Annotated in this window: 224 protein-coding genes, 5 tRNA genes, 1 other RNA gene and 1 riboswitch (2 of these 231 cut by a window edge); of the genes, 136 read left to right on the top strand and 94 right to left on the bottom strand. The window is 55.3% G+C overall.

Annotation, left to right across the window (positions count from 1 at the left end):
- The 3 genes from FNL37_RS09200 to sodC all read right to left on the bottom strand — a co-directional run.
- Positions 1-184 carry the beginning of a TIGR00645 family protein gene (locus tag FNL37_RS09200; protein ID WP_015829772.1) on the bottom strand. It extends 356 nt beyond the left edge of the window, so the window shows 184 of its 540 coding nt (coding positions 1-184); it begins with the start codon at positions 182-184; the stop codon falls past the left edge of the window.
- 85 nt (positions 185-269) lie between these two features.
- Positions 270-1,115: a 23S rRNA (adenine(2030)-N(6))-methyltransferase RlmJ gene (locus tag FNL37_RS09195; protein ID WP_015829773.1), complete on the bottom strand. Its 846-nt coding sequence runs from the start codon at positions 1,113-1,115 to the stop codon at positions 270-272.
- An 18-nt stretch (positions 1,116-1,133) separates the two neighbouring features.
- On the bottom strand, positions 1,134-1,655 hold the full coding sequence (gene sodC / locus FNL37_RS09190) for a superoxide dismutase family protein (RefSeq protein ID WP_015829774.1): 522 nt from the start codon (positions 1,653-1,655) through the stop codon (positions 1,134-1,136).
- 178 nt (positions 1,656-1,833) lie between these two features.
- Here sodC and FNL37_RS09185 point away from each other — a divergent pair, with 178 nt between their 5' ends.
- The 14 genes from FNL37_RS09185 to FNL37_RS09120 all read left to right on the top strand — a co-directional run bounded on the left by FNL37_RS09185 (position 1,834) and on the right by FNL37_RS09120 (position 16,454).
- The gene (locus FNL37_RS09185; RefSeq protein ID WP_015829775.1) at positions 1,834-2,133 is read left to right on the top strand and encodes an EF-hand domain-containing protein; all 300 of its coding nucleotides are present in this window, start codon (positions 1,834-1,836) and stop codon (positions 2,131-2,133) included.
- 118 nt (positions 2,134-2,251) lie between these two features.
- Positions 2,252-3,253, top strand: coding sequence for a cation diffusion facilitator family transporter (locus FNL37_RS09180; RefSeq protein ID WP_015829776.1), 1,002 nt, complete (start codon positions 2,252-2,254; stop codon positions 3,251-3,253).
- A gap of 72 nt (positions 3,254-3,325) precedes the next feature.
- Positions 3,326-3,508, top strand: a complete 183-nt coding sequence (locus FNL37_RS09175; RefSeq protein WP_013441838.1) for a tautomerase family protein — start codon at positions 3,326-3,328, stop codon at positions 3,506-3,508.
- A 127-nt stretch (positions 3,509-3,635) separates the two neighbouring features.
- A complete protein-coding gene (gene uvrC, locus FNL37_RS09170; protein WP_015829777.1) occupies positions 3,636-5,438 on the top strand; it encodes an excinuclease ABC subunit UvrC in 1,803 nt (600 codons plus the stop codon).
- A 44-nt stretch (positions 5,439-5,482) separates the two neighbouring features.
- Positions 5,483-6,052: a CDP-diacylglycerol--glycerol-3-phosphate 3-phosphatidyltransferase gene (pgsA, locus tag FNL37_RS09165; RefSeq protein WP_013441840.1), complete on the top strand. Its 570-nt coding sequence runs from the start codon at positions 5,483-5,485 to the stop codon at positions 6,050-6,052.
- 57 nt (positions 6,053-6,109) lie between these two features.
- A tRNA-Gly gene (locus FNL37_RS09160) sits at positions 6,110-6,185 on the top strand.
- 69 nt (positions 6,186-6,254) lie between these two features.
- A tRNA-Cys gene (locus FNL37_RS09155) sits at positions 6,255-6,328 on the top strand.
- Positions 6,329-6,334: 6 nt separating this feature from the next.
- Positions 6,335-6,410 (top strand) — tRNA-Gly (locus FNL37_RS09150).
- Between the two features lie 226 nt (positions 6,411-6,636).
- Positions 6,637-7,035, top strand: a complete 399-nt coding sequence (locus tag FNL37_RS14145) for a PsiF family protein (RefSeq protein ID WP_159355926.1) — start codon at positions 6,637-6,639, stop codon at positions 7,033-7,035.
- Positions 7,036-7,205: 170 nt separating this feature from the next.
- Positions 7,206-9,359: a type I secretion system permease/ATPase gene (locus FNL37_RS09140; protein ID WP_015829778.1), complete on the top strand. Its 2,154-nt coding sequence runs from the start codon at positions 7,206-7,208 to the stop codon at positions 9,357-9,359.
- The gene (locus FNL37_RS09135) at positions 9,356-10,768 is read left to right on the top strand and encodes an HlyD family type I secretion periplasmic adaptor subunit (protein ID WP_159355925.1); all 1,413 of its coding nucleotides are present in this window, start codon (positions 9,356-9,358) and stop codon (positions 10,766-10,768) included. Before FNL37_RS09140 ends, FNL37_RS09135 begins: the two co-directional genes overlap by 4 nt.
- Before the next feature lie 7 nt (positions 10,769-10,775).
- A complete protein-coding gene (locus FNL37_RS09130) occupies positions 10,776-11,393 on the top strand; it encodes a LuxR family transcriptional regulator (protein WP_159355924.1) in 618 nt (205 codons plus the stop codon).
- Between the two features lie 98 nt (positions 11,394-11,491).
- Complete coding sequence (locus FNL37_RS09125; protein WP_159355923.1) at positions 11,492-16,102, top strand: retention module-containing protein; 4,611 nt, start codon at positions 11,492-11,494, stop codon at positions 16,100-16,102.
- A gap of 19 nt (positions 16,103-16,121) precedes the next feature.
- Positions 16,122-16,454 carry a hypothetical protein gene (locus FNL37_RS09120; RefSeq protein ID WP_159355922.1) on the top strand — a complete coding sequence of 111 codons (333 nt, stop codon included), beginning with the start codon at positions 16,122-16,124 and terminating at the stop codon, positions 16,452-16,454.
- Between the two features lie 148 nt (positions 16,455-16,602).
- Here the strand turns inward: FNL37_RS09120 and FNL37_RS09115 are convergent, their stop codons facing one another.
- Positions 16,603-18,537, bottom strand: coding sequence for a bifunctional diguanylate cyclase/phosphodiesterase (locus FNL37_RS09115; protein ID WP_159355921.1), 1,935 nt, complete (start codon positions 18,535-18,537; stop codon positions 16,603-16,605).
- Positions 18,538-18,563: 26 nt separating this feature from the next.
- Positions 18,564-19,205, bottom strand: coding sequence for a transglutaminase-like cysteine peptidase (locus tag FNL37_RS09110; protein WP_013441849.1), 642 nt, complete (start codon positions 19,203-19,205; stop codon positions 18,564-18,566).
- Between the two features lie 307 nt (positions 19,206-19,512).
- On the opposite strand from FNL37_RS09110, the gene FNL37_RS09105 reads away from it, so the two are divergent.
- Both FNL37_RS09105 and FNL37_RS09100 read left to right on the top strand, forming a co-directional pair.
- Positions 19,513-21,234 (top strand): TolC family outer membrane protein, encoded by a 1,722-nt coding sequence (locus FNL37_RS09105; RefSeq protein ID WP_244948246.1) that lies wholly within the window; start codon positions 19,513-19,515, stop codon positions 21,232-21,234.
- Positions 21,235-21,459: 225 nt separating this feature from the next.
- Positions 21,460-21,546 (top strand) — tRNA-Leu (locus FNL37_RS09100).
- Positions 21,547-21,625: 79 nt separating this feature from the next.
- On the opposite strand, the gene FNL37_RS09095 is transcribed toward FNL37_RS09100, so the two are convergent.
- Both FNL37_RS09095 and FNL37_RS09090 read right to left on the bottom strand, forming a co-directional pair.
- On the bottom strand, positions 21,626-22,954 hold the full coding sequence (locus FNL37_RS09095; RefSeq protein ID WP_159355919.1) for a type II toxin-antitoxin system HipA family toxin: 1,329 nt from the start codon (positions 22,952-22,954) through the stop codon (positions 21,626-21,628).
- Positions 22,954-23,208, bottom strand: coding sequence for a helix-turn-helix domain-containing protein (locus FNL37_RS09090; RefSeq protein WP_159355918.1), 255 nt, complete (start codon positions 23,206-23,208; stop codon positions 22,954-22,956). Before FNL37_RS09090 ends, FNL37_RS09095 begins: the two co-directional genes overlap by 1 nt.
- 397 nt (positions 23,209-23,605) lie before the next feature.
- On the opposite strand from FNL37_RS09090, the gene FNL37_RS09085 reads away from it, so the two are divergent.
- From FNL37_RS09085 to FNL37_RS09070, 4 genes are all read left to right on the top strand, one after another.
- Positions 23,606-24,958 (top strand): DASH family cryptochrome, encoded by a 1,353-nt coding sequence (locus tag FNL37_RS09085; RefSeq protein ID WP_211371954.1) that lies wholly within the window; start codon positions 23,606-23,608, stop codon positions 24,956-24,958.
- Complete coding sequence (locus FNL37_RS09080; protein ID WP_159355917.1) at positions 24,955-26,526, top strand: cryptochrome/photolyase family protein; 1,572 nt, start codon at positions 24,955-24,957, stop codon at positions 26,524-26,526. Before FNL37_RS09085 ends, FNL37_RS09080 begins: the two co-directional genes overlap by 4 nt.
- A gap of 105 nt (positions 26,527-26,631) precedes the next feature.
- Positions 26,632-26,895 carry a GIY-YIG nuclease family protein gene (locus FNL37_RS09075; protein ID WP_159355916.1) on the top strand — a complete coding sequence of 88 codons (264 nt, stop codon included), beginning with the start codon at positions 26,632-26,634 and terminating at the stop codon, positions 26,893-26,895.
- A 154-nt stretch (positions 26,896-27,049) separates the two neighbouring features.
- Positions 27,050-27,271: a hypothetical protein gene (locus FNL37_RS09070; protein WP_013441854.1), complete on the top strand. Its 222-nt coding sequence runs from the start codon at positions 27,050-27,052 to the stop codon at positions 27,269-27,271.
- A 168-nt stretch (positions 27,272-27,439) separates the two neighbouring features.
- Here the strand turns inward: FNL37_RS09070 and FNL37_RS09065 are convergent, their stop codons facing one another.
- From FNL37_RS09065 to FNL37_RS09055, 3 genes are all read right to left on the bottom strand, one after another.
- Positions 27,440-28,120 (bottom strand): FxDxF family PEP-CTERM protein, encoded by a 681-nt coding sequence (locus tag FNL37_RS09065; protein ID WP_015829790.1) that lies wholly within the window; start codon positions 28,118-28,120, stop codon positions 27,440-27,442.
- A 69-nt stretch (positions 28,121-28,189) separates the two neighbouring features.
- A complete protein-coding gene (locus FNL37_RS09060) occupies positions 28,190-30,184 on the bottom strand; it encodes an alkaline phosphatase (RefSeq protein WP_015829791.1) in 1,995 nt (664 codons plus the stop codon).
- 96 nt (positions 30,185-30,280) lie between these two features.
- Positions 30,281-30,874, bottom strand: a complete 594-nt coding sequence (locus FNL37_RS09055) for a hypothetical protein (protein ID WP_159355915.1) — start codon at positions 30,872-30,874, stop codon at positions 30,281-30,283.
- Between the two features lie 207 nt (positions 30,875-31,081).
- Here FNL37_RS09055 and gspG point away from each other — a divergent pair, with 207 nt between their 5' ends.
- Genes gspG through FNL37_RS09000 form a run of 11 tightly spaced genes read left to right on the top strand, consistent with a single transcriptional unit; the run spans position 31,082 to position 40,510 of the window.
- A complete protein-coding gene (gspG, locus tag FNL37_RS09050) occupies positions 31,082-31,567 on the top strand; it encodes a type II secretion system major pseudopilin GspG (RefSeq protein ID WP_159355914.1) in 486 nt (161 codons plus the stop codon).
- A gap of 2 nt (positions 31,568-31,569) precedes the next feature.
- On the top strand, positions 31,570-32,757 hold the full coding sequence (locus FNL37_RS09045; protein ID WP_159355913.1) for a type II secretion system F family protein: 1,188 nt from the start codon (positions 31,570-31,572) through the stop codon (positions 32,755-32,757).
- Positions 32,754-34,433 (top strand): GspE/PulE family protein, encoded by a 1,680-nt coding sequence (locus tag FNL37_RS09040; protein ID WP_159355912.1) that lies wholly within the window; start codon positions 32,754-32,756, stop codon positions 34,431-34,433. The genes FNL37_RS09045 and FNL37_RS09040 overlap by 4 nt, the downstream gene beginning before the upstream one ends.
- Complete coding sequence (locus FNL37_RS09035; protein WP_244948245.1) at positions 34,411-35,349, top strand: hypothetical protein; 939 nt, start codon at positions 34,411-34,413, stop codon at positions 35,347-35,349. The genes FNL37_RS09040 and FNL37_RS09035 overlap by 23 nt, the downstream gene beginning before the upstream one ends.
- Position 35,350: 1 nt before the next feature.
- Positions 35,351-35,917, top strand: coding sequence for a PilN domain-containing protein (locus FNL37_RS09030; RefSeq protein ID WP_159355911.1), 567 nt, complete (start codon positions 35,351-35,353; stop codon positions 35,915-35,917).
- On the top strand, positions 35,914-36,465 hold the full coding sequence (locus FNL37_RS09025; RefSeq protein WP_159355910.1) for a type 4a pilus biogenesis protein PilO: 552 nt from the start codon (positions 35,914-35,916) through the stop codon (positions 36,463-36,465). The genes FNL37_RS09030 and FNL37_RS09025 overlap by 4 nt, the downstream gene beginning before the upstream one ends.
- Complete coding sequence (locus FNL37_RS09020; protein ID WP_159355909.1) at positions 36,462-37,064, top strand: hypothetical protein; 603 nt, start codon at positions 36,462-36,464, stop codon at positions 37,062-37,064. Before FNL37_RS09025 ends, FNL37_RS09020 begins: the two co-directional genes overlap by 4 nt.
- Before the next feature lie 28 nt (positions 37,065-37,092).
- Positions 37,093-39,108 (top strand): secretin N-terminal domain-containing protein, encoded by a 2,016-nt coding sequence (locus tag FNL37_RS09015; protein ID WP_244948244.1) that lies wholly within the window; start codon positions 37,093-37,095, stop codon positions 39,106-39,108.
- Positions 39,105-39,578, top strand: a complete 474-nt coding sequence (locus FNL37_RS09010) for a type II secretion system protein (RefSeq protein ID WP_159355907.1) — start codon at positions 39,105-39,107, stop codon at positions 39,576-39,578. The genes FNL37_RS09015 and FNL37_RS09010 overlap by 4 nt, the downstream gene beginning before the upstream one ends.
- Entirely contained in the window at positions 39,553-39,987 is a 435-nt protein-coding gene (locus tag FNL37_RS09005) for a type II secretion system protein (protein ID WP_159355906.1), read from the top strand. The genes FNL37_RS09010 and FNL37_RS09005 overlap by 26 nt, the downstream gene beginning before the upstream one ends.
- The gene (locus tag FNL37_RS09000; RefSeq protein ID WP_159355905.1) at positions 39,974-40,510 is read left to right on the top strand and encodes a type II secretion system protein; all 537 of its coding nucleotides are present in this window, start codon (positions 39,974-39,976) and stop codon (positions 40,508-40,510) included. The genes FNL37_RS09005 and FNL37_RS09000 overlap by 14 nt, the downstream gene beginning before the upstream one ends.
- A 2-nt stretch (positions 40,511-40,512) precedes the next feature.
- On the opposite strand, the gene FNL37_RS08995 is transcribed toward FNL37_RS09000, so the two are convergent.
- A complete protein-coding gene (locus FNL37_RS08995; protein WP_159355904.1) occupies positions 40,513-41,136 on the bottom strand; it encodes a lytic transglycosylase domain-containing protein in 624 nt (207 codons plus the stop codon).
- Between the two features lie 289 nt (positions 41,137-41,425).
- Here FNL37_RS08995 and FNL37_RS08990 point away from each other — a divergent pair, with 289 nt between their 5' ends.
- Positions 41,426-41,785: a hypothetical protein gene (locus FNL37_RS08990; RefSeq protein WP_159355903.1), complete on the top strand. Its 360-nt coding sequence runs from the start codon at positions 41,426-41,428 to the stop codon at positions 41,783-41,785.
- A gap of 66 nt (positions 41,786-41,851) precedes the next feature.
- Here FNL37_RS08990 and FNL37_RS08985 read toward each other — a convergent pair whose 3' ends face one another.
- Positions 41,852-42,079 carry a hypothetical protein gene (locus FNL37_RS08985; protein ID WP_013441872.1) on the bottom strand — a complete coding sequence of 76 codons (228 nt, stop codon included), beginning with the start codon at positions 42,077-42,079 and terminating at the stop codon, positions 41,852-41,854.
- Positions 42,080-42,115: 36 nt separating this feature from the next.
- Positions 42,116-42,682: a peroxiredoxin gene (locus tag FNL37_RS08980; protein ID WP_159355902.1), complete on the bottom strand. Its 567-nt coding sequence runs from the start codon at positions 42,680-42,682 to the stop codon at positions 42,116-42,118.
- Positions 42,683-42,751: 69 nt separating this feature from the next.
- Here FNL37_RS08980 and FNL37_RS08975 point away from each other — a divergent pair.
- Positions 42,752-42,827: transfer RNA gene (locus tag FNL37_RS08975), tRNA-Arg, on the top strand.
- A 161-nt stretch (positions 42,828-42,988) separates the two neighbouring features.
- Positions 42,989-43,981: a tyrosine-type recombinase/integrase gene (locus tag FNL37_RS08970; RefSeq protein WP_159355901.1), complete on the top strand. Its 993-nt coding sequence runs from the start codon at positions 42,989-42,991 to the stop codon at positions 43,979-43,981.
- On the opposite strand, the gene FNL37_RS08965 is transcribed toward FNL37_RS08970, so the two are convergent.
- The 20 genes from FNL37_RS08965 to FNL37_RS08870 form a co-directional block, all read right to left on the bottom strand.
- The gene (locus FNL37_RS08965; RefSeq protein ID WP_159355900.1) at positions 43,978-44,169 is read right to left on the bottom strand and encodes a hypothetical protein; all 192 of its coding nucleotides are present in this window, start codon (positions 44,167-44,169) and stop codon (positions 43,978-43,980) included. The two genes, FNL37_RS08970 and FNL37_RS08965, sit on opposite strands and share 4 nt — an antisense overlap.
- The gene (locus FNL37_RS08960) at positions 44,169-44,489 is read right to left on the bottom strand and encodes a hypothetical protein (protein WP_159355899.1); all 321 of its coding nucleotides are present in this window, start codon (positions 44,487-44,489) and stop codon (positions 44,169-44,171) included. The genes FNL37_RS08965 and FNL37_RS08960 overlap by 1 nt, the downstream gene beginning before the upstream one ends.
- A gap of 87 nt (positions 44,490-44,576) precedes the next feature.
- The gene (locus FNL37_RS08955) at positions 44,577-44,999 is read right to left on the bottom strand and encodes a hypothetical protein (RefSeq protein ID WP_159355898.1); all 423 of its coding nucleotides are present in this window, start codon (positions 44,997-44,999) and stop codon (positions 44,577-44,579) included.
- A 289-nt stretch (positions 45,000-45,288) separates the two neighbouring features.
- On the bottom strand, positions 45,289-45,795 hold the full coding sequence (locus FNL37_RS08950) for a hypothetical protein (protein WP_159355897.1): 507 nt from the start codon (positions 45,793-45,795) through the stop codon (positions 45,289-45,291).
- Positions 45,796-45,985: 190 nt separating this feature from the next.
- Positions 45,986-46,291, bottom strand: a complete 306-nt coding sequence (locus tag FNL37_RS08945; protein ID WP_159355896.1) for a phiTE_015 family protein — start codon at positions 46,289-46,291, stop codon at positions 45,986-45,988.
- Positions 46,288-46,527 (bottom strand): hypothetical protein, encoded by a 240-nt coding sequence (locus tag FNL37_RS08940; protein WP_159355895.1) that lies wholly within the window; start codon positions 46,525-46,527, stop codon positions 46,288-46,290. The genes FNL37_RS08945 and FNL37_RS08940 overlap by 4 nt, the downstream gene beginning before the upstream one ends.
- Positions 46,528-46,852: 325 nt before the next feature.
- The gene (locus FNL37_RS08935; protein WP_159355894.1) at positions 46,853-47,050 is read right to left on the bottom strand and encodes a hypothetical protein; all 198 of its coding nucleotides are present in this window, start codon (positions 47,048-47,050) and stop codon (positions 46,853-46,855) included.
- Positions 47,051-47,266: 216 nt separating this feature from the next.
- Positions 47,267-47,590: a hypothetical protein gene (locus FNL37_RS08930; protein ID WP_159355893.1), complete on the bottom strand. Its 324-nt coding sequence runs from the start codon at positions 47,588-47,590 to the stop codon at positions 47,267-47,269.
- 308 nt (positions 47,591-47,898) lie between these two features.
- Positions 47,899-49,482: a YqaJ viral recombinase family protein gene (locus FNL37_RS08925; RefSeq protein WP_159355892.1), complete on the bottom strand. Its 1,584-nt coding sequence runs from the start codon at positions 49,480-49,482 to the stop codon at positions 47,899-47,901.
- Positions 49,482-50,315, bottom strand: a complete 834-nt coding sequence (gene bet, locus FNL37_RS14105; RefSeq protein ID WP_342353787.1) for a phage recombination protein Bet — start codon at positions 50,313-50,315, stop codon at positions 49,482-49,484. The genes FNL37_RS08925 and bet overlap by 1 nt, the downstream gene beginning before the upstream one ends.
- Positions 50,316-50,361: 46 nt before the next feature.
- The gene (locus tag FNL37_RS08915; protein ID WP_159355891.1) at positions 50,362-50,598 is read right to left on the bottom strand and encodes a hypothetical protein; all 237 of its coding nucleotides are present in this window, start codon (positions 50,596-50,598) and stop codon (positions 50,362-50,364) included.
- The gene (locus FNL37_RS08910; RefSeq protein WP_159355890.1) at positions 50,595-50,966 is read right to left on the bottom strand and encodes a hypothetical protein; all 372 of its coding nucleotides are present in this window, start codon (positions 50,964-50,966) and stop codon (positions 50,595-50,597) included. Before FNL37_RS08910 ends, FNL37_RS08915 begins: the two co-directional genes overlap by 4 nt.
- The gene (locus FNL37_RS08905) at positions 50,963-51,178 is read right to left on the bottom strand and encodes a hypothetical protein (RefSeq protein ID WP_159355889.1); all 216 of its coding nucleotides are present in this window, start codon (positions 51,176-51,178) and stop codon (positions 50,963-50,965) included. Before FNL37_RS08905 ends, FNL37_RS08910 begins: the two co-directional genes overlap by 4 nt.
- A gap of 244 nt (positions 51,179-51,422) precedes the next feature.
- Entirely contained in the window at positions 51,423-51,614 is a 192-nt protein-coding gene (locus FNL37_RS08900; protein WP_159355888.1) for a hypothetical protein, read from the bottom strand.
- A gap of 2 nt (positions 51,615-51,616) precedes the next feature.
- Positions 51,617-51,976 (bottom strand): GNAT family N-acetyltransferase, encoded by a 360-nt coding sequence (locus FNL37_RS08895; protein WP_159355887.1) that lies wholly within the window; start codon positions 51,974-51,976, stop codon positions 51,617-51,619.
- Between the two features lie 205 nt (positions 51,977-52,181).
- A complete protein-coding gene (locus tag FNL37_RS08890) occupies positions 52,182-52,592 on the bottom strand; it encodes a hypothetical protein (protein WP_159355886.1) in 411 nt (136 codons plus the stop codon).
- Positions 52,589-52,798 carry a hypothetical protein gene (locus tag FNL37_RS08885; protein WP_159355885.1) on the bottom strand — a complete coding sequence of 70 codons (210 nt, stop codon included), beginning with the start codon at positions 52,796-52,798 and terminating at the stop codon, positions 52,589-52,591. The genes FNL37_RS08890 and FNL37_RS08885 overlap by 4 nt, the downstream gene beginning before the upstream one ends.
- Positions 52,799-53,030: 232 nt before the next feature.
- Complete coding sequence (locus FNL37_RS08880; protein WP_159355884.1) at positions 53,031-53,534, bottom strand: zinc ribbon domain-containing protein; 504 nt, start codon at positions 53,532-53,534, stop codon at positions 53,031-53,033.
- 18 nt (positions 53,535-53,552) lie between these two features.
- On the bottom strand, positions 53,553-53,852 hold the full coding sequence (locus FNL37_RS08875) for a DUF4156 domain-containing protein (protein WP_159355883.1): 300 nt from the start codon (positions 53,850-53,852) through the stop codon (positions 53,553-53,555).
- Positions 53,853-53,857: 5 nt separating this feature from the next.
- Complete coding sequence (locus FNL37_RS08870) at positions 53,858-54,565, bottom strand: S24 family peptidase (protein ID WP_159355882.1); 708 nt, start codon at positions 54,563-54,565, stop codon at positions 53,858-53,860.
- Between the two features lie 94 nt (positions 54,566-54,659).
- On the opposite strand from FNL37_RS08870, the gene FNL37_RS08865 reads away from it, so the two are divergent.
- The 40 genes from FNL37_RS08865 to FNL37_RS08670 all read left to right on the top strand — a co-directional run bounded on the left by FNL37_RS08865 (position 54,660) and on the right by FNL37_RS08670 (position 88,716).
- Positions 54,660-54,869, top strand: coding sequence for a helix-turn-helix domain-containing protein (locus FNL37_RS08865; RefSeq protein WP_159355881.1), 210 nt, complete (start codon positions 54,660-54,662; stop codon positions 54,867-54,869).
- A gap of 75 nt (positions 54,870-54,944) precedes the next feature.
- Positions 54,945-55,325: a helix-turn-helix domain-containing protein gene (locus FNL37_RS08860; RefSeq protein WP_159355880.1), complete on the top strand. Its 381-nt coding sequence runs from the start codon at positions 54,945-54,947 to the stop codon at positions 55,323-55,325.
- Entirely contained in the window at positions 55,322-55,465 is a 144-nt protein-coding gene (locus FNL37_RS08855) for a hypothetical protein (protein ID WP_159355879.1), read from the top strand. Before FNL37_RS08860 ends, FNL37_RS08855 begins: the two co-directional genes overlap by 4 nt.
- Positions 55,458-55,877 carry a hypothetical protein gene (locus FNL37_RS08850; RefSeq protein WP_159355878.1) on the top strand — a complete coding sequence of 140 codons (420 nt, stop codon included), beginning with the start codon at positions 55,458-55,460 and terminating at the stop codon, positions 55,875-55,877. The genes FNL37_RS08855 and FNL37_RS08850 overlap by 8 nt, the downstream gene beginning before the upstream one ends.
- A gap of 2 nt (positions 55,878-55,879) precedes the next feature.
- A complete protein-coding gene (locus FNL37_RS08845; RefSeq protein ID WP_159355877.1) occupies positions 55,880-56,803 on the top strand; it encodes a hypothetical protein in 924 nt (307 codons plus the stop codon).
- Complete coding sequence (locus tag FNL37_RS08840; RefSeq protein ID WP_159355876.1) at positions 56,800-57,459, top strand: hypothetical protein; 660 nt, start codon at positions 56,800-56,802, stop codon at positions 57,457-57,459. The genes FNL37_RS08845 and FNL37_RS08840 overlap by 4 nt, the downstream gene beginning before the upstream one ends.
- 172 nt (positions 57,460-57,631) lie before the next feature.
- Positions 57,632-58,153, top strand: coding sequence for a hypothetical protein (locus FNL37_RS08835; RefSeq protein WP_159355875.1), 522 nt, complete (start codon positions 57,632-57,634; stop codon positions 58,151-58,153).
- 56 nt (positions 58,154-58,209) lie between these two features.
- Complete coding sequence (locus tag FNL37_RS08830) at positions 58,210-58,830, top strand: DNA methyltransferase (RefSeq protein ID WP_244948243.1); 621 nt, start codon at positions 58,210-58,212, stop codon at positions 58,828-58,830.
- Positions 58,827-59,279: a hypothetical protein gene (locus tag FNL37_RS08825; protein ID WP_159355874.1), complete on the top strand. Its 453-nt coding sequence runs from the start codon at positions 58,827-58,829 to the stop codon at positions 59,277-59,279. Before FNL37_RS08830 ends, FNL37_RS08825 begins: the two co-directional genes overlap by 4 nt.
- Positions 59,276-60,526 carry a DNA cytosine methyltransferase gene (locus tag FNL37_RS08820; protein WP_159355873.1) on the top strand — a complete coding sequence of 417 codons (1,251 nt, stop codon included), beginning with the start codon at positions 59,276-59,278 and terminating at the stop codon, positions 60,524-60,526. The genes FNL37_RS08825 and FNL37_RS08820 overlap by 4 nt, the downstream gene beginning before the upstream one ends.
- Entirely contained in the window at positions 60,523-60,864 is a 342-nt protein-coding gene (locus FNL37_RS08815) for a hypothetical protein (RefSeq protein ID WP_159355872.1), read from the top strand. Before FNL37_RS08820 ends, FNL37_RS08815 begins: the two co-directional genes overlap by 4 nt.
- Complete coding sequence (locus FNL37_RS08810) at positions 60,861-61,070, top strand: hypothetical protein (protein WP_159355871.1); 210 nt, start codon at positions 60,861-60,863, stop codon at positions 61,068-61,070. Before FNL37_RS08815 ends, FNL37_RS08810 begins: the two co-directional genes overlap by 4 nt.
- Positions 61,064-61,396 (top strand): DUF1064 domain-containing protein, encoded by a 333-nt coding sequence (locus tag FNL37_RS08805; protein ID WP_159355870.1) that lies wholly within the window; start codon positions 61,064-61,066, stop codon positions 61,394-61,396. The genes FNL37_RS08810 and FNL37_RS08805 overlap by 7 nt, the downstream gene beginning before the upstream one ends.
- Before the next feature lie 207 nt (positions 61,397-61,603).
- On the top strand, positions 61,604-61,870 hold the full coding sequence (locus FNL37_RS08800) for a hypothetical protein (protein ID WP_159355869.1): 267 nt from the start codon (positions 61,604-61,606) through the stop codon (positions 61,868-61,870).
- Positions 61,871-61,874: 4 nt separating this feature from the next.
- Positions 61,875-62,348: a terminase small subunit gene (locus FNL37_RS08795; RefSeq protein WP_159355868.1), complete on the top strand. Its 474-nt coding sequence runs from the start codon at positions 61,875-61,877 to the stop codon at positions 62,346-62,348.
- Complete coding sequence (locus FNL37_RS08790; RefSeq protein ID WP_159355867.1) at positions 62,348-64,888, top strand: LAGLIDADG family homing endonuclease; 2,541 nt, start codon at positions 62,348-62,350, stop codon at positions 64,886-64,888. The genes FNL37_RS08795 and FNL37_RS08790 overlap by 1 nt, the downstream gene beginning before the upstream one ends.
- A gap of 69 nt (positions 64,889-64,957) precedes the next feature.
- On the top strand, positions 64,958-66,352 hold the full coding sequence (locus FNL37_RS08785) for an SGNH/GDSL hydrolase family protein (protein WP_159355866.1): 1,395 nt from the start codon (positions 64,958-64,960) through the stop codon (positions 66,350-66,352).
- A gap of 440 nt (positions 66,353-66,792) precedes the next feature.
- Entirely contained in the window at positions 66,793-67,104 is a 312-nt protein-coding gene (locus tag FNL37_RS08780; protein ID WP_159355865.1) for a discoidin/SUN/FTP domain-containing protein, read from the top strand.
- Between the two features lie 2 nt (positions 67,105-67,106).
- The gene (locus tag FNL37_RS08775; RefSeq protein ID WP_159355864.1) at positions 67,107-69,314 is read left to right on the top strand and encodes a sbcc family protein; all 2,208 of its coding nucleotides are present in this window, start codon (positions 67,107-67,109) and stop codon (positions 69,312-69,314) included.
- A 117-nt stretch (positions 69,315-69,431) separates the two neighbouring features.
- Positions 69,432-70,481: a hypothetical protein gene (locus FNL37_RS08770; RefSeq protein WP_159355863.1), complete on the top strand. Its 1,050-nt coding sequence runs from the start codon at positions 69,432-69,434 to the stop codon at positions 70,479-70,481.
- 89 nt (positions 70,482-70,570) lie between these two features.
- The gene (locus tag FNL37_RS08765) at positions 70,571-71,629 is read left to right on the top strand and encodes a phage major capsid protein (protein WP_159355862.1); all 1,059 of its coding nucleotides are present in this window, start codon (positions 70,571-70,573) and stop codon (positions 71,627-71,629) included.
- A 51-nt stretch (positions 71,630-71,680) separates the two neighbouring features.
- Entirely contained in the window at positions 71,681-72,085 is a 405-nt protein-coding gene (locus tag FNL37_RS08760; RefSeq protein WP_159355861.1) for a hypothetical protein, read from the top strand.
- Entirely contained in the window at positions 72,085-72,747 is a 663-nt protein-coding gene (locus FNL37_RS08755) for a phage adaptor protein (protein WP_159355860.1), read from the top strand. The genes FNL37_RS08760 and FNL37_RS08755 overlap by 1 nt, the downstream gene beginning before the upstream one ends.
- A 1-nt stretch (position 72,748) precedes the next feature.
- Positions 72,749-74,158, top strand: a complete 1,410-nt coding sequence (locus tag FNL37_RS08750; RefSeq protein WP_159355859.1) for a hypothetical protein — start codon at positions 72,749-72,751, stop codon at positions 74,156-74,158.
- 2 nt (positions 74,159-74,160) lie between these two features.
- Positions 74,161-74,598, top strand: a complete 438-nt coding sequence (locus FNL37_RS08745) for a GNAT family N-acetyltransferase (RefSeq protein WP_159355858.1) — start codon at positions 74,161-74,163, stop codon at positions 74,596-74,598.
- A gap of 58 nt (positions 74,599-74,656) precedes the next feature.
- On the top strand, positions 74,657-75,379 hold the full coding sequence (locus tag FNL37_RS08740; RefSeq protein WP_159355857.1) for a hypothetical protein: 723 nt from the start codon (positions 74,657-74,659) through the stop codon (positions 75,377-75,379).
- An 8-nt stretch (positions 75,380-75,387) separates the two neighbouring features.
- On the top strand, positions 75,388-75,999 hold the full coding sequence (locus FNL37_RS08735; protein WP_159355856.1) for a hypothetical protein: 612 nt from the start codon (positions 75,388-75,390) through the stop codon (positions 75,997-75,999).
- An 8-nt stretch (positions 76,000-76,007) separates the two neighbouring features.
- A complete protein-coding gene (locus FNL37_RS08730; protein ID WP_159355855.1) occupies positions 76,008-77,417 on the top strand; it encodes a hypothetical protein in 1,410 nt (469 codons plus the stop codon).
- A gap of 6 nt (positions 77,418-77,423) precedes the next feature.
- A complete protein-coding gene (locus FNL37_RS08725) occupies positions 77,424-79,313 on the top strand; it encodes a hypothetical protein (RefSeq protein WP_159355854.1) in 1,890 nt (629 codons plus the stop codon).
- A 212-nt stretch (positions 79,314-79,525) separates the two neighbouring features.
- Positions 79,526-80,623 carry a hypothetical protein gene (locus tag FNL37_RS08720; protein WP_159355853.1) on the top strand — a complete coding sequence of 366 codons (1,098 nt, stop codon included), beginning with the start codon at positions 79,526-79,528 and terminating at the stop codon, positions 80,621-80,623.
- A 10-nt stretch (positions 80,624-80,633) separates the two neighbouring features.
- On the top strand, positions 80,634-81,008 hold the full coding sequence (locus FNL37_RS08715) for a hypothetical protein (RefSeq protein ID WP_159355852.1): 375 nt from the start codon (positions 80,634-80,636) through the stop codon (positions 81,006-81,008).
- A 9-nt stretch (positions 81,009-81,017) separates the two neighbouring features.
- Complete coding sequence (locus FNL37_RS08710; protein ID WP_159355851.1) at positions 81,018-81,398, top strand: hypothetical protein; 381 nt, start codon at positions 81,018-81,020, stop codon at positions 81,396-81,398.
- On the top strand, positions 81,391-81,669 hold the full coding sequence (locus tag FNL37_RS08705) for a hypothetical protein (protein ID WP_159355850.1): 279 nt from the start codon (positions 81,391-81,393) through the stop codon (positions 81,667-81,669). Before FNL37_RS08710 ends, FNL37_RS08705 begins: the two co-directional genes overlap by 8 nt.
- Positions 81,669-82,205, top strand: coding sequence for a glycoside hydrolase family 19 protein (locus tag FNL37_RS08700; protein ID WP_159355849.1), 537 nt, complete (start codon positions 81,669-81,671; stop codon positions 82,203-82,205). Before FNL37_RS08705 ends, FNL37_RS08700 begins: the two co-directional genes overlap by 1 nt.
- Positions 82,202-82,735, top strand: coding sequence for a hypothetical protein (locus FNL37_RS08695; protein WP_159355848.1), 534 nt, complete (start codon positions 82,202-82,204; stop codon positions 82,733-82,735). Before FNL37_RS08700 ends, FNL37_RS08695 begins: the two co-directional genes overlap by 4 nt.
- Before the next feature lie 493 nt (positions 82,736-83,228).
- Positions 83,229-85,013 (top strand): ArnT family glycosyltransferase, encoded by a 1,785-nt coding sequence (locus FNL37_RS08690; RefSeq protein WP_159355847.1) that lies wholly within the window; start codon positions 83,229-83,231, stop codon positions 85,011-85,013.
- Between the two features lie 294 nt (positions 85,014-85,307).
- Positions 85,308-85,676, top strand: coding sequence for a VOC family protein (locus FNL37_RS08685; RefSeq protein WP_159355846.1), 369 nt, complete (start codon positions 85,308-85,310; stop codon positions 85,674-85,676).
- Positions 85,677-85,768: 92 nt separating this feature from the next.
- Complete coding sequence (gene chrA, locus FNL37_RS08680) at positions 85,769-87,130, top strand: chromate efflux transporter (protein ID WP_159355845.1); 1,362 nt, start codon at positions 85,769-85,771, stop codon at positions 87,128-87,130.
- A 129-nt stretch (positions 87,131-87,259) separates the two neighbouring features.
- Positions 87,260-87,787 carry a DUF2380 domain-containing protein gene (locus FNL37_RS08675; protein ID WP_159355844.1) on the top strand — a complete coding sequence of 176 codons (528 nt, stop codon included), beginning with the start codon at positions 87,260-87,262 and terminating at the stop codon, positions 87,785-87,787.
- A gap of 152 nt (positions 87,788-87,939) precedes the next feature.
- Entirely contained in the window at positions 87,940-88,716 is a 777-nt protein-coding gene (locus FNL37_RS08670; RefSeq protein WP_159355843.1) for a PEP-CTERM sorting domain-containing protein, read from the top strand.
- Between the two features lie 99 nt (positions 88,717-88,815).
- On the opposite strand, the gene FNL37_RS08665 is transcribed toward FNL37_RS08670, so the two are convergent.
- On the bottom strand, positions 88,816-89,094 hold the full coding sequence (locus tag FNL37_RS08665) for a hypothetical protein (protein WP_159355842.1): 279 nt from the start codon (positions 89,092-89,094) through the stop codon (positions 88,816-88,818).
- A gap of 193 nt (positions 89,095-89,287) precedes the next feature.
- On the opposite strand from FNL37_RS08665, the gene FNL37_RS08660 reads away from it, so the two are divergent.
- The 3 genes from FNL37_RS08660 (at position 89,288) to FNL37_RS08650 (ending at position 92,070) form a co-directional block, all read left to right on the top strand.
- Positions 89,288-89,773, top strand: a complete 486-nt coding sequence (locus tag FNL37_RS08660; RefSeq protein WP_238525859.1) for a hypothetical protein — start codon at positions 89,288-89,290, stop codon at positions 89,771-89,773.
- Positions 89,774-89,874: 101 nt separating this feature from the next.
- Positions 89,875-90,177 carry a DUF1840 domain-containing protein gene (locus FNL37_RS08655; RefSeq protein WP_015829813.1) on the top strand — a complete coding sequence of 101 codons (303 nt, stop codon included), beginning with the start codon at positions 89,875-89,877 and terminating at the stop codon, positions 90,175-90,177.
- Positions 90,178-90,369: 192 nt separating this feature from the next.
- Positions 90,370-92,070, top strand: coding sequence for a tetratricopeptide repeat protein (locus FNL37_RS08650; RefSeq protein ID WP_159355841.1), 1,701 nt, complete (start codon positions 90,370-90,372; stop codon positions 92,068-92,070).
- A gap of 62 nt (positions 92,071-92,132) precedes the next feature.
- Here the strand turns inward: FNL37_RS08650 and FNL37_RS08645 are convergent, their stop codons facing one another.
- Complete coding sequence (locus FNL37_RS08645) at positions 92,133-92,309, bottom strand: PLD nuclease N-terminal domain-containing protein (RefSeq protein WP_083801081.1); 177 nt, start codon at positions 92,307-92,309, stop codon at positions 92,133-92,135.
- A 453-nt stretch (positions 92,310-92,762) separates the two neighbouring features.
- Here FNL37_RS08645 and FNL37_RS08640 point away from each other — a divergent pair, with 453 nt between their 5' ends.
- The 6 genes from FNL37_RS08640 (at position 92,763) to FNL37_RS08615 (ending at position 99,547) form a co-directional block, all read left to right on the top strand.
- Positions 92,763-94,907, top strand: coding sequence for a TonB-dependent receptor (locus tag FNL37_RS08640; protein ID WP_425325805.1), 2,145 nt, complete (start codon positions 92,763-92,765; stop codon positions 94,905-94,907).
- A 69-nt stretch (positions 94,908-94,976) separates the two neighbouring features.
- Positions 94,977-95,657, top strand: a complete 681-nt coding sequence (locus tag FNL37_RS08635; protein WP_159355839.1) for a Fe2+-dependent dioxygenase — start codon at positions 94,977-94,979, stop codon at positions 95,655-95,657.
- 14 nt (positions 95,658-95,671) lie between these two features.
- Positions 95,672-95,944, top strand: a complete 273-nt coding sequence (locus tag FNL37_RS08630; protein WP_159355838.1) for a PepSY domain-containing protein — start codon at positions 95,672-95,674, stop codon at positions 95,942-95,944.
- Between the two features lie 2 nt (positions 95,945-95,946).
- Positions 95,947-96,450, top strand: a complete 504-nt coding sequence (locus FNL37_RS08625; protein ID WP_159355837.1) for a cytochrome b/b6 domain-containing protein — start codon at positions 95,947-95,949, stop codon at positions 96,448-96,450.
- A gap of 87 nt (positions 96,451-96,537) precedes the next feature.
- Positions 96,538-97,230 (top strand): PepSY-associated TM helix domain-containing protein, encoded by a 693-nt coding sequence (locus FNL37_RS08620; protein WP_159355836.1) that lies wholly within the window; start codon positions 96,538-96,540, stop codon positions 97,228-97,230.
- Positions 97,231-97,444: 214 nt separating this feature from the next.
- Complete coding sequence (locus FNL37_RS08615; protein WP_159355835.1) at positions 97,445-99,547, top strand: TonB-dependent receptor; 2,103 nt, start codon at positions 97,445-97,447, stop codon at positions 99,545-99,547.
- A gap of 97 nt (positions 99,548-99,644) precedes the next feature.
- Here FNL37_RS08615 and FNL37_RS08610 read toward each other — a convergent pair whose 3' ends face one another.
- Complete coding sequence (locus FNL37_RS08610; RefSeq protein WP_159355834.1) at positions 99,645-101,552, bottom strand: ATP-binding cassette domain-containing protein; 1,908 nt, start codon at positions 101,550-101,552, stop codon at positions 99,645-99,647.
- Positions 101,553-101,613: 61 nt separating this feature from the next.
- On the bottom strand, positions 101,614-102,516 hold the full coding sequence (locus FNL37_RS08605) for a LysR family transcriptional regulator (RefSeq protein WP_159355833.1): 903 nt from the start codon (positions 102,514-102,516) through the stop codon (positions 101,614-101,616).
- A 133-nt stretch (positions 102,517-102,649) separates the two neighbouring features.
- Here FNL37_RS08605 and FNL37_RS08600 point away from each other — a divergent pair, with 133 nt between their 5' ends.
- Positions 102,650-103,819: an MFS transporter gene (locus FNL37_RS08600; protein ID WP_159355832.1), complete on the top strand. Its 1,170-nt coding sequence runs from the start codon at positions 102,650-102,652 to the stop codon at positions 103,817-103,819.
- Positions 103,820-103,903: 84 nt separating this feature from the next.
- Here the strand turns inward: FNL37_RS08600 and FNL37_RS08595 are convergent, their stop codons facing one another.
- The 9 genes from FNL37_RS08595 to FNL37_RS08555 form a co-directional block, all read right to left on the bottom strand.
- Positions 103,904-105,964 (bottom strand): AsmA family protein, encoded by a 2,061-nt coding sequence (locus FNL37_RS08595; protein ID WP_159355831.1) that lies wholly within the window; start codon positions 105,962-105,964, stop codon positions 103,904-103,906.
- A gap of 206 nt (positions 105,965-106,170) precedes the next feature.
- Positions 106,171-106,872, bottom strand: a complete 702-nt coding sequence (locus FNL37_RS08590) for a response regulator (RefSeq protein ID WP_159355830.1) — start codon at positions 106,870-106,872, stop codon at positions 106,171-106,173.
- Positions 106,869-109,589: a sensor histidine kinase gene (locus FNL37_RS08585; protein ID WP_159355829.1), complete on the bottom strand. Its 2,721-nt coding sequence runs from the start codon at positions 109,587-109,589 to the stop codon at positions 106,869-106,871. Before FNL37_RS08585 ends, FNL37_RS08590 begins: the two co-directional genes overlap by 4 nt.
- Positions 109,590-109,688: 99 nt before the next feature.
- Positions 109,689-110,279, bottom strand: coding sequence for a potassium-transporting ATPase subunit KdpC (kdpC, locus tag FNL37_RS08580; RefSeq protein WP_159355828.1), 591 nt, complete (start codon positions 110,277-110,279; stop codon positions 109,689-109,691).
- Between the two features lie 39 nt (positions 110,280-110,318).
- A complete protein-coding gene (kdpB, locus tag FNL37_RS08575; protein WP_159355827.1) occupies positions 110,319-112,394 on the bottom strand; it encodes a potassium-transporting ATPase subunit KdpB in 2,076 nt (691 codons plus the stop codon).
- 38 nt (positions 112,395-112,432) lie between these two features.
- Positions 112,433-114,241, bottom strand: coding sequence for a potassium-transporting ATPase subunit KdpA (gene kdpA, locus FNL37_RS08570; RefSeq protein ID WP_159355826.1), 1,809 nt, complete (start codon positions 114,239-114,241; stop codon positions 112,433-112,435).
- On the bottom strand, positions 114,241-114,330 hold the full coding sequence (gene kdpF / locus FNL37_RS14140; RefSeq protein ID WP_041362091.1) for a K(+)-transporting ATPase subunit F: 90 nt from the start codon (positions 114,328-114,330) through the stop codon (positions 114,241-114,243). Before kdpF ends, kdpA begins: the two co-directional genes overlap by 1 nt.
- Before the next feature lie 278 nt (positions 114,331-114,608).
- Entirely contained in the window at positions 114,609-115,745 is a 1,137-nt protein-coding gene (locus FNL37_RS08560; protein WP_159355825.1) for an MFS transporter, read from the bottom strand.
- A 129-nt stretch (positions 115,746-115,874) separates the two neighbouring features.
- Positions 115,875-117,872: a UvrD-helicase domain-containing protein gene (locus FNL37_RS08555; RefSeq protein ID WP_013441904.1), complete on the bottom strand. Its 1,998-nt coding sequence runs from the start codon at positions 117,870-117,872 to the stop codon at positions 115,875-115,877.
- A gap of 193 nt (positions 117,873-118,065) precedes the next feature.
- Here FNL37_RS08555 and FNL37_RS08550 point away from each other — a divergent pair, with 193 nt between their 5' ends.
- From FNL37_RS08550 to FNL37_RS08540, 3 genes are all read left to right on the top strand, one after another.
- Positions 118,066-119,262, top strand: a complete 1,197-nt coding sequence (locus tag FNL37_RS08550) for a GGDEF domain-containing protein (RefSeq protein WP_159355824.1) — start codon at positions 118,066-118,068, stop codon at positions 119,260-119,262.
- 30 nt (positions 119,263-119,292) lie between these two features.
- Entirely contained in the window at positions 119,293-119,742 is a 450-nt protein-coding gene (locus FNL37_RS08545; RefSeq protein WP_159356181.1) for an MEKHLA domain-containing protein, read from the top strand.
- A 208-nt stretch (positions 119,743-119,950) separates the two neighbouring features.
- Entirely contained in the window at positions 119,951-121,063 is a 1,113-nt protein-coding gene (locus tag FNL37_RS08540) for a diguanylate cyclase domain-containing protein (protein ID WP_244948241.1), read from the top strand.
- A 34-nt stretch (positions 121,064-121,097) separates the two neighbouring features.
- Here the strand turns inward: FNL37_RS08540 and ylqF are convergent, their stop codons facing one another.
- Positions 121,098-122,054 (bottom strand): ribosome biogenesis GTPase YlqF, encoded by a 957-nt coding sequence (gene ylqF, locus FNL37_RS08535; protein ID WP_015829835.1) that lies wholly within the window; start codon positions 122,052-122,054, stop codon positions 121,098-121,100.
- A 161-nt stretch (positions 122,055-122,215) separates the two neighbouring features.
- Here ylqF and FNL37_RS08530 point away from each other — a divergent pair, with 161 nt between their 5' ends.
- Positions 122,216-123,046 (top strand): class I SAM-dependent methyltransferase, encoded by an 831-nt coding sequence (locus FNL37_RS08530; RefSeq protein ID WP_159355822.1) that lies wholly within the window; start codon positions 122,216-122,218, stop codon positions 123,044-123,046.
- On the opposite strand, the gene FNL37_RS08525 is transcribed toward FNL37_RS08530, so the two are convergent.
- A complete protein-coding gene (locus FNL37_RS08525; RefSeq protein ID WP_244948240.1) occupies positions 123,043-123,921 on the bottom strand; it encodes a YihY/virulence factor BrkB family protein in 879 nt (292 codons plus the stop codon). The two genes, FNL37_RS08530 and FNL37_RS08525, sit on opposite strands and share 4 nt — an antisense overlap.
- 230 nt (positions 123,922-124,151) lie before the next feature.
- Here FNL37_RS08525 and FNL37_RS08520 point away from each other — a divergent pair, with 230 nt between their 5' ends.
- From FNL37_RS08520 to FNL37_RS08480, 9 genes are all read left to right on the top strand, one after another.
- Positions 124,152-124,595 (top strand): hypothetical protein, encoded by a 444-nt coding sequence (locus FNL37_RS08520; RefSeq protein WP_015829841.1) that lies wholly within the window; start codon positions 124,152-124,154, stop codon positions 124,593-124,595.
- A gap of 107 nt (positions 124,596-124,702) precedes the next feature.
- Positions 124,703-130,438: an alpha-2-macroglobulin family protein gene (locus FNL37_RS08515; RefSeq protein WP_159355820.1), complete on the top strand. Its 5,736-nt coding sequence runs from the start codon at positions 124,703-124,705 to the stop codon at positions 130,436-130,438.
- Positions 130,439-130,444: 6 nt separating this feature from the next.
- Complete coding sequence (gene pbpC, locus FNL37_RS08510) at positions 130,445-132,814, top strand: penicillin-binding protein 1C (protein ID WP_244948239.1); 2,370 nt, start codon at positions 130,445-130,447, stop codon at positions 132,812-132,814.
- A 54-nt stretch (positions 132,815-132,868) separates the two neighbouring features.
- Positions 132,869-136,906, top strand: a complete 4,038-nt coding sequence (gene hrpA, locus FNL37_RS08505) for an ATP-dependent RNA helicase HrpA (protein ID WP_211371953.1) — start codon at positions 132,869-132,871, stop codon at positions 136,904-136,906.
- Positions 136,907-137,129: 223 nt separating this feature from the next.
- A complete protein-coding gene (locus FNL37_RS08500) occupies positions 137,130-137,633 on the top strand; it encodes a MarR family winged helix-turn-helix transcriptional regulator (protein WP_159355819.1) in 504 nt (167 codons plus the stop codon).
- Positions 137,634-137,722: 89 nt separating this feature from the next.
- Positions 137,723-139,276, top strand: coding sequence for an efflux transporter outer membrane subunit (locus FNL37_RS08495; protein ID WP_244948238.1), 1,554 nt, complete (start codon positions 137,723-137,725; stop codon positions 139,274-139,276).
- Positions 139,273-141,543, top strand: a complete 2,271-nt coding sequence (locus FNL37_RS08490) for an FUSC family protein (RefSeq protein WP_159355817.1) — start codon at positions 139,273-139,275, stop codon at positions 141,541-141,543. The genes FNL37_RS08495 and FNL37_RS08490 overlap by 4 nt, the downstream gene beginning before the upstream one ends.
- A 2-nt stretch (positions 141,544-141,545) precedes the next feature.
- Positions 141,546-141,746, top strand: coding sequence for a DUF1656 domain-containing protein (locus tag FNL37_RS08485; protein ID WP_015829848.1), 201 nt, complete (start codon positions 141,546-141,548; stop codon positions 141,744-141,746).
- Positions 141,747-141,822: 76 nt separating this feature from the next.
- Complete coding sequence (locus FNL37_RS08480; protein ID WP_159355816.1) at positions 141,823-142,767, top strand: efflux RND transporter periplasmic adaptor subunit; 945 nt, start codon at positions 141,823-141,825, stop codon at positions 142,765-142,767.
- A 93-nt stretch (positions 142,768-142,860) separates the two neighbouring features.
- On the opposite strand, the gene FNL37_RS08475 is transcribed toward FNL37_RS08480, so the two are convergent.
- Complete coding sequence (locus FNL37_RS08475) at positions 142,861-143,079, bottom strand: hypothetical protein (RefSeq protein ID WP_244948237.1); 219 nt, start codon at positions 143,077-143,079, stop codon at positions 142,861-142,863.
- 192 nt (positions 143,080-143,271) lie between these two features.
- On the bottom strand, positions 143,272-144,183 hold the full coding sequence (locus tag FNL37_RS08470) for a LysR family transcriptional regulator (protein ID WP_013441927.1): 912 nt from the start codon (positions 144,181-144,183) through the stop codon (positions 143,272-143,274).
- Between the two features lie 98 nt (positions 144,184-144,281).
- On the opposite strand from FNL37_RS08470, the gene metE reads away from it, so the two are divergent.
- Positions 144,282-146,582, top strand: coding sequence for a 5-methyltetrahydropteroyltriglutamate--homocysteine S-methyltransferase (gene metE / locus FNL37_RS08465; protein WP_159355814.1), 2,301 nt, complete (start codon positions 144,282-144,284; stop codon positions 146,580-146,582).
- Between the two features lie 88 nt (positions 146,583-146,670).
- Here metE and FNL37_RS08460 read toward each other — a convergent pair whose 3' ends face one another.
- The gene (locus tag FNL37_RS08460; protein WP_244948236.1) at positions 146,671-147,543 is read right to left on the bottom strand and encodes an EamA family transporter; all 873 of its coding nucleotides are present in this window, start codon (positions 147,541-147,543) and stop codon (positions 146,671-146,673) included.
- A gap of 214 nt (positions 147,544-147,757) precedes the next feature.
- Positions 147,758-148,014, top strand: a riboswitch (cobalamin riboswitch).
- A gap of 144 nt (positions 148,015-148,158) precedes the next feature.
- Here FNL37_RS08460 and FNL37_RS08455 point away from each other — a divergent pair.
- The 5 genes from FNL37_RS08455 to FNL37_RS08435 all read left to right on the top strand — a co-directional run bounded on the left by FNL37_RS08455 (position 148,159) and on the right by FNL37_RS08435 (position 154,339).
- Positions 148,159-150,972 carry a ribonucleoside-diphosphate reductase subunit alpha gene (locus tag FNL37_RS08455; RefSeq protein WP_159355812.1) on the top strand — a complete coding sequence of 938 codons (2,814 nt, stop codon included), beginning with the start codon at positions 148,159-148,161 and terminating at the stop codon, positions 150,970-150,972.
- Positions 150,973-151,063: 91 nt separating this feature from the next.
- Complete coding sequence (locus FNL37_RS08450; RefSeq protein ID WP_159355811.1) at positions 151,064-152,215, top strand: ribonucleotide-diphosphate reductase subunit beta; 1,152 nt, start codon at positions 151,064-151,066, stop codon at positions 152,213-152,215.
- 188 nt (positions 152,216-152,403) lie between these two features.
- Positions 152,404-152,700, top strand: coding sequence for a type II toxin-antitoxin system RelE/ParE family toxin (locus FNL37_RS08445; protein WP_159355810.1), 297 nt, complete (start codon positions 152,404-152,406; stop codon positions 152,698-152,700).
- A 25-nt stretch (positions 152,701-152,725) separates the two neighbouring features.
- A complete protein-coding gene (locus FNL37_RS08440) occupies positions 152,726-153,838 on the top strand; it encodes a HigA family addiction module antitoxin (RefSeq protein ID WP_159355809.1) in 1,113 nt (370 codons plus the stop codon).
- 12 nt (positions 153,839-153,850) lie between these two features.
- Complete coding sequence (locus FNL37_RS08435; protein WP_159355808.1) at positions 153,851-154,339, top strand: hypothetical protein; 489 nt, start codon at positions 153,851-153,853, stop codon at positions 154,337-154,339.
- Between the two features lie 1,210 nt (positions 154,340-155,549).
- Here the strand turns inward: FNL37_RS08435 and dcd are convergent.
- The 3 genes from dcd to gnd form a co-directional block, all read right to left on the bottom strand.
- Positions 155,550-156,119, bottom strand: coding sequence for a dCTP deaminase (dcd, locus tag FNL37_RS08430; protein ID WP_159355807.1), 570 nt, complete (start codon positions 156,117-156,119; stop codon positions 155,550-155,552).
- 60 nt (positions 156,120-156,179) lie between these two features.
- Positions 156,180-157,658 carry a glucose-6-phosphate dehydrogenase gene (zwf, locus tag FNL37_RS08425; protein ID WP_015829858.1) on the bottom strand — a complete coding sequence of 493 codons (1,479 nt, stop codon included), beginning with the start codon at positions 157,656-157,658 and terminating at the stop codon, positions 156,180-156,182.
- A gap of 154 nt (positions 157,659-157,812) precedes the next feature.
- On the bottom strand, positions 157,813-158,724 hold the full coding sequence (gnd, locus tag FNL37_RS08420) for a phosphogluconate dehydrogenase (NAD(+)-dependent, decarboxylating) (protein WP_015829859.1): 912 nt from the start codon (positions 158,722-158,724) through the stop codon (positions 157,813-157,815).
- A gap of 117 nt (positions 158,725-158,841) precedes the next feature.
- Between gnd and pgl the strand changes: the two genes are divergently transcribed.
- Positions 158,842-159,555 (top strand): 6-phosphogluconolactonase, encoded by a 714-nt coding sequence (gene pgl, locus FNL37_RS08415; RefSeq protein ID WP_159355806.1) that lies wholly within the window; start codon positions 158,842-158,844, stop codon positions 159,553-159,555.
- A gap of 77 nt (positions 159,556-159,632) precedes the next feature.
- Here the strand turns inward: pgl and FNL37_RS08410 are convergent, their stop codons facing one another.
- Together FNL37_RS08410 and apbC are read right to left on the bottom strand one after the other, a co-directional pair.
- Positions 159,633-160,370 (bottom strand): class I SAM-dependent methyltransferase, encoded by a 738-nt coding sequence (locus tag FNL37_RS08410; protein WP_159355805.1) that lies wholly within the window; start codon positions 160,368-160,370, stop codon positions 159,633-159,635.
- A 16-nt stretch (positions 160,371-160,386) separates the two neighbouring features.
- Positions 160,387-161,475 (bottom strand): iron-sulfur cluster carrier protein ApbC, encoded by a 1,089-nt coding sequence (gene apbC, locus FNL37_RS08405; RefSeq protein ID WP_159355804.1) that lies wholly within the window; start codon positions 161,473-161,475, stop codon positions 160,387-160,389.
- Positions 161,476-161,608: 133 nt separating this feature from the next.
- Between apbC and metG the strand changes: the two genes are divergently transcribed.
- Positions 161,609-163,657, top strand: a complete 2,049-nt coding sequence (gene metG, locus FNL37_RS08400) for a methionine--tRNA ligase (RefSeq protein ID WP_159355803.1) — start codon at positions 161,609-161,611, stop codon at positions 163,655-163,657.
- A gap of 103 nt (positions 163,658-163,760) precedes the next feature.
- Here metG and FNL37_RS08395 read toward each other — a convergent pair whose 3' ends face one another.
- From FNL37_RS08395 to cmk, 7 genes are all read right to left on the bottom strand, one after another.
- Positions 163,761-164,060, bottom strand: coding sequence for a ComEA family DNA-binding protein (locus tag FNL37_RS08395; RefSeq protein ID WP_041362095.1), 300 nt, complete (start codon positions 164,058-164,060; stop codon positions 163,761-163,763).
- Positions 164,061-164,147: 87 nt separating this feature from the next.
- Entirely contained in the window at positions 164,148-164,864 is a 717-nt protein-coding gene (pyrF, locus tag FNL37_RS08390; protein WP_159355802.1) for an orotidine-5'-phosphate decarboxylase, read from the bottom strand.
- Complete coding sequence (gene lapB / locus FNL37_RS08385; RefSeq protein ID WP_159355801.1) at positions 164,865-166,028, bottom strand: lipopolysaccharide assembly protein LapB; 1,164 nt, start codon at positions 166,026-166,028, stop codon at positions 164,865-164,867.
- Between the two features lie 4 nt (positions 166,029-166,032).
- On the bottom strand, positions 166,033-166,302 hold the full coding sequence (locus FNL37_RS08380; protein WP_013441945.1) for a LapA family protein: 270 nt from the start codon (positions 166,300-166,302) through the stop codon (positions 166,033-166,035).
- Between the two features lie 139 nt (positions 166,303-166,441).
- Entirely contained in the window at positions 166,442-166,726 is a 285-nt protein-coding gene (locus FNL37_RS08375) for an integration host factor subunit beta (RefSeq protein ID WP_013441946.1), read from the bottom strand.
- Positions 166,727-166,738: 12 nt separating this feature from the next.
- Positions 166,739-168,445 carry a 30S ribosomal protein S1 gene (gene rpsA, locus FNL37_RS08370; RefSeq protein WP_041362646.1) on the bottom strand — a complete coding sequence of 569 codons (1,707 nt, stop codon included), beginning with the start codon at positions 168,443-168,445 and terminating at the stop codon, positions 166,739-166,741.
- Positions 168,446-168,551: 106 nt separating this feature from the next.
- Positions 168,552-169,229, bottom strand: coding sequence for a (d)CMP kinase (cmk, locus tag FNL37_RS08365; RefSeq protein WP_159355800.1), 678 nt, complete (start codon positions 169,227-169,229; stop codon positions 168,552-168,554).
- Positions 169,230-169,331: 102 nt separating this feature from the next.
- On the opposite strand from cmk, the gene FNL37_RS08360 reads away from it, so the two are divergent.
- Positions 169,332-169,538, top strand: a complete 207-nt coding sequence (locus tag FNL37_RS08360) for a DUF2061 domain-containing protein (RefSeq protein WP_013441949.1) — start codon at positions 169,332-169,334, stop codon at positions 169,536-169,538.
- Between the two features lie 23 nt (positions 169,539-169,561).
- Here FNL37_RS08360 and aroA read toward each other — a convergent pair whose 3' ends face one another.
- The 5 genes from aroA to FNL37_RS08335 all read right to left on the bottom strand — a co-directional run bounded on the left by aroA (position 169,562) and on the right by FNL37_RS08335 (position 175,410).
- The gene (gene aroA / locus FNL37_RS08355) at positions 169,562-170,860 is read right to left on the bottom strand and encodes a 3-phosphoshikimate 1-carboxyvinyltransferase (protein ID WP_159355799.1); all 1,299 of its coding nucleotides are present in this window, start codon (positions 170,858-170,860) and stop codon (positions 169,562-169,564) included.
- Positions 170,861-170,870: 10 nt separating this feature from the next.
- Positions 170,871-171,737, bottom strand: a complete 867-nt coding sequence (locus FNL37_RS08350) for a prephenate dehydrogenase (protein ID WP_159355798.1) — start codon at positions 171,735-171,737, stop codon at positions 170,871-170,873.
- 183 nt (positions 171,738-171,920) lie between these two features.
- Positions 171,921-172,664, bottom strand: a complete 744-nt coding sequence (locus FNL37_RS08345; RefSeq protein WP_159355797.1) for an arginyltransferase — start codon at positions 172,662-172,664, stop codon at positions 171,921-171,923.
- Positions 172,651-173,346 carry a leucyl/phenylalanyl-tRNA--protein transferase gene (aat, locus tag FNL37_RS08340; protein WP_015829869.1) on the bottom strand — a complete coding sequence of 232 codons (696 nt, stop codon included), beginning with the start codon at positions 173,344-173,346 and terminating at the stop codon, positions 172,651-172,653. Before aat ends, FNL37_RS08345 begins: the two co-directional genes overlap by 14 nt.
- 57 nt (positions 173,347-173,403) lie before the next feature.
- Positions 173,404-175,410 (bottom strand): Cache 3/Cache 2 fusion domain-containing protein, encoded by a 2,007-nt coding sequence (locus tag FNL37_RS08335; protein ID WP_244948235.1) that lies wholly within the window; start codon positions 175,408-175,410, stop codon positions 173,404-173,406.
- 286 nt (positions 175,411-175,696) lie between these two features.
- On the opposite strand from FNL37_RS08335, the gene FNL37_RS08330 reads away from it, so the two are divergent.
- Together FNL37_RS08330 and FNL37_RS08325 are read left to right on the top strand one after the other, a co-directional pair.
- Entirely contained in the window at positions 175,697-177,295 is a 1,599-nt protein-coding gene (locus tag FNL37_RS08330; RefSeq protein WP_244948234.1) for a sensor domain-containing diguanylate cyclase, read from the top strand.
- A gap of 87 nt (positions 177,296-177,382) precedes the next feature.
- Positions 177,383-178,528: a mechanosensitive ion channel protein MscS gene (locus tag FNL37_RS08325; RefSeq protein WP_159355795.1), complete on the top strand. Its 1,146-nt coding sequence runs from the start codon at positions 177,383-177,385 to the stop codon at positions 178,526-178,528.
- Positions 178,529-178,606: 78 nt separating this feature from the next.
- Here the strand turns inward: FNL37_RS08325 and FNL37_RS08320 are convergent, their stop codons facing one another.
- Positions 178,607-179,215: a TetR/AcrR family transcriptional regulator gene (locus FNL37_RS08320; protein WP_159355794.1), complete on the bottom strand. Its 609-nt coding sequence runs from the start codon at positions 179,213-179,215 to the stop codon at positions 178,607-178,609.
- A 203-nt stretch (positions 179,216-179,418) separates the two neighbouring features.
- Between FNL37_RS08320 and FNL37_RS08315 the strand changes: the two genes are divergently transcribed.
- Positions 179,419-180,324: an alpha/beta fold hydrolase gene (locus FNL37_RS08315; protein ID WP_159355793.1), complete on the top strand. Its 906-nt coding sequence runs from the start codon at positions 179,419-179,421 to the stop codon at positions 180,322-180,324.
- 119 nt (positions 180,325-180,443) lie between these two features.
- Here the strand turns inward: FNL37_RS08315 and FNL37_RS08310 are convergent, their stop codons facing one another.
- Positions 180,444-181,691: an OmpP1/FadL family transporter gene (locus FNL37_RS08310; protein ID WP_159355792.1), complete on the bottom strand. Its 1,248-nt coding sequence runs from the start codon at positions 181,689-181,691 to the stop codon at positions 180,444-180,446.
- Positions 181,692-181,811: 120 nt separating this feature from the next.
- Here FNL37_RS08310 and FNL37_RS08300 point away from each other — a divergent pair, with 120 nt between their 5' ends.
- Both FNL37_RS08300 and FNL37_RS08295 read left to right on the top strand, forming a co-directional pair.
- Positions 181,812-183,986 (top strand): YgiQ family radical SAM protein, encoded by a 2,175-nt coding sequence (locus FNL37_RS08300; RefSeq protein ID WP_015829876.1) that lies wholly within the window; start codon positions 181,812-181,814, stop codon positions 183,984-183,986.
- Between the two features lie 144 nt (positions 183,987-184,130).
- On the top strand, positions 184,131-184,997 hold the full coding sequence (locus tag FNL37_RS08295; RefSeq protein ID WP_159355791.1) for a TraB/GumN family protein: 867 nt from the start codon (positions 184,131-184,133) through the stop codon (positions 184,995-184,997).
- A gap of 21 nt (positions 184,998-185,018) precedes the next feature.
- Here the strand turns inward: FNL37_RS08295 and FNL37_RS08290 are convergent, their stop codons facing one another.
- The 7 genes from FNL37_RS08290 to FNL37_RS08260 form a co-directional block, all read right to left on the bottom strand.
- The gene (locus tag FNL37_RS08290; RefSeq protein ID WP_211371952.1) at positions 185,019-185,513 is read right to left on the bottom strand and encodes a hypothetical protein; all 495 of its coding nucleotides are present in this window, start codon (positions 185,511-185,513) and stop codon (positions 185,019-185,021) included.
- Positions 185,514-185,569: 56 nt separating this feature from the next.
- Complete coding sequence (locus FNL37_RS08285) at positions 185,570-185,884, bottom strand: DMT family transporter (RefSeq protein WP_159355790.1); 315 nt, start codon at positions 185,882-185,884, stop codon at positions 185,570-185,572.
- Between the two features lie 120 nt (positions 185,885-186,004).
- On the bottom strand, positions 186,005-186,394 hold the full coding sequence (locus tag FNL37_RS08280; RefSeq protein ID WP_041369984.1) for a response regulator: 390 nt from the start codon (positions 186,392-186,394) through the stop codon (positions 186,005-186,007).
- A gap of 175 nt (positions 186,395-186,569) precedes the next feature.
- Positions 186,570-187,202 (bottom strand): response regulator, encoded by a 633-nt coding sequence (locus FNL37_RS08275; protein WP_013441966.1) that lies wholly within the window; start codon positions 187,200-187,202, stop codon positions 186,570-186,572.
- Between the two features lie 38 nt (positions 187,203-187,240).
- A complete protein-coding gene (locus FNL37_RS08270; protein ID WP_159355789.1) occupies positions 187,241-187,798 on the bottom strand; it encodes a ferritin-like domain-containing protein in 558 nt (185 codons plus the stop codon).
- A 50-nt stretch (positions 187,799-187,848) separates the two neighbouring features.
- Positions 187,849-188,271 (bottom strand): hypothetical protein, encoded by a 423-nt coding sequence (locus FNL37_RS08265; RefSeq protein ID WP_013441968.1) that lies wholly within the window; start codon positions 188,269-188,271, stop codon positions 187,849-187,851.
- Between the two features lie 40 nt (positions 188,272-188,311).
- On the bottom strand, positions 188,312-188,473 hold the full coding sequence (locus tag FNL37_RS08260; protein ID WP_013441969.1) for a DUF1328 domain-containing protein: 162 nt from the start codon (positions 188,471-188,473) through the stop codon (positions 188,312-188,314).
- Positions 188,474-188,592: 119 nt separating this feature from the next.
- Here FNL37_RS08260 and FNL37_RS08255 point away from each other — a divergent pair, with 119 nt between their 5' ends.
- From FNL37_RS08255 to FNL37_RS08225, 7 genes are all read left to right on the top strand, one after another.
- The gene (locus FNL37_RS08255) at positions 188,593-189,996 is read left to right on the top strand and encodes a sensor histidine kinase (RefSeq protein WP_244948233.1); all 1,404 of its coding nucleotides are present in this window, start codon (positions 188,593-188,595) and stop codon (positions 189,994-189,996) included.
- Between the two features lie 204 nt (positions 189,997-190,200).
- On the top strand, positions 190,201-190,716 hold the full coding sequence (locus FNL37_RS08250) for a BON domain-containing protein (RefSeq protein WP_013441971.1): 516 nt from the start codon (positions 190,201-190,203) through the stop codon (positions 190,714-190,716).
- A gap of 3 nt (positions 190,717-190,719) precedes the next feature.
- Complete coding sequence (locus tag FNL37_RS08245; RefSeq protein ID WP_015829884.1) at positions 190,720-190,953, top strand: BON domain-containing protein; 234 nt, start codon at positions 190,720-190,722, stop codon at positions 190,951-190,953.
- An 18-nt stretch (positions 190,954-190,971) separates the two neighbouring features.
- Positions 190,972-191,223 carry a hypothetical protein gene (locus FNL37_RS08240; RefSeq protein ID WP_159355787.1) on the top strand — a complete coding sequence of 84 codons (252 nt, stop codon included), beginning with the start codon at positions 190,972-190,974 and terminating at the stop codon, positions 191,221-191,223.
- 291 nt (positions 191,224-191,514) lie between these two features.
- Positions 191,515-191,856, top strand: coding sequence for a BON domain-containing protein (locus tag FNL37_RS08235; RefSeq protein ID WP_015829886.1), 342 nt, complete (start codon positions 191,515-191,517; stop codon positions 191,854-191,856).
- A gap of 196 nt (positions 191,857-192,052) precedes the next feature.
- Positions 192,053-192,331: a hypothetical protein gene (locus FNL37_RS08230; protein ID WP_159355786.1), complete on the top strand. Its 279-nt coding sequence runs from the start codon at positions 192,053-192,055 to the stop codon at positions 192,329-192,331.
- Positions 192,332-192,521: 190 nt separating this feature from the next.
- Positions 192,522-193,028 (top strand): BON domain-containing protein, encoded by a 507-nt coding sequence (locus FNL37_RS08225; RefSeq protein WP_159355785.1) that lies wholly within the window; start codon positions 192,522-192,524, stop codon positions 193,026-193,028.
- 70 nt (positions 193,029-193,098) lie between these two features.
- Here FNL37_RS08225 and FNL37_RS08220 read toward each other — a convergent pair whose 3' ends face one another.
- The 8 genes from FNL37_RS08220 to dhaL form a co-directional block, all read right to left on the bottom strand.
- The gene (locus FNL37_RS08220; RefSeq protein WP_015829888.1) at positions 193,099-193,638 is read right to left on the bottom strand and encodes a lipocalin family protein; all 540 of its coding nucleotides are present in this window, start codon (positions 193,636-193,638) and stop codon (positions 193,099-193,101) included.
- A gap of 1 nt (position 193,639) precedes the next feature.
- Complete coding sequence (locus FNL37_RS08215; RefSeq protein ID WP_015829889.1) at positions 193,640-194,113, bottom strand: YaiI/YqxD family protein; 474 nt, start codon at positions 194,111-194,113, stop codon at positions 193,640-193,642.
- Positions 194,110-195,735 (bottom strand): DEAD/DEAH box helicase, encoded by a 1,626-nt coding sequence (locus FNL37_RS08210; protein WP_159355784.1) that lies wholly within the window; start codon positions 195,733-195,735, stop codon positions 194,110-194,112. The genes FNL37_RS08215 and FNL37_RS08210 overlap by 4 nt, the downstream gene beginning before the upstream one ends.
- Positions 195,736-195,905: 170 nt before the next feature.
- Positions 195,906-196,619: a pseudouridine synthase gene (locus FNL37_RS08205; RefSeq protein ID WP_015829891.1), complete on the bottom strand. Its 714-nt coding sequence runs from the start codon at positions 196,617-196,619 to the stop codon at positions 195,906-195,908.
- 79 nt (positions 196,620-196,698) lie between these two features.
- Positions 196,699-197,259 (bottom strand): DUF3617 domain-containing protein, encoded by a 561-nt coding sequence (locus FNL37_RS08200; RefSeq protein WP_148211150.1) that lies wholly within the window; start codon positions 197,257-197,259, stop codon positions 196,699-196,701.
- A 78-nt stretch (positions 197,260-197,337) separates the two neighbouring features.
- Positions 197,338-198,015 carry a ribose-5-phosphate isomerase RpiA gene (gene rpiA, locus FNL37_RS08195; RefSeq protein ID WP_013441988.1) on the bottom strand — a complete coding sequence of 226 codons (678 nt, stop codon included), beginning with the start codon at positions 198,013-198,015 and terminating at the stop codon, positions 197,338-197,340.
- Between the two features lie 48 nt (positions 198,016-198,063).
- A complete protein-coding gene (gene dhaK / locus FNL37_RS08190) occupies positions 198,064-199,053 on the bottom strand; it encodes a dihydroxyacetone kinase subunit DhaK (RefSeq protein ID WP_159355783.1) in 990 nt (329 codons plus the stop codon).
- A 52-nt stretch (positions 199,054-199,105) separates the two neighbouring features.
- A complete protein-coding gene (gene dhaL, locus FNL37_RS08185; protein WP_159355782.1) occupies positions 199,106-199,744 on the bottom strand; it encodes a dihydroxyacetone kinase subunit DhaL in 639 nt (212 codons plus the stop codon).
- Positions 199,745-199,947: 203 nt separating this feature from the next.
- On the opposite strand from dhaL, the gene FNL37_RS08180 reads away from it, so the two are divergent.
- Positions 199,948-200,730, top strand: coding sequence for a TrmH family RNA methyltransferase (locus FNL37_RS08180; protein WP_159355781.1), 783 nt, complete (start codon positions 199,948-199,950; stop codon positions 200,728-200,730).
- Positions 200,731-200,763: 33 nt separating this feature from the next.
- On the opposite strand, the gene FNL37_RS08175 is transcribed toward FNL37_RS08180, so the two are convergent.
- From FNL37_RS08175 to FNL37_RS08160, 4 genes are all read right to left on the bottom strand, one after another.
- Positions 200,764-201,321: a DUF2062 domain-containing protein gene (locus FNL37_RS08175; protein ID WP_159355780.1), complete on the bottom strand. Its 558-nt coding sequence runs from the start codon at positions 201,319-201,321 to the stop codon at positions 200,764-200,766.
- A 78-nt stretch (positions 201,322-201,399) separates the two neighbouring features.
- The gene (gene hslO, locus FNL37_RS08170) at positions 201,400-202,293 is read right to left on the bottom strand and encodes an Hsp33 family molecular chaperone HslO (protein ID WP_013441993.1); all 894 of its coding nucleotides are present in this window, start codon (positions 202,291-202,293) and stop codon (positions 201,400-201,402) included.
- Between the two features lie 68 nt (positions 202,294-202,361).
- Entirely contained in the window at positions 202,362-203,255 is an 894-nt protein-coding gene (gene gluQRS, locus FNL37_RS08165; protein ID WP_159355779.1) for a tRNA glutamyl-Q(34) synthetase GluQRS, read from the bottom strand.
- Positions 203,256-203,267: 12 nt separating this feature from the next.
- Positions 203,268-203,579 (bottom strand): DUF3301 domain-containing protein, encoded by a 312-nt coding sequence (locus FNL37_RS08160; RefSeq protein ID WP_013441995.1) that lies wholly within the window; start codon positions 203,577-203,579, stop codon positions 203,268-203,270.
- A gap of 328 nt (positions 203,580-203,907) precedes the next feature.
- Here FNL37_RS08160 and FNL37_RS08155 point away from each other — a divergent pair, with 328 nt between their 5' ends.
- Positions 203,908-204,561 carry a hypothetical protein gene (locus tag FNL37_RS08155; RefSeq protein ID WP_159355778.1) on the top strand — a complete coding sequence of 218 codons (654 nt, stop codon included), beginning with the start codon at positions 203,908-203,910 and terminating at the stop codon, positions 204,559-204,561.
- A gap of 89 nt (positions 204,562-204,650) precedes the next feature.
- Here the strand turns inward: FNL37_RS08155 and pap are convergent, their stop codons facing one another.
- Both pap and ada read right to left on the bottom strand, forming a co-directional pair.
- The gene (gene pap, locus FNL37_RS08150) at positions 204,651-206,159 is read right to left on the bottom strand and encodes a polyphosphate:AMP phosphotransferase (protein ID WP_159355777.1); all 1,509 of its coding nucleotides are present in this window, start codon (positions 206,157-206,159) and stop codon (positions 204,651-204,653) included.
- Positions 206,160-206,273: 114 nt separating this feature from the next.
- Positions 206,274-207,356 (bottom strand): bifunctional DNA-binding transcriptional regulator/O6-methylguanine-DNA methyltransferase Ada, encoded by a 1,083-nt coding sequence (gene ada / locus FNL37_RS08145; protein ID WP_159355776.1) that lies wholly within the window; start codon positions 207,354-207,356, stop codon positions 206,274-206,276.
- A 222-nt stretch (positions 207,357-207,578) separates the two neighbouring features.
- Here ada and FNL37_RS08140 point away from each other — a divergent pair, with 222 nt between their 5' ends.
- The 10 genes from FNL37_RS08140 to FNL37_RS08095 all read left to right on the top strand — a co-directional run bounded on the left by FNL37_RS08140 (position 207,579) and on the right by FNL37_RS08095 (position 219,113).
- Positions 207,579-207,902 (top strand): ArsR/SmtB family transcription factor, encoded by a 324-nt coding sequence (locus tag FNL37_RS08140; protein ID WP_015829901.1) that lies wholly within the window; start codon positions 207,579-207,581, stop codon positions 207,900-207,902.
- A 2-nt stretch (positions 207,903-207,904) separates the two neighbouring features.
- Complete coding sequence (locus tag FNL37_RS08135; RefSeq protein ID WP_159355775.1) at positions 207,905-208,390, top strand: ArsI/CadI family heavy metal resistance metalloenzyme; 486 nt, start codon at positions 207,905-207,907, stop codon at positions 208,388-208,390.
- A gap of 19 nt (positions 208,391-208,409) precedes the next feature.
- Positions 208,410-208,922 carry an arsenate reductase ArsC gene (locus tag FNL37_RS08130; protein ID WP_159355774.1) on the top strand — a complete coding sequence of 171 codons (513 nt, stop codon included), beginning with the start codon at positions 208,410-208,412 and terminating at the stop codon, positions 208,920-208,922.
- The gene (gene arsB, locus FNL37_RS08125) at positions 208,919-209,941 is read left to right on the top strand and encodes an ACR3 family arsenite efflux transporter (protein ID WP_159355773.1); all 1,023 of its coding nucleotides are present in this window, start codon (positions 208,919-208,921) and stop codon (positions 209,939-209,941) included. Before FNL37_RS08130 ends, arsB begins: the two co-directional genes overlap by 4 nt.
- Positions 209,942-210,158: 217 nt before the next feature.
- Positions 210,159-211,367, top strand: a complete 1,209-nt coding sequence (locus FNL37_RS08120) for an ammonium transporter (protein ID WP_159355772.1) — start codon at positions 210,159-210,161, stop codon at positions 211,365-211,367.
- Between the two features lie 192 nt (positions 211,368-211,559).
- On the top strand, positions 211,560-212,048 hold the full coding sequence (locus FNL37_RS08115; RefSeq protein ID WP_159355771.1) for a Spy/CpxP family protein refolding chaperone: 489 nt from the start codon (positions 211,560-211,562) through the stop codon (positions 212,046-212,048).
- A 375-nt stretch (positions 212,049-212,423) separates the two neighbouring features.
- A complete protein-coding gene (locus FNL37_RS08110) occupies positions 212,424-213,629 on the top strand; it encodes an efflux RND transporter periplasmic adaptor subunit (protein ID WP_159355770.1) in 1,206 nt (401 codons plus the stop codon).
- A gap of 8 nt (positions 213,630-213,637) precedes the next feature.
- Positions 213,638-216,760: an efflux RND transporter permease subunit gene (locus FNL37_RS08105; RefSeq protein ID WP_159355769.1), complete on the top strand. Its 3,123-nt coding sequence runs from the start codon at positions 213,638-213,640 to the stop codon at positions 216,758-216,760.
- Complete coding sequence (gene adeC / locus FNL37_RS08100) at positions 216,757-218,208, top strand: AdeC/AdeK/OprM family multidrug efflux complex outer membrane factor (protein ID WP_159355768.1); 1,452 nt, start codon at positions 216,757-216,759, stop codon at positions 218,206-218,208. The genes FNL37_RS08105 and adeC overlap by 4 nt, the downstream gene beginning before the upstream one ends.
- A gap of 176 nt (positions 218,209-218,384) precedes the next feature.
- Positions 218,385-219,113 carry a YoaK family protein gene (locus tag FNL37_RS08095; protein WP_015829911.1) on the top strand — a complete coding sequence of 243 codons (729 nt, stop codon included), beginning with the start codon at positions 218,385-218,387 and terminating at the stop codon, positions 219,111-219,113.
- A gap of 89 nt (positions 219,114-219,202) precedes the next feature.
- Here FNL37_RS08095 and FNL37_RS08090 read toward each other — a convergent pair whose 3' ends face one another.
- The gene (locus tag FNL37_RS08090) at positions 219,203-219,670 is read right to left on the bottom strand and encodes a DUF4186 domain-containing protein (RefSeq protein ID WP_159355767.1); all 468 of its coding nucleotides are present in this window, start codon (positions 219,668-219,670) and stop codon (positions 219,203-219,205) included.
- Positions 219,671-219,816: 146 nt separating this feature from the next.
- On the opposite strand from FNL37_RS08090, the gene ssrA reads away from it, so the two are divergent.
- From ssrA to FNL37_RS08070, 4 genes are all read left to right on the top strand, one after another.
- Positions 219,817-220,181: a transfer-messenger RNA gene (gene ssrA, locus FNL37_RS08085) on the top strand.
- A 307-nt stretch (positions 220,182-220,488) separates the two neighbouring features.
- The gene (locus tag FNL37_RS08080) at positions 220,489-222,288 is read left to right on the top strand and encodes a sensor histidine kinase (protein WP_159355766.1); all 1,800 of its coding nucleotides are present in this window, start codon (positions 220,489-220,491) and stop codon (positions 222,286-222,288) included.
- Positions 222,273-222,968 carry a response regulator transcription factor gene (locus FNL37_RS08075; RefSeq protein ID WP_159355765.1) on the top strand — a complete coding sequence of 232 codons (696 nt, stop codon included), beginning with the start codon at positions 222,273-222,275 and terminating at the stop codon, positions 222,966-222,968. Before FNL37_RS08080 ends, FNL37_RS08075 begins: the two co-directional genes overlap by 16 nt.
- Positions 222,969-223,096: 128 nt before the next feature.
- The gene (locus FNL37_RS08070) at positions 223,097-224,800 is read left to right on the top strand and encodes an autotransporter family protein (protein ID WP_159355764.1); all 1,704 of its coding nucleotides are present in this window, start codon (positions 223,097-223,099) and stop codon (positions 224,798-224,800) included.
- Positions 224,801-225,067: 267 nt separating this feature from the next.
- Here FNL37_RS08070 and umuC read toward each other — a convergent pair whose 3' ends face one another.
- Both umuC and FNL37_RS08060 read right to left on the bottom strand, forming a co-directional pair.
- Positions 225,068-226,360, bottom strand: a complete 1,293-nt coding sequence (gene umuC / locus FNL37_RS08065) for a translesion error-prone DNA polymerase V subunit UmuC (protein ID WP_159355763.1) — start codon at positions 226,358-226,360, stop codon at positions 225,068-225,070.
- On the bottom strand, positions 226,338-226,775 hold the full coding sequence (locus FNL37_RS08060) for a LexA family protein (protein ID WP_159355762.1): 438 nt from the start codon (positions 226,773-226,775) through the stop codon (positions 226,338-226,340). Before FNL37_RS08060 ends, umuC begins: the two co-directional genes overlap by 23 nt.
- A 90-nt stretch (positions 226,776-226,865) precedes the next feature.
- On the opposite strand from FNL37_RS08060, the gene FNL37_RS08055 reads away from it, so the two are divergent.
- Entirely contained in the window at positions 226,866-227,450 is a 585-nt protein-coding gene (locus FNL37_RS08055) for a DNA-3-methyladenine glycosylase I (protein ID WP_159355761.1), read from the top strand.
- Between the two features lie 337 nt (positions 227,451-227,787).
- A protein-coding gene (locus FNL37_RS08050) for a methyl-accepting chemotaxis protein (protein ID WP_159355760.1) crosses the window boundary here: on the top strand, positions 227,788-228,870 show its 5' end (the start). It continues 1,446 nt past the right edge of the window; 1,083 of the gene's 2,529 nt are visible here — the first part of the coding sequence; its start codon is at positions 227,788-227,790; its stop codon lies beyond the right edge, outside the window.

Here is a 228,870-nt window from a genome sequence, read left to right as displayed (position 1 = left end):
CATGCATGTCGGGTACTTTTTGCACCAGATGCACAAGCTCGACCATGAAGTGAAACACATACACGCCTTGCGCCACGATCAGGCCCAGATAAAGCGGTAATTGCAGCCAGCGGCTGCCAAACAGGATGGTCGCCATCGGGTGCATCTTTTGGGTGGTGTTACGGGTATTGCTAGCGGTCGCCATGAAGGTTCCTCGTCAAAATAAAATTGGTATGGGCCTGGCAGCCTGAAGTCGCGCGGGTACAGGCCTCATGCAGTCTGTATCCTCATCAGGGAATGTGATGCTCCAGAGTATAGCTGGCACCTTCGTCCTGGCTAAGGGACTCGGTCAGCCAGGGTAAAGTTTCTTGCAGCATGGCAGGTAGCGTCCATGGCGGGTTAACAATAAACAGCCCGCTGCCATGCATGCCAAAGCCTTCTTCCGATGGGCTTTGCACTGTGAGCGTGACATGCAGCCAGCTAGCCAATTGCAAACGCTTTAGTTTTTCTATCATCTGCTGGGGTTCTGCACGCTGCAGCAAAGGGTACCAGATGAGGTAGGTACCCGTGGCAAAACGTTGCAAAGCATCCTGCAGGGCGGTTACCACGCGTTGGTAATCCTGTTTTTCTTCATAGGGCGGGTCTATCAGCACCACGGCCCGACGCGGTGGCGGTGGCAACAGGGCCTTGATGCCGGCAAATCCATCCTCGGCAAACAGCATGACCTTGCGCCCGCCATGCTGAAAGGTCTGGCGCAATAGCTTGAAGTCATTCGGATGCAGTTCAAATAGCCGCATGCGGTCTTCCTCGCGCAAGCAGGCTTCGGCAACGGCAGGGGAGCCGGGGTAAAGACGCAGCTTGCCATCCGGATTTTCCTGCCGGATCAGGTGCACATATTCCGCCAGCGGGGCGGGCAGGTCGGTGGCTTGCCACAAGCGCGAAATGCCGCTTTCAAATTCGGCATTTTGCGTGGCGTAGCCGGTATCCAGGGCGTACTTTCCCGCCCCCGCATGGGTGTCGATATACCAGTAGGGCTTGCCCTTCTGACCGGTGTACTGCAGCACTTGCATGAGTACAAAATGTTTAAGAACGTCGGCATGGTTGCCGGCGTGAAAGGCGTGACGATAACTCAGCATGTGCTTGTTGTTTCCTTGTTATTCAATAATGCCGCAAGCCACGCGTGCGCCACCACCGCCCAGGGGCTTGGGTTGGTCGCTGTAATTGTCGGCGCCTGCATGCACCATCAGGCTGCGCCCGATGACGTCGGAAAGCTTGAGATTGGGCGCGATCAGTATTTGAGTGGCGCTGCCATCAGGTTTCACTTGCAGGGCAGGCAGGTCGCCGGCATGACCATGGCCTTGCGGACCTTCATGTTTGGCTGTTTTGTTGGGGTCATAATGTCCACCCGCGGCGAGACCGGCTGTTTTCTTGCCATCTTTGTCGGCGGCTTCACAACTCGGTTTTTCGTGGATGTGCAGGCCGTGTTCGCCGGGGGTGAGGTCGCCCAGGTCAGGATCGATTACCAGGCCTTTTTCGCTATCGCTCAGCTTGACGGTGCCGATGATCTTGCCAATGCCATTATCACTGATGGCATTCACTACCACGATTTTTTCCGCGGCCAGAGCGGGCAGGCTGGAAAGCAACAGGGCGGTTAACAGGGGGGTGAAGATCTTCATGGTGGGGCTCCTTGGCGATGAGTGGCTATATTATAAGACGGTGGCAGCCTGGTGCTGGCAAAATTGCATGGTAGATTGGTCAACGCAGATTGCTACAGGTTCGTTTGTCTTAGGGTATATGCTATGCCTGCAGGGCGTATTGGGGATGGCCCCTTTATTACACTGGGAGATTTGGCGCATGCAACACGGTTACTGGATAGTCCCTCCTATGGTTTTGCTGATGACTCTGGCGCATGCCGCGGACGATGGTGCGATTCCGGAAAAGCACCACATGCGGGCAGATACCAATGGCGACGGCCGCATCAGCCTGCAAGAGTTTCGCGCTTCGGAGTTCAAGCCTTCTGAAAAAATATTCAAACGCATAGACAGCAATCAGGATGGCTTTATTGATCCGGCAGAGAAAGCATCGGCCAAAGATAGATTGCGTGCGCGTATCCGCGCCAAAGACGGCGAGATCAGCGCACCGCCCGCACCTTGATTCACACCTGCTGGCGTTGTGATTTTACCGTCCAGCCAGCGTTGCAGCCCCGGGCCAGCCTTGCTGCAGGCTTTTTGTTATTGGATTTGCCATATCAGGCTGTTAGCATAGCAACTCTATGAAACACGACCATCACACCCACGCACACCAGGCTTCCGGACATGACCATGAGGAGCATGACGATCATGACCATGCACACCTTCATGATCACCATCATGGGCATTCCCATTCCCACGCCGGTAACAGCTTGAAATGGCCCTTGTTGCTGACGCTGGCGTTTGCCTGTGTTGAGGCGGTAGGGGGCTGGTACTCTGGTTCGCTGGCGCTGATGGGCGATGCGGGGCACATGTTTTCCGACTCGGCCGCGCTCGGCCTGGCCTGGCTTGGCACCTGGATTGCCGCCAAGCCTGCATCGCAAAAACATAGCTATGGCCTGATGCGTGCCGAAATCATCGTCGCCTTCATTAACTGCCTGGTGATGCTGGCGGTCGTGGGTGCCATCGTTTTCGAGGCTATCGAACGCCTGCAAACACCGCAGCAAGTGCATAGTCTTGAAGTCATGGGCATTGCCTTTGTTGGCCTGCTGGTCAATCTGCTGGTGGCAAGACAACTGCATCAGCATCAGGATAACGTCAACCACAAAGCGGCACTGCTGCATGTGCTGGGCGATATGCTGGGCTCCGTGGCGGCACTTGCGGCCGGTGCCGTCATCTACTTCACCGGCTGGATGATGATTGATCCGGTTCTGTCGCTGCTGATCTCCGCCCTGATCCTGTTCTCCACCTTCCGCTTGCTGCGCGAAGTGCTGCATGTGCTGATGGAAGGCGTGCCTTCGCATATTTCAATTCAGGACGTGACGCGCGCCTTGCAGAACGTGCCGGAAGTGCAAGAGGTCCACAGCGTGCATATCTGGTCGCTGTCTTCCGAAGTGAGTGCCTTGTCTGCGCATATTGTGCTGGACGACATGGAGCACTGGCATGAAGTATTGAATGCGATACGCACCTTACTGCATGACCGCTTTGACATCGAGCATGTGACTTTGCAGCCTGAGACAGTGGCGGCGCTCAATGCTGGCAAGGTCGGTTGCTGGCTGACCAAAAAGGCCGGACAGCCAGCCTGAGCTGGGATTGACCATGGACGGGAGGGCTTCCTCCTGTCACCGCGAATCTTCAATACGCAACAGGAGGATAAAATGCCTTATATCAATATCAAGCATGCCGGCCCACTGAGCCGTGAACAAAAAGCAAAAATTGCTGAAGAAGTGACCAAGACCATGGAGCGCGTGGCGAACAAGCCCGCCAGCTATACCTACATCACGTTTGACGAAGTGGAATATGAAGACTGGGCGATTGCCGGGAAACTGCTAGACGAGTAATTGCCTTGCACATACCGCCAGCGGTGAGTTCCGCCCCCGGTAAAGGTGGCGGTACTGGCGCCGCTGGTGTCCATGCGGGCTGAACTGTCTCTGCTTAACCCATCCAGGCTGGCCCTTACCTGACCCTATGTTTGACCCTAAACCCATACTGAAAAACCTGCCCAATCTGCCGGGCGTATACCGCATGATCAACGCTGAAGATGCGGTGATCTATGTGGGCAAGGCGCGCGACCTTAAAAAGCGCGTGTCGTCCTATTTTCAGAAGAATCTGCCCAGCCCGCGCACGCGCATGATGGTGTCTCAAATCGAGCGCATTGAAACTACCGTCACGCGCTCCGAAGCCGAAGCCTTGCTGCTTGAGAACAATCTCATCAAGAGCTTTATGCCGCGTTACAACGTGCTGTTTCGCGATGACAAGTCCTATCCCTACATCACGCTGACCGGCGATGCGTTCCCGCGCCTGGCTTTTCACCGGGGCACGCAGCGCAAGGGCAACAGCTATTTTGGCCCGTTTCCCAATGCGGTGGCGGTGCGCGAAAGCATACAGTTGCTGCAAAAAGTCTTCCGCCTGCGCACCTGTGAAAATACGGTGTTCGCCAATCGCTCGCGCCCCTGTCTGCAATACCAGATTCAGCGCTGCACTGCGCCTTGCGTCAATTTCATTTCGGAAGAGGATTATCGGCGCGATGTCAGCCATGCCACCCTGTTTTTGCAGGGGCGTGAACAGCAGGTGATGGATGAGCTCAGCCACAAGATGATGCAGGCGGCCGAGGAGCAGGAATACGAGATGGCCGCTGTTTACCGTGACCGTATGCAGAGCCTGCGCCAGGTGCAGGCCAAGCAGTTCGTCAGCGACTTTACCATCAGCGATGCCGATGTGATTGCCTGCGCCGAGCTGCATGGGCAGTTATGTGTGAATCTGGTGATGATACGAGGCGGCCGCCATCTGGGTGACAAGAGTCATTTTCCCAAGAATGCCGAAGGCGCGGATGCCCGCATGACCGCCGAAGCTTTCCTCGAGCAGCACTACATGCCACAGAATACCCCGCCCCTGATTATTGTTGGGGTAGAGGGCATGGAAACGGCAGAGCTGGAGGAGGTGCTGAGCGAGCAGGCCGGGCGCAAGGTCAAGATCAATACCAACCCCATCGGCGACAAGCGCGTGTGGCTGAAAATGGCGCAAACCAATGCCGAGCTGGCGCTGGAGCAGCGCAGCGCTGCCAATGCCAATCAGCAGGCGCGCCTGGTAGCGCTGCGCGAGGCGCTGGATTTGCCTGAAACCACCGAGCGCATCGAGTGTTTTGATATCAGCCACACCATGGGCGAGGCCACCGTTGCCTCCTGCGTGGTGTTTGACCGTGGCGCCATGCAGAATTCGGAATACCGCCGCTACAATATTACGGGCATTACCCCGGGCGACGATTACGCCGCCATGCGCGATGCCCTGACGCGCCGCTATAAAAAGGTGGCGGCAGGCGAGGGGCTGCTGCCGGATCTGGTGTTTATTGATGGCGGCAAAGGGCAGCTTGGGGTTGCGGTGGAAGTCATGCATGAAGTAGGCTTGCCGGACATCCAGCTGGTGGGCATTGCCAAAGGTGAAGAGCGCAAGCCGGGTCTGGAGCAGATGTTCTTCCCGGATCGCGATACGCCGGTGGGCTTGCGCAATGATCACCCGGGCTTGCATCTGTTGCAGCAGATACGCGATGAAGCGCACCGCTTTGCCATTACCGGCCACCGTGCGCGGCGTGGCAAGGCCCGCATGCACTCCAGCCTGGAAGACATTGCCGGCATTGGCGCCAAGCGGCGCCAGCGTCTGCTGACCCGGTTTGGCGGGCTGGATGGTGTCAAGAATGCCAGTGCCGATGAACTGGCGCAGGTGGAAGGCATCAGTCCGGCGCTGGCGCAAAAAATATACGACGAATTACATTAACAATAACAACGCATTATCTGATCAGAAAAAAGGCGACCCCATTCATGCATTGGAATATACCCAATACGCTTACTGTCACCCGCATCCTGATGATTCCGATTTTTGTCGGCATCTTCTATATGCCAGTCAGCGTGATCCCGGCACATTGGGTCAACTTCAGCGCAGCGGTGCTGTTCGCGCTGGCAGCGCTGACCGACTGGTTTGATGGATACCTGGCCCGCAAGCTCAACCAGACCTCGGCCTTTGGCGCATTCCTGGATCCGGTGGCCGACAAGCTGATGGTGGCAGCGGCGCTGGTGGTGCTGGTGGATTTTGAGCGCGTGGGGGCGGTCATCGCCTTTATCATCATCGGTCGTGAAATCGCCATCAGCGCATTGCGTGAATGGATGGCGGGCATGGGCGAGGGCAGCAGTGTGGCCGTGGCGCAAATCGGCAAGTTCAAGACCACCGTGCAGATGGCGGCCATCCTGTTTTTGCTTTATCACGACCCAATCGCCGGGCTGGATATCCAACTCGTCGGCACCGTGCTGGTGTGGATCGCGGCATTTTTGACATTGCTGTCAATGGCTTACTATTTGAAGGCGGCCTGGCCCCGCATGAAAGAGAGAAAATAAGGCGCAGCGGGTGTTGACACAACCCCGAAAATCCTTAAAATGGCGCCTTCTTTCGATGCGGGAATAGCTCAGTTGGTAGAGCGCAACCTTGCCAAGGTTGAGGTCGCGAGTTCGAGACTCGTTTCCCGCTCCAGATTAAAAAAAGGGAAAGCAGCGCATGTATGCTTTCCCTTTTTTGCTCCGGATTGAACTCCGGCGCGATGGCGCGATAGCAAAGCGGTTATGCCGCGGCCTGCAAAGCCGTTTAGGCCGGTTCGACTCCGGCTCGCGCCTCCAGTACATGCGGGAATAGCTCAGTTGGTAGAGCGCAACCTTGCCAAGGTTGAGGTCGCGAGTTCGAGACTCGTTTCCCGCTCCAGGTAAAAGGGAAAGCAGAAATGCTTTCCCTTTTTTGCATTTACGCTCCCCGTTTCCCCCGCAGTTGCATTCTCCATGATCCCGATTGTGTATTGCCGCATGCTTCGGTTAATATTCAAGCACAGGCGCATGCCGGTGGTGATCGCTACCGCAATACGGCATACTACTGCATGGGGTGTTGTGATAAACAGCAGCAGTAATGCGCCTAACACAATAACGGGGGAAGCATGAAGAATATACTGGCCGCCATGGCCTTGATCTGCATGGGTATGACAACGGTTTACGCCGGTACCCAGCAAGAAAAAATGAAATCCTGTAACGATGAGGCAAGCAGCCAATCCCTGGCTGGTGATGCCCGCAAAGCCTTCATGAAAAACTGCCTCAGTGCTGACCCCATGTCAGCGCAGCAGCTCAAGATGAAAACCTGCAACGCCGATGCCAGCGCCAAATCGCTGGCAGGGGACGAACGCAAGGCATTCATGAAGAGTTGCCTGAGTGCCAAAGCGACTCCTCCCACCCAGCAAGAAAAAATGAAAACCTGTAATGCGGATGCCAGTGCCAAATCCCTGACTGGCGACGCGCGCAAGGCGTTCATGAAAAGCTGCCTCTCGGCTTCTCCCCAATAATAAATTCCGGCCCGATCCTGATCGGGCTTTTTTCATGTGCGGCGCGCAGCCGGGCACAAGGGCGATGCCATGCGCTTGAGTATGCTGGCGCAGGCCTCGTGTTTGCATGATTAACAAAGGTATGTCCGCGGCAAGTGCAGTTGCCGGGTTATTGCAAAGACAGTGTGACTATGAATCGTGATGAGGAATTTTTAGGGGCACAAGCGCAGGTCAAGGATAGTCTGCTTGAAGCCCTGTTGATTGTGTGTCGTTTTCATGGAGTCGCCATTACGCGGGATGCCCTGAGCGCGGGCCTGCCATTGCGCGACGGTAAAATGACGCCAGCCTTGGTGCGGCGGACAGCGGCACGCGCCAACCTGGTCGCCACGGTGATCAGGAAGCCGCTGGGCGACATACGTCGCGAGTTTTTACCGGCGATTCTGCTGCTGGAGGACAACGAGGCCTGCGTGCTGGTTGGCTGGGATGAATCGCGCCAGCATCTGCGCATGATCTTCCCCGAGCTGGGCGATGCCGAAGTCAGCATTTCAGAAGAAGAGCTGCTGTCGCGCTACAGCGGCTACGCCATTGTTGCCAAGCCCAAATTCACGTTTGACAAACGCGCACCCACGGTCGGCAATGTGCGCATGCGCCACTGGTTCTGGGGCACGCTGGCAGAAAACAGCAAGGTATACCGCGACATCATGCTGGCCGCCTTGCTGATCAACCTGTTTGCGCTGGCCATGCCTATTTTCACCATGAATGTGTATGACCGCATTGTGCCCAACCGTTCGGTGGAAACGCTGTGGGTCCTGGCCGCTGGTATAGGCCTGATCATTCTGGCGGACTTTGCCCTGCGTACCATCCGCGGTTATTTCCTTGATTGGGCCAGCCACCGCGTCGATATCAAACTGTCGGCCCGCATCATGGAGCAGGTGCTGGGCGTGCGCATGGAGCAGCGGCCTACCTCGGTCGGCTCGTTTGCCGCCAACCTGCGTGCGTTTGAAACCGTGCGCGACTTCATTACCTCGGCCACCATCACCACCCTGATTGATATTCCGTTTGCCTTGATCTTTATTGGCGTCATGGCCTGGATTTCCTGGCCCATGGTGATACCGGTACTGGTGGGCGCGGCGATTCTGCTGGTGTACTCCTTCAGTGCGCAGACCAAGATGCAGGAGCTTTCCGAAACCATGTTCCGCGCCAGCTCCATTCGCAATGCCACGCTGATTGAAAGCCTGGTCGGGCTGGAAACCGTCAAGGCACTGGGCATCGAAGGCCAGATGCAGCGTCGCTGGGAAAAAACCGCCACCTACCTGACCGAAGTCGGCAGCAAGCTCAAGCTGCTGTCCGCCTCCATCAACAATGGTGCCATGGGGCTGCAGCAGCTGGTCACTGTCGGCCTGGTATTGCTGGGCGTGTATCTGGTGATCAATGGTGACCTCACCATGGGCGGCATGATCGCCTGCACCATGCTGGCTTCACGCGCGCTGGCGCCCATCTCGCAGGCGGCAGGCATGATGACGCAATATCACAATGCAGCCACCTCGCTGACCTCGCTGGAAGAAGTCATGAACAAGCCGGTGGAGCGCCCGGTGGATTTCCGCTTTCTATCCCGCCCCAGCTTTACGGGCGATATCGAGTTTCGCGATGTCAGCTTCAATTATCCAGGCTCCGATGCCAACGCGTTGCGCAACGTCTCGTTCAAGATCAAGGCGGGGGAGCATGTGGCGATCCTTGGCCGCATGGGTTCCGGCAAGACCACCATCCAGAAACTGATCCTCGGGCTTTATCAGCCCACGGCAGGCGCGATCCTGATCGACGGCATTGATTCACGCCAGATAGACCCCGCCGAGTTGCGGCGGGCGATTGGTTATGTGCAACAGGATACCCATCTGTTTTACGGATCCATGCGTGACAACATCGCGATTGCCGCCCCGCATGCCACCGGTGAGCAGGTACTGCATGCCGCGCATGTGGGTGGCATTGATGAGTTCATCAATACGCATCCGCAAGGCTTTGACATGCCCGTGGGCGAGCGCGGCGATACGCTGTCTGGCGGGCAGCGCCAGGGCGTGGGCATTGCCCGTGCGGTGATCAATAACCCGGTGATCTACCTGCTGGATGAACCGACCAGCGCCATGGACCACTCCGGTGAAGAGGCGGTGAAGAAACGCCTGTCGGAAGCTTCCAGCGGCAGGACATTGCTGGTGATTACCCATCGCTCATCGCTGTTCGACATGGTGGATAGAATTATTGTGATAGATGGCGGCAAGATCATGGCGGATGGTCAGAAAGACCTCGTCATTGATGCCTTGCGTACCGGTAAAGTGGGGAAAGCCGCATGAGCCAGCTTTTATTCAAGGCACTGGGTGCCATTCATGGGGTTTTCAATCGCATTGGCCTGCTGAGCAAGCCCGTGCGCTGGATGCTGGACAAATGGACACCCGCCAAGGCCGAAGAAGATGCGTCATGGCAGGAAGAAGCCGAGCTCGCCATGCTGGAACAGCAAACCCTGCGTGCCAAAAAAGTGCTGTACTGGGTGGCCGGCGTAATTGTGCTGCTACTGATCTGGGCGGCGCTGACCAAGGTGGATGAAGTGACACGCGGAGAAGGCCGGGTGATCCCTTCCAAGCAGGTGCAGGTGATTCAGTCATTGGACGGCGGCATTGTGACTTCGCTGCTGGTGCATGAAGGGCAGTCGGTCAATGTCGGGACACCGCTGGTGCGTATCGATGAAACGCGCGCCATTTCCTCCCTGCGTGAAAACCGCTCGCAATATCTTTCGCTGGTGGCCAAGCAGGCACGCTTGCGTGCGTTGGCGGACGATACCGCCTTCCAGCCGCCACCAGAAGTGATGAAGGAAAATCCATCGGTGTATTCGCAGGAGCAGGCGCTGTATTTTGCCAGCAAGGACGAAGTAGCCTCGCAAGTGGCCATTGCGCGCGAGCAGCTGACCCAGCGTCAGCGCGAGTTGATGGAAATACAAGCCAAGCTGGAGCAGGCTGAGCGCGGTCTTGAACTGAGTAGCCGTGAGCTGGCGGTGACCAAGCCTTTGCTCGGCACCGGTGCGGTTTCTGAAGTCGATCTGTTGCGTCTGGAGCGGGATACCGCCCGCTTGCGTGGCGATCGCGATCAGGCCCGTGCGCAGATCGGCCGCGTACAGGCGGCGATTTCCGAAGCCTCACGCAAGGTGAGCGAGGCGCAGCAATCGTTCCGCAGCAAGGTGCGCACCGAGCTGTCGGATACCACCGCCAAGCTCAACAGCCTGGTGGAAACCAGCGTTGCACTGAATGACAAGGTCGTGCAGTCCACGCTGAAGTCACCGGTCAAAGGCACCGTGAGCCGGCTCTTTATCAATACCGTGGGTGGCGTTATCCAGCCCGGCAAAGAGGTCATGGAGATCGTGCCGACCGACGACGCCCTGATCCTGGAAACCAAGATTCAGCCGCGTGACATTGCCTTCATCAGTTTCGGGCAGCCCGCCACGGTGAAACTGACGGCTTATGACTACACCATTTATGGCACCTTGGATGCCAAGGTGGAGAGCATTTCCGCCGACTCGGTAGTGGACGACAAAGGCAATGCGTTTTACATCGTCCGCGTCAAAACCATACGCTCCAACCTGGGCAAGGGCCTGCCTATCATTCCTGGCATGGTGGCGCAGGTGGATATCATGACCGGCCGCAAAACCGTGCTTTCTTACCTCTTGAAGCCGGTGCTCAAGGCCCGCTCATACGCCTTCACGGAACGATAACAACACCATGCGCGATATCTTCATTTCTGCAGGGGGGCGCTTGCTGGCCGACTGGCAGCAGGTTTGTCCCGAAGGGGCGGTATTCAGGGAAAGTGCCGCATTGAATGCCGATGTGGGCCAGGCCCTGATCTGGCTGCATGTGAATGCGGACAGCACCGCCAGCATGCTGACGGATGTAACAGGCCTGCTAGGCCGCTTCACTCAGGCGCGCTTGCTGGTGCTGGCGAATGCGCCGGACACCAATGAAGCGGTGGCGGCTTTTCAGCAGGGCGCCGCAGGCTATTGCCATGCCTACAGCTCGGCCGACGTGCTGCGCGAGGTGCGCCGCGTGGTGCAACTGGGCGGCGTATGGCTGGGGCCAGAGGTCCTGCAGCGCCTGATTACGGTTGGCCGCACCATGGTGGGCTCCAGTCAGACCAAGATCAATGCCACGCTGGATCAACTTACACCGCGCGAGCGCGAGGTAGCACTCAAGGCAGCAGAAGGCCTCAGCAACAAACTCATTGCGCGCGAGCTGGATATTACCGAGCGCACGGTCAAGGCCCACCTCACTGCCATCTTTGAGCGGCTGGCGATACGAGACCGTTTGCAGCTTGCCCTGATGCTGAATGATCGACAGGGCTGATGAAATTTCGGGGTCTAGTACCTTGGTACAATATTTTTTGATGTTGGGATGGGGTTTAATCGCTCCATCAGCAATTTTGTAGAAAGGTCAGGTACACCATGGCAGCGATCGGTACCGTAGTAGCAATCAATGGCGGCAGCAATGCATTTGCTGTGAATGAACGTGGCGAACGCCGCATGCTCAAGGTGGGCGACAGCATACAGCCAGGTGAAGTCGTCACGACTGCGCAAGGTGTTGTCGTTGATATCCTCCTGACCACAGGCCAGAAAATCGAGATTTCAGCTGACCAGACGGTGAAATTCACCCCTGAGCTGGCTGAATTCATCGCTCCTGAAGGCACAGAAAGTGCCGTCAGCGAAGCCACTGTACAGGCCGTTATCCAGGCCATCGAACAAGGCCGCGACATTAACGAAGTGCTGGAAGAAACGGCGGCTGGTCTGATCGGCGCTGCCGGCAACGAGCACGGCTCTACCTTCGTTAACCTGCTGCGCATCGTCGAAGGCGTGACCCCCCTTAGCTATGAATATCCCGTCGGTACGCCTCCTGTAATCGACTTTGTGCGCGAAGCCTTCATTTACTCTGATCCTGAAGGCGCAGCTGCCACACCTGCAGGCCCACCTTCGATTGTGCTGACCGATTACAACGGTGTTGAAGCTGGCGAAATGACCCTGCCAGAAACCGATGGCGCTACGCCTGGTGACTTCACCGTGACCGCGCCTGCCGGTATTGCCAGCATCACCATCGGCACTACCGTTGTTACCCTCACACAACTGACCAACGCCGGTACCACCCCGATTGTGATTACCACAGACAAGGGCACGCTGACTGTGGTGGGTTACAACGCTACCACCGGCGTGGTGAGCTATACCTATGATCCTAACGTGCAGACCAGCGCCACGACGGTCACCGACAGCCTGCCGATTACTGTGACTGATGCCAATGGTCAGACCGCCAGTGATACGCTGGATGTGAACATCACCGACACCGGCCCAACCGCGGTGAATGACACCAACAGCATTACCGAAGACGCGACGCCGAATCAGGTGACGGGCAATGTATTGAACAACGACAACATCGGTGCCGATGTGAAAGTGGACCCTGTTACGACGACGGGTACTTTTGTCGGCCAGTACGGCACTCTGGTATTGAATGCCAATGGTACCTATACGTACACGCTGAACAATGCCAACCCTGCCGTGAATGCGCTGAACGAAAACCAGAGCTTGCAGGATGTGTTCAGCTACACCATCAAGGATGCAGATGGGACTGAAGCCACCGCCAATCTGACCATCACCATCAATGGTCATACCGACAGCCCACCTGGGCTGATCGTGGAAGGTACTACCTTGCCGGAAACCGCTGACGCGACTCCAGGCAGCTTCCTGGTGGAAGCCGAGGCTGGCATCAGCAGCATTACCATCAGCGGCACTACCGATCATGTAGTGACTCTGCAACAGTTGAACAATCTGGCAACGGACCCGATCACCATCACCACGCCACGAGGCACACTGGTGCTGACCGGCTATGACGCTACTACAGGTGTGGTCAGCTACACCTACGATCCAAATATCCAGAGCAGCAACTCCAGCGTGACCGACAGCATCGGTGTGACGCTGACCGATGCCAATGGCGTATCGACCAGTTCGCCACTGAACATCGTGATCACCGACAGCGCTCCAGTTGCCGTGGCTGATACCAACAGCATCACGGAAGATGCATCGCCGAATCAGGTCACAGGCAATGTGCTGGATAACGACACTGTTGGCCCGGATGTGAACCCCAACCCGGTGACCACGACAGGTACCTTTGTCGGCCAATACGGCACCCTGATACTCAATGCCAATGGCACTTACACCTACACGCTGAACAATAGCAACCCGGCCGTGAATGCCCTGAACGAAAACCAGTCCCTGCAGGATGTGTTCAGCTACACCATCAAGGATGGTGACGGTACCGAAGCGACTGCCAACCTGACTATCACCATCAATGGTCATACTGACGGCGCACCTGGGCTGATCGTGGAAGGTACTACCTTGCCGGAAACCGCTGACGCTACCCCAGGCAGCTTCCTGGTGGAAGCCGAAGCTGGCATCAGCAGCATTACCATCAGCGGCACTACGGATCACGTGGTCACCCTGCAACAGCTGAACAATCTGGCAACAGACCCGATCACCATCACCACGCCACGAGGCACACTGGTGCTGACCGGCTACGATGCCAGCACAGGTGTGGTGAGCTACACCTATGATCCAAATATCCAGAGCAGCAACTCCAGCGTGACCGACAGCATCGGTGTGACGCTGACCGATGCCAATAACGTATCGACCAGTTCGCCACTGAACATCGTGATCACCGACAGTGCTCCGGTTGCCGTGGATGACACCAATAGCATCAAGGAAGATGCATCGCCAAATCAGGTCACAGGCAATGTGCTGAACAACGACACTGTTGGCCCGGATGTGAACCCCAATCCAGTGACGACCACAGGTACGTTTGTTGGTCAGTACGGCACACTGATACTCAATGCCAATGGCAGCTATACCTATACGCTGAACAACGCCAATCCGGCGGTGAATGCGCTGAATGACAACCAGTCCTTGAAGGACGTGTTCAGCTATACCATCAACGATGGTGACGGTACGCCAGCCACGGCCAACCTCACGATTACCATCAATGGAACGACAGATGACCGTCCACCCGTCGTTGGCACGGCAACTGCCAACGTATCGGAAGAGGGCTTGCCTGGTGGCTTGCCAGATAGCAGCGGCACGGTAGATGTAACCAATAGCGCGAGCGCACATGGCACGCTTTCCATTAGCGATCCGGATGGCAATGCCATTACCTCGGTCGTGCTGACGGCACCTACTGGCGATTATTACTCCGGTGGCCAGCTGATCACCTGGTCTGGCAGTGGTACTGGCACCCTGACCGGCTCTGCCGGTGGCCAGCCTGTGCTGACCATTACCATCAACAACGGCGGTGAGTACGACGTGAACCTGTTGCGTCCGCTCGATCATCCCGATACCAAGACGGAAGATGTGCTGACCCTGAATGTCGGTGTCAGCGCCACTGCGAATGGCGTGACTTCGGTGGGCAACCTGACCGTGAACGTGGAAGATGATTCGCCAGTTGCCAACCCGATTTCGGCTAATCTGTCGACCACCGACACCAATCTGCTGATTACGCTGGATATCTCTGGCAGTATGCGTACACAGGATGGCGTGGGCGGCACTACGCGTCTGGCAAGTGCGATTCAGTCGATCAAGACCTTGCTCGACAAGTACGATGCGCTGGGCGATACGCGCATCAGCCTGGTCGTATTCTCCACCACGGCAGCCCAGGTCGGTACTGACTGGATGACGATTGATCAAGCCAAGGCGCAGCTGGATCAGATTCTGGTGAATGGTCCGAAAGGCAATACCAATTACGACAGCGCTCTGGCCAATGCCATGGATGCATTTGATGATGCAGGCAAGCTGACCAATGCACAGAATGTGGCTTATTTCATCTCCGACGGTGAACCCAATACTGGTAGTGGCAGCAACACCAGCCTGACGGGCGGCACCAATACCAATAGCTCGGATGCTGGTATTCAAACCCAGGAAGAACTGGCATGGAAAACCTTCCTGGAAGCCAACCAGATCAAGTCTTATGCGATTGGCGTCGGCAGCGACATCAATAGCGTAAATGCCCTGAATCCGGTAGCGTACGATGGGCAGACCAACACCAATATGAATGGCATTCTGGTGACCAGTTTCACTCAGCTCGATGCCGTGCTGGCAGGCACCATCCAGAATCAGGCTGCTGGTGAACTGATCACCGGCACCATGACAGGCAACGGTGTAGGCGGCGACGGCGGTTTTGTCGGCAGTATTGTGGTGGAAGGTACCGAGTACCGCTTCAATGCGGCCACTGGCCTCATCGAAGTGGTAGGCACCAACCATAGCACCTACAACAGCACCACGCATGAAATCACCGTGACCACGCTGCATGGCGGCCAGTTTGTGGTGGATATGGACAGCGGTACTTATTCGTACAAGGCACCGGATGGTTTGTCTTCCGCCATTACCGAAAAAATGGACTATGTGCTGCAGGACAAGGATGGCGATACGGCAAATTCGACGGTCACTATCAATGTCGACAAGACCAATGTGCAGGTTGGTACCACTGCCAGCGAGACCATCACCGGTTCTGATCATCCTGACCTCATCATGGGACGTGACGGCAACGATATCCTGATTGGCGGCGGCGGTCATGATCGTCTGTATGGCGACAATGGCAATGACACGCTGATTGGTGGCGCTGGCAACGATATCCTGAGCGGTGGCGCTGGCGTGGATACCTTCAAGTGGAATCTGGCCGATGCGGGCACACCTGGTACGCCTGCCGTGGATACCATCACCGACTTCAACAAGGCATCGGTGGCATCCGGTGGTGACAAGCTGGATCTGCGCGATCTGTTGACCGGGGAAAATTCAGGTAATCTGCAAAATTACCTGCATTTTGAAAAATCCGGTTCGGATACCATCATCCACATCAGCTCCACTGGTGGTTTCTCCGGTGACAGCCATACCGTGGGTGCGGCCTTCAACAGCGGCGCCGAGAACCAGCGTATCGTGCTGGCCGGTGTGGACTTGACCACGGCAGGCCATACCGATGCTGCGATCATCAACAACCTGGTGACCAACAACAAGCTGGTTACCGACTAAACTTATCCGAAAGGGCGTTATGCCATACGTGTTACGCGATCAGGCTGGCAATATCAAAGCGGTAAGTCGCGAGGCTATGGACTCCCCAGGCTGGGAGTCTGTGGATGGCAAGTCGCCAGAGTATCAGCAGTATCTGGAAGACGCGCTCAAGGATCAGAATGCATTTCGCGAGAGTGATATTCAGCTCGCGCGCGTGCTGGAAGACCTGATCCTGCTGCTGATCGAGCGTGACGTGATTCACTTCACTGACTTTCCGGATGCGGCACAGAAACGGCTTATACAGCGTCAATCCTGGCGCACCCAGGGCAAAGGGCTGGACTTGCTGGTGGATGACGAGAAGCCGGTTATCTGATGCCCATGCACGGCTCTCTTGCCGCCAGGTAAGTAGAAAAAAACAAACCCCATCCAGTACGGATGGGGTTTTTTATTGTGCAGATGCCAGTGAGCGGGCCTTGAGCATATGGCGACTGAGCACAAGCCTGCTCGTCGCCCGGTAATGCTTACACGGCGGGCGCCTGGATAGCGGGGCCGGTCATGCCGTCGATGCCCAGCGCGGGCAGGGCGGCGATTTCCTCATTGGTTTGCACGCCCTCGGCAATCGCCATCATGCCCAGTGAATGCACGATCAGGCACAGGCCTTTCAGGAAGGCCTGATTGCCAGTGTTGCTGTCGATGTGGCGGATAACCGATGCATCAATCTTGATGTAGCTGAGGCCAAGGTCGTGCAGCTCACCCAGGCGTGCCACTTGCGCACCCACGTGCTCGACGCCGATATGGCAGCCCAGCGGCTTGAGCGTGAGACAGAAGTTGCGGAAGGCTTCCATGTGCCGGAAGACACCGTCTTCCGGCACTTCCAGCCACAGCCTGTCAGCCACTTCCGGGTTGGCCTGTAGCAAGGCATGCAGATGCTCCAGATAGGTGGGATTGCTCACGGCGCGTGAGGAGATATTCAGGCCAATGGCTGGCTTGCCATTCTTGAGGTCCTCAATGGCAATCTGCACCAGCAGATCATCCATTTCGGTAATCAGGTCGAGCTTGATCGCCCAGCCGATGAATTCCGCAGCAGGCAGCCAGGGGCCGTTGGGCTCCAGTTGCAGCCGCATCGGACCTTCATTGTGGATCAGGGTATTGGTCGGGCTGATGACCGGGAAGCTGGCCAGGCGCAGGCGCTTGGACATGATGGCGTTATCCAGGCGGGCACGCCATTCACTCTCGGTGCGGGTGGTGTTCAGCGGTGAGCTGGACTGCTGCGCCTGATCATCAATCTCCAGCTGCAATTGCGTCAGGTCATTGCGCTGGCGTATCACGGCAAGCAGGTCTTTCAGGCTATCCAGCTGGTCTGATCGGCCAATATGGCTGGCGATGGTGCGCGGGCTGAAATCGGGGAAGCTATCGGCAATGGCGGCAGCCGAGATGATGGTGTCCTTCACCTGCTGGCACAGCAGCTCGCGGTTATCCGGACTGCTGCTGAACACGGCAAAATCCGCTCCGCTCAGCCGACCGGCAAACAGGCCATTTTCGGGTTTGCACAGCTCGGTCAGGGCATGGCCGATGCGCTTGAGTATCTGGTCGGTGCCGGTGCCACCATACTTGGCATTGATCTCGGCTAGCTCGGCGATATGCGAAACCACCAGTACGCCTTCTTCAAAGTTGTCTTCATTGTCCAGATAGGCTGATACGCGGCTGGTGAAATACTTGCGGTTCATCAGCCCGGAGATGGGCTCGTAGTTGGCTTCAAAGCGCAGTTGTTCCAGCAGCTGCGATTGCTCGTTGAGCATTTTGCGGATGCGGTTGGACAAGCGGTTCATGGCTTGCGCCAGCGATTTGAATTCGGTCACCCGGGGCTCGGTCATGGTGATGAAACGCTGATCGCCAATCGCCTCTGCCATATTGGCCATTTCACTTAATGGACGGGTAATGATGCGCAGCAGCCAGGAGCCCAGCACGCCCGCCAGCAGGGCAATGGCCACGCTCCACAGCAGCATTTTCTTGGCGCCATTCCACAGTGCCTGGTAAGCAAAGGTGGCATCGCTTTCCAGCGACAGGGTGCCGTATTGCGACCAGCCATTTTGCACCTGGGCCACGCCGGGATGCACCTCAATGCTGAATGCGCGATTAAACCAGCTGGGGGTATTGGGTTGTATGTCGGCATTGTAGTGTTCGGAGATCAGCTTGCCTTCAGGGTCGACCAGCCGGATGCGCTGGTAATGCCCGTTATCAAACTGGGCGGATAACAGCAGGGCCACATTCACCGGGTCCTCCTTGTCGATCTGCGACAGCGAGAGTGCGAGCGATGTGGCATTGTCGATGTTCTTCATCTGCAACTGCTGTTCCAGCGTGTGCTTGCTGGACTCGATGCTTGCAATGACGCAGGCCGCAAATACCAGCAGCATCAGCAGACTGATGGCGATCCATAACTGTTTAATCAACGACATAATTGTTACCCCCTTAACCTGATCTTTTATTCAATACCATCGGCTTGCATTCTTGCGAGAACGTTGCGCCAGCGTGACAAGTGGCTCAACGAATCGCTACTTGGTGTGGTCGATGTGCCCGTCCACAACCCTTCGCTGTTAAAACTGAAAATCGGTACCAGATCCGGCCGACGCGAGGCCGGGCGGATGGAAATGATGAGGTTGTCCAGAATCAGCGGCTCTGCATTCGGCGTGGGGTAGTAGCTCAAAATCATGTGCGCTTGTGAAATGCGGCTGTTGGGGCCACCTATCTTGGCCCGGACATAGGTCAAGCGCAGCTTTTCATTGGGAATGCCCAGCTCGCGCAAAAACACGTATTTGGCAATGCTGTAATCCTCACAGTCGCCAGCCTCGCGGCCCAGGGACTCCAATGGCGTGGCCCAGTAATCGGATTGCCCCCAGATATTGATGTCATCATCAAAGCGACGGATTTTGTCATTGACGAAGAGATTGATCTTCTCCAGCTTTTCCTGATCCGGGGCGTCTCGCAGGGTATTGAGCAGGGCCTCCAGCTCAATGATGGTGTTTTTGGCCCGGTCGCCATAACGCTGCTCGGCCAGTGTGCGCAGTTTGCTGAAATCCGTAGCGGCCTGTATGCCTGGAATCCATACCCCCAGCAACAAGCACATGATCGTGCAGAGCACCCACAGGCATTGACGACTTGCGCGAGATGTTAGCGAATGAGCGATGATGACTCTAACCTACAAGGTTTGGCACGACAATTGCGTACGCTTCTTTATTGTAAATTCGGTGCGTGATTTAAATTTTAAATTCATGCACCCGGAAAAACCTCATATCTATAATAACTTATCGATGAAAGATAAGGTATTATTGAGGTCATAAAATATAACTAAATAACAAGCCGGGGTGAAGTGAATGAAAGCAATCTATAAAAGTATGATTGTTGCGGCTGCTATTGCCGCAGCAACTCCAGGGATGGCAGCACCAGCATCTACTCTGCAGGAAATCGTCGAAAGCGCCGTGACGAACAATCCGGAAGTGCAGAGCCGATACCACAACTACAAGGCCGCTGAGCAAGAGCAAAACGCTGCGCGCGGTGGGTTTCTTCCCAAGGTAGATTTGATCAGCAGTATCCGCACCCAGGAAAAAGTCTTTTCCAACACCAACAACACCAACATTCCTGACCGTCAGACCCAACTGGTACTGAAGCAGATGTTGTTTGATGGTTTTGCCACCAGCAATGAAGTGAGCCGCCTAGGCCATGCTGCCCGCGTGCGCTACTACGAGCTTCTGAGCGCCATGCAGAACACCGCGCTCGAGACCGTCAAGGCCTATAACGACGTATTGCGCTATCGCCAGCTCGTGTCGTATGCCGAAGATAACTACATCGTGCACAAACAGTTGTTCGACAAGATTGAAGAGCGTGTTGGCGCCGGTGTGGGTCGCCGCGTGGATCTGGAACAAGCCAACGGCCGTCTGGCACTGGCAGAAGCCAATCTGCTGACCGAAACCACCAACCTGCATGATGTGACAGCCCGCTTCCAGCGTCTGGTAGGCGATTTGCCTGCGGATACCCTGTCCGATGTGGATTACTTCAAGGCTGGGGTGGAGCAAAGCCCCTCCGATGCATTGAAACTGGCGTATAACCAGAACCCGGATTTGCTGGCTTCGATTGAAAACATCATCGCCACCGAAGACGAAGTCAAAACCAAGAAGGCGCGCTACAGCCCACGGCTGGACCTGCAAGGCAAAAAGAGCCTGGATGTCAGCTCCGACGGCCGCAACAGCACCGCCGCTGCCGACTATCTGGAATTGACGCTGACATTCAACCTGTTCAACGGCCTGATCGACAAGTCGCTGATCAGCCAATCCGTTGAAAAGCTGAACACTTCGCAAGACCTGCGCGACAAGGCCTGTGTGGATACCCGTCAGCAACTGGTGATCGCCTACAACGATATCAGCCAGCTCAAAGGCCAACTCGATTTCCGCGACCAGCATCAACTCTCGATTGAAAAAGCCCGCGAAGCTTATCGTCGCCAGTTCGATATCGGTCAACGCACACTGCTCGACTTGCTGGATACGGAAAACGAATACTTCCAGGCACGCCGCACCTACACCAACACCGAGCGCGATCTGTATAACGCCTACGCCCGCACTTATGCCAGCCAGGGCGAGCTGCTGAAAAAGCTGAACGTGACCCGTGCCGATGTGCCTGAGCTGACCCCTACCGATTACAACACTTATGCCACCTGTCAGGCTGTGGCGCCAGAAGTGGTGAAGATCGACAAGGTAGCCCTGCTTGCCAAAGCCCGTCCGCTTAACACTGAACCCCTGAAGCCAGCCGAAGTTAAATTCGGCGAAGCGGATCTGGTGAAGTCCACGGTGAATGACTGGGCATCTGCCTGGCAAGCCAAGGATTACAACCGCTACATCAGCTTCTACGCCGACAGCTTTGTTCCAGAAAAAGGCAACCGTGCCGCCTGGTTACAACAACGCAAGCAACGCTTTGCCGCGCCTGGGGCGATTGTGGTGGAACTGAAAGACCTCAAGGTCAGCATGGATGGTACCCAGGCCCAAGCCTCGGTTTCCTTCATGCAACACTATGCCTCTGGCAAATACAGTGACGATACGATGAAGTATCTGACACTGGAAAAAACCAATAACCGTTGGTTGATTACCAAAGAAACCAGCAAGTAATCCAGAAGCAAACCCATGAAAACCCGACAACATTGTCGGGTTTTCAGCATCTGGCGGCTCACTTTCACCCCATTTTTTGCTTTACATGCGCGTGAAGCCTGGCAACAACGGACTTGCCGCACCCTCAAAGCGGGCTATATTGAGTGGCAATTCTGCAAGCATGAATGGTAGAATAGCGCCCTTCGCCGTCGGACCCCTGGTCCGCATCCCTAGCGTCTCGCTTCTGCCCGGATGGTGAAATTGGTAGACACAAGAGACTTAAAATCTCTCGCCAGTAATGGTGTGCCGGTTCGACCCCGGCTCCGGGCACCATAAAAATCAATAGTTTAGTTTTCATTAGGCTGGTTTGGCTTCTTCGGCACTTAATTCAGCCCTGGTTCCCCAGAAATATTCATGGAATTTTGTATCCCTCCAGCTTGTGAGATGCATCCCGCAGGCCAGCCAGTATCGGGATCGATACACTCTCAGGAAAATCGGCGGGTAATAGTGCCTCAACCTTTTTGATTACTGCTGGTGTCGATGCAATAAGAGTGTCGATGATGGCCGCGCAATCGTCGTTCAAGCCACAGCGTCTTGCTGTCTCCATCATGTGTCTGGGCAGTATTTCTACCCATCGGTAATGACGATTGCTCCCGGAAAATGCCATGGCCATTTTCACCTTATTGGGCGACAGTTTGCCCGCTCCGTTTCCCAGCACAGGGTAGGCAGATAGAACATCGTATCTCGGCGTCAGTCTGTAGCTTCCCCCTGATTCAATAAACAGACTGAAATTCTTGGCATGACCGTCAATGGCACAAAGCATCCAAAACAGCATTTGCGACTTGTAGAAATCCCGCCTGTCCTGATCTGCCAGTCGCGACCCGAGCAGTATGCTCATGATCTTCTCTATTCCAGGGCCGCCATCGCTCTCATACTTTTTGCCCGGTGGCGTAGCTGTGGCCTGACAAAAATCCTCCTGCGGCAGACGCATGATCCAACTGCCGTCCGTTGACTTTCGCCTGTCGAAGCGTTCAACAACAAGAACTTTTCTGGCGCCGAATTGCATGATTTCGCTGTTGGAGGTCTGTATGCCATACGCCTTCAGAATCTGCTCGCATAGCCACTCGTTTTCGACAGACGTGCTCATGTCCAAACCTGGTTGTCCGGGCACACCGATCGGCAATTTGAAAATATGCGTGGTTGGCGTGGCACCTTGTGGCTTTAGCCACTCGCCGTTATGCCAGAGCAGGGCGGTTTTTTCCTGTGCTCCAGCGATGGAGATTCTAAAGTCATCCTCATCACGGCCTTGTTTGCCGATAGAAATGGCATTGCTTAGCAGCCGTTCGATCGCCTCCTCATTGAGAGGCACACCGCTTATCAACTTCACATCTTCTGGGTCCGTGTCGTCGGGCAGAAGCTGAATCGCCCCCACGCAGTCTCTCCCAATTTCTTCCAGCAAATCAAATGGTGAGGCCGACTTTGTTCCGTATCGGGTTTGAATTCTCAAGCGAATCTGTTCGCTATCGGGTAGCAGATTGTCAAAGAATGGACGTACATATTCGTCCTTGTAAGGTGCTGCTCGCAATGGCATCGACAATGAAACAGGCCGGGATTCGCGCATTTCCAGCCATGATGGGTCGTAGGCGAACTCATATGCATGGGTCGATGTGGATGTCCACCGTCCAACCCTCAGGCCATTCATCAATACCTGTAGTGTCTGGGTTCTGGAGCGTTTGCCCATTACCATTCATCTCCATCCGGAGTAGCCGTTGAAGATCCTTTGGCTTGCAGCACAATCTCAAGGTCAAGCGCTGACAGTAGCTTGAATAGGCTGGCTATGCTACTGGAGTCGGCGTCGTTTTCGATTAAAGAAATGGTTTTTGGCAGCATGCCAACCTTGGTAGCAGCCTCTTTCTGGGTTAGTCCGGCTTGCCTTCTATATCCCTGAAGTACGAGCGCAAGCTGTTGTGGTGTACGAACCGGATGACGTGCCATGATGTTCTCCAACAAGATAAGGATAATGTATACCCTTAAGGGTGTAATGTAAATATATTCCCTGTGGGGTATATCTTGCAAAAATCACCCATGGGGTATACGCGCAATAAATGCCCTAAGCGGGATAAATTGCACTGACTGGTCATTCATAATCCTTGGTCAATGGTATGTATCAATGGTGTGTACGATATCCACGCATTAGCGATGCACGTTGCGAGATGGCACCTTGTCGTGGAGTAAATTCTGGCATTTTTTTAAGATACTGGCTTGAACAAGGCCTGCACATGAACTTACCCAACACTTACCCCTATTGCTTGGTCTTTCCCCCTTGTGGCTGTTATGCCAGCAGTGATGGTTGTTCTTATAGATCCAGACGTCTATCCAATATGAAGATGGTATGTCGATACAGATGACTCCACCACGCGGCCTTATTTTCTGGTTTAGACGTGATCTGCGTCTGCATGATCAGGTTGCGCTGACCTGGGCCGCGCGTCAGGCGGCTGATATTGGCGGCTGGCTGCTGCCAGTGTTCGTGCATGATCCTGCCGAAAGTGGCCTGACACGCTGGGGCTTCGCCAGGATGGCGCCGCACCGGCGAGCCTGGCTGACGAGTGCGGTGGATGCGCTGGCCGGGCAATTGCGCGCGCTTGGCAGTGATCTGGTGCCATTACACGGGGATAGCGTGGATACACTGGTGCGGTTGGTTCGCGCACTCGGCAACCCGTTGCTGGTGTGCGAGGAGATTGCGGCGCCCGAGGAGCAGGCGGTGGTGGCTGCCTTATTGGCGGCGGGGGTGAAGGTGCAGACCATCTGGCAATCCAGTCTGGTGACGGTGGAGGATCTGCCGTTTGATCCTCAGGCGGTGACGGATACTTTTACGACATTTCGCCATGCGCTGGAGCGCGCGCATGTTCAGGCGGCGCGCCCGTTGCCGTCCATCAAGCAGTTGCCGCCGTTGCCATCGCATGCCTTGCTGAATGCGATACCGAGTGAAGTCGCGAGCGACGGCGCTGATCATGCGATGGCAAGCGAGCCATGGCCGCATGACGCCCGGTCTGCGTTCCCGCCAGGTTCTTCGGGATTCGATGGCGGTGAGCAGGCGGCCCTGCAACATCTGCAGCAGTATTGCCAACGGCGGTTGCCGCATAGCTACAAGTCCACCCGCAATGGGCTCATCGGGGTCGATTATTCCAGCAAATGGTCGCCGTGGCTGGCGACAGGTGCCTTGTCGGCACGGCAGGCCTGGGCGGCGATTCAGGCATTTGAAGCGGAGCATGGTGCCAACGAGAGCAGCTATTGGCTGTGGTTTGAATTGCTGTGGCGCGATCATTTCCGCTGGCTGCATTTCAAACACGGCAAACAGCTCTATCGCGCCCGTGGCCTGGGCGAAGCGCATGTGCCATCGCATGATCCAGACCATTTTGCCCGCTGGTGCCGTGGCGAAACCGGGCAGCCGTTTATTGATGCCGGCATGCGCGAGCTGGCGGCGACCGGGTATCTTTCCAATCGCATGCGGCAGAATGTCGCGAGTTATCTGATACATGACCTGGGTTGCGATTGGCGTGCCGGCGCGGCCTGGTTTGAATCGCAGCTGCTGGATTACGATGTCTACAGCAATCAGGGCAACTGGCTTTACCTGAGTGGACGCGGTACGGATCCGCGGCAGGGGCGGCGATTCAACCCGGACAAGCAGGCGCAGGATTACGATGCGGATGGCAGCTACCGCGCCTTATGGGCGAGGGCAACATGAGCTCTGTTGCATCTACCTTGCCGGGGCAGGCCAATTCAAAGGTGACCTTGCGCCTGATTCTGGGCGACCAGCTCAATCCCCAGCATTCCTGGTTTGCCCATGTCAGCCCCGATGTCGTGTACGTCATGATGGAGATTCGCCAGGAGACGGACTATGTGCTGCACCATGCGCAAAAGATGCTGGCGATATTCGCCGCCATGCGCCATTTTTCCCAGCAACTCAAACGCGCTGGGCATCGCGTGCGCTATATCGCCATTGATGACGCTTCCAACCGCCAACAGCTCACGGCCAATCTGGAGGCGCTGATCGCCCATTACCAGGCAAGTACGGTGCAGTATCAGGCGCCGGATGAATGGCGGCTGGACCACTTGCTCGCGGTGTGGGGCGCGTCCTGCCCGGTGCCCGTGACCATGGTGGATAGCGAGCATTTCTACACCACACGCCAAAGCGTCGCCGCGCAATTCAAAGGCCGCAAGCAATGGCTGATGGAGCATTTTTACCGCAGTCAGCGCCGCCAGCATGGGGTGTTGATGACAGCAGACGATCAGCCCGAGGGCGGCCAGTGGAATTTTGATCACGACAATCGCAAGTCACTGCCTGCCAGCCAGCCATTGCCGGCCGATATGCGTCCGCAACATGATCATCAGGTCCTGTGGCAAACCATCGTCGCCAGTGGCGCGGCGCATTTTGGCGATCCACAGGCCGAGGCTTTGCGCTGGCCGCTCTCCCGCGAGGAGGCCCTGGCGCAGCTCGAAGTGTTTATCAACCAGGGTTTGCCTTTGTTTGGGGATTATCAGGATGCCTTATCCACACGCGGCTGGCGCCTGTTTCACTCCCTGCTGTCGTTCGCGCTCAATGTGAAAATGCTCAACCCGCGTGAAGTGGTGGCCGCCGCAGAAGTCGCCTGGCGCCAGGGCAAGGTGCCGCTTCCCGCTGCCGAAGGCTTTATCCGGCAGATACTTGGCTGGCGGGAATATGTGCGGGGCGTGTATTGGGCGCAAATGCCCGGGTACACCGAGGCCAACGCCCTTGGGCATAGCAGGCAGCTGCCAGAATGGTTCTGGACCGGAAAGACCCGCATGGCATGTGTGGCAAGCGCCATAACGCAATCATTGCAGCATGCCTACGCCCACCATATCCAGCGGCTCATGGTCATCGGCAACTTTGCCTTGCTGGCAGGGCTTGATCCGCAAGCTCTGCATCGCTGGTACCTGGGCATCTATATCGATGCATTTGAATGGGTGGAAGCACCCAACACCCTGGGCATGAGCCAGTTTGCCGATGGCGGCCTGCTCGCCACCAAGCCCTATGTCTCCAGTGCCGCCTACATTGATCGCATGGGCGACCATTGCAAAGGGTGCCACTACAGCAAGTCGACCAAAACAGGCGAGCGTGCCTGCCCATTCAATGCGCTTTACTGGGATTTTTTTGCCAGGCACGAGCTCCGTTTGCGCGGCAACCATCGCCTGAGCATGGTGTATCGCAATTGGGACAAGATGTCCGCCGAGGCCCAGCAGGCCTTGCGCCAGCAGGCGGAACAAACGCTTGCACAAATCGAGTCCCTGTAAAGCATTCGCTGCCTGTTTCCTATACCATGCGGGCTTGAATTCACGGCTTGCCCACATACTCAAATGACGACCATCATGGGCAACGCAAAGGCGTAAGGATCATCAGTGAACGAAGAAAACCCGACATCGCATTGGCATCTCTATTTGCTGGAGTGCAAAGGCGGCAGCTATTACGCCGGCATCACCAACAATCTTGAAGCACGCTACAAAGCGCATGTCGAAGGCAAGGGCGCGCGCTATACCCGGGCAAACCCGCCTCTGAGAATACTGGCCAGCAAGCCGTACGCCGACCGGTCAGCGGCCTCCATCGCCGAGGCCAGGCTCAAAAAGCTGGCAAAGGCAGACAAGCTGGCTTTCTTTGCCGATTAGAAGTGCGCTTTATCAGCCATCGCCAGCCTGGCACCTAACACAATCTCCTACATGCTTTTCAGAACCCGCTGGCTCGCTAGACGTGCCCACCGCTTGCACAATGAAGTCGTTACCTTACGTAACGCTAACATTCATCCCAAATAAGGAGATTATGATGGCTACACAACAAGGAAGCACTCGTGGTGGTACCTCTCAGCAACACGCTCAGGCTGGTTCGCAAAGTCACAAGAATCAGCAGCAGGGCGGGGCGCAAAGCGGCGCCAACAAGCAACAGGAGCAGTCTGGCAGCCCTGACAAGAGCCAGCAAGGCAGCACCCGCGGCGGCTCGCATGAGCAGCATGTGAAAGCGGGCAGCCAGAGCCACAAGAAGAGCTAATGCCTGAAACCCAGGCCCCATAAGGCGATAGCCCTGTGGGTTTTGCCTGGATTTTGGCAAGCTGTTTCGATGGCTTTGTTGAAGACGCAAAAAAAGCACATGAAGATGTGCTTTTTTTGTGGGTGACACTTGCGGGTGGTGTGCCCGCAAGTAGGAAGCGAGGAGGGACTAACGACGGCGACGCGAGGCAACAAAGCCCATCATGCCCAGACCTGCCAGCATCATGGCATAGGTTTCGGCTTCAGGAACGGCGCTGACGGTGGTGATGGTGAGGTTGTCATACAGCTTGCCTGCACCCAGCACGATGCCGTAAACACCCGAGACAGCGCCGCCCGTAATAATGGCACCGGGGTTGGCAAACTGGTCGAAAGACAGGGTGGAGATGGTTTTGCCAGCCGCATCCAGGAACAGGATGGAGGAATTGAAGCCACCAAAGTTGCTGTTATCCAGTTGCACCGAGAACGATGACAGGTTCTGTGCGCTGCTGAAGCTGATCAGCACCTGGTCAAACATGGCGTCCAGCGCATTGGAGACCGATGGAGCTGCACCGTGGCCGTATTCCTCCGGGTTGCGTACGCGGATATCGCTATCCGAATAGGCTTCCCAGTGCGTATAGCCAGGGATGTTCTGGCCGTTAGGGTCCAGAATTTCAAAGCCATCGGCATCCAGATCGGCGGTGACAAAGCCGCTCAGGAATTGCACATTGCTGTACGGATTTACCGCAGCATTGTTGGCCGAGGTGCCGCTGGCAGCGTTGTCAAAATTGAAGTTGTAACCGGCGTAGGCGTTGGCGGCAAAGCTAGCCAAACCCAGCACGGCGGCGTTCATTATCAGTTTTACGGAATTCATGGTATCTCGCTTTCGTCATCAAACCGGGCGCCACGGCATGAGCCGCAGCGCCGGTGTTGTGGGCTTTCTTTACTTCACGCCGCCGATGGCAGCCTGACCAAACTTGAAGAACACATCGGTGTTATCCATCACGCCAGTGAACAGGGCAGCGCCACGACCGAAGGCGGACAATGGAATGTCAGTCGCGGTGTGCACGGCCTGGTCGCCGGATACCTGACCAGTCACGAGGTAACCGGTGCTGGCATTACGCACGCTTGGGTTGGCTGGGTAGGTGTTCAGCGGAGCCGTGCCAACGAATGGCTGCTGGCTATCCTGCGTAGGTTGCGCATTGGCAATCCAGGCTTCGTAACGGTCAGCATTGGCGCCGTAACCGATCAGCATCTTGTTGTCGATGTCGGTGGTGGCAGGGTAGCCATCAGCCGCGATGGTGTACTTGGGGAATTTCGCATCCTGATAAGTACCCACCACTTCGTTACGCATGCTGGCCACAGTGTTGGCCTTGCCTTGCAGTTCGGCATTGGTCACCTTGGAAGCACCCAGGATGGAAGCACCACCGGTTTCGTGGTCGGCCGTCACAATCACCAGCGTGTCCGGGTTGGCCGTGGCGAAATTCTTGGCAACTTGCACAGCACGGTCAAACTCGATGACTTCTTCAATCCAGCGATCGCTATCCATCAAGTGGGCCTGCTTGTCGATGGAAGCGCCTTCCACTGTCAATACGAAACCCTTGGGATTCTTGGCAAGTACCTTGATCGCCTTGTCGGTCATCTCTTCCAGCATGGGCTGGTCAGGGAAGCCGTAGTCATTCACCACACTGGAAACACCACGACGGCCATTGATCTTGTCAAACGCCACGTTCATGTTGGAGTAGGCAAACAGGCCCAGCAGCTTGTCTGGCACGCCTGCGCTTTGCAGGGCAGATTTGTCAGAAACATAGGTGTAACCGGCAGCGCTGAAGTCGCTGATCAGATCACGTTCCGGATCCTTGGCACCGACGGCAGCGCCCCAGCCGCTGACGATGTCGCTAGTCAGCACGTAATCATTGGCAGCACGGCGTTGCGAACCATTGGCTGGTTGCGGGCTAACGCTGTTGGATGCATTAGGCAGGAACCACTTGCGGCCGCCACCCATCAGCACGGTCAGGCCGGTCAGCTTGCGGTCATCCAGGTATTGGTCGGCAATGCCGGTGCCGTTGCCGCGGTTGGAGGTGTGCACGGCGTTAGCGGCAGGTGTGGCATCAAATACATCGGCAGTGGTGACGATACCCAGCGATTTGCCCTGCGTGCGGTGCAGGTATTCCGACAGGTATTCCATGCGTGGGTTGTCGAAAGCATCGGCAGTGTCATCTGGCCATACGCCTTCCTGACCGGAGGCCTGCTTGTTGCCGTTCACATAGTTGGCCATGCCAGGTGCGGAATCAGTGACGATGGTATCCAGTGAGGATGTCATCACCATACCGGTGTAGGGGAAGGTATCCATGGCGAGATGGCCCTTGGCCTTGCCCTGGGCATAACCCTTGGCCATGATGCGGGCGGCAGTGCGGTGCGCGGCACCCATGCCATCACCCAGCAGGATGATGATGTTCTTGGCTGGACGGCCCTGGTTGGTAATGCCAACCACTTCAAAGCTGCCAGTGGCGGTGACGGTCTGGCCATCGCTTTGCGTGGCTTTCACTGTCAGGGTGTGGACGCCGGGAACCGTGTTTGAGTAAGCGCGCTTGGAAACTACGGCGGTATTCGCAGGCAGGCCAGCATTCAGGCCAGTGGTAACGATGCCAGAGGTGCTGGCAGTCACAGGCACAGTCACGCCATCCACGGCAAACTGGAAGCCGGTGATGGTGGCGCCAGCATCTGGACGGATGGTCGCTTGCAAGTCAAAACGCTGACCTGGCAGGAAGCGGGCAATCATGGGGGCGCTTGGGTCATTCACGCCGGTGGCGAAACGTTCGCTCGGTGGTGTCAGGCGTGTAACGGTAGGGGCGGCAACACTGACGCTGGCAGCAACGCCCAGCGTCGCTGCCACAACAGCGCGTACACAGTTAAGTGCAAAACGAGGTGACTTCATTTGAAAAAGCTCCTAATTAATCAATACAAAGGGTTGGCTATCATCAAAAACAGAAAATGACAGGTACAGCGATTACAGGTGACGCAAAAACAGGTGCTACTTGAAATCGGAAGGCGACTGCAGGGCCGCCGTGGTATCGGGTCGCAGCAGATGGGCGCTTTGCACGGCATCCAGTTGCAGGCGCACATAGGAAATGCGGCCATTGGCCTCGTGCCATTCCCCCACGCTCAGCACGCCGCTGAGGTTGATGAGTCCGGGCACGTAACCATTGATCTGACGGGCATCATGCAAATGCACAAACACCGAGGTGGCGGGCATGTCGTCGGCAAAGCTTTCATCCTCATGGCCCATCAGCACTGGCAATGGCGAGAGAATGAAAACACCAGGCGTGGCCTCGTCCTGCTTGGCCATATAGCCCAGCAGGCGCACCTGTTTGCCATTCAGGCTTAACAGTTTGGCCGATGGCTCCAGACCGCGCGGGCCCACCGGCAGCTTGTAGATTTCGCTGAACTTGAGCTCGGTAACGCCTGCGGGCAGGGCGGGCAGTGGCCCATTGACCTGCAGGGCAGAACTCATGGGCGGTTGGGCGTGCTCGTGTCCGGCTTCGTGGGCAAAGGCTGGCTGTATCAGTTGCGGGAGGGCCAGTTGAGCAAATAAAAGACTGGTGATGATGGCGCGGGAGTAGTGCATTGTTATCTTCCTCTTTGTCGGGACTGCAGCAAGTGCGTGAGCTATCAGCAAGTGCGTGCACTATAGGCAGCAAAAATTTCAGATTGATGAACGTTAAAAGATGTTAATGCGGCGAAATGATGAAACCCGCGCCAGACATGCAAGTGCCGTTGTCACAAAAGTATGCCGTGTCTTGAAAATGCAACATTACTGTAAAAAACAGCGCCTATGATCTGGCCTGTGAATACATCCTCTCTTGCTCCTTATCTCCCGCGTGCGGCCCCCATTCAGAATTCTGGCAGGCAGCGCGCCCGTCATTCCGGCTTTACCTTGCTGGAGCTGCTGGTTGTCATGGTCATCATCGGTCTGCTCGCGGGCTATGTTGGCCCCAAGTATTTTGCACAGATCGGTAAATCTGAAATCAAGGCCACCCGTGCCCAGCTCGATTCCCTGGAAAAAGCGCTGGATCAATACCGGCTGGATACCGGACATTACCCTTCCACTGAACAAGGGCTGGCGGCACTGACTGCCAAGCCGGACAACGACGCGCGCTGGGATGGCCCTTATCTTAAAAAAACTGTGCCTGATGATCCCTGGGGCCATGCTTATCAATACAAATCGCCCGGTGAGCACGGCGAGTATGACCTCTACTCGCTGGGCAAGGACGGCCAGCCAGGCGGTACCAACGAGATGGCTGACATCGTCAGCTGGTAGACATGCTTTACAAACTCAGCGTACTGCGCGACAAACAATACCGCTCATTGCGTCTGGAGGCGGCCAATGAAAAGGCGGCAGCACTGGCCGCCAAGGCCCAGGGCTATACGGTTTTTTCTGTGGCGACCGCCGAGCGCAACACCACACTGTCCTGGCTGCGCGGCGAGCGTTTCCCCCTAATGTTGTTCAGTCAGGAGTTGCTGGCCCTGCTTGAAGCCGGGCTTAACCTGATGGAAGCCATGGAAGCGCTCTCCGAGAAAGAGCAGCGCCCGCAGGTGCGCGATACGCTGCGGGCGACGCTGCGTCTGTTGAATGAAGGCCAGCCCTTGTCGCAAGCCATGGAGGCAAGCCCGGAGGCATTTCCCCCCTTGTATGTGGCGGCCCTGCGTGCCAGCGAAAAAACCGGCGGCATGCCGGAAGCCTTGCAGCGCTATATCGCCTATCAATCGCAGGTGGAAGAAGTCAAAAAGAAAGTGATTTCGGCGTCGATTTACCCGGTCATGCTGATCGTTGTCGGCGGCCTGGTGGTGATGTTTTTGATGGGCTTTGTGGTGCCCCGGTTTGCGCATATCTATGAAGACATGAATGGCGACATGCCCTTCATGTCGCAACTTTTGCTGGCGCTGGGCGGCTTTATCGAGACGCATGGCATGCAGCTTTTGCTGGCAGGGGTGGGGCTGGTAGTGGCAGGCGGCTATTTGCTGAGTCTGCGCAGTGTAAGGGCAGCGATGATGCAATGGCTGTGGCGCCTGCCGACCATAGGCGAACGCATGCGTATTTACCAGTTATCGCGCTTTTATCGCTCGCTAGGCATGTTGCTGATTGCCGGTATTCCCATCCTGAGTGCGCTGGGCATGGTATCGGGCTTGCTGGCCCCGGCCTTGCGCGAGCGCATGCTGCTGGCCAGCGAGCAGATACGCCAGGGGCAGGCGATCTCGACCGCCATGGAAGCAAACGGACTGTCGACGCCGGTGGCTTTGCGCATGCTGCGCGTGGGCGAGCGCAGCGGCATGATGGGCGAAATGATGGGCCGCATTGCCGCTTTCTACGATGAAGAAACCGCACGCTGGGTCGACTGGTTCACCAAGCTGTTTGAGCCTTTGCTCATGCTGGTCATCGGCTTTGTCATCGGCTTTGTGGTGCTGATGTTGTATATGCCGATTTTTGATCTGGCAGGCAGCATCCAATGAGCCTGATCAGCGCACAAACCCTGGGAACAGCCCGGCAGTTGGCGGCACAGTCGAGCCGTCGCCTGATGGAAGTGCTGCAAGACCAGAGCGCCATGGCACCAGAGGCATTTGTCGCCGAGCTGTCACACGCATTGCATTACCCGGTGCTGGATAACCGCACCATGCACGCGCTCAGCACCGATTTTGAGGTCATGCCGTTTGCCGAGGCTTATCGCCGCGAATGCATTCCCCTGCGGGGCGAAGATGGTCAGCTGCTGATAGTAATTGCCGACCCGTTTGCCAGCGATATTCAGGCCTGGCTGCTCGACACCGTGCATGAGCCATTCACGCTCTATCTCGCGCATTATGCCGATATCAGCGCCTTTCTCTCGCGCCATGAAGAAACCCTTAACGCCATGGACCGGGTGCTGGCCGGCGACATGGCGCCCGATGCCCATTCTGTGCATGCAGAAGGAGTAGAGCATCTTTCCTTAAGCCGCATTTCCGAAGACAGCAGCCCGGTGATCCGCCTGGTGAATTCCACGTTGTATGACGCCATGAAGATAGGTGCCAGCGATATACACCTGGAAACCACGCTGACTGGCCTTGCCCTCAAATACCGCATTGATGGTGTGCTGGATGCCGTGGGCCAGATACAGGGCGTGGACATGGCCGAGCAGATCGTCTCGCGCATCAAGGTCATGGCCGAGCTCGATATTGCCGAGCGCCGCATCCCGCAGGATGGCCGTTTCAAGGTGCATATCCAGCAGCGCGAGGTGGACTTGCGCGTATCCATCATGCCCAGCGTGTATGGCGAAGATGCGGTGTTGCGGATATTGGATCGCAAGTCGCTCACCGAACAGTCGCGCGGACTCACGCTGGAAAATGTCGGCCTTGATGCCCTGACGCGCCAGCAGTTTCGCGCCCTGGCCCGCGAGCCCTACGGCATGGTGCTGGTCACCGGCCCCACTGGCAGCGGCAAGACCACCACGCTGTATGCGGCCATCTCCGAAGTGAATACCGGCCGCGACAAGATCATCACCATCGAAGACCCGGTGGAGTACAACCTGCCCGGTGTGCTGCAGATTCCAGTCAATGAAAAAAAAGGCCTGACCTTTGCCCGTGGCCTGCGCTCCATACTGCGGCACGACCCGGACAAGATCATGGTCGGCGAAATCCGCGATTCGGAAACAGCGCAGATTGCCGTGCAATCCGCCTTGACTGGCCATCTGGTGTTTACCACCGTGCACGCCAACAACGTGTTTGATGTCATCGGCCGCTTTATCAATATGGACGTTGATACCTACAGTTTTGTCTCCGCGCTCAATGGCATTCTGGCGCAACGGCTGGTGCGCCTCAATTGCACGCATTGCCTGGTGGATGACCAGCCGGATGCCGAGCTGCTGCAGGCCTCCATGATCAGCGAGACCGAGGCCGCCAGCATGCAGTTTCGCAAGGGTCAGGGCTGCGGCCATTGTCGTGGTAGCGGCTACAAGGGCCGCATGGCGGTGGCGGAGCTGTTGATTCTGGATGATGAAATCCGCGAGATGATCGTCTCGCGCCAGCCCATACGCCAGCTCAAGGACACCGCGCGCCGCAAGGGCCTGCGCCTATTGCGCCAGGCCGCCGTTGAAGCCGTGGCCGAGGGCAAAACCACATTGGAAGAAATCAATCGTGTTACCTTCATCACGGCCTAGTTACTGTCTCAGGCTGTTGCCAGACAGGGTAACGCTGTCGCAACCGCAGCGCGCCTGGCGCTTTGCCAGCTGGAAACGCAAATGGACGGATGCGGCGACGCCACTCACTGACTCTGACGTGCTTGTTGGCACTCATGCTGTGCAAGAGATGGCAATGGCAGATGAGCCAGGGCCGCATTCGGCTCAGCATTCGACGCATCAGCCCTGGCAGCGCGCGCTGCAGGCATGTTCACCGCTGCTGGCGGAGCTGGCTGCCGGCAGCCAGCTCACGGTGGTGGTCAGCAATCAATGGCTGCGCTACAAGCTGCTCCCCGCCATGCCGCCCATGCAGTCGCAGGCTGCCAGTCTGGCGGTGGCCCGGGCCTTGTTCATGGACACCTATGGCGAAGCCGCAGCCACTTGGCATATTGCGCTGGAGCCGCTGCCGCAGGGCGGGTACCAGTTTGCCTGCGCTCTGGATCGATCGCTGCTGGAGGCGATCACCGCCATGGCAGCGCAAGCTGGCTGTCGGCTGGTGTCGGTGCAGCCAGCCATGATGCACCTCTACAACCGGCTCTGCCGCCATCTGAGCCGCGACCTGTGCGGGCTGGTGCAGGTAGAGGCGGGCCGTATCCATCTGGCGCTGATGCGGGATGGTGGCTGGCTGGCGTTCAGTGCATGTGCCAGCCATGCGCAGGATTGGCCACAGCAGCAGCTGCTAGCGTTGCTTCAGCGCGAGATGGTGTTGCTGGGCGATGCGCCCCTGGTGCCAGGCAAGCTCTATGTAAATGTCGCGTTGGCGGCAGCCCATTCCGCTGCCTGGCCAGCCTTGCAAGCTAGCCTGGCCGAGATGGGCTGGCAGGCTGTGCCGGTGTTCAGCCATGAGCGGTCTATGAGCAAGCTGGCATCGCCTGCTGCGGCATGGGTAGGTGGCTAGCATGCGTGCATTGCGGGTGGATTTCATTGCCGATAACCAGCCAAAGGGCTGGGGACGCCTGCTGGCCGCGGCGGGCATACTACTGGCGCTGATTGGCTGGCAGGGGTATGCGGCGATTCAGCATCAGACAGAAGCCGTGCAGTCGGCGCTGGCAGAGGCCAGCAAACAGGCTGGGCTGGCGCCGTCACGTCAGCCGCGCCAGGCATCTTCGCCTGCCACCCAGCACGCCATACAGCAGGCACGCAGCCTGGCGGATTTTCTGCAGATTCCATGGGGCGACCTGTTTGCCGGGCTCGAGGCAGCCAGCAGCCCGGACTTTGCGCTACTGGGCATAGAGCCGGATGCGCGCAAACGCCAACTCAAGCTCTCCGCCGAAGCGGACAGTCGCGATGCGGTGTTCGATTACATGCAGCGCCTGGAAGCCACGCCGCAATTCAGCCATGTCATTCTGCTCAAGCATGAAAAGCAGCAGGAGCAGGCCGAGCAGCCCTGGCGCGTGGTGCTGATCGCGACCTGGCATGACATGCCCGTTTCAATACCGCTTGAAACCTTGCAGGTGGCGCCATGACGCAGTTGCTGCGCACGATAGACACCTTGCGGTTCTGGCTGGGAACAGCCGGGCAGGTGGGGCTGCTGCTGATGATATTACTCATGCTGTTTGGCCTGTTGGTAATGCTGCCCGCACAGCAAAAGCTGCAAACCCTGCGCGAGCAGCTGGAGTGGATGCAGGCGCAACCCAAAGCCCAGGCCAGGCCAGCGCCCGTATTGGCCGAAAGCCAGCAACTGCAACAGTTCTATGCGCAGTTCCCACCGCAGGACAGCCTGTCTGAACTGCTGCGTGCGCTGCATAAGCTCGCGCAGGAAAGTGGCATGAACCTGGTGATGGGCGATTACAAGTTATCGCATCAGCGCGATAACACGGCCTTGCAGCGCTACGAGATCACTCTGCCGGTCAAGGCGCGCTATGGGGCGCTGCGCGCCTTCATTGCCCAGGCGGCGCTGCGCTTTCCCACGCTGGGGCTCAGCGACATCAGCATCAAGCGCGATGGCATTCAGGACGACGAAGCCGAGGTGAAACTGAGCTATGTGTGGCTGTTGCGAGGCGAGGGCACATGAAGCGGCTGCAACCGAGACAATGGGCCCTGGCTGGCGCTCTCGCCTTGACCCTGCTCGCCATCTATCTGGTGGATGCGGAAGACGAGGAAGAAGAGATGACGGTGCAGCACACCGCGGCATCCCGACCCCGGCTAACGCCAGCCCCGCCATCGCGACTGGCGTCAAATCTCATCGAAAGCCAGACCTCGGGCCTGCCCGACCTGGCGCTCAGCCGAGCCCGTCAGGCACACGCCATGCAGCAGGCGGGCCAGGATTTATGGCAGGCGCATGCCTGGCATATCGCACCAGCGGCGAGCCATGAGAACACAGCCACGCTGGCCGAGGTCGTGAAGCCCGTGGCGCCTGCCTTGCCCTATCAGTACATGGGGCAGATGGACGATGCGCCCGGCGGCAATCTGGTGTTTCTGACCGCCGGTAACCGCGTACTCAGCGTCAGCCCCGGTCAGACCATAGAGCAAGTGTGGCGGCTGGATAGTGTGGACCAGCGCTCCTTGTACCTGACCTATCTGCCCCTGAACAGCACCGTGGTGCTTAGCAAGACAGCCAATCCGGTGGTGGCACTTGCTCCATCGCCTGACGATCAACCGACTGACCGCTAGCCACGCGATCCCATCTATGAAACCCACGATGAAACCTGTTCGCCTTTCAACACTCTGTAGCCTGTTAATGCTGACCATGCTCAATGCCTGCGCCTTTGCGCCTTGGCCCAAGTCCGAGGTCAAGGGCGATACCCCCGAAACGCGGGTACACAGCGCAGAGGAAAACCTGCAGGCCAAGCCCGAGGCCGCCGTGCCACGCAAAGATATATTGATTACGCAGGAGCAGGCGGTGCAGGAATTGCTGACCGAGGCGGAAAAGCAGCGCAACGCCGGCCATTTTGTTGAAGCCAACGCCCTGTATGACCGCGTGATTGCGCTTGCCCCCAACAATGTGCGGGCGATTGCCGGCAAGGCCAGCATCACCCGCGAATATGCCCACAGCAAACGGCTGGATCAGGCACGCGCCATGCTGGACAACCAGAATAGCGAGGGCGCCTGGTCGATATTGCGCAATATCCTGATGGAAAACCCGGATAACAAGGAAGCGCAGCAGTTGCAGGCCAGCATACGCGCTAGCCGCGATGTGGCGCAGACGGAGCCGCCACGCCTCAAGCCGCCATTCCAGAAACCGGTGAGCCTGGAGTTTCGCGATGCCAATATCAAGATGGTATTCGAGGCGCTGTCGCGCGCCACTGGCATCAACTTCATTCTGGACAAGGATATTCGCGCCGATGCCAAGGCCACGGTGTATATCCGCAAGGCCTCGATTGAAGATGCCATTGAGATGGTGCTGGCGACCAATGGCCTGCAGAAGAAAGCTCTCACCGAAACCAGCGCGCTTATTTTCCCCAATACGCCGCAGAAGGTAAAAGACTACAAGGAGCTGATGATACGCAGCTTTTACCTGACCAATGCCTCGGCAAAACAGGTGGCCTCCACCCTGAAAACCGTGCTCAAGACCAAGGATGTGGTGGTGGACGAGCGGCTTAATATGATCGTCATGCGCGATACGCCGGAGGTGATTCATATCGCCGAAAAACTGGTGGCGGCGAATGACCTGGCTGATCCTGAAGTCATGCTGGAAATCGAGGTGCTGGAAATCAGCCGCAGCCGCCTGCAGGAGCTGGGCATTGCCTACCCCAACCAGATTTCGGTGAATAGCCGCATCCCCGTGACCACCTCCACGGCGGGGTCGGGTATTGCGGTCACGTCTACCGTGGCAACGGATTCGCCACTGACGCTGGAAGGCTTGCTCAATCTTAATTCCAGCCGCTTTGATGTCTCGCCCAACCCGGCGGTCAATTTCCGCAAAACCACAGGTGACGTCAATCTTATTTCCAACCCGCGCATACGCGTGCGCAATAACGAGAAGGCCAAGATACTGGTGGGCGACAAGGTGCCGATTATCACCACCACCTCCACCGCCAATGTCGGCATTTCAGAAAACGTGACCTATATCGATGTCGGCCTCAAGCTGGATGTGGAGCCGCGCATCACGCTGGATGATTTCGTCAATATCAAGATCGGCCTGGAGGTGAGCTCGCTGGGCGACCGCACCACCACGCGCAATGGCGCCACGGTGTATACCATAGGCACGCGCAATGCCAGCACGCTGTTGCGGCTGAAGGATGGCGAGATGCAGATACTGGCCGGGCTGATACAGGATGAAGAGCGCAAAAACGCCAGCAAGCTGCCTGCGCTGGGCGATATTCCCATCCTCGGGCGGCTGTTTTCCAATCAGGAAGACCGCAAGAACAAGACCGAAATCGTGCTGGCGATTACGCCACGCATTCTGGGCAATATCCGGCGGCCTGACGCGGAAATTTCCGAATACTGGTCAGGTACCGAGAATGGCATTTCGGACAAGCCGCAGCTGGCAGCGCCCGCTGGCGGTGGCAGCCCGGCTGCCAGTGGACCGGCGGAGGAGTCTACTTCTGAAGCCGTGGCAGCAGATACCACTGGTGTCTCTTCTGAAGATGCTGCCATTGCCCAGCCTGCTCCTGCAGCAGCCAATGCCAGCCAGACGGCGCCCACGGCGCCCGTCAACGCTGTCCCAGCGCCTGCAGCACAACCGGCAGTGGAAGGTGTGGACCTGTCGCGATGAAGTCCCGCGCCGGATTCACGCTGATCGAGATGGTGGTCACGGTGGTGATCGTGTCTATCCTCGCTGCGGCGGCGATGCCGGTGCTGCAGCTCACACTCAAGCGCAACAAGGAGGCCGAGTTGCGCACCTGCTTGCGCCAGATTCGCGAGGCGCTGGATGCCTACAAACTGGCCTATGACGAAGGCAAGATCAAGCGCGGGCTGGACCAGTCCGGCTATCCGCCCAGTCTGGATGTGCTGGAGCGCGGCGTGCAGGACCAGACGCGGCCAGACAGGAAAATCATCCGCTTCATCCGCAAGATTCCACGCGATCCTCTCAATCATGATCTGACGCTGGCCCCGGCTGATACCTGGGGCCAGCGTAGCTACCAGAGCGAGGCCGATGCGCCCAGCGAAGGTGTGGATGTTTACGATGTGTATTCCAAAAGCCCGGAGCAGGCGATTAATGGGAGCTGGTACCGTGACTGGTAGCAACGGCCCTAGCCGCAAGCGCTTGAAGGGCTTTACCCTGATCGAACTCATGGTCGTAATGACCATCGTCGCCTTGCTGATTGCGGTGGCGGTACCACGCTATTTTCATAGTGTGGACAAGGCCCGTGAATCCACACTAAGGCATGATCTCAATGTGATGCGCGAAGCCATCGACAAGTTTTACGGGGACCATGAGCGCTATCCGGCATCGCTGGAGGAACTGGTGAGTCTGCATTATCTGCGCGCCGTGCCACCAGACCCCATCACCGGTTCACGCGAGACCTGGGTGCTGATCGCGCCGGAAGTGAATGTGAATGGTGTGGAGGCGGGCAGTGCGGGGGCGGTGTATGACATCCGTAGCGGGGCGCCGGGCAATGGACGCGATGGAACGGCCTATGCCGAATGGTAGGGCAGCTACGGCCAGCGAATATCGCCGCGGCGAACAGCGCGGATTCAGCTATATCGGGCTGTTGCTGATGATCGCCATTGCCGGTGTTGGACTTGCTGCGGTGGGCATGCGCTGGCATCACCAGCTGCGTGCCGAAAAGGAAAAGCAGCTCTTGTTTGTGGGGCATCAGTACCGGGCGGCGATTGCCAGTTATCAGGCGGCGAATCCCTCGGGTGTCAATATGTATCCGGCCAGCCTGGATGACCTGTTGCTGGATAAACGCTACCCCAACATCAAGCGGCACCTTCGCAAACGATACGATGACCCGATCACCGGCAGCGCCGAGTGGGGCCTGATCAGGCAGCGCGGACGCATAATCGGCATTTACAGTCTTTCGACGGAAAAGCCCATCAAACAGGCGGGCTTTGCCTCGGATGACCGCGGGTTTAAAGGCGCGAGCCGCTATAGCCAGTGGGTATTCGGGCAGCAACTGCTGGAGCCGGAGGAGGCCGCCACGCCAGGTGCGGGCGCCACGCAACCCTAAAGCTAGGGCATGCCGGAAATGCGCTGCTGCAACTGGCGATAATGCTGCAGCACGTGGGGCACGTAGCGCTGGGTTTCCGCATAGGGTGGCACCTGGTAGCCATGCCGTATTACGGCCTGCGGCCCGGCATTGTAGGCGGCGAGCATAAGCGACATATCGCCATGAAACTGTTGTTTGAGCGACTGCAGATATTGGGCAGCGGCCAGCAGATTCTGCCTGGCATCCAGTGGATCCCGCACACCATAGCGTCTGGCGGTGGCGGGCATCAACTGCATCAAGCCGGCGGCGCCACGGGGCGACAGCGCCTGCCGATTGCCCCCGGATTCCACATGCATGATGGCGTGCAATAAGGCGGGCTCGATCGCGGTGAGTCTGGCCGCCTGCTGCACGCTGGCGGCATAGGGCAAGCTGGTCTTTGAAAGCGGGGAAGGGCGGCTGGCATGCGATGCTGGATGCTGCGATGCATCTTCGCTGACCAGCACTTTATAACCGGTCGCGTTTTCGGGTGGCTGTAAATTGCTGAGCACGATCTCGTCGGCGTCATTTTTCAGCATGTAGATATCGGCATCAGCCCGCCATGGCGCCATCAGCAAAAGCAAAAAGAGGAGGGTGAGTGAATGCCGCATGGCGCAAGCATATCCAACGGATATGAACAGGGCATGACAGCACAGCGAGGGATTACAATGAATATGGCTGCCCGCCACTGGACCATTCTTGTCACCGCTCATTGTTGAGCTGGCGCTTGGCCCCTATGATGAATCAGCTTTCTCACAAAAGCGGCGGCCGGCAGACTGTTTGTTGCTGGCCGCAATCTCGTTTGCTCCCCCAAATCTTCCCGTTTCGTGTGCCCGGCTTGTAAGCCCGGAGTGCAACTGGCAATATGGCACACTTTGGTTTTAAGGTAGTGGTGGGGTTATGAATAATCTGAATTACCGATGGTTGGCAGCTGGTTCTGTGGTCATGATGCTGAGCGCCTGCAGCAGCGTGAAAGTCTGGCCGTTTGGCGGGGATGAGGTCGCGTCTGTGCCAGGGGCACCGGCTAACTCAACCGCCTATGTCTGCGAAAAAAACAGGAAGTTCTATGTACGCATGCTGGATAACGGCGCCACTGCCTGGGTGATCCTGCCTGAGCGCGAGTTCGCCCTGGCTAAATCCGGCACTTCTTTCAGCAACGGGGTATCGACGCTGACGATCCTGGGGCAAGAGGCTACCTTGGTGGTTACACCGGAAAATACCTACAGTGGCTGCAGCGTCCCTGCGCCGGTCAAAAAATAAAACGGCAGCGCAAGGCATAAAAAAAGAGCCATCATCGATGGCTCTTTTGCATTTCAAGCCTGCCAGTTAAGGCTTGCAGGAAAACTCCATGATGCGTTTCTGCTCGATCAGGCTTTCTTCTTTGCTGCCAATTTCAAAACCATTCGGGCAATAGGCCTTGGCTTTTTCATTGCATTTGTCCCAGGAGGCAAAGCCGTTACAGTTCACGCTGATCCATTCGCGGTTAGGCTTGGAATTGGGTGTGGTACATGCCGAGAGCGATGCCAGGATGGCGATCAATAGCAGTTTTTTCATGAGGGGTGGTTCCTTTAGCTGATGTGGGCAAATCTGTTACCGCGCGCTGAGCTGGCGCAAATCATCGATAATTTCCTGCGAGTGGCGCGAAGTATCCACGCTTTGGTAGACCTTGGCAATCTGGCCCTGAGGATTGATCAGGAAGGTATAGCGCTTGGCGATTTTGATGATGCCAAGATTGGTTAAGGCGCCATAACTGGCAGCCACTTTGCCATTGGTATCTGACAGCAATGGAAACGGCAGATTGTACTTTTTGGCAAATTTAGCGTGCGACTCGGTGTCATCCACGCTAATGCCTACAATCTTCGCGCCCAGTTTTTCCAGCTGCACCATGTCATCGCGGAAGCTGCAAGCCTCCTTGGTGCAGCCCGGCGTATCGTCCTTGGGGTAGAAGTACAGCACCAGCCAGCTTCCTTGGTAATCATTCAAGCCATGCACGTCACCCTTGATGCCAGTGAGCGAAAAATGCGGTGCCGCCTGCCCCACCTGCGGCAAAGGGCTCGCCATGGCAAATGAGCGGTAAAGCAGAAAGCCGAGAAACACAAAAGCAGACGCAAGAAGGATTTTCATTGGTAAAGCCCGCAGAACAAAGATATTCATCATAACAAGCCTGACCGCGATTTTGTATTTGCAAATTTACTGCAACGTTTTTTATGCGAAAATAACGGCCTTGCCCTCGTAGCTCAGTGGATAGAGCATTCGCCTCCTAAGCGAAGGGTCACAGGTTCAACTCCTGTCGAGGGCACCATTTTATTTTCTGCATCACCTCTCTAAAGCCCGCGCCAGTAGGGCTTTCAGCCTTTTATCATGCCGTTTCAGGCAATTTAAAGCTTTGCGATTCTTTGCGGTTCTTTGTGATATATTGCGAAACGTTTCCACTAGTTTCCACTATCCATTTCCACTAATCGCATGGCATCCATCAAACCAACCGCATCAGGAAAATGGCGCGCCGAAGTCTCGGTAAAATATCAGCGCAAGGTGAAGACGTTCCGCACCAAGGGTGAGGCGCAGTCATGGGCCAATATGACAGAGCTGGAGCTGGAAAAGAGCGAAGCTGGGGTAAAAAATATCACCTTTGGCAGCCTGCTGGAAAAATACCGGGATGAGGTCAGCGTGCGTAAGTCAGGTGAACGCAAGGAACGCATCAGGATCAACGCTTTTATTCGTGATGAGCCGGAGATATGCAAAACCAAGCTTGAAGCGCTGACAAAGATGCAATTTACCAAGTTTCGGGACAAGCGCATGAAAGTAGTCTCGGGGTCCACGATCATCCGCGAAATGAATATGCTCTCCAATGTATTCACCGTAGCGATCAATGAATGGGGATGGATCAAGGTCAACCCCATGAGCAGCATTAAGCGCCCCCAGCATGCCCCGCCGAGAGATACCCTAATAACGCAGAATCAGATTGATGCCGTCGTGCATGCGTCCGGCTATGCTGATGATGAGGTGCCTAATACCGTCATTGCGCGCACTGGAGCGGCTTTTCTGTTTGCGATAGAGACAGCCATGCGGGAAAAGGAAATATGCGGCTTGCGGCTTTCCGATGTATCTGGCCGTGTGGCAAAGGTAAAGGCATCAAAGACCAGGGCAGGCGTGCGCGACGTGCCTTTATCGACACGGGCCTTGCAGATCATTGAGAACGTGAAGCGAGTAGATATTGAGGGCGAATCAATCTTTAATCTGAAAGAGTCGCAGATAGTCAGTCACTTTAGAAAGATCAAAGCGCTGGCCGGAATAGACAATATTGTGTTTCACGATACCAGGCACTTGGCTATCACGCGACTGGCGAAGGTGTTTAATGTGCTGGAGCTGGCAAGAATAGTGGGGCACAAGGATTTAAAGATGCTTATGATTTACTACAATGAGACAGCGGAAAACCTAGCCGACAAGCTAGATTAAGCCGCTGCCTTGAGTCCTTGCTTGTAGCGCTCGATGTCGGCCTTCTCGTATTTTGCGTGTCCAAGCCCGTGCAGAGTCTTTCGGCGAATCGGTTTTGGAAATGACTCGTCCGTTTTAATCTCGCGCATGAAATAGAAGTAGCTGTAGCCAAGATAGGCGGCCACTTCGCGGCAGCTCATGGTTTCCATCACTTCCCCTCCTTGCCGATAGCGGCGGCAGCACGGACAATTGCGCGGCGGGTGGCGGCGGATGGGTCATCGCCGTGCATTTCAAAGACCTGTAATTCACCTTTGCATACCCATGTTGACCCGTTAGCCGGTTCCGGGCTGACTGGAATATTCAACTTCACAGCCAGTCGCAGCGCGTCACCATCGTCCTCAAGCGGGTTCCAGTTGCGCCACGCGCCAATCTTGCCACCGCCTACTTTCAGTTTTGGCAGGTGTCCGTCAAACACAACAGGCAGCCCAGCAGCCTTTGCCGCCCACTCCAGCATTTCCCTGTCATCCATGCTATTCACCTGTAATCTTTACTATTAAGGCGATTATGAATAGTCCAATCACAACGCCTAATAAAAATGCTAACAATTGATCCATGGCTATACGCTCCCTTTCTGTGCGGCTGCTTCCACTTCAGCAGCAAGTTGGTAGTTAGCGTCTATCAAGGAATTTCTGGAATGGATTACATCAGTCATTCCAGCCATATAATCTTTAAGAGCGCTCACTGTAATTTGTGGATCATTGCACCCATCACTAGGTAAGCCGAGCAATCTATCAACCTCTGCCAGCGCATGCATAGCTTCTGTAAACATAAGCCGGTAATTGACCTCAGTCGGCTCCACTGGCACCACCACATACCCATCCGGCACAGCCCTAGCCTGTATCAGCTCGGCGAATTTGGTGAGCTGTTCATTGTTGAAAATAATCAGCGTAATTTCCGCTGGGCCGCCAGTCGTCCCATTGGTATACGTATAGTTCGCGCTGCCTGCCGACTTGGCTATCTCTATAATGTCGTTGGTCATGGGGTAGGCTCCTTGTAATCTAGCGGTTTCTCGTCACCGCAGCACTTGCACCGTAGGCGGGCGTACTCTTTGGGGATCGTGTGCGTCTTTTCATATTGATGAGGCCCATCATTCAAGCAATCTGCTTTAAAAGCTTCATAGCTAAAATGTATCTGCGTGTTAAAAGTGAATGTTTTGGCACATTGCCAGCATTCTTGTTGGTGCATCTCTCCCTCTGCATAGCCTCGGCCATCATCGTGATTTATTTCATTCCACTCGGAGCAATATGGGCACTCAACGTCTTGGCTCATCATGCCCCCTTGCGCAGCGCGAGAATGGCGGCTACTACAGCCGCTTTAACAGGCACACAATCATCTATCTTGTAGATTGCTTCATGAATCGCATCATGCGCAGTATCTGCCGCCGCCTCTATCGCCGCGTTCCATTGGTCTGGCTGTGCGGGCTGGGGCGATGTGAATAGCGGCTTGCCTGCCATTTCTTCAATCTCATCGGCCAGTTGATGCAGATGCTCGCTATTGAAACTGTCGTTGCCGCCTGCGGGCCTTTCATGCTCTGCTAAATAGCGGAGGGCTTGTGGAACCGTTTCATCGCAACCATTGGGCCACACCACAGCCTCCCCCTGCCTGTCTTCCAGTGCCGACTGATAGCCTTGCCAGAGGGCATTTTGGATCGCTACCCATGAATCATTTCTAGATGACGGGAAAGTCTTTGTGTAACAGTTGAGTTTTTCGCTCCATACGACCCCATCCGGCACCTTATGCTTTGCCTCAAATCTAAGGCGTTGTTCAGTGATCATTTGTTGTTCCTCACGTAATCCTCGACGGCTTTTTTAGCGCTTGGCATGTCTATATAGGTGCCAATATCCCCAACACCGTATATGAACGCTGCGACGTAATCCATCGCGGCAAAGTACTCAATACGCCCTAGTATTTTCCCTTGTTCATTTACATAAACTTCCCGCCTAAACCCACCTTTTTCTACCCATCTCAACACTCATTCCCCCGTATTGCGTCGACAATCGCCTCAGCCAAAGCGCCAGCACCCATGGAGTGATTGCCGTCTACCATGCGAATTACTTGCGCTATATAGTCAACGTCTAACTTCGCCTCCAGCTCGGCAATGCGGGCTAGCAGGGGAGCGCGGGCGGCTTTCCATGTTGTCCAGTCGGTATGCGCCGCCATAAACTTGTAGCCTGATTCTGAGCGCTCTAGTTTCCTTGGCGCCCCGTACCACGCTTCAAACAGCTCCTGCTCAATGCTTTGTTCACTCATATCCTTGTCCTTGGTGGTCATGGTTGCTGCTCCCGCTCGCGTATCATTGCATCGGCAATTTGGTATGCTGACTTGGCAAGTTCGTCAGAGGACATTTCTGTATAAGCACTCCGTCCACGAGGATCTCCGGCGGGCAGTAATCCCTGCAAAGCCTTTGCGGCGAAGTAATCGCGAACCGTAACGCCGCTGGAAACATGCCCCATCCCATTTTCTGCAATGACTGGAAACGCTGGTCCGCCTGTATTAATCTCACTCATTTCCTATATCCTTTTCTCATGGACTACTGCTAGGTTATTGCTCGGCTTTGGCGATGGCTGCACACTTGTGGCATATTGGCGCAGTCTGTTCTATTGGCCCCTTACGGCTTTGCGAAGTCCATTTCATCGTTTCGCCGCTAAGCTCCTGCGGAGTCCGCCAAAGACCGCACTTCCCACATTGCGTTTGTTTTATTCCCGCCTTACGTTGCACATCTGCCCATGCATGCCATTCAAGATAGCCTTCCGGTGGTAAATCTCCAGGCTTGTAGTCGCGATGTTCGAGAATGTGTACATAACAATGATGCCGACCTTTGCGCTTCATTGATTAGTTCTCTTGCTCGGCTTTGGCGATGGCGGCACGGGCCTGATCAAACGTAGGCTTATTCCATTCGTCTTCGTCCATGCCCATATGTGTCAGCATGGCTTTCAGCGCTTCCAGCAATTCATCGCGCTGCTCAGTGATCTTGGCAACATGCGCTGTAAGGTTTTCTTTTGCTTGCTTGTAATCTAATGCCATCATCATTCCTCTCAGTTAAAGTGGTGGCCGGTGGTGAATCTCCGGCTTGAGGCACCTCTGTGCCGCGAACTGTTTATCTAAGCCTCATCTGCGACTTGACGCGGATCACCATTCCGCTTCACCACAGGAACCAACCCTTCCATTGAAGCTGACTACTTCTCCAATGTTGCTAGTCAGGCAAAGGGCTGGCTCCTGTGGTGGCTCGTACGTGAGCCAGTCGTGCTACCTGTCGACGCTAATGGTTGCATCCGGATTGCTTTTGCATGCCTCTAAATAATCTTTCACAAAATCTACAAATCCAGCATATGTTCCCCAACCATTGGAGGCATTAAATTGCTCAAACCCATCAGGATCACTTTTTAGTAAATCAAGAGCATCTTCCAATGGCTTTATTAGCTCACTTGCTTTAGTGATTCCAATTTCCTCAGGTCTCCACAAATGCTTGTATATACCAGCCTCAGAAGCCATCTTTGTTAGGTTGTGCGTTATGTTTCTGCTGTATACACTTGTTTCTCTAACTGCTGTTAATGTCACATCCAGGCTCATTTAAGTATCCTCAAGTAAGTCCGATTCCCCATATTCAAGTTATATGGCCCGAAGGCATCGGCAGGGGTTAAGGGAGGGTGGCGGTTAAACCAGGTGTCCTTTCCGCGCCCGCACGAACTTGCGCTGGCGGCGATCTGAGCCCTTGCTTCTATGTCGTTTTGCCATGGCTATTCTCCTGAGTATCTTTTCCAAGCCATCTGTCACAAGGCTTGAAAAAGACCCGCCAACCAAAGGGGGTAAGACTGGCGGGATGAGAGAGTGCTAGTTTTTGTATTGCTCGTAATCTTCAATTCCACTTTCGCTCATGGCTATGCAGCCTTGGCCATGGGTCCGAATGCAGCATTGAGCCATACCTCTGCCAGATCCTGATTTGCTGAATATGCCTTGGCAACCACAGCAACTAGCTCTGCTTTTGTTGGGCGTGCACCGGAAAAATATTGAGGGTTTACGCTGACAGTTTTAGGGGAGACCTGGGCCACTGGCTCGGGCTCAATCTTGGCATTGACCTCAACACTGGTTTCTTGCTCGGCCGGCTTCATTGCCTCAGCAGCAAGCTTGGCGGCCTCTTGCTGGCGGATATCTTCCAGGCGCTTTTCTTCGTCCTGCTTGTGCTGGTCAAGACGGGTTTTCACGACCAGCTTAAAATCGTCCTCGGGCTTGGTAATGATCGTGGACAGATCAGCGAAGATGATTTCATGCCCGGCAGCGGCACCACGGTACCAGGCCAGCTTGGTGCGGATGTCGCGTGCGGCAGCGTCAGCAGAGGCCTTGCCGTTCGCCAGTGCTGTATCAATGGCGTCCTGCATGCTTGCATAGTTCCGCTTGCCCTTGATGAAGCCAGCGAAGTCAGGTAACTGCTGAGATACCCGAATGCCATCCGTTTCTTTCTCAAGGGTGGCGACGTAATCAATAAACGCTTGGCGAGCCTTCAGGATCATGGCTTCCTTCTTGGCCTTGTCCTCGCGCTTCACATCCTTTTCCAACTTGAGCGCGGTTACACGCAGATCCTCGGCCCATGCATCCATCAGGCGTTTTGCTTCACCGATGCTGGCGGTCTGGGACAGCATGGATTCCTGGGCGGCCTCAAGCTTCTTGATCTGATCGCGGAACATCGCGGCATACTGTTTGGCATTCGCGAAGTCTTGATCCGTAACCAGCTCGATAGCGCGCACCGTTTTAAGACGGTCGGCCAGCGCCAGGCCAAACTCCTTCATGTTGCTGGTCGTGATTTCACCCTTGGCCTGCACGAAGAGGGCTGGCAACTCAATGACAACCTCGGCCTTTACTTGCTCTGGCGCCGCGGTTGGCACGAACTCGGCTAGGTCTTTCTTGAACTGGTGCCAGGTATCAATTACCTTGCGGGCCTTTTCTTCGCTGGACTCGTACCACATCCATACGCAGTTGGCTTCTGTGCCATCGGAGCACATGAACAGGCAGCGCTTGGCGCCGGATACCAGCAGTTCCTGATCCATCTGGATGGTGTAGTGCTCTTCCAGCTCGCCGGCGCGAACCTGGGCGGCCAGCTTTTCAGACCACAGCTTGTGCTCGAAAATGGTTTCATCATCGAATGTGATGCCATCCAGGCTGGCGAGCAGCGTCAGGCCTTCGACTTCAAGTGTGATCGTGGTTGGTGACAGTTCATCCTCAATGATGGATTCGGCCATGGGGCGCGCGGCGGCCTCGGTGGCATGGCCACGGTCAAACAAAGCTTGGGTGCTGGCGCTGACATCTGGCGTGATGCCCGTCTTGCGCTGGGCCAGCAGGTCGTTGCGCTTCTGGTACTTGCCCTTGCCTGCAGCGGTCGCGGCTTCTGATGCCGTGCCGTCACTGGCGGCGCGCGCTGCCAGCCATTCTGGAGTGCCTTGCTGTACGTTCAATACGGTGCGTTTCATTATTGCTTCCCTTCTTCTTGGTTCATTTCGGTCACAAAGTCATCATCAACTTCGGTGGCTTCGCCTTCGACGGTGGTGGTTTTAGGGGCCCATGACTGGACCTCGGCTTTTTGCGCATCAGTCAGCAATGCGCCTTTGTTTTCCACCCATGAAATAAAGTCTGCGACAGACTTCTTGCCGCTTGTAACGCTCTGGCGGTACTTGTCAGCAATGCTCTTGAATGTCTGTTCATCCAGTACCGGAACCTCTGGCTTGCTGGCGTGCGTTTCATTGACGACATCTGCAGTGATGTCTTTTTCCATGATTCGCTGGGCTTCGTCTTCGTCATAAATACCGCCGAAACCGAAGGCGACGCGGCCGCCTTGGATGAAAGTTTTATGGCGATGCATACGCTTTGGGTGGGTATCCCATGGGGTCGTGAAGTTGACGCTGCGCACTACCTCGTCAAAGTATTCGCGCACCACGATTGGCTTATTACGATCCTTGCGGGTAATCACGGCCTCAATCCATACGTGGCAGGTTTTGCCTTTGTGCTGGACCGTTTCATCTGAGTAGCGGAACTCAATGCCATCCATCATGGGATGCTCATTGACAATTCGTGACCAGCCATCCACCCCGACAACAGGCACAATGCCGTTGCTTTTGTCTGGGTAAGCGTAGATTTCCTTGGTGAATGGGTTGAGGCCGTACTGGTCAGCAACGATCATCAGGGCAAAAAGCTGCTCATCAGAGGCTGGCGGCTGCCCGTCGCGCTGTTTAAAGGCCGTAGCCTTCAGAATGTTCATCACCTCGGCCTGGTCTACCGAAAAGCGGTCAGCAAACTTCTTCAGCAAGGTAGTGTTTTTTGTGGGCATCACAGCCACATTTGTTGCTGCCATGTTATTTCTCCTGAGATAGTGGGTTATGCAGACCGGCAAGGAACACCATCTGCTCGTTGGTTAATTCGGTAGCCTCTGTGGTCTCTGTGTCTTTGCTCACCTTGATTTCCGGGGTTGGGTTTTCCCAGCGGCGGTCATTCAGGTCCACCAATGAGAGCACGGTAAGAAGTCCAGAGAAGCCAATGATGATCAGCAAGCACTCGTACCACTTGCGCAAGGTTGAGTCGGTGGGCTTCATGATTTTTCATCCTGATCAAACTCAGCATCCACTGGCGGATTAAAATCGTCTTCTGGATAAAACCAGTCGTCTTTAACAATGTGACCTATTCCATAAATGCAGCCAGAATCAGCATCAATACGGATTGCTTTGCCTGGCAATTTTGAAAACTCTTCAACGCCAGCAACCTCCATGCAACGGTAAATGAAATGACCAGCAGTACTCAAAAGTTGAAAATTCTTAAATGAAGCTGGCAGGTAAAGAGCGTAGCCGCCGAATCCTTGGCTTGCTCCACCAAGGTCTAATGTCACCCAGCAGTCAAGAACTCCGCGATCACTGGTAGATAATGTGGCGCTCGTGATAACAGCATTTTTGATGTCACCCCTCATGCGGCCTCCTGCTTACTGAAAACCTTGTCATAGATGCGCTGGCCGGTTTCAGCCTGGCGCTGGGTGCCGAATGCGATATTCCGCATGCGCATGCTGTTGAGAAATGCGAGCTCGTCAGCGGTGATGCCATAAGCGGCGGCGTTATCGCCAATGCGCTCAAGTATCTGGCGCACCTGCGTGCGCAGACCGGGGCGGACGGTAGTGGCGCTCATGCTGAACCTCGCAATGCCAGCACGCGGTTGAGTTCTTTGTGAGGGCGGATGATGCTGCCGCGACGGTAAACTTTGGTAGTCAGCACCGCCAGCTCTCCTTCAAAGCGTACTGATGTATAAAATAATCTGGCACGATTAGGAGAAAATGGGGCTGTACGCGTTACCCGCCACTGCCCGCGCCTACCCGTCAGCGGGTTTACGTGATCTGGCTCGAACTTGCACCAAACGCGGAAAAGTTGAGTGCTCATGCTGCTGCACCTCCAGTTGGATGAACAGGCACGCATACTTGGCGATAGCCTTTAATCAAGTGATCGTGAATGACCAGCTGGTTATGGCCGGGCTTGCGCTGCAATACGGCATGCTTGTTGATAGCCTCCTGCAGGAGATCGCTGGCGCGCTCGTTGATATTCGCAATGCGAGGGAATTGGCTGCCCATGGTTATGTCTCCACCAGTTCGCGGGCCATGATGTCGGCCAGCTCTTTATTGCGCGTCTCATGGACGTTGATTGACCAACATTGAGTGGTGACGCCGAGACGGGAGTTGTAGAACGTGTGATCCAACATCCAGCCAGCTTTTGCAATAGCGCGGGACTGTGCAGGGTTGTCGCCAGTCACCGTGCAATAGGCGAAGTCATAGCCAAGATCAATCAGGCGCTCCAACTGCTTGTTGTGCAGGATGTAAGCGTTACCCTGGCCGCGCAATTCCTCACGAACGTAAAAGCTCGTGCAAATCGCCACCTGCGTATTGCTGGGCATCGAGTGGATTTCAAACCCGCCGATTTCTGTGTTGAATCTCATGCAACCTCCACTTGTTTAGTGTCGACTTAATATGTTAAGCATGATAAACAATAAAGTTTAATCAAGTCAACATTTATTTTTAGTTAACTAAACAAAATGGATTGTGCATTTAACAGACGTGGTTTAGAAAGGCGAAAAAAATCCCGCGAGTGCGGGACGTGGCAATAAAAAACCGCCCGGAGGCGGTTGTGCATTAAATAATTATTTACTGGTCATCTTTCCCAGATTTTGATTTCCCCCAATGGTATCCACCAAAGGCCCCAGCCGAAAAACCAAGTATCATCTTAATTGAGTCAATAATAATGTCTTTGGATTCGTGAGTGATGGCAAAAGCCGCAAATGCTAATACCATGAAGGTTACTGTTCCAATAAACCAGTAGCGATGAATAAGATGGGCATTGTACTTCCCGGCATTGTCAGCTCGGTATTGAGACTGGGCCTGTATGCTTGCTAAAGCTATCCTCTCATTTGACGATATTTCATGCTCTCTTACGTCAAGTTCCCGGTTCTTTATGCCAACTTCCTGCTGCTGCTGCTCAATTATTACAGAAAGAGATGATGCAATCGTATCAAGCTGGTTGTTTTGAGCCAATGGCTGATCTTGATTATCGGTCACGCTTCCATCTCGTATACAGGAGAAGACAGCTCAACTTCAAACTTGCCGAAGCCTTCAGAGCCAAGTTTGGGAGCAACGAATTTAACGCGTTTAATCTGATTGCGGCTATTAGCGCTGAATGTTATGTACTCAGCCGGCGAAAGGGTTTTCGATGTACGTGCAGTAAAATCAAGCACTTTTGTAGCAATCTTTCTCATATGTTCCATAAAACCTCCTAAAAGCCTTGCATGAAATGATTCGGCTTTATATTGACGACACCGTCAGCAAGAAGTTTACTTAAGTAAACAATTAAAAACAACAGCACGAGGAAAATACTTACGAAACATAGTAGTTAGCAAATTAATATTAGCGTAAACACTACAACTACGAGCATTCCTCTCAGTCTTAACTTAATCCAATATAGATCGCTTAGATACCGCTGGTGGATAGTAAAAGGCTTTACGGAAGCCGACCTTCGGTAACCCTGGCGCCAATGACTGTCTTATTGTCATTCGCCATATCACATTCATAAATGACCGTCATGAACGCACCAAAGCCATTCTGAAACTGAGCCTTATCACCTATATAGGTGATCTCGCCTTTATTCTTGTCTTTCCACATGAATCTACTGAATTTTGGCTCCAAAATCCCATCTGTCCACTTCATGCTGTACTTCGCCAAGCGCTCTACTGGATCTTGGCAATAAACACTAGCGCTTAATATCCCTTTATTCCCGAGGCAACTCAGATCGTCACTCGCGCATTCTTGCTTGGCTTCCGAAGTGCTTGTAGCTGTCTCTTTGTCACCGTCACTAAATAGGAAAATAACAAATCCAACCAAAAGAAATACCGTAAGGCACCCTAATAAAGTGGCTTCTTTTTTTACTGGAGCGCCACAGTTCGGACATACCTTGGCTTTACTGCTAATTTGGCTTTTGCATTCTTTGCACTTAATAAGAGCCATAGTTATACCCAGTCAAGGTTAAGGGCAGCGGTAGGCGTTGCCATTGGCCGAGGTTGACCCATACTGAGCAACCTGAGGTTTCCAGACAATCGTATTGGCGCCGAGCTCTGCAGCTTGAGCAAAAGCTTGTTTTCTTGCGTTCGACAAAGCAACCTCGGCAAATAAGCCGTAAAGGGAAGATATTCCATTAACCTCACCCTTGAACTCGCAGGCAGATACTGATTTCTCGTCTTTGACTCGCATGCCTTCTGGCACTTTATTTAAGTCGGCAGAGGCGCAGCCGGTGAGAAGGGCGATTAGCAAAAAGATTCTTACCATGGCTGTTACTCCTGGATCAATCGTTTAAACATTGGACTGCGGGCAATCCCTGCGACATAGTGCATCACATCAATTTGCGACTGGTCTATGGTGATTTTGGGGTGCGACTCATTGACCGATCCCAGATGGACCTGTCCATCGCGAATAAATAGCAGCTCTTTCACCATAACGCGACCTTCCAGACATTTAACTAGTACATCATCGCCAGGCGTGGGTTGGTGGCCTGGTTCCACCACAACAAATTCACCATGGCGTATGCGCGGCTTCATACTGTCGCCGACGCATCTTACCGCATAGGCATTTGGGTCTTTGGTTGGCCACTCAATAAAGCCATCCCCAAATCCAACCGCATATTCAAGCTCCACAAAATACCCCTCATCCCCAAGCTGGGCTTGCCCTACTACTGGAGCTACCCTAAATTTTTCTAGTGTTGGCCCTTCGTGGGCGTTGTCATTTATAGCGCCAGGCCTTCCAGTGCGCAACCACTCAGGATCAACCCCAAAGAAATCAGCAACTAATCCATTAAGGTCTGCGCTTATTTCTTTTGTTGGGCCATTGAACCATAGCGACACGGTGGCGCGGCTTGGCATCGACACATTTGAAAGCTTGTGCGCGCCAATGTAATCGAAAAGGTACGTCCTCTTAAAGGGGCGACCGTTTTTCTTCTGCCACTCAACCACGGCAAATTCGATTCTACTCTGCAAATTATTCATGTTTAGCATGTTAATCATAAAATTGTTTTGTATGCTTGACTTCTATTAGTTTAGAGGACTAAAATTGGTTTAGTTATTTAAACGGATTCATCCTATGTTAAAGAAACAAGCAGTTGAGCTTTTCGGGACAAGGGCTGAGTTAGCACGTGGTCTCGGTTACCACCGGTCACGGATCAGTCAATGGCCAGAAGAGCTGACCCAGCAACAGACCGATCATGTCGTTGGTGCTGCTGTTCGACTTGGTAAACCTATCAAGCCGATACTCAAGCTCATCAACAACCCTCAAGACCGCAAGGCCGCTTAACCGACAGGTGCAAGGTACCGCACCTGTATTTTTTTAACCTAATTTCAACTGTCACCAACTGTCACCGAGACGCACATGAACCCTACAAAACAGATGTTTCCCGTACTGGTAGCGCAGGCTCCAAAGCTTGAAATGGCGCCTGATTTACTGGTCAAGCAATGCAAGTCGGGTCCTATGGCACTCACGAAGACATGCCTTCATTCCAACTACACACAAGACACGCTTGCCGAAAAAATCGGCAAGGCTCGTGAAGTATTGAGCCGGGCACAGAACGGCCGGGCGGCTTTGGGTATTGATGAATTGATCAAGGTTATGGAGGAATCCGGGTCCGTCTACTTGCTTCAGTACATGTGCATGCGGGTTGGTGGAAGGTTTGTTTTTGTCGATGACGAAGACAGAGAAATTTATGAGCTTGAACAAGAGCTATTGCTCAGAAAAGCAAGGAGGGCAGCATGACATATTTGCTTCTTGGATTATTTCTGTTCGCTGCGGCAATAGCGCTTCTTCTCTGGTACTGCGCATGGACATCTCAAATGGTTGCTGACGGTTTATCAGATGAAGCCCACATGGATACGGAAGGGCGCGCCGATGAGTAATGTGATCATGATCAAGAACGAACGCCTGGACACGCACAAGCTCCGCGTCTGCATTCTGGATGTTCTCCAAACCACGGTAAACGGCTATATCAGCCTGCACCGTCAACTTGTCGCCGCATATCCAGCCGAATGCATGCACATCAATATCGAGGGCATGAGAGGCCACGTACACGCGCTTAAACGCGCCGGACTGGTGACCGTTGAGCGCAATGGCTACAACACCTTCATTGCAGCTGTTCATGGGCTTAAATACGCCCCCTCTGTTGATGAAACTGTGCCTGATGATTCCCGCTATGGCGTGGATGGTATCTACCGCATCAAAGACCGCCCAGCACGTCTCGAATCACGCCCTTTGGCGCGCAAAGAGTTACGCCTTTATTCCGGTATTTCTACGCTGTCGGTGAACGTATAGCCATGCGCGATTATTCAAAAGTCAGCCCTCAGTTCTGGATTGGCGCCACAGGTAAAAAGCTGCGCAGCAAAGGGGTCGAGTGCCAACTGGTGGCCCTTTATCTCATGACCTGCACGCACGCGAACATGCTGGGGATGTACTACCTGCCAAAAATCTATATTGCCCATGAATGCGGACTATCCATAGAAGGGGCTTCCAAGGGCCTTCAAGGTGCCATTGAAGCTGGATTTTGCTCCTACGATGATGCTTCTGAGGTGGTCTGGGTGCATGAAATGGCTACCTACCAGATAGGTGAGCAGTTAACCGAGAAGGATTTGAGGGTTAAGGGGGTGCAGAACGAATACAACGCACAGCCTGAAAGCCCTTATTTGAAGCCTTTCTTCGAGAAATACCAATCCAAATTTCTCATGTCTGAATGCCGCGATGTTGAAGCCCCTTCCAAGGCCCTTGTAAGCCAAGAACAGGAGCAAGAACAAGAACAGGAGCATTTAGCAGGAGCAGGAACAAGAACAGGAGCAGTGGTTCCCGCCGCCGAAAAATCGGCAGCGGCACCTCAAAAGTCGGAAACGGAATTGCAAGCTGCCTGCAAACAAACTTGGGCTGCATACCAGGCCGCCTACTTCAAGCGCTACGGTACAGAGGCAGTCCGAAATGCCAAGGTCAATTCCGTGATCAAGCAATTCGTGCAGCGCCTTGGGTTTGAAGAGGCCCCGCATGTTGCCGCCTTCTTCCTGACCAACAACAACAGCTACTACGTCAGCCGGGCTCATGTTGTGGATTGCCTACTTTCAGACGCCGAAAAGCTTCGCATGGAGTGGGCTACAGGCAACCCCATCACGCAGACCAAAGCGCGTCAGCTAGACAAATCCCAAAGCAATGCAAATGCCGTTGGCGATGCAATGAAAATTCTTGGAGAGGCAGCATGAACGAAAACCAAACGAAGCTGGTTCAGATGCTGGCTGCCACTGCCGAGCTCATGGGGTACGAGCTGTCTGGCGTGGCGCTGGCATACATGGCCAAGGACTTTCAGCAATACGACATTGGCCTGATGGAGAACGCATTGCGAAACGTCCGTCTGAATCAGCCAAGATTTAACCAGGCCGGCATCCAGCGGGAAATTGACAATCTGAGTCCCGATGGCCGTCCAGGTGCTGACGAGGCATGGGCAATGTACCCCCATGACGAAAATGCCAGCGCAGTGCTTAATTCTGAGATTGCCGACGCCATGGGAATTGCACATCCGCTGATTGAAGAGGGTGACATGATCGCCGCGCGCATGGCATTCAAGGACGCCTACAACCGTATTGTTAGCCAGAACAAACTGAAGGGAATTGCTCCGCAATGGTTCCCCAGCCTAGGCCACGAACCAGAAGGCCGCAAGCAGGCGCTTGATGATGCCGTGGCACGTGGACGTATCAGTCCCAGCCATGCAGCCGCATTGTTACCACCACCCATTGCCGGCGCCATCGTGAATGCCCTGCCGTCCATGAAGATGTTGAGCGGCAAGGCTGATCTCACCGATGAGCAGAAACAGGCCGCACGCTCGAAGCTGGCAGATGTCCGCGCCAAGGTGGGTGTGTGAGTGCCATGCCCATGCTGCCAAAAGAAATACACCTTCAACATGAACTGCCGGGCGTGCTTGGTGCGCTGGTTGCGCATGCTCCCGGACTGGTACAAGCGCCGGTGGTTGCAGGTCTATCGCACCCAGCACGGAAAGCCTGCCATGGATCAGCTTATTGCGGAGATTCAATCTGATGCCTGAAATCCAATTATTCCGTAAGCCAGGCCAGAAGATCACCCCGGAGCAGGCTGAGGCCGTGCGCGCTGTGATTTTCGGGATCATCGACGGCGTAGGCGAGCTGGGGAAAAAAAGGTGGCGCCGCTTTTGGAACGGGTTTTTAGCCATGGAGCCAGGCGAAATGGCGACCATCACTACCCATAAAGCGCGCAGTGGGAAGTTTCATCGCCGCCACATGGCAATCGAGCAGGCCGTATTCGACGGGCAGCAGCGAATTGAGCAATTCGAGATGTTCCGCGACTGGCTGAAAATCGGCAGCGGGTTCGTTACCTGGATGGCCGGCGCCAAAGGTGGCGTTATCCCCGTGCCGAAGTCAATCAGCTACTCAGAGCTGGAAGAGGGCGCAATGCGTGAGTTTCATGAAAGCGCTATGGCCTTCCTTCGCGGCGAGCATGCAATGAAATACCTATGGCCACACCTGAACGAGCAGGGCCGGGCCGAAATGATGGATTCGATTCTGCAGGAGTTTGGGGAATGATGGAAAGCACGCAAATAGGAAAGTCTACTTTGTACCTAGGCGATTGCATGGAGTACATGGCTACGCTACCTGACAAGGCGTTTGATCTGGCGATTGTTGATCCGCCTTATGGGATAGATATTAACAGTAGTGGACGCCTTGGACATTATGGCGGGAAGGGGAAGGATTGGGATTCATATTTGCCATCGATTGAATATTTCAATGAGTTAAAGAGGATTTCATTGCAACAAATTATTTGGGGTGGAAATTATTTCGACCTTCCACCAACGAGATGTTTTTTGATTTGGGATAAACAGCAACCAGAAAGCGTTAGCTTTGCAAGTTGTGAATTTGCTTGGACATCATTTGAGGCATCGGCGAAAACATATTATCAACGTCCACAAAATGCAGATGCTGAACGTATTCACCCAACCCAAAAGCCAGTAAAGCTCTATGAATGGCTGCTGACCAACTATGCGAAGCCGGGCCAGCGAATCCTAGACACTCACCTTGGTAGCGGTTCAAGCGCGATTGCCGCGCATTACATGGGCTATGAGTTTGTAGGCTGCGAGCTTGATCCTGACTACTACCAAGCTGCATGCAATCGCATACGCAAGCAGACGGCGCAAGTATCCATGTTTGGCGATGCTTACGATCAGGTAGAGCGCGACGAGTTTAAGCAGGAGTCACTGCTATGAAAAAACGCGGCAAAAAGCGCAACGTCAATTACGGCCTCAAGCCCAAGGCTCCCATTCTGGTCATGCGCGGCATAGAGGAAACCAAACTTGAATCGCGTGAGTGGCGCCATGTGAATGTCTTCGCCCATGGCACGCCAACCGACGATGATTTCATGGCCTTGCAGGACATGCTCAACCTGCTACTGATCGCCGGGCAATCCAGCGATGAGCGCCGCTATGCACTTCTCCATGCTGAGAAGGAATTCAAGCCCGCCATTGTGAGCATTCAGAAGCGCTGGGAGCGCACCGGCAAGTGGGGCGTTTCCGCCGAAGAGCTGGACAAGCTCCGCCAGATGGTCGTCTACAACCGTGAATTTTGGATCAGGCAGCCAACTGAGCTGCTGGCGGTATGCGCCGCTGAGGCAAAGGCTTTTTATCAGGATCAGAACAAGCAGAGGGCAGCAGCATGATCTACGGATCCGTTTGTTCAGGAATTGAGGCGGCCACAGCTGCCTGGCACGGTCTCGGCTGGAAGCCTGCATTTTTCTCAGAGATTGAGGCTTTCCCCCGCGCCGTGCTGGCGCACCACTATCCGGACGTGCCATTGCACGGGGATTTTACAACTATCCAGAAAGGCCAATATGCAGCTATCGATCTTCTCGTCGGAGGAACCCCATGCCAATCCTTCTCAGTCGCGGGACTCAGAGCTGGACTGGATGACCCGCGTGGCAACCTCATGCTTGAGTTCGGTGCGCTTGCTCGCAGACTTGGGCCCGCCTGGCTGGTTTGGGAGAACGTCCCCGGCGTCTTGTCCAGCAACAAAGGACGGGATTTTGGCACCTTCCTCGGGATGCTGGGCGAACTCGGGTATGGGTTCGCCTACCGAGTTCTTGACGCTCAATACTTCGGAGTGGCCCAGCGCCGCCGCCGTGTGTTCGTTGTCGGATATCTTGGAGACTGGAGACCTGCCGCAGCGGTACTTTTTGAGCGCCACAGCCTGCAGGGGCATCCTGCGCCGAGCCGACAAGCGGGGCAAGACGTTGCCGGAGCAATTACAGCGGGCGCTTTCAGCGGTGGCGCTGGAGGAAGACCTGAGGGAGCAGCGGCAGGCCATTTTGTCGCAGGAACTATCGGAGCAAGAACAGGAAGAAGCGCAGGCGCGCAAGATGCTGCTTGCGGTCACATGATTGCAACTCTATGCGTTGCAACCGGTCAGGCCGGTGCCGAAATCGGTGATGACATGGCGCCGACGCTGAACTGCAACCATGAAGCACCATATATTGCGCAAGTCGCTCCAAATAAGACCAGCAATGGTGATGCACATAGCGGCTACAAAGATGAGCATGGCCTTGTCACAGTCCTCCCAATTAATGACATGGCCACACGTCATGCAGGCACGGACGGAAGCGGCAACCAGTCAGGAAAAGGTCATGGCATGGGCATTGGCGGTGCAAATGATCCTATGTTTACCCTGACAAAGGGCGACAAGCACGCAGTTATGTCGGCCATGCAAGTCCGCCGCCTCACCCCTCGCGAGTGCGAACGCCTGCAGGGCTTCCAAGACGATTACACCCTTATCCCATTTAGGAACAAACCAGCAGCTGACGGCCCGCGCTACAAAGCCTTGGGCAACTCCATGGCCGTACCCTGCATGCACTGGATTGGTAGCCGGATTCAGGCCGTATCGGAATTGATGGAACTGGAGGCTGCAGCATGATTCTCCGCAATCGCAAGCTCCTGAACCTCGCCCACCGCATCAACGAGTGCCAGTTCCGCCTGCCTGATTGCACCGGCTATGCCGTTGACGGCTGTGAGCCAGCCCATAGCAACCAGGGCGCGCACGGCAAAGGGAAGGGGATCAAGGCCGCTGATGATCAGCACGTGGCCAGCTGTCACCACTGCCACATGGTCTATGACGGCCAGGCTGGCATGGTCCTGCCACGCGCCGAGGCCGTGCGCCTGTTTGATGAGGGCCGGGCACGGACTTTCGCGCTGTATGAGAAAAACGGCTGGCTGGATGAGGTTGGGTACCAATCAGAAAAGGTGGTGGCATGAGCAGCAACAAGGTTTGGGTTATTGAAGTTGATGGCGTCGTTAAAGAGCCTCACTTGCCTATGCACCGTTACGCGGCTGTTTATTGGGCAAACATCTACGGAGACTCGGTGAATAAAAAACGGGCAGTCGTTAAGCACCACCTGACTGGCGAAGTCATCCATGTTGCTGAGCATCAGGCCGAAGAGCCAGCAAAGGTGGAATGGTGAGCGCCCGATTCAAATACAACAACATCCGCGTCGAGATTGATGGGATCAAGTTCGACAGCAAGAAAGAGGCGAAACGCTACGGTGAACTGAAGTTACTGGAGCGTGCGGGCCTGATCAAAGACTTGCAGCTTCAGGTTGCCTTTGAGCTGGTACCGCCGCAAAAGGGCGGCATGCGCAAGGAGCTCGCCGTCAAGTACATCGCCGATTTCGTCTACACCGAGAATGGCCAGCAGGTTATTGAGGACACCAAAGGGGTGAAGACCAAAGATTACATCATCAAGCGCAAGCTCATGAAGTTGATGGGGCGCGAGGTACGTGAGATTTGAGCTCATCCACCAAGGAACAAATGATGAACAGAAACCAGAAGCAAGCCAGGAAAAGAAACCACATGCTTTACCGGCGAGAAAATCTATTAGCGCGGGCGGCAAGATACTTAATTCGGCCCGAAAGCAGCGTGCATTGGTATTTGATCCGGGAGTATGTCAATCAAACAGGTAAGGGCCGTTTAGGCGTGTGAATAAAGGGGATGAAATATGGCCGAGGCTAAAAAGGTAGATGAACAGATCGTGATAGACCAGCTGCTTTCCACATGGCAGCCAGTCGCAGCGATTGCAACCCGCGCAGGCATCCCGGCCAAGACAGCTTTAAAGATACTTCAGCGCATGGCCGAGCAGGGCACGGTAAAAATGAACAGGGTTCGTATTGATGGGCATAACCCCGTACACGTCTTCAAATCCATCCAATACACCAAGGTGTTCGGCATGACGGTGCCGGTTGATACATCGTCACAGGAGATTTAAGCGAATGGCCGAGAAAAAACTCACACCAAAGCAAGCAATGTTTGTCCAGGAGTACCTCATCGATCTGAATGCAACACAGGCTGCTATCAGGGCTGGGTATAGCGAGAAGACGGCGAATGAGCAGGGTGCCAGATTGTTAGCCAATGTTAGCGTTAGAAGTAAAGTCGATGAACTTATGAAAGACCGTGAAAAGCGGACTGAGATTACTCAGGATTACGTCATCAAAGGCATTGTGGAAACAATAGAGCGTTGTCGGCAAGCTGAAGCAGTCTTTGATCGCTCTGGAGAGCGGGTGCTTGTCGAAACCCCAACTGGAGAGATTGCTCCTGCATTCACATTCGATGCTAAAAATGTACTACGAGGCTTTGAGCTACTTGGAAAGCACTTGGCCATGTGGACTGAAAAGCAGGAGCTCACCGGCAAGGACGGCAAAGACCTTATCCCGCAAATCAATATCGTCACCACCGGAAAGCGTTAATGGATCTGGAGCTGCACGAGAAACAATCGCTGGCATTTCACAGCGAGGCAACTGAAATCCTATATGGCGGGGCGGCGGGGGGTGGAAAGGCGCTTGCAATTGACACGCCTATTCCAACACCTTCAGGCTGGACGACGATGGGCGCCATTCAAGTAGGCGATGCCGTTTTTGATGAAAGCGGAAAGCCATGCACTGTTGTTGCTGCCACTGAAATAATGAGCGGGCGGCCATGTTACCAGGTCACCTTCTGCGACGGAGAGCAGATCATTGCTGATGCTAGCCATCAGTGGCTGACATTCAGTAATGCAGAGCGTACTGCGCTATCTAGGCGCACTGAGTCATTTAGAGAGGCTCGCAGGCAGTCAAGGGCAAAGCGCGGCACTGGCAAGCGAAATGACATGGCAGAGCTGAACGCCTGTAGAGAGTTTGAGTATTTGCCCCCTCCAACAGGTTCAATAGTTACAACCCAGCAAATGGCGGCGTCATTGATGGTTGGGAAAAGGACGAATCATTCTATAGTTGTGTGCCCAGGGCTCGCGCTGGATGAAATTTCTCTCCCTATTGATCCGTATGTTCTTGGTGTTTGGCTGGGCGACGGCACAAGGGGGCAGGGTGCGATTGCGACAGCCGATGCTCAGATAGTTGATGAAATATCTGCAAGAGGCTATGAAGTGAGAAAGCGCCCAGCGAACAAGTACGCGTATGGCATTCTAGGCCTGCAGGGTAAGCTTCGCGCGCTAGGTATTATCCAGAGCAAAGAAATTCCATCCGTGTATTTGCGAGCTTCTGAGCACCAACGTATGGAGTTGCTTAGAGGCCTGATGGACACAGACGGCACCTGCAACCTGCGCGGAGCCTGTGAGTTTGATAACTGTGATCGTGCCCTTATTGAGTCGGTACATGAGCTGCTAGCTTCTCTGGGCATTAAGTCCACGATCAGAACGGGAGTTGCGCGTCTGAATGGCAAAGATTGCGGCCCAAAGTATCGAGTCAAATTCACCACGACAAAGCAGGTATTCCATCTGCGACGCAAAGCGGAAAGATTGGTTACTCAAGAGCGCGGCACGCAGCGATGGCGCATGGTTAAGTCGGTAGAGGCAATCGAAAGCGTGCCAGTTCGCTGTATTCAGGTGGATTCGCCCTCCCATCTTTTTCTGGCTGGGCGTGGCATGGTGCCAACGCATAACAGTCATCTGATGCGCGTGCTGGCCATTGCTTGGGCAATGCTGGTGCCAGGCATCCAGATTTACCTATTCCGCCGCACCTATCAGGACTTGTGGAAAAACCATATGGAGGGCCCTTCCAGCTTTCCTGCGCTGCTGGCCGACATGATTGTTTCCAAGTGGGTGAAGCTGAATCTCTCGGATAACCAGATCATCTTCTGGAATGGCTCCAAGATTCACCTGTGCCATTGCCAGCACGAAAAAGACCGGCTCAAATATCAGGGGGCTGAAATTCACGTCCTATTGATAGATGAGCTAACCCATTTCACGGATACCATTTACCGATTCCTTCGCGGCCGCTGCCGCCTTGGCGCGCTTCAAGACTTGATACCCGAAGAACATAGGGCGCGATTGCCCATGGTGATGGCTGGTGCCAACCCAGGCGGTATAGGTCATCATTGGGTGAAAATGGCATTTATCGATAATGTGACGCCACTCACGATCCGCCGCATGCCAAATACAGAAGGCGGCATGCTTCGCCAGTACATTCCAGCCAAGCTTCAGGATAACCCTAGCATGGAAGAAGATTATGCCGACAAGTTGGCTGGATTGGGTAGCGAAGCGATGGTTCGAGCGATGCTTGAGGGGGATTGGGATATTGTGGCTGGGGCATTCTTTACTGAATTCAAGCGAGAGCGCCACGTTATAAAGCCCATGGCTATTCCTTCGCACTGGACGAAATACCGCTCATTCGACTGGGGCTCTGCAAAGCCTTTTGCGTGCTATTGGATAGCCGTTTCTGATGGCACGCTGCCAGCCTTCCCGCGTGGAGCGCTGATTGTCTATCGTGAGTACTATGGCATGAAAGAAGGTGAGCCGAACGTTGGTTTGAAAATGACCGCCGACAAGGTGGCGAAAGAGATTTACCGCAAAGACCGTAAAGAAACGACAGCACAGGGTGGCTGGGGTGTCGCTGATCCTGCCATCTTCAGCGAGAACGGCGGCATCAGCATTGCCGAGACAATGCGTAAAGAAAAAGTGCAATGGCGCCCAGGCGATAACAAACGCAAGCCAGGCTGGGAGCAGGTAAGAATCCGCCTCGACGGTGATGATGACGGAAACCCGATGCTGTTCATTTTCGAGACCTGCGTCCACCTTATACGAACGCTGCCAGCCCTGCAGCATGATGAGCACGATGCAGAAGATGTTGACAGCGATTTAGAGGATCACGGCCCAGACGCGCTCCGCTATGGCTGTATGGCAAGGCCTTACATCAAAGATACCGAGAGCAAGCGAAAAAAAGTGGAAGTTGGCACCGTGGCATGGGTGTATGCCGCTTCAAAAGAGACCAAGCAGCGCAGCCGATACCGCTCCTGATCTCAAATCGCATGGAATGGAAGCTCCGCCGATAGAGTGTGACCGAAAATCACCCTTCGGAGCGCCCATATGAATATCCATGTGCTGAAAGTTAACTCGCTGCTTATCCCACGTGGCCTATATACGGACTGGATGGGGAATGCTCTTTCTGATGTCAATGCAAATCAGTTGATTTCAGAAGGCGCGGCAATTCTTACCAATATAGCCGACCCCATCCCTCCGCTTACCGGAGGGTCGTCGCTAATTGCAGCAAAATCCTCAACATCGGCTTTAGGAGACTCGCTAATTGCTTATGGGTTGCCGCAATCTGGTGGCGTCTTGTCATCTGGCACATACTCAAACTCTGAAATTGCCTGGTATAACGACTTGGCGATGGCATATGGCCTGACCGGGTTTGACATTGTTAACTGTTACGCCATTGGCGGGCGTACCCTGGAAGAAATCCTGGCTGTCCAGGTTCCGTTGGCCGCGGCGGATACAAATGAGTGCGCGATAGTGAGAGGGGGGATTAATAACCTAAATTCCACCCTTTCAAATAATGATGCGGTGCAAACGATCATCTCAGTGATGGAGCAAATAATCCTTGGACTTGCCTCCAAGAAAATTATTGTCATTTGCTCTATCAATCCAATTTACCAATCTGGTTCAACGGGAGCAAAGGTCCGCGCTTACCTTATCCCACTTATCAATGCTGGCCTGCAGTCAATGTGCAAGAAGTACAGCAATGTGATATGGAATGACACATACAGTGCAATGGTTGACCCATCATCCGCAGCTTTGGATGCTCTTCCCAATCTGCTGCGCTCTGATGACGGTATTCATTTCACATCGTCTGGTGCGCAGGTATCTGGCTATGCAATGTTCAACAACATTGCTAAAAAAGTTAACCTCACAAGGTACAAAACAAAGGGCGCTAATTTAGTACAGGATGTTTGGGGAACTACGGGCGGCACTAATACCCCAGGGTCTGGAACAATCACTAATCCAGGCAATATTCCTGCAGGTTGGAATGTTCAAGTTGCATCAGGAAATGCAGCAGTTACTGTAACGCCACTTGCCCCTAATATGATCCGACTGGCTATTACTAATGCAGGCGCAAGCGCAAGTGTGATCTATCTCAAGACCACCAACACTACAGGCCTGGCAGCGCTCGTCGCAAAGGGTGACATTATTCAATCAGGGTTTGAGTTCCAAGTATCTGGAAACTCCGGTCTTAATCGCTTGGCCGCAACGAACAGAATTAATGGAACTGCTCAGATGTATGGGATGTTCGAGCCAAATACGACAGAAGAGCCAACTATTACCTACCCGCAAAAATCAGGATCAGGCAAGCGCTTAACTCCGCCAAGGTTGCTGGATGTGGATATTACGTCGCTTGAGTTTTTCGTTGCCATTAAAGTGGCCGCGTCTACCGGCGCATCAATAATTGATATCGGCAATCCTGAACTGTACAAGCTGACTTAGTTACCAGATTTTGTAGTGATCTTCGATAGGTTCTTTGGCCGTTTTTGAAACAAGACCAAAGATGATAAGGCCCGCAACAATAACGATAAGACACAGCCACAGCAGTGTGTTTGACATGGTAATTCCCCGTTTCCTGACTCATATAGTTATTACGGCTTTGTTGCCGTTTAGTGAAGTATGGCAAGACGGGAAATTTATTGCAATTGTACTTAAGTACTAGAAGAACCCGCCCGCAACGGCAGGTGCCTGGCCTTCGGTAAGCTAGGCCCGAAAAGGTGGCAAGCCTGAATAACTTGCTGCTAGGCCCTTGAGGAGGGGCCGGGTAGATCGCCAGCCCTTCGGGGCTGGTATTCGACCTCCCTCTAAATCGCATGGATTAAAACTGGCGTAGTTAGAGTGTGGACTGCTGTTAACAGTCAATTCCAAGCTAGGAGAATCCCATGAAAATCAAGCAATCCGCAATTCTGGCAGCGCTCGCTGCTGGCGCCACAATTTCAACCACTGAGGCTGGCTTTTTGCCGGGTATGACCGTTGCGGCCATTATTGGATCGCCGGGCGGTGCATTCGTTGGCTCTGCCATCCTGCAAACATCCCAAGATGGTTCCACATGGGGCACAGCTCCAGGCGCTGCTGCTGTTACCGGCCCCGGCCTCAACATTCAGCAAGTGACGCTGGCGCAATTCATCCGCTTCAATGTCACCGCATATACCAGCGGCAATATCCAAGCTACTCTTCTGTCTGATATCGACTAACCATGTCGCTGGAAATTATCGACGAAGAAAAGGATGGTGGCGGCGAGGAACAAAACGCCGCTGCCAAACGCTTACACAAGCGTGTAAAGGCATACGAAAAGGGCATGAAAGCCCGGCGCGACAGCTGGAAGAAGGCTCGCGAGTATGCTAACGGCGATCCCGAAGGCGATGATGATAAAGGCCTTGTCCGGGTCAATCTCATCGGTTCGGCACTTGAAACCGTCCAGCCGAGCATCTATGCCAAGGCGCCAGAAATAGCCGTAACGCTCAATCAGCGCATCAATACCGCAGAATATCCGCTCGCCAAGCCGTTTGCTGAAACGCTAGAGCAGGCCTTGAATGATTACTTTGTCAAAGAGACAAAGCTCAAGATTCGCGGCAAAACAGCCGTCCGTGGCGCGCTTACTGCCTTGCGAGCTTGGGCAAAGGTTATCTGGCACCGTGAGACCAGAACAGATCCCGTTATAAAGAACCAGCTAAATGATGCCCAGGACAATCTGATGCGTATTGAGCTGCTCATCAAGGAAACCTCAGAGCAGGGCGGTGATTGCGCTGATCACGAGGCGAAGAAATTTGAGCTTGGCCAGCAGATGCAGGCTCTGCAAAAGCAACTTGAGGTTGTTGAGTCAGAATATCTTGCTATCGACATCATCCCTGTTGAAGACATCGTTATTATGGACGATTCCATTCGGGACATTGATGAATACCGCCAGGCAGGCGCCATAGCGCAAAGAGTGCGCATGACGGTCGGGAAATTCAAAGCCATGTTTGGCAAGGCTCCGCCAAGCGGTTCTAAGAAGTACATCAGTGACACTGAGGATGAAGAGACCGCAGAAACCAACGTGGATGAGGATGACAAGCTCGTCTATGTATGGGAGGTATGGTCAAAGGATGACATGACCATGTACACGCTATGTGATGGCGTGCCGGTCTTCGCACGAGATCCACAGCAGCCCGAGAAATTCGGTTCGCAGTGGTATTCCTTCTTCCCGCTCCAATTCCGCCGCGTAGATGGTATTCGTGATCCTAAATCCATGGTGGAGCAGCTTATTGAGCTGCAGGACGAGTACAACACGCGCAGAACAAACGCTTCGGAGCATCGCAAAAAGAATATCCCCATTCGCATTATCAATAAGGCGTCTGATATCACCGATAGTGAAATATCCGCGATCAATGGCCGCAACATCAAGGATGATGTGATAGGTGTTTCAGCGGACCCGACGCGACCATTGGCAGACCAGCTGGCCAGCCTCCCCGAAATTCCATACAACGCACAGATGTATGAGACTTCAGACATTCTCTATGACATTGAGAAGGTATCTAACTCTCAGGATGCAGCAAGCGGCGCCGTACGTGTAGCGAAGACTGCCACAGAAGCTGAAATCCAGAGTGCTGGCATGTCATCGCGGCAAGGTGAATATCTGGATGTGCTTGAAGACTGGCTTTCCGACATGGCCGAGTATGCCGCACATTTGTTATTGCAGAATGTGAGCCAAGAAGAGATTGCCCGCCGCTACGGTGAAAAGGCAGTATGGCCCCAGCTTTCACAGGAACAGATGTTCCGCCTGGTGGAGGTTGGTATCCGCGCCGGTTCAACCGCCAAACCAAACAAGATGCGCGAGCGTGATCAATGGCTGCAACTTCTCCCGCTCCTGCAAAAAGCTATCGAGCAGATTACCGCCGCAAAACAGAATGGCGACAACAAGACAGCTGAAACCATTATCAACCTGCTGGACGAAACGTTGCGCCGGTTCGATGAACGCCTTGATGCCCGCCAATTGCTTGGGCTGCCTGAAAAGCCAGAGAGCGAGGATGGTGAGCAAGAGGGCGCCCAGGAGGAATTGCCGCCTGAAGTCATGCAGAACATTAATGCCATGAAACAGCAGATTCAGGGTATGTCGCAGCAGGTATCTCAGCTCCAGCAGGAAAACAGCACCTTGAAGCAAGGCTATGAACTGAAAAGCCGCGAAGTGGATATCAAGGAGCGTGAGCAAACCCTGAAAGAGCATCAAGCCGTGACCGGTGCCGAACAGCAGCAGATGGCAAATGACGGCCTATCAATGCTTTTGCAAGGGCAGGCCCAAGCAATCAGCGAAATATCCAGCATGGCCCAAAGCCTGCGCGATCTTGCTCAGATGATGGTAAGTGTTCCAGCGCAGACAATTCCCGAAGTCGATGACCCACCCACTCCAGTGGTAGTTATCGACTAAACCTCAAGACGGCCTTGGCCGTCTTTTTTATGCCTGTTAAGCATATTCAGAAATCGCATGGATTGATTTTGAGAGATTCACAATGCGGCACAAACGTGTAGATAAAGGTGCCGACCTATGTTGTTTTCCCTCAAATGGCTGTTTCGATTGGCCGCGTATTTCTCCCTTATGGCTGTTGATGGCGAAGCCGATGCCACATCGGCTGATGATTCTGCTGCCGATGAACCTGTAGAAGACCCTTCTGAAGCGGTATTGACTGAGCTTGGCCTTGGCGATGATTCTGCTGCCGATGTAGAGGCTGGCGCAGGTAATGCCGAGGAACAAAAGCCAGCAGATGAAGCTGCTGAACAAAAGCCCGTTGATGACAAGGCCATCACGGATGATGACCTGAAGCCATTGATGTCCCGTAACCCGAACACCAATGAGCGTTTCCGGAAGGTGACCGAGGGCTACAAAACAGAAAAGGAACGCGCCGATAAGCTTGAAGCCAGTGTGATGCAGTTCAAGGAAAGCTTTGACCATCTCCGGCAACTTGGTTTCAGCGACGAAAACGCCGCAAATGACCTGGTGAATTTCTCCGAATATCGCCAAGTGTTGGCGACTGGGGATGCGGATAAATTCCAAGCCATTATTGCCGACCAGATTCGACAATTTGAAGCCGCACATGGGCGACGCATTCAGATCAGCGCATCAATCCTGGACCAGTACCCTGATATTGCTCAGCGGGTTGAAAATCTTGAGTTGGATGAGCCAACTGCGCTGGAAGTGGCTCGTGCTCGCTCTCTGCAAGAAAGGGCTCAGCGCCAAAGTGCAGGAATGAACGAGCAGCGGCAGCTGCAAGAGCAGCAGACGCAAGTGATTGATAAGGCCGTTTCTGATGTCGAGGCACTGCAAAAGAGCTGGCAATCAACAGATCCTGATTTTCCGGCAATCCTTCCTTACCTGAAACAGGACCTGGAAGAAATCGGCAAGCGGTTCCCGCCTTCGCAATGGCCCGGAATCCTTGAAATTCAATACAAGTCGCTGAAGAAGTCGCTTACTGCACAGCGAAGCTCTCAGCGATCACAAGCACAGCCTTTGCGTGGCAATGGTTTTGGCGCGTCGCGCCCGGCATCTGCGGCCACACCTGCAGAAGCTGTGCTGCAAGACCTCGGCCTTGCCGAGTAAGGACTGTAAGTGGATTCGTCACCACGCAGGGCTGTTCTGGTCTCGCCCAACCATGAAGTGAACCTATTTCATAGTTTAGGAGAGTAACCATGGCTTTAAATGCAACCGAAATTGCCCGTATCGGCAAGGTGGCGATTACCGCTTACCAAAAGAACACCCCCGTTGATCAGATGAACGTTGAGCGTCCTTTGCTGGATGCCCTGACGCCAAAGGCCAAAGACATCGTTGGCGGTATTGATGGCTTCACCATCAACATCTTCAAATCCAATGACGCCAATGGCCAGCTCTATTCTGGCAATGGCCGCGTAACCTACAACAGCCGCAATCCGAATGATTTATCCAAGTGGGACTGGATGAATCACCATGACGGTTTTGTGCTGTCCGAGGATGAGTTGCTGCGCGCCGGCATCAAGGTCAATGATGACATCGGCAAATCCACTGCCACGGCAAGCGAAGCTGTCCAGCTGACAAACATGATCGTGTCTCAGTTCACAGCGCTGAAAGAAGGCGTCAAAGATCACGTGCACAGCCTGTTGTGGCTGGATGGCTCCCAATATACCAATGCGCAACCTGGCATTGATGCCATTGTGTCTACCGCACCTACGTCCGGCACTATCGGCAATATCGCTGCAAGCAACACCTACTGGCAGAACATTGCGCGCACAGGCTTGGGTACCAGCTTGGCTGTGCTGCTCGATGCGCTGGAGCAATCCAAGCGTGATATTCAACGCCGCAAGGGCCGCTTCACTCACATTTTCGTGGGCTCTGCGTTTTATGACGCCCTGCGCAATGCAGTGATCGCTGCTAACGTCACCCAGGTTACCTATGGCGGCGGTTCCAAGCTGTCTATCGACATGGCCACAGACACCTTGAAGTTTGATGGCATCCCGCTGACCTATGTGCCCGACTTTGACACAAATTTCGGCTTGTCCGCTCCTGCCATTCCATGGGCCAAGCGTTGCTACATGCTGAACCTGTCCGCAGAGACCAGCGGCGGCATTCAGCTGCACCGCGACAGCGAAGACTTTATGCGTATGCGTTATCCAGGTCGCCCAATCGACCAGTACACATACCACTTCGCTATGACCAGCAAGTTCGGTCTGGGTTGCGGCAAGCGTAACAGCAACGCTGTGCTGGCTCTAGCGTAACAAATGGGGCCGGGAAACCGGCCCTATTCCCTTTGTAACTGGAGAACCAAAATGAAAGTAACTCTTCCCTATGTTGTGGCGCTGGTAAAGCGTGGCGAAGGCAGCAAAACCCCTGTCACCATCTTCCCCCATGAAGTTGAAGTGCTGCGTATGCAGTTGGGCGAGGATGCTGTGGAGGTGACTGATGACGCCCCTCCTATCGCTGAAGGCTCCTTTGATACCGAAGATGAGTATGTGCGCCTGCAAGAATACTATCGCGGCAATGGCGATGAGCCAAACCCGACAACTCGTGTCTGGCGCAATCTGTCAGAGTTTGAAGCTGACTTTGGCCCGGTTGTCGGTGATGACAAGCAAGCTCTTCTGGCTGAAGCGCTGGCTCTCGGTATCAAGGCAAATAAGAACTGGGGTATTGAAAAGCTCACTACCGCCATTGAAGAAGCCAAGGCAGCTGAATAATGGCGCTCCCGCTCAAGCGCACCCTGGGTTCTGTCCGGTCTGATATCCAGACTCGGCTTGGCTTCGGCATGGCAGGGCAGGCCGGCGTCGTCAACTCACAGTTGATTGATAGCATGATCAGGGATGCGCAAGAGCAGCTTTACCCTCACGTTGACTGGCTGGAACTCAAGTCAACGGAAATCCGGAATACCGGCGCTGACCAGCAGTTCTATGACTATCCAATTGACTGCAATGTTGATCGGATTATCAGTATCAGCGTGTACTGGAATGGTCGCTGGATACCGTTGCGCGAAGGCATCAATGAAACGGATCGCGGCATAGCCTCCGGTAACGTGCCAATGAAGTATGAGCGCCGGGACCAGCTTGAGTTATGGCCGGTTCCACCTTCAGCAGACTACCAATTACGCTTTGAATACATCCGTGTATTGGCTCCCCTGGTTGTCGATACGGATAGGTTAAGCCTGCCCGATGGTATTGTTTTTCTGCATGCACTTTCCAATGCCAAGGCGCATTACCGTCAGCCTGATGCCCAGACCTACGCCAGTCAACTTGATGCGCTACTGATAAAAGTGAAACAGCGTTACCGCGGAAAAACGCTGTGGAGCAAGCGAGATCCGGTTTACGGTCCTTACGACAACGTGACGGCTGACCAACAGGTATAGCATGCCTCGTCGCATATCGTTTGATCGCTTTGATTTCGGCCTTGACCTACGAAAGGGCGCATCAACTTCAGATGCGAACCGCCTTCGTGTTCTGAAAAACGCGTATACCACCGAGGGCAGAACCATTCGGAAGCGCCCAGGAACCACCAAAGTTACCACCCTTGAGGCAGGCACTACAGGCCTGTTTGCCGGCGGTGGAAAGCTGCACACGTTTTACGGCGGCACCTCAACCATAAATCACGCCAATACCTTATTCAAGGCAAATAATGTGCGGCATAACACGAGTGCGGCACTTGACCTAAGCAAGGTACATTTTGCTGATATTTTCAATGGGTTCATGTACGCCTCGGTAGAGTACACGGACGCATCAATCCGGCATCATTATCTTGATGGCGCAGCTCCCGGGGCAACTCACATCGCGGATGTAAACTGCCCAAACACCAAGCAAGTCATTAAGATCAGCTCTAAGATATGGTCCATTGGGGTTAATGGCGACACGGTCAGATATTGCAAGACAAATGCACCTCGCGACTGGACCACGGCCAATGATGCTGGCTTTCTTCCCGTTGGACTTCAGCAGGCCGGGAGCAACCTGTCCACCGCACTTGGTTATTACACAAGCAAGTTGGTTGTTTTCTTCCCAGATTCCGCCCAGGTCTGGGCAGTCGATGTAGATCCTGCCAAAAACGCTTTCGAGCAAGCCGTAGATGTGGGCTCAGTCTATCCATACAGCCACGCCAACATGGCCGGTGATGTATTTTTCTTCAGCCCTGCGGGTGTCCGGACGATTACCAGGCAGGATGTCACTACAAACTTGATCGATGCGGATGTCGGATCACCGATTGATCGCGAGCTTCTGAAGGCTGCATATATCGACTTGGGTAATCCGCGCGCGCAGTATTACCGCGGCGGCGGCCAGTTCTGGCTCTATTCAGGCAACAAGGCCATGGTTTACACCTTCAGCCGTACATCAAAGGTCTCTGCATGGTCGGTCTATGAGTTCCCCTTTGATCTTGACTATATAGACGAGCTGAATGCGGAGTTGTATATCCGCAGCGGTGATGATGTCTACAAGGTAGACCGTGACGTTAAGACAGACGATGGTGAGCTATATACCGTATCTATAGAGCTGGCCTATCTGGATTTCCAAGAGCCTGGCATGCTCAAGCATATCCATGGCATGGATGCCGTAGTTACTGGAGAATGCCAAATTTCTCATCGATTCGACCCGCGCAATACTACGTTGATCACCGACCCGCCAGTAACAGTTCAAGGCGATACCCGCAGCAGCTATATGTACCCGGTTGAGCTGCTGGCCACGAATATTGCACCGGTGCTGACAAACACGACTGATGAAGATTTTGAGCTACATCAGCTCACCTACTATTTCGACACGCTCGGGCCCATGTAGCCATGATCAGATTCGGTGAAATCGCAGATATCCCACGTGTGGCCGAGATTGGCGCTAGGCTTCATGCCGAATCAAGCTTCAAGGATCTTGATTACTCCTATGAGAAGGTGGAAGCCATGTGCCATACCCTGCATGCAGCAGGGTTCTTCATTGTTGCCGTAAAGGATGATGCCATTGTCGGGGCCATGCTGGGCGATGTATATCGCCCTTGGTATAGCAATGACTTGGTTGGCATAGATTACAGCCTCTATATCGAGCCAGAGCACCGCAATGGGCTCATGGCGGTCAAGATGATCAAGCGCTTCGAGGATTGGTGCACGATGATGGGGGCTGTTCAAATCCGGCCCGGCATAAGCACTGGCAATCCCAATGCAACCAGACTTTACCAAGCCCTTGGCTTCAAGCCTGTTGGCGAGATTTTCTGCAAGACGATGACCTGATCGCATGGAGTAGCGGTGCTGCTGTTATCTTGCAGTCATTAAAAATGGAGCCGCGCTCATGTTCCTTTCTCTTCATAAATTTATCCCATGTCTAGTTAGTTCCTTCACCCTTTATGGAGGCGGCGGGGGCGGTGGTGGCGACGGCGGCGCGGCCGAACGAAAAGCCGCTGAAGATAGACGCATTGCGGCAGCAATTGCCCAGGTCAATAAAATATTCGGCGCTGACTCAGATAATAGCGAAGCAAAAGCCGAACGTGAAAAGCTATACGGTAAGGTTGCCACTGATTTCACCAATAACGCCATGGTGGACCTCAACAAAGAGCGCGATATCACCGGGCGTGACTTGAATTTCCAGTTGGCTCGCCAGGGCCTATCCGGAGGCAGTCGCGATGTGGATGCGAATGCTGAGGTAACCGATCGATTTAACCAGGGCGTTTTACGCGCCAATAACCTTGGCATTCAGGCAGCCAATAATGCCAGGTCAGCTGATACTGGAACCAGACAAAAGATTGTCACATCCATTCAAGCCGGTTTAACAGCGGATCAGGCCGCGCAGCAGGCTTATGAAGGCATGTCGAATAATGCCAAAGCCGCTGCTGACGAGGCTAGCACTGCGAGCCTGGCAGGTTTCTTTGATGCTCTTCGCGCTACCCAGCAGCAGCAAGCTTATAACGCTGGATACAGCGGTGCGGCAACGCCGGGTTACAGCACTGCTTACAGCGCAAAACCTTACTACAACAACAATAGCAGCTACAACGGTAGCTCAAGCAAATTTAGCTAGGAGGCAATATGTGCACCGGAGCAGAAGCGGCATTACTTACAACGGCGGTGGCGGGAGCTGGAACCTACCTGCAGCAGGAATCTGCCAATGATGCGGCAGATCGTCAGCAAAAGATTGTTAACCAAGCGGCAGAGGCCGATGCGCGACTTTCCAAGGAAAAAGGAAACCTGATTACCGATTTCACCGCGAAGACCTATGATCCAACGGCGCGTGCTGATCGCTATGAACAATCCGCCGACACCAACACCGAGAAGCTTCTGGCTGGCCTGAAGGATTCTACCGGCAATGAAGGTGGCGCCGAGGTTCCGAAGTATGCAGAAGGCAATCTGTCCAGCGACTATGCAGCGGCACGTGAAAAGGCAAGCGAAAACTCAATAGCCGACATTATGAAGCGCGCCATGCTGATGGGGCGGGCCAATGCCAACGGCAATCTGTACCAAGGCGAATCGGAATTGATGGGTAATCTGAATACAGACTTGGCGGGCATAGCCGGAAAGCAAGCGGTTAACCGCGGGTATTACAACACCCAGTTAAATGGTGTTCGCAATACCGGTAGCTTGGCCGGTGGGTTGCTTACTGGCGCCGCTCCTGGCGTTGGTAACTATGCAATGAATCGATAGGAGTAGATATGGCCGCTAACTCTCAATTAGGCTTAAGTCTCGGTCGCGCACTTAGTGGCGCCTATGATCCAACCGGTTATCGCCAAGGGCAGCGTGATGCAGCACAGGCGGAATTGCTACGCACTCAAAACGAGCTTGGCCGGGCAAAGTTAGAAGGTGCCCAGCGGGATCTGTCGCGTGATCCTGCTGAATTTGCGGCATTACAACTTGGGGTGGATAAACCGCTAGCAGACGCCTTGGTACAAGGCTTCAAAAGCGGTGGCAATTATGGCCTGGGCTCGCAGGATAAGCCAAACTTCATGCCAGATGGTTTGCGTGACCTATCCAATAGCAGCACGCCAGAGTACGTGAAGCCACAAGGCTACTCCCCCGAGCTTGAGAACAAGTTCCGGCGCACCTATGGCGCCATCAAGCAGGGTGTTTATGCGGGTGAAGGCAATCCAGAGACGATTTACAAAGGCCTGCAGGAAGCCGACAAGGCTGCTTTCCTGTCTGGCTCTCAGACGCCCACAGATGTTGCTGTGCGCAATGCGGCAACTAAAGGTAACGCGGCCGATGTTTGGAAGCTTGAGAAGCTTCGGCAGCTGAGCGATTCAGGCGCAAGTCCAGAACAGTTGCAGGACGCGGCGCGCCAATTCATGGTGCTGGACAATAAGCCGCTGTATGACTTCTCGGAAAATGGCGTCGGTGATAATGTCACCGGCCAGTTCAATATTGGTGACATAGGCCGATCCAAAGTCGATGTCAATCAAAGTAAGGTTGGCAGCGAGAGGGCATTAGCAGCGCAGCGCACCTCTGCGGCTGGCTTAAATAACGCCAATGTCGGGCTGGTCACGGCCAAGACGGCAAACGAACGGAACAAGCCAGTAAGCCAGGCTCCCGCGACGGCGGATGGCAAGACCTACAGCAACAAACCACTGCCAACCCCAGCCCTGAAGCTCCAGCAAGAAGAGTTGGAGACAATCGGGGCTGTTTCTGGCACCAATGCTGATTTGGCGGCCTTGCAAAAGCAGGTTCAAGACGGAACCATCAAACTTGGCCCCGTGGATAATCTCTGGGCTGGGGCCAAGAACTCCCTTGGGATCAGCGATGAATCAAGCCAGGGATACCAGACACTTATAGCCACCTTGGAAAAGGCGCGGAATTCCTCATTGCTTCTGAATAAAGGCGTGCAAACCGATGGCGATGCCCAGCGCGCCTGGAATGAGTTGCTGACCAATCTTAATGACCCGAAGGTAGTGGCGAAGCGCCTGCAGGAAATCCAGAACATCAACAATCGAGCTATCAGCATTCGCAAAGCAAAGGTTGCAAACCTGCGCCGGAATTACGATGCGCCACCGCTGGATTTTTCAGAGTTTGATGCGCCAAAGACTTCGATTGAGTCAGGTAAAAAAGAACCCTCTGTTTCTAACTGGTAGACCACTATGCGCAATGTGACGATTACCTTTGACGATGGCAGCACCCATCAATACAACAATGTTCCGGATGATATAACCCCGGAGCAGATACAAGGTCGCGCCTCAAAAGAGTTTTCGCGCGGTGTTACGCACATTGATGGCGGCAAGAAAGCTCCGGCCAGAACATTTGGCGATCGCGCCGCCGACTTTTACAAGGGCCAGCTTGATTCGGCGATGAACATCAGCCAGAACCTAATGACCCCTATTAATCGTGTCATTGATTACGTCCAAGGCAAGGAAGGCGGCAGCTTTGCCAAAGGCAATAAGGCTGAATTTGATAAAGAGCTCAATGCCAATCGTGACACCACTTCATTTAAAGCCGGCCGCCTCATTGGGGACATCGAAGCCACTATGCCTATCGGCGCCGGCCTGGGTGCTGCTACAAAGGCTTTGGGTTTAACCAAACTTGGGACCGCGATACAGTCAGGTGGCATGACGCTCGGCAGCCCGGGCGGTAGCGCTATTGTAAACGGCCTCACTCGCGTGGCAGGCGGCACGATCAACGGCGCTGCTACAGCTGGGGCTGTTAATCCTGACGATGCTGTAAAAGGCGGTGTAATTGGCGGTGTTCTCCCCGTTGCGCTTAAAGTTGCCGGGGTTGCAGGTAGCACTATTTCAAAGATTCCTGCCGCCGCAAAATCCTTGATAGAGCCTTTTTATGAAGGTGGCCAAGATGCTATCGTGGGGCGCGCCCTTAACGGCGTAACCGGTGGGTACGCTGATGACGCCATTCGCAATTTGAAGGCGGCAGACGGTCTCATACCCGGCGTAAATCCTACGGCAGCCGAAGTTGCGCAGAATCCAGGCCTTGCTGCCTTGCAGCGTTCTGCAGTAGCCAACAATCCCGTTGCAACAAATGAAATGGCTTTGCGCCAGGTGGCAAATCAAGATGCCAGATTGGCAGCCCTTGATGGTCTGATTCCAGACAAGCAGGCAGCTATTACCGCGCGCGACACTGCTACAAAGGGCCTGTACGAGCAGGCCAAGGCATCTCCCGTGACGATAACTCCAGAACTTGACGCGCTATTGCAGCGGCCATCCATGCAAAGTGCAATTGCCCGGGCGAAGCAATTGGCCAATGAGGCTGGCCAGACCTTTGATCTTGAAAATATGACCGGGCAGGGCGCGCAGTACCTTAAGATGGCGCTTGATGACATTGCAAATGCATCGCCAATGACGGGTATCGGTGGTAATGAGCTTCGCGCTGTTCAGGGTACCCGTGGTGCATTTGTGGATGAGCTTGGCAAACAGTTGCCTGAATATTTACAGGCCAATCAGCAGTACGCTGAGCTGTCAGCGCCACTTAACCAGGCCGATATCATTGCGGAGATAGCGAACAAATCAAAAGATTTCCGCGGGAATTTGACTCCTGCAAAAACAGCCGCTGCCATCAGTGATAAGACTGCCCAGCGAGTGACCGGGCGTCCGACTGCGACACTCGAAAAAGTGCTTACACCAGAGCAGCTGAAAATGCTGGATAACCTCAAGCAATCCTTGCTGATGAAGGACTATGCCGAAACGGCTGGGCGCGGAGTTGGCTCCAATACCGTGCAGAATCTGGCATACAGCAACATGATTGAGCGTGCAGGCATTCCTACAGGTATCACGAAATTTGCACCCGCAGGTATTGTGGGGAATATCGTATCTAAGGCGGCGGATGTCGGCTACAAGAAGGCCAATGCCCAGCTGGCAGAGAAACTTGCTTTATCTCTATTGAACCCTCAAACCGCGGCTGATCTCATGCAGGCCGCCGCGCAAAAGCCCAGCGCGCAATCAGAAGTCGTCCGCAGCCTTCTGGCCGGTCTTGGCGAGGCTACTTCTCGATCAGCTCCCGTTCTGGCTGTTTCACGTGATTAAGCTTTGAATTTCTTCGCCTGTCTTCCTCTATGGTCCGCCCTGTGATCAGACCGTAGAAAAGATGGACGAAGAAAACGAGCAGGACGAGGCCAATTAATTTATATACCACATAGTCTATATGCGTCATCCCGTAACTTTAGCATATTGGAATGTCAAATCGCATGGAGTGCAGGCTGGATAAGTAGCATTGGGGCAACTAACAGGAGCGCCCCATGTCATTCGCCCCGAATTACACCCCCACAGTAGGATTCGCCACTGAAGAATCAAACCAGACCGCCGGGCGATCTACCGTCCGGACCCCGGCCGTTGACAATGAGCTTGCCAATATCAGCTCATCCATCAATGCCATAAATTCCAATCTCAAGAAGATCCAGCGCGACGATAACAAGTTAATGGATGCTTCAGTTGAGCCACATACCCTATCAGAGCAAACCCGCGCCATTTTATCTGTAGGCAATACAAACCCGCGGGGAAATTGGACTGCCAATACAAACTATGCATTCAAAGACATTGTTATGTTTTCGAATGTTGCTCAGATATGCATCACGCCTCATAACTCCGGAACGGTATTCACCCAATCATTCTGGATGCCCATTTCAGGCGATGGAACGAGCGCCGCTAATGCTGCGGCAGCTGCTTCGTCCGCTGCCTCCGCCGCTGCATCTGCTTCTTCAGCAACATCCTCTGCAGCATCTGCATCTTCAAGTGCTAGCTCCGCCTCAACCTCGGCGGGAAATGCCGCTACTTCCGAAGTTAACTCTTCAAATAGCGCATCATCGGCGGCTACATCGGCGGCGAGCGCGGCGGACAGTGCTGCTAACGCTGCTCTTAATGTCGATTTTCCTGAAGTGGCTTTTGATCAAGCGGCTGACTTTCTTGTTTTCTCAGATACCAGCGACAGCAACAAAAAGAAGAAAGTTAAATCAGGGCTTGGAATTCTGGATAGGACTGGACTTGCAGGCCAAATCCTGACGGCCCAGGGCGCTGGGGTTGCGCCGGCATGGGATGCTGATAAGTATTTGGGCATAGGCCAAGCCTACGGCAGCAACCTTGCCGGGGTATCACGGTTTTTCAATACTACATACACCAATACTGGTTCCAAACCTAGGTTTGTTTCTGTCGGCGTCACCTTCCCTGCAGCATCTAGCCAAGTCACGTTATTGGTGGATGGGCATCAAGTTGGCTTTGCTGGGTCATCTAGTGTGGTAATCGCGGGGCAAGTTTGTGCAATTGTGCCGCCGGGTGGCACATACCAAGCAGTAAACACAGGCGCCGGAGCTACTGGCACTTACTGGCACGAATTAAGTTAAGGAATCCGCCGTGAAATATTACAAAAAAGCGAATGGTGGCGTATGGGCATTTGAGGATGATGGCTCGCAAGATGATCAGATTACAGATGAATTTACCGCCATGACTGAGGCTGAAATAGCGAGTCACTTAACTCCTAAGACGGTGCTGCTAACCAAGTTCACCTCATTGGAATACCTTGACCGCTTCACCGAGGCAGAACAGCTGGCAGTAGTCGGCGCGACGATGAGCAATCCAGCGGTAAAGCTCTGGTATGACCGCATGGCCATGGCTTCGTATGTCGATATTACAGATCCGCGTGTGGCGGCTGGTATTGACGCGTTGATCGCGGCCGGCCTGTTAGATGCTGGGCGCAAAGATGCCTTGCTCCAACCACTTGAGATTTAGGGGAAGTATATGGCCGAGCCAATTTCACATGCTGCTATTGCTGGCGGTCTAGCTTATGCAGCTGGGCAGTCATTTGCATTGCAGCATGGCCAGTTTTTGGGAGCAGCTCCAGAAGCCTTTGTACTTGGCCTGATTGGGGCTTTTGCGGTATGTGCTTGGCAGGATGCTTTTGACAAGCCGAGAAAAACATACGCAGGGATATTCTTGACTATGTTGATCGCTGGGTATGGCTCGCCAGCGGCCGCAGATGCAATCAGTCATTACTTTGTATTCCTGACAAAAGAGAATTTATTTTTCATTTTGCCATTACTCATCGGGGTAATCGTGCCCATTCTGGGGCCTGTCGGCTTCACATGGGCTAAAAAGAAATGGGGTAGCGATAATGCTTAATCCTGTTGACTTCATATTGTTTGCAGCAGCTTGCGTCATTTTTGTCCGGGCTGTCCACATCGTTTCATTTTTGCGCAGAGAAACCTGGCCAGCTCGCTGGAAGTTTTTTGCATTTAGCTTAAGCATTGGATTTTTGGCGGCCGGGGCTTTTGCTGTTGCGTTTGGGTTTAATTGGGGCGCCCCCCTATTTCTGCTGGGTGTTGCGGGGTATCTGCTTTTCGATAGGCGACTCCAAAATGCGAAACGTACCACGGTACTTGGGGGATTTTAATGATCACCTTCGACCAAGCCCGCAGCATCATGCCCTTAGGCGTCACGCGCCTCAGTGAATTCCTCCTGCCCCTCAATTCCGCCATGGTGGAATTCGACATCAAGACCCCGCTGCAGCAGGCCGCATTCCTTGCCCAGATTGCCCACGAGTCCGGCGAACTGAGATATACCCGCGAGCTGGCCAGCGGTGAAGCATACGAGGGGCGCGCTAGCCTTGGCAACACCGAGCCAGGAGACGGGAAACGCTTTAAGGGCCGGGGCTTGATCCAAATCACCGGCCGCGCCAATTACAAGGCATGCAGCAATGCCCTCTACGGTGACGAGCTGACCCTGATCAAATACCCCGAGCTACTGGAAAAGCCGAAAGATGCATGCCGGTCTGCCTGCTGGTTCTGGAAGTCACGCGGGCTCAACGCGCCGGCCGATGCCGGTGACTTTGAAAAGATCACGCGCCGGATCAATGGTGGCCTAAATGGATACGATGACAGGCTGAAATATTACGCACGCGCCAAGAAGGCGCTGGGGGTAGCAGCATGATCAAGTGGGTTATCGGGTTTTTCACTGACAAGGTAAAAGCGTACACAGCCATAGCTGGCGCCGTCGCTTTGGCCGTCTTTGTGGCATCGGCAATTACTTATATTTTAGTGATTACCAACCAGCGCGATAAGGCAGTGCGAGAGCTGGCAGAGGTGAAAGCCGAAATTCGTAATGCCAGGCAAAACCGAGCTGGCGAGATAGCGGCCATCAAAGCAGAGGATTCCCAAAGCAGGATCGTGCTCGCCAACGCTTACAACGATACTTTCAAAAGGGCCCAAGAATATTATGCGAACAATCCCAATGTTGTTTATCGCTATCTGGCTGACCGCATGCAGCAGCCAGCCAACAATTCAGCTCCCGCCGGGGGAGTGTCCGGCGTTTCCATCCCCGCCGAAGTATTTACCCAAGGCAGGGGAGACCAAGACCCGGTATTTACTCGACTTGCCAACGACTGCACAGAAACAACAGCCCAGTACGACGCCCTGAGACATGCTTGGGATACATATTGCAAGACGCATAAATGCGAGTAACATTCGATTTGCTGAACGCGTGACCTTTTGATTTGCCATCCGCAAGGCTTTGTATAGCAATTTGGTCAAACCGTTTTAATCACACTATATGGCTTGAATCCCGTTATTTTAAGCCATGATTGGTGCCTGTCGAGGGCACCACAAACACCTGCGTCCTGCCTTGTCTGTGGTTGGCCTGTAAGAAGTGTAAGCGCTGGGATTGCTTTTCAAGGCCAGCTTGCATCAAATTCAGCAGTCAATGCTATGAGATTTCTACCTCTCTACCTCTCTACCTCTCTACCTCTCTACCTCTCTACCTCTCTACCTCTCTACCTCTTTGCTGATATGTGTCCAATATCACGCTCGCTTGATTTGTAAACAGATATCCTCGGCCTGTTTCATAAAAATGACCTGAAGTGAGTTTGCTTGATGGGCATTCTGATTTTTGGTACCGAGATTACTTTTTCAATGCATCCCAATATTGCCAACCATAACAATCAGCAAGACATGGCCCATGTTTAAATTCTTTATTTATCATTATCTTATCTTGATGGTGGCCATCATGTCTTTTTGGGGCATAGGGCATCTTGTGGCACGCTCATCATCCGCTATTGGAGACTTGGGGAGTATTCGACATCCCATTCAAATATCGCTTGGATTGGGGGCTGTCATCTGCCTGATTCAGCTCATTTCAATTCTTGGACTTTTGAATTTTACAGCACTCGCAATGATCATCGCTGTGGGAATCGTCATATCCTCGGTAATCTTGTTCTCTTATTTCCAAGATAAAAATCAAAGACAGACCTTTTTTGAGGGATGTAAATCTCTTGGAAAATCCAGAAAAATTTACATTTTTTCATTAGTACTCTGTGTATTACCTACACTTTTAAAACCATTGCATTCACCCTCAGCATGGGATGAAGTGATGTATCACTTGCCTCATGCCCAGCAATGGATAATGGCTGGTAAGTTGACGGTGAATGAATGGATAAGGTATCCATGGTTTCCATATAACTATGAGTTGCTTTACGCCGCAGGAATGATCCTGGTGGATGATATTTTTCCGCATTTGTTGCATGCATTGGCAGGATGGCTAACCGCCGTTCTGATATACCAAGTGGCAAAACGCTATTTTGATTCTTTTGTTGCTGTTTTATCGGTATTGATTTGGTTGCAAATTTCGAGGTCCTATTTTGGCAATGCCTATATTGATATGGGGCTTACTTTATTTATCGTTGCCGCTGTCATTTCATTTTATTCCTGGTCAGAAAATCCAAAAAATAACGCGTTGCTTTATGTGGCTGCTTTTTTTATGGGACTTGCTGCTGGGACCAAATACCAGGCACTCATGTTTTTGCCGATTTTCTTTGTGTTACTCGTAGTGAAGAGGGTAAAAGTTGAAGTGTTTTTGAAGCTAACTTTGCTTTTACTGATTCCTTGTGCTTATTGGTATTTCAGAAATTTTGTGATTACCGGTGATCCATTTTCCCCTATGGGCGGAAAAATATTCGGTTTTTATGATTGGAATGCTGAGGATTTCAGATCACAATTCATTGAGCTTAGTACTGTAAAAGGTTGGCCTCATTGGTTATTGTGGGCTGCCCCATTTTGCTTGTTGAATGGGAAAGTATATTCAGAGCGTTTTATCAGATCATTGGTTATTTTTTGTGTATATTCAGTTGCAGTATGGATGATTATTTCGCATTACCCAAGATATCTGCTTCCACTTTATCCGCTACTGGCAGTTTTCTCAGCCGTAGCAGTTGTCTATATTTCCCAATTTTTACTCGTTGAAGTAATTAAAAGAATGAATAACGGTGTTTATATTGAAACGGAAAAAGTAAGGAAATTATCTCTCGCCATTTCTTCTACGGTACTTATTGCATTTATGGTTGTAGGCTTAGTTGCTACAAATTCATCTCTTAAATCGGTTACCTGGAATGAAACTGTGCGTGAAAAATTCCTTAATAAAAGAATACCAGGCTATGAGGCTATTGAGTTTCAGAATAAATATGCCAAAGGTAATACATACCAGTTTGGTATGGAATATGCCGTCTATTACATGAAGAATCAGACATGGGGCGATCATTTTGGACCCGGTCGCTATAGAGATTTCGTTGACCTGAGCTCAAGTGATTTGCACGACAAGTTAGTTAGTATGGGATTTGAAAACCTGATGATCAATCAGGATGTATTTAAAAGCATTTCCTTGAAAGAGGACTTTGCCTGCTATTTTTCCGAGATGTATAAAAGTGATCCTGTTGTACTTTATAAGATCAAATCATCCAGAGAATGCTGAAAATCCCCCCAAGGCGGAAACTGGCGATCTCGATGTTTTCCCGTGCTATGTCTCTGAAACTGATGAGGCGGACTACGAATGCGAGTTCGCACTGGCTGGTGTGAAGCATAAACCTTCTATGCTAGAGTTGGTGGCAAGTGGAAAATCGTTTATAAAGGGGGTATCCATCTTGATGGCCTCACTGGATAAATTCGCATAATTTCATCCCAGTCTCGTACCTAAAAAGAGCAAGGTGCGAGGTGCATTTTTCATTCTTGTTCAAATTCTTGTCCCTATCGCAATTCAGGCGTCACCATGTCCAACCTACATATTACCGAAATCAAAGCCTTCGTCCCGTCCAAAGACTTTGCCTTGTCCAAGCAGTTTTATACCGATATTGGCTTCACCATGGCGTCAGAAGGTGGCGGGGTTGCCTATTTTCATTTTGGAGGGGTGAGCTTTCTGCTGCAGGATTATTGTACGGAGGGGTTTGCTGAAAATTTCATGATGCATATCCTGGTGGATGATGTGGAGGCGTGGTGGCGCCATATTGATGATAGTGGTGTCGTGAAAAAATATGCGGTTAAAATTTGGCCTTTGGAGACGCAAACATGGGGGATGCGGGATTTTTGCCTGACCGACCCCTCGGGTGTGCTCTGGCGTATTGGGCAGAATGTGGATTGATGCTTGCCGCCAGATTTCTCACTGGCAAGGTACGAAATTGCTCGCGCATGTGGGCTTGCATTCAAACAGGTTCGACTCTGGCTTGAGGTCTTATGAGCACTAAAACCACTTCGGTATACCTCACAACCCCAGCCCCTCAGCCGGTCTCTCTGGCGCAGGCGTTCTGGTATTGGCTCAAGTTGGGCTTTATCAGTTTTGGCGGGCCCGCAGGGCAGATTGCTATCATGCATCACGATCTGGTGGAGAAAAAACGCTGGATTTCTGATCAGCGTTTTTTGCATGCCCTGAATTACTGCATGGTGTTGCCCGGCCCGGAAGCGCAGCAGCTGGCGACCTATATCGGCTGGTTGATGCATCGTACCTGGGGCGGAATTGTCGCCGGTGGTTTGTTTGTGCTGCCATCGTTTTTCATATTGACGGGCCTGGCCTGGATCTACATGGCTTATGGGTCTGTTCCTGCTGTGGCGGGGGTGTTGTATGGAATCAAGCCCGCGGTGGTGGCGATAGTGATGTTTGCGGCCTACCGCATAGGCCTGCGCACGCTTAAAAACCGCGTGCTGTGGAGCATTGCGGTGCTGGCGTTTCTGGCCATATTTGTGTTCAAGCTGGCTTTCCCGTTGATTATTGTTTCCGCTGGCCTGATCGGCTATCTGGGCGGTAAATATTTTCCGCTGTATTTCAAGGTGGGTGGGGGCCATGGCCCTGCTGCTGGAAGTGTGGGGCCTGCATTGATCGATGACCATACGCCTGCGCCAGCGCATGCTGTCTTTAGCTGGGCCAGCTTATGGCGAGTGGCGTTGACTGGCCTGGGTCTTTGGCTAGTGGCTATGGGCGGCCTGATGGCGGCGTATGGCTGGCATGGGGCGTATACGCAGATGGGCTGGTTTTTTACCAAGGCGGCTTTGTTGACCTTTGGAGGTGCCTACGCGGTGTTGCCATATGTGTATCAGGGCGCTGTGGAGCATTATCACTGGCTCACCGCCCCGCAGATGATCGATGGCCTGGCATTAGGCGAGACAACGCCGGGGCCGCTCATCATGGTAGTGACCTTTGTCGGCTTTGTGGGGGGATGGGTAAACGAGGTGTTTGGCGCAGGCGCCACCGTGGCTTCTGCGTTTGCGGCGGCGGGCATTGTGACCTTCTTTACCTTTCTGCCGAGCTTTGTATTCATTCTGCTGGGCGGGCCGTTTATCGAGACTACCCATGGCAAACTGAAATTTACTGCGCCACTCTCTGCGATTACGGCAGCAGTGGTCGGCGTGATAGTCAATCTGGCGGTGTTTTTTGCGTATCACGTCATGTGGCCGCAAGGGCTGGATGCCGCGGTGGATTGGGTTGCCTTGCTGCTAGCGCTGGCTGCGGTGCTGGCCATTTTTCGGTTCAAGATTGGCGTTATCCCGGTGATTCTGGCGTCTGGCCTGCTGGGCATGTGCCTGAAGCTCGCATCGATCTGACCTGCTCCATATTGCTTTCAGCGAGTTTGGTGGCGATTTAGCGCAACCTATACTCTCTAGTGCAGTCCTACCTGAGTAAGTACCTCTTTCCTGGTTTTTTCACCGCAGTGACTCTCAAGGTATTCCCACATGAAGCGTTTTTTCACCGTCCTCGGCTTGTGCTGTTGCCTCAGCCTTTCCGTTAGCAGCGCCCAGGCAGAGCCTCGTCCCAAGGTCATGGCGCTGGATTTTCAGCTGAATGACATGACGGATATCCCGAATGCCCCGGAAGAGCTGGAGCGCATAGCGCTGCTGTCGTCAGCGTTTCATGAAAAGCTTGCCGAGAAGGATATTGACCTTGTCCCGCCGAATGAGGCGATCAAGGCGGCCATGGCAAGCCAGTCTGCTACCTATCTTTATAACAACATCGAGAATGCAGCAAGGCTGGCAGAGGGAAGTGGGGCGGATTATCTGCTGATTGGTGTGGCTTTGAAGCCAACCTATCTCTTTGTGTACCCGAGATTGCTCTTGGTGGATATCAAAACCCATCAAGTGCTCATGTCCAAATCCTCGCAGCTGGAAAGCTCCTGGACTGATCGCAACACGACCATACGCACTGCAGCCAACCTTGCCCAGGTCGTCAAAGACAGGCTATTGAAACTGGAGAATGCACAGTAAAGTATACCTCGCTTGCGAGCGTATCGACGAGTCAGGCTGACGCGGCCGTATTGTACTGAAGTACAGGTGTACCACGGTACAATGGTCGCCCTATCGCTCGTTCCCTAGAATGGCTTCCAACAATCATTCAACAACAACGGGGAACGAAAATCATGAATAAATTCAAAATCGGCTTGATGGTGGCGCTGGCTGTATTCAGCCTGAATGCATCTGCTAACAACTCTGGCAAGGGTGACAAGAACGAGCGTGATGGCAAGTACAGTACTTCACACGATGGTTGCGCGGTATGTGATCCTGATAACAGCATTTTTGGTTCGGATTTCAAGGATGGCAAAAGCACGCAAACTTTCAAAAACTTCATTCCTGATACCGATGCCACGTTCACTGCTGTTGGTGGCAAGTTCGAGAAGAAAACCCAGGCGGGTTACACCGGTGTAGGTATCTCCGGCAAGACCTCAGGTGAAATCGACATTGGTGAACGCATTGATGTTTCATTCACCAAGAACATCATCATTACGAATATCACGCTGGGCTTGCTGTTTGATGGTCCTGAGTATGGTGATGTCAATGAAAAGGCCAAGATCACCGCGACTTTCCTGGATGGCACCAAACAAGATTACTTCTTGACGGCTGTTGGCATCAAAACGGCTGACTGGACTGGCCCAGGTTCAGTCACGAACTTGAGCCCAGCAACGGATAAGGGTGCTGCGCTGTGGGCGATTGCCAATCCATTCGGCAACAAGCAAGTAAGTGCGCTTTCGTTCACCGCCGTAGCAGGTCTGTGTGGTAGCGGCAAATGCAACAACCAGTCTGACTACGTTCTGCACTGCATCTCGGCCGTACCAGAGCCTTCTACCTACGCCATGATGATGGCAGGCATTGCAGCTGTTGGCTTCAGTGCTCGTCGCAAGGCTAACAAGCAAGCGTAATCTGGCAGTAAGTACACATAAAAAAGGCTCCCATGTGGAGCCTTTTTTATTTACGCGATTTATTAATTACGCATCACATCTCACAGTAACTCGCAGCGATCAATAGCTGCTGCCACTGTTTTCTTTCTGCATATCGCGCGACTTGTTGGCTTTGCTTTCTGTTTCGGATTTCTTTTTCAGCTTTTGAATATCATTGCCACTGCCGGTAGATGTGCCATCTTGAGAGGGCTGCTTGGCGTTATGGTCTGTATTGTGGGACTTTTCCATTTGCTCTGGTGGTGTCGTCGTAGTGGAGTTGCCTTGTGTAGATTCTGCGAACGAAATGGTGCTGCTTACAAGCAGCATTACACTGCATAGCATGCTGACAATAAGTTTCATGATGATCTCCTTGGTAGTTTGTAGTTATTGCTTGGTGCACCTTCAAGGTAAGGTATGGCTCCTGGCGTCAGCATCCGCTAATGGCTTAATTCCATGTAGGAATTATTGACGCGACGGGCTTCTGTCAGTGCTTTCTGACATCAAAATCAGGGCTTGACCGATCATGCGTGCCACGATGCATAAGCAATAATCTATGCAACCAGTCCCGCGCATGGTTCGCGCCATGGGGCGGCTGATTTATCCACATCTACTTTATCCATATCTACTAGGGGTTAGCATGTCAAAGTCCGGGGTTGCACGCGAGGATGTCATTGATTTTGTAATGAGCTGCGAAAATGTATTTCGCTTGGGTATTTACGAAAAAAGACGTCTTGATGAACTGGATGCGTTTGCCGTGCAAAAAAAGATGGCACACTACCTGCGCTTGGCTACCGATCCACGCCTGCTAAGGATTTATCCAGAGGCGGCAGCAAAACAAAAATGCATATTGATTGATCTCGATGCGATGCCTTGCGCCTACGTAATGGAAGTGCTGGGGCAGTGGAGTTCACGTGCTGTGGCTTCCAAGGTGGCTGTGGAAGTCAGCGTGGCGGGCGAACTGGTACTGAACACACGGCCGCAAGTCGTCACCACAGGCAAGCCCCGCCGACGCGTTACGGCAACTTCTGTCGCCCTCTAAGACAAGGATTCACGTGAGCAGGCAATAACCATGCATTCCAACCGCAGGGCGCATTAGCCCAAGCGGTGCATCAACAAAAACAAGATAAAAGGTAAAGACGGATGATAACTTTTTCGACAGATCGTTATAGTGATATCAGCATGTTCAACGAGGTTGCCCATCAGCTTCTGAGTTTGATCGGGCACAGTGGTACGGTGCCCGGGGCAATATTGGCTGAAGACGTGCCTGCAGCCCTGCAACGATTGAAACAGGCAACCGAAGGCGATACCGAAGTGATCGCAGGTGCGGACGATGGAGATGACGGTGGTGAGGGCGCGGGTGTTAGTCTCAAGAATCGAGCACTGCCATTGATTGCGCTATTTGAATCCGCCCAGCAAAATAAAAGTAACGTCATGTGGCGCTGATTCTCGTGATTTCGCCAACCTTGTTTTATCCCTGAAAATTCATTTCTTCCGACCTTCTTCATAAGCGATTTGTCTTAGCATTAACCCGGTTATAACGACTAGACTATACTGTCTAGACTAAACGACGGCATTGCGCTAATCTTTGGACGGTTTACCCAGTGCCTGGCGTGGCAAGTACAAGGGAATGTAGAGATGAAAACCGGATTTCAACAGGCGAGACAGCCTGGCCAGAGTGAGATGCAAGCGTTAATCGGGCTTTTAAATGCGGGGCATATGCCGCAGGCGGAGGCGACGGCGAGATCCATGTTGCGTCAATATCCACAGACGCTGATGCTGCACAATGTGCTCGGCATCGCCTTGGAGTCGCAGCAAAAATACGCCGATGCAGCAGCCAGTTATCGAAGTGCGATTGCGCTTGAACCCAAAATCGCTGAAATACATTTCAACCTTGGCGTGGTGCTGGGGCATTTGGGCCGCATGGACGAGGCCATTGCTTCCTATCGCAAAGCCATCTCCCTGAAACCTGATCTTGCAGTTGCTTATTTCAACCTGGGCTTTGCCTTGCAAACCCTGGGGCGTTATGAAGAAGCCATCCCCAGTTATCGCAAAGCGGCGGCCATGCAGCCCACGTTTTATGAAGCACATGGCAATCTGGGTACGGTGTTGCAGAAGCAGGGCAAGATGGAAGATGCCATTGCCAGTTACCGCAAGGCACTTGAGATCCATGCAGATCCGCGTGGTTACTTTAATCTCGCCACCGCATTGCGCGATCACGGTCAGTTGGAAGATGCCGTAACGGCATACCGCTCGGCGCTGCGCATGCAGCCTGATTATGTTGATGCCTGGAACAACCTGGGTGAGGCACTGCGCGATCAGGGCAATATGGATGAGGCAGTCAAAGCCTATCAGCATGCCTTGAGTCTGGATGCAGCGCATGCTGCCGCCAACTACAATCTGGCCGAGTTTTTATATCTTGCGCGTGAATATGCCCAGGCAATACCTTATTTTGAGCGCTCGCAGTTGGGCGATTGGCAAGAGCGCATCCTGTACTGCCTTTATAAATCCGAGCAGTTTGATGCATTCAAGGCGCGCTTGCCCCAGGTCATGGGCGATACCCATGCCTCGCCTTTCCTGGCGACCTTGTCTACGCATTACGCGACCAACTTTGGCGTGCCAGATCCCTATCGCTTTTGCCCGCAGCCCATGGAGTATGTCTTCCATAGCCGCATCGCTCCTCTGGCCGAGCAGGACAGCAGTTTGCTGAATGCGCTGCTGAAAGATATTACCCTCACCGAAATTGCCGAGCGCAAGCAGGGCCGGCTACATCATGGCATACAGTCGGCGGGCAATCTGTTCAAACGCTCCGAAGCTTCTTTTAAAACCCTGGCGCAGCTGATCAAACAGCAAGTACAGGCATTCCGTGAGCGCTATGCCGGACAGGATTGCGAATTGATTGAAGGCTTCCCGGATGACATCGAGTTCACCAGTTCCTGGTACGTGAAAATGCAAAAAGGCGGACATCTCACCTCGCATATCCACGAGATCGGCTGGCTCAGCGGCTGTGTTTACCTGGCAATCCCTAAGGAAAAACAGGGCGAGCATGATGGCAGTATTGAGTTCAGTACGGATGGGGACGAATACCCACGCCAGCATGATGATTTCCCGGTGAAGGTGATCGCGCCGCAAGTGGGCGATATTGTGCTGTTCCCTTCGTCACTCTTTCATCGCACCATCCCGTTCAGTTCTAATGAAGAGCGTATTTGTGTCGCTTTTGATATCAAGCCCAAGGTCGCCAAGGTGGGGGCCGCCGTCACCATGACCGTCGCCTGGATGGCGATCACCTTCGCCGATATCCTTGAAGTAGGGGTTGTCTCACTGCGATATGCCATATAAACAACGATGAGCATAAAAAAGCCGGGAAATTTTCCCCGGCTTTTTTATGCATGCAAATCCGCTTACACCTTTTTGCCGCCTGGCCCGGCCAGATACCAGACAATCAGACCCAAGACCGGGAATACCAGCACACCCAGTATCCACAACAGCTTGGCGACAGTATCCGCTGAACTTTGCGCAATTTTGATAATGGCAAAAATGTCGGCGATCAAAATCAGAATTCCGATGATGCTGCTCAATTTATTTCCCCTTTTTTGTAAGTGTTGGTGCCAGTCATCATAAGCATAAGCCAGTGTAGTGGCTATCGGCTTCTATCCTATGTCCTTGTAGGACAGAAAAGGACAGCTGTTATGTGGCTTTTAGGCCACGGAGACATCGCAAGCTGTTGTTTTGATATGTGACGGGCTTCACGGATTAGACATGTTTTGTGTTGTGTTTCTGCAACAAGTCCCAACTCTTTACTTTATTTAACGAATGGTAATCGTTATCATTAACATAATCGCAAGCCAATAGCCATGCTTAAAGCCAGCCACTTTCAATCAAACATCAATAACTTTTAAAAGGAATACGCTATGGTTCTATCAAAAGGGTCAATCCTTTCCAGCCTGACTCCGAATGCTGGAAAGACTTCAATATCTATTTGTTCCGCTTCCCGGGTTTTCCCAGTGGGCGCCATGATGGCTTCCTTGCTGATGGCAACACCTGCGTTTGCTGCCGAGACAACCGCTGCTGCACAGACAGCAGCCAGCGAAACCGCACAAGAGTTGCCTGTCGTTAAGGTGAGTGATACCGCCGATAAGAAAGAAAAAGATGGCTATCAGGCAACCAAGACTCGCGTGGGCAAGATGCTGCAGGATCCTCAGGATGTACCGCAGGCGGTAACTTCCGTAACTCGCAAGTTGATGGATGAGCAACAGGTTGGTTCTCTCCGTGAGGCGTTACGCAACGTTTCTGGCTTGACTTTCAATGCTGCGGAAGGTGGTAGAGCTGGTGATAACATGATGTTGCGTGGTTTTTATACTTTCGGGGATATTTACCTTGATGGAATCCGCGATACTGCACAATACAATCGTGAAACATTCAATCTTGAGCAAGTGGATGTATTGCGTGGGTCCGCAGCGATGCTGTTTGGTCGTGGCCAGGCGGGTGGCGTGATCAACCAAGTCACCAAAATGGCCAAGCTTGAGGATGAAAACCGTATTACAGGAAGTCTGGGGACTTACGATTACCGTCAGTTCACTGGCGACTTCAACAAGCAGTTGACCGAGACAGCGGCGATTCGTGTAAATGTCATGGATCGCTACGAAGAGACGTACCGCAAAAATCCTGCAAATGGGGATAGACCTTCATTAGATCGTGAAGGTATTGCAGTAAGCTTTGGTGCCGGGATTGGTACTGATAATGAGTTGTTCTTGAACCATGTATATACACAGACGCGCGATGTGCCTGATTATGGGATCAATTTCGTGAATGGTCGCCCTATTAATCGAGCCGTGGCTGGTGGCACCATCAACGATAGCACTTTCTATGGCGGTAACAAGAACTTCGATAATAGTGATACCCGCATCAGTACTGCGATTTTCACGCATAAGTTCAATGACGATACGCAAATTCGTACCCAATTGCGCCATGCGGATTATGAACGTGCATATTGGGCAAAAACCCCAAGTGCGACTCTCTTGCCTACGGATACTCTTGGCGTTGGCGGTAATGTCACACGAAAAATGGACTACGAGACATTGACCTTACAGTCTGACTTCATTACCAAGTTTAATCTCGCTGGCATGAAGCACCAATTTTTGACCGGTATCGAATATTTGAAGGAAGACTCATATCGCCAAGCCTTGCGTAACCTCGGTACAACCGCTAATCCTTATTACACCAGCAGCCAGGTAACAGGTGCAGCAACTAAATTCAAGGCTGATAACTATGCATTGTATGTGCAAGATAGCATCGAATTCATTCCCAAATGGGAGGTGTTACTCGGTGTGCGGCGCGATGAGATGCGCGCCGATTACTCTAGCGCGACTTCACCTAGCCTGAGCTACGGGGAAAACAGCTACCGTACAGGACTCTCATGGCATCAGAATGATGCAACCCACTATTATCTTAGTTGGAGCGACTCATTCAGCCCAACAGCGGATTTGTATCAATTGACGGTGACTCCTCTTCCGCCTGAAAGAAGCAAGACGGCCGAACTGGGCGGCAAGTGGCTATTCCTTGATGGTGATTTATCCTTCCGTACAGCAATCTATCGCACGACCAAGGACTGGGAGCGCAGTACTGATCTGGAGTCCACGGCTTCTGTCCTTACCAAGAAGCGTCGTACCGATGGTATTGAGTTTGAAGTGGCTGGCCGGGTCACGGACAATTGGGAAGTCTTCAGCGGCCTTGCCTTTATGGATGCCAAAATTCTGGAGGTGGCAGAAAACGTCAACGCGAATACGGGGGTAATCACTTCTGCGGATCCGCGATTCAAAGGTCAACGGGCACGCAATACTCCACCCGTCACGTTCAATATGTGGACGACGTATACATTTGCGGAGAATTGGAAAGTCGGCGGTGGCTTCGAAGCAAAAGGCGAACGTTATGGTTATAACCCATCCACGACCAATGCAAGTGCAATTTTCCCAAATGGTGAATTTACGCCAAACAAGCTGCCCGGCTATACTCGCTGGGATGCCATGGTGGCCTACGAGCAACCCAAATGGGCAGTGCGTTTGAATGTGAAGAACTTGTTCGACAAAGAGTATTATGATGCCATTTACGATAACGGTGGCTTCTCCGTCCCTGGTAATCGCAGACAGGCAATCCTGACGACAGAGTTGAAGTTCTAGTCTCTTGTTCGTTCCCAGCAAAGCCGGATAATTTCCGGCTTTGCTGCATTTACAGAATAGGTTTTCAAGATGCTGTTACATATTCCCCGGGTCCTCAATGCTGAAGAGCTCGCGCATATGCGTCAGATTCTCTCAGCGGCCACATGGACTGACGGCAAAGTCACCGCTGGCACCCAGTCTGAGCAGGTCAAACGCAATATCCAGCTACCGGAAACCTCCGCCGAAGCGGAGCAGGCGCGGCAGATCGTGCTCAAGGCGCTTAGTCGCAATGCCTTGTTTTTCTCTGCAGCATTACCCAAGAAAATCTATCCGCCATTGTTCAATCAATACCGCGAAGGTATGGATTTTGGTGCGCATATCGATAACTCCGTGAGAACCCACGCCATCTCTGGCATGCACGTGCGTACCGATATTTCCTGCACCTTGTTTATTGCCGACCCGGAGAGTTACGAGGGTGGGGAACTGGTGATTGAAGATACCTATGGTCACCAGATGGTCAAGCTGCCAGCGGGCGATATGGTGCTGTATCCCGGCACCAGTTTGCATCATGTGCGGCCTGTTACCCAGGGCGCGCGTCTGGCGAGTTTTTTCTGGATACAAAGCATGATCCGTGAAGATGCCCAGCGCACACTGCTGTTTGATATGGATGCCGCGATTGCGACCCTGCGTGAACAGGTGGGGGATAACGCGGCCGTTATACGATTAACCGGCAATTATCACAATCTGATCCGGATGTGGGCCGATACCTGAGGAGTGAATATTTGATGAAATTACGTACATGGAGCCTGGGTGCTCTTCTGCTGTTGTCGACCATGCATGCGTGGGCGGCGGCCAATTGTCCTGCTTACCCCAAAGAGGAGTGGGCATCTGAAGATACCTTGAAACAAGCATTGGCGGATGAAGGCTACAAGATCAAGAAATTCAAGATTGACGGCAATTGCTACGAAATCTACGGCTGGAACAAGGAAGGCAAAAAGGTCGAGATTTATTTCGACATGAAAACCTTCGTCATCATTAAAGCGGAAGTGGAGCGTTAAGCTTGCGTGACGGGGCTGTCTGGCCTTGGTTCGTGAGGCTGACCCACTGGCTGGTGGCGGCTATCGTCGTGGTGAACTGGTTTAATGAAACCGGTGAGTGGCATCGCAATTTGGGCTATGCCGCGGTGGTTATGGTGGTTGCCAGGGTGATGTATGGCCTGTTGACTTCCGTCCAGATGGCACGCTTTTATTGGCCGGGTGGCAGGCAGCTGAGTATGCATATCCAATCCATCATGCATCGGCGGGCGGAGCATCATGTGGGGCATAATCCCCTCGGGCAATGGGCGGTCTATCTGATGTGGCTATTGCTCGCCATGCTGGCCCTGACAGGCTGGGTAAGCCGTACCGATGCATTTTGGGGTGAGGATTGGCCGGTTGTATGGCATGGCTATTTGTCCTCTTGCCTGCAGGTCCTAGTGCTTGTGCATGTGGCTGCAGTGCTGCTGATGTCCCGCATTCAGCGCACCAATCTCATTAAAGGCATGCTCCTGCGCAAAAAAATGTAAATGTCCACGCCTGCGTCTGGCTGCCTCTTCCCGATAGCAGCCGGGCACGTTAGTTTATGCACCTCTTTTTTCGTTGATATTTTTCCCATGCAAAAAACACTCGCACAACAAAACGCACAACGCGGCCGTACCCTCCGCCTGTTAAGAAAAATCCATGGCTGGCTTGGCCTCTGGGGCGCCGTATTGGGGCTCTTGTTTGGACTCACGGGTTTCTTGCTCAATCATCGTGCCGTCATGAAGATTCCGGCCGCGCAGATGGAAGAAAGTGAAATCCAGCTCAGCGTGCCGCAGCCTTATCCGCAAAATGCGAAAGCGTTTACCGCGTTTGTGCAGCAGGCGCTGGACATTCAACATGATCCATTGGAGCGCAAGCCACGTAAAGGGGATAAGGACAAGGGCGCGCAAGGGTCGGTGATGCGCGAAAAAGGCGAGCATGACGCTCGCTTCATGGGGCGCGACATGTCGCAACCTGCGAAATGGGAAGTGGAGTTTCGCATGCCGCAAATGCGTATTCGCGCCGAGTATATTGCCGGAAATCAGTTTGCGACCATTCATCGCGAAGATGCCAATGCCTGGGCATACATCATGAACATGCACAAAGGCGTGGGGGCCAATGTAGCCTGGGTGTTGCTGGCAGATACCATCGCAGGTGCCATGATCGTGCTTTCGATTACCGGCGTATTGCTGTGGACCAAAATGCGTCAATCACGCCTGGTCATGGCAGGCCTGATTAGCGCTTCTCTGGTGGCCACTATCTGGGCTGCGCTTGGCATGTTGTAGCGCACCTTGACCGTTGCAGGCTGTATCGCAGCCTGACTGAAAATGCACACAACCTTTGGGCGTGTGCTTTTTTTATGCCTGCGTTCAAGGCCACTTATTCATGTGCAAGAAATGCGATGCAATCCATTCAGCGATTGCCAGCGGGGGAAAATCTTTACTACAATTTACAATTGTAAACAATTATCAATATCACAATAGGTAAAGATTTCCCCATATGCATCCTCACGCGACTCCTTGCTTTCCCGTTAAAACCCTCTGTCTGATGCTGGCGGCATTGCCTGCCATTGCCTATGCAGAAGAAGCCACCACGACACTGCCCCAGGTGGAGGTCACGTCCAATAAAGTGACCGAACCCGCCAAGACCGATGGCTATGTCACCAAGTCCAGCACCACGGCCACCAAAACCAATACGCCGCTGAAAGACGTACCGCAGGCCGTGACCGTGGTCAGCCAGTCGCAAATCAAGGATCAGGCCATCCGCAGCATGGAAGATGCCATACGCTACACCCCGGGAGTGGGCATGGCGCAGGGTGAGGGCAATCGCGATACCGTCGTGTTTCGCGGCAATGCCAGTACGGGTGACTTTTTCCTCGATGGCGTCAGGGATGATGTTCAGTACTACCGGGATTTTTATAACATTGAAAGCGTGGAAGTATTGCGCGGCGCCAATGGCATGATCTTTGGGCGTGGCGGCGCCGGTGGTGTGGTCAATCGCGTCAGCAAGGAGGCGGGCTGGGATCCCGTGCGCGAGATTTCGCTGCAAGCGGGTTCGTATGACCAGCGTCGAGGCAGCATTGATATCGGGCAGGCCATCAATGAAGCGGCGGCTTTCCGCCTGAATGCGATGGTAGAAAATGCCGATAGCTACCGCGATGGCGTGTCATTGCGCCGTTACGGCATCAACCCGACCGTGACGCTGTTCCCAACTGAGAAAACCAAAGTCGTGCTCAGCGCGGAGTATTTCACCGACCACCGCACGGCAGACCGGGGCATTCCTTCACAAAATGGCCGGCCATTTGCCACCAACGAGTCGACTTTCTTCGGCAATGCCGCCAAGAGCCCCACGGAAATTGAAGCCCAGAACTACAGCGCACTGGTCGAACACAGCTTTGACAACGGCGTGTTACTGAGAAACCGCACGCGCTATTCCGACTTCGACAAGTATTACCAGAACGTGTTTGCCAACAGCGCCGTGGATGCCAGCGGCAACTACACCGTCGCCGCCTATCGCGATGATACCCAGCGCGAAAATCTGTTCAACCAGACCGACTTGCTCTATACCCTCAAGCAGGGTGCGGTCACCCACAAGCTGTTGGTCGGCATGGAGCTTGGCCGGCAGGACACCGATAACGTCCGCTACAGACCCAACTCCACCGGCACACTGACCACGACGCAGTCGGCGCAGAATCCTGTATTCAATGGCCCGATTAGCTTTACCAACCTGCAAACTCGCAACCGCAGCCAGGTGGATGTGGCCGCGTTTTACCTGCAGGATCAGATTATCCTGAACCCGCAGTGGCAAGTGATTGTGGGCGCGCGTCTGGATAAATTCGATGTCGATTTCAAAAATCAGATTTCCGGTCAGAAAATCAAATCCGACGACGATCTTTTCTCGCCGCGTGCGGGCCTGATCTACAAGCCTGTTGAGCCTGTGTCTCTGTATGCCAGTTACAGCCAGTCCTATGTGCCACGCGCAGGCGACCAGCTGACCTCGCTGACAGTGGTGACCAGCACCTTTGACCCGGAAAAATTCAAGAACACCGAAGTCGGTGCCAAGTGGGAAGTAAAACCGGGGCTGGAGATCAATGCGGCCATTTTCAAGCTGGAGCGCACCAATGTCGCAGTTTCGACCAGTGCAACTACGTCAGCGCTGGTCGATGGTCAGGACACCAAGGGCTTTGAACTGAGTGCCCTGGGCCGTATCACCGACAAGTGGAATGTGATTGGCGCCTATACCCTGCAAAAAGCCGAGCTGGTCGACACCACTAGCGTCGGCGCCAATGGTGCCAGCGCACCCAATACGCCGCGCAATACCTTCTCCCTATGGAACCGCTACGACATCAATGAAACTTGGGGTGTCGCGCTGGGGGCGATAAGCCGTAGCGAGATGTACACCTCGTTTGACAACACCGTGCAGCTGCCGGGCTACACGCGCTTTGACGGCGCGGTTTACGCCAAACTCGATAAAAACCTGCGCCTGCAGGTCAATATCGAGAATATCCTGAACAAGGAGTATTACCTGTACGCCCACAACAATAACAACATCACGCCGGGTTCGCCTACGGCGGCGCGTGCCACTCTGATCTACAATTTCTGATCGGGTGTTCCGTACTGGCAGGCGTGAGGGACTGCCAATAAAAAAAGCACACGCATTTCCACGTGTGCTTTTTTATTGCCTGCAAATGGAGCGGAGTTTAACGCTTGCTTTCCAGCTCTTCCCAGCGCTGCATGGCGGCATCGATGGCTGAAGCCAGCTCATCCAGCCGCGCTTGCAGGGTTTTGACCTGCTCGGGGTTTTCGCGGTAAAGGTCCGGGCTGGCGAGCGATACATTGATCTCGGCCTGTTCCTGTTCCAGCTGCTCAATACGGCCGGGCAGCTCTTCCAGTTCGCGGTTTTCCTTGAAGCTCAGGCGATTGGCCGCCGGTTTGGCCGCGGCAGGTTTTGCAGCGGCTGGTGCGCTGGCAGCCCGGGTTTTCTCGGCAGCCAGGTTGGCTGCCTGCTGTTGCTTGTAGCGATACCAGTCGTCATAGCCGCCGCCAAACTCATCCAGTACGCCATGGCCTTCAAACGCAATCACCTGGGTGACAGTGTTTTCCAGGAAGGCTCTATCGTGGCTGACCAGAAACAGCGTGCCTTCAAACTCCTGCAGCAGGTTTTCCAACAACTCCAGGGTGTCGATATCCAGATCGTTGGTGGGTTCGTCCAGCACCAGCACATTGGCCGGGCGCGCAAACAGGCGCGCCAGCAACAGGCGGTTGCGCTCGCCACCGGAGTGCGATTTCACCGGCGAGCGCGAGCGCTGCGGCGGGAACAGAAAGTCTTCCAGATAACTGATGACATGCTTGCGCTCATTGCCGATCTGCACGAATTCGGAGCCGGGGCTGATGGTGTCGGCCAGCGTGGCTTCCTCATCCAGCTGCTCGCGCATCTGGTCAAAATACGCCACGTTGAGATTGGTGCCGCGCTGTATGGTGCCGCTATCGGGTTCCAGCTCGCCCAGTATCATCTTGAGCAGGGTGGATTTACCCGCGCCATTCGGGCCCAACAGGCCGATGCGGTCGCCCCGCAGAATGCGCGTGCTGAAATCCTTGACCAGCACCTTGTCGCCATAGGCTTTGTTCACATGCTCCAGCTCGGCCACCAGCTTGCCCGAGCGTTCACCACTATCCAGCGTCAGCTTGACGTTGCCCTGGCGCTCGCGGCGCGCAGCCCGCTCCAGACGCAGCTGTTCCAGACGTCGCACGCGACCTTCATTGCGGGTACGGCGCGCCTTGATGCCCTGGCGTATCCAGGCTTCTTCCTGCGCCAATACCTTGTCAAACTTGGCAGCATGCGTGGCTTCTACCGCCAGCAGCTCTTCCTTTTTCACCAGATACTGGGTGTAGTTGCCAATAAAATCCGTGAGATGGCCGCGGTCCAGCTCCACAATGCGCGTCGCCAGCCGATCCAGGAAGCGGCGATCGTGGGTAATGAACAACACGCTGCCCTGAAAGCCGAGCAACAGCTCTTCCAGCCACTCAATCGCGGCAAAATCCAGGTGGTTGGTCGGTTCATCCAGCAGCAGCACTTCCGGCTCCGCGACCAGGGCGCGGCCCAGGGCCACGCGCTTGCGCCAGCCGCCGGAGAGGGTGGAGATCAAGGCATCGGGGTCTAATTCCAGACGGCTCAGCGCTGCATCTACCTTGCTCTGCGACTGCCAGCCCTGACGGGCATCGAGTTCGTGCTGCAAGACTTGCATGCGGGCCATCAGCTGATCAAGGTCAGCATCGGGGTTGCCCATGCTGTGCGATACCTGGTGGTATTCCAGCAGAATTTTCTGCAGGTCGCCCAGGCCTTCGGCCACGGCTTCAAACACGGTGTGGGTCGGCTCCAGTACTGGTTCCTGCGGCACATAGGCCACGCGCGCATTGGGCGCGCGCCACAGGGTGCCGTCGTCCAGTTTGCTGTCGCCAGCAATGACTTTCAGCAGGCTGGATTTGCCAGCCCCGTTGCGGCCAATCAGGCCGACACGTTCACCGGGGTCCAGCTGAAAATCGGCGTGATCAAGAAGAGGGTAATGTCCATAAGCCAGGCTGGCTTGGTCGAGCGTTATATAAGGCATGCCGCATTTTAACAGGTTGCAGCGCGCATGCGCCTGTTGCGGCGATGTTTGCCACGGTAATTTACAGCTTGCCGTGCAGTTGCTCGGCTAAAAAATCGACAAACAGGCGGATGCGGGCCGGGATATGGCAACGGCTGTGATAGATGGCATGCAATGGTTTGCTGTCAGCTACATGGCAACCAGCAAGAATTTCAACCAGGCGGCCGACACGCAGGGCTTCGGCCACATGGAAATAACTCATGCGGCTAATGCCCATATCTGCCAGTGCCATTTGTAGCAACGTCTCGCCATTATTGGCCTGGAGGTTGCCGCGCACAGCCACGCTTTGCTGGCTGCCATCGGGCAGGCGAAAGCGCCACTCACTCAGACTATGACTAAAGTTGAAATCGAGGCAGTTATGGCGGACGAGATCAGAAGGCGTTTGCGGCGTGCCATGGCGCGCAAGATAAGCCGGGGTGGCTACCAGCAAATGCCGACTATCTCCCAACTTGCGCGCTACCAGCCCGGAATCCTTGAGTGCGCCGTGGCGGATGGCAATGTCGGTGCGTTCTTCCAGCAAGTCGATCAATGTATCAGTCAGGGTGAGGTCGATAGTGACTTCTGGGTAACATTTGAAAAACGCAGGCAAGGCGGGGATCAGCACATGATGACCGAATGAGAGTGAGGCATTTACCCGAAGATGGCCGCGGGGTGCATCGTTTTGTGGGGCGATACGGTTCTCGGCTTCTTCCATGTCGGCCAGCAGCTTTAAGCAGCTCTCATGAAACAGCTGACCCTCTGGTGTCGGGTGTAGTTGCCGCGTCGTGCGGTTGAGCAGGCGGATAGCGACACGTTGCTCTAGCCGCGCGATCAGTTTGGCGACAGCTGAGGGCGTCAAATCCAGTTGGCGCGCGGCGGCAGAAAAACTGCCCGACTGTACGACTTGGGCAAACACCAGCATTTCTTTCCAGCGATTAACATTCATGGATGAAGTAAACCATTTAGTGGCAGGGTGATTTGTGAAATGAATTCATAACAGATTGTCATCTTGCCTGTCTACTGGCCGGCCCGGTTTTCACGCACCATTCTGCTAATCAAGTTTAAGCAGGAGATGCAGCATGCCTTTAGCTATTTATGCCCTCACTATTGGGTCTTTCGGAATAGGCATTACCGAATTCGTGATCATGGGCTTATTGCCTGAGGTCGGGCGCGACATGGGAGTAACGTTATCGCAGGCGGGCTATCTGGTCAGCGGCTACGCGCTAGGCGTAATGATCGGTGCCCCTTTGATGATAGGCGTTACTGGCCACATGGCACGCAAACACGTATTACTGTGGCTGATGGTGATTTTTACCATTGGCAACCTGGCCTGTGCCATGGCACCAGAATATTGGAGTCTGCTATTGGCGCGTGTCGTTACCTCCTTCGCGCATGGGGCTTTCTTCGGCATAGGCTCCGTGGTGGCCACCAGTCTGGTGCCGCGTGAAAAGCAGGCTTCAGCCATTGCCCTGATGTTTACTGGACTCACCCTCGCGAATGTGCTTGGCGTGCCACTGGGCACTTGGGTGGGACAGCTCTATGGTTGGCGCACAACCTTTGCGCTGGTCACGGTCGTGGGCGTGCTGGCCGTGATGACGATAGGCCTGCTATTACCGCGAGATTCCCGCCACAGCACTGCCCCAAGCTTTGCCAATGAGTTGCGCGTGCTCAGGCAACGCCAGGTGATGCTCGGCCTGGGCATGACAGTCTTCGGCTTTGGCGGCCTGTTTGTTGTTTTTACCTATATCGCCCCTGTTCTTACCAGCCTGGCAGGGTTTCCCGGGCAGGCGGTCTCTCCCATTTTGCTGGTATTTGGCGTGGGGCTGGTACTAGGTAACTGGGCGGGCGGTAAAGCCGCTGATCAACGGCTGATGCCGACATTAATCGGCACTATTGCCTTGTTGATGTTGTGCTTGCTGGGGTTTGGATGGGCCATGCAATCTCAGGTGATGACCATAATCGCCGTCGGATTGCTAGGGGTGGTGTCGTTCGCGACCGTTCCCGCCATGCAGATGCGCGTGCTTGAAAAGGCAAGTGCTGCGCCTAATCTGGCCGCCGCCCTTAATATTGGTGCCTTTAACCTGGGAAATGCGATCGGTGCCTGGCTGGGCGGCTTGGTGATTGACTATGGTAATGGCTTGCCGGGACTGCATTATGCCGGTGCGCTGATGGCGCTGGTGGGGTTGCTGCTCGCAGTCTATAGCGCGGCACTGGACAGGCGCTCATCGCCGCTGCTGGCAAAAGAGTAGACGAATAAAACCTGGCCTTGTTGGACGGATTTTTCTAGCTGACATGGGCTGCCGGATTCACCGCGCCTTGTCTGTGTGCATTGCTTAATGCTGGGTTTTAGCTGGCGTAGCTTCCTGCTTGAGCTGCTGCAAGACCTCGGCGCAGCTGGCCTGTTTGCCATTGCCCGGGTCGACAAATGGCAGAATGGCTGCCAGTGGATTGATCAGCCCCAGGGCAATGCCACCAATCACGCGCAGGGCGATCGGAGTTTTTTCGATAGACACCTCGGGCTGCAAAAAGCTGCCTTGTACATGTATGGGCGAGCGCACGGTCAGTGGCGATACGTTCTTTGGCTTGGCTACCAAACGCAGGTCCAGCTGCTCTTTGCCCATGTCGATATGGCCATCGGTCAATACCCGGGTCACCGGGGTATCCATCAAGCCGACGCGGGGGCTGAGTATGCCGTGCGTTGCCTGCATGTCGATCACGGCGCATTGCAGGGGCACTGGGCTGTCGCCCTGGATCATCACGCCCAGCGCCTGGGCAATATCCAGACCGAGTGCCTCCACGATCAGGTGCGAGACCGAGCCATCGCGCACGGCCATGAAGACATTGCCGTCCAGCGAACCCAGCAGCTCGGCGGTGGTTTGGCCTTTGCCATCCAGTTTGGCATTGCCGTTTAAGCGGCCGGTGAGATAAGGCTGTGGTTCGGGCTTGTTTTCTTTTTTGGCGTTTTCGCGCTGGGTTTGCGAGATTTTCAGCCATTTGTAGAGATCAATGTTTTTCCAGGCGAGCTCAGCGCGCCAGACCGGAATCGCCTCGGGCGGTAGCTTCTTCACATCCGCTTCCAGGCCATTCAGTTTGCTGGCGTCGACCGAGATCATGCCGGACAGGCTGCCATCCGCCGTGTTGGCGTCTATATCGGCCAGGCCCAGCTTGCCTTTTTCCAGTTGCAGGGTGGCTTTCAGCGGGGCAATCGGCCGCTGGAAAGCCGAGCCCAGGTCCACGTAATCCATCAGGATGCTGATGCGGGCATCCATCTTGTTCAGCGCGGGCAGGTTCAAGGGCTTATCCGGAATGGCGCGGGTGCGGGGCGCATTGTCGCCAGCTTCTGCTTCAGTGGCGGTACCAAAGGCCGGCCCCAGGTCAGCCAGCACAAAGCGCTTGCCGCGAATATCACCGGTGAGTAATGGTGTGGTCGGCCGCAAGTCATATTTGAATTTGCCCGTGAGATCACTGCTGCCGATATGGGCTGAGGTGACATCGGCCAGCCACAAGCCACCTTCCTTTTGCAATCTGGTGGTCAGGGTAAACGGCGCCGTGGTGGGCAATACCGTGCTGACCAGATTGCCAAACAGGCTCAGCGATGGACCTTTTACCGTCAGCGTGCCCTTGATGGATTGCTCACCCAGCGCATCGGCCACCTGCCCATCGAAGTCGGCGCGCAGGCCGCCATATTCCACCCAGCCTTTGGAACGCACCGTGTCGTTGCTTTCCTTGAGGCTGGCAATCGGCAAAAAGCCACTGGTAGCCAGATGGCCGCGCAGCGCCTCTTTGTGCAGCTTGCCTTCAATATCGACATTGGATTGCATGGCGGCGCTGGCCGGCTTGCTGGCAGTCTGCTCTGTGCCTTCCTGCGTGTTGAAGCGCAGATCCAGATCGGCTTCCGAGAGTGCATCGCGCACGACTGCCGTGCCGTTATGAATTACCAGGTTTTCAAAGATGGGGAAGGGCCGTGGCGGTTCCTGGTCATCCTGCTTGAATTGCCAGGTGGATACGCCATCCCGATTGCGCAGCACGCGGGCGTCAATCTCTTCCACGCGCAGGCTCTTGATGCGATAGGCATCGCCAGGTTGGAGCGTGAGCAAATCACGATAGCGCAGCCGCAGTTCGGCTTCTTTCACATCCACAAAATGCGGCACCTTGAAAGTATCCGGCGCGGAGATATTCAGGCCACCGGCGCGCAGATAAATCCCGCTGAGGAGATGCAGCTCAAACGGCGCGGTGATGACAATCCTGCGCTCCAGCTTTTCACTCAGAAACTGTTGTGCCGGCGCCCGCAGAAACGGCCAGCCCGCCAGCTCGCAGGCGCCAAGTGCAATCAGCAGCAGAAGCAGCGTAATCCAGAAGGTGCGGAACAATGGGCGGGAAAATAGCGGTGGCATGCGGTTCTTATTCAGTGGTTGATGTTTAAATGGAAAGCATAAACGCTGACAAGTTCACCGCTGTTTGGTGCAAGGCGGGAAGTCTGGCGATTTCATGCAGCCCCGAGTCTGGGCGCAATGGCTGCCAGAAGCAAGGTGAATCCCATGCCCATAGTAAGGCGCTGACCCATCTGCCAGCGCTTAGCCAAAGTGAGCCAGTGTGTCTCTCAGTCAGCGTCTGCCAGCAGGCGATAGCCCACACCGGTCTCCGTCAGCAGGTAGCGCGGTTGGGCCGGGTCAGCCTCCAGCTTGTGGCGCAGATGGCCCATGTAGATGCGCACATAATGTCCACTCTCGATATGGCTGGGGCCCCAGACTTCCTTCAAGAGCTGGCGTTGGGTGACCACGCGCCCGGCATAGCGGATCAGCGTGGCCAATAACCTGAACTCGATGGGCGTGAGACTGATCAGCGCATCGCCGCGATGCACCTGGCGATTCACCAGGTCCACCCGAATATCTCCCATGGTGAAAACGCTCTCCTGTGCCGTATTGCCCGCCTGCGAATGTCGCCGTAACTGGGCGCGTATGCGTGCCAGCAACTCGGCCGTACCAAACGGCTTGGTCAGGTAATCATCGGCGCCGGCATCCAGTGCGCTGACTTTCTGCGCCTCCTGCGTGCGGGCCGAGAGCACTATCATTGGCACATTGCTCCAGCTGCGAATCTGGCGAATGACGTCTATGCCATCCATATCCGGCAAGCCGAGGTCGAGAATGATGGCATCCGGTTTGCGCGTGCCGGTATCAATCACCCCTTGTTTGCCGCTGGGCGTGCTGTGCACGGTGAAACCGGCATCTTCCAGCGCAGCGTGGACAAAACGCTGAATCTGGACTTCATCTTCAATCAGGATGATGGTGGCCGTGCTGCTCATGCGGGTGTTTCCTCGGCGAGTGGGGGTGCGGGTGGTTCGCCCAATGGTAAGGAAAAAATGAACCGTGTGCCATGCGGCTGTTGCGCTTCTGCCCATAGCGCGCCGCCATGCGCCTGAATGATAGCCTTGCAGATGGAAAGCCCCAGGCCGACACCAGGTTGCGGCGACTCGACTTTGCCGCGGGTAAATTTCTGGAATATCTGGGTTTCCATCCCGGCTGGCAGGCCCCAGCCTTCATCGGCCACGGTGACCCACACCTCACCTGGATGCTGCTGGGCAGAAATGCGTATGGTGGTATTCGGCGGACTGTATTTGCAGGCATTGTCCAGCAGGTTGCAGAACACGCGTTCCAGCAGTACCGCATCAAACTGCAGCAGGGGCAGCTCGGGCGGTAGCGTGACTTCAATACGGTGCTGCTGGCTGACTGGTTGCATCGCGCGCAGGGCGCTGCCCAGCACCTCCTCCAATACCTGCCACTGGCTGTTGAGTTGCACACTGCCAGCCTGCAGGCGTGCCATGTCCAGCAGATTCACCACCAGTTGCTGCATGCGAAACGCCTGGTCGTACAGGGTCTCCAGCTGGGCATGCCGCTCAGAGGGCATGTCCGGGGCCTGGCGCAGCTGGTCGGCGATGCCGAGCAACGAGGTCAGCGGCGTGCGCAGGTCATGGGAAATTGCACTCAACAGCGAATTGCGCAAGCGTTCCGACTCCATGGAAATCAGCGCATCGCGCGCCACTTCGACGTAATGCTTGCGCTCCAGCGCCAGGGCAATCTGCGCGGCAAAGGTATCCAGCAGCTGGCGTTGTTCCGGCAAAAAGATGGCCGCCTGGTTTTCCGGGACGATGGCCAGCACGCCGCGGGTGCGCATCGGCGCCTTGAGCGGCACATACAGCACCGGGCTGGAGGGCAGGGTATTGGTGCCCAGACCAGCGTGTTCCTGATGATCAAAGGTCCATTGCGCGATGCCGAGATCCACATCGGCCAGGGTATGCCCATGCCCGGCATCCGCTTCCGGTGCCCGCAGCTTGTCATCGGCATCCGGCAGCAGAATGGCAGCGCGGCTCTGAAACAGGCTGGCGATATGGTGCACGCTGACCTCGACAATATGCTGCGTGGTCATGGTGGAGGCTAGCTCCTTGCCAATCTCGTACAAGGCCAGGCTGCGGCGTTCGCGGTAATTGGCGATCACGGCCTGATAACGCAGACTGGAGGTGAGGTTGCTGATGACCAGCGCCACCGACAGCATGATGCCAAAGGTCAGCAGGTATTGCGTGTCGGAGACGGTAAACGACAGCTTGGGCGGCACAAAAAAGAAATCAAACGCCGATACGCTGAGGATCGACGCCAGGATGCCGGGGCCGCGTCCATAGCGTATCGAGATCAGCATGACGCCCAGGAGGTAGAGCATGATGACATTTGATAGCTCGAAGTATTGCAGCAGCATGCCCGCGATGACCGAGGTGGCGGCACTGATGGCCAGCGCCCACAGGTAGCCACGTTTTTTCAGGCCGGATAAATGGGCATTGGCTGCCATTTGCAGGCTGTGCTGCGGTGCTGGCTTGTGCCGTGGCTTGGGCTGGCGTACCACCACATGCAAGTCAATATCGGTGGCTTCCTTCGCCAGTTGATCGGTCACGCTGGGGACAAACAGGCGCATCAGCAAAGGCCGCCTTGGCTTGCCTACCACCAGGCGCGAGACATTGCGGCTGCGCGCATAGTCCAGCAGCACGGTGCTGACCTCATCGCCGCTCAGGGTGGCGGTGGTAGCCGCGCCCAGTGTTTGCGCAAGCCGCAGGTTGTCCAGAATGGCCTGACGCTCGGCGTGCCCGAGCTTTTGCAGGGCGGGCGTTTCCACATAGGCGGCCAGCCATTCGGCTTTCATGCTGATGGCAAGACGGGCGGCGGTTCTCACCAGTTGCTCGGCCTCCGGGCCCGGCCCCAGGCCCACCAATATGCGCTCATGGGTTTGCCAGACGTGCTGGATGCTCTGGTCAGTACGATATTCGCGCATCTGCGCATCCACACGGTCTGCGGTGCGGCGCAATGCCATCTCGCGCAGGGCGATCAGGTTGCCCTTGCGGAAAAAGTGGCGCCGCGCACGCTCGGCCTGCTGCGACATATAGACCTTGCCTTCCTGCAGGCGCTGCAGCAGCTCTTCCGGCGGCAGGTCGACCAGCGTCACCTCATCGGCGAGGTCAAACACCTTGTCCGGCACCGTTTCTGATACCCGGATGCCGGTAATCTGGCCCACCACATCATTCAGGCTTTCCAGGTGCTGCACATTGAGCGTGGTGTAGACGTCGATGCCCGCCGAGCAAAGTTCTTCCACATCCTGCCAGCGTTTGCGGTGGCGGGAGCCCTCGGCGTTGGAATGCGCCAGCTCATCCACCAGCAGCAGACCGGGGCGGCGTGCCAGTGCGCCATCCAGATCAAACTCGTGCAGGGTTTTATCCCGATAGCTCAGGCTTTTGAGCGGCAGTTGCGGCAAGCCTTGCAGGCGTGATTCGGTGTCGCGGCGGCCGTGGGTTTCGATCACACCCACCAGCACATCCTCGCCTTCCTGCATGCGGGCATGGGCGGCGGTCAGCATGGCGAAGGTCTTGCCTACACCGGCGCAGCTGCCGAAGAAAATCTTGAGCCTGCCGCGTTGCTGGCGGGCATCTTCCTGCTGCAGTTTTTCCAGCAGCGCATCGGGGTCAGGGCGCGTATGGCTCATGTGCGCAGTATAGGCGATTTCGGGGTGGCGTCAGCAGGGCCGCATGCCACACAGCGCGGGGCTGGGTGTTTACGCACATCAGTCTCACGCACTCCCATATTATTCATTCCCCCGCTGCCTTGGCTGCAAGGCGTCCAGCGCCAGATTGAGTTCCAGTACATTGACGCGAGGCTCGCCCAGCACGCCGAACTGACGTCCTTGAATATGCGCTGTCACCAGCGTATTCAGCTGCTCGGGTGTGAGCTGTCGCGCCTGGGCGATACGCGCCACCTGAAAGTAGGCGGCGGCCGGGCTGATGTCCGGGTCCAGCCCGCTGGCGGAACTGGTGACCAGGTCGACCGGCACTGCGGATGGCGATGCGGGGTTGGTCTGCAAGTCAGCCACGCGCTGTTTGACGGCATCACTCAGCGCCGGGTTGAGCGGCCCCAGGTTGGAGCCGGACGAGGCCGCAGCATTATTGGGATAAGGCGCGGTGGCCGAGGGGCGGCTCCAGAAATACTCCGGGCTGCTGAAGTGCTGGCCGATCAGGCGCGAGCCGACAATCTCGCCATCGCGCGTGAGCAATGAGCCCGCGGCCTGCCGGGCAAAGGCGGTCTGGCCAATGGCGCTGACCAGCAGCGGATAAACGAGTCCGGTCAACAGGCTGAGGCCGATGAACAGGAACAGGGCAGGGCGTAAATGCTGTTTCATGATGATGTTTCCTCTAAAAATGTAATGCCTGGCATCGGGCTAGAGCATTTGCAGCAGCAGATCGATCAGCTTGATGCCGACAAAAGGCACCACCACACCGCCCACGCCGTAGATCAGCAGATTGCCACGCAGCAGGCTGGCGGCACTGGCGGCGCGATAAGGCACGCCTTTCAGCGCCAGCGGAATCAGAAACATGATCACCAGCGCATTGAAAATCACCGCCGATAGAATGGCCGACTCCGGGCTGGCGAGGTGCATGACATTCAGCGTGTTGAGCTGCGGATAAGTGCTGGCAAACGCGGCCGGGATGATGGCGAAATACTTGGCAATATCGTTGGCAATGCTGAAGGTAGTGAGCGAGCCACGCGTCATCAGCATCTGCTTGCCGATCTCCACGATCTCAATCAGCTTGGTCGGGTTGGAGTCCAGATCCACCATATTGCCGGCTTCCTTGGCGGCCTGGGTGCCGGTGTTCATGGCGACAGCAACATCGGCCTGCGCCAGCGCGGGAGCATCATTGGTGCCGTCGCCGGTCATCGCCACCAGCTTGCCCGCCGATTGATGCTCGCGTATCAGCTTGAGCTTGGCCTCCGGCGTGGCTTCGGCCAGAAAGTCATCCACACCCGCTTCGGCGGCAATGGCGGCGGCCGTGAGGCGGTTATCGCCGGTGATCATCACGGTTTTGATGCCCATGTTGCGCAGCTCGGCAAAGCGCTCCTTGATGCCGCCTTTCACCACATCTTTCAGCTCAACCACGCCCATCACGCGGGCGTCGTCGGCCACCACCAGCGGGGTGCTGCCACGGCGGGCGATGTCGTCTACCATCTGGTTGACTTCATGGGCAAATTTTCCGCCCTGCGATTCCACCCAGCTGCGAATCGCCGAGGCGGCCCCTTTGCGAATCTGTTTGGCGCCGAGGTTGACGCCGCTCATGCGGGTTTGTGCCGAGAATGGCACGAACTCGGCTTGCAGGCCCTGCAGATCACGCTCGCGCAGGGCGAAGCGGTTTTTTGCCAGCACGACGATGCTGCGGCCCTCCGGCGTTTCGTCGGCCAGCGAGGCTAGTTGCGCGCTATCGGCCAGCTGTTGCTCGCTGATGCCGGGTGCAGGCAGAAACATGGATGCCTGCCGATTACCCAGCGTGATGGTGCCGGTCTTGTCCAGCAGCAGCACATCCACATCACCAGCGGCCTCGACCGCGCGGCCCGAGGTGGCGATGACATTGGCCTGCATCATGCGGCTCATGCCCGCTACGCCAATCGCCGAAAGCAAACCGGCAATGGTGGTGGGAATCAGGCAGACCACGAGCGCGACCAGCACGGTAATGCTGGCAGGTGCGCCTGCTCCGGCCGCATGCACGCTGAAGAGGGAGAACGGCAGCAGGGTGACGGTTGCCAGCAGAAAGACAATGGTCAGCGCTACCAGCAGTATGGTCAGCGCGATTTCATTGGGGGTTTTCTGGCGTTTGGCGCCTTCCACCATGGCGATCATGCGATCCAGAAAAGCTTCGCCCGGATTGACGCTGATGCGCACCACCAGCCAGTCCGACAACACCTGGGTGCCACCGGTGACCGCGCTGAAATCGCCGCCGGATTCGCGGATGACCGGGGCTGATTCACCCGTAATGGCGGCTTCATTCACCGAGGCAATGCCTTCCAGCACCTCGCCATCGGCCGGGATCATGTCCCCGGCTTCCACCAGCACAATGTCGCCTTTGCGCAGGCTCTGGCTATCGGTGATGCTGATAGCCGCCTGGCGGGAAGCGCTGGCCAGTTTTTTGGCGGGCACATTCTGCTTGGCGCTACGCAGGGCCGCCGCCTGGGCTTTGCTGCGGCCCTCAGCCAGGGCTTCGGAAAAGTTGGCAAACAGCACGGTAAACCACAGCCAGATGCTGATCGCCAGGATAAAGCCCGCCGGGGCTTCGCCATGGCTGCCATGCGACTCAAGCACCAGCGCCTGGATGAACATGAGCGTGGTGAGCATGCTGCCCAGGTAAACGACGAACATGACCGGGTTGCGCCATTGCACCTGCGGTGCCAGTTTTTTGAAGGAAAGTGCGATGGCAGGCAGTATCAGCTGCGTATCGAACATGGAAAGGTCTTTGGGGGAATGCATGCGTAAAGACTCCTCAGTAGGGTAGGAAGGCATAACCATTAATGGCCAGCCACCATTTGCAGATGCTCGATGACCGGCCCCAGCGCCAGCGCGGGTACATAGGTCAGGGCGCCCACCAGCACCACCGTGCCAATCAGCAGGGCAATGAACAGCGGGCCATGCGTAGGCAGGGTGCCGAGGCCGGGGGTGATGCGCTTCTTGGCGGCCAGCGCATCGGCAATCGCCAGGATGGGGATGATGATGCCGAAGCGTCCCACCGCCATCGCCACCGCCAGCAACAGGTTATAAAACGGCGTGTTGGCAGACAGGCCGGCAAACGCGCTGCCATTGTTATTGGCTGCGGAGGAAACGGCATACAGGATCTCGGTGAAACCATGCGCGCCGGGGTTGGCAATGCCAGCGAGTCCGGCGGGCAGCATCACGGCGATCGCAGTGCCTGTCAGCACCAGAATGGGCGTGACCAGCAGGATGACCGCCGACATTTTCATTTCAAAGATTTCAATCTTTTTGCCCAGGTATTCCGGCGTGCGGCCTATCATCAGCCCGGCCACAAACACGGCAATCACGGCATAAATCAGCATGGTGTAGAGCCCGGAGCCCACGCCGCCAAACACCACTTCGCCCAGCTGCATCAGCCATAGCGGTACCAGCCCGCCCAGCGGCGTCAGTGAGTCATGCATGGCATTGACCGCGCCACAGGAGGCGGCGGTGGTGATGGTGGCAAACAGGGCCGAGGTGGTGATGCCAAAGCGGGTTTCCTTGCCTTCCATATTGCCGCCGGATTGCAGCGCGCTGCTGCTCTGGTCTACGCCCAGCGTTGTCAATATGGGGTTGCCATCCTGCTCGGCCCACAGGCTGACAGCGGTCATGGCTACGAACAGCAGCGCCATCGCCGTCCAGATCGCCCAGCCCTGGCGGCGGTCACCCACCATCAGGCCAAAGGCGTAACAGAGCCCGGCGGGTATCAGGAAAATCGCCAGCATTTGCAGGAAATTGCTGAACGGTGTCGGGTTTTCAAACGGATGTGCCGAGTTGGCATTGAAAAAGCCACCGCCATTGGTGCCCAGCATCTTGATCGCCTCCTGCGAGGCGACCGGGCCCATGGCCAGGGTCTGTGTATGGCTGGTGATGGTTTCCTGCGCTGGCTTGCCATCGCTATCCAGCTTGGGCTGGCCCTGGTCATCCAGCACGGGCTGGCTGTAGGTGACGCTTTCCAGCGTATTCACTTGCTGGTAGGCGCTGAAATTCTGGATCACGCCCTGGCCCATCAGCAGCACCGCGAGCAAGACGGACAACGGTAGCAAGACATACAGCGTGCTGCGTGTCATGTCGACCCAGAAGTTACCAATGGTGGCCACCGAGTGGCGGGCAAAGCCGCGAATCAGCGCGATCACCACGGCAATGCCGGTAGCGGCGGAGAGGAAGTTTTGCACCGCCAGCGCCAGCATCTGCGTCAGGTAGCTCATGGTGCTTTCACCGGCATAGCCTTGCCAGTTGGTATTGGTGACAAAACTCACGGCGGTGTTAAAGGCCGAGTCCAGGCTGATCTCGCCCATGCCCGCCGGGTTCAGCGGCAGGCTGCCCTGCCAGCGTTGCAGCAAAAATACCGCCAGCACGCCTATTGCATTGAACAGCAACAGGGCGACGGTATACGATTTCCAGCCCATCTCCTGCTGTGGGTTTACCCCGGATATGCGATACAGCAAGCGCTCCAGCGGGCCCAGCAGTTTTCCCAGTAGCGGCACGCGGCCTTCCATGGCGCGATGCAGATACAGGCCCATGGGTTTGGTCAGCAGCAACAGCGCTGCCAGATAGATCGCCACTTGTAGCAAGGCATTCGCACTCATCAGAATTTCTCCGGTTTGCATAAGGCGTATAACAGATAAGCAAGCAGCAGCAAGGCAAGTGCGCCGCTCAGTACATAAAGCCAGTTCATGGTTTTGCTCCCAGGTAAATGCAGTACGCGGCCAGCAGATAACTGGTCAGCAGGTACAGCAGAATCAGCAAGGTGTTGAAAATGTCCATCGGAGTCATCAGCCTGATCCAGTGAATGGCGTGAGCTTACTGAGGCCGATGTAAAGATGGCGTAATGAAGCGGGAGAGGGGTGTAAAAATGCTGTAAAAACGCAGCGCTCAGGCACGGCAGGGCGCCAATGCCTGAGCGTTTGGGATCACCGCCCGCAGGCGGCGCTTAGAGAGGAGTAAGAGGCGGGATCAGCCGCGGCGCATGCTGAACAGCGTGAGCAGGCAACCGGCAATGGCGACCACGGTGGCGGCCAAAGGCACCGCTTGCAGGCCCAGGCCAAAATGAATCACGGCACCACCGAGAAATGCGCCGACGGCATTGCCCAGGTTAAAGGCACTCTGGTTAACGGTGGAAGCCATAAGCGGCGCTTCGCCTGCCTGGCGCATGGCATTGGTCTGCAAGCCCGGCCCCACGGCAAAGGCAATCATGCCCCAGATAAACGCCGTGGCCACAGACAGCAGCGTGAACTGCATGCTCCAGGCAAACAGCAGGCTGAGGAGCGCCATGCCAAGCAGTGAGCCGGCAATGGTTGGCAACAGCCAGCGGTCAGCCAGCTTGCCGCCGATATTGAGCCCCAGGGTGGCGGCGATACCCAGCAACACCAGCACCAGGCTGACCGCATGCGGACTGAGGCCGGATTGATCTTCGAGGATGGGCGTGATGTAGGTAAAGATGGTGAATACGCCAGCAAAGCCCACCGCGGTAATCGCCATTGCCAGCAGGGTTTGTGGGTGTAGCAAGGCTTTCATTTCATCGCGAATGTTCGCGCGCGGCATGGCGGTGATGTCGGGGATAAAGCGCCACACGGCCGCCATGGCAACCAGACCGCAAGCGGCCACGGTCCAGAACGGCAGGCGCCAGTTGGTGAGCTGGCCCAGCAGCGTGCCGAGAGGCACGCCGAGCACATTGGCGAGCGTCAGGCCGCTGAACATCAACGCCAGCGCGCGCGAGCTTTGCCCTGGTGGCGCCAGATAAATAGCGACCACGGCGCCTATGCCAAAGAATGAACCATGGCTCAGGGCGCTGAAAATGCGGGCGAAAGCCAGCAATTCATAGTTGGGGGCCAGCGCACACAGGGCGTTGCCCAGGGTAAATATGCCCATCAGCCCGATCAATGTCGCCTTGCGCGGCCAGCGCATGGTGAGCGCCACTACCAGCGGGCCGCCTACGACCACACCCATGGCATATACAGTGACCAGATTGCCCGCTGCTGGAATGGATACCTGCAAGTCGCGCGCGATATCCGGCAATAGCCCCATGGGCAGAAATTCGGTCATGCCTATACAAAATGCACCGGCGGCCAGCGCCAGCATCCAAAGACCCATGAGGTGGTTTCCTGCCATTAATGAATGCGTGTTCAAATCAAGGGATAGCGCCGCTTGGCGCTATCCCCGTGTGTGTTCCGGCTTGCTTTCGGCCATACTGGCTGACCGGTATTGAAGGTTGGCTGGCGCCTATTCCTTGGCCTGGGCCAGCATGGCACGGATTTGTGCCATGCGTTCGCGGCCATTTTCCTTGGCGGCTGCCGGGTCGCTGGCGGGCATGCCGAAATGCTTGACGTCATCGTGTGGCAGCTCGGCAATGAAACGGCTGGGTTCGCAGCTCTCGGTTTCACCGGCGCGCTTGCGCTTGCGGCACCATGAGATGTTCAGCGACTTCTGCGCGCGGGTAATGCCCACGTACATCAGGCGGCGTTCTTCCTCGATGCGGTCGGTGTCTATGCTTTCGCGATGCGGCAATATGCCTTCTTCACAGCCGATCAGGAACACATGGCCGAACTCCAGGCCCTTGGCCGCATGCAGGGTCGATAGCTTGACCGCGTCCGGCTCGCCGTTTTCGCGGCCTTCCAGCATGCTCATGAGCGAAATCATCTGCGTCAGTTCCAGCAGGTTTTTCTCGTCCTCATTGCCTTTTTTGGTGAGCCAGCCGGTAAAGTCCAGCACGTTTTTCCATTTGCTTTCGGCGGCGCGTGGCTCTTCACTGTCGTAAAGAAAGGCCTCGTACTGGATGGCATTCAGCATGTCATTCAGCATCTCGCCCGCCGGGTCGCGCGTGGCGCGCTCCTGCACGCGGTTGATGTACTGGCAGAAGGTCAGCAAATCTTCCAGCTGGCGGGCGCCCAGTTCGCGCTGAAAGTCGCCCTCAAATGCGGCGGCAAACAGCGACAGGTGATGATCGCGGGCATATTCGCCCAGGCGTTCCAGCGTGGTGTTGCCTATGCCTTTTTTCGGGGTGGTGGCGGCGCGGATAAACGCGGGGTCATCGTCTTCATTGGCGATCAGCCGCAGATAGGCCACCAGGTCCTTGATCTCGGCCTTGTCAAAGAATGACTGGCCGCCGGAGACGGTGTAAGGCACCTTGTGGTTGCGCAATTGCTGCTCGAAAATGCGCGCCTGGTGATTGCCGCGATACAGAATCGCGTAATCGGAAAACTGCGTGCGGTGCTCGAACTTGTGCGCCATCAGCTTCATCACCACCGACTCGGCTTCGTGGTCTTCATCGCGCGCAGCGCTGACCTGGATCAGGTCACCCGTGCCCAGTTCGCTCCACAGCTTTTTATCAAACAGCTTGGGGTTGTTGGCGATCACCTGGTTGGCCGCGCGCAGGATGCGCACGGTGGAGCGGTAGTTCTGCTCCAGCTTGATCACCTTGAGCCGCGAGAAATCCTCGGTCAGCTGTCGCAGGTTTTCCACATCGGCACCGCGCCAGCCGTAAATCGCCTGGTCATCGTCACCCACCGCGGTAAAGCGGCCTTCGACGCCTGTCAGCAGCTTGACCAGCTTGTACTGGCAGGCGTTGGTATCCTGATATTCGTCAATCAGCAGATATTTGAGCTTGCGCTGCCATTTTTCCAGCGCCTCGCGGTGCTGTTCAAACAGCTCCACCGGCAGCTTGATCAGGTCATCAAAGTCCACTGCCTGATAAGCCTTGAGGGTTTGCTGGTAAAGCTGGTAGACCTTGGCGGCGGCGTGCGTCAACTCTTCGTCGGCCTGGGCCTTGGCCTGATCCGGATTGATGAAAGCATTCTTCCACTGCGAAATCTGCGATTGCGTGCGGCGCAGCAGCTGCTTGTCAGTGGTGGCCAGCACATCGGCCAGTATCTTGTAGCTGTCGGAAGAGTCCAGAATGGAAAACTGCGGCTTGTAGCCTAGTAGGGCAGCCTCCTGCCGCAGCATCTGCAAGCCCAGCGAGTGGAAGGTGGCGATGGTCAGCCCCTTGGCCGACTTGCCTTCCAGCAAATGCCCCACACGCTCCTGCATCTCGCGCGCCGCCTTGTTGGTAAAGGTGATGGCCGCGATTTCACGCGGCTGGTAGCCGCATTGCTCGATCAGGTAGGCGATTTTCTGCGTGATGACGCGTGTCTTGCCGCTGCCCGCACCCGCGAGCACCAGCAAAGGGCCGTCCAGATATTTGACCGCTTCACGTTGCGGGGAGTTGAGTTTGCTTAACATGCACCAGGTGGATTCGTTTCAGGGAAAAATCGGGGGATGCCGTTGATGACAGGCAGCGTACTTCGCAAGTTGCACGCGTATTTCCAAGTTGCATAAGTTTAGCTTTAACCGGGTTTTGATGCCAGCAAGCATTGCTTGTGGCATAGTGTGAACTAACTAAAAAAAGAACCAATAAAAGGACAATGAATCCGTAATGTTAGGCTTGGATTTCAAGACCATGGTTGTCATGGCTACCCTGCTGACATTCTGCATGTCAGGACTGCTTATTTTCATGCGTTTTCATGGTATCCGCGGCCCGGAATACTGGGCTGCCGGCAATCTCTCCATCAGCTTTGCCATGATGTTTGTGATGTTCCATTATGATGACATTCAGCATTGGGTTTCGCTGATCCTGTCGCTGATGGTGTTCGGGCAATCGGTGCGCCTGCTGGGGATACGACGCTATACCGGACAAAAGGTGCGCTATTACTTTCCCTTCGTGATGGTCTGTGGCCTGCTGCTGCTGGATGTTTTTACCCTGGGCTTTTTCAGGAGCCAGCCGCTCACGGTGTTTGTCAATTCCATGGGGGTCGTGTTTCTGCATGTTGCGTCGGCAGGGCTGTTGTATCAGTTTTCCATCAAACCGGCGCGTGCGCCCGCCGAGCGCATCACCTGCCAGATCACCGCTGTCATTTTCTTCACCATGGCAGTGCTGATGGCGTATCGCGGCATCAGTGCGTTGTTTGCCGACGGGCCTATCCTCGATCACCCCATGGGGTGGCAACCCAATGTGCTGACCTTGCTGGTTGGCAGCATGCTGCAGATGTTGGTCACGTTTGGTCTGGTGATGATGGTGAGTTTTCGCAAATCCTCCGAGCTTGAGCAGTATGCGCATTACGATGCGCTGACCGGTATCCTGAACCGGCGCGGTCTGGAAGAGGCGGCACGGCGTCTGGCCAGTTTTGGCCGCCGCAATGACAGCGGCTTGGTCATGCTCTTGCTGGACATTGATCTTTTCAAGCACATCAATGACCGCTGGGGCCATCCGGTTGGCGACGAGGTGCTGCGTCAGCTCACCCGGCAAATCAAAACCCAGACCCGTGAAGAAGATGTGCTGGCCCGCTACGGTGGCGAGGAATTCTGCCTGCTGCTGCCAGGCTCCACCGAGCAGGAAGGCATACAGTGTGCCGAGCGCATACGGCAATCGGTTGAGTCCCTGCGTATTGTTCAGGGGCCAGTCACGCTCCAGTTCACCGTCAGTGTGGGCATCACCTGTGCAAGGCTGGCTGGCTATGATTTCCGCAGTCTGCTGGCTTCGGCGGATGCGGCCCTGTATGCCGCCAAAAAAGCCGGGCGTAATCAGGGCGTGGCGTATTCCAGCCTGTCAGGACTGAATCTGCAGGCAGCGTAATCTGTGTCTGCCTTTATCCATACGCCTTTCATGCATGCGCACAGTCATTTGCTGTGCAGCAGTTACCTGCGGCTGACAGGCCGCCCGCTGATTGCGCAAGGGCAGGGCGACATGCCCAATGACGCGCTGCTCGCCGAGTCACTTTACGCAGCTGATGTGGCCATCGTTTCGCACGATACGGCCGCTGACCCCATATTCAACTATGCCAATCTGCAGGCGCAGACCTTGTTTGGCTATGACTGGGAGCACTTTGTGCACTTGCCCTCCAGACTGTCTGCCGAGCCCATGGTGCGCGAAGCGCGCGCGGCCTTGTTGCAACGGGTCGCCAGGGATGGCTATGTCGATGATTATGCTGGCGTGCGGGTGACTGGCGATGGGCGTCGTTTCATGATCACCCGGGCCACGGTGTGGAATCTGCATGATGCAGAGGGGGTATACCGGGGCCAGGCGGCCTGCATACACGACTGGCATGCGCTTTAGCATGGTCGGTGGCATCAAGTTTATGGGGGATGCAGCCGATATTAATGAATCATTGGGCCATGCCCTGTCCAACAAGGGATGGATATGTGGGACATTACCCTGCGGGTAAGCCATTCGTGCGCTGATACAGATCGAACCATAACGGTAGACATAATTTAACGTGCTCGATTATAAAAAACAGATTATTCGGCCTTTTATCCTGGCGTCCGTGCTGCTTAGTGCAGCCCTGGCCGGCTTGTTGTTTGCCGCGATCCATCTGGTGCATATTTCGCGGCTGGCCGAGCAGACTGACGTGCTGCGCATTGAGGCCATCAAGCTGCACAAGGCGATTGTCCAGGTCGAGACCGGGCAGCGCGGTTATCTGCTTACCCAGAATGTGCGTTTCCTGGAGAACTATCGCAAGGGCAAGGCTGATATCAAGCGCATCACCCACACCATGAATGTGCAAATGATCGACGTGCCGGATATCAAGCATCGCTTTGAGAATGTCAGCAAGCTGGTCGAGATCAAGCTGCGGGTGACAGAAGCCTCCATCCAGACCGAGATAAATTCCGGCGCGTATGCCCCCCATCTCAATTCGGCCAAGATCGGCGTCAATATCATGGACAGGATAGACACCGAGCTGGAAGATATCGATGACCTGTTGCAGCGTCGCAAAGCCGAGTTGAGTGATGCCTCCCGTCGCGCGCTAAAGCAGACCATGGGCGGCGCTGCCTTGTTGCTGCTGACCGTGATCGGACTCTTTACCGGTGCCTATTACAAAACAGTGCGCCTGTTTGAAATCGCGTCCACCTCCCAGACCACGGCGGAGGAAATGAGTCATGATGCTTACCATGATTCGCTCACCGGTTTGCCCAATCGCCGCTACTTCGAAAGCTATTTCCGGCGACAGATTTTCCTCTCCAAGCGCAGCGGCCAGCCGTTTTCGCTGTTTTACCTTGATCTGGATGGCTTCAAGGAAATCAATGACCGCCACGGCCATGATGGCGGGGACCTTGCCCTGAAGTTTGCCACCGAGCGCTTCAAGAATGCCTTGCGGGAGTCTGATTTCATCGCCCGCCTGGGTGGCGATGAGTTTGTCGTGCTGGTGCACAACTACCGTTCCGTCAGTGAAATCGGCGGACTGGGCAATCGCATCATTCGCTATATCAACCAGCCGTTTACCATTGATGGGCAGCACCAGCTGCTGGGCGTCAGCATTGGTATCAGCTGTTATCCCATGGATGGCCAGGAGGCGGATGAGTTACTGGATGCCGCTGACCGTGCCATGTATCAGGCGAAGAAAAACGGCAAGAACCGCCTGGTGTTTTCGCAGGATTGAGACGCGGGGCGCGTCCTGCGGTGAAGTGGAGACCTTAGTGTTCCGGGCTGTCGTTTTCAGCTGAGCCGTCTTGCGGCTGTTGGCGGGCTTTGGCCTGCGCCGCTTCTTCGGCAGCATCCTCTATGGCCTGCTTTGCCGCCTGCATCATCTGCTGACGGGTATCTGGCGTTTCCAGGCTGATACGGCCCAGGGCGCCGGAGCGGTAGTCCACCAGAAAGGCCATGGCGGTTTTTTCCATGTCAAACTCACCGCCTTTCAGCCGGTAAGCCCGGCGCTTGGCCACGGCTTCCAGTACATCCACCGCATCCATGCCACTCACGTCTATCTTGTAACGGGCATTGAGCAGGGCGGGGTAGCGTTCCAGCAGCAGGCCAGCCAAAAACACCGCCACATCTTCATCAATCACCGCATTGCGGCCAATGGCATGGCTGGCAGCCAGCATATAGCCATCAGACTCATATTGAATCTTGGGCCACATCATGCCGGGGGTGTCGGTGATGCTCATCTGGTCGTTCAGGTCAAAGCGCTGCTGGCTTTTGGTCACGGCGGGCTCGTCACCCACCTTGGCAATGCGGCGATTCAGCAGCGCATTCATGAGCGTGGATTTGCCTACGTTGGGGATGCCCATGATCATCATGCGCAAGGGCTTGAGGTTGGTGCCGCGGTGCGGCGCAAGGGCTTTGCACAGGCCGGGGATCTTGCCGGCGTCCCCCGGTTTTTTACACGAAAGCGCCACGGCTTTCACGCCAGGCTGCTTGTTGAAGTAATTGAGCCAGGCCTGGGTGACGGCAGGGTCGGCCAGGTCAGCCTTGTTCAGAATCTTGAGGTTGGGCCGCTGCCGGAACAGGCGCAGCTCCTCAATCATGGGGTTATGGCTGGCTTCTGGCACCCGCGCATCCAGCACCTCAATCACGATGTCGATATGCTCCATGGTCTCGGCTGCTTTTTTCTTTGCCGAGGTCATATGTCCGGGAAACCACTGTATTGCCATTATTTAAAACCACCGATGTACATGAGATGCGCTGAGCAGGGGCCAGCGCTGAATAAGGAAAGTGCTGCAATTTCCGTATTTTATCATTGAGTTGGCTTTTTCCGGCTTTTTATCGCCCGCAGTCCTCAGGCCTTGATCTGCGACGGTGGTAAAATGCCGCCATGACGCTCATCCCCGAAATTCACCCCATTCAATCCATCGCCCTGCTCAAGGAGCTGCACATTCTGACGCGCGACGGCAAGCTCAACCAGGACACGCGCCGCAAGCTGAAGCAGGTGTATCACCTCTACCAGTTCATTGAGCCTTTGCTGCAGGAAGTCATGCAGGGCAATCCTTCGCCCATGCTGGTGGATCATGGGGCGGGAAAATCCTATCTGGGCTTTATTCTTTACGATCTCTTCATGAAGCAGCAGGCGGCCGGGCAGGTGGTGGGGGTGGAAACCCGCGCCGAGCTGGTGGAAAAATCCCGTCAGTTGGCGTCCGAGCTGGGGTTCGCGCGCATGCAGTTCCATCATTTGTCGGTGGAAGATGCCATGCGCTCGACGGCCTTGCCACCAAAAGTGGAAATCGTGACGGCGCTGCATGCCTGCAATACCGCCACGGATGATGCGATACAGTTTGGCCTGCAAAAGCAGGCGCAATTCATGGTGCTGGTGCCGTGCTGTCAGGCGGAAGTGGCCGAGGTGCTGCGCAAGCGCAAGAATGAGTCTTTTGGCAAAACGCCGCTATCGGAAATCTGGCGTCACCCGATACATACCCGCGAATTTGGCAGTCAGATCACCAATGTGCTGCGTTGCCTGCAGCTTGAGGCGCATGGCTATCAGGTGACGGTGACCGAGCTGGTTGGCTGGGAGCATTCCATGAAAAACGAGCTGATCATTGCCCGTTACAAGAATAATCCGCGGCGCAATGCGCGCGAGCGGCTGGAGCAGATATTGCAGGAGCTCAATCTGGAAGATTTGCGCTCCCGCTTTATGCCAGCGGAGGTTTAGGGCTGGTCGTTTTGCTCTTTCAGGCTGCCGTAAGTGAGGGCAAATTGCCGGGTGACCTCGGCGCCAAAAAAGAAAATCTGCGCGGAGTAATAAATCCACAGTAACAGCGCGATCAGCGAGCCCGCCGCGCCAAAGCTGGATGAAATGCCGCTGCGGCTCAGATACATGCCGATCAGCAATTTCCCCAGGCCAAACAGCAAGGCCGTGAGCACGGCGCCCACCACCACATCCGACCACGACAGCCGCACATCCGGCAGCATCTTGTAGACCACGGCAAACATGGCGGTAATCACCGCAAACGACAGCAGGGTCGAGATGTATTTGAAAATCGCCATGTGCTGTAGCAGAAAATCCAGATAGCCCCCCAGGAAATAATTGGCGTAATGCTCGATGAGCCCCAGTCCGGCGCTCGCCAGCAGTGAGCTCATCAGCAAGGCAGACAGGATGATGATCAGGCCAAACGAGGTCAGGCGCGTGATCAGCAGTTGCTTGAATGCATGTTTATTGCTGACGACGGCTTTCTCCACTTCCCAGATTTCATCCAGGCTGGCCTTCAGTTCGGCAAATACCGTGGTAGCCCCGATGAAAATCAGCAATGCCGCGACCACCGAGGCAATCATGCCCGACGTATGGTTGCTGGAGGCTGCCAGCAGCGAACTGATCACGCGTGCACCGCTTTCGCCGACCAGCATGGACAACTCTTCAATCACATGGCCCTGGGCGGCTTGTTCGCCCAGAAAATAACCGGTTACGGCAATCACCAGCACCAGAATGGGGGTGAGCGAAAAAATCGTATAAAACGCCAGGGCCGCGCCCTTGCTGGTGGCGCGGTGGGCAAACCAGGCAACGATGGCACTGGTGAAGAGCTGGCGCATGCAATTGAGATAGCGCAATGCTGAGCCAAAAGGTTTGAAAACAGAGTGCAAAGAGGACTCCCATGGTGGTAACAGAGGGTTGCTGCAGATTATTCATGCAGGTAGAGGTATGATAATTCGATAATGCACCCGCCAGTGAGTTCCGCTGCGTTTACTGTGCCGTTCACTGGGCCTGGGGCTGCCCAAGGGGCCATGCAGGATCATCGTCATTTTTCAAAAAAGGGGAAGGTATGTCGCGTTTTTCATTGGCCAGTCTCATGCTTCTGGTTTCCATTGCAGTGCCGCTGCAGGCGCAGGCCAAGGCCTCGGCAGGCAAATTCACCGGCGAGGATTTCAGCGGCGTATACCAATGCACGGGCGATGATGCACATGAGGGAGCTTATACCGGCACTGTCACCATGACCCTCAAGCCTGAACACAGCCGCGGCAGCTATGCCAGTTATGACTTCAAGCTGGAAGTGCCGGACTACGGCACCTATCTCGGTCACGCCGCTGCCAACGGCCGCCACGTTGCCATGCACTTTGGCCTGCAGGACCCGACCACCCATGATTACGGCACCGGTATTGCCGTCATGAAGAAAACCAAGGCGGGCAAATGGCGCTTTCACAAATTCTATTTCGAGCCCGAGTTCAAAGGCGGCAACACCGGGCTTGAAGACTGTGTGATCAAGTAAGCGCTGGATGTCGGGGCGCCCGTCTTAACATCACACAGAATTCACCATCACCCTGGACAATAAGCCTCAGCTTGTTGTCGTTATCTATCGCCAGGAGAGCCTTGCTCATGCTGAAAATTTCCTCCATGTTCGTCCTGCTCAGTGGCCTGCTCATGCACGGGCTGGCCTCAGCCGCGGTTGAGGTGCGTGACTTTTCACCGCAGGGCGAGGTGCGCAAGGTGAACCAGGCCACCGCGATTTTCAATGTGGACATGGTGAAGCTGGGCGATGCAGAAGCCGCTGCGCCTTTTGACATTGTCTGCCCTGTTTCGGGAGAGGGTCGCTGGCAGGATAGCCGTACCTGGGTTTATCGCCTGATCGGCAAGCTGGACGCCGGTGCGCAGTGCCAGTTCACTCCGCGCCGCGATCTCAAGTCGCTGGATGGCGAGGCATACACCGGGACGGCACCGTTCCGCTTTTTCATGGCCGGGCCGTGGCTGAAGCATGTGCTGCCGGAGTCGTACAACCCGATTGAAGAAGACCAGGTGTTCATCGTCGAGACACCGTTTGCCCTAAAGCCGCAAAGCGTGGAGCAGCATGCCTGGTGCGCCCCGGAGGGTGTGAGCGAGCGCATTCCCGTGCGCACATTGTCGGCGGCCCAGCTGAAGACGGCGCTGCAAACCTTGCAGCTGGACATGTCGTCCCCCGCGCTGGGTTTGCGTTGCCAGCGCCCTCTGGCGCCGGGTAGCCGCATGCAGCTGGTGTGGGATGCCGGTATTGAAAGCATGTCGGGCGGCAAGTCCACCCAGCGCGAGTCGGTGACCTATCAGGTGCGGCCGGTGTTTCGCGCCGAGCTGAGTTGCACGCGCGAAAAGCCGAATGCGCCATGCTCGCCGCTATCGGATATCGAGCTGCGCTTCAGTGAGTCTGTCAGCCTGGCACAGCTGGAGCAGATACGGCTGGTCGGCGCGGGCAAATCCCAGGCGCCCATGGAGATCAGCCCGGCACGTGCCAAGGCACTCAATGCCCAGCGTCCCGGCGCGGCGTCTTCCTACCGTGTGGCAGAGCAGGATCAGCTCATCAGCGTGCTGTTCAAAGGCCCATTCAAGCCGGATGCGGCCTATGAGCTGACCCTGCCCAGGAGTCTGCGTGATGCCAGCGGCCGCACGCTCAGCAATGCCAGCAGCTTTCCGCTCAAGCTGCGCACGGCGCTGCTGCCGCCACTTGCCAAATTTGCTGCCAATTTTGGCGTGCTGGAGCTGAAAGAGGGGGGTGTTCTGCCCGTCACTATCCGTAACATGGAAAGCCGCATCGGCATGCGTGTGCTGCGCCAGCAGGATCCGGAAGTGGCCTTGCAGGTGATGGCGGATTTGCGGCGCTTTGAAAGCCAGACTCGTGAAGTCAACAAACCATCGCCCCGCATGAAACAGCGCACGCTCGATGGCGATACTGTCGAAGAATTCAGGCCTTACACAGATATGCTGTATCCGCGCGAACTGTCCTTTCTGGAGGGCCGTTACGATACTGCGCCTGAACGTGCCATGCCCAGACCGGCCAATGGCAAGGCGTTTGAAGTTGTGGGTATTCCGCTGCAAAAGCCCGGATTTTACGTGGTGGAAATTCGCAGCCAGGTGCTGGGCAATGCGCTGCTGAGCGAGGCCAAGCCCATGTATGTGCGCAGCCAGGCGCTGGTGACCGACATGGCAGTGCACCTCAAGACCGGCCGCGACAACAGTCTGGTCTGGGTGACTTCACTCTCCAGCGGCAAGCCGGTTCCAGACGCTGACGTTGCCTTGCTGGATTGCCAGGGCCACCGCTTCTGGCAGGGCAAAACCGATGCCCAGGGCATTGCGGGCTACCCTGAGGCCCTGCCCGAGCATCACAAGTGCCCCGGCGCCTGGGTGTACTTTGCCACTGCCAGATTGGGCGAAGATTTTTCCTTTGTGCAGTCCGACTGGGATAGGGGCATAGAGCCATGGCGCTTTAATGTGCGCACCTGGGCCCCGCAGCAAGGCCTCAAGATGCAGACCATCCTCGACCGCACCATGCTGCGCGCGGGCGAAACCGTTTCCATGAAACACATTGCGCGGATGGAGGATTTCCGTGGCTTCCGTTACCCCAACGAGTCCTTGCCAGACAGCGTGACGCTGGAACTGATCGGCGGTGATTATTCGGTGGATATGCCGCTGGAATGGGATACACGTGGCGATGCCATCACGCAATGGCAGATACCGGAGGATGCCCCCATCGGCAGTTATGGCGTCAAGATGGCCGGGCAGTGGGACTATGTCGGCCAGTTTCGGGTGTCCGAATTCCGCCTGCCCGCATACAAGGGCAGCGTGCAGTCCGAAAAAATGCGTTACGCCGGCGCCAGTGCCATCCCGGTGCGGCTATCGCTCAACTATCTGAATGGTGGCGCGGCCAGTGGCCAGCAGGTGCAGGTATCTGCCATGTTGAACGCGGGGCAATACTCCTTTGCTGACTATCCGGACTTCAGTTTCGGTGCGCAGCTGCGCGGCGAGCCGCTACAGAAGCTGGTGCTTGACCGCCAGGCCGTCAAGCTGGACCGCCTGGGCAGCGGTCGCCTGCAAGTGCCGGTAACTGCCGTGGGCAATGCCGCCGGGCAGCCGCTGCAATTGCAGACGGAAATGACCTTCACCGACCCCAATGGCGAGATACAGACGCTGGCAGGCAGTACCGATATCTGGCCCGCCAGCCTGGCGCTGGGCCTGCAGGTGAAGGATTGGGCGGGCATGCAAGCCAGGCGCAAGGTGCAGGCCGTGGTGCTGGATACCGCAGGCAAACCCAGGGCAGGCGTGAAGGTCACCCTGCACGGCGAGCGCAAGTGGGATTTTGTGCATCGCAAGCGCATCCTTGGCGGTTTTTACAGCTACGAAACCGAGCAGGGTAGCGAAGACCTTGGCACGTTATGCCAGGGCGTGAGTGATGCTCAGGGCCTGGTGCAATGCCAGGTGGATATCAAGGGCAGCGGACGGATAGCCCTGACGGCACGCGCGGTGGACGATGCCGGGCGGCCCATGGTGGCCGAGAGCGGCTTCTGGGTGAGCGATGCCGCTGATGTCTGGTATGCGCAGGGCGATCAGGACCGCATGGAAGTGATCCCGGAAAAACGCGAATACAAGGTTGGCGAAACCGCCCGTTTGCAGGTGCACACGCCATTCCATCAGGCCACGGCGCTGATTGCGGTGGAGCGCGAAGGCATCATCAAGACCATGGTGCGAACGCTGTACCGACGCAACGCTGTGGTGGAGATTCCTATTGAAGACAGCTGGGGGCCGAATGTGTATGTCTCGGTGCTGGCGGTACGCGGTCGCCTGACCGAGGTGCCGTGGTACAGCTTCTTCCAGTGGGGTTGGCATAGCCCGGTGGACTGGTGGCAGGCTTGGCGCGATGGCATGCCGCAGCCCACAGCGCTGGTTGATCTCGGCAAGCCCGCCTTCAAGTTCGGCCTGACCCATATCGCGGTGGGGACGGATGGTGCGCGTCTCAAGGTCGATGTGCAGACCGACAGGCAGGAGTATCGCCCACGCGACATGGTCACCGCCAAGATCAAGGTGCGGCTGCCCAATGGCAAACCGGCGCCCGCAGGTGCTGAAGTGGCGCTGGTGGCAGTGGACAGGGCCTTGCTGGAGTTATCTCCCAATGCAAGCTGGAACCTGCTGGACAACATGATGGACGAGCGGGCCTACCTCATCAACACCGCCAGCGCGCAGATGCAGGTAGTGGGCAAACGTCACTACGGCAAGAAGGCGCTGCCTGCGGGCGGCGGTGGTGGCAAATTCGCCACGCGCGAGCTCTTTAACACGCTGTTGTACTGGAACCCGCGCGTCAAGCTTGATAATCAGGGCATGGCGACGGTGCGCTTCCGCGTCAATGATGCCTTGACCGCCTTCAAGGTGGTGGCGATTGCCGATGTGGACCAGGGCTACTTTGGTACCGGGCAGGCGGAAATCGTCAGTCGGCAGGCCTTGCAGCTGACCTCCGGCCTGCCGCCCATGGTGCGTGAAAACGATCGCTATCAGGCCATCATCACGCTGCGCAACACCACCGCCAAGCCGATGTCGCTGAAACTCAATGCGCGCACCGAGCAAAAGCAGTGGACATCCCAAGCGGTGACGCTGGCTGCCGGGGCGGCGCAGGAGCTGCGCTGGCCGGTGGAAGTGCCGGATAACAGCACTTCGCAACGCTGGACCATAGAAGCGCTGGATGATCAGGGCAAGCCGCTGGACAGGCTGGAGATTCCGCAAAAGGTATTGCCGCGTGTGCCGGTGACGGTGCAGCAGGCCAGCTTCATGCAGCTGGAGCAGCCCTTGAATCTGCCGACCACCTTGCCTGCCGGGGCCATCCCAGGCAAGGGCGGGCTGCAGCTCAAGCTCAGTGCCAGCCTGGGGCAGCAGACGGCAGGCATAGAGCGCTACTTCAACGCTTACCCATTCAACTGCCTGGAGCAGCAGACCTCGATTGCCACCGGCCTCATGGATGCCACGCGCTGGCAAACCATCGCCAAACAACTGGCGGGCTATCAGGATGCACAGGGCTATCTGGCGTATTTCCCCGGCATGTCATACGGCAATGATGCGCTCACGGCCTATGTGCTGACCATGGCCTATGAAAACGCTGTGACCTTGCCGCCCTCGGTGGAGCAGGGCATGCGCACGGCGCTGCTGGATTTTGTTGAGGGGCGCAGCCAGCCGCATGGCTGGTATGGCGGTAGCAACCGTTACCTGAGCGAGCGTCGGTTGTCGGCGCTGGCGGCCCTGTCGTATACCGGCAGTGTGCATGGCCGTTCGCTAGAGGCGTTCGAGTTCAAACCCATCCAGATGCCCACCACCAGCCTGATCGACTGGTATGCCATCTTGCGCCACGTGCCGGATGCCAGCCAGCGTGATGAGCGCCTGCAGCAGGTGTCGCGCGAGTTGCGCAACCGCCTGCAGAACGTGGGCGGCCGCCTGAGCTTTGATGGCGAGGAGAATGACCAATGGTGGTGGGCCATGGTGGATGGCGAAGTGAATGCCACACGCCTGACTGCCTTGCTCATGGATGATCCGGCATGGAAGGCCGATATGCCTGCCATGTTGCGCGGTGCGCTCATACGCCAGCACAAGGGCCACTGGCATACCACGCTCGCTAATGCCTGGGGCCGTCTGGCCTTGCAGAAATTCAGCCAGCAGTTTGAGTCCGAGCCGGTCAGTGGGCTGACGCAAGCCACGCTGGGCGCGCAGCAAAAACGTTACGACTGGCCCGCCCAGGCCGCGGCTACCGGCCCGGATGCCACGGCTGCCAGCCTGTTCCTGCCATGGGCGTCTGCGCCAACCTCTAATCTGCAAGTAACGCATAGCGGCACCGGCAAGCCCTGGCTCAATCTGCTGGTGACGGCAGCTATCCCCGATAAACCGGCGAGCAATGGCTACCGCATTCAGCGGCGGGTGACGGCGATTGAGCAGAAAGTGCCGGGGCAGTGGAGTCGTGGTGACCTGATGCGCATACGGGTGGATGTCGACAGCCAGCATGATCTCAGCTGGGTGGTGCTGACTGATCCGATACCGGCTGGCGCCAGCATTCTGGGCAACACGGCGCGGGATTCGCGGATTGCCCAGATGGGTGAAAACCAAGCGGGAGAAAACCAGGCCAATGAAGATAGTCTGGCACCCAGCTACACCGAACGCGGGCTGGCATTTTTCCGTGCGTATTACGAGTTCGCACCGCAGGGGCACTTCTGGTACGAATACACCGTGCGGCTCAATAACCCTGGCACCTTCAGTCTGCCGCCAACGCGGGTAGAGGCCATGTATGCACCCGAGGTATTTGGTCAGCTGCCGAATGCCAAGCTGGATGTGCGCTAGGGCCGCATGACCCAGACCGCGACAATGCGCAACCTGACCGGGCAAAAGACTAAGCCGCAGCGACAGATCCGCCAGCGGGCACTGCTTGCCACGCTAGGCTTGCTGTTTGGCCTGCTGCCTGGCATGGCGGCGGCTGTGTCCAGCTATGTCGAGGTCAAGGCGCAATACCGGGCCTCCGATGCCTGGCTGCTGGCGCGTGATGGGCAGGTGCTGCAGCAATTGCGACTGGATCATCAGGTGCGGCGGTTGCAGTGGACACCGCTGGAAGCTATGTCGCCCGCCTTGCTGCAAGCGCTGCTGTATTCCGAAGACCAGCGCTTTTACCAGCATGCGGGCATAGACTGGCTGGCGGTGGCCTCGGCCAGCTGGCGCAATCTGTGGGATAGCCGCACGCGCGGCGCCAGCACCATCACCATGCAGCTGGCAGGTCTGCTGGAGCAGGATGCCGTGCACGGCCGCCGCAGCCTGGTGCAAAAGCTCGGGCAATCGGCCGATGCCTTGCAGCTGGACCATGCCTGGAAAAAATCCGACATCCTCGAAGCCTACCTCAATCTGGTGCCGTTTCGCGGTGAGTTGCAAGGCGTAGCCGCCATGAGCCAGGGCCTGTTTGGCAAGGGCCCGGAGGCGCTGGATGCGCGCGAAGCCGCCATCGCTGCCGTGCTGCTGCGCGCACCCAATGCCAAACCCGCCCGTGTGGCCGAACGTGCCTGCCAGCTTTTGAAGCAGATGCAGCAGGCGCGTGCCTGCGCCGATCTCGAAGGCTTTGCCAGCCTCAAGCTGGTGGCGCCATTCGAGCCTGCCATGCCTAATCTGGCGCCGCATCTGGCACGGCAGTTATTGCAGCAGCCCGGGCAGCGCCTGCGCAGCACGCTGGATATGCGCCTGCAGCAATACGCCGCCCGGCAATTGCGTGCCAACCTGCTGCAACTGGAAAACCAGAATGTGCAGGATGGCGCGGTGCTGGTGCTGGATAATCGCACAGGCGAAGTGCTGGCCTGGGTGGGCTCCAGCGATACCCTGTCGACCGCACCCGCGGTGGATGGCGTGCTGGCACAGCGCCAGGCGGGCTCTACGCTCAAGCCGTTTTTATATGCCACGGCGCTGGATATGCGGGCGCTGACCGCCGCCTCGCTGCTGGACGATAGCCCGGTGCGCATACGCACCGGCAATGGCGATTACATTCCGCAGAATTACGACAAGCAGTTCATGGGCCCGGTCAGCCTGCGCACCGCTCTCGGCAGCTCGCTGAATGTGCCCGCCGTGCGCAGCCTGCTGCATATCACGCCGGACCGTTTTTTTGCGCGTCTGCAGCAATTGCGTTTCAGCACGCTGACCGAGTCGGTGGACTATTACGGCTACAGCCTGGCGCTGGGCGCGGCCGATGTGCGCCTGCTTGATCTCACCAATGCCTATCGGGCGCTGGCCAACCAGGGCCGTTACAGCGGGGTGCGCATGCAATGGGCCAACCCAGCCAGCAAAGGCAAGGCGGATAAGCCCATGCAAGTGTTTTCGCCCGCCGCGAGTTATGTGGTGAGTGACATCCTGGCCGACAACAATGCCCGTGCGCATACCTTCGGCATGGATTCAGCGCTGGCGACGCGCTACTGGAGTGCAGTGAAAACCGGCACCAGCAAAGACATGCGCGATAACTGGTGCGTGGGCTACACGGCACGCTATACCGTTGGCGTGTGGGTGGGCAATGCCAATGGCACCCCCATGCACGATGTCTCTGGCGTAAGCGGTGCGGCGCCGGTCTGGCGTGCCGTGATGGATTATCTGCACAGGCATCCCGATGGCCGTTTGCTGGCGCCAGTCGTGCGCACGCCGCCAGCCGGGCTGCTGCAGCAACAGGTGCGCTTTCAACCCGCGATTGAGCCGGTCCGGCAGGAGTGGTTTTTGAAAGGCACCGAGCTTGCCCTGGTGCAGGCGAGCCATGATGGGGATGATGTGCGCCCAAGCAAGCTGGGCCAGGATACGCGGGGTGCCCAGGCGGATAATTCGCTGGTGAGCATTGCCTACCCCGGCCAGGGCGCGATTATCGCGCTGGACCCGGAAATTCCGCCCGCGCAGCAGCGGGTGGTGTTCAAGGCAACCCCTGCCTTGCCTGCAGGCTGGCACTGGCGGCTGGATGGCAAACGGGTGGCGCCGGTCAAGCTGGCATCGCCGCGCCAGTTGGCAGGTGAACATGCACAGCCCGCCAATACCCCGCAGACCACAGACCTGCGCTATGCGTGGTTTCCCATGCCCGGTCGCCATGTGCTGAGCCTGCATGATGCCAGCGGCAAGTTGCGCGAGTCGGCACGCTTTGAAGTGCGGGGCGCCATGCTGCGCCAGGCCACGCCCGGGCCGAATGCGAAACCTGCGCGACCATCTTGAGCGGCCGGGCAGCGGGCGTGCATGTTAAAATCGCGCCAACCTATGAACACCGCCATGAATACCACCACCAACCCCCGTCACGTCATTAGCCAGCTGGAGAAACTGCTACCGGAATGCATGCTGGTCGACCGTTTTCCTTTGCGTCGGCGCTTGCAGCAGGTGCGGGCACAGCTGGATCAGCAGAAGCCTGAGCAGAAATCCCCCGACAAACTGCTGGCCGAGCTGGCCAATCGCGTGCGCGATTCCGTCGCGCGCCTGCAGGCTCGCAAAGCGGGGTTACCCAAGCCGGATTATCCTGCAGAGTTGCCGGTCTCTGGCAAAAAGAACGATATTGCCGCCGCCATACAGAAGCATCAGGTGGTGATCGTTTGCGGGGAAACTGGCTCCGGTAAAACCACCCAGCTGCCCAAGATTTGCCTGGAGCTGGGGCGCGGCGTCAGCGGCCTCATCGGCCATACCCAGCCGCGCCGCATTGCCGCCCGCTCGGTGGCCTCGCGCATTGCGCAGGAGCTGAATTCGCCGCTGGGCCAGGCGGTGGGTTACAAGGTGCGCTTCAACGACAAGCTCTCGGAAAGCAGCTATATCAAGCTGATGACGGACGGTATTTTGCTGGCAGAGACGCAGGGCGACCGCTTTCTCAATGCCTATGACACCATCATCATTGATGAGGCGCACGAGCGCAGCCTGAATATCGATTTCCTGCTGGGCTATCTCAAGCAGCTATTGCCCAAGCGTCCTGACCTCAAAGTCATTGTCACTTCGGCCACCATCGATGCCGACCGCTTCTCGCGGCACTTTGAGGGCGCGCCGGTGATTGAGGTTTCCGGCCGCACCTATCCGGTGGAAATCCGCTATCGCCCGCTGGGCAAGGCCGGATTCAGTGCCAAGGAAAATCCCCCCGAGCTGGAAGACGAAGACGATCTGGAACTGCTGGGGCAGGACCTCATGGGCATCAAGCGCAAGCCGCGCGTGGAATCGCGCTGGCTGGAAGAAGACGATGCCGAAGAGGCCATGGAAGAAGCGATTCTGGATGTGGCCGATGATCTGATGCGGCTGGGCGAGGGCGATATTCTGGTCTTTCTGCCTGGCGAGCGCGAGATTCGCGATACCGCCGACCATCTGCGCAAATACCAGGGCCGCTCGCCCAAGCTCAAGCATGTGGAAATCCTGCCGCTGTTTGCCCGACTGTCGATTGAAGACCAGCAGAAGATTTTCCGTTCCGGCGGCACGCGCCGCATCGTGCTGGCGACCAATGTGGCCGAAACCTCGCTTACCGTGCCCGGCATCAAATACGTGATCGATACCGGCCTGGCGCGGGTCAACCGTTACAGCGCCCGCGCCAAGGTCGAGCAGCTGCAGATCGAGAAAATCTCGCAGGCCGCGGCACGCCAGCGGGCAGGGCGTTGCGGCCGGGTGTCGAGTGGTATCTGCGTACGCCTGTACGACGAAGAGGATTTCAATAACCGTTCCGAGTTTACCGACCCCGAGATTCTGCGCTCTTCGCTGGCGTCGGTCATCCTGCGCATGGCCGCGTTGCGCCTGGGCGATGTGAATGACTTCCCGTTTATCGAGGCGCCGAGTTCCCGCCTGATTGCCGATGGCTACCTGCTGTTGCAGGAGCTGGGCGCGGTGGATGCCGACCGGCAGATTACCGAGCTGGGCAACCAGCTGGCACGCCTGCCGCTGGACCCGCGTGTGGGCCGCATGATCCTGGCCGCCAAAAAGGAAAGCTGTTTGCAGGAGATGCTGATCATCGCCAGTGCGCTGGCGATACAGGACCCGCGCGAACGCCCCATGGACAAGCGCGAAGCGGCCGATCAGGCGCACGCCAAGTTTGCTGGCGAGCAGTCCGATTTCATGAGCTTCCTCAAGCTGTGGGCGTTTTACGATGAGGCGCTGAAAACCAAGAAATCCAACAAGGAGCTTTTGGGCAAATGCCATCAGAATTTCCTGTCTTTCCTGCGCATGAAGGAATGGCGCGAGCTGTATTTCCAGCTGCTGGAAATCGCGGAAGACATGGAGTTCAAGCTCAACGACAAAGAAGCCTCCTACGAGCAGATACACCGGGCGCTGCTGTCCGGCCTGCTGGGCAATATCGGCTTCAAGGACGGCGAATCGGAAAGCTATCAGGGTGCGCGTGGCATCCGCTTCAATATCGCCCCCGGCTCGGCCCTGAAAAAGCAGCGCCCCAAGTGGGTGATGGCCGCCGAGTTGATGGAAACCACCAAGCTTTATGCGCGTTGCGTCGCCAAAATCGAGCCGGACTGGATAGAGCCGTTGGCGCGCAGCCTGACGCAAAGCCATTACACCGATCCGCGCTGGGATCGCAAGCCAGCGCAGGTGGTGGCGTGGGAACGGGTCAGCCTGTATGGCCTGACGGTCATCCCCAAGCGGCGTGTGCATTACGGGCCGATTAACCCGCAGGAGTCGCGCGAAATCTTTGTGCGCGAAGCGCTGGCGAATATGGAATTCGACACGCGCGCGCCGTTTTTTGAGGCCAACCGCCGCCTGATTGCCGAGATCGAGGAGCTGGAACACAAGGCGCGGCGCCAGGATGTGCTGGTGGATGAGCACGCATTGTTTGCGTTTTACGATGCGATTATTCCCGCAGGCATCATCAATGGTGCGGGCTTTGAAAAGTGGCGCGAAGAGGCCGAGCGCGAAAATCCGCGTCTGCTTTATCTGACGCGTGACGCTCTGATGCGCCATGGCGCGGCTGGCGTCACCGAAGCGCAGTTCCCTGAATCCATGCTGCTGGATGGTACCCAGATCGCGCTTAAATACCGCTTTGAACCCGGGCATCCGCTGGATGGCGTGACCGCCACCGTGCCGCTGGCGCTGCTGAATCAGCTGGACCCGACCGCCAGCGAATGGCTGGTGCCCGGCATGCTGCGCGAGAAACTCACTGCACTGATCAAAGCCCTGCCCAAGACGCTACGCCGCGTGTGCGTGCCGGTGCCGGAGTTTGTGACGGGTTTTCTGGAGCAGGCGCAGATAGGCGCTTCACCCCTGATTCCCGCCCTCATTGCCTACATCCAGCAGCGCACCGGCCTCAAGATGTCTGCCGATGAGCTGAATGCAGAGGCCTTGCCCGCGCACTTGCACATGAATTTCCGTGTGGTGGATGAAAAGGGCCGCGAGCTCGGCATGGGCCGCGACTGGACTGCGCTGAAACAGCAGCTGGGGCAGGCCGCCCAGCTCACCTTCCGCAGCAGTTCGCCCTCCATCGAGAAGAGCGGGCTCAAGCAATGGGACTTTGGCGATCTGCCCAAGACCCTGACCTTCAGTCGTGATGGGCGCCAGCTAACCGGCTACCCGGCGATAGAAGACGAGCAGGATAGCGTGGCAGTCAAGCTGTTTGATACGGCCACTGCGGCCGAAGATGCCCACCGCGCCGGCGTGCGCCGCCTGATGCGCTTTGAGCTTAAAGAGCAGATGAAGCAGCTGGAGAAAGGCCTGCCGGGCTTTACCCAATACGCCTTGCTGCTGCGCAACCTGATGACGCCGGACGAACTGCGCGACGACATGCTGACGGCGATTGCCGACCGCGCCTTTATCGGCGAGGACGACTTGCCGCGCAGCAATGCCGACTTCATGAACCTCAAGCAGCGCGCCCGCACGCGGCTGCCCGCGGTGGTGGAGGGCGCCAGCCGCCTGGCCGCTGCCATCGCCGCCGAATACCAGCCGCTGATGCAAAAGCTGGGCAGCCTGCCCGGCCCCATGGCACGTCTCAAAAAAGAAGTGGAAGAGCAACTGGGGCGCCTGTTGTACAAGCGCTTCTTCAGCCAGACGCCATGGGAGCGCCTGCAGCATGTGCCGCGTTACCTCAAGGGCTTGCGCCTGCGGCTGGAGAAATACCCCGGCGGCATCGAGCGCGACACGCGCAATGGGCAAGCGGTGCAACAGGTCTGGCAGCGCTGGGAAGAGCGCGTCGTCAGCCTGCGCAAGAGCGGCCAGCCGGTGCCGCCTGCTTTGCAGGAATACCGCTGGCTGATCGAGGAGCTGCGTATTTCCCTGTTTGCGCAAGAGCTGAAAACGCCATTCCCGGTGTCGGTCAAACGTCTGGATAAAGCCTGGGCTGATCTTTCCTGAGTTTCTGTCCCTCGTTCCCATGCCTGTCTGACTCCAGTTTGGTAGGCATGGGCGCAAAAGCTTATGCATGAAGTAAGTGGTTTACGCATGCCCCCGTTTTTTCCTTATATCACACCCTGTGAATTGCCTTTATGCAGCCAAGGCCATCATTCACCGCAGCCAATTATTCGGCATCAAAAAGATTTTTATTGTATTTAATATGGAGCCATACTAATATGGTCTCATGTTACTTCTCAAAGAACTTCCTACCTCCAAAAGCCTGGAACGTTTCGTTCAGCGCTACCCGCAAACCGACATTTCGGCCATCTCCGATTTTGTCGCCTTGTTGCGCGCCGCTTCGGATATTTCCGATGCGCTGGACAAGCTGCTGGGCAAGCATGATCTGCTACAAGGCCGCTGGTGGGTACTGGTGTTGCTCATGCGCCAGGAGGATTTCACTTCATCGCCTTCGGACCTGGCTGAGAAGGCCGGTGTCACCAAAGGCACCATGACAGGCTTTATTGATGGTCTGGAGCGGGAAGGCCTGGTGACGCGGCTGATCAATAACGATGACAGGCGCAAATTCCTGATACGCCTGAGTGCGGCTGGCCTGCAAAAGCTGGACGAAGTGATGCCGGACTACATAGACAAGGTGAAGCTCTTGATGGATGTCCTGAGCAAGTCGGAACGCGATGTCCTGATCTCGCATGCCAGAACCCTGGCCGAGCATGTGGATGTCATGAAATAAGCTGCTTTCATTTTTTTTTGAACATTTAGTTTGAATCCATACTTTATGGTTCCATATTTTTAATTGACGCCATGCTGCCTGACTCAACAATGCGAAATGCGCATGCCATAGCGCACCCTGATGCCGCCGTTAACGGCCAGCCATTGCCATATCGGCGGCTGTTTGCCTTGTTGCTCGCATGCAGTCTCGCCATGCTCCCCGGCTGTATCAGCATGCGTGGCATAGCGCCGCAGGCCAAGCCGGTGCATGCCAGCCAGCTTGATCTTGGCAACACCGTGATGAGTGCGGCAAAAATCGAATGGCCGAATGCCGCCTGGTGGCAGGACTATCACGATGCCCAGCTGGATGCGCTGGTCACCAGAACCATTGCCGATAACCCCGATCTCAAGGCGGCGCAGGCTCGCATCGGGCTGGCGCAGGCCTATGCCGACAGCATGCACGCGCAGACCTTGCCGACCCTGAGTGGCGACACCACCATGACGCGCGAGCGTTTTACCGAGCTGCAATTCATTCCTGCGCCTTGGGCCGGGCATACCGACTGGAACAACCGCGCCACCGCATCGCTGGCTTACGACCTGGATTTATGGGGCAAGCAGAAGGGCATGTGGGCGGCGGCGCTGGACGAAACTCATGCGTCGGCAGCCGAGACGCAGCAGGTGCAGCTTGAGCTCGTCAATGCCGTGGTGAGGAGCTATATCCGCCTGGGCTTCGAGTACCAGTTGCGCAATATTGCCGAAGAGCATGTGCATGAAGTGGAGCACCGTGTGGCGATTGCCCGCCGGGCGCTGTCGGCGGGTCTGACCACGGAGCTGGCCGTCACCGAAACCGAAGTGCCATTGCCCATGGCGCGCATGAAAGTGCAGCAGATTGAGGCACGCATTGCCCTGATCCAGAACCAGCTGGCCGCCTTGTCTGGTCAGGGCCCCGGTGCCGGTGAGCATATCCAGCACCCCGTCTTGCACTATGACGCCGCCATCGGCCTGCCCGACCAGCTGCCTGCCAATCTGATTGGTCGCCGTCCGGATATTCTGGCTAGCCGCTGGCGCATTGAGGCCTCGCGTGAATACATCGCCAGCGCCAAGGCCAATTTTTACCCCAATATCAGTCTGCTGGCATTCGCTGGTTTTCAGGCGCTGGGCTTCGGCAAGCTGTTCACCAATGCCGCCGCCATTGCCGGCGTGGGCCCCGCCATTTCGCTGCCAATTTTTGATGGCGGCCGTCGCCGTGCCAACCTTAGCGCGCAAACCGCCAGCTACGATATGGCGGTGGAGCATTACAACGCCACTGTGCTGAAAGCGCTGGAAAGCATCTCGAACCAGCTGGTGCTGCTGAATGCCAATGCGCGCGAGATCAAGAATGCCGAGGAAGCGCTGGCCACGGCTGAAAAAGCCCATGCGCTTGCCCTCAGGCATTACAAGGCTGGCCTCACCAATTATGAGCACGTGCTGGCAACGCATGAGGTGATGCTGACGCAACGCGAAGCCATGCTGCAGCTGGAAGCCGACATGCTGGATGCCCATGCCGGGCTGATGCTGGCGCTGGGTGGCGGGCTGAATGACGAAAAGGCCAGCCAGGCCATCTCCGATGCCAGCCGCCCACATGCCGATGCCACGAAACAAGCCAGGGCAGGGAGCACGCCATGAACGCCTGGTCACTCGCCAGCATGAGGCGGCCACTGCTGCGCACCCGCGTGCAGTTACGCCTGTGCGTACTGGCCTGCGCGCGCTATGCCCGCAGTCTGGCACATGGCATATCGACACTGGCACGCGCGCTGGGCATGGGTACTACGCTGGGCGCACGCGAATGGTGGAAGCTGGATGCCCCCATCATCGCTTATGTATTCAAGGTGCTGCTGGCAAGTGTGCTGGCGGTGTGGATATCGTTGCGCCTGGAGTTTGACCAGCCGCGCACGGCGCTGCTGACGGTGGCGATCGTTATGCAGTTTCGCTCAGGCATGGTGCTGACCAAAAGCTATTACCGGCTGATCGGCACCATCTTCGGCATTATCGCGTCCTTCCTGCTGGTCGCCATGTTTGCGCAGGAGCGGGTGCTTTTTCTGCTGTGCATGACGATCTGGATAGGCTTGTGCACGGCGGGCTCGGTGATCTTTCGCAATCACCAGTCCTATGCCTTTGTGCTGGCGGGCTACACCTTGTGCATCGTCGGCCTGCCCGCCACGCTGGCGCCCGAGCTGACCTTCAATATCGGCGTTACCCGCCTGTCCGAAATCCTGGTGGGCCTGCTGTGCGCCACGGTGGTGAGTGATCTCGTGTTTCCACAACGCATGTGGAATGTGACCCTGCAGACCGTGCGTCGGCGCTACACCGATTTTTGTGACCTGCTGCGCATCAGCGCGCGGGAGGGTGTGGCACATGCCACCTTGCAGGCCCACATGCTGCGATTCATTGGCGACATCTTCAGTCTGGAATCCTTTCGCGCTTCTTCAGGCCTGGAGACGGATGAATCACGTGGGCACCGCCACCGCCTGAGTCATCTGAACAAGGAATTCATGGAAGTCTCCACGACCTTCCATGCCTTCAGCCGCCTGTTGCAGCGGCAACGCAACAACAGCCGTGCCGAGGTGCGCGAGGCCCTGCTGCAGCTGTATCAATGGCTGGCAGACGCGGTGACTGTGCAACATCGCAGCGCGCAGACCGAGCAGGAAACCCTGGAGATTGTGCAGAAGCTGAAAGCCTTCCGCGAAGACTTCAGCCTGCGCCTGCAAGCAGCCCGCCAGCGCTTGCCAGCCACATTACAAACTCGGGACCTGCTGGATTTTGATACCGGGGCCGCCTATCTGCTGCGGCTAGCCGAAGAGCTGTATGTGTATAGCCGCACCTATGGTTCGATTGCTACCGGCAGTGCCCCCGACCAGGGACATGCGGACGAGCTGCCTGCCCAACTGGAGATGCATTTTGATCCACTGGCAGTGGCGCTGGCCGCGCTGCGCGGCAGTATTACGCTGCTGATACTGGCCGGGCTGTGGATATTCACCGACTGGCGCTCGGGCATTGAGGCCATCACCATCGGCGTCATCACCAGCACGCTGTTTGCGAACAGTCCTTCGCCCAGCAAAACCATACGCCACTTCATGGCGGGCGCGGTCATCGGCACTGTGCTCGCCTATTTCAGCAATTTCTGGTGGCTGACCCAAGCGCATGATTTCTGGACGCTGATCATTGCCATCAGTCCAGGCATCCTGCTTGCCAGCTGGCTGGGTTCCAGGCCTGCTACCGCCTTTATCGGGGCAGGGGCTTCCGTGGTTTACCTGTTGCACATCGGCTTCAACACCGTTTTCAGCGCCAGTCCGGTGACCTTTCTTAACGATGCGGTGGCCGATCTGCTGGCGATTCTGGTCTCGGGCACCATGTATGGCCTGATCGACCTCAGCGGCAGCGCCTGGTCCCGGCAGCGCGTATCCAATGCCTTGCGCAACTTGGTGGTAGCTGCCTGTCGCGAGTCCACCCCACTGCGGCGTGCCCGCTTTGAAGCCAGCGCGCGGGATCTGGTGCAGCGCTCCGGCAGCGTGCAGCGGGTTGGCGAGGCGCAGGATCAGGTAGTGGTCGAATGGCTGTTTTCGGCGCTGGAGGTTGGCCATGCCGTGATCGCCCTGCGCGAGCAGTTGCCGCATGTGCCAGCCGAAATGGCCCGCGCCCTGCAACACGCCATTGCGCAGATTGCCAGCCTTTACGAGGCACCGGGCCAGGCCGCCATTGCGCACGCAGCAGAGGCTGTTGATCAGGCGCTGGCACTGGCTGCTCCCACTGCGGCCAGCGAGATGCCGCTGCATGTGCGCCACCAGTTGCTGACCACGCTGCATTTTGTACACAGCACGCTGCTGGATGAAGCCTCGGTGTTGGCATTCGGCCCCAGCACATTTGCGCGCATCAGTCCCGCGGGAGGACGCTGATCATGCCACGTGAATTTGCCTTGCTCGATGCCCTGGTGCCCACTTTGCTGCTGGCATTTATTGCAGCGGCGGTTGGCACCCTGGTGCTAGACCGTATGTTTGCCTGGCTCGGCGCTTATCGCCTGGTCTGGTACCCCGCACTGTTTCGCTTGTCGGTGTTCGGATGTCTGTTTGCGGGCCTGGGGCTGTGGATTTACCAGTGATGAACGCAGGAAATGTGAAGCGCGATGGTGTTAATGCCTTGGAAATCACGCGCAGAATTTGTGAAGGAAACTTGCCATGAAATTTTATCTGAAACGCCTGTTCAGGATACTGATCACGCTGGCCCTCGCTGCCGCTGCGGTCTTTCTCGCCCAAAAGCTGTGGGTGCGCTACATGGATTCGCCCTGGACGCGCGATGGCCGGGTACGGGCCGACGTGGTGAATATCGCGCCGGATGTGGCCGGGCTGGTGATGAAGGTGGCGGTGCGCGACAACCAGTTTGTGCATCGTGGCGATGTGCTGTTTCAGATTGACCCTGAGCATTTTCGCCATGCCGTGGCCGAAGCCAATGCCATCGTGAATCAACGCAAGGCGGCGCTGCAGATGAAGCGCAATCAGGCACAGCGCCGTGCCAGCCTGGATGATGAGGTGATTTCTCGCGAAAACCGCGAAGACACCGACCTCGGCGCCGTGGCCGCCAAAGCCGACTACGAGGCTGCGCTGGTTACCCTGGAAAAAGCCCAGCTCGACCTCACCCGCAGCACCGTGCGCTCACCCGTGGATGGCTGGGTGTCCAACCTGCTGGTACGTCCGGGCGATTATGCCCAGGTGGGCGCGGCCAAGCTGGCCATCATTGATCAGCATTCTTTCTGGGTATACGGCTATTTTGAAGAGCACAAGCTGCCGCTGGTGCATGTGGGCGATGCCGCCGAGATCCAGTTGCTGGGCACCGGCCGCCGCCTGCAGGGGCATGTGGAAAGCATCGCCATGGGCATTACCGACCGCGACAACCCCACCGACGTGCGGCTGCTGGCGAATGTGAACCCCAGTTTCAACTGGGTGCGCCTGTCACAACGGGTGCCGGTGCGGATACGGCTGGATGAGATACCCCGGGATTTAACCCTGGTGGCAGGGATGACGTGTTCGGTGGTGGTTAAACCTTCTCTGGTCTTAGAATCAAAAGTCACGCGATCACCAGTTACCCAGTCTGGCGTCAGACCATCGGCCAAAGTAAAAAGCTAAAAGCAACGTGGGTGACCAGCACAATGCCTGGTCACCCACGGGGCAACTTGTTCACAGCCAGATGACATAAAAAATTACGTCACGAGCCCAGGTTTATTCAGTCTTGGTCTCGTCTGGTGCGGCGGTGTGAGGTTCGGTGCCTTCCGGAGCGGGGGCGACCTTCTCGTGTTCAGCGGGCACATAGCCACCGGGTTCTGCCTTGCCTGATGCCGCAGGAGCAGCCTCAGGGGCGGCAGCGGGTGGCGGGGTGGTGGCCGCAGGGGCTTCTGCGGTTTCCGGGGTTGCCGGCTCTGGTTTTGAGCAGGCAGTCATTAATGCAGCGGTCATTGCAATGGTAATAAGGGAACTCGGCCATGATTTCATCATTGATTATTCTCCTTTGGTCATTTTCATTTGGGCTTGCTTGTCCCGGTTAGAACCCCATCTTCTGGCTTAAGTTCGGTCAAATTGCCATTTGCATTATTAAGATTGCATTAATTAGTTAAATTAAATCAATCGTTTGTTTCACAGCAAACGTATGCCTGCCAGCGTATCCAGGCAGGTTTCGCGGATAATCCGCACCAGATCCACCGCATAAGGCCGCGCCATGATTTCGGTATTGCCGGTAGCGTAAAGCTCCGACCACAGGCCTTTGCGCGTGATGGGTTTGGCGATCACATACTCATGCTCCAGATAGCTCTGTATGCCCCAGCTGGGCAGCGCCGCCAGCCCGCGACGGCTCGCCACCAGCTGCATGATGGCGACAGTCAGCTCGGCCGTGCGACGGTCAAACGCCACATTGGCCGGATGCAGGACTTCGCGTATCAGGTCAATGCGTTCCTCCGGTACCGGATAGGTGATCAGCGTGCTGCCGCTGAAATCTTCGGCCTGCAAAAAGGGCCGGGTGTGCAGGGGATGGTCCGTAGGCAATACCGCCATGATTTCAAAAGTGAAAAGCGGTACGTGCTGCAGCATCTTCATCTTGCCTGGCAGGCCGCCAATGACAAAATCCGCCTTGCCTTCCTTGATCAGGCTCCAGGGGTCGCTATGAAACCCGGCCACCAGGTCCAGCTCCACCTCCGGCCAGGCACGCCTAAAGGCATCCATCACCGGCGTCAGCCAGTCAAAGCAGGTGTGGCATTCCAGCACAATGCGCAACTCGCCGGATTGGTCGGACTTCAGCCGCTCCAGATCGCGCTCCGCCTGCGCCGTGGCTTCCAGCACGATGTCCGCCAGCTTGAGCAGGCGTTCGCCCGCAGGCGTAAAGCGCAAGCCGTGCGCGGTGCGCTGAAACAGCGTGATCTGGTAATACTGCTCCACCGAGCGTATCTGGTGCGAGAGCGCCGATTGCGTCAGGTAAACGCGCTCGGCGGCCAGCGCCAGCTTGCCGCTTTCGGCAATGGCCTTGAAGGATTTGAGATGTCGGATTTCGATCATGATATGAATTTAATTCAAGTTTAATGGAAAAAAACTCGCTTTATTAATTCGATGATAGCACGCAAACTGCGGCCTTCGTTATTGAGAGGTGAGTTGTCATGATCAAAGCCCATATCCTGGGGTACCCGCGCGTCGGGGCCAACCGTGAACTGAAAGTCGCGCTGGAGGCGTTCTGGAAAAGCGCGCCCGGCGAAGAAGCCCGCCATGAAGCCGCGCTGGAGCAAACCGCGCGCCAGCTGCGCGAGACGCATTGGCAAAAGCAGATAGACGCCGGCCTGGCCTTTATCAGCGTCAATGATTTTTCATGCTACGACCATGTGCTGGACCACACTGTGCTGTTTGGCGCCACGCCGCCGCGCTTTGGCTTTGCCGGGCGGCCATTGCAGGCGCAGGACTACTTTGCCCTGGCCCGCGGCAATGCCGAGCAGCCCGCGCTGGAAATGACCAAGTGGTTTGATACCAACTACCACTACCTGGTGCCAGAACTGAGCGCGGAGACCGAATTTTCCATCAACGCCCATGCGTTTCTGCTGCAGATAGACCAGGCGCTGACCACCGGCGCCGAGCTCAAGCCCGTATTGCTGGGCCCGGTGTCTTGGCTGTATCTGGGCAAGAGCCGCGATGTCGGGTTTGATCGCCTGAGCCTGCTGCCTGCCTTGTGCGCGCAATATGCCGCTTTGCTGAGCGAGCTCAAGCTGCGCGGCATTGCCTGGGTGCAGATTGATGAGCCGGTGCTGGCCCTGGACCTCGATGCACGCTGGCTGGCGGCGTTTGCTGATGCCTATGCCCGCATCCGCGACCACAGGCCCAAGCTGTTGCTGACGACGTATTTTGAGAGCGTGGCACGCTATGTGGGCGCGGTCACCGCTTTGCCAGTGGATGGCCTGCATATCGACCTGGTGCGGGCGCCAGAACAGCTCGCCGCTTGGCTGGCGGCCTTGCCCAGCCACTGGGTGCTTTCCGCCGGGGTGGTGGATGGCCGCAATGTCTGGCGCAACGATCTCGACAAGACCTTGCAGCTGTTGCAGCCGGTAGCGCAGCGGCTGGGAGATCGCTTGTGGATCGCGCCATCGTGCTCGCTGTTGCATGTGCCGGTTTCGCTGGCGCAGGAGTCGTCTATGGACGCAGAAATACGCTCCTGGCTGGCGTTTGCCGATGAAAAACTGCGTGAGTTGCAGCTGTTGCAGCAGGCGCTGAATCACGGGGTGGATAGCGTGGCTGCCGAGTTTCAAGCCGCGCGCAAGGCCATCGCTTCTCGTGGCGCATCGCCACGTGTGCATAACGAGAGTGTGCAGCAGCGCTTGCAGCATCTGCCGCAGTTATCCGCCGAGCGTAGCAGCCCGTTTGCCGAGCGGCGTCTGGCGCAGCAAAAGCGTTTGCGGCTGCCTTTGCTGCCGACCACCACCATAGGCTCTTTTCCGCAGACCGCCGATATACGCGCCAGCCGGGCAGCGTTTCGCCGGGGCGATCTGAGTGCGCAGGATTACACGCTGGCCATGCAGCAGAATATCCGCCATGCCATTGAGCAACAACTGGCGCTGGATCTGGATGTGCTGGTGCACGGCGAAGCCGAGCGCAACGACATGGTGGAATACTTCGGCGAGCAGCTGGCAGGCTATGTGTTCAGCCAGTACGGCTGGGTGCAGAGCTATGGCTCGCGCTGCGTCAAACCGCCGATTATCTATGGCGATGTGCATCGTCCGCTGGCGATGACGGTGGCGGAGGCCCGCTACGCGCAGTCGCTCACCAGCAAGCCGGTCAAGGGCATGCTCACAGGTCCGGTGACCATGCTGCAATGGTCGTTTGTGCGCGATGACCAGCCACGCGAAACCACCGCCTTGCAACTGGCGCTGGCGATACGCGATGAAGTGGCCGATCTGCAGCAGGCCGGCATTGCCATCATCCAGATTGACGAACCTGCCTTCCGCGAAGGGCTGCCTTTGCAGCAGGCCAAATGGGCGCAATATCTGGCATGGGCGGTGCGGGCATTCAAGCTATCGGCCAGCGTGGCGGAAGACGGCACGCAGATACACACCCACATGTGCTATTCGGAGTTCAACGACATTCTGCCGTCGATTGCCGCGATGGATGCCGACGTGATTACCATTGAGACGTCGCGCTCGGCGATGGAACTGCTGGATGGCTTTGGCGAGTTTGATTACCCCAACGACATCGGCCCCGGCGTGTATGACATTCACTCGCCGCGGGTGCCGAGTGTGGAAGCCATGACCACCTTGCTGAAGCGAGCGATTGAGGTGATCCCGGTAGAGCGTCTGTGGGTGAATCCGGATTGCGGCCTCAAAACCCGCGGCTGGCCGGAAACAATCGCCGCCCTGCAACACATGGTCGCCGCAGCGCGTCAGCTCCGCCACGAGAAGCTCAATCACAAGGCGGCGTGATCTCGGGATTATCGCTCGTGTAAACCTTGCCAGCGGCCCACGTATCAATGCATGCGTTGGCCGCTGGCATTTTTAATGCCCGGCTTGGTCAGGCGCTAATCACCAGCAGGCTGCCCAGCATCATGACGATAGCAGCGATCAGCTTGCGCAGAATGTCTTTTTCCTTGAACACCTGATAGCCCACCAGCACCTGCAACACCATGCTCATCTGAAACAGCGCCAGCGTGTACGCCACCAGCATGTGCGACAGCAGCACCAGCGTGCAGTACTGCATGATGAAAATCATGACGCCTATGCTGGCAATCGTGGGCAAATGCGACAGCGAGGTTTTGGTGCTTTCTTTAACACTGGCGGGTATGAACAGCAGATTCGCCAGCATCACCAGCGGCAAGCCCAGCAGCGACCAGAACACCAGCGTGGCCAGCGGCCCGCCATCCGTCACCGCGTTTTTCAGGAACAGCGTGCCGATGGAAAACAGCAGGATGGACAGAAAACGCGCCTGCACGCCGCGCTCCTTCAGCAACAGCAGCATGCGGTTGGCCTCGCGCTGACCGTTGGCAGGCATCAGAAAGAAACTGCCCACCACAATAATCGCCACGCCTGCAAAGCCCTGCAGGGTAGGCACCTCGCCCAGAAACACAATGGCGAGCAGCATGGAAATCACCACCTTGTAAGCATTCAGCGGCCCAAACACCGACAGATCGGTTTTGGCGAGCGACATCACCATGAACATCCAGCCGCCGACATCGAGCACGGCCGCCAGCAAGACATTCATCCAGAACGCCTGCGGCAGGCTGGCAGCATGCACCACAGGCACAAACGGCAGCGCCAGCACGCTCAACACCACATAGCTGGTCGCCACCATGAAGAAGGGGTGCAGCGGATGCTGCGACAGTTTTTTCTGATAGACATTGGCGAGTATGGAAAACACCAGCCTGCCAAACACGAACGCGATTTCCACGAACAACAACTTTCTTTTATGGGGGATGAAATGCCGGGGGGAGGGCAACAACCGACATTATGCGGTCGTATGTCATGCGATTGAAATATTTGTCGCCCGGGCCTGCGCCATCAGGCGTTTTGGCTTGCGGCGATAGCTTGATTCCGCCCAGAGTACATAGGGCGTTATTCCCATATTTTGTATTTCCCTGTTGACGATACCACTCCCTATTGTGTTACATTGCCAGCACTACGGTCCTCAAGGTTTGATTCAAACCGCGAGTTAAAAGGGAATCCGGTGCGTGTGTCTGCAGAATATTTCTCGCCGATATGCAACGCCGGGGCTGCCCCCGCAACTGTAACCAGCCATCGGGCTGACGTCATGTCAGTCTGGTAGCGCAAGGCATCTGAAGCCACTGAACCTGCCGGGGTTCGGGAAGGCGCCAAGCGTAAGGCCGGGAGCCAGGAGACCTGCCGTGGATTTTTTCAACGCGTTTGAGGCGGGGTGTCCTCGGCAGATGGAAGGTTTGCGCCTTCTCCCTTGCTGGTCCTGGTGGTGGATGTACAGCGGCAATGCAATGTCATTGCGCCTGCGTACGTCGGTTGCCGACTCCCGCTCCTGATAGGAGCCAAGTAGATGGATGATATCAATACCGCGCAGCCGGTTTTAAATGCTGCACTCCCCAGTTTGCAAGTCATACGCCGTGATGGCGCCGCCGTGCCGTTTGCCGCCGACAAGATTTCGATTGCGCTGACCAAGGCGTTTTTGGCGGTGGCGGGCGAGCACTCGACTATTTCCAGCCATATGCGCACCGAGGTGCAGGCGCTGACCGATACCGTGGTGGCCGCCCTGGTGCGCCGCAAGCCAGCCGGTGGCTCCATCCACATTGAAGATATTCAGGATCAGGTAGAGCTGGCGCTGATGCGCTCCGGCGAGCATGACGTGGCGCGTGCCTATGTGCTGTACCGCGAAAAGCGTGCGGCCGAGCGCGCCGCCCAGCAAGCGCCTGCGCCCACCCTGCATGTGCTGCAGGATGGCAAGCGCGTGCCGCTGGACCAGCAGTTGCTGCTGAGCATGGTGACCGAGGCCTGCGTGAATCTGGGCGATGCGGTGCAACCCGCCGTGATTGTGGAGCAAGCCATGCGCGACCTGTACGACGGCATGCCGTTTGATGAAGTGCGCCGCGCGCTGATTCTCTCCGCCCGCAGCCTGATTGAGCGCGAGCCTGCTTACAACTACGTTACCGCCCGTTTGCAGCTGGACCTGGTGCGTGCCGAGGTGCTGGGCGAAGCCGTGAGCCACACCGCCATGGCGCAGCGCTATGCCGAATATTTTCCGCAATACATCAAGACCGGCATTGCCGCCGAATTGCTGGATGAGCGCCTGGCGCAGTTTGATCTCAGCCGCCTTGCCAGCGTACTGGTGGCCGACCGCGATCTGCAGTTCGGCTACCTGGGTTTGCAGACGCTGTATGACCGCTACTTTTTGCATATTGAAGAGCGCCGCATTGAACTGCCGCAGGTGTTTTTCATGCGCGTGGCCATGGGCCTGGCGATCAACGAGATTGACCGCGAAAGCCGCGCCATCGAGTTTTACCATGTGCTGTCGAGCTTTGATTTCATGAGCTCCACGCCAACCTTGTTTAACAGCGGCACGCGCCATTCGCAGCTGTCGTCGTGCTACCTCACCACCGTGAGCGATGATCTGGATGGCATTTACCAGGCGATCAAGGAAAACGCGCTGCTGCAAAAATTTGCCGGTGGCCTGGGCAACGACTGGACGCCAGTGCGGGCGCTGGGCTCGCGCATCAAGGGCACCAATGGCAAAAGCCAGGGCGTGATTCCTTTCCTGAAAGTGGTCAACGATACCGCCGTGGCGGTGAATCAGGGCGGCAAGCGCAAGGGCGCGGTGTGTGGCTATCTGGAAAGCTGGCATCTGGACCTGGAAGAGTTTCTGGACCTGCGCAAGAACACTGGCGACGACCGCCGCCGCACGCACGACATGAACACCGCCAACTGGATTCCTGACCTCTTTATGCAGCGCGTGCAGGCCAATGCGGATTGGACGCTGTTTTCGCCGTCTGACGTGCCGGATCTGCATGATCTGTATGGCAAGGCTTTCGAGACGGCCTATACCAACTACGAGCGCCGCGCCGACCATGGCGAAATCAAGCTGTTCAAGCGCGTGCCCGCGGTGCAGCTGTGGCGCAAGATGCTCTCCATGCTGTTTGAAACCGGACACCCATGGATCACCTTCAAAGACCCGTGCAATATCCGTTCGCCGCAGCAGCATGTGGGCGTGGTGCACAGCTCCAACCTCTGCACCGAGATCACGCTGAATACCTCCGAAACGGAAATCGCCGTGTGCAACCTGGGCTCGGTGAACCTGATGGCGCACCTGAAGCCCGAAGGCGACAGCTACGTGCTGGACCAGACCAAGCTGGCCGCCACCATCCGCGTGGCGATGCGCATGCTGGATAACGTGGTTGACATTAACTTCTACGCCGTGGGCAAGGCGCGCAATTCCAATTACCGTCACCGCCCGGTGGGCCTCGGCATCATGGGTTTTCAGGATGCCTTGCACGCCATGCGCGTGCCGTATGCCTCATCCGCCGCAGTGGAATTCGCCGATCACGCCATGGAAGCCGTGTGCTACAACGCCTACCTCGCCTCCAGCTATCTGGCGGAAGAGCGGGGCGCGTATTCCTCCTTCCGTGGCAGCCTGTGGGATCAAGGCATATTGCCGCTGGATACGCTCAGTCTGCTATCCGAAGCACGTGGCGGTCAGGTGGAAGTCGACCGCTCAAGCACGCTGGATTGGGATAGCCTGCGCCAGCGCATACAGCGCGTGGGCATGCGCAACTCCAACTGCGTGGCGATTGCACCCACAGCGACGATCTCCAATATCGTCGGTGTCTCCGCCAGCATCGAGCCGGAATACCAGAACCTGTATGTGAAATCCAATCTCTCCGGTGAATTCACCGTGGTGAACGAGCAACTGGTGCAAGACCTGAAAGCGCGTGGCCTGTGGGATGAAGTGATGATTGCCGACATCAAGTATTACGACGGCTCGCTGGCCGCCATCGAGCGCGTGCCGGCGGACCTCAAGCAGCTGTACGCCACGGCGTTTGAGGTAGACCCGGTGTGGCTGGTAGAAGCCGCTGCCCGCCGCCAGAAATGGATAGACCAGGCGCAATCGCTCAACCTCTACTTCGCCGCGCCATCCGGCAAAAAGCTTAATGACGTCTATCTGCTGGCCTGGCTGCGTGGCCTTAAAACCACGTATTACCTGCGCTCGCTGGGCGCCACCTCGGCCGAGAAATCGACCGGGCAGGGCGGGGAGCTCAATGCGGTGTCGTCCGGCTTGCCCGTAGCGGCGGCAAGCCCCAGCGCCGAGCCTGAGCCCAAGCAATGCCTGATCGACGACCCGGACTGCGAAGCCTGCCAATAACCCTCTGATGGTCTGCGATCCACCCTTGGGGCTGCACTTTGCCTGCCCCAAGGTGGGTCGCACCTTCACCGCCGAATTTTAAGGAAACACCATGCTGAATTTTGAAGAAGATATCCTGATTGCCCCTGCTGCCGCGCCAGCCGCTACCCCAAGCGCAGCATCCGCCATGCCATCTGCCGCCGCCATCGCTAATGCCCACAGCGCCGCCAACCAGCCCAGCGCGACGGGCCGCGTGCAAGCGGTAGACAAGCGCGTGATCAACGGCCAAACCGACGTTAACCAGCTCGTGCCATTCAAATACCACTGGGCGTGGGACAAATACCTGGCAGGCTGCGCCAACCACTGGATGCCGCAAGAAATCTCCATGAGCCGCGACATTGCCCAGTGGAAAGACAGCAGCGCGCTCACCGAAGACGAACGCCTGATCGTGAAGCGCAACCTCGGCTTTTTCACCACCGCCGATTCGCTCGCCGCCAACAACATCGTGCTCGGCACCTATCGCCACATCACCGCGCCCGAGTGCCGCCAATACCTGCTGCGCCAGGCCTTTGAAGAAGCCATCCACACCCACGCCTACCAATACATCGTCGAAAGCCTGGGACTGGACGAAAGCGAAATCTTCAACGCCTATCAAGAAGTCTCCAGCATCCGCGATAAAGACGACTTCCTCATCCCCTTCATCAACACCCTGACCGACCCCGAATTCAAAACCGGCACCACACAAGCCGACCAGCAGCTGCTGCGCTCGCTCATCGTCTTCGCCTGCATTATGGAAGGCCTGTTTTTCTACGTCGGCTTTGTGCAGATACTCGCCCTCGGCCGCCAGAACAAAATGCAAGGCGCCGCCGAGCAATACCAATACATCCTGCGCGATGAATCCATGCACTGCAATTTCGGCATCGACCTCATCAACACCCTCAAGCTCGAAAACCCGCACCTGTGGACCCCCGAATTCCGCGAAGAAATCAAACGCCTGATGCAACAAGCCGTGGAGTTGGAATACCGCTACGCCGAAGACACCATGCCCCGCGGCGTGCTCGGCCTCAACGCCGCCATGTTCAAAGAATACCTCCGCTTCATCGCCAACCGCCGCATGCAGCAAATCGGCATCGACGCCCTATACCCCGGCGCCAGCAACCCCTTCCCCTGGATGAGCGAAATGATGGATTTGAAGAAAGAGAAGAATTTCTTTGAGACCAGAGTGACGGAATACCAGACGGGTGGGGCGTTGAGTTGGGATTAGGGGGGGTATGGTAGCTCTTTGTGTCCCTAGCTCTAGCCCAGATTGAGGAGCCAGCAATAGCAAGGCCCCCAGCAATCTGGGTCTTTTTTTGCCTAAAGGCACCTGCTTATCATCCCAATATTTAATATACATATTTACACATGGTGTAAATATGTATATTATTTCTTCAAATTGGCGGAATAATAATAATGGAAATCGAATTTGAAGATGAACAATTAGAACGATTAGAAATAGATTCCAGCTTTTATGCTGGGTATCCGTTAGCTATCGTTAGAGCTTATAGAAAGCGTATTCAGACAATTAGGGCTGCAACGGATGAGAGAGCCTTTTACGCATTGAAGTCTTTACATTTCGAAAAGCTCGTTGGTAACCGAGTTGGCGAATATTCTATGAGACTTAACGAGCAATGGCGCCTGATTCTCAAATTCAAGACTCAAGGAGACGGCAAAATCGTTATTGTCATTAGCATTGAAGATTATCACTAATAAAATTTTGGGCGGGAGAATATAGATGAATACAAGAGTACCTGCTGAGGTTTTTCCTCCAGGAGAGTTTTTAAAAGATGAGCTAGACGCTCGTGGATGGACCCAGGTTGAGTTTGCTGAAATTATCGAGCGCGACACTCGTATTATCAGCGAAATTATTACTGGGAAGCGTTCTATAACTCCTGAAACTGCAATTGCATTAGGAGAGGCCCTTGGAACTGGGCCCGAGTTTTGGCTCAACCTAGAAAGTCAATATCAACTTTCTAAAGTAAGGCCAAAGGAGAATTTCATTTCTCGGAAAGCAAAACTTCATGACAGGTTTCCTGTTAGGGAAATGGTAAAACGGGGATGGGTCGACGCTAGTCAAAATATTGATCTACTTGAAAATCAAGTATTTAAATTTTTTAACATCACCTCCATTAACGATAGCGTTCAATTTAGTCATGCAGCAAAAAAGACTTCATACGATTCACAAACAATGCTTCAACATGCGTGGCTCTTTCGGGTTAAAAGCATTGCAAAAACGTTATTGATTGAACCTTATTCTGAGAAAAAACTTAAAGCTGTTTTAGAAAACCTATCCTCACTTTTACTTTCTCCTGAGGAAATTAGGCACGTCCCTAAATTGCTGGCAGATTGTGGTGTTCGATTTATTATCGTTGAGGCACTGCCTGGCTCAAAAATCGATGGTGCATGCTTCTGGCTAGACAAAGATTCCCCTGTTATTGGAATGACCACCAAAAAGGATACGATTGACAATTTTTGGTTTGTTCTAAGGCATGAAATTGAACATGTACTCTTAAAGCATGGGCAGGATAAAGAATGTTTGGACGAAGACCTTGGATTAGAAACTGAAGATATACCTCCTGAAGAAAAGCTGGCAAATAGAGCAGGAGCACAATTTTGTGTACCTCAAGATCAACTGGCCAATTTTTATGATCGAGTGAATCCTTTTTTTTCAGACCAAAAAGTTACCTTATTTGCTAAAAAATTGAATCTTCATCCAGGGTTAGTTGTTGGACAACTACAACGTCGACTGAATAACTATGCATTTTTAAAGAAATATCAAGTGAAGGTGCGCCACATTATTACATCAAGTGCAGTAACAGATGGCTTTGGCCAAATATATCCTCTTTAATAGGAGCATCGTATGTCGAGCTACTCAAATACCATCCGAGAATATCTTGAACGCTTCAAGAGGGAAAAGGGAGTAACAGGCCCAGTAGATCCTCATGAGATTGCCGCTTGGGCACTGAAAAATGGTCTGTTAAAACCTAACCACAAAACAATCTTAGATGCTGTTGCTGCTGACATCTCTCAAGTATTCCGTGAAGAATATAGAGTAGATAAGTACGGACGCCGCTATAGAGCGATGCATGCTGTTAAACAAAAAGTTGGTAATAAACAAAGCTCCTTATGGGCTGACATGGACGATAAACAAGCTCCAAGAGAACATTTTCTCAAATCTTTTTCGCAACGACGTCAGCAGGTTGTCGGTGATTGCTTCCAATTAAAAACTGATGTAGATGTTTACAATGAGAAAAATCCTGATAAAGAGGTAATTCCACTTATTCTTGACTTTACTGAAGACGTTGCAGAGCTTCAGTTGGGCTATAACCGCCATGACAATGCGGCTTGAAACAGTCTAGTATAAAATTTACCCTTCGATTTAATGCACTTGGAATAGCTGCCAATCAGCTCATTCCCAGATTGTCAGGTTTTGGCTCTGCTTGCACATTAATGGCTTATTCATTACTTGTTGGCCGATTCAGCAGGTCGATCACATCCCTTGCGACAAATACTCGGTTGCGAGCTGATTGTGGTTCACTGAGTATCCCTTGGCTAACCAGATCGCGTATTGCATTGTTTGCCGCGGAAAACGAGACCTCAAGCAGCTCGCTTTAAATCATAACTTAATAAAGTTTAATAGCGTGGAGCGTTATTAAAGGTTATGCGTATGTGCGGCCGCATCAATATCGATTGGCGGAGTTCTGTAAGTCGTTGTGGAATTTGCGAATTCGTACCGGACCTAGGTCAGCTGAGGGGGGGTGTACGGTCTATAGGAATCAGTGAATCCTTGATGATGTTATCCAGCAGCTCCCGCTCAATTTCGCCTGTCCGGCTGGGAGCATCTCGGGTTTGTGTGAGTTCCAGAGTTAGATAGCCTTCTCATTCGGACTCAGATGATGTCAGGCTCACTTGTTTGCCTGATCGCTATGCTGCCGTTGCTCGATAACAGTGAGGTGTTTTTTGCGACTTAGCTTAATCATGGCTATGATTCGATGATGTATACAAAATATATTCATTACGTGCTGGCTCTTCTTCTTTTTGGCTGTTATGAAAAGACGGACAGCCCGGAGCAATTGAGAATAGTCAGCGCAATAATTTCCCAAGCGCCAGACCAATAAACTTTAAGAATATTGCCGACAACACGTGGTCGCGTGTTTGTTTTTTTGGGCCTTATACCCTGAAATCAAGTGATGTTCTTGGATTCAAATGGGAGGTTGAAAAGAAAACAGTAATTGGGGGTGATGACTCAATTAATGTCATTGTTTTTGCAACAGAAAAGGATGTTACAGAGTTTGTTGTCATACCAAGGGCGAGGGCCGATTTCGCAGGAATGTCCAGGCAGTGTTTCCCCAGAAATGATGCAATATTTAGATACGATAATGTGAAATCGAGTTACTTCCATAAGAGTGCCTCTTTCAGGACGGATGGCTCTATTCAGAACCTTCACTAGGTTGTGGTGTATGGAGTAGTGTCTTTTTTCATGATTTTCGTGGATTGGCGTAACAAAAAAGGGGCTTGAGGCCCCTTTTTTATTGAGTGTTGCAATCTGGATATATTACTTAAATCTTAGGCAGTGTGACGCCTACTTGCCCCTGATACTTCCCACCACGATCCTTGTACGATGTCTCGCAGATTTCATCGGATTCAAAGAACAGTACCTGGGCGCAGCCTTCGCCGGCGTAAATCTTGGCGGGGAGCGGGGTGGTATTGCTGAATTCCAGAGTCACGTAGCCTTCCCACTCAGGCTCAAAAGGCGTGACGTTGACGATGATGCCGCAGCGGGCGTAGGTGGATTTGCCGAGGCAGACGGTGAGCACGCTGCGGGGGATGCGGAAGTACTCTACGGTGCGGGCGAGGGCAAAGGAGTTGGGGGGGATGACGCAGTAGCCTTTGCCGGAGACTTCGACGAAGGATTGCGGGTCGAAATTCTTGGGGTCGACGATGGTGCTGTTGATGTTGGTGAACACGCGGAATTCGTCGGCGCAGCGGATATCGTAGCCGTAGCTGGAGGTGCCGTAGGAGACGATTTTTTCACCGTTGAGTTCGCGGACCAGCTGTGGCTCGAAGGGCTCGATCATGCCGTGCTGTTCGGCCATGCGACGTATCCATTTATCGGATTTGATGCTCATAGGGTTCTCTTGAATATGTAAAAAGCGGAGCCGGGGCTCCGCTTTGTGCCGTTATAGGGATTAGTGTGCGTCGCCGCCCAGCTGGATGGAGTAGCGCCAGAATTGGTCTTCGTGTTCGAAGATGACCTTGGAGGCTTCTGGGTCGCGGCTGCCAGCCGGGTATTGGTGCACGGGCTTGCGGTCCTTGGCCCAGGCTTCGATCACAGGGTCTACCAGGCGCCATTGGGCTTCTACTTCGCTGATGTGCAGGTATTGCGAGTTGTCGCCTTCCATCAGGTTGAGCAGCAGGGCCTCGTAGGCGTCTACGGTTTCGTCGCCGTCCTGACGGTTAGCGGCGTCGAGCTCAATGGTGCGGGTGTTGATGTCCAGGCCTGGAATCTTGGATTCGATTTCGAGCTTGATGCATTCGCGTGGCTGAATACCGATGATGAGCCAGTTTTGATGCTGACCATTGCCGATTTGCAGCGGGGCTTTTTTGAAGCGGATGCAGATGCGGGTGTCGGCTTCGTGCAGGCGCTTGGCGGTGCGGATGTAGAACGGCACACCTTTCCAGCGTGGATTGTCGATGAACAGCTTGAGGGCGGCGTAGGTTTCCACCACGCTGCTGCTGTCGCCCAGCTCTTCCAGATAGCCGGGGACTTTTTCACCGTTGATTTCGCCTGCGGCGTATTGGGCGCGGAAGGCATGGTGCTCAATGTCATTGACCGGGATAGGGCGGATGGCTTCGAGTACCTTGATCTTTTCGGCGCGCACGGCGTCGGGGCTCAGGTCTTTTGGCTGTTCCATGGTGGTCAGCGCCAGGGTTTGCAGCACGTGGCTCTGAATCATGTCACGCAGGGCGCCGGTGGCATCGTAAAACTGGGTGCGGTCGCCCACGCCCAGCATTTCGGTGTTGGTGATCTGCACGTGGTCGATATATTCGCTGTTCCAGATCGGCTCGAGCACGGTGTTGGCAAAGCGCTGCAGCAGGATGTTTTGCAGGGCGGATTTGCCGAGGTAGTGGTCGATACGGTAGATCTGGCTTTCCTTGAGGTGCTTGCTGATGGAAGCTTGCAGCTCTTTGGCGGATGGCAGGTTGGTGCCAAATGGCTTCTCGATCACCACACGGCGCCAGTATTTGTCTTCATTGGTGAGGCCAACTTCGGCCAACTGGTCTACCACTTGCGCAAAGTCAGATGGGCGCACCGACAGGAAGAACGCGAGGTTCTGCGGGAAGGTGGCTTCGTCCGACAGTTTGTCCTTCATCTTGGCGAAGGCATTAGGGTCGGTCGGTGGGTTGGCGTGGTAGAAGTTACGGGCGATGAAACGTTCGAAGACCTTCTGGTCATAGCCCTTTTTGAATTTGGCATCCAGCATGCCCTTGATGTCAGCACGCCAGGCTTCGAGGCTGACTTCGCTGCGGCCAACGGACAGAATTGCCATTTTTTCAGGCAGGCGGCCGAGGGCGTCGAGGCGGAAAAGGCCGGGCATGAGTTTGACACGGGACAGATTGCCGCTGGCACCAAACAGAACCAGGGTACAAGGATCGATTTGTTTCATGTGTTCAAAGCTTCCGTTGATAGCAAATTAATGAATTAGCGTGATTTTACCGTGATTGAGGCGGATTTGTCCCGACTGCGAACGGGATGCTGCAAAAAAACGAAAAGGGCACCGCTTGTGGCGGATGCCCTTTTGTTCTGCTGGTTAAACCCGATTACTTGGTTTTAACAGCGTGGCCGCCAAATGCATTACGCATCAGGGACAGCAGTTTGTAGCTATAGCCCTTGGAGTCCTGGCTTCTGAAGCGTGCTTGCAGTGCCACGGTCAGTACCGGGGCGGCTACACCTTGCTCAACCGCTTCTACCACGGTCCAGCGGCCTTCGCCGGAGTCAGCCACGTAAGGAGCAATGTTTTCCAGAGTCTGGTCAACTTTGAGGGATTCAGCGGTCAGGTCCAAGAGCCAGCTGCGGACCACGGAGCCATGACGCCACAGTTCGGTGATTTGTGCCAGGTCCAGATTGAACTCTTCTTTGCCTTTCAGCAGGTCCAGGCCTTCAGCCATGGCTTGCATCATGCCGTATTCAATGCCGTTGTGGATCATCTTGGTGAAGTGGCCAGAGCCAACAGGGCCTACGTGTGCCCAGCCGTGGTCTTCGTGGGCCAGGGCCTTCATCACAGGCTCCAGCACCTTGGCGACTTCAGGAGTAGCGCCGGTCATCAGGCAGTAGCCGTTTTCCAGGCCCCAGATACCGCCGGAAGTGCCACAGTCCATGAAGCCAATGCCTTGTTCAGCCAGCCAGGCACCGCGGCGCTGACTGTGCTTGTAATTCGAATTGCCGCCGTCGACGATGATGTCGCCTTTGTTCAGCAGGGGGACGAGGTCCTTGATCTGATTTTCAGTAGGGTCGCCGCTTGGCAGCATGAGCCATACGATTTTAGGAGATTCACCGTCCAGTTTTGCAACAGCATCTTCTACCGAGGTAGAAGGGATCATGCCATTGACTGAGGCAATCTGATTGACGGTGTCCTGGCTGAAGTCAAAGCCCACTACTTGAATACCGCTTCTCAGAAGGCGACGTGTCATGTTGCCGCCCATTTTGCCCAAACCTAGCATTGCAATTTTCATTTGATTTTCCTTGATCGGGATGATGTGTCATCATCTCTTGTTGAGATATGTTACTTACATACGAGCGCTTTATGGGCTCTTGTATGTGGCCATTATTGTATAGCAAAGGTTTCAGGTATGACGAAAAACTCCACCCAAAGTTTAGTGTTAAATGGACAAATCAGTCGTTGGCACACATTTACATCACAACAGGCGATTAATGAAGCCACATTGCAGCGGATTTTAGCGCTGGCAGAGGAGGCGATAGCCGCACGCGGTGCGTTTACCATTGTGCTGGCGGGCGGCAACACGCCCAAGCAGGTGTATGAGTTGCTGCGTCATGCCAAGGCTGACTGGAGCAAATGGCATGTCTACCATAACGATGACCGCTGTCTGCCTGCGGATCACCCCGAGCGCAACAGTCTGATGGCGCGTCAGGCATGGCTGGACCATGTGGCGATTCCTGCCGATCAGATACACGATATTCCCGCTGAGCGTGGGCCTGTGGAAGGTGCCGCTGCGTATGCTAAAACTCTGCAAGGCCTGGGCGAGTTTGATCTGGTGCTGCTGGGCCTGGGCGAAGATGGCCACACGGCGAGCCTGTTCCCCGGGCATACGTGGGACGACAGCGTGGATGCGTTCCCTGTCTACAATTCCCCCAAGCCACCGGCAGAGCGCGTTTCCATCAGTGCGCGTCGTTTGAGCCATACACGGGCGGTGATTTTTCTGGTGACGGGCGCTGGCAAGCAGGAGGCCGTGAATAACTGGCGCAGTGGGGTGGCGATTCCTGCCACCGTGATCAAGCCAGCGAATGGCGTGGATGTGTATGTGTTTGGTGTTGCGCTGGATTAGTCGTCAGGGCAGCCAGTAAAAAATAAAGCCGGAATGGGCACATGCCATTCCGGCTTTATTTTTTCAATCGCTGGGTTCTAGCTTAACCAGTCAGGCAATACATCCCGATAAAACAAATGTGTACCGTTGGTGAGGCTGCGCAATTGCAGCCCGTAGCGCTGGCCAAGCCATTTCAGGCTTTGCGCTGAAAACAGGCTGATATGGCCGTTGCGCGGGGCGGCATACCACCAGCCCAGTGTGCCGTCTTCCAGCTGACCATCCGAAAGCAGGGTGCTGAACAGAATGCCGCCCTTGTCTTCCAGTAAGGTGTTCAGGTTTTGCATCAGCACGGAGACATCGGGCACATGCTCGAAAACCTCAAACGCGGTAATGCAATTGAATTTGCCCAGCGAGCTGATTTGCATGTCCGGGTCATTGAAGGGGTCGTAACTTTTCGAGTTCCAGCCTTCGGCCTGCAATAGCTCGCTCATCATGCCATTGCCGCCGCCGTAATCCAGATGCCGGATGCGCGCTTTATTTTTGCCGAAGTTGCGTGACAGCAGGTCAGCATTGTCATGCGGCCGTATGCTGAGATAGTCCGGGTCTACCGCAACATAATCTTCGTTGTAAATGTGTGTGGAAAAGTCTTCCAGCGTCCACTGCTCAAACTCGGGCGCAAAGCAGAAGCCGCAGCCCAGGCATCGAAAGTATTGAATCATCACGCCCGTGGGTTGCAGCGCTATCCCCCGGCGTTCCTCGCAGGATTTATTGAAATCAGCTGTATCGAAGAAAGCGGCCTGGTTATTGCAAACCGGGCAGGGGAGCGTGTTATCCATGAGGCGATCCGATGCGCTAGGTATTCTGGATGACGATGCTGGGGAATTTGCTACTGTGGTCCAGCCCCAGCTGGGCGATCTTGATGGCCGTTGTGCGGGCAATGCTGCGATAGGTGGCTGCGATTTTGCTGTCGGGGTCGGCCACTACGGTGGGTGTGCCGCCGTCGGCTTGTTCGCGGATGCGGATATCCAGCGGCAGACTGCCGAGCAGGTCTACGTTGTAATCCTTGCCCATGGCCGCGCCACCGCCAGCGCCGAAAATATGCTCCTCGTGACCGCAGTTTGAGCAAATGTGCGTGCTCATGTTTTCTACAATGCCGAGGATGGGGATGCCGACTTTTTCAAACATTTTCAGTCCCTTGCGCGCGTCCAGCAGGGCGATGTCCTGTGGGGTGGTCACGATAATGGCGCCAGTAACCGGGACTTTTTGCGAGAGCGTGAGCTGAATATCGCCAGTGCCAGGCGGCAGGTCGATGATCAGATAATCGAGGTCTTTCCAGCGGGTATCGCGCAGCAGTTGCTCCAGTGCGCCCGTGACCATGGGGCCGCGCCAGACCATGGGCGTATCCACATCCACCAGAAAGCCTATCGACATGGCTTGTATGCCATGGCTTTGCATGGGTTCTATGCTCTTGCCATCGGCACTGTCCGGGCGACCGCTGATGCCCAGCATTTGCGGTTGCGATGGGCCGTAGATATCGGCATCGAGTATCCCCACGCTGGCACCTTCGGCGGCCAGGGCGAGCGCCAGATTAACGGCGGTGGTCGATTTGCCTACGCCGCCCTTGCCGGAGGCCACGGCGATGATGTTCTTGACGCCAGGCAGCAACTGCACGCCGCGCTGTACGCTATGCGACACGATGCGGCTGCCCACATTGACGGTGACACTGCCAATGCCGGGAATATGCTCCAGCGCGCTTTTTACCTGGGTTTGAATCTCGCTGATCACGCTCTTGGCCGGGTAGCCCAGCACGATGTCCAGTGAAAGGTCATTGCCCTTGAGCTGGATATTGCGAGCCGATTTGCTGCTGATGTAATCCTTGCCGGTATTGGGGTCGGTGATGGTTTTCAGGACATTCTGGATATCGGATTCGGTCAAGGCCATGGCGAAGCTTCCTGCGGGTGGGCATCTGAAAGAACAAATTTTAACGCATGCGCCAAGTTAACGCATGTGAAAGCCGGGCTGATTTGTTAAAATGCAGGTCTATTCAAGCATTCAGGCCGATTTCAAAAACACTATGTCCGCATCATCCCGCAAAATCCTGGTTACTTCCGCCTTGCCGTATGCCAACGGCAGCATTCACCTCGGGCATCTGGTTGAGTATATCCAGACCGATATCTGGGTGCGTTTCCAGAAAATGCAGGGCCATACCGTGCATTATGTCTGTGCCGATGACACGCATGGCACCCCCATCATGCTGCGCGCTGAGAAAGAGGGCATTACGCCTGAGCAGCTGATTGCCAAAGTGCACACCGAACACTATGCGGATTTCTCGGGTTTCCTGGTGGAGTTTGATAACTACTATTCGACCAATGCCCCGGAAAACCGCGAGTTGGCCAGCAATATCTACCTGGAGCTCAAGAAAAACGGCAAGATTGCCACCAAGACCATTGAGCAGTTTTTTGACCCGGTCAAACAGATGTTCTTGCCGGATCGCTTTATCAAGGGCGAATGTCCCAAATGCCATGCCAAGGATCAATACGGTGATTCCTGCGAAGTATGCGGCACGACGTATAGTCCGACCGAGCTGATCAATCCATACTCGGCCGTGTCTGGCGCGGCGCCGGTGCGCAAGGAAACCGAGCACTATTTCTTCAAGCTTTCTGAATGCGGCGAGTTTTTGCAGCAGTGGACCCGCTCTGGCACCCTGCAGGCTGAAGCCGCCAATAAAATGGGCGAGTGGTTTGCCTCTGGTTTGTCGGATTGGGATATTTCGCGCGATGCGCCGTATTTCGGCTTTGAGATTCCGGATGCCCCCGGCAAGTATTTCTATGTATGGCTGGATGCGCCTATCGGCTACATGGCCAGCTTCAAGAATCTGTGCAGCCGCTTAGGGCTGGATTTTGACGAATACTGGAAAGCCGATAGCAAGACCGAGCTTTATCATTTCATCGGCAAGGACATCCTGTATTTCCACGCGCTGTTCTGGCCTGCGACCCTGAAGTATTCTGGTCATCGCCAGCCGACGCAGATTTTCGCGCACGGCTTTTTGACGGTGAATGGCGAGAAAATGTCCAAGTCGCGCGGCACCTTCATCACCGCTGGCAGCTATCTGCAGCATGTGAAAAACCCGGAATATCTGCGCTATTACTATGCCGCCAAACTGAATGGCTCGATGGAAGATATCGACCTCAATCTGGACGATTTCACTGCGCGCGTGAACAGCGATCTGGTCGGCAAATACATCAATATCGCCAGCCGCACCGCAGGCTTTATCAGCAAGCGGTTTGACGGCAAGCTGGCTGCGCTGGCGGATAACGCTGTCATCACGGAGTTGCGTCAGGCGGCAAGCAGCATTGCCGAGTGCTACAACACGCGCGACTACGGCCGTGCCCTGCGTGAAATCATGGCGCTGGCTGACAAAGCCAATGGTTATGTTGCCGAGCACGCGCCGTGGGATATGGCAAAACAGGCTGGCCGTGAAGCGGAGCTGCATCAGGTGTGCACCGCTGCGCTGGAAATGTTCCGCCTGCTCACGCTGTATCTCAAGCCGGTATTGCCCAAGCTGGCGGGCCAGATTGAAGCCTTCCTGAATATTGCCGTGCTGGACTGGACACAAGTGGACAATGCCTTGCCAGCAGGCCATGCGATTGCCGCTTACCAGCATTTGATTACCCGCATTGACCCCAAACAGATAGAAGCCATGATAGAAGCCAATAAAGAATCCCTGCAGGCAACGCCTGCTGCTGCACCTGCTGCTGCGGCTCCCGTTGCAGCCAGCGCGCCTGCTGAAGCCAACTACATCAGCATTGATGACTTTGCCAAGGTGGATCTGCGTATCGCCCGCATTGTGACGGCGGAGCATGTGGAAGGCGCCGAGAAACTGCTGCGTCTTGAACTGGATATTGGCGAAGAAAAACCACGCCAGGTGTTTGCCGGGATCAAATCGGCTTATGACCCAGCCACCTTGCAAGGCCGCTTGACCGTGATGGTGGCTAATCTTGCGCCACGCAAGATGAAGTTTGGCATGTCAGAAGGCATGGTGCTGGCAGCTTCTGATGAGCGTGGCGGGCCTTATATCCTGAGTCCGGATAGTGGCGCTGCGCCAGGCATGCGCGTCAAGTAAGCCTGGCTGCGATATTGGCTTGTCGGCTCCCAAGGCCGAAGGCCAATGTCTAGCGCAATAAAAAAGCCCCGCAAGTTCGGGGCTTTTTTTATGGGTGGGATGCTTAAGGGCTGGTTTTTTCTTTGGTGGTAATGGGGCCCGCAGCAGATTTACCCACGACAGAGACTTGTCCTTTGAGTTTGGCCAGCGATTTGTCGCCAAAACCAGGCACATTGTTCAAGTCTTCCACTGTCTTGAAGTTACCGTTTTTCTTGCGGTAATCAATGATGGCCTGGGCTTTGGCCGGGCCAATGCCTTTCACGGTTTCCAGTTCTTCTTTGGAGGCTGTATTGATGTTCACCGCAGCATGCGCACTCAACGCAAAGCAAAGGGTGGCCAGTGCGATAAGCAAACTCTTTTTCATTACCTTAACTCCCATGATGATATTGACGAAATCCGGTCACGCCGTGGTGACCTCATGGGATATTACTCTGGCGCTGAAAAAACCTTTTTAAATCAAACTGATCTCGTGATTTATGTCACGGAGGGCTTGCAGCGGATCGGCTGCGCGCGTGATGGGGCGACCAATCACCAGATAGCTTGAGCCCTGGCGCAATGCATCGGCGGGGGTGACCACACGGGATTGATCATCCAGACTGGCGTTGCGCGGGCGTATGCCAGGGGTAACCAGGCAGAAATTTTCGCCCAGGGTGCTGCGTAAAACCGGCGCTTCCTGCGCGGAGCACACGACGCCATCCAGGCCTGCTGCTTGCGTGAGGCGGGCAAGCCGTAATACCTGATCCTGCAAGGTGCCTGGAATGCCCAGGCTCTGCATCACTTGCTGATCCATGCTGGTGAGGATAGTAACGGCGATCAGCAAAGGCTGGTGCCCGCTTTTGGCGACGCCTTCTTTGGCAGCTTCCATCATGGGCTGGCCACCCGAGGCATGCACATTCAGCATCCACACGCCGAGTCTGGCAGCGGCCTCGCAAGCCTTGGCCACGGTGTTGGGGATATCGTGGAATTTCAGGTCAAGAAATACGCCATAGCCTTTATCAACCAGCGTTTCCACCAGCTGCGGACCTGCGGCGGTAAAAAGCTCTTTGCCCACCTTGAGGCGGCATTGGCTGGGGTCCAGCTGATTTGCCAGCGCGAATGCACTTGGGGCATCGGCGTAATCAAGGGCAACTACGATCCTGGGGTTGATCTTGGTATCGGGCGTGGTCATTTATAGCGCTTCGGTCGGTTCTGAGGGGAGCGATTCCCAGGCATTGCATGCCGGGCATTGCCAGTGGTAGTTTTTGGCCTTGAAGCCGCACTGGTCGCAGCAATACACATTGCGATTGCCTATGGCGCGACGGATGGTCTGCTGCATCAACAGGGTCTCTTGCTGATCCTGAGGTTCCAGCGCGATTCTGGCCTGTAACAGCTGATCCAATGTCTGCAGGCTGGGCTTTCTCGCCAATTCGGTACGTGCCAGCTTTGCGGCAGGCTCCGGGCCTTTTTCTGCCATGGTGGCTTCATACACCACGGTTTGCAGGGTGGGCAGCTTGTAGCTTTCCAGGTAGCTCGCGAGCAGATTCAGGCCTTCTTCACTCTGGCCCAGGGCGCGGTAGCTCTTCAGGAGTTTGGCTGCCACCAGGCTGATGCGCTCTGAATCCTGATATTCAATGCGTTTCCAGATGGCAATGGCGGCTTTGTGATCTCCCGCGGCGGCTTCCATGTCGCCCAGCATGATGGTGGCGCGCACGCACGCCTTGTTGGCATCCAGTGCCATATCCAGCTCGTAGCGCGCAGTGTGGGCGTCGTTGTTGAGTATGGATTTAACCGCCATTTCACAGTAGTACTGGGCGATTTCCTTGCGAAAAGGAATGCCTGAGATGCGTTCCAGTTCGGTCGCGCATTTGATGGCGCGTTCCCACTCGCGTTCACGTACATAAATTTCCAGCAGCGAGCGCAAGGCGGGCTGCTTGTAGCGGCTGCCATCGAGCGATTTGAAGAGTTCTTCCGCACGGTCCAGCAGACCCGCCTTGAGATAATCCTGAGCCAGCTCTGCCATGACGGCCAGTTTTTGCTGTTCGGGCAGTTCCTTGCGATCCAGCAGATTGAGGTGCAAGTGAATCGCCCGATCCACTTCGCCACGGCGACGAAACAAGCTGCCCAGCGCGAAATGCAGTTCCAGAGAGTCTGCATTGGCTTCCACCGCCTCGACAAAGGCTTCTATGGCTTTGTCGTGCTGGTCGGTGATCAGGAAGTTCAGACCTTTGAAATAGGCGGCCGGGAGTGTGGTCGATTCAGAAAGCAGCTGGTTGATATCAACTCGGGCGGCTACCCAGCCCAACGCAAAAAACAGGGGCAGGGCCAATAGCCACCAATATTCAAATTCCATCATTAATTCAAGGTTCCTGCTGGGTGCTTTTGTTAAGTGTTTTAAGTTCTTTACGCAGGCTCATGACCTGGCGCTTTTGTTTGATCATCACGCCGACGCAGGCAAGGATGCCGGCAAGCACGCCTATGGAGAAGGTGATCAGCAGCATGAGCGAGAGTGGAGCCTGCCAAATCAGGCCGAGATAATAATGCAACTCGGCGGGCTGGGAGTTTTTGAGGGCAAACCCCAGCAACATGATGAAGAGCAGGGTGCCCAAGGGGATATATATATAGCGCATGGTAAGGATTTTACCTAAGCCGGTCTGATGTGGCGAATTTAAATCACATAAGGGAAAGTGAGCAGGTCATAAGATCAGAGGCGTAAAAAAAAGCAGCATCCGAAGATGCTGCTTTTTGTACTGCTAGTAACGTCAAGTTTTACTCAACGAGGTCTACGCGTTCACGCAATTCCTTACCGGCCTTGAAGTGGGGTACGTATTTTTCAGGTACCTGCACTTTAGAGCCAGTCTTGGGATTGCGTCCGAGACGGGGAGGGCGATAGTTCAGACTGAAACTACCGAACCCTCTTATCTCGATGCGCTCTCCGCTGGCCAGGTTATCCGCCATGGAGTCAATGATGGCCTTCACAGAAAGCTCGGCATCCTTGACCACCAGTTGCGGAAAACGCGCAGCCAGATTGGCAATCAGCTCAGATTTGGTCATGGCGTGACTGCCTTACTCGTTGTTTTTGCCGTCAAGTTTCGCTTTAAGCAATGCGCCCAGGTTGGTGGTGCCTGCAGCGCCAGCATCATTGCTGTACTTCTGCATGGCATCCGCTTCTTCAGCGATGTCCTTAGCCTTGATGGACAGGTTGATGGAGCGGTTCTTGCGGTCAATGTTCAGGATGCGTGCTTCCACTTCCTGGCCTTCTTTCAGGGCAGTGGTAGCGTCTTCGATCTTCTCGCGAGCGATTTCAGATGCGCGCAGGTAACCTTCAACTTCACCGTCCAGAGTAATAACAGCACCCTTGGCATCCACAGACTTCACGGTACCAGTAACGATGGCACCCTTGTCATTTGTGGTGGTGTAAGCGCTGAATGGATCATTGTCCAGTTGCTTGACGCCGAGAGAGATACGCTCTTTTTCAACGTCGATAGCCAGAACAACAGCAGCGACTTCGTCACCCTTCTTGAAGTTGCGGATAGCTTCTTCGCCAGTTTGATTCCAGGACAGGTCGGACAGGTGAACCAGGCCGTCGATGCCACCAGGCAAACCAATGAATACGCCGAAGTCAGTGATGGACTTGATCTGACCGCTAACCTTGTCACCCTTCTTGTGGGTGGCAGCAAACTCATCCCATGGATTAACCTGGCATTGCTTCATGCCCAGGGACAGGCGGCGACGGTCTTCGTCGATTTCCAGAATCATGACTTCTACTTCGTCACCCAGTTGGGCGATCTTGGCAGGATGTACGTTCTTGTTGGTCCAGTCCATTTCGGAAACGTGTACCAGACCTTCAATGCCTGGCTCGATTTCAACGAATGCGCCGTAGTCGGTCAGGTTGGTTACCTTGCCGAACAGGCGGGTGCCTACTGGGTAGCGGCGGGTCAGAGCAACCCATGGGTCGTCGCCCAGTTGCTTGATGCCCAGCGATACGCGGTTCTTTTCTTGATCGAACTTCAGGATCTTGGCTTCAACTTCTTCGCCTACAGTCAGCACTTCGGATGGGTGCTTAACACGACGCCATGCCAGATCAGTGATGTGCAGCAGGCCATCAATACCGCCCAGGTCAACGAATGCGCCGTAATCGGTAATGTTCTTGACGATACCCTTAACAACTGCGCCTTCTTTCAGTGAGCCCAGCAGAGCTTCGCGATCGGCACCCATGCTCTCTTCGAGAACAGCGCGGCGCGATACCACAACGTTGTTGCGCTTGCGATCCAGCTTGATAACCTTGAAGTCCCACTCTTTGCCTTCGAAAGGCGTGGTGTCTTTAACAGGGCGCAGATCAACCAGGGAACCTGGCAGGAAGGCGCGGATGCTGTTAACCATAACAGTCAGACCACCCTTGACGCGGCCATTAATCATGCCCTTGATGATGCGGGATTCGTTCATGGCGTTTTCCAGATCCAGCCATGCAGCAAGACGTTTCGCCTTTTCACGGGAGAGCTTGGTTGAACCGTAGCCGTCTTCCAGGGTTTCGATAGCAACTTGTACGAAGTCGCCAACAGCCACTTCGAGTTCGCCGCGGTCGTTACGGAATTCGCTGGTTGCGATGACGCTTTCCGACTTGAGGCCGGCGTTGACGATAACAAAGTCGTCGTCGATGGAAACTACTTCTGCAGTAATCACTTCACCGGAGCGCATTTCCTGGCGAGCCAGGCTTTCTTCGAAAAGAGCTGCAAAGCTTTCGGTAAAGGTAGGGGTGGAAAGGTTAGCCATTAATAAAATTACCTGATTAAACCCGCCGGGCAGCGGGGTAAAGTTAAAAAAGCCATGAACCACGAGGCTCATAGCACGGGTGCTGCATAATTAAAGGGTCTTGCTTTTACGCTTGTGGCGCCAGGTGTTGCGACGCCTGTCGATAATGCTGGAGAACTTTTTCAACCGCCTGGTCTATGGAGAGCTGATCAGTGACTAAAAGCATGGCATCATCTGTTTTTTGCAAGGGCGCCGTAGCGCGTTGCTGGTCGCGAGTATCGCGGTTTCGCAAATCCTGCAAAATATCCTGTAGATTAGCATGGATTTCTTTTTCCTTCAACTGCTTATAGCGCCTCTCAGCTCGTACCTCAGCACTGGCTGTCAAATACACTTTTGCAATGGCATCGGGGAAAACCACGGTGGCCATGTCGCGTCCATCCGCCACCAGTCCAGGGGCTTGCCGGAAGCTATGCTGCAAGGCCAGCAGGGCGGTGCGCACGGCCGGATGCACGGCGACTTCAGACGCACCGCGACTGATTTCTTCAGACCTTACTTCTTCAGTAATGATGTTGCCATTCAGGTAAATCTGGCCGTCTTCAAACCGGATTTCAAGTTTTGCTGCCATCTCGGCCAGTGTTTCCCCCTGATTCCAGGCAATGTTGTATTGCTTGCCTGCGTAGGCCACGATGCGATAAAGCGCGCCAGAGTCAAGGTAATGAAAGCCGAGTTTGTCTGCCACGCGCTGCGCAACAGTACCTTTGCCGGAAGCGGAGGGGCCATCAATGGCGATTACGGGAATAGTCATATTTAATTAACTTATCAAACTGGTTTTTATAATCAATTGGATTGATTCAATGCCGTGCGCGATCATGCCGTAACACTATTATCACCTCAAGGGGATCGCATCATGACCAAAACATTTACCTTTGCCATTATTCACTTCACGGTAGCTTTTTCCGTGGGGTACGCCTTGACCGGCAGCTGGGCGCTGGGCAGTGCGATTGCGCTTGTGGAGCCGGCCTGCAATACGATTGCTTTCTTTTTCCATGAAAAAGTCTGGCAGCGTATTGAGCAGAACAACGGGCCGGAAATCGAGCTTTATAACGCCTATTAATTTAAACGGCGCTGGCTGGATATTCAGGCGCCAGCGCCCGTGATGGCGGCAAATCGTTCAAAGTAATCCGGGAATGTCTTGGCAACACACCCAGGGTCATTAATCGTCACCGGGGTTTGCCCCAGAGCAACCAGCGAAAAGCACATCGCCATGCGGTGATCATCGTAGGTATCAATCGTCGCGTTTGGCGTCAGGCTGGCGGGCGGTGTGATGCAGATATAGTCCTGACCTTCCTCCACGGTCGCGCCTACCTTGCGTAGTTCAGTCGCCATGGCATGCAATCGGTCCGTTTCCTTGACGCGCCAGCTGGCAATATTGCGCAGGCGGGTGGTGCCATCGGCAAACAGTGCGGCGGTGGCCAGTGTCATAGCGGCATCGGGAATATGGTTGCAATCCATATCCAGCGCCTTCAGCTTGCCCGAGGCCGGGGCGGAAGCGCTGATCCAGTTATCCCCGTGTTCAATCACCGCGCCCATTTCGCGCAGGGCATCCACAAAACGTACATCGCCTTGAATACTGTCAAGGCCAATGCCATGCACCTTCACCGGGCCACCGGCAATCGCACCAGCTGCGAGGAAGTAAGACGCCGATGAAGCATCGCCCTCTACATAGAGTTCGCCAGGGCTGCTGTACTTACTGGCGGCAGGGACGGTAAATGCCTGCCAGCCTTCGCGTTCAACCTTGACGCCAAATTTCGCCATCAGATTCAGGGTGATTTCGATATAAGGTTTCGAGATCAACTCCCCGACTACTTCAATCCGTGTTTGCTCGTTGAGCAGTGGCAATGCCATCAGCAATGCAGTCAGGAACTGGCTGGAGACATTGCCGCGTATTTGCAGGGTGTGCTGTCCGGCGATGCGTGCAGGAAGAATGTGCAAGGGAGGAAAACCGGCATTGCCTTCGTATTGAATATCGGCCCCGGCTTGCCTGAGGGCATCCACCAGATCGCCAATGGGCCGCTCATGCATGCGAGGCACGCCCGACAGGCGGTATTCGCCTTGCGAGAATGCGAGCGCGGCGGTTAGTGGGCGGAATGCCGTACCGGCATTGCCCAGGAAAAGATCGGCTTTTCGCACCGGCCATTGCCCACGGCAGCCTGTGATGCGCCAGTCATGCGCTGCCAGCTGCTTCATCTCCACGCCCAGGGTTTGCAGCGCTTCCAGCATGCGAGCGGTGTCATCCGAGTCCAGCAGGTCGCGAATATCAGTGACGCCATCGGCGAGGGCGGCCAGCAACAGGCAGCGGTTGGAAATGCTTTTTGAGCCCGGCAACACGATGTCGCCATGCGCGTGGTGAATGGGAGCAAGGTCCAGGGTCTGCATTACGATAGCCTCAATATTTTTTATGACGTGCCCAGGCATTGCGGGCATGGCTGGCGCACTCAAACAGCTGCTGCAAGCCTGAGCCATCCTGTTGTTGCAACAGCTCGCGCACATGGCTGAGCTGGGCCTGGTAAGCATCGATTTCATCGAGCAGGGCAGCCTGATTGGCCAGGCTGATGTCGCGCCACATTTCCGGGTGGCTGCCTGCAATGCGGCTGAAATCGCGGAAGCCGCTGGCAGCAAAATCAAACAGCTGATCGGCATTGGGCCGATTGGCCAGTTCATTCACCAGAGCAAACGCCAGCAGGTGTGGCAGATGGCTGACCGCAGCAAAAATGCGGTCATGTTCGGCGGCCGTCATCTTGATGACGTGTGCGCCGCAGGCTTCCCACATGGCTTGCACTTTGCCGATATCGGATGCTTTAGTGTTGCTGAATGGGGTGAGAACGACATTCTTTTTGCTGAATAGATCGGCGCGCGCGGCGGTGACGCCACTTTTCTCAGCGCCGGCAATCGGGTGTCCGGGCACAAACTGATGGTGGCGATCGCCCAGCGCGGTTTCGGCATAAGCGACGATGTCAGACTTGGTGCTGCCAGCATCGGTGACGATCGTCTCTGGTGATAAGTGCGGGGCAATGGCTTGCAGGATGGAGAAGGTCTGGGCGACAGGCGCGGCAATCAGCACCATATCCGCCTGGTCCAGCGCGCTGGCAAGGCTGGTTTGTGCCTCATCAATCACGCCCAGTTCCAGGGCAGTTTGCAGGTGATCGCCATCGCGACCGATACCCACAATGTGCCTGACGGCTTGTGCTTGTTTAAGGGCCAGTGCGACCGAGCCACCGATCAGGCCAACACCGAAAATGACCAGCTTGTTCAAGGGGAAATGCCGAAGTTTATTAAAGCGCGCATTGTAACATGCGGCATAGTGCTGAGGCCTGAATGCAAAAACGGCATCCCGACATAAGGCTCAATTCATGTGGGATGCCGCTTGCGATGGAGATGACATTGAATAAGAGCGAGGGCTATGCAAAAAGTTCAGAGCCTGTGTAATTTAAATGCATCAGTCAAAGTGCATGTCCTGCCATTCACCATTAATCAGGGCCTGCTGCGGAGTAAAGTTCTGTTTGTAGGCCATCTTCTGGCTTTGCTTGATCCAGTAGCCAAGATAGAGATACGGCAGTTCAAGCGAATGGCACCACGCGCTGAGCCAGATGACATTGAATGTGCCGTAGCTGCAGCCTTTCTCGCTGGCATCATAAAAGGTATACACCGCGGAGATGCCATCGTGAACGATATCCACCACACTGACCATCTTGAGGATGCCGTCCTGCCTAAACTCGATGAGCCTGCTGTTGACGTTGCTTTGAACCAGAAAATTACGGTACTGGTCTTTGGTTTCAGTTTCCGTGTCCGATTCGCCATCTTGCTGGCCGCTGTGGCGGGCAATCTGATACGCCTGATAAAGCTGGAAATGTTCCTCGCTGAAATGCAGGTCTTGTATTGTCACTTGCAGCGATAAATGCTGCTTGAATGCGCGCTTCTGGCTACGGTTGGGCTTGAACTGATCGACCAGCAGCCGCACCGGGATGCAAGCCTGGCATTCGCCACACTGGGGGCGGTAGGCAAACTTGCCACTACGCCGGAAGCCCAGCTGGATGAGACCGCTATAGATATTGGCGTTAATCAGATGGTGCGGTGCTGCAATCAGCGATTGTGCCGACCGGTTCTCCAGATACCCGCAAGGGTATGAAGTGGTGGTGTAGAACTGGATGCTTTGCAGCGGAATGTCATTAGGCAGCGTCATCAATGAGTCCAGTCAAGCGTGACAAAAATTCCGCACGGGGAATCTCGCGGGCGCCGAGCGAGGCCAGATGGGCGGTTTTCATCTGGCAGTCTATCATTCTTACTCCTTGCCGCTGCAAATCCCGTACCAGATGCACAAAGGCTATTTTCGAGGCATCGGTTCGGGCATGAAACATGGATTCGCCATAAAACATCCCGCCTAGTCGCACGCCATACAAGCCACCCACCAGTTCGCCCGCCATCCAGGTTTCCGCGCTCATGGCATGTCCCATCTGATGCAAGGCATGGTAGCCGGCCACAATTTCTTCGGTAATCCATGTGCCGTCCTGGTGCGCGCGCGGGATTTCTGCACAACGGCGCATCACCTGCAGAAAGCAGGTGTTGTAGCGCACCTCGTAGTCAGGCTTGCGCAAGCGCTTTTCCAAGGAGCGCGATACCTTGAGCTCCTCAGGAAAAAGCACCATGCGTGGATTCGGGCTCCACCAAAGCACGGGTTCACCTTCGCTAAACCAGGGGAAAATGCCTTGCCGGTAAGCATTCAGCAGCCGTTCAGCAGACAGGTCACCACCAATTGCCAGCAGCCCGTTGGGCTCCGCCAGTGCGCGTTCGGGGGCAGGGAAGGGCGAGTCAATATCCAGCGCCGCCACGCGGCCACCGGGAAGCTGGTAATAAGCGTTACTCATGTTGATAGGTCTGGTAACTGTGCCAAATCGGCAGGGCAATCTTCACGCATAGGGGATTCAGACCGGCCTCAATGGCTCCATGGTGGAGTCATACACATAAAAATCCAGCGCCTTGTTGGTTTTGGCCAGATACATGCAATGGTCTGCGCGGCTCAGGATAAAGTCGAGATCGTGATCGGGAGAGGGGTTCAAAAACATGCCTGCGCTCGCGCTGATATGCACTTCGGTATTTTTGACCTGAAAAGGCTGCTTGATGTTCTGCAGAATGCGATCCAGCGTGTCGCGCGCTTCCGCGCCTGAGCGCAGGTTGCACAGTAGCAGGGCAAATTCATCGCCCCCCATGCGGGCGATGGTGTCGCCGGAGCGCAAACTTTCCTTGATGCGTTCTGATAGCTTGATCAGCAAGTCGTCGCCAGCCTCATGCCCCAGGGTGTCGTTGATGGGTTTGAAGCCATCCAGATCCATGTAGCACACTGCAATGGTTTCTTCCGTGCGTGAAACACGCGCCAGCGCTTGCCGCAGGCGGTCCGCAAACAGGGCGCGGTTGGGAAGTTGCGTTAGCGTATCGTGGTAGGCCATGTGCTGCAGGCTTTCCTGCTGGCGTTTCATCAGGGTAATGTCGGAAAACGTGCCCACGTAATGGCTGATCAGGCCATCCTGATTCGCGACGCTGGAGACATCAATCGAGATCAGGTAGGTCTCGCCGCGTTTGTTGATATTCTGCAATTCGCCACGCCACTGGCCGTTTTTTTTCACGCAGTAAATCATCTCCAGCAAGGATTTCGGGTCATGGATGGCAAATGACAGTTCCTGCGGGTTTTTGCCTTTGGCCTCTTCGGCGCTGAAGCCGGTAATTTTTTCAAACGACGGGTTCACTTGCACGATGCATAGGCGGGCATCGGCAATGAAAATGCCATCCCCCGCATGCTCAAACACACTGGCCGCCAGGCTCAGGTTTTCGCTGTTGGAACGCAGGGTATCCATCATCCGGCGCAAGTTGTTGCGCATGGTGATCATGTGGGCAATTAGCGTATTTGGTTGGCCTGTCAGACCGTCATCCTGCAGATTGCCACTGGCAATCTTGCGCACCAGGGCTACCGCCAGCGCAGGGTCACCGCCGATAGGCTTGATCACCAGGCGTGTGAGTTGCGATTGCACAATCAGGGCCAGCACGCCCAAGCCCACCAAACCGCTCAATAGCACATACAGTGCCTTGATCAGACCCTGGACAGCGGCTTCTTTCTTGGGGTAGGCGTATACCACCTTGAAACGCCAGCTGGGGACATCCTGGCTGATCAGTCGCCATGTGGCAGGCCGCTCGGCGAGCAGGCGCTCGGCCGCAGCGGTTTTGATGTGCGATGAGAGAAAACGAATATGCTCGTGGCTGTCCAGCATGGCGGCAAAGCCGGTTTCAAGAAAGCGGGTGTTTTCCATGGTGGTGCGCAGGGCATCCATATCTGCCTGAAAACCGACATACCAGATGCCGATCAGTTTGCCTTCCGCATCAAACATGGGTTCATAGCCGGTGATATAGGGATTGCCAAGAATATCCACCACGCCATAAAACGGTTTCCCTTCGCGCAGGGCTTCAATAGCGCGGCCCTTGGGGTCGAGCAGGGTGCCGATGGCCCGGCTGCCATCCAGCTGATGCACATTGGTGGAGATACGAATGAAGTCATCTCCCGCCCTGACAAACAGCGTGGCCGTTCCGCCATTGATGCGGGTGACTTCGTCCACCACACTGAAATTACCGGTTTGCGGATGATTGCCAAAAACCAGATTGGGGATGCGTTTGCCATTCAGCACCGTACTGCTGTTAATGGCAGGCAGGCCCAGATTAAGCGCGTTCTGGCGCAGCAGTCGCATGGAGGCGAGCACTTGGGAATGCACCAGGTTTTCGGTGGTTTGCAGCAGTTGTATGCTGGCCCGTGTCTGGGATTGGGCATCCTGCTCCACGGTGGCCAGTTTGCCCCGGTATTCGAAATATGCCTGCAGTATCGCCGCCAGAATGATTAGTATGGCGATCGGCAGCAGAAACCTCTGTACGGTACTGATTCTCTTCATGGAGTGAATTTCTATATTTTGATATTGATTCACGCACAGTGTTGTACAAATCATATCACTGCTGACATCCGCCATGGCAAGCCATCGCAAATAATATAGCGCTTGGCAGACAAGGCTGGGCAGCCTATACCCAGTGGTATAAATCGATGAGCGTTGTCAGATATGTTTTATGTATTATGATGTGGTCTAATGCCCCTTAGGTTCAGGGAGCTGAGGGGGAGTTTCAGCTTTGATTCAAGGTTTGTCAGGCTTAAAAAAATTGCATAAAACAAATATGACGTTTCGCATGGTGTTAAACCTCTGCTTATGCATCTGGCTATTCGTGCTGGCAATGCCGGCATCGGCAACTCCCGTAGAGCTGAAGGGGGAGTGGTACAAGGCGGCGGAAGTCTGGGATTACCAGTTGCAATACGATATGTCGGAAACCGGCCTGCCCAAGGTTCCGCATCCCCAAAAAACCGGCGGCGTCTTCCTGCACCAGTCGGATATCCATCTGGATGGCAATAACACCTATGTGGTTGATTTCAAGAACTCCAGTGTCATCGAGCGGTTTACCCATTATGTGTTTGATGACAACGGCGATCTGGTTCTCAAGCTGACCGGTGGTATTTCCTCGGCGACGGATAATCCTTTCATGCTGCGCCATGGGCGCGAAATCAAACTGCCCGCCGGTCATTACCGCATCATCAGCGAGCTTTATTCTTCCTTTTACCTGGCCCAGCCGCAGCCCTATATCGATACGCTGGATGACTATCGCCAGGCCATCAAGCCGGGCAATGCGATTGTGCTCATTTGCATTGGGGCCATGCTGATTCTGATGGTGTATTACTCGGTGCTGGGTTATGTGCGCGGCCAGCGCACCGATACCATGTATGCGCTGTTTATTGCCGGTAATCTGGTCTACAACAGCATGGCCATGCTGGTTGCTCCTGATCTGTTTGGGGTGCACTGGTTCTATCTGGTCAGTATTCCCATCCTGTTTTCCAATTTTGCCTATGTTCTGTTTGTGTCCAGCCTGCTCGGCATCAAGCGCCATATCTACCGCAAGCTGCATGCCCTGCGGCGCTGGTCATTGGGGCTGCTGGGGATATTCCTGCTGGTCGCCTTGCTGTTCCCCAACTGGTCCATGGAAATGGACCGCTACGGGGTCGGCGTAATCATGTCGTATGGCCTGCTGGCAGGCATCGTCTGCTCATACCGCGGCAACCGCACGGCGCGCATGTACCTGGTGGCGATTGTGGCTTTTTTCGCGATCGGCTCCTATGCCATTACCAACTCCGGGCTGGAAGGGGTTTACACCATTTACATCGAGCATATCGGCTTGCTCGCTGTGACGGTGGAAATGATCCTGCTGGCGTTGGTGCTGGCACGGCAGTTTGCCCAGTTGCATTACGAAAAAGAGTACGCCCTCAACCAGTCTGAGCATAACCTGCAGATTGCCTACACCGACGCCCTGACTGGCCTGCCCAACCGCTATGCGCTGGACAAAGAGCTGGAACATCTGCCGCAGAGCGGTCTTCTGGTGTTTGTGGATATGGATGGCCTCAAGTTTTACAACGACAACTTTGGGCATAAGCGTGGTGACGAATTACTGTGCGCCTTCGCGTCTGCCATGCGCAGTGAGCTCATGAAATACGGCGCCCTGCACCGCATAGGCGGTGACGAATTCGCCATTACCTTTCCCAGCGGCGATCTGACCTCTATCGAGACCAAGCTGCATGCAGCCATGCAGAGCGTGCATGCCCAGGGCTTTGATTTTTCCGGTATCAGTTACGGTATCGCCATGGTGAGCGAGAGTGCGGACAGGAATGTGCTCAAGCATCTGGCGGATACCCGCATGTATGAGCATAAGCGCCAGCGCAAGAAGCGCAGCCTGTCGTCCTGACCGCGGGTTGCGCGCGGCCGCCAGTGCTGCCAACAAACAAGACAAATAAAAACATGCTGTTTCATCAACCCAAGGGGGAAGTTCGCAATGTCCAAAAAGTGGAGTTTTATCTGGCCTATCCTGCTGTGCCTGGCCTTGCCGTTAGTTGCGGCGTGGTTCGCCTATCCTGATCACCTGCCGCCCGGCTTCGGTGTGTTTCCACCGCAATACGTCCAGCCGGATCCCGGCTTCAATCTGCTCGTGTTTCTGCTTGTGCTGGCTGTTGAGTTGGCATTTCTGGCGTTTCTGCTGTTTCCACAATGGTTCGGGTTCAAGCCTGTTGCTCCGCCGCCGCCCGTGCCCAAAGCAGCATTGCCGGTCTGGTTCTGGATTGGCCTGGTCTTTACCGTCGTGTTCCTGGGCTTGATGTGGGGCAGGGTAATCCCATGGGCCTACTATGCATTTTCCCCTCTCTGGTGGGGCTTTATCCTCGCACTGGATGGGCTGGTCTACAGTCGCAATAACGGGGTGTCGCTGCTGTCCTCCAAACCCAAGACCCTGGCGATCAGCGCTTTGGTATCGGTGTTCGGCTGGTTGTTCTTCGAGTATTACGATTATTTCGTGCTGGCCAACTGGTATTACCCCAACGGCACCATGCCCGAACTCAGCCATGCGATGATCGTTGCGCTGTTCCTGATTGCCTACACCACCGTGTGGCCCGCCATTTTTGAGTGGTATACCCTGCTCAAAACCTGCCCCAAGCTGGCAAACCGCTACAGCAATGGTCCCAAGCTGCCCTTGCCAGGCAACCTGATGATGCTGGCAGGCTATATCTCGATTTTCGCCATGGTATTTCTGCCTTACCCCTTGTTCTGGGTAGTGTGGATAGGCCCGCTGGTGATCTTGAGCGGCCAGCTGATACGCAAGCAGGTAAGCAGTCCATTCACTGCGCTGGCGCAGGGCAACTGGAACCCACTGCTGCTGGTGGCGCTAGCATCGCTCTTTAATGGCTTTTTCTGGGAGATCTGGAATTATGGCAGTGCGCATCCCATGCCGGAATTGCAGACCAATCCGAATTACTGGATCTATGAGATTCCCTACGTGAATGTCATCCACATTTTTGCCGAAATGCCTTTGCTGGGCTACTTCGGCTATCTGCCATTTGGCGTGCTGGTGTGGGTGGTGTTTATCTGGGCAGGACAGCTGTTTGGCTTTGATCCCGATATTGAATTGACACCCAATACCAAAAACTAGCGCTATTGCTAAATGTGAAAAGGGCTCCCGCGGGAGCCTTTTTTTGTGCGCTAACGATGCTTATGCATTTTTTCTGAATTACTTGCTTGGCCAATTCAATAGGGCCACATTCACCATGTTTGTTAACTCCTCCCGTGTCGCGCCATTAATCGCCTGGACTGACATTCCTTGATGCAGGGTAGCTAAATATTTCGCCAAAGCAGCAGGGTCCAGTTCCGGAGATAGATCACCTGCCTGTTGCGCTTGCTTGAATCGTTCACTGAGCAAGGTTTCATAATGCTGCCTGTATCGTATCAGCTGCTCTTTGATAATGTCTGCACCTTGTCCGCAAGACAATGCCCCCTGGACAATCATGCACCCCTTGGGGTGCTGGTCATTTGCCAGAAATCCCACGGTGTCGAATAAAAATCTCTCGGCGACCATGCGTGCCGTCGGTTCCTTTACAACTGCGCCAATAAATGCAGCGGGCCCTGATACATATTTATCCAGCGCTTGCCTGAACAATTCTTCCTTGTTGCCAAACGCAGCATACAAACTGGGTTTGTTGATGCCAAGTTCAGCTGTTAACTCTGCCATGGACGCGCCTTCGTATCCCCGTTTCCAGAAAACTTCCAACGCCTTTTCCAAGGCCTGGTCGTTATTAAAGAGTTTGGGACGACCACGCAATTTTTTTTCCTGTTCAGTCATTTTCTCAAGAGCAATGAAATTAATATATACCAATTGTTACAAAAAACTGTTGACATGGCAAATGTTGCTCATTAGTATTTATATACCAGTTGGTATTTTAATGTGAAATTTAACTGGCTGAAGTGGAAACAATCGCTATATCAGCTAAACATCGTACATAAGAAATCTTCATTTATCACTTAAGCTAAACAGGAGCCCTATTCATGAACAAATTACTAAAAACAGTTTTACTCTTTTCTGCTGCCATCTCCATCATTCCATCGGGTACGGCTTTTGCAGACGATAAATTGGAAACAGCGACTACAAAGTTTGTGGATGCCAATGGCGTCAAGTTCTCATACCGAACACTGGGGCCCAAAGCAGGCACTCCCCTGATATTCCTTCAGCACTTTACTGGCAACATGGATGCCTGGGACCCAGCCGTCGTGAATGCCCTGGCAAAAAACCGGCCAGTGGTGGTATTCAACAACAGAGGGGTAGGCTCAACTAACGGCGTTGTGGCCGATAACATTACGCAAATGACGACGGATGCTTATGCGTTTATTCAGGCACTGGGCTACAAGCAGGTGGACTTGTTGGGTTTTTCACTGGGCGGATTTATTGCGCAAGAACTCGCCGCACAGTATCCAGAACTGGTGCGTAAGGTAATCCTTGCCGGGACTACCTATCAAGGCGGCGGGAATAATTTGATGAAAGTGTTGGGCGAGGCTTTTTCAAGAGAAAACGCGCAGGACCCTCGTGACTATCTGTTCTTCTCGCAAAGCGATGCAGGCAAACAGGCGGCGGCTGCATTTTTATCGAGAGTTTATGCCAGACAAGCAGGGCGCGACCCAGAGAGTGGCAAGGAGATTGCAGATGCACATGGCAAAGCGTTAATTGTGTGGACTAGCACCCCCGACCCTGAATTCAAAACACTGAAAGCCATTCAGCAACCGGTCTTGGTGGTGACAGGCAGTAATGACACCATGCTGCCTACGGAGGGTTCCATTACCTTGTTTAAAGAGATTAAGAATGCTCAGCTGGTGCTATACCCAGATGCAAACCATGGTTCAATCTTTCAATACCACGATGCATTTGTAAACACTGCTGATTTCTTTCTGAGTCACTAAAATTAAACCGGCCACCTTCTTCGCAAGGTGGCCGGTTTTATCACTTTCGCAAAAGGCATCTTCTGGTTTTAATCAGCACGCGCCACTGCATGCCAACCGCGCTCATACTTGTTTTTTTGTTACCACTTGCGCGTAAGCATGAAGTGGAAAAATACCGCTTCATTACTCAGGGCCGAATTGCCAAAGGGTAATTCATCGTTGTTGTATTTGACGCGAATGCGGGCGTCGTATTCCACGCCTCCGGTAACTGTCCATTCTTCATTCCATTTGTAAGCAGCACCCACGGTGTAATGGTGCTCCAGAATGCCGGCGATGAATGGGGTGGTGTTGCCCCGTGGGATAGGATTGCGTCCGTAGTTGTAACCAGCGTAAAGCGTAGTACGTTCATTCAGTGTATACGCAGCGCCGGTGGCAATCACCCACTGGTTTTTCCAGTCCAGGGTGTTGGTTTGCGTAATGGTGGGCGCAAGCGGGCTATCCGGATGGGTGGCGCGCAATGTACTGGAGGTCAGGGCATCTGACCATTCTAGCCAGTTCAGCTTGACGGAGAGCAGCCAGTCATCATTGGGGCGAAACGCAGCGCCGACGGCAATTTCGCGTGGCAAGGCGAAGCCCTTGAAACTCACGTCGTGATAGGTGACGTAACCCGCGCCTGTGTTGAACTTCATTTCGCCATCGGTCATGGGTAATTCGGTTTTGCCGGTATAAGCCGCCGCCAGCACAATGCGCGGCGTCAGTTTATATTGCATGCCCAGCTTGAAGGTTGGCCGTATGGTACTGGCATCTTCAATTTTGATGCCATTGGTCGTATTGCCATACAGATTCTGCTCCAGACTGGCATAAACCAGACCAAAGCTGCCGCCCAGCGCCAGATCATCTGTCACCTGACAGCCCAGGCCACCGGTGAGCTTGGCAATGCCAAACAGTGCAGAGAATTTGTCTTCATTACCTGCGGGTGTCGTGATGTTTTTGAATACGCCGCCAGCGCCACCTTGAGCAAACATGCCTACACCTGCCGTACAGGGCAGACTTTCGAGCGACTGGGCATAGCCGCCGCCGCCCAGGCCGGTGTAGCGATTGGAGGCGTGTTCATCATTGCCCCATTGGTCTTCATGCCGCAAGTCGGTGGTGCGCAGCAGCGAGGCAAAGCCGTTGAACATGCGCCCCTGAATTTGCGCGAGGCCTGCCGGGTTGGTGTTGAGTGCGGAAGGATCGCGTGCCACGGCAACATCGGCTCCCCCCATCAAGGTGGATTCAGCGCCAAAGCCAATCAGGTTGAATCCATTGGTGGCATAGGCTGGCAGACTGCATGTCGCCAGAATGACCATGGCCGCTCGGCGACCCCCTGCAAATTGAGATGCTCCCATTTGTCTTCCCGTTGTTCCCGGTTTTCCCGGTGTTCGTGTAATTGATAGTTTGGCCGAAAACAAGGGCCTATAGTTATACAGTCGCGACGATTTTTTGTTTCCAGAGTAAAATAGTCAACTATGGAAACACCACGCTTAATCAATAGTTATCGCCCGTACTGGGCAAAACGCTTCGGTACTGCCCCTGTACTCCCCATGACCCGCGCTGAAATGGACGCCCGCGGCTGGGATAGTTGCGACATTATTCTGGTGACGGGCGATGCCTACATTGATCACCCGAGTTTCGGTATGGCACTGGTAGGACGTCTACTGGAAGCCCAAGGCTTCCGGGTGGGCATTATCGCCCAACCTGACTGGTTATCGGCCGATGCCTTCAAAACTTTAGGCAAGCCCAACCTGTATTTCGGCGTGACTGCGGGCAATATGGACTCCATGGTCAACCGCTACACGGCGGATCGCAAGATACGTTCAGATGACGCTTATACGCCCAATGCCGAGGCCGGCAAGCGTCCGGACCGGGCCGTGCTGGTCTATTCACAGCGCTGCCGCGAGGCCTATGCCGATGTGCCGCTGGTCATTGGCAGTATTGAGGCCAGCCTGCGCCGTATTGCGCATTACGATTACTGGTCCGACAAAGTGCGACGCTCCATCCTGGTGGATTCCAAGGCCGATATCCTGCTTTACGGCAATGCCGAACGCGCACTGGTTGAACTGAGCCACCGCATTGCGCGGGGCGACAAGATTGCCGATATTACCGATATTCGCGGCACGGCTTTCCTGCGCAAGCGTATCCCCGAAGGCTGGGATGAAATTGCATCCACCAATCTGGATCGCCCCGGCAAGGTCGATGTGCATGTGGACCCCTATGAAATGAAAATGGGTGCGGGCTCCAGTTGCGAAACCGACGACAAGATTGATGCCAAGCCCGCCTTGCCTGAAGGCGTGAGTGCCATCCAGATCGTGCGCAAACCCAAGGCTGACCGCAGCAAGCAGGTGGTGCGTTTGCCTGCCTATGAAGAGGTGATCAAGGACCCGGTTTTGTATGCCCATGCTTCGCGCGTGTTGCATCTGGAAGCCAACCCCGGCAATGCCCGTGCACTGGTGCAGCGCCATGGTGACCGTGAAGTCTGGCTCAATCCGCCGCCGATTCCGCTGACGACTAAAGAAATGGATTACGTTTACGACTTGCCCTACGCGCGCAAGCCGCACCCGGTGTATCAGGATGCCCGCATCCCGGCCTGGGAGATGATCCGCTTTTCGGTCAACATCATGCGTGGCTGCTTTGGCGGCTGTACCTTCTGTTCGATTACCGAGCATGAAGGCCGCATCATTCAGAGCCGTTCCGAGGAGTCCATCCTCAACGAGATTGTGGAAATCCGTGACAAGGTCGAAGGCTTTACCGGCATTATTTCCGATCTGGGTGGCCCCACTGCCAATATGTACCGCATGGCCTGCAAGAGCGAAAAAATCGAGCAGTCCTGCCGCAAGCTATCCTGTGTGTATCCCGGTATTTGCGAAAACCTCAATACGGATCACTCGGCGCTGATTCAGCTTTACCGCAAGGCCCGCAATATCAAGGGTGTGAAGAAAATCCTCGTCGGCTCCGGCCTGCGCTACGACCTGGCAGTGACATCCCCGGAGTACGTCAAGGAACTGGTGCAGCATCACGTGGGCGGTTATCTCAAGATTGCACCCGAGCACAGCGAAGAAAACGTGCTGTCCAAGATGATGAAGCCCGGCATGGGCGCCTATGACAAGTTCAAGGAAATGTTTGAACGCTTCTCCAAGGAAGCGGGCAAACAGCAATACCTGATCCCGTATTTCATTGCCGCCCATCCTGGTACCACGGATGAAGACATGCTGAATCTGGCCCTGTGGCTCAAAAAGTATGACTTCAAGCTGGATCAGGTGCAGACTTTTACCCCCACACCGATGGCGATGGCCACCGCCATGTACCATTCTGGCAAGAACCCGCTGCGCAAGGTCACGGCGGACAGTGAAGCCGTGCCTATCCCCAAGGCCGGTGGCGTGCGGCGCCTGCACAAAGCGTTTATCCGCTACCACGACCCCAACAACTGGCCGATGCTGCGTGAAGCCTTGAAGAAAATGGGTCGGGCAGACCTGATAGGAAATGGCAAGAAGCACCTGGTGCCTGCGTTCCAGCCTATCGTGCCTGCGGTCAACAAGTCGCGCCGCCCCGAGATGAACGGCCGTGCCCTGGTTGCCAAGAAAACCCCGGTCAAGAAAACCCCGTTCAAGCAAACGCCGTTCAAGCAAAAGCAGACCACGCGCTGATTCCCCCGGTGATTCAGGCCTGCGCCTGAATCACTGTGCGTGTCTTGCGCTGCCCTGCAAATGACCAAAGCAATGCAGGCTGCTCCCCAGGCCATATCAATGCGAGAATGGACACCTGTTTACCTCTGGTTCAGGTGTTTCATTATGTCGCTCACATCGTATTCCATTTCCCTCACTGCCAGATGGCTGCTTGGGCTAAGCCTGCTGGCTGGTGTTTCAGCCCAGGCGGCTGATCGCCCCTTGCTGTGGCAACTGCAGGCGCCAGGCGGCAAAGTGAGCTATCTGTTTGGCACCGTGCATACCGATGATGCCCGAGTGAATGATTTTGCCCCTGCCGTGTTAACGGCGCTGGGCGAGGTGGATGTCTTCATGATGGAAACCCTGCCGCCCAAGGATCAAGGCGTTTATCTCAATCCTGACCAGCAGTTTCAGGAGCTGTTGACTGCCAAGGAGCTGGAGCAGGTGAGGGCGCTGGCGGAAGTGCACGCCATAGGCAATATGGCCATGAAGATGAAACCCTGGCTGCTGGCGGTGGTGTTTGATCTGCCGCGGCCGCAGGGGCCTTATACCCAGGACATTCAGCTCTATGCCAAAGCCCGTGACCTGGGGCGCGATGTCAAAGGCCTGGAAACGTCGGAAGAGCACTTCGGCCTGCTGGACAGCCTGAGCCAGGACGAGCAGCTGGGCATGTTGCGAGCGGTATTAAAGCGCAGTCAGCGCGACAAGGAGCGTGATTACGAGATGCTGGTGAAAGCCTATCTGAAAGGCGATCCGGCCAGGATTGCTGACATTGATACGCGCATGACCGGCAATCTGCTGCCTCCGGCGCTGTGGGCCAAGCTGCGCGTCAAACTATTGGATGATAGAAATGATCTCATGGCGCCGCGCATTGATGCTGAAGCACGGGAAAAGTCGGTATTTGTGGCGGTCGGTGCGGCGCATCTGGCCGGCAAGCGCGGTTTGCTGGCTCAACTGCAACAGGCAGGTTACAAGCTGAAACGTCTCAAGTAGGGAATGCCCCTTAAGTCGAAATTAATTAGAAACCGTGGTTTCAGGCAGGCGCGTGGTTTCCTGCAGGGCAAGCTTACGGATATACGCGGCAAAATCTGGGTCTTCGCCATGCAGCAGGCGCGGCAGGGTGTTACGGAAGTCATCGCGCCGGCACCACTCGCGCATATAGTCATCCCACGAGCGCCAGCGCCGCAATTGCTTGCCGACCATCTTTTCCTCATATGCCAGCAGGTAGGCACGTTCAAATAGCGATACCAGGATTTCAAACAGCACCAGCTTGCGTTCGCGCTGCTCCTCGCTCAGCTCCTGGCTGGCACTCTGTGAGCGCAGCTTGAGGTCCGGATTCGCCATCACCAGCTTGAGAAAATCGGTATAGGCGTCGGACAGCTCCTGGTAGACCTCTTCCTCTTCGTTTTCGCGTTCCTTGCGCTGTTCCAGCACAAAGGAAAAGATCGCCAGCGGCAAGCCGAACACGGTAACAACGTAGCTCAGTAATTCCCAGGTTTCGAGTGACATGATGTTCTATCGATAGCGAAAGGTTGATCAGGCATCCATCAGCGCGTCATGGCGGCTCAGGAGACTGCCTTGAGGCCGATGATCGCGCCAATCAATAATACTAGAAACAACAGGCGCAGGGGGCTCAGCGGGTCGTTGAACACAACAATACCGATGATGACAGTGCCCAGCACGCCTATTCCCGTCCATACCGCATAGGCGGTTCCCAGCGGAATGTCGCGCGTGGCCTGCATCAGCAGCCAGAAGCTGATCCCGGCGCAGACGATAAAGCCTAGCGTCGGCCAAGGCTTGCTGAACGTATCAGAGAGCTTGAGGCAGGTAGTGAAGCCGATTTCAAACAGCCCCGCCAGTATGAGTAGTATCCAGGACATATGACCCCTTTGCCGGGTCGTCCCGAATAAAAAATGCAGCTCAGGGTCGTCCCCGAGTGGCGGATGGAAAGCGTGGATTATATAACGAGAGGCAAAGCGCCCGGCGATGGATCGCCAGGGTTAATCGTTTTCAGGAACGAATTTCTTGACTTCGGCTTCCAGCGTGTCGATGGCCTTGTCAAAATCCATCGACTTGTCGAAAAAGTATTCCACGCCCAAGGTTTGGGCTTCCTGACGGTAATGCGGATGGGCATGATTGGTCAGGATCATGTACTTGGGCCGCGGATAAGGGAAATCTTCGCGCTGCGTCATGCGGATCACCTCAAACCCATTGCCTTCAGCCAGCTCAATATCGACCAGTAAAAAGTCGAATGGGCGGTCTCGCAGGATTTTAAAGGCTTCGGACTGGGTGGCGGCGACCCCATCAAACACCAGGCCATCACATGATGACAAGGTCTCCATAATGGTTTCTCGCAACAAGGCCGAGTCTTCAATGAGCAAGACTCTCATATAGGGCTGCTGTGTAGAAAGTTGTGCATTGGTTACAGACATTGTTAATCCATACTGCTGGAAGGATTGTTTTCCATGGTTAAACTCGTGGCATGATAATGAAATATCCATATCGCTCCTATCCGCGCTTGTCCTACAAACGCTGACAAAATATCGATGTGATCGTGATTCCAGTTCATGTAATCAGGCCGTTCTTGATGGCGTAATACGTCAAATCTGCATTGGTTTTCAAGCTCATCTTCTCCAGAATCCGCGTGCGATAGGTGCTGACGGTTTTCACGCTGATGCAGAGCTCGTCTGCAATTTCGGTGGCACTCAGGCCGCCTGCAAGTTTGAAAAAGACCTGGAACTCGCGATCTGACAAGGTCTCGTGTAACTGCTTTTCCGTCGGATGACTCAGCTCATTGGTCATCAGCTCAGCCAGTTCGGATGAAATGTAGCGTTTGCCATTGGCAATCGCCCGAATCGCCGAGATGATTTCCTCAGGCTCTGCATCTTTTGATAAATAGCCCTTGCAGCCGTTCCGCATCAGGTTGAGTGCATACTGTTCTTCTGCATAGCCACTCAGTATCAACACGGGCAGGTCAGCATTGACATGCTTCAGGTCGTGCAAGGTATCCACCCCGTTTTTATCCGGCATGGAGATATCCATCACCACAACGTCGTAGGTATTGCTGCGCACCAGCTTGATCGCTTCGATGCCGGAGGCAGCTTCACCTGTTACCTCCAGATCCGACTCCAGTTCGATCAGATTGCGCAGGCCTTGCCGCACAATGCTGTGATCGTCCACCAATAATATTTTTTTCATGATTTTTTATGTCTGCTCTTAAGGGTAAGTTAATACGATCAGGAGCGGGCCAGCCAATCCGATAACTCATCGGCGTGCTCTTCCTCGGTCGCCAGAATGCTTTCCAGCAAGCGGCGTGTTGTCGGGTCTTTGTCGCCAATATAATGGATGAGTTCGTGATAGGTGTCGATAGCGATACGCTCGGCCACCAGGTTCTCCTTGATCATCTCGCGTAAATCGAGGCAGGGTACGTAGTCTGCATGACTGCGGCCTGCCAGACCATCGGGCGAAAAATCAGGCTCGCCACCGAGCTGCACGATACGTGCGGCAATCTGGTCGGCATGCTCCAGTTCTTCTTGCGCATGGACATTGAATTCCTTGGCAATGCCTTCGGAATTCAGGCCCTTGGCGGTAAAGTAATGGCGCTTGTAACGCAAGCTGCACACCAGTTCGGTGGCGAGTGCCGCATTCAGGTGGCGGATGACCTCTTCGCGGTTGGCTTCATAGCCGGCCGTCGCTGCACCATCTTCCACACTTTGGCGTGCGTTCTTGCGTATGGTGGCCATATCCAGTTTGAATAACTGATCGGCAGTTTGCAGATTCGTCACTTCGTCCATGATCTCTTTCCTTGTCTGTTAGCTGGCAATGTGGGCTGGCGGTATAGGCTTCAGTCTTCGGAATGCTGGCTGCCCAGCAGATAGCCAAGGGCGGCACCTGTACCAAAGACCACAGACAGGCTCAACAGGGTACGCTTGCGCACGATCTGCCTGGAGCGTGTTTCGCCGGTTTTAATAGCTTGCTGGACTTCGCCGCGCAAAGTGCTGCTCCAGTCGCTGAGCTTGGTGGACAGCTGATCTTTCAGCGTTTCCAGCTTTTCGCCAGGATCCTTGGATTCCAGCAAGTCTTTTACACTTTCCAGTAAAGCCAGAATTTCATCCTTGGATGCATTGGATTTATCCTGCAGCTTGTCTTTCAGTTTCGCCGTGGCAACTTTTGCTTCTTCGGCAATGTCGGTGACATTATCTTTGACATCTTCTGCAGTTGTTTCGAGTTTTTGTTGGATATCTTGTGTTTTGGATGTACTGAACATAATCGTTACCTTCTTTTAAAAAATTAATTGAAATAATTGATTACTTTGAGAAAAATCCTGTTAATAATGAAATAACAAAGATCACAAGAAAGATATAGAAGAGGATTTTTGCAATTTCGGCAGCCCCTGCAGCGATTCCACTGAACCCGAAGAGGGCTGCAATCAAGGCGATGACCAAAAACACGATAGAATAGTTGAGCATTGCGTTTTCCTTGCTTGGCTAAATAGTGCCTCCAGCTTAATGGCTTGGGCGTTTCCCCATGAGAGGGGATACTCTGAAACGCTTGTAAGAGAGCGCTGACAAATTCAAATATGACCTTAATGAAAAAAATCTGGACCCAGACGGAACGTGTGATTGAAAAGCTGGGTGGCCGCGTGGTGGCTACCCTGATCGCCGCAATGACACTGACCTTGCTGGCCGTGGTGATTGCCGATGGCTGGATCGTCTCGATCAGCCGCTTGGCGGAGGATATCTTTGTCATCCGCAACAATATTTCCACCTTGTCGGATTTGCGCTATCGCGCCACCGAAGCCGAAAGCGCCCAGCGTGGCTATTTGCTGACCAAAAAAGAAAACTACGCCACGACCTTCAACGAAGCGGTGACAGCTGCGCGGCTCGATATACGCAGGCTACGCGGGCTGGTGACGGAAGACAGCCGTCGCATGCCCGTCAATAATGAAAAAGACTGGCTGATGACGGTGAGCGGCACGCTAGAAGCAAAAGCGGCGGAAATGAAGCTGACCATGGCACTGGCGAATGCCAATCGCACAAAGGAAGCCAATAGCGTTGTGGACCTCGACCAGGGTGCGCAGGATATGCTCAAGCTGAATGGCTATATCACCACGCTGCTGAACCAGCAGAATGATGCGCTTAACAAGCTGGTGGTCAAGCGTCGCAGCAGTGTGCTCTATACCCGTATCGCGATTGTCGGTACGTCGCTGGTTCTGCTGGTGTTGGTGATACTGGTCATCCGGCAGTTGCTGAGTGAAATGTCCATGCGCGACAAGTTGCGCCAGCGCCTGGAAGAGGAAGTCCATACCTATGAAAGCCAGCTGAATTCACGTACCCAGTTGCTGCGGACCCTTGCCCTGGGCTATCAGTCGGACGTGGAACGCGAGCGCGAGAAACTCGCCCGTGAGTTGCACGATGAGCTGGGCTCGATTCTGACCGCGACCAAGATGGATATTTCCTGGGTGACGCGCAAAACCCGCGATACATTCCCGGATGTGGCAGACAAGCTCGCCAAAACCATGCGCTACATTGATCAGGGCATTCAGTTCAAGCGCCAGGTGGTGCAGGATCTGCATCCCTCCATGCTGGCAACATTTGGTTTCTGGGCAGCGTTGCGCTCGCTGATTTCCGATATGGCCGAGCGCAACCAATGGGAGCTCAACCTGGTATTGCCGGATGATAGTGTGAAGTTTGGCGATACCATAGGCCTGATTGTCTACCGCGTGGTGCAGGAAACCCTGAATAACGCCAGCAAATACGCCAAGGCGACCAAAGTCTCCATCCACTTGATGGCGGAGTTGTCCTTCGTCAAGCTGGAAATCGAAGACAATGGCGTCGGGGCGGATCTTAGCGTCAGTGGCGGCACCACTCATGGCCTGTCAGGCATGCGGCACCGCGTGATGGCGATTGGTGGCAATCTTGAAATCCAATCTTCCCCCGGTCATGGCATGCTGACCCGTGCCTTGGTCCCTCTGGATATCAATCAGGCCTAATCAGCCTTTCCATTTGCCTTGAATCGCGCACAGGCCCGCCAATCCGGCCTTTCCAGTTGTAGTCTTCATCTGACATCAATTACAGAATAGCGCTGACTGTTTGTCAGGTCGCGCATCCCGTAGCATGCCTCCAATGCCAGTAGAGCTCCTGCTGGCAAATTGTCTCCGGCTCGTTTCGATGCCGGACAAGAACAAGGAGAAATCATGAAAAAAATCCGCACATCCCATATCGCAACACTGGCGCTGATCGCTGGTGTAGGTTTTGGTAGTACCGCTGCATTTGCCTTTGGCACCGCAGACACCATAGACCAGACCCCTCTGGCCACCGAATTTCGCAACCTGGATACCAACAGCAATGACCTGCTGACACCAGCAGAAGCCTCCAAGGACAAGCTGTTCACCAAAAAACACTTCAAGGCAGCCGATGTGGATGGCGATGGAACGCTGGATCAAAAGGAATACTCTGAATACAAGTCGAAAGACCAGCAGAAGAATGCCAAGCGCGTTATCAACGACAGCGTGATCACCAGCAAGATCAAAGCCAACATCCTGAAGGATGAAGGTTTCAAGGGTCTGGAAATTTCCGTGGAAACACACAATGGCGTCGTGCAATTAAGCGGTTTTGTTGAAAACAAAGCCCAGATTGACCGCGCCAAGGAAATTGCTGCCGGTACCGAAGGTGTTAAATCCGTACACAACAGTCTGATTGTAAAGGGCTAAATCATGAACCTCTCTAGCATGCTGGGCGATATGATGACGACATTACGCGTAAAAACCAGCCTGCTGCGAGAGGCGGGTTTGCTCGGCCTCACCATAGGCGTGGCAACACGCCATGGTGTGGTGTACCTGAGCGGCAAGATTGCTTCCTATGGTGATATTGCCGAGGCGATGGCAATCGCGCGTGGCGTGGCGGGCGTGCGCTCGGTACAAAACGGCTGCCAACTCCGTCATGCTTGACGCACATTGCCATGCATCATGAATAGCATACGATTCGACATGAAACAGGTGAGAAAACACGAGCGGCTCATCAACATGGCCGCCCTCAGTGTCATCATTTTTGCTTTCAGTTCCAGCGTCATCATGGTGGGCTGGTTTATCAAACAACCTCACCTGAATGCGGAAGCTGCCTCCCCTGAAACACATCATGCTGTCGAGCTGCCTACCGAGCATACGCCTCAGGAAGCACCGGCAGAATTGCCACCCAGCACGGGTGTCATCCTCATCTGATAGACCATGGTCTGCAGGCATGAATGTTTGCAGATGCCATACTCCTTCGTTGTTCTTCTTCACCTTTTATTTCCCTTAAACCATCCAGATTACGCCTGTTAACGCAGCTGAACTCCGCTTGTGAGTTTCTCCCATATGCGCGTCGGAACTGACTGACACGACAATCAGCATGCTGCCGACTGCTGCTTGCATAAGCCTTGATTATCATGCCCTTACTTCGTTAACCCTCTGCGAAGGCCGCCCGGCAAGACCGGCGTCCTTCCTCAAGTTTGAACAGAAAGAGAGCTAATCATGGATGACTTGTCCGCCGAATTCACGATGTCAGATTACATTGCTGATAGCTTCACCCTCTCGCCCCCAGCCCGCATGCCGGACAATATTGCCAAAGCCCGTGAGCTGGAGCCTCCTGTCGTATTGACGCAGGATGAGCAGATTCGCAACACGGTCTTGCAACGCTTGTCTGCCGATCCGTATTTCAAGGGGTTTGATATTGAGGTGGAATCCAAGCGCTGCATCGTCGTATTGAAAGGCCAGCTCGGCAGCTACGACCAGATCGCCTGCGCTTATCGCCATGCGGTGACCGTGGAGGGCGTCAAGGCCGTATACAACGGGCTGGTCTGCAACTACCACTAACAACGATTAGTAGAGTGTTGTAGGTGTTTTCCTACGCTAATTCAGGAACTCGGCGGACGGACAGCAAGGGAACCAACTCCTACAATGCCATTACTGGTTTATCACTTGCACGGGCCAACAATCGCAACTTAACAATGGTTACTAAAGCGAGAGCCCGGCAAGCCATATTCACCACATGATTTCAGGGAGACGCATCATGAACCAACATCAGAATTTTCATCAGGGCCAATACCACTGGCTAGTGAACCTTGCCGCATCCAGTCTGATTCTTTTTGCCGTCGTGGGCAGCGTGTCCTTGTTTGCTCCCGAGATCAAGCAATCTGCCATCACACCGCATACCCAGGCCAATACCATCAGACAGGATGACTTTGATCGCAGCTACCTGCATCAAGCGAGCCCGGACAAGGAAATTCTCAACCTCAAGCCCAAGGCTGAAAACAATGCGTTTACGCGCGTGAGAAAAGTCACTGCCTGACAGGTCTGATGTTGAATTGCAAAAAGCGCCCTAGGGGCGCTTTTTTTATGGGCTGGCATCAAACATGCATGGCGTTAACAAACCTGTTGTAGGTTGAAGCCGACATCAAAAAGTGGCACTTGCCGACGGCTGAGCTCGCGCGGCACTTGTAGACTGAATGCATATTCATCAGCAATGGAAGGGAGTTTGTATGAACACAGCGTTTATGAAACATCTTCTCATGGCGGTGGCGCTCACAGGCATGGCCGCCAGTTTGCCTGCCATGGCCAGGCCCGACGATATCACGGAAAATCCCCAGATTGAGGCATTCAAAAAGCTGGATGTGAACAAGGATGGCGTGCTCAGCGTAAAAGAAGCGGGCAAGGATTCCCTGTTCAATACCACGCATTTTGCCAAGGCCGACCTCAACAAAAGCGGCACACTGGATCAGCAGGAATACATGGATTACAAATCTGCCGAACAAAACAAAGAGGTGGAACGTATCGCGGATGACAGCGTGATTACTGCCAGTATCAAGGCGGCGATCCTGAAAGAAGAGGGGTTCAAGGGCTTGCAGATCAGTGTGGAAACCCATCGTGGCGTGGTGCTACTCAGCGGTTTTGTGGATGCGCAGGCACAAGTGAGCACGGCCGAGCGCCTGGCCAGTGAAACCACAGGTGTGATATCCGTGAAGAATAGCCTGATCGTAAAACGCTAGCTTTCAAACGCAAGGCGTAAAAAAGCCGGGGGCATGCTCCGGCTTTTTTATTGCTTGTGTAGTTCGATGCTTATGGCTTCTCCGGCTGACGCGGATATATCAACTTGTCGGTGGCAAAGCCCAGGCTTTTGGCTTTTGCCAGCAGGGGCTCCAGTGTTTTTTGCGGGAGTTGCGGCGTGCGGGACAGTATCCAGAGATAAGACGTATCCGGCCCGCTGACCAGTACATGCTGATAGTCGGGATCCAGCACCAGAATGTTATAAGCCCCGTAAAATGGCCCGAAAAAAGACACTTTCAGCATGCCGGGGTAGCGCCCATCCGCATCCGCAGGTTTCAGAAAATAGGCTTTGCCTTCGGCTTCCTGCCATTTGGCCTTTTCCGGGTCATAGCCACGGTTGATCACCTTGATGCCGCCATCTTCACGCGGAGAGTAGTTGGCAGATACCTGCTCCAGGCCACGCTCGAAGCTGTGGTCGAGGCGGGCGATTTCATACCATTTTCCCAGATAACGTTGGGCGTCTACCTTGGTAACAGGTTCGGCGCCAGGTGGCACGCCCATACACGCGGTCAGCAGGCTGAGCAGTGCAATTACAAACAGTCTATGAAGCATGTCATGATTCCTCAGGTGAAGTTCCAGAGCGCGGCAGGCGCGCCAGAAAACGATCCAGCGAAGCGGCAAAGGCTTGCCTGTCCTGCTGGTTGAGTGTGGCAGGGCCCGAGAGTTCCACGCCGCTGCTACGCAGGGTTTCCATGAGATTGCGCATGCTGAGCCGCTCGTGGATATTGGCCTTGTCGTACATTTCACCGCGCGGGTTGAGCGCATGCCCATCCTTGGCGATCACCGCGGCCGCCAGCGGAATATCGGCCGTGATGACCAGATCGCCCGCTTCCAGCTTTTCTACAATTTCATTGTCCGCCACATCAAACCCGCCCGGCACCTGCATAGCTTGCAGATAGGGGGAGGGCGGCAAGCGCAGCAGCTTGTTGGCAACAAACACCGTGGGCAGGCGGCAGCGTTCCGCCGCCCGGTAAAGTATTTCCTTGATGACGACCGGGCAGGCGTCGGCGTCTACCCATATCTTCATCGGCCGCGGCCACCTCCGCCGCCACTGCCGTTACGTGGACCCTTGGGCATGTGGCGTGGGCCGGGCTTGGGGGCAAATATCGGTGTCTGCGGCAGGGCCTGATGACGGGCTGCTTCAGATAATGGCTTGCCCGCATCAGCAGTTGCCTGCGGTTTGCGGTTGCCTTGCACGGCAGCATTGGCGCCGTTAGCCTTGCCAGACTGCGGGCGGCGCTGACCTTGCGGCTGGGCGCCATTGCGTGCGCCATTCGCATTGGCCGCAGCCGGTTTGCCCTGGCGTGGCTGACCACCGGGACGGGCTGCATTTTCTCTTGGCTGGCGCGGTTGCGATGGTGAAGCTTGCGAATCACGCGGTTGGCTTTGGCGTGCTTGATTCTGGCGCGGCTGGCCCTGACGTGGTTGGCCTTGACGTGGGCGCGGAGCGCGTGGCTCGCGCTCTTCGCTGGCGGCCGATTTGTCTACCGGCGATGGTACAAAGCCTTCGACTTCCACACGTGGAATTTCGCGCTTGATCAGGCGTTCAATGCCTTTCAGCAGCTTGATTTCTTCTTCATCGACCAGCGATACCGCGGCGCCAGTAGCGCCCGCACGGCCAGTCCGGCCAATACGGTGCACATAATCTTCTGCCACATTCGGCAGCTCAAAATTCACTACTTGCGGCAGCTGGTCAATATCCAGTCCGCGCGCGGCAATGTCAGTCGCGACCAGTACTGGCAGGCTGCCATCCTTGAATTGCGCCAGTGCCTTGGTACGGGCAGACTGGCTCTTGTTGCCGTGAATGGCAGCGGCCGGGATGCCATCCTTGACCAGCTTGTCTGCCAGGCGGTTGGCGCCATGCTTGGTGCGGGTGAAAATCAGCACTTGCTGCCAGTTGTTCTGCTTGATCAGGTGGCTGACCATGTCGCGCTTGTGGCTCTGGCGCACCAGATGCACGGTTTGCTCCACCAGTTCAGACGCGGTATTGCGGCGTGCCACTTCCACAAAACCCGGGTTATGCAGCAGGCCATCGGCCAGCGCCTTGATTTCATCGGAGAAGGTGGCCGAAAATAGCAGGTTCTGCCGCTGTTTTGGCAGCAGGGCCAGCACACGCTTGATGTCGCGGATAAACCCCATGTCCAGCATGCGGTCAGCTTCGTCCAGCACCAGGATTTCCACCGCGGAAAGGTCCACGGTTTTCTGATTGGCGTGATCCAGCAAGCGGCCGGGGGTTGCTACCAGAATATCCAGCGGCTTTTTCAGTTGGGCAACCTGCGGATTGATTCCCACGCCGCCAAACATCACCATGGATTTCAGTGGCAGGTATTTGCCATAGGTTTGTACGGATTCTTCTACCTGGGCAGCCAGCTCGCGCGTGGGTGTCAGGATCAGGCAGCGAGGCTGTCCGGCCTTGTTCTTGCCGGGGCGGCCTTGCAGCAGATGCAGCAGCGGCAGGGTGAAACCGGCGGTTTTGCCGGTGCCGGTCTGGGCGCCAGCCAGCAGGTCTCCCCCGGTTAATACCTGGGGAATGGCCTGCAATTGAATGGGGGTGGGCGTGGTGTAGCCAGCATCGGCAATCGCACGCAAAATGGGTTCGGCAAGGCCGAGCTGGGCAAAGCCAGCGGCGTTTTCAACTACGGTAGACAAGATTAAAACTCCTGCAGCTGCCTATTGCTTTGTGAGCATACCAATTCAGGCAACGAGATGGGGTGGTGTGAGGGACGCTGCGGTCATTGGTGAAGCGCAGGAACCCGCATTATACGGTAATGCCTGTGACTTGCGGGCATGAGATTCGGTTCCATGCCCGGGATCGTCACTCAGGCGCGTGCGGCGCCGTTCAGCGAGGCGAGTTCGCTTTCCGTCAGCCAGCGCCATTGGCCTTCCGCCAGGTCGTCTGGCAATACCAGCTCGCCGATACGGATGCGCTTCAGGCTTTCCACGCGATTGCCCACGGCGGCCAGCATGCGCTTTACCTGATGGTATTTGCCTTCTGCCAGGGTCAGGTGCAGCACCTGATCGCTGATCTGCTCGCAAGCCAGGGCGGCGATAGGGGCGGGCTCATCCACCAGTTGCACACCTTCCTGCAATTGGCGGATCTGGTCGGCATCCACCGCATGCTTGGCGCCGACTTCGTAAATTTTCGGCACTTTCCACTTGGGCGAGCTCATGCGGTGGATGAACTGACCATCGTCTGACAGCAGGATCAGGCCGGTGGTGTCTTCATCCAGCCGCCCTATGCATTGTACGCCGCGCTCGAGCAGCGGGTGTGGCAGCAGGGCAAACACGCTGGGGTGATGCTGCGGCTTGTGCGAGCACTCATAATTGGCGGGCTTGTTCAGCATCAGGTAAGCCTTTTCACGGTACTCCCAAGGTTCCTCGTTTACCGTGAATGCCAGCTTGTCCGTGTCAAAGTCGGCAAAGGGGTTATCGCAAGGCTCGCCATTGACAGTCACCGCATGGTGGCGGATCAGGATGCGGCAGTTTTTGCGGGAGCCGAAGCCCTGCGCGTGAAGGATACGTTCAAGATGCATGAAATAAAGACTCGGTGATAAACGGGTTAAAGACCAGGGTTAAAGGGGCAGATGCCGCATAGGCAGTGATGCGCGGACATTACGGAAACGTGGGAGTATCGGCATTGCAGGCCGCTTGTACCCAGCGGCCACTGAAGTCGGTGGTCTGGTCGATAGGGCCCAGCTCATTGCTGTTGCCCTGCGCCGTCAATTGCCCTGTGAATGCCGTATCGCTCTGCACCTGCATGCTGAACTTGCCGGTTCCCTGCAAGCTGCCGGAGCATACCACATCCCCATTTACCTGTTTGCCCGCGTGGCGGTAATTGCGAATGACGCAGCCCTGGTCATTGGCCGGTACGATGGGTTTGTCCAGCCTGGCTTGCTCGGGCGTCAGGCATTGCAGCACGGTCATGGGCTGGTTGCCCACCGGCAGCTGTATGCCCAGCATTTCCAGCTGCTGAAGCTGTTCGTCAGGAATCTGCGGCATATTGTGCAGCTTGAGCTTGATGCTGGTTTCCCATAATCCCGGCCGCAGGGCATCGGCTGCATGCGCGGGGTGGCTGGCGAGCAGCACCAGACCCAGCATCAGGCCTGCCCCCAGCTGCCAACCAACAGTTAGCGAAAGGGCCTTGATTGAACATCGAGTGTTTGGCACATGCATCCTTAGCAACGTTATTGCAGAAAAAATCAGCCTTAAACTCCAGCCTCAACCCTAAGCCTCACTCGGCGCATAACGCCTTCATGCATGCACCACATCTACCTGTCCCTGGTCGGCAATCAGGACCAGGCTGGCGAGGCCACGAAATACGCCATGCTCAACCACGCCAGGGGTGTTGTTGAGCAGAATGTCCAGCTCGGCATCGTCCAGCCAATCGGGGAAGCGCACATCCAGTACATAGCTGCCGTGCGCGGTAACCGCGACGTTATCCTTGCTGGCGTTGAGGCGTAGCTCGGCTTCGCCGTTGGCTTTTTCCAGCGCGTGGCGGACGATCTTCCAGGCGGCTGGCATGACTTCCACCGGGATCACGAATTTCTCGCCTATGCGGCTCACTTGCTTGCTCTTGTCCGCCACCACCACAAAGCGTTCGGCAGCACGCGCCAGCAGTTTTTCCATCACCAGGTCCTGGCCGCGACCTTTCAGCAGGGTCAGACCCGGTGTGATTTCATCGGCGCCATCCACATACAGATCGAGATGCCCCAATTGCGAGATATCCAGCAGTGGCAATCCATGCTCGGCTGCCTTGATCGCGCTGATGGTGGAGCTCGCCACGGTGGTGATACGCAGGCCTTCGTCACGCTGACGCCGGCTGAGCGCTTCGATGAAGTAATTGGCGGTGGAGCCGGTGCCCAGGCCGACGATCATGCTGTCTTCCACCAGGCTGGCGGCATGCTCGGCTACCAGTTGTTTGTCGTTCATGATGCTGCTCCTTTTCGCGTGAGCGGTTATTCGGACGTGAGTACGGCGTTACATGCCCCAGCGCAGGGCGGCGGTATGTACCGGGCTATCCCAGTGCTGCTTGATCTCGTCATCAAGCAGGCACACGGTGATCGAGGCGCCTGCCATATCCAGCGCGGTGGTGTAGTTGCCGACCAGCGAGCGGCTGATGATGAGACCATGCGATTGCAGCAAACGTGCGGCGCTGTTGTACAAGAGATAAAGCTCCATCAGGGGTGTAGCGGCAAAACCATTGACCAGCAGCAGGATTTCGCTGCCAGCGGCGGGGGCCAGGTCATGCAGTATCGCCTTGACCAGGTCCGCCACAATGTCATCCGCAGGACGCATCGCTTCGCGGCGGCGGCCGGGCTCACCGTGGATGCCAACGCCCATTTCCAGCTCCTGCTCGCCCAGCTCAAAGGTGGGTTTGCCTGCGGCCGGTACCGTACAGCTGGTGAGCGCCACACCCATGGAGGCCGTGCGCCGGTTGACCCTGTCGCCCAGCGCCTTGCAGGTGGCCAGGTCAGCCCCGGTTTCTGCCAGGCTGCCAACCACTTTTTCCACGATCACGGTGCCCGCAACGCCGCGACGGCCCGTGGTGTAGGTGGAGTTTTCCACTGCCACATCATCGCTGGTCAGCACGGTGGCGCTTTCACAGGACAACATTTCTGCCGCCATTTCAAAGTTCATGACATCGCCCGCGTAATTCTTGACGATGAAGAGCACGCCCTTGCCACATTCCACCGCCTCGGCGGCGGCCAGCATCTGGTCCGGGCTGGGCGAGGTAAACACAAAGCCGGGGCACACCGCATCCAGCATGCCATAGCCCAGCAGACCGCTATGCAGCGGCTCGTGGCCGGAGCCGCCGCCCGAAATCACGGCCACCTTGTTCTGGGCTTTTTTGGCACGTACCAGGTAATTGGGTTCAAGATGCAGTGTCACCAGATCGGCATGCGCAGCCGCAAACCCTTGCAGGCTCTCGGTGAGCATGGTGTCGGGCTGGTTCATGAATTTTTTCATGGGGTCTCCTCCTGCTTTTTGTAATGGCTATTGTTTGAGTCAGGGCAATGCCTTAATGGGCCTGGCCCAGCAGCATGTCGCACACGGCATGGATCATCACCTGGCAGCTTTTTGCACCAGGGTCGATGTGGCCGATGGCGCGTTCACCCAATCCGGCCGCCCGACCTTTGGTCGCCAGCATGTCGCGCGTGGCCAGCATGCCTTTTTCTGCTTCAGCCTTGATGGCGTTGAGGAGGTCTGCATCAAGCTCGGCATGCGTGCTGGCAAGCTGGGTGAAAAGGGCAGATACCGGTATCAGGACATCCATCATGGTCTTCTCGCCGACCTGGGCTTTGCCACGATGCTGGATGCCAGCAACGCCAGTCGCAAACAGTGCCGCATGATCAGCCAGCGAAACAGGCTCCTTGAGCTTGATGGCTTTGGCCATCTCCAGAAAAAAGCTGGCGACCAAGGGGCCGGAGGCACCGCCTATGCTGGATAGCACTTTCATGCCGATTTTCTGCAGGGCGGCATCCGGAGTCAGGTTCTCCAGCTCTGGCCGCATGGCAGCGGCGGCTGCACAACCGCGCTTGATGTTGATGTAGTGATCGCCATCGCCAATATCGCGGTCCAGACCCTCGATATCAGCCTCATGGCTGAGGATGGCAGAATTGACGGCATCAATTGCCGCCAGAATGAAATCAGTCTTCACGTATTGGATACTCCTTAGGCTCGTGCTGGCGTAGCCGGATGGCTGATGGTGTCGATCGGTGAAGATCAAGCGCCATGCCGGCGACAGGTCCGGGTGCAAAAGTATTACCCCGAACGCCATCTTTTGCAAACCTCGTCGCGGGCTTGCCTACGGCCCGTTGGCGTAATCGGGTAAAATGCCGGCATTCCCCTCTGGAACCTGCCATGAGCTTCAAACATATTACCTCGCGCGACAACCCTGTCTTCAAGCAACTGAAAAAGCTGGCGGAGTCTTCCCGCGAGCGCCGCCGCCTGGGGCAAACCCTGCTGGATGGCCCGCATTTGCTGCGGGATTACATGACGGTGTTCGGTACGCCGCGCCAGCTGATTATTGCCGAAGGGCAGTCCACCAATGAAGTGAATGGCCTGATACAGGAGCTGGCGGATATCCCCACCCTGATGGTCACCACGCTGATGTTCGCCGAGTTATCGCCGGTGACAACGCCGACCGGTATCCTGGCGCTGGTGGATACCCCCCAGCTGCCTTTGCCCGAGACGCTGGAGTTTGTGCTGATGCTGGAAGATATTCAGGACCCCGGCAATCTGGGCAGCATATTGCGCTCGGCCGCCGCCGCGGGCGTGCAGGCGGTTTATTTGTCGGAAGGTTGTGCCGAAGCGTGGTCACCCAAGGCGTTGCGCGGTGGGCAAGGCGCGCAGTTTGTGCTGCCGGTGGTGGAGCGCTCGGACTTGTTGGCACTGACCGGGAATTTCCCGGGGGAGACGCTGGCGACGGTCATGCAGGGAGAGTCCTTGTACGAACAAGACCTGCGTCAGCCGGTGGCATTCCTCATCGGCAATGAAGGCGCCGGCCTCAGCCTCAAACTGCAAGCAGCGGCCAGCCGCAAGATTCATATCCCCATGCAGGGGCAGGTGGAGTCACTCAACGCAGCCGCGGCAACATCTATCTGTGTGTTTGAGCGTCTGCGGCAGAATCTGAACCAGGGTTAATCCCCGGGGTCTGGCTGGACCAAACCCGCGCTATCAGGCCGCAGGTTTGCGTCGTTTGGCGCGGCGTTGATCCTGCCGCCATTTCCAGATCACCAGCGTCCCAAAATACGTCACGATGGAGCCGACCACGGCCAGCGTGGCCAATCCCGTCACCAGCGGCAAGCCCGCGCTTTTCAGCCAGGCCAGGCTGCTGTCTATCCAGTGCATGTCCACCATCATGGGTTCAGCTTCGATGGCATGCTCCAGCAGCGGTGCTATCTCCTGCTGGCCAATCAAGAGCGAGCCTATGCTGTACGCCAGCCAGTACACCGGGGGGAAGGTGAATGGGTTGGTCACCAGCGTCGCCAGCATGGCAATGCTGATGTTGGCACGCATGAACAGTGCGGTGATCGCGGCGGCGAAAAATTGCCCGAATGGAATGATGAAGGCAAAGAAAATACCGATGGCCGCGCCGCGCGCCACGGCCTTGCGCTCAAGACGCCACAGGCGCCTGTCCTGCAATTGCTTGCGGAATGGGCCCAGCCAGCGTGAAGCCAGAATGGTATCGCGGGTTGGAATATGCTGCTGGAAGCGCTTGAATGAAAAGGCCATGCTTATGCCTGAGGGGAGAGGGCGTGCAGATTAGCACGGCCCTCGTGACAGCTTGATGACCAGCTAAGGCCACGCCGCCTAGTGGCGGCTTTGCGTGGCAGGCATGACAATGTCCGGGCTGAACAGCTGCTCGGTGTCGACCTTGTCAAAAGTGTATTCGGCGTTGCAAAAATCACAATGTATTTCAATGGTGCTTTGTTCCTCCAGTATCTCGGCCACTTCCTGCGGGCCCAGCATTTTCAGCATGTTGCCTACGCTGGTGCGTGAGCAGCTGCAATGGAAATTCACCGCCTGCGGCTCAAACAGCCGCACATCTTCCTGATGAAACAGGCGCTGCAACATTTGCTCGGCGGATAATCCCAGCAGCTCTTCAGGCTTGACCGTGTCGGCCAGAAAGCCCATGCGGTCCCAGGCATCCAGGTCTTGCTCAGGCTGATCTGGCAGCTTTTGCAGCAGCATGCCGGCGGCACTGTTTTCATTGGCGGACAGCCAGATGCGCGTGGCAATCTGCTCCGAACGCTGCATGTAGTTCTGCAGGATTTCGCTGATGTTGTCGCCCTCCAGCGGCACAATGCCCTGATAGGTCTGGCCGCCATCCTTAGGGTCCAGGGTAATGACAAAATGGCCATTGCCGACCAGTTCGGTAAAGCTCATGCCATCGAGGTCGCCTGTCCATTTGGCCGTGGCGCGCAGCCCAAGTTCCGCAGTGCACTCCACGACAAGCAGATTGACTGGGCCTTGGCCTTGAATCTGCAGTACCAGTGCGCCACCTTGCATCTTGAGCGTAGCGGAGAGCAGGGCGCTGGCGGCCATCAGTTCGCCGAGGGCGCTTCTCAGCACAGGTGGGCAGTGCTGGTGTTGCAGCGCGCTTTGCAGGGTACGGTCGAGATGCACGGTATTGCCACGTATCGGCGTGTTGTCGAAAACGAAGCGGTGCAGGAGATCTTGGTGCTGGAGAGATAAAGTATTCATGGTGTCATTTTAACATGGAGGCTTAGCCGGTGCTTTGCAAGCAGGCTGGCGCAAACTGCTGCAAGAGGCTAAATCGGGTGGGGGATATGCCGGGTGCGCGGGATAGCCTGTAGCCGCCAGTGCTCACGGGCCCAGGCCCATAGCTCCGCAAGCGGTGCCTGTCGCAAGCTATCCGGCGGCGATTGCTGCAAAAACTGCAATACCTGCCAGAGCTGTTCGCTGGCATGCTGCCATTCCAGCGCGGGTGCCAGTGTCTGTTTGCTCAGTTTTTCGCCTGCGGCATTGGTGGCCACGGGCACATGGGCATAGCCGGGCTGTGGCAGCTGGAGCACTTGCTGCAGAAAAATCTGCCTGGGGGTGGAATCCAGCAGGTCGGCGCCGCGCAGCACATGCGTGATGCCTTGCCAGCCATCATCCACTACCACGGCGAGCTGGTAGGCAAACAGGCCATCGGCGCGTTTCAGCACAAAATCGCCGATGTCGTTTGCCAGATGCTGAGCCTGTGGTCCCTGTATTTCATCCTCAAAACGAATCGTCTGATCACCCACCCGGATACGCCATGCCCGGGCGGATTTTCCCGGCGCCAGGCCATCGCGGCAGCTGCCGGGATAGACGACGCCATCAATACCATGGTGGCCGGAGTCGGCAATTTCCTTGCGCGAGCAGCCGCAGCCATAGATGGCGCCTTGCTCTTTCAACTGGGCCAGCGCGGCTTCATACGCCTCCTGGCGCTGGCTTTGGTAGATCACCGGGCCGTGCCACTCAAAGCCATAGTGTTCCAGCGTGCGCAGAATATGGTCGGCGGCGCCGGGCACGGTGCGCGGGGTATCGAGGTCTTCCATGCGTACCAGCCATTCGCCCTGCATGGCATGCGCCTGCAGGTAGCTTGCGGTGGCTGCGATCAGCGAGCCGAAATGCAAAGGCCCGGTAGGCGAGGGGGCAAAACGGCCGCGATAGGGCATGCGGATAATGACCTAATGCACGGCCTGCAGATAAGGCGGAATGTGCCAGGAGTGCAGCTGGCGCCCCAGCAATTGCAGCTGGCAGGCCATGCGGTCGCTGCCATGGGCGCTGACATCAAACTCATAGGTGCGCAGCAATTGCACACGGCCACGACTGTTGCGGCCCAGTCGCAGGCGCGTGCAGGCCACGGTTTCATCCAGCAATTGCAAGTTGGTACGATCCACCAGTGCGTTGCCATGCTGGATGGCGGCCTCGCGGCTGCCAATGCTGTCCAGCCAGAACCAGGCGCTGGCGATCAGAATCACGATCAGTAAAATTTCCACGGTCAGGACTTTTTGGTTGGTTATTTTTCTAAGATGGCTATTTTTTTAGCTTCACTATTTTTCCAGGTTGACTATTTTTACAGTAAACAAGGTTTTAGGTGTGTCCGCGACATTCTCCCATGCATACTGAATGGCGGCCCTGCCCATTTTTGCACGGAGACCATGCCCTGAAAAGCAAATTAGAGATGGGGCTGACAGCCCACTTTTAAAGAGCCATGGTAACCAGGCGTGTGGATGTGTGGCTTACGCGCATGCACCTTTCATTCTGCAGCGCTTATCAGTTATAGTGATTCGTCAGAATTCAGGCTTTCCATTGTCAAGTGCATGTATGAGCAATAGTCGTGAGCAAGAGGCCCGTCAGGCCTACCTCAATTTATTGAAAGCCAAAGGCGTGGATGCCGCTATCCTGCAGCATCGCGAACGTTTTTTACAGGCATTGGCGGCGGATCTCGCAGACCAGCCTGCGGACAGCATGGTTTACCGTGATGTGGTCGAAAAGCATCTGGAGCAATTGCCACGCGCCGATTGGCCGCTCCTGCTGGCGGTAGCGCGCGAATACTTCCCTTTCTGGATTCAGGATATCAAGGCCGTGGCGGCCATGAATGCCGAGGCGGGCTTTGCGCCGCCGGCCATTTCCTGGCAGCCGCTGGCGCAGAGCCTGCAAGCCTTGTGGGATAGCCTCGATCAAACCCAGTTCAGCACTGCTGAAAACTGGCCGCTCAAAGCTTACCGTCATGCGTTGCGCCAGGAAGGCGCCGAGCTGGACGTGGTGGAAACCCGCATCAAGCTGGTGAAATTGCTGCTGGTGCGACTGCGCGATGCGCCCGCGCAGGATGCCAAGCTGTATCGTCTGGCGGTGGACAACACCTTGCCCCTGTTTGACATGAAAGAAACGCGTCGCCTGTTTCTGGTGGTGGTGCGCGAGTTTTATTACTTCTGGATAGGCGATCCGGAAGCGCTCAACCATATCGTACTGGGCTAGACATTCATTAGCGAGTTGCTTGCCCGGTCAGGCACTCCCCGCGGGTGATATCGCTCAAAGTTGCATTGCTCTCCACTTAAATCCAGCGTTTACTTTTTGTTGTTGTCCGATTTCTCCTGATCGTCCAGCGCGTCTTCCAGTCGCGCACATAGTGTTTTAAGTATCTTGATGCGGGCAAAGTATTTGTCATTCGCCTCGATCAATGTCCACGGGGACTGACCGGTGCTGGTGCGGTCTATCATGTCGCACACGGCATCCTGGTATGCATCCCACTTGCTGCGGTTACGCCAGTCTTCTTCGGTGATCTTGAACCGCTTGAAGGAGGTTTTTTCGCGTGCCTCAAACCGCGCCAGCTGTTCCTCTGGGCTGATTTGCAGCCAGAATTTCACTACCAGCGTTTTATGGTCGGCGATCTGCTCTTCAAAGTCATTGATCTCGGCATAGGCGCGTTGCCAGTCGGCATCGGCGCACAGGCCTTCCACGCGCTCCACCAATACCCGGCCATACCAGCTGCGATCAAAAATGGTAATGCGCCCACGGCGGGGCAGATGCCGCCAGAAACGCCAAAGGTAGGGGTGCTGGCGCTCTTCTTCCGTGGGCGCGGCAATCGGCACCACGTTGTAGCTGCGGGCGTCCAGCGCCTGGGTAATGCGCCGTATGCTGCCGCCTTTGCCTGCGGCATCCACGCCTTCAAACACAATCACCACCGAAATTTTCCTGAAGGCAGGATGGCGGGTCAGCTGGTTCAGTTTGCCCTGGGTTTTTTCCAGTTGCAGGCTGTATTCTTCCTTGCCCAGCGACTGATCCAGATTCAGGGTGTCGACTATGCGTAACTGGTCCAATGGCGGCATGAAGGGCGCTGCCAGTGCGCTGGGTGGGCGCGGCTTGTTATCCAGCCGGTTGCGTATGGCCTCGAGGATTACCTGGCCCGCCGTCAGATTGCGATAGTTGGCGTCATAGCCTTCCACGATCACCCATGGGGCAAACGCGGTGCTGGTCTCGCGGATCACATGGCCGCTCACATTCTTGATCTTGTCGTAGAGTTTCAGCTCGGCCATATCCTGGTCGGTAATGCGCCAGCGCGTGGCCGGGTCTTTCTGCAGGCTTTTGATGCGGGTTTTCTGTTGGTCCTTGCTCAAGTGAAACCACAGTTTGATCAGCAGCGTGCCTTCATCGGTCAGCATGCGTTCCAGCCGCACAATGTCTTCAATGGCTTTATCCAGCGCATTTTTCTTGATCTTGCCGTGCGATTTATCCGTAATGGGGTCGTTGTACCAGGAACCAAACAGTATGCCGATTTCCCCTTGCGGCGGCAGTGCCTGCCAGAAACGCCACATCGGCGGCCGCTGGCTTTCCTCACTGGTGGCCGGGCCAAAGGCAAAGGTATTGATGTGCCGCGGATCAAACCATTCGTTGAGGATGTTGGCGGTTTCACCCTTGCCGCCGCCGTTGACGCCACCGATCAGCACGATCACCGGAAATTTGCGGCTTTGCAGCATATCGTATTGCGCATCGAGCAGGGCTTCGCGTAGTGCTGGCAGGCGTTTCTTGTATTCCTCCCGGTCTATCTTGTGGCCAATTTCGGCGGATTCAAACATGGCTAAGTGGCTCCGGTGATAAGGCCATGGGTGCGCAGCCATGGCGGTATGTTTAAGGGTAAGGGCTCCAGTGTATACCCGCGAAGTCGACAGGCGTATGACATGGGTGCCTCTTCATTGACTGGCTTCGCGCTTCAATAATTCCTGCTTGCGCGCAATTCCCCAGCGATAGCCGGTTAAACGGCCATCACTGCCTATTACGCGGTGACATGGAATAGCCATTGCCAGCATATTGGCCGCACAGGCACTTGCCACCGCGCGAATGGCCTTGGGCGCGCCTATGCGCTCGGCGAGCTGGCGGTAACTGATAGTGCTGCCACGAGGAATATCCCGCAAGGCCTGCCACACACGCTGTTGAAACGCCGTGCCCTGAATATCCAGCGGTAAATCCAGGCCCAGCGCCGGCGTCTCGATAAAGCGCAATACCGATGCCAGCTGCTGCTCCAGCGCAGCATCCTGTTCCACGACGCTGGCATGGGGGAATCGGGCACGTAAATTCTGCAGCAGCATCGCGGCATCATCGCCCATGGCAATGGCGCACACGCCGCGCTCGCTGGCGGCGACCAGCACCATGCCCAGGCTGCATGGCGCGACTCCCGCGCGTATCAGCATGCCGCGGCCGCCTTGCTGGTAGCGCGTGGGCGTCATCCCCAGCAGGCGGCCAGATTGCGCATAAAAGCGGCTGCTACTGTTAAAGCCAGCTTCCAACATGGCATCGGTGACGCTGCGGTTGGCTTGCAGATGCTCCCGTAGCTGCTGGTTGCGGTGTGCCGTGGCATATGCCTTGGGGGTTAGTCCTGTGGTCGCTTTGAACAGGCGATGAAAATGCGAAACGCTGAGCCCGGCCATCTCTGCCAGATGTTGCAGGCTGGGGATGTGCTCTGCTTGCTCAATCTGGCGGCAGGCCTGGGCAATGATTTCAACATGAGCGGCTTGCGCATCCGCCTTTGCCAGGTCTGGCTTGCAGCGTTTGCATGCGCGAAACCCCGCCAGTTCGGCCTCCGCCGCCGAGCTGAAATATTCCACATTTTCCGGTTTGGGCGTGCGTGCGCCACACGTGGGGCGGCAATAGATGCCTGTAGTCCGCACCCCATACAAAAAGTGTCCCTCAGCCGCCGGGTCGCGCTGCTGGATCTGTTGCCAACGGGGATCAATCAAGGGCATGGAGTAGGGCGTGCTTGTTAATGAACTGCACATGATTTTACGCTCAATGAATCTGGGGAGTACCAATCTAGCGCGTTGGCTTTTTGCCCGCACTCCGATTCTTACCATTGAATTTTCTGATGAGTGGGCGCGGGGCTGCACGGCGCGTAGCGGCGAATGGGCAAGCCCAAGTTAGCTGACTCAGCCTTGCAATATCAGTCTCGCATATTAATAAAAACCGGTTGACCATTTCCATATTTCGACTATTATCGAAATATGGAAAACACATCAGCAGTAAAAGCACTCGCCGCATTGGCTCAGGAATCACGCCTGGGGATATTTCGTCTGCTGGTTCAGGCCGGGCCCGAGGGGTTGGCGGCTGGCAAGATCAGCGAGCTGGCTTCTATCCCGCCTTCATCGTTGTCGTTCCACCTCAAGGAGCTGGCGCATGCCGAGCTGGTGAGCGCGAAGACAGAAGGGCGCTTTGTCATTTACTCGGCCAACTTTGCCCGCATGAATGATCTCTTGGCATTCCTCACTGAAAACTGTTGCGGCGGAACCGCCTGCATCTCTCTCGATTGCGCAAGCAAAGGAGCTTAACCATGAAACGCATGCATATCCATATCGCGGTGGACGACCTTGACGCCAATATCCAGTTTTATTCGGCGCTGTTCAACGCGGCCCCGGCAGTGCTCAAGCCCGATTACGCCAAGTGGCTGCTGGATGATCCCCGCATCAACTTTGCCATCTCCATGCGCAACGCGCCCGCTGGCCTCAATCACCTGGGCATACAAGTCGAAAGCGAAGGCGAGCTGGCGGAGATGCACAGTCGCCTGCAGGCGATAGAGCAGCAGACAGCAGCGCAGTTAAAGCCTGAGCTGGGCGCGGCCTGTTGTTATGCCAAGTCAGACAAATACTGGGTTACCGATCCCCAGGGCGTGCCATGGGAAACCTATCACACGTTAGAAGCTATCCCTGTATTTGGCGCGTCGTCGGCGGAACCCGCCACGCAGGGCGAATGCTGTGTGCCGATCACCATGATAGGCAAAGCAACAAAACCGGCAGACGCCAAACCCGGCTGCTGCTGATCATCTGGATGGCACGAACATGAGCGAGAACATGGTGAAGGTACTGATTTTATGCACGGGGAACTCCGCCCGCAGCATCATGGCGGAAGCCTTGTTTAATATTCTGGGACAGGGCCGCTTCAAGGCTTACAGCGCAGGCAGCCATCCCAATGGCAAGGTGAATCCGTATGCCATCGAGCAAGTCGCGGCGATAGGCTATGACACCAGCGCCTTGCGCAGCAAGAGCTGGGATGAATTTGCCCAAGCGGATGCGCCGCAAATGGACTTCATCATTACCGTATGTGACAACGCCGCAGGCGAGCTTTGCCCGGTATGGCCCGGTCAGCCCATCGCCGCCCACTGGGGATTTGAAGACCCGGCGGCCGTACAGGGCACGGATGCTGAAAAGCGCGCCGCGTTTAAGCGTATTTTTCAGCAGATAGAAAGCTGTGTTGCTCAACTGGTGGCGTTGCCCCTGAGCCAGCTGGGCCCCGATGCCATTCGCCAGCACATGCAAGCGATAGGGCAAAAACAACAGGAGCAGACCTCGTGAACATATTCGAGCGCTATCTCTCGCTATGGGTAGGCTTGTGCATTGTGGTCGGCGTCATGCTGGGGCAATGGCTGCCCGCGTGGTTTGAAGCCGTTGCTGGCCTGGAGTGGGCGGGAATCAATCTGCTGGTGGGCCTGCTGATCTGGGTCATGATCATTCCCATGCTCATGAAAGTGGATTTTCGCTCCTTGAGCGAAGTGAAATCGCACTGGAAGGGCATCTCTGTCACGCTCTTCATCAACTGGGCGATCAAGCCTTTTTCCATGGCGTTACTGGCCTGGCTGTTCATCCATCAGGTGTTTGCCTCATATTTACCGGCAGAGCAGCTTGATAGTTATGTCGCTGGACTGATTCTGCTGGCCGCCGCACCCTGTACCGCCATGGTGTTTGTCTGGAGCCGACTGGTGAATGGCAATCCGCTATTTACGCTCTCGCAGGTGGCGCTCAATGACAGCATCATGGTGATTGCCTTTGCGCCTATCGTGGCACTGTTGCTGGGGCTATCGTCCATCCATGTGCCATGGACCACCCTCATGGTGTCGGTGCTGTTTTACATCGTGATCCCCGTGATCATTGCCCAGGGCTGGCGCAAACACCTGCTGCAGCAAGGCACGCCCCGCCTCAATGCCGTGCTGGAGAAAACCGGGCCATGGTCCATGCTGGCATTGCTGCTTATGCTGGTGCTGCTGTTTGCCTTTCAGGGGCAGGCCATCATGGAGCAGCCCTTGGTGATCCTGCTGCTCGCGGTGCCGATTCTGGTGCAGGTCTTCTTCAATTTTGGGCTGGCTTACTGGATGAATCGGCAAGTGGGCGAGGTGCATGCGATTGCCGGACCTTCTTCCCTCATTGGCGCCAGCAATTTTTTCGAGCTGGCTGTGGCCACCGCCATCAGCCTGTTCGGGTTTCATTCCGGGGCGGCGCTGGCCACCGTGGTTGGTGTGCTGATCGAGGTGCCCGTCATGCTGCTTATCGTGCAAGTGGTGAATCGCAGTCAGTATTGGTATGAGGCAAAGCGTTGATGCTCCATTTTCAGGCGCGATATCGCGGCCGGAAGCTACATTCTTAAGCTTAAATCCTCCTAATGCACATTAAACGTGCAATGCACTTATAAATGCACTTTAATCGTGCAAAATCTAAAATGCCCCAAAACTGAAATCCTGAAGAAACAATAACTTGCTGTATTGGCTTGAATTTTGCTCTTCTGAGCCAAACAAAAATTTCACAGGAGAGTAAGTAATGGAGACAGTGCAGTCAGCAAATGATGTAGTTTTTATATTGCTCGGGGCGATTATGGTGCTTGCCATGCATGCCGGGTTTGCCTTTCTGGAGGTAGGCACGGTGCGCAGCAAAAACCAGGTGAATGCCCTGGTCAAGATCATGGTGGATTTTTCAGTATCCACCATTGCCTATTTTTTCATTGGCTATGGCATTGCCTATGGCGTGGATTTCATGCACGGCGCGGATGTGCTGTCCGCCAAAAATGGCTATGAGCTGGTCAAGTTCTTCTTCCTGCTGACCTTTGCCGCTGCGATTCCCGCCATTATCTCTGGCGGCATTGCCGAGCGTGCCAAATTCAATCCGCAAATCGCCGCGACATTTGCGTTGGTCGGGCTGGTGTATCCCTTCTTTGAAGGCATCGCCTGGAACGGCCATTACGGTATTCAGGCCTGGCTCACCCAGCAGTTCGGCTTTGCCTTCCATGACTTTGCCGGATCTGTGGTAGTACATGCCATGGGCGGCTGGATCGCCCTCGGCGCCGTCATCATGCTAGGCGCCCGCCACGGCCGCTACAGCAAAGATGGCCGTCTGCATGCATTTCCACCATCCAATATCCCATTCCTGGCATTGGGTGCATGGATACTCACCGTCGGCTGGTTTGGCTTCAACGTCATGTCCGCCCAAACCCTGAATGCCGTCAGCGGCCTGGTCGCGCTGAACTCCCTCATGGCACTGGTCGGGGGCACCATCGCCGCCGTCATCCTCGGCCGCAACGACCCCGGCTTTGTACACAATGGCCCGCTCGCGGGCCTGGTCGCCGTCTGCGCAGGCTCCGACGTCATGCATCCCCTGGGCGCCTTGGTCACTGGTGGCGTTGCCGGCGTGTTGTTCGTCTGGACCTTCACCCTGGTGCAAAACCGCTGGAAAATCGACGACGTCCTCGGCGTATGGCCATTGCATGGCCTGTGTGGCGCGTGGGGCGGTATCGCTGCTGGGATCTTCGGATCACACGCCCTGGGCGGCATGGGCGGCGTCAACATCGTTTCGCAGTTAATCGGCACGGCGCTAGGTGTTGCGATCGCGTTGGCGGGCGGATTGGTGGTCTATGGCGTGCTGAAGGCGGTGGTCGGCATCCGTTTGACGCAGGAGGAGGAGTACATGGGCGCTGATCTGAGTATTCATAAAATCCCTGCGACTTCGCAGCTTAGTGCGTTGGGAGATGATTGAACCCGGATTAAAAAATTTAACTGAATCAATTTTAATACGCCCGATTAGTCGGGCGTTTTTATTCGGTTTGATGGTCTTTACAACTATTTACCCCAGTTAACATACTTTGATTCAAACGCCTTTAACCTTTTGCTCCACGCGGCGTCTTACTTTGCGTGACACTTAATACTGAGTGAGTTAAAGGAGCGAGACATGAAAATCAATAAACACATTATTTTGCCAGGCCTGTTGCTGCTGGGTTCACTTGCGGCATTTGGTACGGCGCTGAGTTATGCCGGTGACGATGAGGCTTGTGCCGGTCCGCATGGCAAACATGCGCATGCCGGTGGCCCTGGCGCTGAAGATGCCGGGTTTCATCGCGGTTTGCGTGGGCTGGATCTGACGGGGGATCAGAAGGCGCAGATAAAGCAGATTATGGATAAGCAGAAGCCGGTGCGTGAGCAGAAGATGCAGGCCTTGCATGATGGCATGCAGAATCTGCAAACCCTGGCGAAGGCTGAGCCTTACGACCCTGCCAAGGTACAGGCGGCAGCGGCCGAGCAGGCGAAGATTCAGGCGGACCTGATTGTCTTGCGCACGGATGCGGCGCATCAGGTGTATGCCTTGCTGACGCCGGAGCAGAAGCAGAAGTGGAATGACCGGCCTGAGCGTGGACCTAAAAAGCCGGATGATCGTGGCTAATAGAAGGTCCGGTTTTTATCGCTCTCATTACTCCGCCGATCTATCTTTCAGTCTGGAGTAATACCCGTCACGATGGGTGTATGGCCTGAGAGCCCTTGCCACAAGCATGCGGGCTCCTTGGGTGCGAGATAAAGCAGGGCGCAGTGAAATGGCTGCGTCCTGTTTTTATGTCTATGTGCATGACGTTGAATAATGCCAATGTTATGCTTGTGCTCTGCCCGGGTTCTTCCGTGCTTGAATGCCAGTCTTGGCTGAATTTCCGTCCCATGTTTGAATGCAGAGCCTGCCCAGCATGCCTTTCGTATGGAATTTGATGATTGAATTGATCCTGTACGTATTTCCCGGCGCTCAAAAAAACGGGAAAGCGGAGAATAAATGAAAACAATACCTTACCAGCAGATAGCATCCGTTGCGGTGCTTGCTCTTATTTCTGTATTGACGGTTGCCTGCCAATCTGGCGACAAATCCCCCAAAGACAAACCCGCGCCTGAAGTTGGGGTGATGACCATCAAGCTGCAGTCGCAGCCACTCGAAACCGAGCTGCCGGGCCGCACGGCGGCGCACATGGTGGCGGAGATACGGCCGCAGGTCGGCGGTATTATCCTCAAGCGTGCCTTTACTGAAGGTGCCAATGTGAAGGCAGGCGAGTTGCTGTACCAGATTGACCCGGCGCCTTATCAGGCTGCGTATGCCAGCGCGCAGGCCGCGCTGCAGAAGACGGAAGCCAGTCTGGTCTCAACGCGGCTGAAAGCAGAGCGCTATGCCCAGCTGGTGAAGATTAACGCGGTCAGCAGCCAGGATAATGATGACATTCAGGCTACCCTGCGTCAGGGAGAGGCAGATCTGGCATCGGCCAAGGCGGCGCTGGAAACCGCCCGCATCAATCTGGCCTATACGCGCATCGTGTCGCCGATTGCCGGCAGGGTAGAGACCTCAACGGTTACACCGGGTGCATTGGTAACGGCGAACCAGACCACAGCGCTGACTACCGTGCAGCAGCTGGACCCGATTTATGTGGATATCACCCAGCCCAGCAGCGCCTTGCTGCAGCTGAAACGCCAGCTCGCCAGTGGCGCCCTGAAAAAATCCGGTGAAAATGCCACGCGCATGCAGGTGGTGCTGGAGGATGGCAGCCGCTATGCGCACGATGGCGTGCTGAGCGTGACGGGTGTAACCGTCAACCAAAGCTCCGGTGCCGTGACCTTGCGCGCTGTGGTGCCCAATCCCGAGGGTTTGCTGCTGCCGGGCATGTATGTACGCGGTATTTTGCAGGAAGCGGTGAATACCAATGCCATCCTGATCCCGCAGTTGGCGATGAGCCGCAATAACCGTGGTGAAGGCACGGCTCTGGTGGTGGATGCTGAAAACAAGGTGGAGCTGCGCACGCTGACGGTAGAGCGGGCGATAGGCAATCAGTGGTTGATCAGCAAGGGCTTGAGCGCTGGCGAAAAGCTGATTGTCGAGGGCCTGCAGAAGGTTAAGGTTGGTGACACGGTAAAAAGCGTGGAAGTAGCTGCACCTGGTGTGGCTAACACTACGCCGTCGCCAGCTGGTGCTGCTGCTCCGGCCGCTGGGAAGTAGAGGCAAGCATGGCCCGTTTTTTCATCAACCGCCCTATCTTTGCCTGGGTTATTGCCATTGTCATCATGCTGGCGGGTCTCGCCGCCATTGAGACCTTGCCCCTGGAGCAATACCCGGATATCGCGCCGCCGCGCGTTTCCATCAATGCCACTTACACCGGCGCCTCCGCCAAAACCATTGAAGACTCGGTCACCCAGATTATTGAGCAGTACATGAAGGGGATCGATAACCTGACCTACATGGCTTCGACCAGTAGTTCGAGCAGCGCCAGCGTGTCGCTGACGTTTGATGCGGGTACCGACCCCGATGTGGCGCAGATGCAGGTGCAGAACAAGCTGCAACAGGCCTTGCCGCGCTTGCCGCAGATTGTGCAGAGCCTGGGGGTGACGGTAAACAAGACCGGCACCGATTTCCTGATGGTGATGTCGATCTACTCTGATGACCCCAAGGTCACTACCACCGATATTGGTGACTACATCAGCAGCAGCCTGCTGGATCAGATCAGCCGTGTGGATGGCGTGGGTGACGTGCAGACCATGGGCAGCGGGTACTCCATGCGCATCTGGCTGAACCCGGAAAAACTGCAGAAATATGCCTTGATCCCCTCAGACATTACCTCCGCCGTTGAGGCACAAAATACCGAGGTGTCCTCCGGCCAGTTGGGGGCCTTGCCTGCCGTTGGCCAGCAGCAGCTGAATGCCACCATTACCGCGCGCAGCAAAATGCAAACGGTCGCACAGTTCCGCAATATTGTGGTGAAAGCGGCGGCGGATGGCTCCGTGGTGCATCTGGGCGATGTGGCGCGGGTAGAGCTGGGTAGCGAAAATTACGCGATTGCCGGGCGGTATAACGGCAAACCGGCCGCCGGTATGGGCGTGAAGCTGGCATCGGGCGCCAATGCGCTCAAGACCTCCGAGGCCGTGCTGGCCAAAGTCAAAGAGCTGGAGCCTTATTTCCCCGCCAGTTTGAAACTCAAAACCGCGGTAACCTACGACACCACCCCGTTTGTGCGCATCTCCATCAAGGAAGTCGTCAAATCCCTGTTTGAGGCGGTTCTGCTGGTGGTGCTCATCATGTACATCTTCCTGCAGAGCTGGCGCGCCACTATTATTCCTGCGGTGGCGGTGCCTGTGGTGCTGCTGGGCACGTTTGGCATTCTTGCGGCCTTTGGCTATTCGATTAACACACTCACCATGTTTGGCCTGGTGCTGGCGATTGGCCTGCTGGTGGATGATGCGATCGTGGTGGTGGAAAACGTGGAGCGCGTCATGCGCGAGCAGGGGTTGTCGGCGCGCGAGGCTACCCGCAAATCCATGGATGAGATTACCGGCGCCCTGATCGGCATTGCCCTGGTGCTGTCGGCGGTATTTATCCCCATGGCCTTCTTTGGCGGCTCTACCGGGGTGATCTACCGTCAGTTTTCGATCACCATTGTGTCGGCCATGCTGCTATCGGTACTGGTCGCCCTGACCCTGACGCCTGCGCTCTGCGCCACGGTGCTGAAGCCAGGGGAGCACGCACCTCGCCGCGGATTCTTTGGCTGGTTTAACCGAAACTTTGACAGGGGCTCCAAGGCTTACCATGGTGGCGTGCAGGGCATCCTCAAGCGCAAGGCGCTCGCCATGCTGGTGTATGCGGCTATCGTCGGCGTGATGGCGGTGCTGTATGTACGCCTGCCCACTTCGTTTATCCCAACTGAAGACCAGGGCGTGCTGATGGCCCAGGTGCAATTGCCGGTGGGCGCTACTGACCAGCGCCTGCAAAAGGTGATGGATCAGGTACAGGAGTATTTGCTCAAAGAGCCCGATATTGTGGCGATCAATATTTTCACAGGCTTGGGCGTGAGCGGAAACAGCCAGAATACCGGGCGGATTTTCATACGCCTCAAAGACTGGGATGAACGCACAGGGCCGGGGCAGAGCGCTGCGGAAATTGCGGACAAAGCTACGCGTGCGCTGGGCAAGATCCGTGATGCCACCATTTTTGTGACGCAGCCGCCGAGTGTGCGTGGCTTGGGTGCGAGCGCTGGCTTTACTGTAGAGCTGAAGGATCTGGGCGGTCTGGGGCATGAGGCCCTGGTGGCCGCACGCGATCAGTTCCTCAAAATGGCGCGCCAGGATCCGCTCATGACCCGCGTGCGCAGCAACGACCTCGACGACACGCCGCAATATAACGTGCAGATTGATGACCAGAAAACCGGCGCATTCAGCCTAAGCACCGGCAATATCAATGAAACGCTGGCGCTGGCGATGGGCGGCAGTTACGTCAATGACTTTATTGACCGTGGCCGGGTCAAGCGTGTCTATATCATGGCGGACGCGCCTTACCGCATGCTGCCGGGGAATATCGGCCAATGGTATGTGCGCAATGCGAATAACGACATGGTGCCATTTAGCTCATTTTCGCAGGGCAACTGGACCTATGGTTCGCCGCAGTTATCACGTTTTAACGGCATCTCGTCCATCGAGCTGGTGGGGGAGTCTTCCCCTGGCGCCAGCTCGGGTGACGTGATGGACAGCGTGGAAAACATGATGAAGCAAATGCCGACCGGCATAGGCTATGAGTGGGCAGCCCAGTCCTATCAGGAGCGCTTGTCCGGCTCCCAGGCACCCATGCTGTATGCCGTGTCCGTGGTGTTCGTGTTTTTATGCCTGGCAGCGCTGTACGAGAGCTGGGCGGTGCCTTTCTCCGTCATGCTGGTCGTGCCTCTGGGGATACTTGGCGCCTTGCTGGCGACCACGCTGCGCGGATTGTCGGGCGATGTTTACTTCCAGGTGGGCTTGCTGACCACGGTGGGGCTGGCGGCAAAAAATGCCATTCTGATCGTGGAATTTGCCAAGCATCTGCAAGAGCAGGGGCTGAGCTTGATGGAGGCAACCCTGCAAGCCGTGCAACAGCGTTTACGGCCTATTCTGATGACATCGCTGGCCTTTATTTTCGGGGTGCTGCCACTGGCAGCCAGCAGTGGCGCAGGCGCCGCCAGCCGCCAGGCGATTGGCACCGGCGTATTGGGCGGTATGTTGACCGCCACCTTGTTGGGTATCTTTTTTGTTCCGCTGTTCTTTGTGCTGGTCAGGGGATGGTTCCCTTATAAAGCACCCGAGGCGGAAGCGACGGAGCAGAAATCATGAAGTATTCCCTGATCACCCAGGCCGTGCTGGCGGCCATGCTGGCGGGTTGCGCGAGCATGGCGCCGGATTATCAGCGTCCGGCAGCGCCAGTGGCCGAGCAATGGCCGGCGCAAGCATCGAACCAGGGCACGCCAGCGGCGGATATCGGCTGGCGCGAGTTTTTGCTGGATAACCGTTTGCAGCAGCTGGTTGAGCTAGCCTTGCAAAACAACCGCGATCTGCGGGTGGCTGCCCTCAATATTGAGCAGGCGAGGGCAGAGTACCAGGTGCAGCGCGCTGACTTGTTCCCTACCGTGAATGTGATCGCCAGCCGCACGGCACAACTGGGCAGTGCGAGTAGCACCAGCAGCAGTACCAATGCGACGACCGGTGCCGTGACTTCAAGCTCGGGCGGTTCGGTAGTGCAGAGCTATCGCGCCACCGTGGGCTTTAGCGCCTATGAGCTGGATTTCTGGGGCCGTATCCGCAGCCTGAATGAGCAGGCGCTGCAAAGCTTTTTTGCCACCGAGGAAGCCAGACGCAGCACGCATATTTCGCTGGTATCCGAAGTTGCCTCGGCATGGCTGACGCTGGCGGCGGATATGCAACGGCTGAAGCTTGCGCAAGATACCTTGCAAAGCCAGCAGGCCTCGTATGATCTCACCAAACAGGGCTTCGATATCGGCGTGTATTCTGCGCTGGAGCTGCGTCAGATTCAGATCAGCGTGGATACGGCGCGTGCTGATGTGGCCAATTATCGCAGCCAGGTGAAGCAGGACCAGAATGCGCTGGTGCTGCTGGTAGGCCAGCCAGTGCCGGAGAACCTGCTGCCGCAATCACAGCCTGATCAGGTCACTAGCGTGGCCGATTTGCCCGCAGGTATTCCTTCTGAAGTTTTGCAGCGGCGCCCGGATATCCTGCAAGCCGAACATAGCCTGCAGGCGGCCAATGCCAATATTGGCGCGGCACGGGCGGCGTTTTTCCCCACCATTACCTTGACCACCACGCTGGGTAGCGCCAGCAATCAGCTTTCCGGGCTGTTTGCCTCGGGCTCCAAGGTCTGGTCGTTTGCTCCGCAGCTGACACTGCCGATTTTTGATGCCGGGCGTAATCGCTCAAAACTCAAGAGTGCCGAAGTTGCGCAGCAGATCACCGTGGCTCAGTATGAAAAAGCCATCCAGAGTGCCTTCAAGGAAGTCGCCGATGCGCTGGCGATCCGCGAGAACCTGACCGAGCGGCTGCAAGCCCAGCAATCGCTGGTTGAAGCCTCACAAGAAAGCTACAAGCTGTCCGATGCCCGCTTTCGTGGCGGGATTGATAGCTACCTGGCGGTGCTGGATGCCCAGCGGACGCTGTATTCTGCGCAGCAAACGCTGATCACCGTAAACCTGACGGCGCAAACCAATCAGGTGACGCTGTATAAAGTGCTGGGTGGCGGCTGGAACGAATCGAGCAAAACCAATCCTTAGCGGGAATCCCGATGGCGGCGTAATGCGGAAGGCAAGTCTGGAACAGATGCATGGCCAGACCTGCTTTCGGCACAGCCCGCTTGGGATGTGATTCAAGTCAGCGACGGTTGCATGCTACTATCGCAGACAACAGCGCTGTTTGTTTGCCTCGCATAAGATTGACCGCCGGATAACGCATGAAACTACCAGACCACCCCTTAGAGCCCGAAATCAGCCCGATCGCGCGCGATGAATTCGCCATTATCTGCCAGTCCAATCTGCTCTCGTATGTGGCGGGGTTTGTGGATGTGCTGGGGTTTGTCGCGCTATTTGGGCTGTTTACCAATCACGTGACGGGCAATATCGTGATGATCGGTGGCCTGCTCACCACCCATGCCGATGGCCTTATCCCCAAGCTGCTGGCGATCCCCGTGTTTGTGATGTGCGTAGCGCTGTGTCGCCTGGTGGTCCTGTACTACCAGCGCCGCGGTCAGCAATGCTGGCGCCTGCTGTTTTGCACGCAAATGCTGTTTTTGCTGCTGTTTATGGTGATCGGCCTGTCTGCGCTGCCCATTACGGATCCGGATGCCCCCATGGCGATTCTCGCTGGCATGATGGGGGTGGCTGCCATGAGCATACAGAATGCGCAGGCACGCCTCATCAACCCGGGCCAGGTGCCCACCACCATCATGACCGGCAATATCACCCAGGCCGTGATTGATATGGTCGATATCCTCAGTCGCGATGTCACGCATCGCGATACCGCGCTTAAACGCCTCAAGATCATCGGCCCCGCCATCTTTGCCTTTATGGCGGGCGTGGTAACAGGTGCTTATGCGTTTCTCTATGTTTCGTTTTATGCGCTGGTGGTGCCCTTGGTGCTGCTGGCTGGCCTCGTGTTGCACGCCTCTTTGCGCCGGGCATAAAAATACCTGGCAACGTTACCGCTGCCAGGTATAACCCCTTGCGGAGTATTTCGGCATGAAGTGAGAGAGGTCATGCCGCGTGATTCATACTACTCAGCCTCATCCGCAAACAGTATCGGGAGTTGTCCGAGATGCTTGTCAGTGTTTCGCCTAGGCTTGGGTTTTGCCGCGGGGCGAATGGCCGACTCCGCTACCGGCGGCAGATTGCCAGCCGCCTGCTCCAGCCATCGTGCCAATACCCGCACAATATACGCTTGCTGATCCGCCGTTAACGCGCTGCCCTGGGCTATGCCATGCCACTCCGCCAGACAGCCGCGGCAACAGCACGCCGTGGCATGCTGCGCAATAAATACCGGATGCCCGCGAAACGGCGTTTGCTTGCCATCACGCGCAGGCAGTGCCGCAGCCAACCGGTTCGCCACGATCTCCCCCGCGTGCTGCATCACCACTGGCAAGCCCTTGTCACGCAAATACACCTGCTCCTTGAGCCCAAGCTTGAACTGACGGCGAAAAGCCGACTGTTGCAAACGGTCAAACAGAGCATCCAGTGAGGGCATTCATCTACTCCGGCAAGTAATGTGAGCGGTGGCCAAGCCGATATGCAGCTTGTGCTGCGGGATTCAGCGATTAACGCGTATAATTGCACTCTTGCAAACCGAATGACAATCCCCATTGTCATAGTGTTGCAGATGCAAAACCAACAGGGGCCGACCAGGTTTCGACGTGGGTTGCAAAGCAGTGCAGGGCATACCGAGGCCTAGTCACCTCGTAAATAAACTAGAAAAAGTATAGTCGCAAACGACGAAACTTACGCTTTAGCCGCTTAATCCCGGCTGAACGCTGCACCGAAGAGCCTCTCGGTCGGGCGGGGTAAAACCCGCAGCAGCGTCATATAGAGAGGATCGTGCGCTATTGGGTTACTTAATAACGCATTAAATCCAAGGTAACTCGCTTGATATTTGCTTGCTCGTTGGTGTGTATCAAGTTAAATCAAACAACACAGCTAAGTATGTAGAACTGTCTGTGGAGGGCTTGCGGACGGGGGTTCGATTCCCCCCGGCTCCACCATTTAAGGATGTATAGTAGTCTAAAGCAGTACAAAGCAAGATGACGTAAGATAAAAAGCCCAATGGTAAACGCTATTTGGGCTTTTTTATTTTAGGCGAATTGTTTTTAGTTAAGATGAATGATCGTGTGTATATCCAAGGTGGTTTTTCATTTTGGAAATCAGAAGAGGTAGCGGAAAAGCGCCCGCGATTATTGGGAAAGGGGGAGCTTAGCAATCATTACTTGGCTCGAAATGCTGGATGATTGTAATGCCTAAATAGTGGATAAACATAACTTACTATATCGCCTGATATTTTTTATTGTATGCATGTTTAGCGTTAGTGCTGCTAATGCTAGTGATCTCATCGCGCAGCGCGAGTATCTGCGGGATGCAGCCGGTACCTTGACCATTCAAGAAGTCTCTCAGCTTGATTTTGAATCGGCTGCACCTATCCTGACCAAAGGATATAGCCATGCAGCGCATTGGCTTAAAATAAAAGTACTGCCGAGTAAAGAAAAAAATATTGAATTACGTATACGCCCAACGTATTTGGATGAGATAACGCTTTATTACCCTGATTCAAAGAATCCTGATTTATGGATAAAGCGAGTGACAGGCGATAAGTATGCATATGAGAATCGTGACCGGAATTCCGCTTCGCTAGGGTTTATTGTTCCAGGAAGTTCGGAGAGTAAAACCTATTATTTGCGATTGCAGACCAGCAGTAGTGCTTTGTTGCATGTGCAGGCATTGCCGCCGGCTGAGGCTAGGGTTAATGATCTGCGGCAAGATATTTTCATGATGATCTATCTTGGCTTTATGCTTTGGATCACATTCTGGGCGGTTGAGGATTTTTTCAGAAGACCGGATAGGCTGACAGGGTTTTTCATTATTTATCAGTTGGTATATTTTAGTTACTCACTGGCAATTACGGGCCACATCGCACCGTTTATTCCCCCAGATTCAGCATGGTTAAATGATGCTGTTACCAGTTTTCTTGTACTGACAAATGTGTTTATCAGCATTGTTTTTTACTATAGTTTATTTGCACTTTACTCTCCACCGAAAATACTTCTGCGTCCGCTGATGGCCTTGTGCATTTTTTACCCATTGGCTGTTTATGGCTTAATGCACGGTTATGCGATGGAGGTGCTGCAGGCGAATGCGCAGATAGTGTTGATCGCTGCAGTATTGTTTGTTTTCCTTGCCTATACCACGACTAAAGATGCGATTCCAAGTCGCATAACTCTGAGAGTCATCTGTACTTTACAAATGATCTCGTTGCTTCTTTCAATGCTTCCTTTGCTGGGCTGGGTTCCTGCTACCGAGTGGAACTTGAGTGCGACCTTGATTCATGGATTAATTTCCGCTTTGCTCATGTATTTCATTCTGCATACGCGTTCGGCAGCGATTACTAAAACTGCAAAGCAGGCAAAAGCTGCATTGCAGCTGGCGGAGCAGGCTCTGGTATTTGAGCGGCAGAAAAGGGATGAACAAAGTTATTTTATGGCAATGATCACGCATGAGCTGAAAACGCCTTTATCTGTCATCCGTATGTCACTGGATGCCATGCAGGTGAAAAATCCATTGAAAAAACATACGGATCAAGCGGTGCTGGATGTTAGCAATATCATTGATAGCTGTGCGCAGATCGATAATCTGGAAGGCAATGCTATTCCTGTTTCAAAGAGATCTTGCAATGTGATTTTGATAATCGATGAGCTGCGCCAGGAACTGGGTTACCGGGACAGGGTACATATCTCTGCTGAGGCGATTGAAGAAATAGTGACCGATCGATTTTTGTTACGGATCGTGTTCAAAAATCTTCTGGAGAATGCTGTCCGATATTCGCCGCCCCATTCCATGGTGAATGTGCGAGCTTCTTGCAAAAGAAATCTATACCCCAAGCATCTATGTGTAATTGTTGAGAATGAGATGCTGGCAAGCAATACCCCCGAAATAGATAAAATTTTTGATAAATACTATCGGGCACCAGGCGCAAGACGCTATACCGGATTTGGCCTGGGTCTGTATATATCAAGGAAGATAGTCAGCCTGCTTGGGGGCGAGCTCATGGCTGACATTAAAGATCAGAAAATAATATTCCAAGTATGTCTACCAACCTGAATATCGTGGTAATTGAAGACCATGATGCCTTGCGCGACGTGACTGTTGCTGCGTTGGCTGGCCATGGTCACAAGGTCATCGGCCTGGAGTGTGCCGAGGCTTTGTATGAGCGTAAGGATATCGAATGGATAGACCTCATGATCATCGATTTAAACCTGCCCGGCGAAGGTGGTTTAAGCCTCACTCAGCGCATAAGGAATGTGTATCCCAATATTGGCATTATTATTGTGAGCGCAAATAATCTGGCGGAGCATAAACGGCTGGGTTATGACAGTGGGGCGGACATTTACCTTACAAAACCCACTTCGCTTGATGAGTTAAGCTCGGCCGTCAATGCCCTTGCCCGAAGATTAAAGCAGTCTCATAAAACGAATACCTCAAGCCCCCAGATTTGCCTGCGATCATTGACTTTGCAAGGGGCTGGAATGGTAGTGCAAATCAGCCAGCATGAAGCCTCCGCCCTGATTGCCTTTGTGCGCGCTGCGGATCATCGACTTGAATCCTGGCAGTTACTGGAGCTGATGGGGAGTCATGGCAGTGAGTACACCAAGGCTTCGCTCGAAGTGGCCATCGTTCGGCTGAGGAAAAAACTCGTCCAAGTTGGAGCCGCGCCTCATCCTATCAGGGCTATCCGTAACTATGGCTATCAGCTATGCGAGGAGCTTGGGCTCGCTGATTGAGCGCTTTACGATTGTCATGATTATTTAACACTTGTAGGTTTTTGTAGGTTTTAACTTAAGCGGCTTTGATAGCATCCCCCCATAAACACCCTTAATCACGAGATCGCACGGGGCGAACTCAGTGCGTTATGGGAAATAAAAAATACTTGGGGGAAGTTCAAATGCATACAGCACGGAAATCAGCCTTTCGCGTAAGTCAAAAGGCCACTATCGCTACCATGGTGAGTGTTTTATTCTCATCGAATATATACGCCCACACTTCGTCTGTCGGCTATGAAAATGCGGGCGCAGGCGCTGTTACCTTCTGGTACGGCACTTACCATTCCGGTGTCAATTTTACTGAAGGCAGCCTGGAAGTCACCGGACCCAATAGTTATTCTGTCACCACTCCTTTTACGTTATTGGTCACCAACAAGCCAGCCGGTCTGATTGATGGGGTCACCAATTTTTACTCCGATGGAACATCGCTGGTAGGAACGGGCTCGTATAGCAACAGCATTCTTGCCTGGCAAGGATCTACGTTCAGCAACCTGACTCCAGGCACCTATCGATTCACTTATATTCCTATCGGCAGCCCCACTCAAACCTGGGAGCCGATTGACCTCATTATTTTATCCAGTACGGTCGTATTGGATGCTTCCGTTCTGGGCGGAGGCCTGTTTACCCCCAACTCCAACGCAACAAGTGGTGGCGCTGCCGCTGTCCTTGATAGCCTGGTGGGTAATGCTAACGTTCCCATGAGCGATGCCTTGGCGAGCCTCGTAACGTTGTCTGATAAGGATCAGGCAGCCGCATTATCAAGAATTGCTCCCAATACCAGTCAGGCCTCGGGCTTTGCTGCCACCCAAACAGTGACGGGAAACCTGGATACCGTGCAAATGCGCCTGGATACGCTTCGTGCGGATGGGTTCCAAGTGAGCGCGCTAGACCAGTTGCAGTCGGGAAAAATCAAGTTGGCCTCCAATGGTGATTTGTCACAGTTGTTTAATGGAGACAGCAAAAAGTATGGTTTCTGGACCAAGGTGTTTGGCGGTCGAGGCAATCAGGACATGCGATCTGGATTTGCCGGTTATGACATGAGCACGACAGGCATGGCGTTTGGTTTGGACACCTTGCTGGAAAGTAATTGGGTGCTCGGTGGGGCATTTACCTATGCCAACACCAACGTCAATATGAATAATTTTCGAGATGGTGACCATAGCGATATCAAAACCTACCAAGCCACGCTGTATGGAAGTAAAAATTTTGGCAAATGGTATCTGGAAAGCATGCTTGCCTATGCAAGACAAAACTATGAAGGTGCACGTGATACAACCATTACCGGTGTAGCAACGAGTGATTACAATGGTGATCAATGGGCCGCACGTGTAAACGTTGGCTATCCATTTGCTTTGGGTAATCAGGCAAAACTTACCCCTATTGTCGGCATGGAGTGGATTAACCTGCAGCAGGAAGGTTATACCGAAAAGGGCGCTGGCCCGTTGTCCATGAAGTTTAACGATCAATCTGCTGATCGTATTCGTAGCCTGATAGCACTCAAGTTTTCTACTGAGCACGCCTTGAGCAATGGCTCATACCTGATCCCTTCTGTTCAGGTTGGCTGGCGCCATGACTTCAAGAATGATGGTGTTAACACCACCACCAGTTTTGTCGGTGGCGGAACATCATTCAAGACGCCTGGCCAAGAGATTGCTCGCGATACTTACAGCCTGGGGGGAGCCATTCGCTATCAAAAAAGCGAAACCTTCTCCATGTCCCTGCAATTAGATGGGGAACGGGCAAGTGGATACAGTGCTGTCACCGGTCAAGTAATTGGCCAGTGGAAGTTCTAATACCGCTCGGCGGCCAGGCAGCAAAGCCAGTGATGCGGATATAAGAAGACGGCCAAATGCTGTCATTGCTGTAAAGCTGTCAGTATTAGTAAGACTTCATGCTGATGTAAGAAAAGCCCAATGGCCTAGGCCGTTTGGGCTTTTTTTATTTGCCTGATGGTTTAGAGTCACAGCCTTGAAGGTATTTTTTTCAGTATCTTCAAATTGATCATTTCGGATACTGAAAAAAAATACCGTCACTCTTAACGCGGGTGAATTTTCAAATGCTTATCTGACCTTAAGCAAATCCTTCCATTGATGTAGATACCCCGGACTTTTAAGCACACGTCGCATCTGCCAATCCTGCCTGACGCCCTCAGCCGCGGTCTTGACCGTGCCCCGGCCATATTTGGCGTTCACCTGGTCGATCGTCCCCATCAAACGATGGTTTTTACTGTCCTGCTGGCTGAAACCAAAGAGTTCGCGTTGCTGGCCGCCTTCTGCCACCAGCTCCATCAGCATGACGCCGCCTTTGAGGTAGTAAACACCCGGTTGATAAACTTTATTCAGCAGCCATAACGCCGCCTTGGTAATTTGCTGGGTGCTGTTGGTGGGTGAGGGCAGGGCAATCATCTGCTGGCCGCAGTAATAAGGGGCTTCGTCATGCGGGCTATTCTGTATGAACACATACACGGCGTTTGCATATAGCCCTTTTTTGCGCATGCGCTCGGCGGCATTGCCCGCGTGAAAGCTGATGGCGGCCTGAAGGTCTGTTAACGAATCAAGGCGATGCCCAAACGAGCGGGATGACATGACCTGATTGGCCTCGGGCATCATCTGGTCCAACTCAAGCCATACTTCGCCATTCAACTCGCGCACCGTGCGTTCCAGCAGTACGCCAAATTTGTCACGGATACGTTTAGGGTCCGCATGTTTCAGCCGCAGCACGTTAGTGACCCCCACGGCATGTAACCGTCGTTCAAGGCGTTTACCTACTCCCCAGACCGTCGAAATTTCCAACGATGCAAGTAAGTGGTCAAGTTCAGGCACGCTCAAGCTGGTCAGGTCGCATACGCCATCCCATCCAGGCTGTTTTTTTGCGCAGTGGTTGGCCAATTTGGCCAGAGTCTTGGAGTGACCAAACCCTACGCAAATAGGTAAGCCGGTCCATTGCCTGACGGTGTGTTTGATCTCATGACCATACACATTGAGATCGCGCTTGAGACCAGTCATATCCATAAACGATTCGTCGATGGAGTACACCTCGACTCGGGGGCTGAAATGCCTGAGCGTCTGCACAAAGCGATTGCTCATCGCCCCGTATAACTCGTAATTAGACGAGAAAGCGATAGTGCCAATTTGCTCGGCGGCCTCTTTTACCTCAAACCAGGGACGGCACATATACAGCGCAAGCGCGGCCTTGGCTTCCTTGCTTTGTGCAATCACACAGCCATCGTTATTCGAGAGCACCACCACCGGCTTGCCTTCCAGCTCGGGCCTGAATACCTTTTCGCAAGAGGCATAAAACGAGTTGGCATCCGCGAGCGCATACACCGATTTAAGTGGTTGCGGTAATGACATAGGTCACCACTCCCCAGATCATCAGCTCCTGCCCTTCAGTCAGCGTAATCGGCGCATACGTTGGATTCTCCGATAGTAGTTTTACCACCCCGGCATGTTTATAAAGCCGCTTCACCATCAACTCCCCATCCAGCAATACCACGACAATGCTTGAAGAGCGAGGCTTGAGCGCGCGATTTACCACCAGAATCGAGCCTGGATAAATGCCCACGCCAGTCATGGAATCCCCGGTTACCCGGGTTAAGAACGTAGCAGGTGGGTTGGTAATCAGCTGCTTGTTCAGGTCAATCTCGGCTATCTCGTAATCCTGTGCCGGAGAAGGAAAGCGGGATTGCCCGGCCGAAACGGGAATATCGTAAAAAGGCAAAGGGATATGGAATAAATCCTGATCGCTGGCGGAAGGGGTGGTTTTCATGGCTGGCGAATTGTACAATCGTACAGTGGATGCTAACAGTCAGCGATGGTAGTGTCCAGCTTAATAACATATGAATAACTATCGATAAAAATGACCACCAATCAACCGATTATCCGCTGCTCGTGGGCCGAAGGCGACCCGCTGATGCAAACCTACCACGACACCGAGTGGGCTATACCCATCCATGACTCACGTTTGTTGTGGGAAACGCTGATGCTGGAGGGTTTTCAGGCGGGGTTGTCATGGATTACGGTGCTTCGCAAGCGTGAGGCTTTTCGCCAGGCATTTGCCAACTTTGATCCTGTGAAGGTGGCGAGCTACGGGGAGAGTGACATTCTGCGATTGATGGCGAACCCTGGCATCATCCGCGCCAGGGCCAAGATTGAGGCGACGATTCGTGGGGCGCAGATTTACTGTGAAATGGAAAGTCGTGGGGAAAGCTTCCTTGATTTTTGCTGGTCGTTTACGGATGGCAAGCTGATCGAGGGCGATGGTCAAAGCTGGGTGGCGAATTCCCCGCTCTCCGAGCGCATCTCAAAGGAATTCAAGAAAAGGGGCTTCAAGTTCGTGGGGCCGACGATTGTATATGCCTGGATGCAAGCCGTAGGTATTGTGAATGATCATGCGGCGGACTGTTTTTGTCGGAGTAGGAAAACCCCCGTAACGTCTGATTAAGGCCGGCCTCCACCTTCACTGAACTATTGTCCCCGCACACTCAGCTTTGCTGATTTCTCCATCCGCGTCTCTTACACTCCCCCCAGCTAGCCTCGAATACCTTACTCGCTATTGATATTCATAGCGTAGCGCTCTATTGGTTAACTAAAGACCTCGCTCAATGGCGCAGGGCGCTATCCGCTGATCCATCATACGGATTGGTCTCCCCCCTTCGTCAGCCCGCCCGCATTTCATCAAATTGTCATAAATAGTTCATCTAAGGTTTATCTATAAATTGACGATAAGTAGTTGATCCTTTTAATTTCTGTACGTCAATCCTACCTATTAGAGGTTGCATATGCTCTCCAAACTACAGAATTTTCGTGTGGGTACCAGGCTATCCATAGGCTTCGTCGTCATCATGACATTAATGATTGGCAGCTCAGTGTTCGCCGTTTTGCAGGTGAATGATGTAAGCCGAACATGGGAAGGTTTTGAGTCCATAACCTTGCAAAAGCGCGATGCCATCGACACCGCCTCTAAAGGCCTCGCAGATGGGATACATTATTTTAAAAATTACATTCTGCGCGGCGGGGAATACGCGGGTAAATTTGCGCAGAGCATGGCGAATATTGAAAAAGGCATGGAAAGCTATAAGCGCCTGGGTGCGATGTCAGACGAAGAGTCTCTCTTGCTGGAAAAAATCTCAAAGGGTGTGGCCGATTACAAGGCGGCACAGGCGCAGGTCATGCAGCTGAAGCTTGCGGGGACGGATATTGTTACGCTGGATAAATCCGTCAAAGGTGCTGACAAACCCGTGAATGCTGCGCTCGCGGAGCTGCTGGAGCTTAATCATCGTAATACTTCGATTGCTTCAGCCCATATGAAAGCGACGGTAAGTGCCGCCATCAAGTGGGTGGTCATATTGTCGGTGATTATATTAATCATGGGGTTCTTGATCGCCTGGATACTGACCCATTCCATTACCAAGCCATTAAACAAAGCTCTGCAAATGGCAAAAAAAATTTCGCATGGCCAATTGGAAGAAACTTCCATTCCGGTACATCGCGATGAAACGGGTCAGCTGCTGATCGAGATGCAATCCATGGCCAGAACAATTAACACGTTTATCTCGGATGTTCAGCAAATGTCTTTTGCGCACAAGGCTGGCGACATTGATGTGCATGTCGCGGCGGAAAAGTTTCAAGGTGCTTACCAGGCCATGGTCGCAGGGGTGAACAATATGGTCGCCGATCATATTGACCTCAATCGTCGGGCACTCAAGGTGGTGCTGGAGTTTGGCGAGGGAAATTTCAACGCGCCATTAGAGCTCTTCCCCGGGAAGCAAGCCTTTATAAACGACACAATTGAGCAGGTGCGCAATAACCTCAAACACCTGATTGTCGACGTTGATACCCTGGCAAAAGCCGCTCAGGAAGGT

This window comes from Methylovorus glucosotrophus, from assembly GCF_009858335.1.
Lineage (GTDB): Bacteria > Pseudomonadota > Gammaproteobacteria > Burkholderiales > Methylophilaceae > Methylovorus > Methylovorus glucosotrophus.
This window is presented reverse-complemented; position numbering and strand designations above follow the sequence as displayed.

Bases quoted from the DNA above. Each gene is read 5' to 3' on its own strand.
- FNL37_RS08755 (WP_159355860.1), top strand. From the start codon at position 72,085: ATGGCGCTCCCGCTCAAGCGCACCCTGGGTTCTGTCCGGTCTGATATC.
- FNL37_RS08955 (WP_159355898.1), bottom strand. From the start codon at position 44,999: ATGACCAACGACATTATAGAGATAGCCAAGTCGGCAGGCAGCGCGAAC.
- FNL37_RS09125 (WP_159355923.1), top strand. From the start codon at position 11,492: ATGGCAGCGATCGGTACCGTAGTAGCAATCAATGGCGGCAGCAATGCA.
- FNL37_RS08555 (WP_013441904.1), bottom strand. From the start codon at position 117,872: ATGTTAAGCAAACTCAACTCCCCGCAACGTGAAGCGGTCAAATATCTG.
- FNL37_RS08410 (WP_159355805.1), bottom strand. From the start codon at position 160,370: ATGGATAACACGCTCCCCTGCCCGGTTTGCAATAACCAGGCCGCTTTC.
- aroA (WP_159355799.1), bottom strand. From the start codon at position 170,860: ATGCAGACCCTGGACCTTGCTCCCATTCACCACGCGCATGGCGACATC.
- FNL37_RS08640 (WP_425325805.1), top strand. From the start codon at position 92,763: ATGGCAACACCTGCGTTTGCTGCCGAGACAACCGCTGCTGCACAGACA.
- FNL37_RS09025 (WP_159355910.1), top strand. From the start codon at position 35,914: ATGACGCAGTTGCTGCGCACGATAGACACCTTGCGGTTCTGGCTGGGA.
- FNL37_RS08140 (WP_015829901.1), top strand. From the start codon at position 207,579: ATGGAAAACACATCAGCAGTAAAAGCACTCGCCGCATTGGCTCAGGAA.
- FNL37_RS08855 (WP_159355879.1), top strand. From the start codon at position 55,322: ATGACATATTTGCTTCTTGGATTATTTCTGTTCGCTGCGGCAATAGCG.
- FNL37_RS08480 (WP_159355816.1), top strand. From the start codon at position 141,823: ATGAAATTTTATCTGAAACGCCTGTTCAGGATACTGATCACGCTGGCC.
- FNL37_RS08725 (WP_159355854.1), top strand. From the start codon at position 77,424: ATGCGCAATGTGACGATTACCTTTGACGATGGCAGCACCCATCAATAC.
- FNL37_RS08860 (WP_159355880.1), top strand. From the start codon at position 54,945: ATGAACCCTACAAAACAGATGTTTCCCGTACTGGTAGCGCAGGCTCCA.
- FNL37_RS08970 (WP_159355901.1), top strand. From the start codon at position 42,989: ATGGCATCCATCAAACCAACCGCATCAGGAAAATGGCGCGCCGAAGTC.
- FNL37_RS09020 (WP_159355909.1), top strand. From the start codon at position 36,462: ATGAAGCGGCTGCAACCGAGACAATGGGCCCTGGCTGGCGCTCTCGCC.
- FNL37_RS08315 (WP_159355793.1), top strand. From the start codon at position 179,419: ATGAACAAATTACTAAAAACAGTTTTACTCTTTTCTGCTGCCATCTCC.
- chrA (WP_159355845.1), top strand. From the start codon at position 85,769: ATGAGCACTAAAACCACTTCGGTATACCTCACAACCCCAGCCCCTCAG.
- FNL37_RS08885 (WP_159355885.1), bottom strand. From the start codon at position 52,798: ATGGAACATATGAGAAAGATTGCTACAAAAGTGCTTGATTTTACTGCA.
- FNL37_RS09060 (WP_015829791.1), bottom strand. From the start codon at position 30,184: ATGAAGTCACCTCGTTTTGCACTTAACTGTGTACGCGCTGTTGTGGCA.
- aat (WP_015829869.1), bottom strand. From the start codon at position 173,346: ATGAGTAACGCTTATTACCAGCTTCCCGGTGGCCGCGTGGCGGCGCTG.
- FNL37_RS08720 (WP_159355853.1), top strand. From the start codon at position 79,526: ATGTCATTCGCCCCGAATTACACCCCCACAGTAGGATTCGCCACTGAA.
- FNL37_RS08250 (WP_013441971.1), top strand. From the start codon at position 190,201: ATGAAAAAAATCCGCACATCCCATATCGCAACACTGGCGCTGATCGCT.
- FNL37_RS08600 (WP_159355832.1), top strand. From the start codon at position 102,650: ATGCCTTTAGCTATTTATGCCCTCACTATTGGGTCTTTCGGAATAGGC.
- FNL37_RS08105 (WP_159355769.1), top strand. From the start codon at position 213,638: ATGGCCCGTTTTTTCATCAACCGCCCTATCTTTGCCTGGGTTATTGCC.
- FNL37_RS08590 (WP_159355830.1), bottom strand. From the start codon at position 106,872: ATGAGCAGCACGGCCACCATCATCCTGATTGAAGATGAAGTCCAGATT.
- FNL37_RS08825 (WP_159355874.1), top strand. From the start codon at position 58,827: ATGAAAAAACGCGGCAAAAAGCGCAACGTCAATTACGGCCTCAAGCCC.
- FNL37_RS08780 (WP_159355865.1), top strand. From the start codon at position 66,793: ATGAAAATCAAGCAATCCGCAATTCTGGCAGCGCTCGCTGCTGGCGCC.
- FNL37_RS09005 (WP_159355906.1), top strand. From the start codon at position 39,553: ATGGGAGCTGGTACCGTGACTGGTAGCAACGGCCCTAGCCGCAAGCGC.
- FNL37_RS08895 (WP_159355887.1), bottom strand. From the start codon at position 51,976: ATGAGATTCAACACAGAAATCGGCGGGTTTGAAATCCACTCGATGCCC.
- kdpA (WP_159355826.1), bottom strand. From the start codon at position 114,241: ATGAGTGCGAATGCCTTGCTACAAGTGGCGATCTATCTGGCAGCGCTG.
- FNL37_RS08275 (WP_013441966.1), bottom strand. From the start codon at position 187,202: ATGAAAAAAATATTATTGGTGGACGATCACAGCATTGTGCGGCAAGGC.
- FNL37_RS08775 (WP_159355864.1), top strand. From the start codon at position 67,107: ATGTCGCTGGAAATTATCGACGAAGAAAAGGATGGTGGCGGCGAGGAA.
- FNL37_RS08745 (WP_159355858.1), top strand. From the start codon at position 74,161: ATGATCAGATTCGGTGAAATCGCAGATATCCCACGTGTGGCCGAGATT.
- FNL37_RS08995 (WP_159355904.1), bottom strand. From the start codon at position 41,136: ATGCGGCATTCACTCACCCTCCTCTTTTTGCTTTTGCTGATGGCGCCA.
- FNL37_RS08490 (WP_159355817.1), top strand. From the start codon at position 139,273: ATGAACGCCTGGTCACTCGCCAGCATGAGGCGGCCACTGCTGCGCACC.
- FNL37_RS08950 (WP_159355897.1), bottom strand. From the start codon at position 45,795: ATGATCACTGAACAACGCCTTAGATTTGAGGCAAAGCATAAGGTGCCG.
- FNL37_RS08215 (WP_015829889.1), bottom strand. From the start codon at position 194,113: ATGAAGATATGGGTAGACGCCGACGCCTGCCCGGTCGTCATCAAGGAA.
- FNL37_RS08550 (WP_159355824.1), top strand. From the start codon at position 118,066: ATGTTAGGCTTGGATTTCAAGACCATGGTTGTCATGGCTACCCTGCTG.
- FNL37_RS08615 (WP_159355835.1), top strand. From the start codon at position 97,445: ATGCATCCTCACGCGACTCCTTGCTTTCCCGTTAAAACCCTCTGTCTG.
- pbpC (WP_244948239.1), top strand. From the start codon at position 130,445: ATGACCCAGACCGCGACAATGCGCAACCTGACCGGGCAAAAGACTAAG.
- metE (WP_159355814.1), top strand. From the start codon at position 144,282: ATGATCAAAGCCCATATCCTGGGGTACCCGCGCGTCGGGGCCAACCGT.
- FNL37_RS08090 (WP_159355767.1), bottom strand. From the start codon at position 219,670: ATGCCCTCACTGGATGCTCTGTTTGACCGTTTGCAACAGTCGGCTTTT.
- FNL37_RS08935 (WP_159355894.1), bottom strand. From the start codon at position 47,050: ATGATGATGGCATTAGATTACAAGCAAGCAAAAGAAAACCTTACAGCG.
- FNL37_RS08800 (WP_159355869.1), top strand. From the start codon at position 61,604: ATGGCCGAGGCTAAAAAGGTAGATGAACAGATCGTGATAGACCAGCTG.
- FNL37_RS08740 (WP_159355857.1), top strand. From the start codon at position 74,657: ATGTTCCTTTCTCTTCATAAATTTATCCCATGTCTAGTTAGTTCCTTC.
- FNL37_RS08295 (WP_159355791.1), top strand. From the start codon at position 184,131: ATGTCGCTCACATCGTATTCCATTTCCCTCACTGCCAGATGGCTGCTT.
- FNL37_RS08620 (WP_159355836.1), top strand. From the start codon at position 96,538: ATGCAAAAAACACTCGCACAACAAAACGCACAACGCGGCCGTACCCTC.
- pap (WP_159355777.1), bottom strand. From the start codon at position 206,159: ATGTTTGAATCCGCCGAAATTGGCCACAAGATAGACCGGGAGGAATAC.
- FNL37_RS08585 (WP_159355829.1), bottom strand. From the start codon at position 109,589: ATGAGCCATACGCGCCCTGACCCCGATGCGCTGCTGGAAAAACTGCAG.
- umuC (WP_159355763.1), bottom strand. From the start codon at position 226,360: ATGTCATTACCGCAACCACTTAAATCGGTGTATGCGCTCGCGGATGCC.
- FNL37_RS08325 (WP_159355795.1), top strand. From the start codon at position 177,383: ATGTCCAAAAAGTGGAGTTTTATCTGGCCTATCCTGCTGTGCCTGGCC.
- adeC (WP_159355768.1), top strand. From the start codon at position 216,757: ATGAAGTATTCCCTGATCACCCAGGCCGTGCTGGCGGCCATGCTGGCG.
- FNL37_RS08440 (WP_159355809.1), top strand. From the start codon at position 152,726: ATGAATACAAGAGTACCTGCTGAGGTTTTTCCTCCAGGAGAGTTTTTA.
- FNL37_RS09030 (WP_159355911.1), top strand. From the start codon at position 35,351: ATGCGTGCATTGCGGGTGGATTTCATTGCCGATAACCAGCCAAAGGGC.
- FNL37_RS08660 (WP_238525859.1), top strand. From the start codon at position 89,288: ATGCAACCAGTCCCGCGCATGGTTCGCGCCATGGGGCGGCTGATTTAT.
- FNL37_RS08290 (WP_211371952.1), bottom strand. From the start codon at position 185,513: ATGTCACTCGAAACCTGGGAATTACTGAGCTACGTTGTTACCGTGTTC.
- FNL37_RS08260 (WP_013441969.1), bottom strand. From the start codon at position 188,473: ATGCTCAACTATTCTATCGTGTTTTTGGTCATCGCCTTGATTGCAGCC.
- FNL37_RS08280 (WP_041369984.1), bottom strand. From the start codon at position 186,394: ATGAGAGTCTTGCTCATTGAAGACTCGGCCTTGTTGCGAGAAACCATT.
- dhaK (WP_159355783.1), bottom strand. From the start codon at position 199,053: ATGAAAAAATTCATGAACCAGCCCGACACCATGCTCACCGAGAGCCTG.
- metG (WP_159355803.1), top strand. From the start codon at position 161,609: ATGTCCGCATCATCCCGCAAAATCCTGGTTACTTCCGCCTTGCCGTAT.
- FNL37_RS09105 (WP_244948246.1), top strand. From the start codon at position 19,513: ATGGCAGCACCAGCATCTACTCTGCAGGAAATCGTCGAAAGCGCCGTG.
- FNL37_RS08815 (WP_159355872.1), top strand. From the start codon at position 60,523: ATGATTCTCCGCAATCGCAAGCTCCTGAACCTCGCCCACCGCATCAAC.
- FNL37_RS08375 (WP_013441946.1), bottom strand. From the start codon at position 166,726: ATGACCAAATCTGAGCTGATTGCCAATCTGGCTGCGCGTTTTCCGCAA.
- FNL37_RS08435 (WP_159355808.1), top strand. From the start codon at position 153,851: ATGTCGAGCTACTCAAATACCATCCGAGAATATCTTGAACGCTTCAAG.
- FNL37_RS08880 (WP_159355884.1), bottom strand. From the start codon at position 53,534: ATGGCTCTTATTAAGTGCAAAGAATGCAAAAGCCAAATTAGCAGTAAA.
- FNL37_RS08700 (WP_159355849.1), top strand. From the start codon at position 81,669: ATGATCACCTTCGACCAAGCCCGCAGCATCATGCCCTTAGGCGTCACG.
- FNL37_RS08795 (WP_159355868.1), top strand. From the start codon at position 61,875: ATGGCCGAGAAAAAACTCACACCAAAGCAAGCAATGTTTGTCCAGGAG.
- FNL37_RS08670 (WP_159355843.1), top strand. From the start codon at position 87,940: ATGAATAAATTCAAAATCGGCTTGATGGTGGCGCTGGCTGTATTCAGC.
- FNL37_RS08330 (WP_244948234.1), top strand. From the start codon at position 175,697: ATGGTGTTAAACCTCTGCTTATGCATCTGGCTATTCGTGCTGGCAATG.
- FNL37_RS08990 (WP_159355903.1), top strand. From the start codon at position 41,426: ATGAATAATCTGAATTACCGATGGTTGGCAGCTGGTTCTGTGGTCATG.
- hslO (WP_013441993.1), bottom strand. From the start codon at position 202,293: ATGAATACTTTATCTCTCCAGCACCAAGATCTCCTGCACCGCTTCGTT.
- FNL37_RS08765 (WP_159355862.1), top strand. From the start codon at position 70,571: ATGGCTTTAAATGCAACCGAAATTGCCCGTATCGGCAAGGTGGCGATT.
- FNL37_RS08595 (WP_159355831.1), bottom strand. From the start codon at position 105,964: ATGCCACCGCTATTTTCCCGCCCATTGTTCCGCACCTTCTGGATTACG.
- FNL37_RS08230 (WP_159355786.1), top strand. From the start codon at position 192,053: ATGAACCAACATCAGAATTTTCATCAGGGCCAATACCACTGGCTAGTG.
- rpiA (WP_013441988.1), bottom strand. From the start codon at position 198,015: ATGAACGACAAACAACTGGTAGCCGAGCATGCCGCCAGCCTGGTGGAA.
- FNL37_RS08930 (WP_159355893.1), bottom strand. From the start codon at position 47,590: ATGAGCCTGGATGTGACATTAACAGCAGTTAGAGAAACAAGTGTATAC.
- FNL37_RS08790 (WP_159355867.1), top strand. From the start codon at position 62,348: ATGGATCTGGAGCTGCACGAGAAACAATCGCTGGCATTTCACAGCGAG.
- FNL37_RS09090 (WP_159355918.1), bottom strand. From the start codon at position 23,208: ATGGCACGTCATCCGGTTCGTACACCACAACAGCTTGCGCTCGTACTT.
- FNL37_RS08710 (WP_159355851.1), top strand. From the start codon at position 81,018: ATGGCCGAGCCAATTTCACATGCTGCTATTGCTGGCGGTCTAGCTTAT.
- FNL37_RS08395 (WP_041362095.1), bottom strand. From the start codon at position 164,060: ATGAAAAAGAGTTTGCTTATCGCACTGGCCACCCTTTGCTTTGCGTTG.
- gnd (WP_015829859.1), bottom strand. From the start codon at position 158,724: ATGAAAATTGCAATGCTAGGTTTGGGCAAAATGGGCGGCAACATGACA.
- sodC (WP_015829774.1), bottom strand. From the start codon at position 1,655: ATGAAGATCTTCACCCCCCTGTTAACCGCCCTGTTGCTTTCCAGCCTG.
- FNL37_RS09010 (WP_159355907.1), top strand. From the start codon at position 39,105: ATGAAGTCCCGCGCCGGATTCACGCTGATCGAGATGGTGGTCACGGTG.
- FNL37_RS08110 (WP_159355770.1), top strand. From the start codon at position 212,424: ATGAAAACAATACCTTACCAGCAGATAGCATCCGTTGCGGTGCTTGCT.
- FNL37_RS08760 (WP_159355861.1), top strand. From the start codon at position 71,681: ATGAAAGTAACTCTTCCCTATGTTGTGGCGCTGGTAAAGCGTGGCGAA.
- pyrF (WP_159355802.1), bottom strand. From the start codon at position 164,864: ATGACCACGCCCGATACCAAGATCAACCCCAGGATCGTAGTTGCCCTT.
- FNL37_RS08730 (WP_159355855.1), top strand. From the start codon at position 76,008: ATGGCCGCTAACTCTCAATTAGGCTTAAGTCTCGGTCGCGCACTTAGT.
- FNL37_RS09130 (WP_159355924.1), top strand. From the start codon at position 10,776: ATGCGCGATATCTTCATTTCTGCAGGGGGGCGCTTGCTGGCCGACTGG.
- FNL37_RS08785 (WP_159355866.1), top strand. From the start codon at position 64,958: ATGAATATCCATGTGCTGAAAGTTAACTCGCTGCTTATCCCACGTGGC.
- FNL37_RS08080 (WP_159355766.1), top strand. From the start codon at position 220,489: ATGTTTAGCGTTAGTGCTGCTAATGCTAGTGATCTCATCGCGCAGCGC.
- FNL37_RS08380 (WP_013441945.1), bottom strand. From the start codon at position 166,302: ATGCGCTATATATATATCCCCTTGGGCACCCTGCTCTTCATCATGTTG.
- FNL37_RS08810 (WP_159355871.1), top strand. From the start codon at position 60,861: ATGAGCAGCAACAAGGTTTGGGTTATTGAAGTTGATGGCGTCGTTAAA.
- FNL37_RS08750 (WP_159355859.1), top strand. From the start codon at position 72,749: ATGCCTCGTCGCATATCGTTTGATCGCTTTGATTTCGGCCTTGACCTA.
- FNL37_RS09040 (WP_159355912.1), top strand. From the start codon at position 32,754: ATGAGCCTGATCAGCGCACAAACCCTGGGAACAGCCCGGCAGTTGGCG.
- FNL37_RS08985 (WP_013441872.1), bottom strand. From the start codon at position 42,079: ATGAAAAAACTGCTATTGATCGCCATCCTGGCATCGCTCTCGGCATGT.
- dcd (WP_159355807.1), bottom strand. From the start codon at position 156,119: ATGAGCATCAAATCCGATAAATGGATACGTCGCATGGCCGAACAGCAC.
- FNL37_RS08055 (WP_159355761.1), top strand. From the start codon at position 226,866: ATGACCACCAATCAACCGATTATCCGCTGCTCGTGGGCCGAAGGCGAC.
- FNL37_RS08095 (WP_015829911.1), top strand. From the start codon at position 218,385: ATGAAACTACCAGACCACCCCTTAGAGCCCGAAATCAGCCCGATCGCG.
- FNL37_RS08900 (WP_159355888.1), bottom strand. From the start codon at position 51,614: ATGGGCAGCCAATTCCCTCGCATTGCGAATATCAACGAGCGCGCCAGC.
- FNL37_RS08770 (WP_159355863.1), top strand. From the start codon at position 69,432: ATGTTGTTTTCCCTCAAATGGCTGTTTCGATTGGCCGCGTATTTCTCC.
- FNL37_RS08630 (WP_159355838.1), top strand. From the start codon at position 95,672: ATGAAATTACGTACATGGAGCCTGGGTGCTCTTCTGCTGTTGTCGACC.
- FNL37_RS08270 (WP_159355789.1), bottom strand. From the start codon at position 187,798: ATGGACGAAGTGACGAATCTGCAAACTGCCGATCAGTTATTCAAACTG.
- cmk (WP_159355800.1), bottom strand. From the start codon at position 169,229: ATGACTATTCCCGTAATCGCCATTGATGGCCCCTCCGCTTCCGGCAAA.
- FNL37_RS08820 (WP_159355873.1), top strand. From the start codon at position 59,276: ATGATCTACGGATCCGTTTGTTCAGGAATTGAGGCGGCCACAGCTGCC.
- FNL37_RS08965 (WP_159355900.1), bottom strand. From the start codon at position 44,169: ATGGAAACCATGAGCTGCCGCGAAGTGGCCGCCTATCTTGGCTACAGC.
- FNL37_RS08130 (WP_159355774.1), top strand. From the start codon at position 208,410: ATGAGCGAGAACATGGTGAAGGTACTGATTTTATGCACGGGGAACTCC.
- FNL37_RS09180 (WP_015829776.1), top strand. From the start codon at position 2,252: ATGAAACACGACCATCACACCCACGCACACCAGGCTTCCGGACATGAC.
- FNL37_RS14145 (WP_159355926.1), top strand. From the start codon at position 6,637: ATGAAGAATATACTGGCCGCCATGGCCTTGATCTGCATGGGTATGACA.
- FNL37_RS08060 (WP_159355762.1), bottom strand. From the start codon at position 226,775: ATGAAAACCACCCCTTCCGCCAGCGATCAGGATTTATTCCATATCCCT.
- FNL37_RS08075 (WP_159355765.1), top strand. From the start codon at position 222,273: ATGTCTACCAACCTGAATATCGTGGTAATTGAAGACCATGATGCCTTG.
- kdpC (WP_159355828.1), bottom strand. From the start codon at position 110,279: ATGAAACAGCATTTACGCCCTGCCCTGTTCCTGTTCATCGGCCTCAGC.
- FNL37_RS08300 (WP_015829876.1), top strand. From the start codon at position 181,812: ATGGAAACACCACGCTTAATCAATAGTTATCGCCCGTACTGGGCAAAA.
- FNL37_RS09070 (WP_013441854.1), top strand. From the start codon at position 27,050: ATGGCTACACAACAAGGAAGCACTCGTGGTGGTACCTCTCAGCAACAC.
- FNL37_RS09135 (WP_159355925.1), top strand. From the start codon at position 9,356: ATGAGCCAGCTTTTATTCAAGGCACTGGGTGCCATTCATGGGGTTTTC.
- FNL37_RS09080 (WP_159355917.1), top strand. From the start codon at position 24,955: ATGAGCTCTGTTGCATCTACCTTGCCGGGGCAGGCCAATTCAAAGGTG.
- FNL37_RS08225 (WP_159355785.1), top strand. From the start codon at position 192,522: ATGAACACAGCGTTTATGAAACATCTTCTCATGGCGGTGGCGCTCACA.
- FNL37_RS08175 (WP_159355780.1), bottom strand. From the start codon at position 201,321: ATGGCCTTTTCATTCAAGCGCTTCCAGCAGCATATTCCAACCCGCGAT.
- FNL37_RS09045 (WP_159355913.1), top strand. From the start codon at position 31,570: ATGCTTTACAAACTCAGCGTACTGCGCGACAAACAATACCGCTCATTG.
- FNL37_RS08450 (WP_159355811.1), top strand. From the start codon at position 151,064: ATGCTGAATTTTGAAGAAGATATCCTGATTGCCCCTGCTGCCGCGCCA.
- FNL37_RS08115 (WP_159355771.1), top strand. From the start codon at position 211,560: ATGAAAATCAATAAACACATTATTTTGCCAGGCCTGTTGCTGCTGGGT.
- kdpF (WP_041362091.1), bottom strand. From the start codon at position 114,330: ATGAACTGGCTTTATGTACTGAGCGGCGCACTTGCCTTGCTGCTGCTT.
- FNL37_RS08840 (WP_159355876.1), top strand. From the start codon at position 56,800: ATGAACGAAAACCAAACGAAGCTGGTTCAGATGCTGGCTGCCACTGCC.
- FNL37_RS08240 (WP_159355787.1), top strand. From the start codon at position 190,972: ATGAATAGCATACGATTCGACATGAAACAGGTGAGAAAACACGAGCGG.
- FNL37_RS08320 (WP_159355794.1), bottom strand. From the start codon at position 179,215: ATGACTGAACAGGAAAAAAAATTGCGTGGTCGTCCCAAACTCTTTAAT.
- FNL37_RS08525 (WP_244948240.1), bottom strand. From the start codon at position 123,921: ATGCGCCAGCTCTTCACCAGTGCCATCGTTGCCTGGTTTGCCCACCGC.
- FNL37_RS09015 (WP_244948244.1), top strand. From the start codon at position 37,093: ATGAAACCTGTTCGCCTTTCAACACTCTGTAGCCTGTTAATGCTGACC.
- rpsA (WP_041362646.1), bottom strand. From the start codon at position 168,445: ATGGCTAACCTTTCCACCCCTACCTTTACCGAAAGCTTTGCAGCTCTT.
- FNL37_RS08135 (WP_159355775.1), top strand. From the start codon at position 207,905: ATGAAACGCATGCATATCCATATCGCGGTGGACGACCTTGACGCCAAT.
- ylqF (WP_015829835.1), bottom strand. From the start codon at position 122,054: ATGGCAATACAGTGGTTTCCCGGACATATGACCTCGGCAAAGAAAAAA.
- FNL37_RS08830 (WP_244948243.1), top strand. From the start codon at position 58,210: ATGGCTACGCTACCTGACAAGGCGTTTGATCTGGCGATTGTTGATCCG.
- FNL37_RS08850 (WP_159355878.1), top strand. From the start codon at position 55,458: ATGAGTAATGTGATCATGATCAAGAACGAACGCCTGGACACGCACAAG.
- lapB (WP_159355801.1), bottom strand. From the start codon at position 166,028: ATGATGGAATTTGAATATTGGTGGCTATTGGCCCTGCCCCTGTTTTTT.
- FNL37_RS08070 (WP_159355764.1), top strand. From the start codon at position 223,097: ATGGGAAATAAAAAATACTTGGGGGAAGTTCAAATGCATACAGCACGG.
- FNL37_RS09120 (WP_159355922.1), top strand. From the start codon at position 16,122: ATGCCATACGTGTTACGCGATCAGGCTGGCAATATCAAAGCGGTAAGT.
- FNL37_RS08905 (WP_159355889.1), bottom strand. From the start codon at position 51,178: ATGAGCGCCACTACCGTCCGCCCCGGTCTGCGCACGCAGGTGCGCCAG.
- FNL37_RS09115 (WP_159355921.1), bottom strand. From the start codon at position 18,537: ATGTCGTTGATTAAACAGTTATGGATCGCCATCAGTCTGCTGATGCTG.
- FNL37_RS08635 (WP_159355839.1), top strand. From the start codon at position 94,977: ATGCTGTTACATATTCCCCGGGTCCTCAATGCTGAAGAGCTCGCGCAT.
- FNL37_RS08120 (WP_159355772.1), top strand. From the start codon at position 210,159: ATGGAGACAGTGCAGTCAGCAAATGATGTAGTTTTTATATTGCTCGGG.
- FNL37_RS09065 (WP_015829790.1), bottom strand. From the start codon at position 28,120: ATGAATTCCGTAAAACTGATAATGAACGCCGCCGTGCTGGGTTTGGCT.
- FNL37_RS08915 (WP_159355891.1), bottom strand. From the start codon at position 50,598: ATGAAGCCCACCGACTCAACCTTGCGCAAGTGGTACGAGTGCTTGCTG.
- FNL37_RS08245 (WP_015829884.1), top strand. From the start codon at position 190,720: ATGAACCTCTCTAGCATGCTGGGCGATATGATGACGACATTACGCGTA.
- uvrC (WP_015829777.1), top strand. From the start codon at position 3,636: ATGTTTGACCCTAAACCCATACTGAAAAACCTGCCCAATCTGCCGGGC.
- FNL37_RS08835 (WP_159355875.1), top strand. From the start codon at position 57,632: ATGCCTGAAATCCAATTATTCCGTAAGCCAGGCCAGAAGATCACCCCG.
- FNL37_RS08455 (WP_159355812.1), top strand. From the start codon at position 148,159: ATGGATGATATCAATACCGCGCAGCCGGTTTTAAATGCTGCACTCCCC.
- FNL37_RS08545 (WP_159356181.1), top strand. From the start codon at position 119,293: ATGCATGCGCACAGTCATTTGCTGTGCAGCAGTTACCTGCGGCTGACA.
- FNL37_RS09140 (WP_015829778.1), top strand. From the start codon at position 7,206: ATGAATCGTGATGAGGAATTTTTAGGGGCACAAGCGCAGGTCAAGGAT.
- apbC (WP_159355804.1), bottom strand. From the start codon at position 161,475: ATGGCCTTGACCGAATCCGATATCCAGAATGTCCTGAAAACCATCACC.
- FNL37_RS08255 (WP_244948233.1), top strand. From the start codon at position 188,593: ATGAAAAAAATCTGGACCCAGACGGAACGTGTGATTGAAAAGCTGGGT.
- FNL37_RS08655 (WP_015829813.1), top strand. From the start codon at position 89,875: ATGATAACTTTTTCGACAGATCGTTATAGTGATATCAGCATGTTCAAC.
- FNL37_RS08530 (WP_159355822.1), top strand. From the start codon at position 122,216: ATGACGCTCATCCCCGAAATTCACCCCATTCAATCCATCGCCCTGCTC.
- FNL37_RS08520 (WP_015829841.1), top strand. From the start codon at position 124,152: ATGTCGCGTTTTTCATTGGCCAGTCTCATGCTTCTGGTTTCCATTGCA.
- FNL37_RS08845 (WP_159355877.1), top strand. From the start codon at position 55,880: ATGCGCGATTATTCAAAAGTCAGCCCTCAGTTCTGGATTGGCGCCACA.
- FNL37_RS08205 (WP_015829891.1), bottom strand. From the start codon at position 196,619: ATGCATCTTGAACGTATCCTTCACGCGCAGGGCTTCGGCTCCCGCAAA.
- FNL37_RS09095 (WP_159355919.1), bottom strand. From the start codon at position 22,954: ATGGGCAAACGCTCCAGAACCCAGACACTACAGGTATTGATGAATGGC.
- FNL37_RS08345 (WP_159355797.1), bottom strand. From the start codon at position 172,664: ATGACGCTGCCTAATGACATTCCGCTGCAAAGCATCCAGTTCTACACC.
- FNL37_RS09195 (WP_015829773.1), bottom strand. From the start codon at position 1,115: ATGCTGAGTTATCGTCACGCCTTTCACGCCGGCAACCATGCCGACGTT.
- FNL37_RS08180 (WP_159355781.1), top strand. From the start codon at position 199,948: ATGAGCTTCAAACATATTACCTCGCGCGACAACCCTGTCTTCAAGCAA.
- FNL37_RS08675 (WP_159355844.1), top strand. From the start codon at position 87,260: ATGAAGCGTTTTTTCACCGTCCTCGGCTTGTGCTGTTGCCTCAGCCTT.
- hrpA (WP_211371953.1), top strand. From the start codon at position 132,869: ATGAATACCACCACCAACCCCCGTCACGTCATTAGCCAGCTGGAGAAA.
- FNL37_RS09000 (WP_159355905.1), top strand. From the start codon at position 39,974: ATGCCGAATGGTAGGGCAGCTACGGCCAGCGAATATCGCCGCGGCGAA.
- FNL37_RS08960 (WP_159355899.1), bottom strand. From the start codon at position 44,489: ATGGATGACAGGGAAATGCTGGAGTGGGCGGCAAAGGCTGCTGGGCTG.
- FNL37_RS09055 (WP_159355915.1), bottom strand. From the start codon at position 30,874: ATGCACTACTCCCGCGCCATCATCACCAGTCTTTTATTTGCTCAACTG.
- FNL37_RS08875 (WP_159355883.1), bottom strand. From the start codon at position 53,852: ATGGTAAGAATCTTTTTGCTAATCGCCCTTCTCACCGGCTGCGCCTCT.
- FNL37_RS09110 (WP_013441849.1), bottom strand. From the start codon at position 19,205: ATGTGCTTGTTGCTGGGGGTATGGATTCCAGGCATACAGGCCGCTACG.
- FNL37_RS08945 (WP_159355896.1), bottom strand. From the start codon at position 46,291: ATGACCACCAAGGACAAGGATATGAGTGAACAAAGCATTGAGCAGGAG.
- FNL37_RS09175 (WP_013441838.1), top strand. From the start codon at position 3,326: ATGCCTTATATCAATATCAAGCATGCCGGCCCACTGAGCCGTGAACAA.
- FNL37_RS09185 (WP_015829775.1), top strand. From the start codon at position 1,834: ATGCAACACGGTTACTGGATAGTCCCTCCTATGGTTTTGCTGATGACT.
- FNL37_RS08485 (WP_015829848.1), top strand. From the start codon at position 141,546: ATGCCACGTGAATTTGCCTTGCTCGATGCCCTGGTGCCCACTTTGCTG.
- FNL37_RS08605 (WP_159355833.1), bottom strand. From the start codon at position 102,516: ATGAATGTTAATCGCTGGAAAGAAATGCTGGTGTTTGCCCAAGTCGTA.
- ada (WP_159355776.1), bottom strand. From the start codon at position 207,356: ATGTGCAGTTCATTAACAAGCACGCCCTACTCCATGCCCTTGATTGAT.
- FNL37_RS08735 (WP_159355856.1), top strand. From the start codon at position 75,388: ATGTGCACCGGAGCAGAAGCGGCATTACTTACAACGGCGGTGGCGGGA.
- pgsA (WP_013441840.1), top strand. From the start codon at position 5,483: ATGCATTGGAATATACCCAATACGCTTACTGTCACCCGCATCCTGATG.
- FNL37_RS09085 (WP_211371954.1), top strand. From the start codon at position 23,606: ATGTCGATACAGATGACTCCACCACGCGGCCTTATTTTCTGGTTTAGA.
- FNL37_RS08285 (WP_159355790.1), bottom strand. From the start codon at position 185,884: ATGTCCTGGATACTACTCATACTGGCGGGGCTGTTTGAAATCGGCTTC.
- FNL37_RS08475 (WP_244948237.1), bottom strand. From the start codon at position 143,079: ATGACTGCCTGCTCAAAACCAGAGCCGGCAACCCCGGAAACCGCAGAA.
- FNL37_RS08870 (WP_159355882.1), bottom strand. From the start codon at position 54,565: ATGAATAATTTGCAGAGTAGAATCGAATTTGCCGTGGTTGAGTGGCAG.
- FNL37_RS08925 (WP_159355892.1), bottom strand. From the start codon at position 49,482: ATGAAACGCACCGTATTGAACGTACAGCAAGGCACTCCAGAATGGCTG.
- FNL37_RS08685 (WP_159355846.1), top strand. From the start codon at position 85,308: ATGTCCAACCTACATATTACCGAAATCAAAGCCTTCGTCCCGTCCAAA.
- FNL37_RS08200 (WP_148211150.1), bottom strand. From the start codon at position 197,259: ATGCATGTGCCAAACACTCGATGTTCAATCAAGGCCCTTTCGCTAACT.
- FNL37_RS08500 (WP_159355819.1), top strand. From the start codon at position 137,130: ATGTTACTTCTCAAAGAACTTCCTACCTCCAAAAGCCTGGAACGTTTC.
- pgl (WP_159355806.1), top strand. From the start codon at position 158,842: ATGACGAAAAACTCCACCCAAAGTTTAGTGTTAAATGGACAAATCAGT.
- FNL37_RS08705 (WP_159355850.1), top strand. From the start codon at position 81,391: ATGCTTAATCCTGTTGACTTCATATTGTTTGCAGCAGCTTGCGTCATT.
- gluQRS (WP_159355779.1), bottom strand. From the start codon at position 203,255: ATGCCCTATCGCGGCCGTTTTGCCCCCTCGCCTACCGGGCCTTTGCAT.
- FNL37_RS08470 (WP_013441927.1), bottom strand. From the start codon at position 144,183: ATGATCGAAATCCGACATCTCAAATCCTTCAAGGCCATTGCCGAAAGC.
- FNL37_RS08235 (WP_015829886.1), top strand. From the start codon at position 191,515: ATGGATGACTTGTCCGCCGAATTCACGATGTCAGATTACATTGCTGAT.
- FNL37_RS08665 (WP_159355842.1), bottom strand. From the start codon at position 89,094: ATGAAACTTATTGTCAGCATGCTATGCAGTGTAATGCTGCTTGTAAGC.
- FNL37_RS08980 (WP_159355902.1), bottom strand. From the start codon at position 42,682: ATGATGAATATCTTTGTTCTGCGGGCTTTACCAATGAAAATCCTTCTT.
- kdpB (WP_159355827.1), bottom strand. From the start codon at position 112,394: ATGCATTCCCCCAAAGACCTTTCCATGTTCGATACGCAGCTGATACTG.
- FNL37_RS08940 (WP_159355895.1), bottom strand. From the start codon at position 46,527: ATGAGTGAGATTAATACAGGCGGACCAGCGTTTCCAGTCATTGCAGAA.
- FNL37_RS08335 (WP_244948235.1), bottom strand. From the start codon at position 175,410: ATGAAGAGAATCAGTACCGTACAGAGGTTTCTGCTGCCGATCGCCATA.
- FNL37_RS08610 (WP_159355834.1), bottom strand. From the start codon at position 101,552: ATGCCTTATATAACGCTCGACCAAGCCAGCCTGGCTTATGGACATTAC.
- FNL37_RS08560 (WP_159355825.1), bottom strand. From the start codon at position 115,745: ATGGGTCTTTGGATGCTGGCGCTGGCCGCCGGTGCATTTTGTATAGGC.
- FNL37_RS08445 (WP_159355810.1), top strand. From the start codon at position 152,404: ATGGAAATCGAATTTGAAGATGAACAATTAGAACGATTAGAAATAGAT.
- FNL37_RS08910 (WP_159355890.1), bottom strand. From the start codon at position 50,966: ATGAGGGGTGACATCAAAAATGCTGTTATCACGAGCGCCACATTATCT.
- FNL37_RS08515 (WP_159355820.1), top strand. From the start codon at position 124,703: ATGCTGAAAATTTCCTCCATGTTCGTCCTGCTCAGTGGCCTGCTCATG.
- FNL37_RS08495 (WP_244948238.1), top strand. From the start codon at position 137,723: ATGCGAAATGCGCATGCCATAGCGCACCCTGATGCCGCCGTTAACGGC.
- FNL37_RS08695 (WP_159355848.1), top strand. From the start codon at position 82,202: ATGATCAAGTGGGTTATCGGGTTTTTCACTGACAAGGTAAAAGCGTAC.
- FNL37_RS08690 (WP_159355847.1), top strand. From the start codon at position 83,229: ATGTTTAAATTCTTTATTTATCATTATCTTATCTTGATGGTGGCCATC.
- gspG (WP_159355914.1), top strand. From the start codon at position 31,082: ATGATCTGGCCTGTGAATACATCCTCTCTTGCTCCTTATCTCCCGCGT.
- FNL37_RS08865 (WP_159355881.1), top strand. From the start codon at position 54,660: ATGTTAAAGAAACAAGCAGTTGAGCTTTTCGGGACAAGGGCTGAGTTA.
- FNL37_RS08310 (WP_159355792.1), bottom strand. From the start codon at position 181,691: ATGGGAGCATCTCAATTTGCAGGGGGTCGCCGAGCGGCCATGGTCATT.
- FNL37_RS08805 (WP_159355870.1), top strand. From the start codon at position 61,064: ATGGTGAGCGCCCGATTCAAATACAACAACATCCGCGTCGAGATTGAT.
- FNL37_RS08650 (WP_159355841.1), top strand. From the start codon at position 90,370: ATGAAAACCGGATTTCAACAGGCGAGACAGCCTGGCCAGAGTGAGATG.
- zwf (WP_015829858.1), bottom strand. From the start codon at position 157,658: ATGAAACAAATCGATCCTTGTACCCTGGTTCTGTTTGGTGCCAGCGGC.
- FNL37_RS08265 (WP_013441968.1), bottom strand. From the start codon at position 188,271: ATGTTCAGTACATCCAAAACACAAGATATCCAACAAAAACTCGAAACA.
- FNL37_RS08155 (WP_159355778.1), top strand. From the start codon at position 203,908: ATGAGCAATAGTCGTGAGCAAGAGGCCCGTCAGGCCTACCTCAATTTA.
- FNL37_RS08360 (WP_013441949.1), top strand. From the start codon at position 169,332: ATGACCAAAACATTTACCTTTGCCATTATTCACTTCACGGTAGCTTTT.
- FNL37_RS08220 (WP_015829888.1), bottom strand. From the start codon at position 193,638: ATGCTTCATAGACTGTTTGTAATTGCACTGCTCAGCCTGCTGACCGCG.